The organism is Pectobacterium versatile (genome assembly GCF_003932035.1).
In the GTDB taxonomy this organism is placed as follows: Bacteria; Pseudomonadota; Gammaproteobacteria; order Enterobacterales; family Enterobacteriaceae; genus Pectobacterium; species Pectobacterium versatile.
In genome coordinates, this window is the sequence record NZ_CP034276.1 from 1,557,131 (window position 1) to 1,787,816 (window position 230,686).

Annotated in this window: 195 protein-coding genes, 4 tRNA genes, 1 other RNA gene and 3 pseudogenes (2 of these 203 cut by a window edge); 116 read left to right on the top strand and 87 right to left on the bottom strand. The window is 51.3% G+C overall.

Annotated elements, in window-relative coordinates; all coding sequences use genetic code 11:
* Both nagA and nagB read right to left on the bottom strand, forming a co-directional pair.
* Positions 1 to 48: the beginning of an N-acetylglucosamine-6-phosphate deacetylase gene (nagA, locus tag EIP93_RS07010; RefSeq protein ID WP_125233319.1), read on the bottom strand. It extends 1,098 nt beyond the left edge of the window; only the first 48 of its 1,146 coding nucleotides appear in the window; the start codon lies at positions 46 to 48; the stop codon falls past the left edge of the window.
* An 18-nt stretch (positions 49 to 66) separates the two neighbouring features.
* Complete coding sequence (gene nagB / locus EIP93_RS07015; protein WP_125232474.1) at positions 67 to 867, bottom strand: glucosamine-6-phosphate deaminase; 801 nt, start codon at positions 865 to 867, stop codon at positions 67 to 69.
* A gap of 358 nt (positions 868 to 1,225) precedes the next feature.
* Here nagB and nagE point away from each other — a divergent pair, with 358 nt between their 5' ends.
* Together nagE and glnS are read left to right on the top strand one after the other, a co-directional pair.
* Positions 1,226 to 2,722 carry an N-acetylglucosamine-specific PTS transporter subunit IIBC gene (nagE, locus tag EIP93_RS07020; RefSeq protein ID WP_044205652.1) on the top strand — a complete coding sequence of 499 codons (1,497 nt, stop codon included), beginning with the start codon at positions 1,226 to 1,228 and terminating at the stop codon, positions 2,720 to 2,722.
* A 190-nt stretch (positions 2,723 to 2,912) separates the two neighbouring features.
* Positions 2,913 to 4,571, top strand: coding sequence for a glutamine--tRNA ligase (gene glnS / locus EIP93_RS07025; protein WP_103860217.1), 1,659 nt, complete (start codon positions 2,913 to 2,915; stop codon positions 4,569 to 4,571).
* Between the two features lie 63 nt (positions 4,572 to 4,634).
* Here glnS and fur read toward each other — a convergent pair whose 3' ends face one another.
* Together fur and fldA are read right to left on the bottom strand one after the other, a co-directional pair.
* Entirely contained in the window at positions 4,635 to 5,084 is a 450-nt protein-coding gene (fur, locus tag EIP93_RS07030; RefSeq protein ID WP_010285452.1) for a ferric iron uptake transcriptional regulator, read from the bottom strand.
* Between the two features lie 330 nt (positions 5,085 to 5,414).
* Positions 5,415 to 5,942 carry a flavodoxin FldA gene (fldA, locus tag EIP93_RS07035; protein ID WP_010285453.1) on the bottom strand — a complete coding sequence of 176 codons (528 nt, stop codon included), beginning with the start codon at positions 5,940 to 5,942 and terminating at the stop codon, positions 5,415 to 5,417.
* An 886-nt stretch (positions 5,943 to 6,828) separates the two neighbouring features.
* Between fldA and EIP93_RS07040 the strand changes: the two genes are divergently transcribed.
* On the top strand, positions 6,829 to 8,496 hold the full coding sequence (locus EIP93_RS07040) for a methyl-accepting chemotaxis protein (RefSeq protein WP_103860218.1): 1,668 nt from the start codon (positions 6,829 to 6,831) through the stop codon (positions 8,494 to 8,496).
* 132 nt (positions 8,497 to 8,628) lie between these two features.
* Here the strand turns inward: EIP93_RS07040 and ybfE are convergent, their stop codons facing one another.
* Positions 8,629 to 8,910, bottom strand: a complete 282-nt coding sequence (gene ybfE, locus EIP93_RS07045; RefSeq protein WP_010285457.1) for a LexA regulated protein — start codon at positions 8,908 to 8,910, stop codon at positions 8,629 to 8,631.
* A 289-nt stretch (positions 8,911 to 9,199) separates the two neighbouring features.
* Positions 9,200 to 9,967 (bottom strand): esterase, encoded by a 768-nt coding sequence (gene ybfF / locus EIP93_RS07050; protein WP_107332548.1) that lies wholly within the window; start codon positions 9,965 to 9,967, stop codon positions 9,200 to 9,202.
* Between the two features lie 273 nt (positions 9,968 to 10,240).
* Here ybfF and seqA point away from each other — a divergent pair, with 273 nt between their 5' ends.
* The gene (seqA, locus tag EIP93_RS07055; RefSeq protein ID WP_103860220.1) at positions 10,241 to 10,777 is read left to right on the top strand and encodes a replication initiation negative regulator SeqA; all 537 of its coding nucleotides are present in this window, start codon (positions 10,241 to 10,243) and stop codon (positions 10,775 to 10,777) included.
* A gap of 47 nt (positions 10,778 to 10,824) precedes the next feature.
* A complete protein-coding gene (pgm, locus tag EIP93_RS07060) occupies positions 10,825 to 12,468 on the top strand; it encodes a phosphoglucomutase (alpha-D-glucose-1,6-bisphosphate-dependent) (RefSeq protein WP_107332549.1) in 1,644 nt (547 codons plus the stop codon).
* A gap of 203 nt (positions 12,469 to 12,671) precedes the next feature.
* Here the strand turns inward: pgm and EIP93_RS07065 are convergent, their stop codons facing one another.
* The 7 genes from EIP93_RS07065 to kdpF form a co-directional block, all read right to left on the bottom strand.
* The gene (locus EIP93_RS07065) at positions 12,672 to 13,100 is read right to left on the bottom strand and encodes an EamA family transporter (RefSeq protein ID WP_039535892.1); all 429 of its coding nucleotides are present in this window, start codon (positions 13,098 to 13,100) and stop codon (positions 12,672 to 12,674) included.
* 82 nt (positions 13,101 to 13,182) lie between these two features.
* Positions 13,183 to 13,863, bottom strand: coding sequence for a two-component system response regulator KdpE (gene kdpE, locus EIP93_RS07070; protein WP_010309408.1), 681 nt, complete (start codon positions 13,861 to 13,863; stop codon positions 13,183 to 13,185).
* 5 nt (positions 13,864 to 13,868) lie between these two features.
* Positions 13,869 to 16,631, bottom strand: coding sequence for a two-component system sensor histidine kinase KdpD (kdpD, locus tag EIP93_RS07075; protein ID WP_125232475.1), 2,763 nt, complete (start codon positions 16,629 to 16,631; stop codon positions 13,869 to 13,871).
* Positions 16,632 to 16,733: 102 nt separating this feature from the next.
* Positions 16,734 to 17,309 (bottom strand): potassium-transporting ATPase subunit KdpC, encoded by a 576-nt coding sequence (gene kdpC, locus EIP93_RS07080; RefSeq protein ID WP_103970687.1) that lies wholly within the window; start codon positions 17,307 to 17,309, stop codon positions 16,734 to 16,736.
* A gap of 19 nt (positions 17,310 to 17,328) precedes the next feature.
* Entirely contained in the window at positions 17,329 to 19,473 is a 2,145-nt protein-coding gene (kdpB, locus tag EIP93_RS07085) for a potassium-transporting ATPase subunit KdpB (protein ID WP_241229567.1), read from the bottom strand.
* A gap of 15 nt (positions 19,474 to 19,488) precedes the next feature.
* Positions 19,489 to 21,177 (bottom strand): potassium-transporting ATPase subunit KdpA, encoded by a 1,689-nt coding sequence (gene kdpA, locus EIP93_RS07090; protein WP_125232476.1) that lies wholly within the window; start codon positions 21,175 to 21,177, stop codon positions 19,489 to 19,491.
* Complete coding sequence (gene kdpF, locus EIP93_RS07095) at positions 21,177 to 21,266, bottom strand: K(+)-transporting ATPase subunit F (RefSeq protein WP_039290783.1); 90 nt, start codon at positions 21,264 to 21,266, stop codon at positions 21,177 to 21,179. The genes kdpA and kdpF overlap by 1 nt, the downstream gene beginning before the upstream one ends.
* A 422-nt stretch (positions 21,267 to 21,688) precedes the next feature.
* Here kdpF and EIP93_RS07100 point away from each other — a divergent pair, with 422 nt between their 5' ends.
* Positions 21,689 to 21,895, top strand: coding sequence for a YbfA family protein (locus EIP93_RS07100; RefSeq protein WP_010299142.1), 207 nt, complete (start codon positions 21,689 to 21,691; stop codon positions 21,893 to 21,895).
* A 170-nt stretch (positions 21,896 to 22,065) separates the two neighbouring features.
* Here the strand turns inward: EIP93_RS07100 and EIP93_RS07105 are convergent, their stop codons facing one another.
* The 3 genes from EIP93_RS07105 to EIP93_RS07115 all read right to left on the bottom strand — a co-directional run bounded on the left by EIP93_RS07105 (position 22,066) and on the right by EIP93_RS07115 (position 25,504).
* Positions 22,066 to 23,721: an ABC transporter permease gene (locus EIP93_RS07105; RefSeq protein WP_125232477.1), complete on the bottom strand. Its 1,656-nt coding sequence runs from the start codon at positions 23,719 to 23,721 to the stop codon at positions 22,066 to 22,068.
* A 92-nt stretch (positions 23,722 to 23,813) separates the two neighbouring features.
* Positions 23,814 to 24,794, bottom strand: a complete 981-nt coding sequence (locus tag EIP93_RS07110) for an ABC transporter substrate-binding protein (RefSeq protein WP_125232478.1) — start codon at positions 24,792 to 24,794, stop codon at positions 23,814 to 23,816.
* A gap of 17 nt (positions 24,795 to 24,811) precedes the next feature.
* Positions 24,812 to 25,504: an ABC transporter ATP-binding protein gene (locus tag EIP93_RS07115; protein WP_103860230.1), complete on the bottom strand. Its 693-nt coding sequence runs from the start codon at positions 25,502 to 25,504 to the stop codon at positions 24,812 to 24,814.
* Positions 25,505 to 25,913: 409 nt separating this feature from the next.
* On the opposite strand from EIP93_RS07115, the gene EIP93_RS07120 reads away from it, so the two are divergent.
* The 9 genes from EIP93_RS07120 to EIP93_RS07160 all read left to right on the top strand — a co-directional run bounded on the left by EIP93_RS07120 (position 25,914) and on the right by EIP93_RS07160 (position 33,552).
* Positions 25,914 to 26,873 carry a YbgA family protein gene (locus EIP93_RS07120; protein ID WP_107332555.1) on the top strand — a complete coding sequence of 320 codons (960 nt, stop codon included), beginning with the start codon at positions 25,914 to 25,916 and terminating at the stop codon, positions 26,871 to 26,873.
* Between the two features lie 21 nt (positions 26,874 to 26,894).
* Entirely contained in the window at positions 26,895 to 28,361 is a 1,467-nt protein-coding gene (phrB, locus tag EIP93_RS07125) for a deoxyribodipyrimidine photo-lyase (protein WP_125232479.1), read from the top strand.
* Positions 28,354 to 29,097, top strand: coding sequence for a type 2 GTP cyclohydrolase I (locus tag EIP93_RS07130; RefSeq protein WP_040031297.1), 744 nt, complete (start codon positions 28,354 to 28,356; stop codon positions 29,095 to 29,097). The genes phrB and EIP93_RS07130 overlap by 8 nt, the downstream gene beginning before the upstream one ends.
* 156 nt (positions 29,098 to 29,253) lie before the next feature.
* Positions 29,254 to 29,910, top strand: coding sequence for a 5-oxoprolinase subunit PxpB (gene pxpB / locus EIP93_RS07135; RefSeq protein WP_040031298.1), 657 nt, complete (start codon positions 29,254 to 29,256; stop codon positions 29,908 to 29,910).
* On the top strand, positions 29,904 to 30,848 hold the full coding sequence (gene pxpC, locus EIP93_RS07140; RefSeq protein ID WP_103941622.1) for a 5-oxoprolinase subunit PxpC: 945 nt from the start codon (positions 29,904 to 29,906) through the stop codon (positions 30,846 to 30,848). The genes pxpB and pxpC overlap by 7 nt, the downstream gene beginning before the upstream one ends.
* Positions 30,838 to 31,575: a 5-oxoprolinase subunit PxpA gene (pxpA, locus tag EIP93_RS07145; RefSeq protein ID WP_103941620.1), complete on the top strand. Its 738-nt coding sequence runs from the start codon at positions 30,838 to 30,840 to the stop codon at positions 31,573 to 31,575. Before pxpC ends, pxpA begins: the two co-directional genes overlap by 11 nt.
* A 29-nt stretch (positions 31,576 to 31,604) precedes the next feature.
* A complete protein-coding gene (gene pcp / locus EIP93_RS07150) occupies positions 31,605 to 32,252 on the top strand; it encodes a pyroglutamyl-peptidase I (protein ID WP_125232480.1) in 648 nt (215 codons plus the stop codon).
* A gap of 67 nt (positions 32,253 to 32,319) precedes the next feature.
* The gene (nei, locus tag EIP93_RS07155; protein ID WP_109225127.1) at positions 32,320 to 33,111 is read left to right on the top strand and encodes an endonuclease VIII; all 792 of its coding nucleotides are present in this window, start codon (positions 32,320 to 32,322) and stop codon (positions 33,109 to 33,111) included.
* A 15-nt stretch (positions 33,112 to 33,126) separates the two neighbouring features.
* Complete coding sequence (locus EIP93_RS07160; RefSeq protein WP_103941614.1) at positions 33,127 to 33,552, top strand: bleomycin resistance protein; 426 nt, start codon at positions 33,127 to 33,129, stop codon at positions 33,550 to 33,552.
* 57 nt (positions 33,553 to 33,609) lie between these two features.
* Here EIP93_RS07160 and EIP93_RS07165 read toward each other — a convergent pair whose 3' ends face one another.
* Positions 33,610 to 34,896 (bottom strand): citrate synthase, encoded by a 1,287-nt coding sequence (locus EIP93_RS07165; protein WP_039472563.1) that lies wholly within the window; start codon positions 34,894 to 34,896, stop codon positions 33,610 to 33,612.
* A gap of 652 nt (positions 34,897 to 35,548) precedes the next feature.
* On the opposite strand from EIP93_RS07165, the gene sdhC reads away from it, so the two are divergent.
* The 24 genes from sdhC (at position 35,549) to EIP93_RS07285 (ending at position 57,841) form a co-directional block, all read left to right on the top strand.
* Positions 35,549 to 35,938 carry a succinate dehydrogenase cytochrome b556 subunit gene (sdhC, locus tag EIP93_RS07170; protein WP_010284996.1) on the top strand — a complete coding sequence of 130 codons (390 nt, stop codon included), beginning with the start codon at positions 35,549 to 35,551 and terminating at the stop codon, positions 35,936 to 35,938.
* Positions 35,932 to 36,279 carry a succinate dehydrogenase membrane anchor subunit gene (gene sdhD, locus EIP93_RS07175; RefSeq protein WP_010284997.1) on the top strand — a complete coding sequence of 116 codons (348 nt, stop codon included), beginning with the start codon at positions 35,932 to 35,934 and terminating at the stop codon, positions 36,277 to 36,279. The genes sdhC and sdhD overlap by 7 nt, the downstream gene beginning before the upstream one ends.
* Entirely contained in the window at positions 36,279 to 38,045 is a 1,767-nt protein-coding gene (gene sdhA, locus EIP93_RS07180) for a succinate dehydrogenase flavoprotein subunit (protein ID WP_039482751.1), read from the top strand. The genes sdhD and sdhA overlap by 1 nt, the downstream gene beginning before the upstream one ends.
* 16 nt (positions 38,046 to 38,061) lie before the next feature.
* Entirely contained in the window at positions 38,062 to 38,778 is a 717-nt protein-coding gene (locus EIP93_RS07185) for a succinate dehydrogenase iron-sulfur subunit (RefSeq protein ID WP_109225126.1), read from the top strand.
* 275 nt (positions 38,779 to 39,053) lie between these two features.
* A complete protein-coding gene (gene sucA, locus EIP93_RS07190) occupies positions 39,054 to 41,861 on the top strand; it encodes a 2-oxoglutarate dehydrogenase E1 component (RefSeq protein ID WP_103970697.1) in 2,808 nt (935 codons plus the stop codon).
* 15 nt (positions 41,862 to 41,876) lie between these two features.
* A complete protein-coding gene (gene odhB / locus EIP93_RS07195; protein WP_103860241.1) occupies positions 41,877 to 43,103 on the top strand; it encodes a 2-oxoglutarate dehydrogenase complex dihydrolipoyllysine-residue succinyltransferase in 1,227 nt (408 codons plus the stop codon).
* Positions 43,104 to 43,305: 202 nt separating this feature from the next.
* The gene (gene sucC, locus EIP93_RS07200; protein WP_010299192.1) at positions 43,306 to 44,472 is read left to right on the top strand and encodes an ADP-forming succinate--CoA ligase subunit beta; all 1,167 of its coding nucleotides are present in this window, start codon (positions 43,306 to 43,308) and stop codon (positions 44,470 to 44,472) included.
* Positions 44,472 to 45,344 carry a succinate--CoA ligase subunit alpha gene (gene sucD / locus EIP93_RS07205; protein WP_010299194.1) on the top strand — a complete coding sequence of 291 codons (873 nt, stop codon included), beginning with the start codon at positions 44,472 to 44,474 and terminating at the stop codon, positions 45,342 to 45,344. Before sucC ends, sucD begins: the two co-directional genes overlap by 1 nt.
* A gap of 218 nt (positions 45,345 to 45,562) precedes the next feature.
* Entirely contained in the window at positions 45,563 to 46,732 is a 1,170-nt protein-coding gene (locus EIP93_RS07210; RefSeq protein ID WP_125232481.1) for a YfaP family protein, read from the top strand.
* Positions 46,733 to 47,458: 726 nt separating this feature from the next.
* Positions 47,459 to 49,027: a cytochrome ubiquinol oxidase subunit I gene (cydA, locus tag EIP93_RS07215; RefSeq protein WP_103860242.1), complete on the top strand. Its 1,569-nt coding sequence runs from the start codon at positions 47,459 to 47,461 to the stop codon at positions 49,025 to 49,027.
* Positions 49,028 to 49,040: 13 nt separating this feature from the next.
* Positions 49,041 to 50,180: a cytochrome d ubiquinol oxidase subunit II gene (gene cydB, locus EIP93_RS07220; RefSeq protein WP_103860243.1), complete on the top strand. Its 1,140-nt coding sequence runs from the start codon at positions 49,041 to 49,043 to the stop codon at positions 50,178 to 50,180.
* A 16-nt stretch (positions 50,181 to 50,196) separates the two neighbouring features.
* Positions 50,197 to 50,313 carry a cytochrome bd-I oxidase subunit CydX gene (gene cydX, locus EIP93_RS07225; RefSeq protein ID WP_116156556.1) on the top strand — a complete coding sequence of 39 codons (117 nt, stop codon included), beginning with the start codon at positions 50,197 to 50,199 and terminating at the stop codon, positions 50,311 to 50,313.
* A complete protein-coding gene (gene ybgE, locus EIP93_RS07230) occupies positions 50,310 to 50,603 on the top strand; it encodes a cyd operon protein YbgE (RefSeq protein WP_010285015.1) in 294 nt (97 codons plus the stop codon). Before cydX ends, ybgE begins: the two co-directional genes overlap by 4 nt.
* A gap of 133 nt (positions 50,604 to 50,736) precedes the next feature.
* Complete coding sequence (gene ybgC / locus EIP93_RS07235; RefSeq protein ID WP_010299208.1) at positions 50,737 to 51,141, top strand: tol-pal system-associated acyl-CoA thioesterase; 405 nt, start codon at positions 50,737 to 50,739, stop codon at positions 51,139 to 51,141.
* Positions 51,138 to 51,824, top strand: a complete 687-nt coding sequence (gene tolQ / locus EIP93_RS07240) for a Tol-Pal system protein TolQ (RefSeq protein WP_029368101.1) — start codon at positions 51,138 to 51,140, stop codon at positions 51,822 to 51,824. Before ybgC ends, tolQ begins: the two co-directional genes overlap by 4 nt.
* Positions 51,825 to 51,836: 12 nt before the next feature.
* Complete coding sequence (gene tolR, locus EIP93_RS07245) at positions 51,837 to 52,262, top strand: colicin uptake protein TolR (protein WP_010299214.1); 426 nt, start codon at positions 51,837 to 51,839, stop codon at positions 52,260 to 52,262.
* A 64-nt stretch (positions 52,263 to 52,326) separates the two neighbouring features.
* A complete protein-coding gene (gene tolA / locus EIP93_RS07250) occupies positions 52,327 to 53,496 on the top strand; it encodes a cell envelope integrity protein TolA (RefSeq protein WP_125232482.1) in 1,170 nt (389 codons plus the stop codon).
* Between the two features lie 137 nt (positions 53,497 to 53,633).
* Positions 53,634 to 54,926 (top strand): Tol-Pal system beta propeller repeat protein TolB, encoded by a 1,293-nt coding sequence (tolB, locus tag EIP93_RS07255; RefSeq protein WP_039540547.1) that lies wholly within the window; start codon positions 53,634 to 53,636, stop codon positions 54,924 to 54,926.
* A gap of 40 nt (positions 54,927 to 54,966) precedes the next feature.
* Positions 54,967 to 55,476: a peptidoglycan-associated lipoprotein Pal gene (pal, locus tag EIP93_RS07260; RefSeq protein WP_103860244.1), complete on the top strand. Its 510-nt coding sequence runs from the start codon at positions 54,967 to 54,969 to the stop codon at positions 55,474 to 55,476.
* A gap of 9 nt (positions 55,477 to 55,485) precedes the next feature.
* Positions 55,486 to 56,262, top strand: a complete 777-nt coding sequence (gene cpoB / locus EIP93_RS07265) for a cell division protein CpoB (RefSeq protein WP_125232483.1) — start codon at positions 55,486 to 55,488, stop codon at positions 56,260 to 56,262.
* Positions 56,263 to 56,437: 175 nt separating this feature from the next.
* Positions 56,438 to 56,513: transfer RNA gene (locus EIP93_RS07270), tRNA-Lys, on the top strand.
* Between the two features lie 51 nt (positions 56,514 to 56,564).
* Positions 56,565 to 56,640, top strand: a tRNA-Lys gene (locus tag EIP93_RS07275).
* Positions 56,641 to 56,761: 121 nt separating this feature from the next.
* A non-coding RNA gene (locus EIP93_RS07280) (RtT sRNA) lies at positions 56,762 to 56,888 on the top strand.
* A 236-nt stretch (positions 56,889 to 57,124) separates the two neighbouring features.
* Positions 57,125 to 57,841, top strand: a complete 717-nt coding sequence (locus EIP93_RS07285) for a DUF554 domain-containing protein (RefSeq protein WP_103860245.1) — start codon at positions 57,125 to 57,127, stop codon at positions 57,839 to 57,841.
* Positions 57,842 to 57,855: 14 nt separating this feature from the next.
* Here EIP93_RS07285 and EIP93_RS07290 read toward each other — a convergent pair whose 3' ends face one another.
* The gene (locus EIP93_RS07290; RefSeq protein WP_103860246.1) at positions 57,856 to 58,254 is read right to left on the bottom strand and encodes a YjaA family stress response protein; all 399 of its coding nucleotides are present in this window, start codon (positions 58,252 to 58,254) and stop codon (positions 57,856 to 57,858) included.
* A 228-nt stretch (positions 58,255 to 58,482) separates the two neighbouring features.
* Here EIP93_RS07290 and nadA point away from each other — a divergent pair, with 228 nt between their 5' ends.
* Positions 58,483 to 59,544, top strand: coding sequence for a quinolinate synthase NadA (gene nadA / locus EIP93_RS07295; protein ID WP_125232484.1), 1,062 nt, complete (start codon positions 58,483 to 58,485; stop codon positions 59,542 to 59,544).
* Between the two features lie 58 nt (positions 59,545 to 59,602).
* Positions 59,603 to 60,328: a nicotinamide riboside transporter PnuC gene (gene pnuC, locus EIP93_RS07300; protein ID WP_103860247.1), complete on the top strand. Its 726-nt coding sequence runs from the start codon at positions 59,603 to 59,605 to the stop codon at positions 60,326 to 60,328.
* A 7-nt stretch (positions 60,329 to 60,335) separates the two neighbouring features.
* On the opposite strand, the gene zitB is transcribed toward pnuC, so the two are convergent.
* Positions 60,336 to 61,286, bottom strand: coding sequence for a CDF family zinc transporter ZitB (gene zitB, locus EIP93_RS07305; protein WP_103860248.1), 951 nt, complete (start codon positions 61,284 to 61,286; stop codon positions 60,336 to 60,338).
* Positions 61,287 to 61,581: 295 nt separating this feature from the next.
* Here zitB and aroG point away from each other — a divergent pair, with 295 nt between their 5' ends.
* A complete protein-coding gene (aroG, locus tag EIP93_RS07310; protein ID WP_010302704.1) occupies positions 61,582 to 62,637 on the top strand; it encodes a 3-deoxy-7-phosphoheptulonate synthase AroG in 1,056 nt (351 codons plus the stop codon).
* 143 nt (positions 62,638 to 62,780) lie between these two features.
* On the opposite strand, the gene gpmA is transcribed toward aroG, so the two are convergent.
* The 10 genes from gpmA to modE form a co-directional block, all read right to left on the bottom strand.
* Positions 62,781 to 63,533 (bottom strand): 2,3-diphosphoglycerate-dependent phosphoglycerate mutase, encoded by a 753-nt coding sequence (gpmA, locus tag EIP93_RS07315; RefSeq protein WP_010302707.1) that lies wholly within the window; start codon positions 63,531 to 63,533, stop codon positions 62,781 to 62,783.
* A gap of 137 nt (positions 63,534 to 63,670) precedes the next feature.
* Positions 63,671 to 66,808 carry an efflux RND transporter permease subunit gene (locus EIP93_RS07320; RefSeq protein WP_125232485.1) on the bottom strand — a complete coding sequence of 1,046 codons (3,138 nt, stop codon included), beginning with the start codon at positions 66,806 to 66,808 and terminating at the stop codon, positions 63,671 to 63,673.
* The gene (locus EIP93_RS07325; protein ID WP_105879307.1) at positions 66,805 to 68,307 is read right to left on the bottom strand and encodes an efflux RND transporter periplasmic adaptor subunit; all 1,503 of its coding nucleotides are present in this window, start codon (positions 68,305 to 68,307) and stop codon (positions 66,805 to 66,807) included. Before EIP93_RS07325 ends, EIP93_RS07320 begins: the two co-directional genes overlap by 4 nt.
* A complete protein-coding gene (locus tag EIP93_RS07330; protein ID WP_105879308.1) occupies positions 68,304 to 69,563 on the bottom strand; it encodes a TolC family protein in 1,260 nt (419 codons plus the stop codon). The genes EIP93_RS07325 and EIP93_RS07330 overlap by 4 nt, the downstream gene beginning before the upstream one ends.
* Positions 69,564 to 69,575: 12 nt before the next feature.
* On the bottom strand, positions 69,576 to 69,929 hold the full coding sequence (locus EIP93_RS07335) for a copper-binding protein (RefSeq protein ID WP_103861071.1): 354 nt from the start codon (positions 69,927 to 69,929) through the stop codon (positions 69,576 to 69,578).
* 74 nt (positions 69,930 to 70,003) lie between these two features.
* Positions 70,004 to 70,456: a hypothetical protein gene (locus EIP93_RS07340; RefSeq protein ID WP_103860252.1), complete on the bottom strand. Its 453-nt coding sequence runs from the start codon at positions 70,454 to 70,456 to the stop codon at positions 70,004 to 70,006.
* Positions 70,457 to 70,594: 138 nt separating this feature from the next.
* On the bottom strand, positions 70,595 to 71,641 hold the full coding sequence (gene galM / locus EIP93_RS07345) for a galactose-1-epimerase (RefSeq protein ID WP_119158808.1): 1,047 nt from the start codon (positions 71,639 to 71,641) through the stop codon (positions 70,595 to 70,597).
* Between the two features lie 119 nt (positions 71,642 to 71,760).
* Complete coding sequence (gene galE, locus EIP93_RS07350) at positions 71,761 to 72,780, bottom strand: UDP-glucose 4-epimerase GalE (protein ID WP_010302728.1); 1,020 nt, start codon at positions 72,778 to 72,780, stop codon at positions 71,761 to 71,763.
* 198 nt (positions 72,781 to 72,978) lie between these two features.
* Positions 72,979 to 74,454 carry a molybdate ABC transporter ATP-binding protein ModF gene (gene modF, locus EIP93_RS07355; RefSeq protein ID WP_125232486.1) on the bottom strand — a complete coding sequence of 492 codons (1,476 nt, stop codon included), beginning with the start codon at positions 74,452 to 74,454 and terminating at the stop codon, positions 72,979 to 72,981.
* A gap of 40 nt (positions 74,455 to 74,494) precedes the next feature.
* The gene (gene modE / locus EIP93_RS07360; RefSeq protein ID WP_116361733.1) at positions 74,495 to 75,286 is read right to left on the bottom strand and encodes a molybdenum-dependent transcriptional regulator; all 792 of its coding nucleotides are present in this window, start codon (positions 75,284 to 75,286) and stop codon (positions 74,495 to 74,497) included.
* A 320-nt stretch (positions 75,287 to 75,606) separates the two neighbouring features.
* Here modE and EIP93_RS07365 point away from each other — a divergent pair, with 320 nt between their 5' ends.
* From EIP93_RS07365 to EIP93_RS07385, 5 genes are all read left to right on the top strand, one after another.
* Entirely contained in the window at positions 75,607 to 75,762 is a 156-nt protein-coding gene (locus tag EIP93_RS07365; protein WP_010302737.1) for an AcrZ family multidrug efflux pump-associated protein, read from the top strand.
* Between the two features lie 270 nt (positions 75,763 to 76,032).
* Entirely contained in the window at positions 76,033 to 76,803 is a 771-nt protein-coding gene (gene modA / locus EIP93_RS07370) for a molybdate ABC transporter substrate-binding protein (protein WP_125232487.1), read from the top strand.
* Positions 76,803 to 77,492 (top strand): molybdate ABC transporter permease subunit, encoded by a 690-nt coding sequence (modB, locus tag EIP93_RS07375; RefSeq protein ID WP_039473842.1) that lies wholly within the window; start codon positions 76,803 to 76,805, stop codon positions 77,490 to 77,492. The genes modA and modB overlap by 1 nt, the downstream gene beginning before the upstream one ends.
* Positions 77,492 to 78,550 carry a molybdenum ABC transporter ATP-binding protein ModC gene (modC, locus tag EIP93_RS07380; RefSeq protein ID WP_125233321.1) on the top strand — a complete coding sequence of 353 codons (1,059 nt, stop codon included), beginning with the start codon at positions 77,492 to 77,494 and terminating at the stop codon, positions 78,548 to 78,550. The genes modB and modC overlap by 1 nt, the downstream gene beginning before the upstream one ends.
* Before the next feature lie 237 nt (positions 78,551 to 78,787).
* Entirely contained in the window at positions 78,788 to 79,651 is an 864-nt protein-coding gene (locus EIP93_RS07385; RefSeq protein ID WP_180745980.1) for a sugar phosphate isomerase/epimerase family protein, read from the top strand.
* Positions 79,652 to 79,725: 74 nt separating this feature from the next.
* Here EIP93_RS07385 and EIP93_RS07390 read toward each other — a convergent pair whose 3' ends face one another.
* From EIP93_RS07390 to EIP93_RS07405, 4 genes are all read right to left on the bottom strand, one after another.
* Entirely contained in the window at positions 79,726 to 80,706 is a 981-nt protein-coding gene (locus tag EIP93_RS07390; RefSeq protein ID WP_109225956.1) for a LacI family DNA-binding transcriptional regulator, read from the bottom strand.
* A gap of 125 nt (positions 80,707 to 80,831) precedes the next feature.
* A complete protein-coding gene (locus tag EIP93_RS07395; protein WP_125232488.1) occupies positions 80,832 to 81,983 on the bottom strand; it encodes a Gfo/Idh/MocA family protein in 1,152 nt (383 codons plus the stop codon).
* Entirely contained in the window at positions 81,980 to 83,050 is a 1,071-nt protein-coding gene (locus EIP93_RS07400; protein WP_103970716.1) for a sugar phosphate isomerase/epimerase family protein, read from the bottom strand. The genes EIP93_RS07395 and EIP93_RS07400 overlap by 4 nt, the downstream gene beginning before the upstream one ends.
* 136 nt (positions 83,051 to 83,186) lie before the next feature.
* Positions 83,187 to 84,431, bottom strand: a complete 1,245-nt coding sequence (locus EIP93_RS07405; protein WP_103860261.1) for an MFS transporter — start codon at positions 84,429 to 84,431, stop codon at positions 83,187 to 83,189.
* Positions 84,432 to 84,618: 187 nt separating this feature from the next.
* On the opposite strand from EIP93_RS07405, the gene glk reads away from it, so the two are divergent.
* A complete protein-coding gene (glk, locus tag EIP93_RS07410; RefSeq protein ID WP_109225960.1) occupies positions 84,619 to 85,584 on the top strand; it encodes a glucokinase in 966 nt (321 codons plus the stop codon).
* 69 nt (positions 85,585 to 85,653) lie between these two features.
* On the opposite strand, the gene EIP93_RS07415 is transcribed toward glk, so the two are convergent.
* The gene (locus tag EIP93_RS07415) at positions 85,654 to 86,475 is read right to left on the bottom strand and encodes a pyridoxal phosphatase (protein WP_039504427.1); all 822 of its coding nucleotides are present in this window, start codon (positions 86,473 to 86,475) and stop codon (positions 85,654 to 85,656) included.
* A gap of 272 nt (positions 86,476 to 86,747) precedes the next feature.
* On the opposite strand from EIP93_RS07415, the gene EIP93_RS07420 reads away from it, so the two are divergent.
* Positions 86,748 to 86,835: transfer RNA gene (locus EIP93_RS07420), tRNA-Ser, on the top strand.
* A gap of 298 nt (positions 86,836 to 87,133) precedes the next feature.
* Positions 87,134 to 88,132, top strand: a complete 999-nt coding sequence (pgl, locus tag EIP93_RS07425; protein WP_103941588.1) for a 6-phosphogluconolactonase — start codon at positions 87,134 to 87,136, stop codon at positions 88,130 to 88,132.
* A gap of 55 nt (positions 88,133 to 88,187) precedes the next feature.
* Here the strand turns inward: pgl and EIP93_RS07430 are convergent, their stop codons facing one another.
* The 6 genes from EIP93_RS07430 to metG all read right to left on the bottom strand — a co-directional run bounded on the left by EIP93_RS07430 (position 88,188) and on the right by metG (position 97,855).
* Entirely contained in the window at positions 88,188 to 89,438 is a 1,251-nt protein-coding gene (locus EIP93_RS07430; RefSeq protein WP_103184353.1) for an LVIVD repeat-containing protein, read from the bottom strand.
* Between the two features lie 14 nt (positions 89,439 to 89,452).
* Positions 89,453 to 90,529 (bottom strand): sugar ABC transporter substrate-binding protein, encoded by a 1,077-nt coding sequence (locus EIP93_RS07435; protein ID WP_116361729.1) that lies wholly within the window; start codon positions 90,527 to 90,529, stop codon positions 89,453 to 89,455.
* A 418-nt stretch (positions 90,530 to 90,947) separates the two neighbouring features.
* The gene (fdnI, locus tag EIP93_RS07440) at positions 90,948 to 91,583 is read right to left on the bottom strand and encodes a formate dehydrogenase-N subunit gamma (RefSeq protein WP_103860266.1); all 636 of its coding nucleotides are present in this window, start codon (positions 91,581 to 91,583) and stop codon (positions 90,948 to 90,950) included.
* Complete coding sequence (fdxH, locus tag EIP93_RS07445; protein ID WP_103970722.1) at positions 91,576 to 92,484, bottom strand: formate dehydrogenase subunit beta; 909 nt, start codon at positions 92,482 to 92,484, stop codon at positions 91,576 to 91,578. The genes fdnI and fdxH overlap by 8 nt, the downstream gene beginning before the upstream one ends.
* Before the next feature lie 12 nt (positions 92,485 to 92,496).
* On the bottom strand, positions 92,497 to 95,544 hold the full coding sequence (fdnG, locus tag EIP93_RS07450; RefSeq protein WP_125232489.1) for a formate dehydrogenase-N subunit alpha: 3,048 nt from the start codon (positions 95,542 to 95,544) through the stop codon (positions 92,497 to 92,499).
* Between the two features lie 280 nt (positions 95,545 to 95,824).
* Entirely contained in the window at positions 95,825 to 97,855 is a 2,031-nt protein-coding gene (metG, locus tag EIP93_RS07455; protein ID WP_095701876.1) for a methionine--tRNA ligase, read from the bottom strand.
* A gap of 223 nt (positions 97,856 to 98,078) precedes the next feature.
* Here metG and apbC point away from each other — a divergent pair, with 223 nt between their 5' ends.
* From apbC to dcuC, 5 genes are all read left to right on the top strand, one after another.
* Positions 98,079 to 99,188, top strand: a complete 1,110-nt coding sequence (apbC, locus tag EIP93_RS07460) for an iron-sulfur cluster carrier protein ApbC (RefSeq protein ID WP_039482652.1) — start codon at positions 98,079 to 98,081, stop codon at positions 99,186 to 99,188.
* 303 nt (positions 99,189 to 99,491) lie between these two features.
* Positions 99,492 to 100,133, top strand: coding sequence for a uridine kinase (udk, locus tag EIP93_RS07465; RefSeq protein WP_010281304.1), 642 nt, complete (start codon positions 99,492 to 99,494; stop codon positions 100,131 to 100,133).
* Between the two features lie 106 nt (positions 100,134 to 100,239).
* Positions 100,240 to 100,821, top strand: coding sequence for a dCTP deaminase (gene dcd, locus EIP93_RS07470; RefSeq protein ID WP_125232490.1), 582 nt, complete (start codon positions 100,240 to 100,242; stop codon positions 100,819 to 100,821).
* Positions 100,822 to 100,884: 63 nt separating this feature from the next.
* On the top strand, positions 100,885 to 102,720 hold the full coding sequence (gene asmA, locus EIP93_RS07475; protein WP_103970724.1) for an outer membrane assembly protein AsmA: 1,836 nt from the start codon (positions 100,885 to 100,887) through the stop codon (positions 102,718 to 102,720).
* A gap of 387 nt (positions 102,721 to 103,107) precedes the next feature.
* Positions 103,108 to 104,460: an anaerobic C4-dicarboxylate transporter DcuC gene (dcuC, locus tag EIP93_RS07480; protein WP_125232491.1), complete on the top strand. Its 1,353-nt coding sequence runs from the start codon at positions 103,108 to 103,110 to the stop codon at positions 104,458 to 104,460.
* Between the two features lie 77 nt (positions 104,461 to 104,537).
* On the opposite strand, the gene mntA is transcribed toward dcuC, so the two are convergent.
* From mntA to EIP93_RS07500, 4 genes are all read right to left on the bottom strand, one after another.
* Positions 104,538 to 104,954 carry a type VII toxin-antitoxin system MntA family adenylyltransferase antitoxin gene (mntA, locus tag EIP93_RS07485; protein ID WP_226312629.1) on the bottom strand — a complete coding sequence of 139 codons (417 nt, stop codon included), beginning with the start codon at positions 104,952 to 104,954 and terminating at the stop codon, positions 104,538 to 104,540.
* Between the two features lie 15 nt (positions 104,955 to 104,969).
* Positions 104,970 to 106,184 carry a type II toxin-antitoxin system HipA family toxin gene (locus EIP93_RS07490; protein ID WP_125232493.1) on the bottom strand — a complete coding sequence of 405 codons (1,215 nt, stop codon included), beginning with the start codon at positions 106,182 to 106,184 and terminating at the stop codon, positions 104,970 to 104,972.
* The gene (locus EIP93_RS07495) at positions 106,181 to 106,438 is read right to left on the bottom strand and encodes a helix-turn-helix domain-containing protein (protein WP_103970736.1); all 258 of its coding nucleotides are present in this window, start codon (positions 106,436 to 106,438) and stop codon (positions 106,181 to 106,183) included. The genes EIP93_RS07490 and EIP93_RS07495 overlap by 4 nt, the downstream gene beginning before the upstream one ends.
* Positions 106,439 to 106,536: 98 nt before the next feature.
* Positions 106,537 to 108,123: a TerC family protein gene (locus tag EIP93_RS07500; RefSeq protein ID WP_125232494.1), complete on the bottom strand. Its 1,587-nt coding sequence runs from the start codon at positions 108,121 to 108,123 to the stop codon at positions 106,537 to 106,539.
* Between the two features lie 726 nt (positions 108,124 to 108,849).
* Here EIP93_RS07500 and wecA point away from each other — a divergent pair.
* The 13 genes from wecA to EIP93_RS07565 all read left to right on the top strand — a co-directional run bounded on the left by wecA (position 108,850) and on the right by EIP93_RS07565 (position 122,725).
* Positions 108,850 to 109,947 (top strand): UDP-N-acetylglucosamine--undecaprenyl-phosphate N-acetylglucosaminephosphotransferase, encoded by a 1,098-nt coding sequence (wecA, locus tag EIP93_RS07505; RefSeq protein ID WP_125232495.1) that lies wholly within the window; start codon positions 108,850 to 108,852, stop codon positions 109,945 to 109,947.
* Positions 109,948 to 110,064: 117 nt separating this feature from the next.
* Positions 110,065 to 111,201, top strand: a complete 1,137-nt coding sequence (locus tag EIP93_RS07510) for a polysaccharide export protein (protein ID WP_125232496.1) — start codon at positions 110,065 to 110,067, stop codon at positions 111,199 to 111,201.
* 8 nt (positions 111,202 to 111,209) lie between these two features.
* Positions 111,210 to 111,644: an arsenate reductase/protein-tyrosine-phosphatase family protein gene (locus tag EIP93_RS07515; protein WP_125232497.1), complete on the top strand. Its 435-nt coding sequence runs from the start codon at positions 111,210 to 111,212 to the stop codon at positions 111,642 to 111,644.
* A gap of 15 nt (positions 111,645 to 111,659) precedes the next feature.
* A complete protein-coding gene (gene wzc / locus EIP93_RS07520) occupies positions 111,660 to 113,831 on the top strand; it encodes a tyrosine-protein kinase Wzc (protein WP_125232498.1) in 2,172 nt (723 codons plus the stop codon).
* A 338-nt stretch (positions 113,832 to 114,169) separates the two neighbouring features.
* Positions 114,170 to 114,226: an IS1 family transposase gene (locus tag EIP93_RS23075; protein ID WP_125233322.1), complete on the top strand. Its 57-nt coding sequence runs from the start codon at positions 114,170 to 114,172 to the stop codon at positions 114,224 to 114,226.
* A gap of 142 nt (positions 114,227 to 114,368) precedes the next feature.
* Complete coding sequence (locus EIP93_RS07530) at positions 114,369 to 115,388, top strand: GNAT family N-acetyltransferase (RefSeq protein WP_125232499.1); 1,020 nt, start codon at positions 114,369 to 114,371, stop codon at positions 115,386 to 115,388.
* Entirely contained in the window at positions 115,375 to 115,929 is a 555-nt protein-coding gene (locus tag EIP93_RS07535; protein ID WP_125232500.1) for a hypothetical protein, read from the top strand. The genes EIP93_RS07530 and EIP93_RS07535 overlap by 14 nt, the downstream gene beginning before the upstream one ends.
* A gap of 21 nt (positions 115,930 to 115,950) precedes the next feature.
* A complete protein-coding gene (locus tag EIP93_RS07540; RefSeq protein WP_125232501.1) occupies positions 115,951 to 117,150 on the top strand; it encodes an MATE family efflux transporter in 1,200 nt (399 codons plus the stop codon).
* A 2-nt stretch (positions 117,151 to 117,152) separates the two neighbouring features.
* Entirely contained in the window at positions 117,153 to 118,352 is a 1,200-nt protein-coding gene (locus tag EIP93_RS07545) for a glucosamine inositolphosphorylceramide transferase family protein (protein ID WP_125232502.1), read from the top strand.
* 382 nt (positions 118,353 to 118,734) lie between these two features.
* Positions 118,735 to 119,514 (top strand): hypothetical protein, encoded by a 780-nt coding sequence (locus EIP93_RS07550; protein ID WP_125232503.1) that lies wholly within the window; start codon positions 118,735 to 118,737, stop codon positions 119,512 to 119,514.
* Complete coding sequence (locus EIP93_RS07555) at positions 119,480 to 120,586, top strand: glycosyltransferase family 4 protein (protein WP_125232504.1); 1,107 nt, start codon at positions 119,480 to 119,482, stop codon at positions 120,584 to 120,586. Before EIP93_RS07550 ends, EIP93_RS07555 begins: the two co-directional genes overlap by 35 nt.
* The gene (locus EIP93_RS07560) at positions 120,586 to 121,656 is read left to right on the top strand and encodes a glycosyltransferase family 4 protein (RefSeq protein WP_125232505.1); all 1,071 of its coding nucleotides are present in this window, start codon (positions 120,586 to 120,588) and stop codon (positions 121,654 to 121,656) included. Before EIP93_RS07555 ends, EIP93_RS07560 begins: the two co-directional genes overlap by 1 nt.
* Positions 121,646 to 122,725, top strand: a complete 1,080-nt coding sequence (locus tag EIP93_RS07565) for a hypothetical protein (RefSeq protein WP_125232506.1) — start codon at positions 121,646 to 121,648, stop codon at positions 122,723 to 122,725. Before EIP93_RS07560 ends, EIP93_RS07565 begins: the two co-directional genes overlap by 11 nt.
* A gap of 36 nt (positions 122,726 to 122,761) precedes the next feature.
* Here EIP93_RS07565 and EIP93_RS07570 read toward each other — a convergent pair.
* From EIP93_RS07570 to rfbA, 5 genes and pseudogenes are all read right to left on the bottom strand, one after another.
* Positions 122,762 to 122,958, bottom strand: a pseudogene (locus tag EIP93_RS07570) (integrase core domain-containing protein); the annotation flags it as partial.
* Between the two features lie 154 nt (positions 122,959 to 123,112).
* Positions 123,113 to 123,539, bottom strand: a pseudogene (locus tag EIP93_RS07575) (DDE-type integrase/transposase/recombinase); the annotation flags it as partial.
* A 38-nt stretch (positions 123,540 to 123,577) separates the two neighbouring features.
* Entirely contained in the window at positions 123,578 to 124,423 is an 846-nt protein-coding gene (gene rfbD / locus EIP93_RS07580) for a dTDP-4-dehydrorhamnose reductase (RefSeq protein ID WP_125232507.1), read from the bottom strand.
* A complete protein-coding gene (gene rfbC / locus EIP93_RS07585; RefSeq protein WP_125232508.1) occupies positions 124,420 to 124,956 on the bottom strand; it encodes a dTDP-4-dehydrorhamnose 3,5-epimerase in 537 nt (178 codons plus the stop codon). The genes rfbD and rfbC overlap by 4 nt, the downstream gene beginning before the upstream one ends.
* Position 124,957: 1 nt before the next feature.
* Complete coding sequence (gene rfbA / locus EIP93_RS07590; RefSeq protein WP_125232509.1) at positions 124,958 to 125,827, bottom strand: glucose-1-phosphate thymidylyltransferase RfbA; 870 nt, start codon at positions 125,825 to 125,827, stop codon at positions 124,958 to 124,960.
* 182 nt (positions 125,828 to 126,009) lie between these two features.
* Here rfbA and EIP93_RS07595 point away from each other — a divergent pair, with 182 nt between their 5' ends.
* The 13 genes and pseudogenes from EIP93_RS07595 (at position 126,010) to adrA (ending at position 140,332) form a co-directional block, all read left to right on the top strand.
* Entirely contained in the window at positions 126,010 to 126,270 is a 261-nt protein-coding gene (locus EIP93_RS07595; protein ID WP_102116587.1) for a type II toxin-antitoxin system RelB/DinJ family antitoxin, read from the top strand.
* A 3-nt stretch (positions 126,271 to 126,273) separates the two neighbouring features.
* Positions 126,274 to 126,551: pseudogene (locus EIP93_RS07600) on the top strand (type II toxin-antitoxin system YafQ family toxin).
* 232 nt (positions 126,552 to 126,783) lie between these two features.
* Entirely contained in the window at positions 126,784 to 127,680 is an 897-nt protein-coding gene (locus tag EIP93_RS07605) for a sugar phosphate nucleotidyltransferase (RefSeq protein ID WP_125232510.1), read from the top strand.
* A 230-nt stretch (positions 127,681 to 127,910) separates the two neighbouring features.
* Positions 127,911 to 129,317: an NADP-dependent phosphogluconate dehydrogenase gene (gene gndA / locus EIP93_RS07610; RefSeq protein ID WP_125232511.1), complete on the top strand. Its 1,407-nt coding sequence runs from the start codon at positions 127,911 to 127,913 to the stop codon at positions 129,315 to 129,317.
* A 467-nt stretch (positions 129,318 to 129,784) separates the two neighbouring features.
* The gene (locus EIP93_RS07615) at positions 129,785 to 130,078 is read left to right on the top strand and encodes a hypothetical protein (RefSeq protein WP_010296810.1); all 294 of its coding nucleotides are present in this window, start codon (positions 129,785 to 129,787) and stop codon (positions 130,076 to 130,078) included.
* A gap of 75 nt (positions 130,079 to 130,153) precedes the next feature.
* Complete coding sequence (locus EIP93_RS07620; protein ID WP_164496820.1) at positions 130,154 to 130,831, top strand: YjbF family lipoprotein; 678 nt, start codon at positions 130,154 to 130,156, stop codon at positions 130,829 to 130,831.
* A 9-nt stretch (positions 130,832 to 130,840) separates the two neighbouring features.
* The gene (locus EIP93_RS07625; RefSeq protein WP_119158778.1) at positions 130,841 to 131,623 is read left to right on the top strand and encodes a capsule biosynthesis GfcC family protein; all 783 of its coding nucleotides are present in this window, start codon (positions 130,841 to 130,843) and stop codon (positions 131,621 to 131,623) included.
* Positions 131,620 to 133,743, top strand: a complete 2,124-nt coding sequence (locus tag EIP93_RS07630; protein WP_125232512.1) for a YjbH domain-containing protein — start codon at positions 131,620 to 131,622, stop codon at positions 133,741 to 133,743. Before EIP93_RS07625 ends, EIP93_RS07630 begins: the two co-directional genes overlap by 4 nt.
* Before the next feature lie 392 nt (positions 133,744 to 134,135).
* Positions 134,136 to 134,693: a chorismate mutase gene (locus EIP93_RS07635; protein WP_040031358.1), complete on the top strand. Its 558-nt coding sequence runs from the start codon at positions 134,136 to 134,138 to the stop codon at positions 134,691 to 134,693.
* 19 nt (positions 134,694 to 134,712) lie between these two features.
* Complete coding sequence (locus EIP93_RS07640) at positions 134,713 to 136,341, top strand: S53 family peptidase (protein WP_125232513.1); 1,629 nt, start codon at positions 134,713 to 134,715, stop codon at positions 136,339 to 136,341.
* A gap of 324 nt (positions 136,342 to 136,665) precedes the next feature.
* The gene (locus EIP93_RS07645; RefSeq protein ID WP_125232514.1) at positions 136,666 to 138,090 is read left to right on the top strand and encodes a glycoside hydrolase family 1 protein; all 1,425 of its coding nucleotides are present in this window, start codon (positions 136,666 to 136,668) and stop codon (positions 138,088 to 138,090) included.
* Positions 138,091 to 138,200: 110 nt separating this feature from the next.
* Complete coding sequence (gene licT / locus EIP93_RS07650; protein ID WP_125232515.1) at positions 138,201 to 139,037, top strand: BglG family transcription antiterminator LicT; 837 nt, start codon at positions 138,201 to 138,203, stop codon at positions 139,035 to 139,037.
* Between the two features lie 233 nt (positions 139,038 to 139,270).
* Positions 139,271 to 140,332 carry a diguanylate cyclase AdrA gene (gene adrA / locus EIP93_RS07655; RefSeq protein WP_103860296.1) on the top strand — a complete coding sequence of 354 codons (1,062 nt, stop codon included), beginning with the start codon at positions 139,271 to 139,273 and terminating at the stop codon, positions 140,330 to 140,332.
* Between the two features lie 116 nt (positions 140,333 to 140,448).
* Here adrA and EIP93_RS07660 read toward each other — a convergent pair whose 3' ends face one another.
* From EIP93_RS07660 to EIP93_RS07670, 3 genes are all read right to left on the bottom strand, one after another.
* Positions 140,449 to 141,552, bottom strand: coding sequence for an ABC transporter substrate-binding protein (locus EIP93_RS07660; protein WP_125232516.1), 1,104 nt, complete (start codon positions 141,550 to 141,552; stop codon positions 140,449 to 140,451).
* Positions 141,553 to 141,880: 328 nt separating this feature from the next.
* Positions 141,881 to 142,186 (bottom strand): putative quinol monooxygenase, encoded by a 306-nt coding sequence (locus tag EIP93_RS07665; protein WP_010296830.1) that lies wholly within the window; start codon positions 142,184 to 142,186, stop codon positions 141,881 to 141,883.
* A gap of 47 nt (positions 142,187 to 142,233) precedes the next feature.
* Entirely contained in the window at positions 142,234 to 143,091 is an 858-nt protein-coding gene (locus tag EIP93_RS07670) for a MurR/RpiR family transcriptional regulator (RefSeq protein ID WP_010281425.1), read from the bottom strand.
* A gap of 327 nt (positions 143,092 to 143,418) precedes the next feature.
* Between EIP93_RS07670 and EIP93_RS07675 the strand changes: the two genes are divergently transcribed.
* From EIP93_RS07675 to iolB, 10 genes are all read left to right on the top strand, one after another.
* Entirely contained in the window at positions 143,419 to 144,930 is a 1,512-nt protein-coding gene (locus EIP93_RS07675) for a CoA-acylating methylmalonate-semialdehyde dehydrogenase (RefSeq protein WP_103860297.1), read from the top strand.
* Positions 144,931 to 145,116: 186 nt separating this feature from the next.
* The gene (gene iolD, locus EIP93_RS07680) at positions 145,117 to 147,048 is read left to right on the top strand and encodes a 3D-(3,5/4)-trihydroxycyclohexane-1,2-dione acylhydrolase (decyclizing) (RefSeq protein WP_103860298.1); all 1,932 of its coding nucleotides are present in this window, start codon (positions 145,117 to 145,119) and stop codon (positions 147,046 to 147,048) included.
* Between the two features lie 706 nt (positions 147,049 to 147,754).
* Entirely contained in the window at positions 147,755 to 148,741 is a 987-nt protein-coding gene (gene iolG / locus EIP93_RS07685; protein WP_010308440.1) for an inositol 2-dehydrogenase, read from the top strand.
* A gap of 74 nt (positions 148,742 to 148,815) precedes the next feature.
* A complete protein-coding gene (locus EIP93_RS07690) occupies positions 148,816 to 149,754 on the top strand; it encodes a substrate-binding domain-containing protein (RefSeq protein ID WP_010308444.1) in 939 nt (312 codons plus the stop codon).
* Between the two features lie 72 nt (positions 149,755 to 149,826).
* Entirely contained in the window at positions 149,827 to 151,374 is a 1,548-nt protein-coding gene (locus tag EIP93_RS07695) for a sugar ABC transporter ATP-binding protein (protein ID WP_103972215.1), read from the top strand.
* Between the two features lie 12 nt (positions 151,375 to 151,386).
* Positions 151,387 to 152,418: an ABC transporter permease gene (locus EIP93_RS07700; protein ID WP_010281439.1), complete on the top strand. Its 1,032-nt coding sequence runs from the start codon at positions 151,387 to 151,389 to the stop codon at positions 152,416 to 152,418.
* Between the two features lie 40 nt (positions 152,419 to 152,458).
* A complete protein-coding gene (locus EIP93_RS07705; protein WP_125232517.1) occupies positions 152,459 to 153,592 on the top strand; it encodes a Gfo/Idh/MocA family protein in 1,134 nt (377 codons plus the stop codon).
* A gap of 195 nt (positions 153,593 to 153,787) precedes the next feature.
* Positions 153,788 to 155,692: a bifunctional 5-dehydro-2-deoxygluconokinase/5-dehydro-2-deoxyphosphogluconate aldolase gene (locus EIP93_RS07710; RefSeq protein WP_039506680.1), complete on the top strand. Its 1,905-nt coding sequence runs from the start codon at positions 153,788 to 153,790 to the stop codon at positions 155,690 to 155,692.
* Positions 155,693 to 155,851: 159 nt separating this feature from the next.
* The gene (gene iolE / locus EIP93_RS07715; RefSeq protein WP_125232518.1) at positions 155,852 to 156,742 is read left to right on the top strand and encodes a myo-inosose-2 dehydratase; all 891 of its coding nucleotides are present in this window, start codon (positions 155,852 to 155,854) and stop codon (positions 156,740 to 156,742) included.
* Positions 156,743 to 156,829: 87 nt separating this feature from the next.
* Positions 156,830 to 157,666 carry a 5-deoxy-glucuronate isomerase gene (gene iolB, locus EIP93_RS07720; protein WP_125232519.1) on the top strand — a complete coding sequence of 279 codons (837 nt, stop codon included), beginning with the start codon at positions 156,830 to 156,832 and terminating at the stop codon, positions 157,664 to 157,666.
* A gap of 102 nt (positions 157,667 to 157,768) precedes the next feature.
* Here the strand turns inward: iolB and EIP93_RS07725 are convergent, their stop codons facing one another.
* From EIP93_RS07725 to EIP93_RS07760, 8 genes are all read right to left on the bottom strand, one after another.
* Positions 157,769 to 158,089, bottom strand: a complete 321-nt coding sequence (locus EIP93_RS07725; protein WP_125232520.1) for a type II toxin-antitoxin system RelE/ParE family toxin — start codon at positions 158,087 to 158,089, stop codon at positions 157,769 to 157,771.
* Positions 158,089 to 158,367 carry a ribbon-helix-helix domain-containing protein gene (locus EIP93_RS07730; RefSeq protein WP_010304717.1) on the bottom strand — a complete coding sequence of 93 codons (279 nt, stop codon included), beginning with the start codon at positions 158,365 to 158,367 and terminating at the stop codon, positions 158,089 to 158,091. The genes EIP93_RS07725 and EIP93_RS07730 overlap by 1 nt, the downstream gene beginning before the upstream one ends.
* A 77-nt stretch (positions 158,368 to 158,444) precedes the next feature.
* Positions 158,445 to 159,134 carry an ABC transporter ATP-binding protein gene (locus EIP93_RS07735; protein WP_103972220.1) on the bottom strand — a complete coding sequence of 230 codons (690 nt, stop codon included), beginning with the start codon at positions 159,132 to 159,134 and terminating at the stop codon, positions 158,445 to 158,447.
* A gap of 21 nt (positions 159,135 to 159,155) precedes the next feature.
* Positions 159,156 to 160,853 carry an ABC transporter permease gene (locus tag EIP93_RS07740; protein ID WP_103941539.1) on the bottom strand — a complete coding sequence of 566 codons (1,698 nt, stop codon included), beginning with the start codon at positions 160,851 to 160,853 and terminating at the stop codon, positions 159,156 to 159,158.
* Complete coding sequence (locus EIP93_RS07745) at positions 160,837 to 161,886, bottom strand: Fe(3+) ABC transporter substrate-binding protein (protein ID WP_103941537.1); 1,050 nt, start codon at positions 161,884 to 161,886, stop codon at positions 160,837 to 160,839. Before EIP93_RS07745 ends, EIP93_RS07740 begins: the two co-directional genes overlap by 17 nt.
* Positions 161,887 to 162,120: 234 nt before the next feature.
* Positions 162,121 to 162,960, bottom strand: coding sequence for a PRD domain-containing protein (locus EIP93_RS07750; RefSeq protein WP_103941535.1), 840 nt, complete (start codon positions 162,958 to 162,960; stop codon positions 162,121 to 162,123).
* Positions 162,961 to 163,054: 94 nt separating this feature from the next.
* Positions 163,055 to 164,518: a glycoside hydrolase family 1 protein gene (locus EIP93_RS07755; protein WP_103860310.1), complete on the bottom strand. Its 1,464-nt coding sequence runs from the start codon at positions 164,516 to 164,518 to the stop codon at positions 163,055 to 163,057.
* Entirely contained in the window at positions 164,518 to 166,380 is a 1,863-nt protein-coding gene (locus EIP93_RS07760) for a beta-glucoside-specific PTS transporter subunit IIABC (protein ID WP_125232521.1), read from the bottom strand. Before EIP93_RS07760 ends, EIP93_RS07755 begins: the two co-directional genes overlap by 1 nt.
* A 440-nt stretch (positions 166,381 to 166,820) precedes the next feature.
* On the opposite strand from EIP93_RS07760, the gene EIP93_RS07765 reads away from it, so the two are divergent.
* The gene (locus tag EIP93_RS07765) at positions 166,821 to 167,885 is read left to right on the top strand and encodes a sensor domain-containing diguanylate cyclase (protein WP_125232522.1); all 1,065 of its coding nucleotides are present in this window, start codon (positions 166,821 to 166,823) and stop codon (positions 167,883 to 167,885) included.
* A gap of 185 nt (positions 167,886 to 168,070) precedes the next feature.
* On the opposite strand, the gene EIP93_RS07770 is transcribed toward EIP93_RS07765, so the two are convergent.
* Both EIP93_RS07770 and EIP93_RS07775 read right to left on the bottom strand, forming a co-directional pair.
* Positions 168,071 to 168,409, bottom strand: a complete 339-nt coding sequence (locus EIP93_RS07770) for a DUF1869 domain-containing protein (RefSeq protein ID WP_125232523.1) — start codon at positions 168,407 to 168,409, stop codon at positions 168,071 to 168,073.
* Between the two features lie 10 nt (positions 168,410 to 168,419).
* Positions 168,420 to 168,752: a TehB family protein gene (locus EIP93_RS07775; protein ID WP_010304744.1), complete on the bottom strand. Its 333-nt coding sequence runs from the start codon at positions 168,750 to 168,752 to the stop codon at positions 168,420 to 168,422.
* A gap of 381 nt (positions 168,753 to 169,133) precedes the next feature.
* Between EIP93_RS07775 and EIP93_RS07780 the strand changes: the two genes are divergently transcribed.
* Positions 169,134 to 169,724: a flavin reductase family protein gene (locus EIP93_RS07780; protein WP_125232524.1), complete on the top strand. Its 591-nt coding sequence runs from the start codon at positions 169,134 to 169,136 to the stop codon at positions 169,722 to 169,724.
* Between the two features lie 235 nt (positions 169,725 to 169,959).
* On the opposite strand, the gene EIP93_RS07790 is transcribed toward EIP93_RS07780, so the two are convergent.
* A complete protein-coding gene (locus tag EIP93_RS07790; RefSeq protein WP_116155736.1) occupies positions 169,960 to 170,526 on the bottom strand; it encodes a TetR/AcrR family transcriptional regulator in 567 nt (188 codons plus the stop codon).
* Between the two features lie 137 nt (positions 170,527 to 170,663).
* On the opposite strand from EIP93_RS07790, the gene EIP93_RS07795 reads away from it, so the two are divergent.
* The 4 genes from EIP93_RS07795 (at position 170,664) to EIP93_RS07810 (ending at position 174,553) form a co-directional block, all read left to right on the top strand.
* Positions 170,664 to 171,755: an alkene reductase gene (locus EIP93_RS07795; RefSeq protein WP_107332613.1), complete on the top strand. Its 1,092-nt coding sequence runs from the start codon at positions 170,664 to 170,666 to the stop codon at positions 171,753 to 171,755.
* 75 nt (positions 171,756 to 171,830) lie between these two features.
* Entirely contained in the window at positions 171,831 to 172,613 is a 783-nt protein-coding gene (locus tag EIP93_RS07800; RefSeq protein WP_040031375.1) for an SDR family NAD(P)-dependent oxidoreductase, read from the top strand.
* Positions 172,614 to 172,707: 94 nt separating this feature from the next.
* Positions 172,708 to 173,526, top strand: a complete 819-nt coding sequence (locus EIP93_RS07805) for an oxidoreductase (RefSeq protein ID WP_116585937.1) — start codon at positions 172,708 to 172,710, stop codon at positions 173,524 to 173,526.
* A 7-nt stretch (positions 173,527 to 173,533) separates the two neighbouring features.
* Positions 173,534 to 174,553 carry an NADP-dependent oxidoreductase gene (locus tag EIP93_RS07810; protein WP_116585936.1) on the top strand — a complete coding sequence of 340 codons (1,020 nt, stop codon included), beginning with the start codon at positions 173,534 to 173,536 and terminating at the stop codon, positions 174,551 to 174,553.
* Positions 174,554 to 174,825: 272 nt separating this feature from the next.
* On the opposite strand, the gene EIP93_RS07815 is transcribed toward EIP93_RS07810, so the two are convergent.
* From EIP93_RS07815 to EIP93_RS07860, 10 genes are all read right to left on the bottom strand, one after another.
* A tRNA-Asn gene (locus tag EIP93_RS07815) sits at positions 174,826 to 174,901 on the bottom strand.
* Between the two features lie 142 nt (positions 174,902 to 175,043).
* Positions 175,044 to 176,306, bottom strand: a complete 1,263-nt coding sequence (locus EIP93_RS07820) for an MFS transporter (protein WP_040030703.1) — start codon at positions 176,304 to 176,306, stop codon at positions 175,044 to 175,046.
* A 375-nt stretch (positions 176,307 to 176,681) separates the two neighbouring features.
* Positions 176,682 to 179,813: a beta-galactosidase gene (locus EIP93_RS07825; protein ID WP_125232525.1), complete on the bottom strand. Its 3,132-nt coding sequence runs from the start codon at positions 179,811 to 179,813 to the stop codon at positions 176,682 to 176,684.
* 314 nt (positions 179,814 to 180,127) lie between these two features.
* Entirely contained in the window at positions 180,128 to 181,204 is a 1,077-nt protein-coding gene (locus EIP93_RS07830; RefSeq protein WP_107333113.1) for a LacI family DNA-binding transcriptional regulator, read from the bottom strand.
* Positions 181,205 to 181,586: 382 nt separating this feature from the next.
* Complete coding sequence (gene fbpC / locus EIP93_RS07835; RefSeq protein WP_181919116.1) at positions 181,587 to 182,645, bottom strand: ferric ABC transporter ATP-binding protein; 1,059 nt, start codon at positions 182,643 to 182,645, stop codon at positions 181,587 to 181,589.
* Positions 182,646 to 182,650: 5 nt separating this feature from the next.
* Positions 182,651 to 184,729 (bottom strand): ABC transporter permease, encoded by a 2,079-nt coding sequence (locus tag EIP93_RS07840; RefSeq protein ID WP_125232526.1) that lies wholly within the window; start codon positions 184,727 to 184,729, stop codon positions 182,651 to 182,653.
* A gap of 394 nt (positions 184,730 to 185,123) precedes the next feature.
* Positions 185,124 to 186,158 (bottom strand): ABC transporter substrate-binding protein, encoded by a 1,035-nt coding sequence (locus tag EIP93_RS07845; protein ID WP_039492791.1) that lies wholly within the window; start codon positions 186,156 to 186,158, stop codon positions 185,124 to 185,126.
* A gap of 37 nt (positions 186,159 to 186,195) precedes the next feature.
* Complete coding sequence (gene uhpC / locus EIP93_RS07850; protein ID WP_103941112.1) at positions 186,196 to 187,521, bottom strand: MFS transporter family glucose-6-phosphate receptor UhpC; 1,326 nt, start codon at positions 187,519 to 187,521, stop codon at positions 186,196 to 186,198.
* 89 nt (positions 187,522 to 187,610) lie between these two features.
* Positions 187,611 to 189,188: an MASE1 domain-containing sensor histidine kinase gene (locus tag EIP93_RS07855; protein WP_103862076.1), complete on the bottom strand. Its 1,578-nt coding sequence runs from the start codon at positions 189,186 to 189,188 to the stop codon at positions 187,611 to 187,613.
* Between the two features lie 3 nt (positions 189,189 to 189,191).
* Positions 189,192 to 189,821 (bottom strand): response regulator transcription factor, encoded by a 630-nt coding sequence (locus EIP93_RS07860; protein ID WP_010285873.1) that lies wholly within the window; start codon positions 189,819 to 189,821, stop codon positions 189,192 to 189,194.
* A 427-nt stretch (positions 189,822 to 190,248) separates the two neighbouring features.
* Between EIP93_RS07860 and EIP93_RS07865 the strand changes: the two genes are divergently transcribed.
* Together EIP93_RS07865 and EIP93_RS07870 are read left to right on the top strand one after the other, a co-directional pair.
* On the top strand, positions 190,249 to 191,064 hold the full coding sequence (locus tag EIP93_RS07865; protein WP_125232527.1) for a MetQ/NlpA family lipoprotein: 816 nt from the start codon (positions 190,249 to 190,251) through the stop codon (positions 191,062 to 191,064).
* Between the two features lie 224 nt (positions 191,065 to 191,288).
* A complete protein-coding gene (locus EIP93_RS07870) occupies positions 191,289 to 192,233 on the top strand; it encodes a pectate lyase family protein (RefSeq protein WP_105879490.1) in 945 nt (314 codons plus the stop codon).
* 169 nt (positions 192,234 to 192,402) lie between these two features.
* Here EIP93_RS07870 and cuyB (EIP93_RS07875) read toward each other — a convergent pair whose 3' ends face one another.
* Complete coding sequence (gene cuyB / locus EIP93_RS07875; RefSeq protein WP_039535462.1) at positions 192,403 to 193,119, bottom strand: cysteate racemase; 717 nt, start codon at positions 193,117 to 193,119, stop codon at positions 192,403 to 192,405.
* Between the two features lie 222 nt (positions 193,120 to 193,341).
* On the opposite strand from cuyB (EIP93_RS07875), the gene hypT reads away from it, so the two are divergent.
* On the top strand, positions 193,342 to 194,241 hold the full coding sequence (gene hypT, locus EIP93_RS07880; RefSeq protein ID WP_010285882.1) for a hypochlorite stress DNA-binding transcriptional regulator HypT: 900 nt from the start codon (positions 193,342 to 193,344) through the stop codon (positions 194,239 to 194,241).
* Positions 194,242 to 194,327: 86 nt separating this feature from the next.
* Here hypT and EIP93_RS07885 read toward each other — a convergent pair whose 3' ends face one another.
* The 4 genes from EIP93_RS07885 to fdhF all read right to left on the bottom strand — a co-directional run bounded on the left by EIP93_RS07885 (position 194,328) and on the right by fdhF (position 201,448).
* Positions 194,328 to 195,632 carry a dicarboxylate/amino acid:cation symporter gene (locus EIP93_RS07885; protein ID WP_125232528.1) on the bottom strand — a complete coding sequence of 435 codons (1,305 nt, stop codon included), beginning with the start codon at positions 195,630 to 195,632 and terminating at the stop codon, positions 194,328 to 194,330.
* A gap of 661 nt (positions 195,633 to 196,293) precedes the next feature.
* The gene (locus EIP93_RS07890) at positions 196,294 to 197,187 is read right to left on the bottom strand and encodes a GntR family transcriptional regulator (RefSeq protein ID WP_103862072.1); all 894 of its coding nucleotides are present in this window, start codon (positions 197,185 to 197,187) and stop codon (positions 196,294 to 196,296) included.
* A gap of 108 nt (positions 197,188 to 197,295) precedes the next feature.
* A complete protein-coding gene (locus EIP93_RS07895; RefSeq protein ID WP_103862071.1) occupies positions 197,296 to 198,609 on the bottom strand; it encodes a CitMHS family transporter in 1,314 nt (437 codons plus the stop codon).
* A gap of 688 nt (positions 198,610 to 199,297) precedes the next feature.
* Positions 199,298 to 201,448, bottom strand: coding sequence for a formate dehydrogenase subunit alpha (gene fdhF, locus EIP93_RS07900; protein ID WP_125232529.1), 2,151 nt, complete (start codon positions 201,446 to 201,448; stop codon positions 199,298 to 199,300).
* Between the two features lie 535 nt (positions 201,449 to 201,983).
* On the opposite strand from fdhF, the gene EIP93_RS07905 reads away from it, so the two are divergent.
* From EIP93_RS07905 to EIP93_RS07940, 8 genes are all read left to right on the top strand, one after another.
* Entirely contained in the window at positions 201,984 to 203,663 is a 1,680-nt protein-coding gene (locus tag EIP93_RS07905; RefSeq protein ID WP_103941124.1) for a methyl-accepting chemotaxis protein, read from the top strand.
* A 559-nt stretch (positions 203,664 to 204,222) separates the two neighbouring features.
* The gene (locus EIP93_RS07910; protein ID WP_103972111.1) at positions 204,223 to 206,127 is read left to right on the top strand and encodes an FTR1 family iron permease; all 1,905 of its coding nucleotides are present in this window, start codon (positions 204,223 to 204,225) and stop codon (positions 206,125 to 206,127) included.
* A gap of 245 nt (positions 206,128 to 206,372) precedes the next feature.
* Positions 206,373 to 206,900 carry an iron transporter gene (locus EIP93_RS07915; protein WP_010285198.1) on the top strand — a complete coding sequence of 176 codons (528 nt, stop codon included), beginning with the start codon at positions 206,373 to 206,375 and terminating at the stop codon, positions 206,898 to 206,900.
* Between the two features lie 157 nt (positions 206,901 to 207,057).
* Entirely contained in the window at positions 207,058 to 208,452 is a 1,395-nt protein-coding gene (locus tag EIP93_RS07920) for a Fe-S-containing protein (RefSeq protein WP_103862066.1), read from the top strand.
* Positions 208,453 to 208,454: 2 nt separating this feature from the next.
* Complete coding sequence (locus tag EIP93_RS07925; RefSeq protein ID WP_103941130.1) at positions 208,455 to 209,744, top strand: ABC transporter permease; 1,290 nt, start codon at positions 208,455 to 208,457, stop codon at positions 209,742 to 209,744.
* Positions 209,734 to 210,873: an ABC transporter permease gene (locus EIP93_RS07930; protein WP_164498006.1), complete on the top strand. Its 1,140-nt coding sequence runs from the start codon at positions 209,734 to 209,736 to the stop codon at positions 210,871 to 210,873. Before EIP93_RS07925 ends, EIP93_RS07930 begins: the two co-directional genes overlap by 11 nt.
* A gap of 4 nt (positions 210,874 to 210,877) precedes the next feature.
* Complete coding sequence (locus tag EIP93_RS07935; protein WP_103862065.1) at positions 210,878 to 211,594, top strand: ABC transporter ATP-binding protein; 717 nt, start codon at positions 210,878 to 210,880, stop codon at positions 211,592 to 211,594.
* On the top strand, positions 211,581 to 212,078 hold the full coding sequence (locus EIP93_RS07940; RefSeq protein ID WP_103941132.1) for a TlpA family protein disulfide reductase: 498 nt from the start codon (positions 211,581 to 211,583) through the stop codon (positions 212,076 to 212,078). Before EIP93_RS07935 ends, EIP93_RS07940 begins: the two co-directional genes overlap by 14 nt.
* 36 nt (positions 212,079 to 212,114) lie before the next feature.
* Here EIP93_RS07940 and EIP93_RS07945 read toward each other — a convergent pair whose 3' ends face one another.
* Both EIP93_RS07945 and EIP93_RS07950 read right to left on the bottom strand, forming a co-directional pair.
* On the bottom strand, positions 212,115 to 213,092 hold the full coding sequence (locus EIP93_RS07945) for a DMT family transporter (protein ID WP_103941134.1): 978 nt from the start codon (positions 213,090 to 213,092) through the stop codon (positions 212,115 to 212,117).
* An 82-nt stretch (positions 213,093 to 213,174) separates the two neighbouring features.
* Positions 213,175 to 214,011: an AraC family transcriptional regulator gene (locus EIP93_RS07950; protein ID WP_103941136.1), complete on the bottom strand. Its 837-nt coding sequence runs from the start codon at positions 214,009 to 214,011 to the stop codon at positions 213,175 to 213,177.
* Positions 214,012 to 214,372: 361 nt separating this feature from the next.
* On the opposite strand from EIP93_RS07950, the gene cbl reads away from it, so the two are divergent.
* Both cbl and gltP read left to right on the top strand, forming a co-directional pair.
* Positions 214,373 to 215,326 carry an HTH-type transcriptional regulator Cbl gene (gene cbl / locus EIP93_RS07955; RefSeq protein ID WP_010285215.1) on the top strand — a complete coding sequence of 318 codons (954 nt, stop codon included), beginning with the start codon at positions 214,373 to 214,375 and terminating at the stop codon, positions 215,324 to 215,326.
* Between the two features lie 495 nt (positions 215,327 to 215,821).
* Positions 215,822 to 217,138 (top strand): glutamate/aspartate:proton symporter GltP, encoded by a 1,317-nt coding sequence (gene gltP / locus EIP93_RS07960; protein WP_103941138.1) that lies wholly within the window; start codon positions 215,822 to 215,824, stop codon positions 217,136 to 217,138.
* A 75-nt stretch (positions 217,139 to 217,213) separates the two neighbouring features.
* On the opposite strand, the gene EIP93_RS07965 is transcribed toward gltP, so the two are convergent.
* From EIP93_RS07965 to EIP93_RS07980, 4 genes are all read right to left on the bottom strand, one after another.
* Positions 217,214 to 218,317, bottom strand: a complete 1,104-nt coding sequence (locus EIP93_RS07965; protein WP_125232530.1) for an iron-containing alcohol dehydrogenase family protein — start codon at positions 218,315 to 218,317, stop codon at positions 217,214 to 217,216.
* Between the two features lie 128 nt (positions 218,318 to 218,445).
* Complete coding sequence (locus EIP93_RS07970; RefSeq protein WP_010298413.1) at positions 218,446 to 219,312, bottom strand: ABC transporter permease; 867 nt, start codon at positions 219,310 to 219,312, stop codon at positions 218,446 to 218,448.
* Positions 219,272 to 220,138 (bottom strand): ABC transporter ATP-binding protein, encoded by an 867-nt coding sequence (locus EIP93_RS07975; protein WP_103941142.1) that lies wholly within the window; start codon positions 220,136 to 220,138, stop codon positions 219,272 to 219,274. The genes EIP93_RS07970 and EIP93_RS07975 overlap by 41 nt, the downstream gene beginning before the upstream one ends.
* Positions 220,139 to 220,194: 56 nt before the next feature.
* The gene (locus EIP93_RS07980) at positions 220,195 to 221,217 is read right to left on the bottom strand and encodes an ABC transporter substrate-binding protein (RefSeq protein ID WP_103941144.1); all 1,023 of its coding nucleotides are present in this window, start codon (positions 221,215 to 221,217) and stop codon (positions 220,195 to 220,197) included.
* A 319-nt stretch (positions 221,218 to 221,536) separates the two neighbouring features.
* Here EIP93_RS07980 and EIP93_RS07985 point away from each other — a divergent pair, with 319 nt between their 5' ends.
* The 6 genes from EIP93_RS07985 (at position 221,537) to cuyB (EIP93_RS08010) (ending at position 226,965) form a co-directional block, all read left to right on the top strand.
* Positions 221,537 to 222,559 (top strand): malate/lactate/ureidoglycolate dehydrogenase, encoded by a 1,023-nt coding sequence (locus EIP93_RS07985; protein WP_125232531.1) that lies wholly within the window; start codon positions 221,537 to 221,539, stop codon positions 222,557 to 222,559.
* A 64-nt stretch (positions 222,560 to 222,623) separates the two neighbouring features.
* Positions 222,624 to 223,637, top strand: coding sequence for a taurine ABC transporter substrate-binding protein (locus tag EIP93_RS07990; RefSeq protein WP_125232532.1), 1,014 nt, complete (start codon positions 222,624 to 222,626; stop codon positions 223,635 to 223,637).
* A gap of 6 nt (positions 223,638 to 223,643) precedes the next feature.
* A complete protein-coding gene (locus EIP93_RS07995; protein ID WP_125232533.1) occupies positions 223,644 to 224,417 on the top strand; it encodes an ABC transporter permease in 774 nt (257 codons plus the stop codon).
* A complete protein-coding gene (locus EIP93_RS08000; RefSeq protein WP_039535504.1) occupies positions 224,414 to 225,217 on the top strand; it encodes an ABC transporter ATP-binding protein in 804 nt (267 codons plus the stop codon). Before EIP93_RS07995 ends, EIP93_RS08000 begins: the two co-directional genes overlap by 4 nt.
* Before the next feature lie 21 nt (positions 225,218 to 225,238).
* Positions 225,239 to 226,252, top strand: coding sequence for a D-cysteate sulfo-lyase (gene cuyA, locus EIP93_RS08005; protein ID WP_107333100.1), 1,014 nt, complete (start codon positions 225,239 to 225,241; stop codon positions 226,250 to 226,252).
* Positions 226,249 to 226,965 (top strand): cysteate racemase, encoded by a 717-nt coding sequence (cuyB, locus tag EIP93_RS08010; protein ID WP_125232534.1) that lies wholly within the window; start codon positions 226,249 to 226,251, stop codon positions 226,963 to 226,965. Before cuyA ends, cuyB (EIP93_RS08010) begins: the two co-directional genes overlap by 4 nt.
* Before the next feature lie 43 nt (positions 226,966 to 227,008).
* On the opposite strand, the gene EIP93_RS08015 is transcribed toward cuyB (EIP93_RS08010), so the two are convergent.
* The 3 genes from EIP93_RS08015 to EIP93_RS08025 all read right to left on the bottom strand — a co-directional run.
* Entirely contained in the window at positions 227,009 to 228,349 is a 1,341-nt protein-coding gene (locus EIP93_RS08015; RefSeq protein ID WP_039492736.1) for an anaerobic C4-dicarboxylate transporter, read from the bottom strand.
* Between the two features lie 850 nt (positions 228,350 to 229,199).
* Positions 229,200 to 230,564, bottom strand: a complete 1,365-nt coding sequence (locus EIP93_RS08020; RefSeq protein ID WP_125232535.1) for a TolC family outer membrane protein — start codon at positions 230,562 to 230,564, stop codon at positions 229,200 to 229,202.
* Positions 230,565 to 230,566: 2 nt separating this feature from the next.
* Positions 230,567 to 230,686: the 3' end of an HlyD family type I secretion periplasmic adaptor subunit gene (locus tag EIP93_RS08025; protein WP_109226011.1), read on the bottom strand. The gene runs 1,239 nt beyond the window's last position; only the last 120 of its 1,359 coding nucleotides appear in the window; the start codon falls outside the window, past its right edge; the stop codon is at positions 230,567 to 230,569.

The window sequence follows — 230,686 nt, forward strand, 5'->3', positions numbered from 1 at the left end:
CAGAATCTGATGGCCAGTGAAAATCCGGCTATGGGTTAACGCGTACATCATCGACTCCCGCATCGGTTAGAGATTTTTCATACTTTCCGTTTCTAATTCACGGAAGTATTTAACGGTTTTTACCTTCAGTTCCATTGTTGAAGGCTCGTCACAAACCATGATGGCTTTGGCATGAAGTTGCAGGCAACTGATGGTCCACATATGGTTAACATTGCCTTCTACCGCAGCCTGTAGTGCCTGCGCCTTGTTACGACCGGTCACCAGAATCATCACTTCTTCGGCATCCAGCAGCGTACCGACACCCACGGTCAGGGCAAATTTAGGCACCAGACTGACGTCCCCGCCGAAGAAACGGGAATTGGCGATACGGGTTTCTTCTGTCAACGTTTTGATGCGGGTGCGGGAGGCCAGAGAGGAGGCGGGTTCATTGAAGGCGATATGTCCATCATTGCCCACGCCGCCCATGAAAAGATGAATTTTCCCGTAGGACTTTATTTTCTCTTCATAGCGGCGACATTCTGCTGTGGTGTCTTCTGCGTTGCCGTTTAACAGGTTAATGTTTTCACGCGGAATATCAACGTGATTGAAAAAATTCTGATGCATGAAGGTATGATAGCTTTCAGGGTGATCGGTCGGCAGACCGACATATTCATCCATATTGAAGGTGATGACGTGTTTGAAGCTCACCAGTCCCGCCTTGTGCATGGTGACCAGCGATTTGTAGGCCTCCAGCGGCGAACTGCCTGTCGGCAACCCCAGAATAAAAGGGCGATCTGCACTGGGCTTGAAAGCGTTAATTCTCTCAACGATGTGGCGGGCGGCCCATTTTCCGACGTCGGCGGCAGTGGTTAAAGGAATGAGTCTCATCAGCGCTCTCCTGATTTTTAGTGGAATTAAATACGTTATTGCGCAAATCGCGCCAGTTGCGCGTTTTGTCTATGCATTAAAATTAGTCTACTCCGTTTTTTTTAATCTTGAAATAAGTTGGGGTTTTATTCAGGTATAAACTTTTTGTATGCAGTTTTTTGGTGATTTTTATCACATAATTACGGGGTTTAATTTGTGTAGCGAATTATTTTTCTTACACTCCCCCTAAGAACCACCGCTGCCACATTTTTTCGACAATGGCGTTTTTCGACAGCGACGTTCTTCGGCAGTGAAATTTATTGGCAGGTTTGTTTGCCCCACAACATTTCATTACCTCACAAAGGTAAGAGAGGGAAAAGTGAGTACTCTGAGCTATTTACAAAAAGTCGGTCGGGCATTGATGGTGCCTGTCGCGACGCTGCCTGCTGCCGCTATCCTCATGGGGATAGGTTACTGGATTGATCCGGTTGGTTGGGGAAGCGAGAATGCGTTGGCGGCACTCCTCATCAAATCGGGTGAGGCGATTATCGGGCACATGGCCGTGCTGTTTGCCGTTGGTGTCGCGTACGGTATGTCTAAAGATAAAGATGGTGCGGCGGCATTAACCGGTTTTGTCGGTTATCTGGTGCTGACCACGCTGTGTTCGCCAGCCGTTGTTGCCATGATCCAACGGATCCCTGTTGAACAGGTACCTGCTGCGTTTGGCAAGATTGAAAACCAGTTTATCGGGATTCTGGTCGGTGTCATGTCCGCCGAGCTGTATAACCGCTTCAGTCAGGTTGAGTTGCCCAAGGCGCTGTCTTTCTTCAGCGGACGCCGCCTGGTGCCGATTCTGGTTTCTTTCCTGATGATTCTGATCGCGTTCATTTTAATGTACGTCTGGCCGGTGATTTACAATGCGCTGGTATCGTTCGGCGAATACATTCAGCAGTTGGGTTCGGTTGGCGCTGGGGTTTATGCCTTCTTTAACCGCTTGCTGATTCCTGTTGGATTGCACCATGCGCTGAATTCTGTGTTCTGGTTTGATGTCGCGGGTATCAACGATATTCCTAACTTCCTTGCTGGCCAACAGTCTATCGACTCTGGCAAAGCTGTCGTGGGGATCACCGGACGTTATCAGGCAGGCTTCTTCCCGATTATGATGTTCGGCCTGCCGGGAGCCGCGTTGGCGATTTATCACTGTGCGCGCCCTGAGAACAAAAGCAAAGTGGCCGGGATTATGCTGGCGGCGGCATTTGCCTCCTTCTTTACCGGGATCACCGAACCGCTGGAATTCTCCTTCATGTTTGTCGCGCCAGTGCTGTATTTCCTGCATGCGCTGCTGACCGGTTTTTCCGTCTTTATCGCGGCCAGCATGCATTGGATTGCCGGTTTTGGTTTCAGTGCGGGTCTGGTCGATATGGTGCTGTCCTCACGTAACCCGTTGGCTACCCAGTGGTACATGCTGCTTGCTCAGGGGCTGGTATTCTTCGTCATTTACTATGTGGTGTTCCGCTTTACCATTACTCGCTTCAATCTGTTAACGCCGGGGCGTGAACTGGCTGTGAGCGGTAGTGAAGCCGATGGCTATGACGTGAGTACGGCATCGGCGGGCGAGAAATCAAGCGATGCAGCGGTGTTGGCGCGGGGCTATTTGCAGGCTCTGGGTGGAAAAGCCAATCTGACGGGTATTGATGCCTGTATCACACGTCTGCGTTTGAACGTTGCTGACTCTTCTCTGGTTGATGATGTACAGGCAAAACGTCTTGGTGCGGCGGGCGTTATTCGTCTGAATAAGCAGAGTGTACAGATTGTGGTAGGCACACAGGCTGAATCGATAGCGACCGCGCTGAAAGCCGAGTATGACAAGATATAGTACGACAAGGCGTAATATGACGGCGTTACTTGTTTAACGCGATGTTATGTCGATGAAAGCGGTGGGGCGAGATAGCAATCTCGCCCTTTTTTTTCGTTATGAATAATTAAATGAAACTAACGGTTGTTTCCCAGCGTAGCTTGTTGGATCATTGTTGGTTATACGTCGTTTTAGCATTGAGGAATGAAGAATGAGTGAGGCTGAAGCCCGCCCAACCAACTTTATCCGTCAGATTATCGATGAAGATCTGGCGTCCGGTAAGCATGACCATATTCAGACGCGTTTCCCGCCAGAGCCGAACGGCTATCTGCATATTGGGCATGCAAAATCTATTTGCCTGAATTTTGGTATCGCGCGTGACTATCAGGGGCAATGCAACCTGCGTTTTGACGACACCAACCCGGTAAAAGAAGATATCGAATACGTTGAGTCGATCAAACGTGACGTCGAGTGGCTGGGCTTTTCATGGAGCGGCGATGTTCGCTATTCTTCTGATTATTTCGATCAACTGCACGCTTATGCGGTTGAGCTGATCGGTAAAGGGCTGGCTTACGTTGATGAACTGACGCCCGAGCAGATCCGTGAATACCGCGGTACGCTGACGGCACCGGGCAAAAACAGCCCTTACCGCGATCGTACCGTGCAGGAAAACCTGGCGCTGTTTGAAAAAATGCGTAACGGCGGATTTGCGGAAGGTACAGCCTGTCTGCGTGCAAAAATCGATATGGCATCGTCCTTTATCGTGATGCGCGATCCGGTGTTGTATCGTATTAAATTTGCCGATCATCACCAGACGGGCAACAAGTGGTGCATCTATCCGATGTATGACTTCACCCACTGCATTTCCGATGCGTTGGAAGGGATCACGCATTCGCTGTGTACGCTGGAATTCCAGGACAACCGCCGTCTGTACGACTGGGTGCTGGATAACATCACCATTCCTTGTCACCCGCGTCAGTACGAGTTCTCCCGCCTTAATCTCGAATACGCGATTATGTCCAAGCGTAAGCTGAATCAGCTGGTTGTGGAAAACGTCGTTGAAGGATGGGACGATCCACGTATGCCGACCATCTCTGGTCTGCGACGTCGTGGTTACAGCGCGTCATCTATCCGTGAGTTCTGCGTACGCATTGGCGTAACGAAGCAGGATAACAACGTGGAAATGGCTGCGCTTGAGTCCTGTATCCGTGACGATCTGAATGAGAATGCTCCGCGTGCAATGGCAGTGTTGGATCCGGTCAAAGTCGTGATCGAGAATTTGCCCGCCGAGCATGAAGAGTTTGTCGCGATGCCAAACCATCCGAACAAGCCGGAAATGGGCTCACGTCAGGTCGCATTTAGCCGCGAAGTTTACATCGATCGCGCTGACTTCCGTGAAGAAGCCAACAAACAATACAAGCGTCTGGTGCTGGGTAAAGAAGTGCGTCTGCGTAATGCCTATGTGATCAAAGCAGAGCGCATTGAGAAAGACGAGCAGGGCACCATCACCACGATTTACTGTAGCTATGATGCGGAAACGCTGAGCAAAGATCCGGCTGACGGCCGTAAAGTGAAAGGCGTTATTCACTGGGTTTCTGCGGCACACGCGGTACCAGCAGAATTCCGCTTGTACGATCGCCTGTTCAGTGTGGCCAATCCGGGGGCGGCGGACGACTTCCTGTCGACGATTAATCCAGACTCACTGAAAATTACGCAAGGTTTTGTGGAAGCGAGTCTGGCGCAGGCGGAAGTAGAGAAAGCGTATCAGTTTGAGCGTGAAGGCTATTTCTGTGCTGACCGTGTTTACTCCAGTGCAGAACATCTGGTGTTTAACCGTACGGTTGGATTACGAGATACCTGGGTAGGCTAAAGCCACCGGTAAGAAGAAAAAAATAAAACCGCCTAGGCGGTTTTATTTTTTTATGCGGTCGATTTATCGTGTGGAATCGTGCAGGGTTTCATCCTCTCGGCAATCCCCTTCACTGCAATGCCCATAGAGATACAGACTGTGGTTGGACAGTTTGATGCCGTGTCTTTCTGCGATCTCGCGCTGACGTGCTTCGATATATTCATCGCGGAATTCAATGACTTTGCCACAGTCGAGGCAAATTAAGTGATCGTGATGATGCTGCTGCGTCAACTCAAAGACGGATTTGCCACCTTCGAAGTTATGACGGGTTACGATACCCGCATCATCAAACTGGTTGAGTACGCGATAGACGGTAGCAAGACCAATCTCTTCGCCCATATCAATCAGTTTCTTATATAAATCTTCCGCACTGACGTGATGGCAGACAGGGTCCTGTAACACTTCCAGTATTTTCAGTCTTGGAAGAGTGACTTTCAGGCCGGCCTTCTTTAATGCGGTATTGTTGTCAGTCATGCGGGTTTAATCCTGTTGCTTACTTATCAATGGAGGCTGCCTAGCCTATGACATCGGTCGGCTCAAAAAATGCAAAAGCGTCTCAATTATAGAACCGCGCATACAAAATGAAAACAAGCGAATGTTAACAATATTGTCCCCATTCACACTATTGGTATACAACGCAATTAGTTGTTGATGAATGAGGAAATGATGATGCACATACAAAGCCGATGGGATTATTGTACAGGTTTACTGATAGAAGTTAAAAAAATGTATCAATTATTATGAAAGGTTTTACCTATCAATGCTAATTTGAGCTCTGATAGGGATTATCAGAGCTCAAATGGCTTAGCCAACCAGTTCTTTCAGGTTCAGCTCATCGCTGATCTGTTTCACCCATGTTGTTACGCGTTCGCTGGTCAGTTCAGGCTGACGGTCTTCATCGATAGCCAGGCCGATGAAGTGATTGTCGTCGGCGAGTCCTTTAGAGGCTTCAAAGTAATAGCCCTCTGTTGGCCAGTGGCCGACAATCGTCGCGCCGCGAGGCTCAATAATGTCACGGATGGTGCCCATGGCATCACAGAAGTATTCTGCATAGTCTTCTTGATCGCCGCAGCCAAACAGGGCAACCAATTTTCCTGTGAAATCCACTTCTTCCAACGACGGGAAGAAGTCATCCCAATCGCACTGAGCTTCACCGTAATACCAGGTTGGAATACCCAGCAGCAGAATATCGAAACCTTCGAGGTCTTCTTTGCTGCTTTTGGCGATGTCATGAACATCAGCAACGTTGGTGCCTAACTGCTGTTGAATCGTTTTGGCGATGTTTTCAGTGTTGCCAGTATCACTGCCAAAGAATATTCCGATGAGTGCCATGAATTGAATAACCTCTTGATTCCTAATGGTATGGTGTAATATTTCACCCACTTATCTGTTAATAATAACAGACACTCACATCGGGAGAAACTCGTATCGGTAAGGATGCGTAAATCAAGAGCGTATGAAATGCGAAGGTAAGTAAGAAAATGAAAGCATCCCTGCTGATGCTAAATTCCCTATAATGAATAGGGATTATGTTATCGTCTGAGATTGCACGCACATTTCCTTAATATCGTCGCGGCTATTTATTTATAACGCTGTTTCATTTTTTATGAATTCACTTTTTATTTTATAGTTTGTTTCGATTGTAATTAAAAGCAGGCTTCTGTTTGTGAAGAATAAAAATCACGGAGCGGTACATTGCTATTCGTGGGAATTAAAATGCGTACAAAAAATAATGTTTTTATAGAATTGAAAGTCTGTAACATTTCGCGGGAATATTCTTAATAAATGAAAATAAGAATTATAACCATTTGCAGCTGAAACGATGCAAGTGCGTAAGAGATGATTTTATTCTTTTGATGTTAAAGAATAAAATGAAACTTCATCCAAATTGCCTTTCCGCCTAATAGCCTATCCATGTCAACGCACGCAGGACGTGGGCGGGCGGGGCATTTGCTTGCAACACTATGATTAAAGGACTTATATCTATAAAGATAGGTGAGTTTATTCTCAGTATGAAAAATTATATTAAGAAATATAGCGAGAACGCTAAACATTCTCTGTATTTAGCCGATGAGTTAGCGTGGTTTTTGAGTTTTCAACTCGGTGAAATGTGAACGCTAGGGAGAAGTGACTTGTTTCATGGTGTGAATTTTCTGATTCATATCGGTTGATTAGCGATAAAAATCTTTTTAACCATTTTCCTGATTTGGAGTTAGCTATGAAACTTATAAAAAATATTGCCATCAGAACCGCTATGCTGTGGGTGTTGGGCATTTTTTGTGTTCTTTGGGGTGGCGTATCGATATATACCATGTTCTCTTTTAAAGAGATGACGGCGACCTCGAAAACCAGCACCTTGCTGGTTCAGAACATGAATTTTATCAACCAGGGCAACGATCAATATTTCCGTATGGTAACCCGTCTGGCGCGTGCAGTTGACGCTCGTCGCAGCGGTGATAATGCCACCGCAGATAAAGAGCAGGCTTCTGCACTTGTCGCGCTGGATAAACTGAAATCTGATTTGGTGGCGTTTAATGCTATCGATCATGCGGGTCTGGATGCTGCGCTGGTACAGGCCGTCAGCCGTGACTGGAATAACTTAGTTGTTCAGGGCGTTGAACCGCTTTATCAGAAGGCCGTTGCCAATGCGTTGGATGACTATCAAAATCAGGCCAAAAGCGTTGTGCCGCCATTGAGCCGTCAGTTTGGTGCCTCTCTTTCCGCATTCAGTAACGCCAGCGCGGAAAAATTCGATGCGGCGGGTGTCCGTTTCGAACAAATCACCACGATTGGACAGAACATTTTGCTGAGCGGATTGGTTATCGGCCTGATCATGCTGTTCCTGACCGACCGCTATCTGGTGGTGTGTCTGGTTCGTCCGTTAAACGATCTGCGCTATCACTTTAGCGTGATTGCTTCCGGCCACCTGGGCAAGCCGATTCTGGACTTCGGTAATAACTGCGTGGGTCGTCTGTTCCCACTGCTGCGTGAAATGCAGGGGAGTTTGGCTAGCACGGTTAGCACGATCAGAAACAGCACGGATTCCATCTATCAGGGCGCTTCTGAAATTGCCGCAGGCAACAACGATCTGTCTTCACGTACCGAAGAACAGGCTTCTGCGCTGGAAGAAACCGCAGCGAGCATGGAGCAACTGACGGCGACGGTGAAACAGAACGCCGAAAACGCCAACCACGCCAGCCAACTGGCATTGCAAGCCTCGACAACGGCGAAGAAGGGCGGCGAAATCGTTGAAAACGTGGTGAAAACCATGGCGGAAATCTCCGGCAGCTCGAGAAAAATCGCAGAGATCACCACCGTGATTAACGGTATTGCGTTCCAGACTAACATTCTGGCGCTGAACGCGGCGGTAGAAGCGGCACGTGCGGGCGAACAAGGCCGTGGGTTTGCCGTAGTGGCGGGAGAAGTACGTAGTCTGGCGCAGCGTAGTGCACAGGCGGCGAAAGAGATTGAAGGACTGATTTCTGAGTCTGTTCGCTGTGTGGATACCGGTTCCAATCTGGTTAGCGACGCGGGTGACACCATGCAGGATATCGTCCGTGCGGTGACTAACGTGACGGATATCATGGGTGAAATTGCCTCTGCTTCGGAAGAACAAAGCAAAGGAATTGCACAGGTGGGTCAGGCCGTGGCGGAAATGGACAGCGTAACGCAGCAAAACGCCGCGTTGGTTGAACAGGCCTCGTCAGCGGCCTTGTCACTGGAAGAGCAGGCGGCGTTGTTGAACCAGACTGTATCGCTGTTCCAACTGTCCGATACGCAGTCAGGACTGCAAGTGACGGCAAAACCGGTGCAGAAAACGCCAGTGATTGCCCCGCGTGCCGGCAAAGCGCTACCACCCAGTAACGACAATTGGGAAAAATTCTAAGCGTCGTTTTAGCCTGAGATAGCGTGTTTAATCTTGGGGGAACGTTCAGGCGGCGTCAGAAATGGCGCCGCACAAGATGTGAATGCTTAAGTTATGTGAGTACTACGTTATATAAATATCAGGTTACGCCAATCAGGACTGCTGTTCGGCCAACTGCGCCAGCAGCATCTCTTCAATCAATTCACTGCGGCTAATGTTCCGCTCTTCAGCAAGGCTGTTCAGGATATCGACGGCGTCGCTGTTAATCTTCAATTCAACACGGCGCAACCCACGAACTTTATCGCGACGTAGTTGATTACGCTTGTTAATTCTTAGTTGTTCGTCACGCGTGAGCGGGTTGGTCTTGGGGCGGCCCGGACGACGCTCGTCTGCGAACAGATCCAGTGTGGTGCGATCCGTTTGTTCTTTTGCCATAAGTAATATACTGCAAGGTATTCGGACCAAAATACACGGCGCTGTCCGTCTTGTTCTACAGATAAAATCGATGCCTATTCTCATCCTGCTAGAGGATTGTCAGGTGGCGGTTTTCTATCTGTGAAACATGTTGGGAAGTTATGCGTGCATTTTGATGAAGTGGTTACAATGCTTGTGGCTGAATCAGCCGTCCCTCTACTGCGGGCGCCATCATACCCTAGCCTGACTGGCGGCGACAACGGTTAACTGCCGCCGTTATCATGAATCCGCCAGTGTCAGTGTCGTCTGGTTAATTCGTGTCCAGAAAACGGTGGATAGCGCGCAAAACCGCATCGGGTTTTTCTGAGTGAACCCAGTGACCTGCGCCGCTGATCACATGCGCACGTGCCGCCGGGAACTGGCGAAGCAGTGAATCGCGGTAGCCATCGTCCAGATAGGGAGAATCGCCGCCGCGAATGAACAGGATTGGCCCTTGCCAAGCCGGAACCTCTTGCCAGCCGACGATGTTTTCGTACTGATCCCACAAAACAGGTACGTTAAAACGCCACTCTCCCTGCTGGAAGGATTTCAGCAAAAACTGAATCACGCCGTCTTCTTTTATATGCTGGCGCATGAGTGTTGTCGCTTCCGCGCGTGATGTCACGCCCGCTTCCGTTACAGCACGTAGTGCGGCAAAGATAGTGTCGTGGCGGCGCACCTGATAATCCACCGGCGCGATATCAATGGTGACCAACTTGTCCAGCCGTTCGGGAATGAGCGCGCTGAGCGCCATGGCGACTTTTCCGCCCATCGAATGCCCAATAACGATAGCGCGTTCGATGTTCAGTTCATCCAGTAATGCCAGCACATCCTGTGCCATCGCGGTGTAGTTCATTTGCGATGAACGTGGCGACAAACCGTGATTGCGTAAATCGATTTGCAGAATGTCATGCGTGTTTTGCAAATCCCGGCCCAATACGCCAAGGTTATCTAATGTGCCAAACAGGCCATGAATCAGGACGACAGGGAGCTTATCTGTGGGCTGGTGCGCATTTTGCCAGCGATGATTCAATTTCATGGTGAAGTTCATTCAGAGAGACATGGGCTTAGGGTATCATGACTTTAGAATCAATGTTGTCGCTGAAGGAACAGTATAGCCACTTGAAGAGATGTGAAAGGCATTGGGGCATAGTCTGACTTTTGGTATTGTCCCACTATGCCGCTGTTCGATAATGTTTGAACGCCTGTATAATCCTTTTGATTTGAGTCATCTACCCATAGATGTCGGGTTACAGAAGGGGAACGTCTCTGTAATTTGCATGATAATGGGTAAAAACAGCACTGGATAAAGATGAAAACTATTGAAGTCGACGAAGAGCTTTATCGTTATATTGCCAGCCACACACAGCATATTGGTGAGAGCGCATCAGATATTTTACGGCGCATGCTGAAATTTACCGCTGGGCAGCCTGTCGCAACGCCTGCGGTAGAGGCGACGGCAACGGCGATGTCTCAACCTGCCGCTGCGCCGAGCCCGCGCGATCGGGTACGAACCTTGCGTGAGCTGCTGCTGTCGGATGAATACGCTGAACAGAATAAAGCCATCAATCGCTTTATGCTGGTTCTGTCCACGCTGTATACCTTATCGCCGCAGGAATTTGCTGTCGCGACAGAATCCCTTCATGGCCGCACCCGAGTCTATTTCGCGGGCGACCAGCAAACGTTGCTTCAGCATGGCACACACACCAAGCCCAAACATATTCCGGGCACGCCATACTGGGTGATTACCAACACGAATACCGGTCGTAAACGCAGCATGGTTGAGCACATCATGCTGACGATGCAGTTCCCAGCGGAACTGACAGAAAAAGTGTGCGGAACCATCTAATTATTTATTAACTACTTATCTAACTACAGCGTTAGGGAGAAGCCCCAATGGCTAATCACCCAAGGGCCGGACAGCCTGCCCAGCAGAGCGATTTGATTAATGTGGCACAGTTAACGTCACAATATTATGTGCTGCGCCCGGAAGTCGGCAACACAGCGCACGCGGTGAAATTCGGTACGTCTGGCCATCGCGGTAGCGCGGGGCGCCATAGCTTTAATGAACCGCACATTCTGGCAATTGCGCAGGCGATTGCTGAAGAGCGTAAAAAGCAAGGCATCAGCGGCCCGTGCTATGTCGGTAAAGATACTCACGCACTCTCCGAGCCGGCGTTTATCTCCGTGCTGGAAGTGCTGGCTGCCAACGGCGTGGATGTGATCGTTCAGTTGGATAATGGCTTTACCCCAACGCCTGCGGTGTCTAACGCGATTCTGGTTCACAATCGTCAGGGCGGTGCGCTGGCGGACGGCATTGTAATTACGCCGTCCCACAACCCGCCGGAAGATGGTGGCATTAAATATAATCCGCCGAACGGTGGCCCGGCAGATACCAACCTCACTAGCGTCATTGAGACGCGCGCGAATGCGCTGCTGGCGGATGAACTGCGTGACGTGAAACGTATTACGCTGGATCAGGCGTTGAAAAGCGGACACATCCATGAACAGGATTTGGTTCAGGCGTATGTAGAAGGGCTGGCTAGCGTGGTGGACATGGCGGCGATTCAACGCGCGGGTCTGAAGCTGGGCGTCGACCCGCTGGGTGGTTCCGGCATTGCCTACTGGCAGCGTATCGCAGAGCACTACAAGCTGGATTTGACGCTGGTTAACGATGCTGTCGATCAGACATTCCGCTTTATGTCGCTGGATCACGACGGTGTAATCCGTATGGACTGCTCGTCAGAATTCGCGATGGCTGGGCTGCTGGCGCTGCGTGACAAATTCGATCTGGCGTTTGCTAACGATCCTGACTATGACCGCCACGGTATTGTTACCCCGACAGGGCTGATGAACCCGAACCACTATCTGGCAGTGGCAATCAACTACCTGTTCCAGCATCGTCCACAGTGGGGGCAGTCTGTTGCCGTCGGCAAAACGCTGGTATCCAGCGCAATGATCGACCGTGTGGTCGCTGATTTGGGCCGTAAGCTGGTAGAAGTACCGGTTGGCTTCAAATGGTTCGTTGACGGTCTGTATGACGGCAGCTTTGGCTTCGGTGGGGAAGAAAGTGCGGGGGCGTCTTTCCTGCGTTTCGATGGCACGCCGTGGTCGACGGACAAAGACGGCATCATTCTGTGTCTGCTGGCGGCGGAAATTACGGCCGTGACGGGTAAAAACCCGCAGCAGCACTATGATGAGCTGGCGCAGCGCTTTGGCGCACCGAGCTACAACCGTATTCAGGCTTCTGCGACACATGCACAAAAAGCTGCGCTGTCTAAGTTATCTCCTGAGCAGGTCTCGGCCAGCACGCTGGCGGGCGATCCGATTACCGCACGCCTGACCGCCGCGCCGGGGAACGGGGCATCGATTGGTGGCCTGAAAGTGATGACGGAGAACGGCTGGTTTGCCGCGCGTCCTTCTGGTACGGAAGAAGCCTACAAGATCTACTGTGAAAGTTTCCTCGGGGTGGAACACCGCGAGCGTATCGAGAAAGAAGCGGTAGAGATTGTTAGCGCGGTTCTCGCAACGGCTAAATAAGTGGAAAGGCGCGGTTTGGCAGCGCCTAAGACTATTAATCAACCGATTTACAGAACCAAAACGGTGGTAACGGAATAGAAGAGTAAAGCGTTTGCGCCAGGGATGGCGCAATCCGAGCGCACAGGGAGGTGTTTACAGCGTCTTTACGATCTATCCGTTACCACCGCTCAGCGACGTTTGTCAGCAACTTCCGCAGAACGCCGTTATCCCAAGGCAACCAGCAACGCTCCCACAGAAATCAGCGCAACGCCAGCTCCTGCCATCAGCGAAATTTTTTCTCCCAGCAGTATGACCGCGAGCACGACGGCGAAGACCACGCTGAGTTTATCGATCGGCGCGACCTGTGCGACGTTACCGTTCTTCAATGCGACAAAATAAAATAGCCACGACAGCGCACCCGCGACACCACTGAGTACAATGAACAACAGCGCTTTCTTGTTAGCAATAACCTCACCGACCAGCGCCAGCTTACCTTGCGCGACCACCACGCCCACCAGAAAAAGTGCCATGATGACGGCACGAATCGCAGTCGCCGTATTGGCGTCCAAATTCTGCAAACCAATCTTGCCAAATATCGCGACCATCGCGGCACATACAGCAGACAGCAAAGCGTAAATTAACCAACTACTCATGACGACGTATTCCTGAAGAAAAGACAAGCGCGTGCAGCGGGAGGGATTCTCCACGGACGTCGCCTGATACAGAAAGATGATTTTACGGCATAAAACGGTAGCCGATAGCGGTTTCAGTCAAGAGATGGCGCGGTCTTGCTGGATCGCTTTCCAGCTTCTGGCGCAGGTGCCCCATATAAATGCGCAGGTAGTGACTGTGCTCGACGGCGTTTGGCCCCCAGACCTGCGTCAGGAGTTGGCGCTGTGTTAGCACTTTACCGGGGCTGGCGAGTAGTGTTGCCAGTAGACGAAATTCGATGGGCGTCAGGTGCAGTTCCTGACCATCACGATTGACCTGCCGGTTAAGCAAATCGACAGTAATATTACCGAAGCTCACCAGCGGCGTTTCCTGCTGCGTATTGCTGTGGCGACGCAGCGCGACGCGCAACCGTGCCAGCAGCTCGCCGATGCCGAACGGTTTTGTCAGATAGTCATCGGCACCGGCATCCAGCGCGTCTATTTTATCCTGCTCGTCGGTACGGGCAGACAGCACAATCACGGGCAGGCTGCTCCATTGACGTAAATCGCGGATGTAGTCGATACCGTTGCCATCCGGCAGGCCCAAGTCGAGAATAATCAGATCGGGTTTGCGCGTGGCCGCTTCCAGCAAGCCGCGCTGCATCGTTTCGGCGTCAAACACGCGACAGCCTTCGCCTTCCAACGCTTGACGAACGAAACGACGGATCTCTTTTTCATCTTCAACGATCAGAATAGTGGCCTGCAATGGGTTCAGTTCTCCTCAATATCTTCTGGTTCGAGATCCGGCGGTGCCGATAGCGGTAGCGTGAAATGGAAAGCGGCACCGCCACTTTCCGCATTCGTTGCCCAGATACGGCCACCGTGAATTTCCACAATTGCCCGACAGATCGCCAGCCCCAGCCCCACGCCGGGAATCGATGACTCTTTGTGACCACGGGAAAATTTATCAAAAATCATGCTTTCCTGGCCGTGTTCAATCCCCGGGCCATTGTCCTGCACGATGATTTCCAGCGCGCTCTCTTGTGCATCGGGCTGCGAGGCAGTGCTCTCTGAAATAAGGCTTGCTGGGGTGACGCGTGCTGAAATCGCGATCGTGGCCTGCTCTCCGGCGTACTTCAGCGCATTCTCCAGCAGATTAATGAATACGCGCTCCACCAGCCCGGCATCACAATAAACCAGAACCATCTCATCAGGTAGATTAACCTGAATGGTGTTTTTTGCCAGTGCGCTTTCCAGCTGTTGCAGGGCACTGCCGATAAGCTCCTCTGGCGTTTGCCACTCTTTGCGCAGGTTAAAACCATCCGACTGAATGCGTGCCATATCGAGCAGATTATTCACCAGCCGCGTGGTGTTCAAAATATGCTGGCGAATTTGGTTGGCCTGTTGGGCATAAGGCGACCCCTCGCTTGCCAGATTTAACGTCAGAATCTCGGCCTGACCAAAAAGGACGGTCAGCGGTGTACGGAGGTCGTGCGAGAGTGCGGCAAGCAGCGAGTTACGCAACTGCTCACGTTCGGCATCCAGCCGTGCATTTTCCGTACTTTGCACCAGATGCAGACGCTCCAACGCGTTGGCAATCAGCACGGTAAAGGTTTCCAACAGGCGCTGCTGTTCGGGAATCATCAACTGCCGAGCGTTATTGGGTTCGATCGCCAGCACGCCGAAGATTTGCTGCGTGGTGGCGAGCGGCAGAATCTGATACGACACGCCGGGTAGGGTGGACGTTCCCGCTCCGGCAGGTGCGCGGTGATCGAAGCTCCAGCGGGCGATAGCATGATCGACAATCAACTGCTGACTATCCCGTGCGGGGTGCGCGAGTTCGGGCGAGCTATGATGCAGGCTGTCGGCGAGCAGAACGGCGATTCTGGCCTGAAACGTCGTGCTGAGAAAATGCTGGCTGGCTTCGACAATATCGGTGCTGGACAGGCTACGGTTCAGCGCCTTGGACATCTCATACAGATGGCGGACGCGCTGTTCGCGATAGCGGGCGACTCTGGCCTGATAGCGTACGCCAGCGGTCAGATTACCGACCAGCAGGCCGACGCCGAGCATCACGGCAAAAGTGACCAAATATTGTGCGTCTGACACGGCAAACGTGCCGCGCGGCAGAATAAAGAAGAGATCGAAACTGGCCACGTTGATGACGGCGGCGAACACCGACGGCCAGCGGCCAAAGAAGAGTGCGACTACCACCACAGCCAACAGATAAATCATCACCAGATTGACCGGTTCCAGCATGGCGAACGGCGACCACGAGGCGAGCAGGGTAATAAAGGCGCACAGCAGCGTGGCGAGCCCACAGCCAAACAGCTGCATACGCCATTTTTCTACCAGCCCGCGGGCATCCAGCGTTTTAATCGGTGCGGCTGGTGCGTCATCCTGCACGGCCACCACGACCAGATCGAGATCCGGCCCCAGCCTGCCGAGCCGTTCGGCAAAACGTGTGCGCCACCACCAGCCGAAGCGCTGCTCCACATGGCGACCAATAACGATTTTGCCGAGGTTGTGCTCACGCGCATAGCGCAGGACGGCAAGCTCTTCGTCGGGTTCGGACAGCGTAACAGTTTCTGCCCCTAAATCCTGTGCCAGCTTGAGCGCCCGCAAGATGGCGCGTCGCTGCGGTTCGGGTAAGCGGTGCAGACGCGGCGTTTCGACGTAAACGGCGTGCCAGGCGCTGCCCAACCGTGCCGCCAGCCGTGCTGCCGTACGCACCAGTTTTTCATTGCCCGTGCCGTGGCCGATGCATAACAGAATGGCATCGCGCGTATGCCAGACTTGCTCGCGGCCTTTTCCGGCACGCATGGCGCGCATTTGATCGTCAACCCGATCTGCCATGCGCCGCAGCGCCAGCTCACGCAGGGCGATCAAATTGCCTTTACGGAAAAAATTCTCGACGGCACGCTCGGCCTGAAGCGGCAGATACACTTTGCCTTCATTCAGGCGCTGGCGCAGATCGTCCGGCGGCAGGTCCACCAAAATAACTTCGCTGGCCTGATCGAAGATCGGGTCAGGCACGGTTTCCCGTACGCGAATCCCCGTAACGCCGCCGACCACGTCGTTCAGGCTTTCCAGATGCTGAACGTTCACGGTGGTAAAGACATCGATACCGGCATCGAGCAGTTCCTGCACGTCCTGCCAGCGTTTGGGATGGCGAGAGCCGTTGACGTTACTGTGCGCCAGTTCGTCGATCAGAATCAGCGCCGGACAGCGCGCCAGTGCCGCATCTAGATCGAATTCAACCGTGTGGCGACCGTGATGACGAAAATGCCTGAGCGGCAGCAGCGGTAATCCCTCCAGCAGCGCGGCGGTTTCGCTGCGGCCGTGGGTTTCGACCACGCCGACAAGAATATCTAATCCCTGCGCCCGCAACCGCTGGGCTTCCTGCAACATGGCATAGGTTTTCCCGACGCCCGCGCAGGCGCCAAAAAAGATTTTCAGCTTGCCGCGAGGCGGCGCACCGACCTGTGCCAGCAGGCTATCGGGATCCGGGCGACGATCTTCACCGTCAATCATGTTCTATCCCTTATTAGTGCGGCCTGAACGGTGGTCAGGCCGCAGCAAAGACGGCGGGGAGTCTGGCTCCCCGTATAATAATTAATAGTAACGCACTGTCGATTACGGCAGAGGCTTTTCCTTATCCAGCGCCAAATTCAGCAACAGAACATTGACCGCCGGCTGCCCAATAAACGCGGGCTTGCTGGTCTCAGTAAAGCGGTCGATTAATTGCTGTATCTGCTGGATCGACATACCTCTGGCCTGCGCGATGTAGAGTGCCTGATAACGTGCTGCCTCTGGGGAAATCTGCGGATCGAGCCCGCTGCCGGAGGCCGTCAACAGTTCAGCAGGCACTGGCTGTTGGTTGCCGATCGCCTGATGCCAGTGAGCGGCGCGTTCACCGATCAGTTTATCCAGCGCCGGATTGCTGGCGGCCAGATTGCTACCGCCGGACGCCAGTGCGTTATACGGGGCATCTGACGTGGCCGACGGACGCCCCTGAAAATAGCCCGCCCGACTGAATGATTGCCCGATCAGGGATGAACCGACGACGGCATTCTCACGGTAAATCAGCGATCCGTTTGCCTGTGTTGGGAACAGCCACTGTGCTAACACCGTTGTCAGCAGCGGGTAGGCCAGACCGGTAAACAGCAGCAGTAATAAGAATAAAAACAAAGAAGAACGTAAATAGCGCATAGCGTATACCCGTCAGTCCTTAAGCCAGATTCAGCCCGGTCAGTAACATATCGATGAGCTTGATACCGAGGAACGGCACCAGCAGCCCGCCAAGACCATAAATCCACAAATTGCGACTTAACTGTGCCGCTGCGCTCATGGGGCGATAGCTAATCCCTTTGAGCGCCAGCGGGATCAGAAACACGATAATCAGCGCGTTGAAGATCACCGCTGACAGCATGGCTGACGTGGGTGAATGCAGTTGCATCACGTTTAGCGCATTGAGTTGCGGATAAGTGGCAGCAAAGGCGGCTGGGATAATGGCGAAATATTTCGCCACGTCGTTGGCGATACTGAACGTGGTCAGCGAGCCGCGCGTCATCAGCATCTGTTTGCCGATATGCACCACTTCGATCAGCTTGGTCGGGTTGGAATCCAGATCGACCATGTTGCCTGCTTCTTTCGCTGCCTGCGTGCCGGAGTTCATAGCCACCGCGACATCGGCCTGCGCCAGCGCGGGGGCATCGTTAGTGCCGTCGCCGGTCATCGCCACCAGTCGCCCTTCGGCCTGATACTGTCGAATCAGCGCCAGCTTGGTTTCTGGTGTCGCTTCTGCCAGAAAATCATCGACGCCGGCTTCTGCGGCAATCGCTGCCGCCGTGAGCGGGTTGTCGCCAGTGATCATCACGGTTTTGATCCCCATGCTGCGCAGCTCGGCAAAGCGCGCCTTGATGCCGCTTTTTACGATATCTTTCAACTCCACCACGCCAAGCACGCGTTTGCCTTCTGCAACCACCAGCGGTGTGCCCCCGCTGCGTGCGACGTTGGATACCGCTTCTTCGACCTGATGCGGGAAATCACCATTGTTTGCTTCGATGTAGCGACGCAGGGCATCGACGGCGCCTTTACGAATGGCACGCTGCCCAAAATTGACGCCACTCATGCGCGTTTGAGCGGTAAAGGGAACAAAGGTGGCGTCCAGCGACGTTAAGTCCTGCTCCGGCAGATTAAAGCGCTGCTTTGCCAACACCACGATGCTGCGGCCTTCTGGCGTTTCATCGGCTAAAGAGGCGAGGCGTGCTGCGTCAGCCAGCGCCTGTTCGGTCACGCCCGGCGCGGGCAGGAAAGCGGAAGCCTGACGGTTACCCAGCGTAATGGTGCCGGTTTTATCCAGCAGCAGAACGTCGATATCGCCCGCCGCTTCAACAGCGCGGCCGCTGGTGGCAATCACGTTAGCCCCCAACATCCGGCTCATCCCCGCTACGCCGATCGCTGACAGTAAGCCACCGATGGTGGTCGGGATCAGGCAGACGAGCAGGGCGACAAGCACGGTCACGCCGACGACATCGCCACTGTTATTCGCCTGTACGCCGAACCAGGAGAAAGGGGAGAGCGTGGCAGTCACCAGCAGGAAGATGAGCGTAAGCTCGATCAGCAGAATGGTTAAGGCGATTTCGTTCGGCGTTTTCCGACGCTGTGCACCTTCAACCATAGCAATCATTCGGTCGAGGAAGGTTTCGCCGGGGTTGACGCTGCACTGAATCACCAGCCAGTCGGACAGCACGCGGGTACCACCCGTAACGGAAGCGAAATCACCGCCGGACTCGCGGATCACCGGCGCCGATTCCCCGGTAATGGCGCTTTCATCGACGGACGCGCCGCCTTCCAGCACCTCGCCGTCGCACGGAATGGTTTCCCCCGCGCTCACCAGCACGATATCGCCTTTACGCAGGCTGTCTGCTGGTACCGATTCTGAACTGGCATCGTGATTCGGCGCGGAGAGCTTGTTAGCCCAACTGGTTTTCTTGACGCCTTTCAGCGCGTTTGCCTGCGCTTTGCTGCGACCCTCCGCCAGTGCTTCGGCCATGTTGGCGAACAGCACGGTAAACCACAGCCAGAGTGACACCAGCCCGGTAAACACGGCATTCCCTTCCGTTTTACCTGCCAAAATAGTCAGCCAGACGAGGGTGGTCAGCATACTGCCGAGGTACACCACAAACATGACCGGGTTGCGCCACTGTATGCGCGGGTCGAGTTTCTTCAACGCATCTTTCAGCGCCGAACGGATTAACGTTCTGTCAAACAGCGTTTGCTGTTTACGTTTGCCAATCTGGCGGGAGGCCTCACCCTGTTGGGCTGAGGTCGGTTCCTGTGTTGCCTGATGATTCATCGTGTGACGAGTCATAAAGAGTCTCCAGCCTTAGTGAGTCAGGCCGAACTGTAAATGTTCAGCAACTGGCCCTAACGCCAGTGCAGGGATAAACGTCAGCGCACCAATCAGCAGAACGATGGCGATGAGCATGCCGATAAACAGCGGGCTGCGCGTCGACAGTGAGCCTTTGCTTTCCGGCTGACGCTTTTTCATGACCAGCGAACCAGCGATAGCCAACACGGGCACCATGACGGCAAAGCGGCCCAGCAGCATCGCGACAGCGAGCAGGACGTTATAGAACGGCGTATTGACGCTTAGGCCAGCAAACGCACTGCCGTTATTGTTTGCGGCGGAAGACACGGCATAGAGCACTTCGCTAAAGCCGTGTGCGCCGGGGTTCAGAATGCCGCTGCGTCCCGCTTCTGTACTCAGCGCCAGCGCGGTGCCGAGCAGCACCAGTGCGGGCGGAATCAGAATCGCCAGTGCTGTCATCTTCATCTCATAGACTTCGATCTTTTTGCCCAGATATTCCGGCGAGCGACCAATCATCAGGCCGGCAATAAAGACGGTCAGAAGCACGAATAACAGCATGCCGTACAGGCCAGAGCCGACGCCGCCGAACACCACTTCGCCAATTTGCATCAGCCACATGGGAACCATGCCGCCGAGGGCCGTAAAGGAGTCATGCATTGCATTCACCGCGCCTGTCGAGGTGGCCGTGGTGACAACGGCATACAGGCTGGACGTCAGGACGCCAAAACGCGTCTCTTTGCCCTCCAGATTCGCGGCGCTGTCCGCGCCTAAGGCCAGCAGATGCGGGTTGCCGTTGACCTCCATTTTCATCACCACGGCCGCTGCGACGATAAAGATCAGCGCCATCGCCCACAACAGCGCGTGGCCTTGCCGCTTATCGCTGACGGCTTTGCCAAAGGCGAAGCACAGCGCAGTAGGGATCAACAGGATCGCCAGCATTTGCACGATGTTGCTCAGCGCGGTTGGGTTTTCAAACGGGTGTGCTGAGTTGGCGCCAAAGAAACCGCCGCCGTTGGTGCCCAACAGTTTAATCGCTTCCTGTGAGGCGACTGGCCCCATCGGCAGCGTTTGGGCTGCGCCGTCCAGCGTGGTCAGATGCTGGTAAGGCAGCAGGTTCTGCAATACGCCCTGACTGACAAAAAACAGCGCTAACAGCAGAGACAGTGGCAGCAACACGTACAGCGTGATACGCAATAGATCGAGCCACGCATTGCCCAGCGTATCGACACAGCGACGGGAAAACGCGCGGATTAACGCGAAAGCCACCGCAATGCCGCTGGCGGCGGAAAGGAAGTTTTGTACCGTTAGTCCGATCATCTGACTCAGGTAGCTCAGCGTGTTTTCGCCGCTGTAAGCCTGCCAGTTGGTGTTGGTTACAAAGCTGATTGCCGTGTTCAACGCCAAATGCCACGACAGCCCCGGCATATTTTCTGGGTTAAGCGGCAGATCACCCTGCGCCATTAACAGCACAAACAGCACGAGAATGCCGATCAGGTTGAGCGTAAGAATGGCGGCTGCATACTGTTGCCAGCGCATTTCCGTCGTATCCAAAGCGAAAAGACGCGCAGTACCCGCCTCAAATTTTTGCAGGAACGTACCCGTTTCGCCCTCAATCAGACGGGCCAGTACGCTGCCCAACGGCTGGGCTACGATCAGCACCGTGATCAGCAGACCAAAGATCAGTAAAAAAGCGTCAGCGGCCATCAGAATTCCTCCGCCTTCAACAAGGCATAAACCAGATAGGCCAGTAATAGCAGCACGAGCAGGCCGCCTAAGACGATGCTAAGCGTCACAACACACCTCCAGAACAGAATAGACAGCGTCAGAGTAGGAAAACGCAGGAAAAGAAGGTGCAAATTTCCCGTCTGTGGGCGTAAAAAAAGTATAAAAATGGGATGAAAAGTAGGCGGTGGAGGCAGTAAGGGCGTTGTGGCGCCAGCAAAGCTGAAGGCAGTGAGAAGAGAGCATTAAAGAAGAGAGAGTAAAATGATCCAACCTAAAACTATAAATTAACCAATGGTGATTTTATTTTTAACGCTTCCGTAACTTAATGACGTGATGACGAAAAAACTGGCGATTATTTCATCTTTTACTGGTCAGATGAGTAGTAAACTTTCAGAAAAGGCGGTAAAATTTTAACCAATATCACAGTTCTTATTTTATCGTTATGAAAAGCGCCGCTGAACAAGGGTGCTTATCCCAGAGGAGGATCGTTATGTCGCTTTATACTACTTATCCCTTGCACCGTATTCTCCTGCGTCGCGCTGCCGTGGTTGCCATCGGCGTGCTGGCGTTACCGGTGATGCTGTTCCGCCGCGATCGGGCGCGTTTTTACAGCTATTTACACCGCGTCTGGCTGAAAACCAGCGATAAACCGGTCTGGATGGCGCAGTCCGAAGCCGCCGCCTGCGATTTCTATTAAGAATACCGCGTCAGGTTACCGTTGACCGCTCTGCGCGCGTAGTCGTGAATGTAGTCGTGAAGTGAATGTAGTAGTGAATAGTGACGCCAGTACGTTGTGCATACTGACGCCACGAGTTTGAAACATTCAATAGCACTGATTAAGCGCCATTTCCGCTACGGATCTGGCGCTTATTTTGTTTTTAGCGCATGAAATCGTAATGCCAGCAACATCACCGATAGGCTGATAAATACGGCAACGCTTGCCATCGCCATCCCATCCCCGACGGAACCTTGCTCGAACTGACGCCAAACGAAAATAGACACCGTTTGCACACCGGCAGGTGATAGTAGGAGTGATGTCACCAGCTCGCGTGATGCGACGGCAAAGACCAGCATCATCGCTGCCAGCAAGCTGGGGAATACCAGCGGGAATACAATCAGCCGTAATGCCGCCATCGCGCTAGCGCCGTGAACGCGCGCCGCTGACTCCAGATTACTGCCGATTTGCGCCAATGCAGCACTGCTGTAGCGGACGGGGTAGGGCAGCAGCAGGCAACTGTATGACAGCAGCAAAATCACCCAAGTGTTATAGGGCGTGATCGGCCAGAAGCTTTGGTTCCAGGCGAGTATCAACCCCACTCCGACAACGATTCCCGGCAGCGCGGCAGGTAGCATCGATAGCCCATCCAACACGGCGGCCCCCCGAATACGCTTGGCGACCACAAACCACGATGCCAGAAAGCCGACCGTTCCCGTCAGCAACGCGCTGCCGACAGCCAACCCCAGGCTGGTCGTCAAGGCGGGTAGCGCTTCGTTTTCGTAATCAGCCAACATGGTGAAGTGCTGCCACGTTAAATTTTGCCAGGAAATCGTGCTAGAGATAGTGGCAGAAAACGCGGTAATCAGCATGGACGCCAGTGGAATCCCGACGGCCAGCAGCCCGACGGCGCTAAATAGCATTAATACCGGCCAGCGCCATACTCCTAATGGACGAGTAACAATGGCGACAGGTTTGCCAGTGGTGGTTTCCACATTGCTACCGGCGACCATCGCCCGCTGTAGGGTAAATGCGCAGAGCGCGATGGCGACCAACAGCAAAGACAGCACTGCGGAACCGGAGAGATCGATCGGCCAGTCCGCGAGACGTTGCTCGATATTTGTCGTCAGGACCTGAATACCGGCACGCGATCCCAGTGCGGCGGGTATGCCGTACTCTTCGATCGCCAGCGTGAAGGCAAGCAGCAGGCTGGCCGCTGTCGCAGGTAGTGACAATGGCAGCGTGACTCGCAAGAAGGCCTGCCAGCCGCTGGCGCCGTGAACGCGAGCGACATCCGCCAGACGGTTTCCGCTCGCGGCCATACTGCGCGAAACGGCGAAATAGACGACTGGGAAAATATTCAGCGTCATGACACCAATCATGCCGGGCAGTGAAAACAGGATCTCACCGAGTTGAATGGGGAATAGCTGTTCCGCGTAGCCTCGTGGCTGTAGCGCCAGCATCCACGACAGCCCGGCAATATAAGGCGGGATCAGGAATGGAATGAGAAACAGTAAATCCCAAAATCTTGCCAACGGGAGCGCAAAGAGCCCGCGTAACGCACCGAGTGGAATAGCAATGACCGCGCAGCACAGAGCAACACCCAGCCCAAGCAGCAGCGTATTTTTCAACAGCGCGAACAAGCGCGCCTGTGCGAAGACTTCCGTGAATGCCGAGAACGGGTTCGAAAAAGAGCCCGCACCCAAATTCGGAAAGATCGCCTGTAGCGCAACGAACAATACGGGAATGCCAACCAGAGTAAAAAGTACCGCCACCGTAAGCAGTGGCAGTAAAGCAAACTTGTTCATCTGATACTCCAGCCCTGCTGACGGTCGTCAGCAGGGCATTATCTAGTGTCATGCCACTCGAACTATCCGAGGGCTGTCATGACTGAACAGGCTTAGCGCTGACCAAATAAGGTGGCAAAGCGATCGAGAACGGCAGCACGGGACGCTGAGGCGCTATCGCCTTCTGGCAGTAATGTCAGGCTCTTAAACAGAGGGCGCTTGGCATCAATGTCCTGACGCGCGGGCATCAGCCAGGCTTCAGCCACTGCTTTTTGGCCTTCAGGCGACAACATATAGTTGATGAAGTCTTTTGCCTGCTGCTGGTTTTTGCTGCTTTTCAGGATCATCATCGGGCGAGGGGCAATGACGGTGCCGCTGGAAGGGAAAATGACTTTAATGGATTCGCCAGACTCCATGCTGCCGTAAGAAACGTAGTCCACGGCACCAAAAACGGCGGCTTTCGCCCCTTGCAGCACCGGCGTTAATGCCTGAGCGTTTGGACCGGCGATGATCATGCCGTTGGCTTTTAAGCGATCGAACATTTCCCAGGCTTTATCTTTCTCCGCATTTTGCAAACCAATCAGCAGATCGAGTGAGGCACCGGACAGCGCAGGATCTGGCGTGGTGACTTTATCTTTAAATTCAGGTTTGGTGAGGTCGTTCCAGTCTTTGGGCTCTGGCGTGCCGCTCTTGCTGTTCCACACAATGCCCAGCGCGGAAATGCCCTGTGCCACATAGAAAGGCGTTTTGAACTGTGCAGGCACGGTGGCCGCATTCGGGCTATCAAATTCCAACAGCCAGCCACGCTGCTGCAAATCTGTCGCCGTATCCCAGGAGGCAGAAATAAGAACATCGGCACGTGGATTGGCCTGTTCGGCTTCCAGCCTTGCCATGACTTTACCGGTTGTTGCCTGAAAGACATCGACTTTCACGCCAGTCTGCTTTTCATAACCTGCTGCCAGTTTCTTCGCCAGTGCTCCCGGTCCGGCGGTGTACAGCGTCAGGGCCTGTGCGCTGCCTGCTACCGCCGCTAATGAGAGAGCTATACCCATAATGATGCCTCGTTGATTCATGGTAAACAGATTGTTTTTCATTGTGTTTTTTCCCAAAGTTAATGTGTGGTGATATCAGTAATGTGGCCTTGCGACATGTGAACAATACGGTGCGCCAGTATGTTGGCTTCGCCTCTGTCGTGGGTGACATACACGGCGGTGGTACCAAGATGGCGTAATAGCGATGCCATCTCCTGGCAAAGCGATTCACGTAGATCCCGGTCGAGATTGGATAGCGGTTCATCGAAGAGCAGAATGTTCGGCTCCGCGATGATGGCGCGCGCCAGTGCGACTCGCTGTTGCTGGCCGCCGGATAAATCAGCAGGTTTTCGATCGGCAAAATCAGCCAGACCGACGCGCGCTAGCGTGACTTCCACCCGTTGGCGGCAGAGATCGCGCGGAACCTTCCTCATCAGCAGCGGAAACCCGACGTTTTGTGCAACCGTCATATGTGGCCAAAGCGCGTAGTCCTGAAAGACCATGCCCAGATTGCGCTGCTCTGGCGGCAGGGATAGCTGGTGACCAGCAACCTGACGATCGCCAAAATGAATGGTGCCCGCATCCGGCTGTAACAGACCGGCCAGCAGCTTTAGCAACGTACTTTTGCCGCAGCCGGAAGGCCCCAGCAGGGCCAGAATGGTGCCTTTTGGCACATTGAGGCTGATGGAATCGAGAACCGTTTTGCCTGCGAAAGCGTGGGACAATTTGTCGATCGCAATCGCGGCGGGCGTGGTGAATTCAGTCGTGGTCATCATCACCTCCGTGCCATACCGGGAGGTGATATCCATTTTGATATCGGTGGATCGGGCGAGCGCTTTGGGGCTGACTAGTTAAAAGCCATAGCAAAGCGTCCCGCCAGTAAAGCAGGGGAAAAAACATGGGGTATCCTCTTTGGGACTCTATATCGGAATGGGGATTGTAGTGGGGGAATAAGGCTATTTGATGACAGACGAAACGATACTCGCGATGCATGTTTTGGATATCAATTCCGCTCGCAAAGAAAAACGTCTTCTTTGATCGACATAATCCATCAATCGCATGATTTATTACTTTATTCTTCGCTACGACTGCACAGAATCGTGGTGAAATCCGCTATGCTGGTCAGAGGGTTTGCAGAATGCCATCAAGGCAAACCATATACGACAAGCGTAAGGATAAATCATGACGCTCGAACTCATCCCTGTTGGTATCAGCGCCTGTTTGCTCGGTAATCCCGTGCGATTTGATGGCGGACACAAGCGTTTGACGTTTGCCGCTGAACAACTGGCGCCCTATTTTCGTTTTGAACCGGTCTGCCCGGAAATGGCGATTGGTTTACCGGTGCCGCGTCCGGCACTCAGGCTGGTGCGAGAAGGGGAAAGCCATATCACGATGCGTGCCAGCAATGGTTCGCCGCTGGATGTTACCCAGCAGATGACGGTGTTTTCCGCTGACAAAGTCAGTCAGCTTCAGCACTTATGCGGTTATATCGTCTGCGCCAAATCGCCGAGCTGCGGTATGGAGCGCGTGAAGGTTTACAATGAAACGCAAAAGGATGCGCGTAAAAGTGGTATCGGCCTGTTTACGCAGGAGCTGATGCGGCAAATGCCTTGGCTACCGGTTGAGGAAGACGGACGCTTGCAGGATCCCGGTTTGCGGGAAAATTTCATTGAACGCGTTTATGCGTTACACGAACTGAATCAGCTATGGCAAAACGGCCTGAGCCGTGGTGCGCTGATTACCTTTCATAGCCGCTATAAATTACTGCTGCTGGCGCATTCCCAGCCGGAATACCGCGAGCTGGGGCCGTTTGTTGCGGGGATCGATAAATGGGAATCGCTGGAAGACTACATCGTTGAGTATCGGAAGCGGCTGATGAAGCTGTTGTCAAAGCCTGCGACGCGGCGCAATCACACCAATGTGCTGATGCACGTGCAGGGCTACTTCCGACGTCAGCTTAACGCTCAACAGCGACAGGAACTGGCGCAGCTCATCGATCGCTATCGACAAGGCTTGCAGCCGCTACTGGCACCTATCACGTTGCTAAAACATTACATGGCGGAATACCCCGATGCGTATCTGGCTCAGCAGCGTTACTTTGAGCCGTACCCCGAGGCATTACGCCTGCGTTACGGACACTAGTTTGACCGCCCGAGGAATTTCATGACCACCCATGTAGTCTGGCTACGCAACGACCTGCGCGTTACCGATAATCTGGCGCTGTACGCGGCCTGTCAGGATCCGAACGCGACGGTGCTTGCCGTCTTTATCGCCACGCCCGTACAGTGGGAAAAGCACGATATGGCTCCGCGTCAGGCGGCCTTTCTACTGGAGAACCTGACGCTGGTACAGCAGGCGCTGGCCGAAAAAGGTATCCCGCTGCATTACCACGAATGTGCTGACTTTGCTGCGTCGGTTGACTGGCTGGTGCAGTTTTGTGCGCAGCAGCAGGCCACCGATCTTTTCTACCATTATCAGTATGAAATCAACGAGCGCCTGCGTGATAAGCAGGTGAAAGATCGGCTGGCCGATAGCGTGGTTTGTCACGGTTATCATGACAGCCTGTTGTTACCGCCGGGTAGCGTGCTGACGGGTAATGGCGAGATGTATAAGGTGTTTACGCCCTTTCGTCAGGCCTTTATCAAACGTCTGCTGGAGTCGGATACGACGTGCGTACCAGCACCGGAAGCACGCGGTGAGCCGATCGATAACACGGTGGAACTGGCACCGTTCAGCTATCCGCAGCGCGAAGTGGATAGTGAAGATTTTCCTCGCGGTGAACGCGCGGCATTGCAGCAACTGCGGCGTTTTTGTCGCGAACAGGTGCAGGATTACGATCAGCAGCGGGATTTTCCGGCGCTACCCGGCACCAGCAAACTTTCTCCGTATCTGGCGCTTGGGATCGTATCGCCGCGCCAATGTTTTAATCGCCTGCGTGCCGAAGGCCCAGATATGCTGGAACGGCGTGAGGGCGGAGCATTCACTTGGTTTAACGAACTGGTCTGGCGTGAGTTTTATCGCCACCTGATTGTCTCTTGGCCGCAACTGTGTAAACACCGACCGTTCACCGCGTGGACGCAGTGGGTGAAATGGCGGGAATCACCGGAGTATTTAGCCGCCTGGCAGCAGGGGAAAACGGGCTACCCGATCGTGGATGCGGCGATGCGTCAACTGAATGAAACGGGATGGATGCACAATCGCTTGCGTATGATTTGCGCCAGTTTTCTCGTCAAAGATTTACTGATCGATTGGCGTGAAGGCGAACGCTACTTTATGTCGCAACTGCTGGATGGCGATCTGGCGGCGAATAACGGCGGCTGGCAGTGGGCGGCGTCAACAGGCACCGACGCGGCACCTTATTTTCGTATTTTCAACCCGATAACGCAGGGCGAGCGCTTCGACCCAGAAGGTCGATTTATTCGCCACTGGCTGCCCGAACTGGCCGCCGTGCCGGATAAAGATATTCATCAGCCCCATCGCTGGGCTGACAAACACCACCATCAGCTGAACTATCCGCTGCCAATTGTCGACCATAAAACCGCGCGTCAGGATACGCTGGCGGCGTTTGAGGCGGCAAAAAATATTGGTATGGCGGGTAACGATCGAGAAGAGAACAGTAAGTATGCGTAATGTGGAACTGGAAAAAATCATTAACGAGAAACTGAGCACGGCGACGTTTCAGGACTACGCACCGAACGGTTTACAGGTTGAGGGGCGTGCAGAGGTAAAACGTATTGTGACGGGCGTAACGGCCTCACAGGCGCTGCTGGATGCGGCGGTAGAAAAGCAGGCCGATGCGATTCTGGTTCACCACGGCTACTTCTGGAAAAACGAACCGCAGATTGTTTGTGGCATGAAGCGTAACCGACTGAAAACGCTGTTGCTCAATGATATCAACCTGTACGGCTATCACTTGCCGCTGGATGCACACCCGGAACTGGGGAATAACGCACAGCTGGCGGCGCTGCTGGAGATTCAGGTGCAGGGGGCGATCGAGCCGCTGGTGCCGTATGGTGAACTGGCGCAGCCCATGACGGCAGATGCTTTTTGCCGCCGTGTAGAAAAACGGCTGGGGCGTAGCGTGCTGCATTGTGGGGATAATGCACCGCAACAGATACAACGCGTGGCCTGGTGTACCGGCGGCGGTCAGGGATTTATTGAACAAGCGGCCCGCTTCGGGGTCGATGCGTTTATTACTGGTGAAGTGTCTGAGCAAACGATTCATATCGCGCGCGAAATGGGGCTGCACTTTTTTGCTGCCGGACACCATGCCACCGAACGCGGCGGCATCAAAGCGTTGGGCGAATGGCTGGCGGCACAGCATGGTTTTGATGTGACATTTATTGATATTCCTAACCCCGCGTGACGGATTGAAAGTCTCTGTACCGCACAGGAATGATGTGACATTTTTGATATTGGCATCGTTGTTGCTTAGCTGTTAAGAAGAAAATAGAACAGTAAGCCTCGCTAATCATTTAGCCATGTTCACCATAACGGATAAAACGCGATTCAGGAGGAAAGATTGCAACGAGCACGGTGTTATCTTCTGGGTGAGAGAGCTGTTGTTCTGGAACTGGAACCGCCAATGTCGCTGGAGAGCCAGCAGCGGATATGGGGACTTGCCGAGCGCCTGAACCATCATGAAGAGGTGCTGGAAGCGATTCCGGGCATGAATAATCTGACGGTGCTGTTGGCGCATCCGCAGCAGGTGGCGCTGGATGCGATTGAACGCTTGCAGCGCTGGTGGGAAGAGAGCGAATCGCTAGCGTTTGACCCACGCGATATCGACATTCCCGTCGTGTATGGTGGAGAGGCAGGGCCGGATTTGGTGGAGGTTGCCGCTCACAGTGGCCTGACAGTGAGTCAGGTTGTGGAAGCACACGCAGCCGCACAGTATGTGGTCTACTTTTTGGGCTTCCAGCCGGGTTTTGCCTACCTCGGCGGATTAAACGAGAAACTGCATATGCCGCGTCGCGCTGAGCCGCGCCTGCGCGTGGCAGCAGGATCGGTCGGGATTGGTGGCGCACAGACGGGGATTTATCCGCTGGCGACGCCCGGTGGCTGGCAGCTGATTGGTCGCACCTCGCTGAAATTGTTTAATCCACAAACGATGCCGCCAACGTTGCTGCGTCCCGGTGATAACGTTCGGTTTTTGCCACAGAAGGAGGGCGTATGCTGAAGGTTATTCATGCCGGATTGCATACTTCGGTGCAGGACGGTGGCCGCGTCGGTTTTCGCCGTTTGGGTATCAGCCAGTCAGGCGCGCTCGATCTGCCTGCCCTGGCAATGGCCAACCTGCTAGTGGGCAACGCGGAGAATGCTGCCGCGCTGGAAATTACGCTGGGTAAGTTTACCGCAATATTCACCACCGCCTGCTGGGTGGCGCTAACCGGTGCGGACTGTCATGCCGAACTGGATGGAAAACCACTCTGGACAGGCTGGCGTTTCGCTGTGAAGCCGGGACAAACGTTGAAAATGCGCATGCCGCGTAACGGAATGCGTAGCTATCTGGCGCTGTCCGGCGGCGTGGATGTGCCGGAAGCGCTTGGCTCGCGCAGTACCGACTTGAAAGCCGGTTTTGGGGGCTTTGACGGACGTTTGCTGATGGATGGCGATGAACTTCCTCTGGGTACGCCAACTCGCGAACTGACGCGAGAAGTCGGTATCAAGCAGCTGTTGTTCGGCAACCGCGTGCGGGCATTACCAGGGCCGGAGTATCAGGAATTCAGCGAAGAGATGCAGGAATTGTTCTGGCGAACGTCCTGGCAACTGAGCCCGCAAAGTAACCGCATGGGCTACCGTTTATTGGGCGCTGATCTACAGCGTGCTGCATTACCGGGTAGCAAACCGCGCGAGCTGCCATCGCATGGGCTGCTGCCGGGCGTCGTGCAGGTTCCGCACAATGGTCACCCTATCGTACTGCTGGCGGATGCGCAGACAACTGGCGGTTACCCGCGTATTGCGACGGTGATCGAAGCGGATTTATTCCATCTGGCACAAATCCGACTCGGTGAGCCGATACATTTTATTCACTGTACGCAGGCTCAGGCGCAAAAAGCGGCCGAAGAACAGCGGCGTTACCTCGAACAGCTGGCGTGGAGGTTGCATGATTATTGATCTGAATGCCGATCTGGGTGAGGGCGGCGAGCATGACGAAGCGCTGCTGAAGCTGGTGACGTCAGCCAATATTGCCTGTGGATTTCATGCCGGTGATGCGCAAACCATGCGTCAGTCAGTGCGTTGGGGAATCGGTTATAGGGTCGCGCTTGGCGCACACCCGAGCTTTCCCGATCGTGAAAATTTTGGCCGCAAGGCGATGAATGTGCCTGCGGAAATTGTCTTTGCCCAGATGGTGTATCAGCTTGGCGCGCTGAGTGCGATTGTTGCAGCTGAAGGCGGCAAGCTGTCGCACGTTAAGCCTCACGGCATGCTTTACAATCAGGCGGCGTGTGAACCGGCGCTGGCTGATGCGATAGCCAAGGCGGTGAAGGTGGTGAATCCGGCGTTACGCTTAGTCGGTCTGGCGGGAAGCGAGTTAATCCGCGCTGGGCAACGGCTGGGGTTGGCGACGCGTCAGGAAGTGTTCGCCGATCGCTGCTATCTGCCTGACGGATCGCTGGTGCCGCGCACTCAGGCGGGAGCATTGATTAACAGCGATGAGCTGGCGCTGGCACAGACGCTGGAGATGATTCAACGTCAGCGGGTTAGGGCGATCGACGGCTCTTGGGTTAACGTACAAGCGGATACCGTATGTATTCACGGCGATGGACAACACGCGCTGCTGTTTGCCCGCAAACTGCGTAACTGCTTTAGCCAGCATCAGATCGCTGTTGCGGCGGCATAATCATTATTTTTGTATGACGGGGATAACCGATGAAAACCGTTTTGATCACGGCGTTTGAACCTTTTGAGGGCGAAGCGATTAATCCCTCATGGGAAGCGGTAAAAGTACTTCATCAGCGAGAAGTTGGCGGTGTGCGCGTGGTGGCCTGCCGTTTATCTTGCGTCTTCGATCTGTCGCTGGAACAGCTTTACCGCGCGATAGCCGAATGGCAGCCGGAAGTGGTGATCGCGGTGGGGCAGGCGGGCGGTCGTACTGATATTTCTGTCGAACGCGTGGCGATTAATATTAATGACGCCCGCATTGCGGATAACCGGGGCAACCAACCGATTGATACGCCGGTGGTGGAAGGCGGGCCTGCGGCATATTTTTCGACGCTGCCAGTGAAAGCGCTGGTGCAGGCATTGCGTGTGGCGGGTATCCCCGCGTCGGTGTCGCAAACCGCAGGAACGTTTGTCTGCAATCATGTGATGTACGGGCTTTTACACCAGTTACATCAGCAGGGCGATGTGGTGCGCGGCGGATTCGTTCACATTCCTTATTCGCCGGAACAGGCTGCACGACACCCCGATGAACCGAGCATGCCTACGCCGTTAGTCACGGCGGCGCTGGAAGTGATGATCAAGCAATCGCTGGTGCAGCAGGTTGATGTGGCGGTGACTGGCGGCTCATTACATTAATCTGGATCAGTTCTTCGTTTGGTTAATCACGCCCTATCCAGAGCGTCTGATTTTCAGGGATTAAAGTATGCCGGAAGGACCGGAAATTCGCCGGGCGGCTGATAAGCTGGTTGAGGCCGTCGTGGGCAAAACGCTGACGCGTGTCTGGTTTGCGTTTCCAGAACTGAAGCCATACGAGGCAGAATTGATCGGGCAACAGGTCAGGCAGATTGAAACGCGTGGGAAGGCGCTGCTGACCTATTTTAGCAACGATCGGGTGTTGTATAGCCATAATCAGCTCTATGGCGTGTGGCGAGTCGTGAATGCGGGTGAATCACCGGAAACAAAGCGGGATTTGCGCGTCCGGCTGGAAACGCAGGATCGCGCCATTCTGCTCTACAGCGCGTCAGATATTGAAATGCTGACGCCGGAGATGCTCTCGACGCACCCTTTCCTGCAACGTATTGGCCCTGATGTCTTGGATCTCTCACTGACGCCGGAACAGGTGTGTGAGCGTCTGTTATTACCGCGCTTTCGCCGTCGCCAGTTTAGCGGGCTGTTGCTGGATCAGGCTTTTCTCGCCGGGCTGGGAAATTATCTGCGCGTTGAGATTCTCTGGCAGGCACAGCTTGCACCCCAACACACGGCAGCACAGTTGAATGAGGAACAGTTGCAGACGTTGAGTCAGGCGCTGCTGGAGATTCCCCGTTTGTCCTACAACACGCGTGGCACCGTTGATGAGAATCGACATCACGGGGCGATTTTTTCGTTCAAGGTTTTCCATCGTGAGGGGGAACGCTGTGAGCGCTGCGGCGGAATGATTGAAAGAACGATGCTGTCATCACGCCCGTTTTATTGGTGCCCGGGTTGTCAGAAGTAATAATGTGAGTGATTTATGCGCAAGATGAATACGTTAATTCCAGAAATGATTGTCTCTGATTTACAAAAGAGTCTGGCGTTTTATTGCCATGTTTTGGGATTTCAGATTGAGTACGACAGGCCTGAAGATAAGTTCGCGTTCCTTTCTTTTCATGGGAGCCAACTAATGCTGGAACAGGATTATTTAACCGAATCACCCTGGCGTGTGGAGCCTTTAGAACCGCCGTTTGGCCGTGGTATGAATTTATCGATTGAGTGCCCAGATGCTCAGGCGTTGGCGGCGGCGATTGAACGTGCGGGTTATACGCTACGCAGACCCGTGGAAACGTGCTGGTATCGCGATCATGAGGTGTACCACGGGGAAAGTAATTTTCTGGTACAGGATCCAGATGGCTATTTATTGCGATTCACGCAAAGTTTAGGTTGTAAGTCATCCCTTTAGTACCGGTATAAAAAAGGCCGGATGTGATATCCGGCCTTTTTGCATGTACTGAATAGATTAATCGTTTTTCAGATTGGACGTAAAGTCACGTTTGTCGTAGCCGGTATACAACTGACGTGGACGGGCAATCTTGATGCCGTCGGCGTGCATTTCGCTCCAATGCGCAATCCAGCCCACGGTACGCGCCATCGCAAAGATAACGGTAAACATGGAAGACGGAATACCCATCGCTTTCAGGATGATGCCGGAGTAGAAGTCCACGTTCGGGTACAGTTTCTTCTCAATGAAGTACGGGTCGTTCAGCGCGATATGCTCCAGCTCCATCGCCACTTCCAGCAGGTCGTCTTTTCTGCCCAGCTCTTTCAGCACTTCATGGCAGGTTTCACGCATGACGGTAGCGCGCGGGTCGTGGTTTTTGTACACACGGTGACCGAAGCCCATCAGGCGGAAGGAGTCGTTCTTGTCTTTTGCACGTTCGATAAACGCAGGGATGTGCTCCACGCTGCTGATTTCTTCCAGCATACGCAGGCAGGCTTCGTTCGCGCCGCCGTGTGCCGGTCCCCACAGCGAGGCGATCCCCGCGGCGATACAGGCAAATGGATTCGCACCTGATGAACCTGCGGTACGCACGGTAGACGTCGAGGCGTTTTGTTCGTGATCGGCATGCAGGATCAGAATACGGTCCATGGCACGTTCCAACACCGGATTCACAACATATTCTTCACAAGGGGTGGAGAACATCATGTGCAGGAAGTTACCGGCGTAGGACAGGTTGTTTTTCGGATAAACAAACGGCTGACCCAGTGAGTATTTGTAGCACATTGCTGCAACGGTCGGCATTTTGGACAGCAGGCGGTAGGCCGCGATTTCGCGGTGGCGCTCAATGTTAATGTCCAGTGAATCGTGATAGAACGCCGCCAGTGCACCCGTGACGCCGCACAATACGGCCATTGGATGTGAATCACGACGGAAACCGTGGAACAGACGAGTAATCTGCTCATGGATCATGGTGTGACGCGTCACGGTGGTCTTGAAGGTTTCATACTGTTCTACCGTCGGGACTTCACCGAACAGCAGGATGTAACAAACTTCAAGATAATTCGATTTTTCAGCCAGTTGGGCAATCGGGAAGCCACGATGTAGCAAGATGCCTTCGTCGCCGTCGATATAGGTAATCTTGGATTCGCAAGATGCGGTAGAGGTAAAGCCGGGGTCAAATGTGAAGTAACCTTTAGAACCGAGGGGACGAATATCAATCTCATCATACCCCAATGTACCTGATAGGACATTTAGCTCAATTGGATCTTTACCCTCTAGAGTAAGTGTTGCTTTCTTATCAGCCATTTACAGTCTCCTTAGCGCTTTAATTTTAAATATTCTCACTGAAGAAATACCGTCATGCCTGTACACCGGGCGAACAATGGCCGGTGAAACTCTGTCGTGACACAGTCGTCAAATAGGATACAGAGTAAGGCGGATAGCCGCATTCAGGATGAAAAATTCGTTCTCCAGGTAATTAACGATATTCAGATAAATGAGTTGTGCTCTGAATAGATTGTAGTCATTACCTATGACTTTTACGTGGACTCTCCCCACTGTTACATAAGTTACGCCAGTGTGGAAGTGTCGCCGTTGTGCTTTAACACATCATAAGGAATTCAATCCCCTAGTTGTAATTGAAATGTTGAACTTTTGTCAAATCAGATAATTAATTTTATATAAATTGTGAAATTCGTGATCTAAATCACTGTTCGGGGCAAATGTCACCAAACAGTTTGTATGGGAATTGTAATGGGAATGTGAAGTACCTATACTGCCGACAGGTCTCCGGAATCACCCTGCAGTAGGAGCACCCAGTATGAAAGGATCATGCGCTGTTTAGACACCGGAATGTCGATGTTTGAGCGCGTATCGTAAACCCACTTTTCAGGGCCGTAACTTTCATGCTGTCTGACCTCACATCAGGCCCGGAGGAAGAAACAATAATAAAAGCTGTGTGGGCAAATCCGTGAAAAAACAAAGACCTGTCAATCTGGAATTGCAGACGATCCAGTTCCCCGTTACTGCGATAGCATCTATTCTTCACCGCGTCTCCGGCGTTATCACCTTTGTCGCTGTCGGTATTTTACTGTGGCTGTTAGGCACTTCTCTTTCTTCAGAGGAAGGGTTCCTGCGCGCTGCGGAAATTATGGATAGCTTCATCGTCAAGTTTATCGTTTGGGGCATCCTCGTCGCGTTGGCTTATCACATTGTTGGTGGTATACGTCACCTGTTGATGGATTTTGGCTATATAGAAGAAGACTTTGCCGCAGGTAAGCGTTCTGCAAATATCTCCTTTATTATTACTGTCGTGCTTTCAATTCTGGCTGGAGTCCTCGTATGGTAAGCAATGCTTCTGCGTTAGGACGCAATGGCGTACACGATTGGTTACTGATTCGCGCTTCCGCCATCGTCATTGTTCTATATGTAATTTATATTATTGGTTTTATTGCTACGGCTGGCGACATCACGTATGAAATCTGGCGTGGTTTCTTCGCGATGGCTCTCACCAAAGTATTCACACTGCTAACGTTATTTTCCATTCTGGTTCATGCCTGGATAGGGATGTGGCAAGTGCTGACCGACTACATTAAACCGCTGGCCTTACGCCTGACTTTACAGTTGGCGATTGTGGTTGCGCTGTTGGTGTACGTCATTTATGGAACTATTGTGGTGTGGGGTGCGTGATGAATTTGCCTGTCAGAGAATTTGATGCAGTTGTTGTGGGTGCGGGTGGCGCAGGTATGCGCGCCGCGCTGCAAATTTCCCAAATGGGCCTGTCCTGTGCCCTGTTATCGAAAGTGTTCCCAACCCGTTCCCATACCGTGTCCGCGCAAGGCGGTATTACCGTTGCGCTGGGCAACACCCATGAGGACAACTGGGAATGGCACATGTATGACACCGTAAAAGGGTCGGATTACATTGGCGATCAAGACGCCATTGAATATATGTGTAAAACCGGCCCGGAAGCGATTCTGGAACTGGAACACATGGGGTTACCGTTCTCCCGTCTGGATGATGGCAGCATTTATCAGCGTCCGTTCGGTGGTCAATCCAAGAACTTTGGCGGTGAGCAGGCTGCACGTACCGCAGCCGCGGCTGACCGTACCGGTCATGCGTTGCTGCATACGCTGTATCAGCAGAACCTGAAAAATCACACCACTATCTTCTCCGAATGGTACGCCCTCGATCTGGTGAAGAATCAGGATGGTGCGGTTGTCGGCTGTACGGCGATCTGTATCGAAACCGGTGAAGTGGTCTATTTCAAAGCGAAAGCGACCGTGTTGGCAACTGGTGGCGCGGGACGTATTTACCAATCCACGACCAACGCACACATTAACACGGGTGACGGTGTGGGCATGGCGCTGCGTGCTGGCGTTCCGTTGCAGGACATGGAAATGTGGCAGTTCCACCCAACGGGTATTGCTGGTGCGGGTGTGCTGGTGACAGAAGGTTGCCGTGGTGAAGGCGGTTACCTGCTGAACAAACACGGTGAACGCTTCATGGAACGTTATGCGCCAAACGCGAAAGATCTGGCTGGCCGTGACGTTGTTGCCCGTTCCATTATGATCGAAATTCGTGAAGGCCGTGGCTGTGAAGGCCCGTGGGGACCACACGCCAAGCTGAAACTGGACCATCTGGGTAAAGATGTTCTGGAATCCCGTCTGCCGGGCATTTTGGAGCTGTCTCGCACATTTGCTCACGTCGATCCAGTGAAAGAGCCGATTCCTGTTATCCCAACCTGCCACTACATGATGGGCGGTATTCCGACCAAAGTGAGCGGTCAGGCGTTGACGGTGAATGAGAAAGGCGAAGATGTGGTGATTCCAGGGCTGTTTGCCGTGGGTGAAATTGCCTGCGTCTCGGTTCATGGTGCTAACCGTCTGGGCGGTAACTCGCTGCTTGATCTGGTGGTATTCGGTCGCTCAGCGGGTATTCATCTGCAAGAGTCGTTGAACGAGCAGGGCGAAAGCCGTGATGCCAGCGAATCCGATATTGAAGCCTCGCTCGACCGTCTGAACCGCTGGAACAATACCCGTTCAGGGGAAGATCCGGTTGAAATCCGCAAGGCGCTGCAATCCTGCATGCAGAATAACTTCTCGGTCTTCCGCGAAGGCGATGCGATGGCGAAAGGGTTGGAAGAGCTGAAAGTGATTCGTGAACGCCTGAAAAATGCGCGTTTAGATGATACCTCAAGTGAGTTCAACACCCAGCGTATCGAGTGTCTGGAGCTGGATAACCTGATGGAAACCGCGTACGCGACAGCGGTATCGGCTAACTTCCGTACCGAAAGCCGTGGCGCACACAGTCGCTTCGACTACCCAGAACGCGATGATGAAAATTGGCTGTGCCATTCGTTGTATCTGCCGCAAACCGACAGCATGACGCGCCGTGAGGTGAACATGCAGCCTAAACTGCGTCCGGCGTTCCCGCCGAAAATACGTACTTATTAATCGCGGAGATCAAACGATGAAACTCGAATTTTCTATTTATCGTTACAACCCGGATGTTGATGATGCTCCGCGGATGCAGGATTATCAGTTAGAGGCGGAAGAAGGCCGCGACATGATGCTGCTGGATGCGCTGATGCTGCTAAAAGAACAGGATCCGACGCTCTCATTTCGTCGTTCCTGCCGTGAAGGCGTCTGTGGTTCTGACGGCGTTAACATGAACGGTAAAAACGGGCTGGCCTGTATTACGCCTGTTTCCGCGTTACAGCGTGGAAAAAGCAAAATTGTTATCCGTCCTTTACCGGGATTACCCGTTGTGCGTGATTTGGTAGTGGACATGGGGCAGTTCTATGCTCAATATGAGAAAATAAAGCCTTACCTGTTGAATAATGGGAAAAATCCGCCGGCGCGCGAACATCTGCAATCGCCAGAACAACGTGCCAAACTGGATGGGTTGTATGAATGCATCATGTGTGCCTGCTGTTCAACGTCTTGCCCATCGTTCTGGTGGAACCCGGACAAGTTTGTTGGACCTGCGGGGCTGCTGGCGGCGTATCGTTTCCTGATTGACAGTCGCGATACGGAAAGTAATCCACGACTGGACGATCTGGACGATGCATTCAGCGTCTTCCGCTGCCACGGCATCATGAACTGCGTCAACGTGTGTCCGAAAGGGTTGAACCCGACCAAGGCTATTGGTCATATTAAATCGATGCTGTTGCACCGTAGCGCGTAATGACTCGTCAGTACGTAACGTGTTATTGCATAAAGATTAAGTAGTAAAACATGTATCTCCCTCTGAAGTTGCTATTCTTCAGAGGGAGCGCAGGAAACCTTTAAAAACCGGCTTACGCGCCCGAACCGGTTTTTAAAGGTTCCTTAGGGGGGATGGATACCCTAAGCGCGTACCGAAGTACGACAAGTGAACCGTTTTTACGGCGAACAATATACGGACACTAATTACATGTTAACCACGGCGAAAACTGAAGCTTATTAGCTTAAGGGATCATAATGCAGAACGGCGCGATGAAGGCCTGGCTGGATTCCTCCTATTTGGCGGGTGCGAATCAGTCCTACATAGAGCAACTCTATGAAGATTTTTTAACCGATCCTGACTCGATCGAACATAGCTGGCGCTCGATCTTCCAGCAATTGCCTACGAGTGGGGTCAAACCGGATCAACTCCATTCCAAAACGCGTGAATATTTCCGCCGTCTGGCGAAAGACTCTTCGCGCTTTACCTCGTCAGTCACCGATCCCGATATTGATGCTAAGCAGGTCAAGGTATTGCAGCTGATCAATGCGTTCCGCTTCCGTGGACATCAGCAAGCTAACCTGGACCCGATCTTCCTGCGCCCGCAGGAACCTGTTGCAGAATTGGATCTGGATTACCACAATCTGACGCAGGATGACCTACAGGAATCTTTCAACGTGGGGTCTTTTGCCATTGGCAAAGACACCATGAAGCTGGAAGATCTGTATGACGCACTGAAACGCACCTATTGCGGTTCTATCGGTGCGGAATATATGCACATGACCAGTACGGAAGAGAAACGCTGGATCCAGCAGCGTATCGAATCGGTAATGGGGCAGCCGTCATTCTCTCTGGAAGAGAAACGTCGTTTCCTGCAAGAGTTAACCGCAGCTGAAGGGCTGGAGCGGTATCTGGGGGCCAAATATCCTGGCGCCAAGCGTTTCTCGTTGGAAGGCGGTGATGCACTGGTTCCGATGCTGAAAGAGCTGATTCGCCATGCGGGTGCAAACGATACTCGCGAAGTGGTATTGGGGATGGCACACCGTGGCCGCCTCAACGTGCTGATCAACGTATTGGGCAAAAAATCTCAGGATCTGTTCGACGAATTTGCCGGTAAGCATAAAGAACACTTGGGCACCGGTGACGTGAAATATCACCAGGGCTTCTCGTCTGAATTCGAGACGGCTGGCGGTCTGGTGCATTTGGCGCTGGCGTTTAACCCATCGCACCTGGAGATTGTCAGTCCGGTAGTGACGGGCTCAGTACGTGCGCGTCTCGATCGTCTGAATAGCCAGAGTGGTCCACGTGTTCTGCCAATCACCATTCACGGCGATGCGGCAGTCAGTGGTCAGGGTGTGGTTCAGGAACTGTTGAATATGTCGACGGTGCGTGGCTACGAAGTTGGCGGCACGCTGCGTATTGTTATTAACAACCGTATCGGTTTCACCACGTCTAACCCGCTGGATATCCGTTCCACCGAGTACTGTACCGATATCGGTAAAATGGTACAGGCACCGATTTTCCACGTTAACGCAGACGACCCGGAAGCGGTGGCGTTTGTTACGCGTCTGGCGCTGGATTTCCGTAATGAGTTTAAGCGCGATGTGTTCATCGATCTGATTTGTTATCGCCGTCATGGTCATAACGAAGCTGACGAGCCAAGTGCAACGCAGCCGATGATGTACCAGAAGATCAAGAAGCACCCGACGCCGCGTAAGGTATACGCCGATCGTCTGGAGCAGGAAAAATCCATCACGCTGGAAGATGCCACCGAGATGGTCAACCTGTACCGCGATGCGCTGGATGCGGGTGAATGCGTGGTGGAAGAATGGCGTCAGATGGATATGCAGTCCTTTACCTGGACGCCGTATCTGAACCATGAGTGGGATGAACCTTATCCGCATGCAACGGAAATGAAACGTTTGCAGGAACTGGCAAAGCGTATCAGCGAAGTGCCAGAAGGGATTGAAATCCATCCTCGTGTTGCCAAAGTCTATACCGACCGTGCCGAAATGGCTGCGGGCAACAAACCATTTGACTGGGGCGGTGCAGAAACGCTGGCTTACGCCACGTTGGTCGATGAAGGCATTCCGATTCGCTTGTCTGGTGAGGACAGCGGTCGCGGTACGTTCTTCCATCGTCATGCTGTGGTGCATAACCAGAAAAATGGTTCCAGCTACACGCCGTTGAACCACGTACACAACGGGCAGGGCGAGTTCAATGTTTGGGACTCCGTATTGTCTGAAGAGGCGATTCTGGCGTTTGAATACGGCTATGCGACCGCAGAACCACGCACCCTGACCATCTGGGAAGCGCAGTTTGGTGACTTCGCCAACGGTGCGCAGGTTGTTATCGACCAGTTCATCAGCTCCGGTGAGCAGAAGTGGGGCCGGATGTGTGGTCTGGTCATGCTGCTGCCGCACGGTTACGAAGGTCAGGGCCCAGAGCACTCATCTGCTAGACTGGAGCGTTATCTGCAATTGTGCGCTGAGCAAAACATGCAGGTCTGTATTCCGTCAACGCCAGCACAGGTGTATCACATGCTTCGCCGTCAGGCGCTGCGCGGTATGCGTCGTCCGCTGGTGGTCATGTCACCGAAATCGCTGTTGCGCCATCCGCTGGCGATATCTTCACTGGATGAACTGGCAAATGGTTCCTTCCAGCCGGCGATTGGTGAAGTAGAAGAATTAGATCCGGCAGCCGTGAAGCGTGTCGTGCTTTGTTCCGGTAAGGTCTACTATGATTTGCTGGAAAAGCGTCGCAAGAACGAGCAAAAAGATGTCGCGATCGTCCGTATCGAACAGCTTTATCCGTTCCCGCATCAGGCCGTTCAAGCTGCGTTGGAATCGTTTGCCCATGTTCACGATTTCGTGTGGTGTCAGGAAGAGCCGCTGAATCAGGGAGCCTGGTATTGCAGTCAGCACCATTTCCGTGAAGTGATTCCGTTTGGGGCTTCTTTACGTTACGCAGGACGCCCGGCGTCTGCATCACCCGCCGTTGGCTATATGTCCGTACACCAGAAACAACAGCAAGATCTGGTTGATGACGCGCTGAACGTTGATTAAATAAAAGGATAGATAATGAGTAGCGTAGATATTCATGTACCCGACCTGCCTGAATCCGTCGCTGACGCCACTGTTGCTACCTGGCATAAAAAACCAGGCGATAGCGTTCAGCGCGATGAAGTACTGGTTGAAATTGAAACTGACAAAGTTGTGCTGGAAGTGCCTGCCACTGAAGCCGGCATCCTGGATGCCATACTGGAAGAGGAAGGTGCTACGGTAACGTCTCGCCAACTGCTGGGCCGCATTCGTCGTGGCGACAGCTCTGGTAAAGAAACCAGCGAGAAGTCACAGAGCAAAGAATCAACACCGTCACAGCGCCATACGGCTGGTCTGGAAGAAGAGAACAGCGATGCGCTCAGCCCGGCGATTCGCCGTCTGATTGCAGAGCACGATCTCGATGCGGCTGCGATCAAAGGCAGCGGCGTAGGCGGTCGAATTACCCGTGAAGACGTGGATAAGCATTTGGCTGCCCAGAAGAAAGAGCCTGCTAAAGCGGCTAAGTCCGAGGCTCCGGCGGCTTCTCCGGCACCCGCTCTGGGCGCGCGCAGCGAAAAACGCGTACCGATGACGCGTCTGCGTAAGCGTGTTGCAGAACGTCTGCTGGAAGCGAAAAACAGTACGGCAATGCTGACGACGTTCAACGAAATCAACATGCAGCCAATCATGGATCTGCGCAAGCAGTACGGCGACGCATTTGAGAAGCGTCACGGCGTGCGTCTGGGCTTCATGTCCTTCTACATCAAAGCCGTGGTCGAAGCGCTGAAGCGTTATCCAGAAGTGAATGCGTCTATTGATGGCGAAGATGTGGTTTACCACAACTATTTCGATGTCAGCATCGCGGTGTCTACCCCGCGTGGTCTGGTTACGCCAGTGCTGCGTGATGTGGATGCGCTGGGCATGGCCGACATCGAGAAGCGTATCAAAGAGCTGGCTGTGAAAGGCCGTGACGGCAAACTGACGGTTGAAGAATTGCTGGGTGGCAACTTCACGATTACCAACGGCGGCGTCTTTGGTTCTCTGATGTCTACCCCGATCATTAACCCACCGCAGAGTGCGATTCTGGGTATGCACGCCATTAAAGATCGCCCGATGGCGGTTGATGGTCAGGTCGTTATTCTGCCGATGATGTATCTGGCGCTGTCTTACGATCACCGTTTGGTTGACGGCCGTGAGTCCGTTGGCTTCCTGGTGACAGTGAAAGAGATGCTGGAAGATCCAGCGCGTCTACTGTTAGACGTTTAGTCCGACAGATAGGCTCTCGGGCGGATAACCCTGACGGTTTCCGCCCGAAACGATATACCAGATTATGTGCTATGCAGGCCGTTTTTTCTCAACGGCGTTATCCAAATATATCAGAGAGTTAATGGCGCTTTTCGCTACCGAAAGATTCGGTGATGAAAAACCGTCTGCCGACTTATCTCCAAACCTAAATGGATAGAACATCATGAATTTACACGAGTATCAGGCAAAACAACTCTTTGCTCGATATGGTTTACCGGCACCAACCGGCTATGCCTGTACCACACCGCGTGAAGCGGAAGAAGCCGCGTCTAAAATTGGTGCGGGTCCGTGGGTCGTAAAATGTCAGGTTCACGCAGGCGGTCGCGGTAAAGCGGGCGGCGTTAAAGTCGTCAGCAATAAAGAAGATATTCGCGCCTTTGCTGAAAACTGGCTGGGTAAAAAACTCGTTACTTATCAAACTGACGCACAAGGTCAGCCGGTTCATCAGATCCTGGTTGAAGCAGCAACGGATATCGACAAAGAGCTGTATCTGGGCGCGGTTGTTGACCGTGGCACGCGTCGCGTGGTGTTCATGGCGTCTACCGAAGGTGGCGTAGAAATTGAAAAAGTGGCGGAAGAAACGCCGGAGCTAATTCATAAAGCGGCGATCGATCCACTGGTCGGCCCACAGCCTTATCAGGGCCGTGAACTAGCCTTCAAACTGGGTCTGAGCGGTAAGCAAGTGGCTCAGTTCACCAAAATCTTCATGGGTCTGGCGACGCTGTTCCTTGAGCGCGATCTGGCGCTGGTAGAAATCAACCCGCTGGTTATCACCAAGCAGGGCGATCTGATCTGTCTGGATGGCAAGCTGGGTGCGGATGGCAATGCCCTGTTCCGTCAGCCTGAGCTGCGTGAAATGCGTGACCCAAGTCAGGAAGATTCCCGTGAAGCCCATGCGGCGCAGTGGGAACTGAACTATGTTGCGCTGGACGGCAACATTGGCTGTATGGTGAACGGTGCGGGTCTGGCGATGGGCACGATGGACATCGTGAAGCTGCACGGCGGTTCTCCTGCTAACTTCCTCGATGTAGGCGGTGGCGCGACGAAAGAACGTGTTACTGAAGCATTCAAAATCATCCTGTCTGACGACAAGGTAAAAGCCGTCTTTGTTAACATCTTTGGTGGCATCGTACGTTGCGATTTGATCGCTGATGGCATCATCGGTGCCGTAGCCGAAGTGGGCGTTAACGTACCGGTTGTTGTACGTCTTGAAGGAAACAATGCGGAACTGGGTGCCAAGAAACTGGCGGATAGCGGCCTGAATATTATTGCCGCGACCAGCCTGACGGGTGCGGCTCAGCAGGTTGTTGCAGCAGTGGGGGATAAATAATGTCCATTCTGATTAATAAAAATACCAAAGTTATCTGTCAGGGTTTTACCGGTAGTCAGGGGACATTCCACTCTGAGCAAGCACTTGCTTACGGTACGCAAATGGTTGGTGGTGTGACGCCGGGTAAAGGCGGTACGGAACATCTGGGTCTGCCCGTATTTAATACGGTACGTGAAGCGGTAGAAGCGACGGGGGCAACGGCATCCGTTATCTACGTTCCCGCTCCGTTCTGTAAAGACTCCATTCTGGAAGCGATTGACGCAGGCATCGAGTTGATTATCTGTATCACCGAAGGTATCCCGACGCTGGATATGCTGACGGTGAAAGTGAAACTCGATCAGAGCGGCGCGCGGATGATCGGCCCGAACTGCCCTGGTGTGATCACGCCGGGCGAATGTAAAATCGGTATTATGCCGGGCCATATTCACCTGCCGGGTAAAGTCGGTATCGTTTCTCGTTCTGGTACCCTGACGTATGAAGCCGTGAAGCAAACGACCGATGCTGGTCTGGGTCAGTCCAGCTGTGTAGGTATCGGCGGCGACCCGATCCCAGGTTCTAACTTCATCGATATTCTGAAGCTGTTTGAGCAGGATCCACAGACAGAAGCCATCGTGATGATCGGTGAAATCGGCGGTACGGCAGAAGAAGAAGCGGCGGCGTACATTAAAGAGCACGTGACGAAACCAGTTGTCGGTTACATCGCAGGTGTGACGGCACCGAAAGGTAAGCGCATGGGCCACGCTGGCGCCATCATCGCGGGTGGTAAAGGTACCGCTGACGATAAATTCGCAGCGTTAGAAGCGGCGGGTGTTAAAACCGTTCGCAGTCTGGCGGATATCGGCGATGCAGTAAAAGCGATATTATCACGTTAATCGATTAGCCGATTAAATATACCAGCCACCTTCGGGTGGCTTTTTTTATTCAAATTTGGCTTTCGGGAATAATTGAGTTACGCATGACTTCTACGGGGTTTTATTGGATAATTCGCGCGCCTGCAAAGGGCCGTTAGCGATAAACAGAAGTGATGATTACCTCATTTTTGATGTGTAAGCAGGGAATGATTAATTAATTTGCCTTAAGGGGATGTTGTGTGAAAGGAAATATAAAAGCGCTAGTTCTGGCACTGTCTACATTTACCTGTGCAGTCAGCGCACAGTCTATTAATATTGAAGTGCTAAGTGCGACTGTTAAAGATAAAAAAATTGATGATGCAACGGTTATTTTACAGAAGAACGGTGCGCAGTCAGTGACCGCACGCTCTGATGTCGCAGGCCGTGCGGCGCTCAACGCGCCATTCGACGTCGATCAAGACAGTCTGCTGATCATTAAAAAAGCAGGGTATTCCGATCTGGTAGTGAAATGCCCGTGTGATGGTATGACCTATGCGATTAGTCCAGTAATGAAAAGCCTGGACGGGATGCGAATTGTATTAACCTGGGGTGAAAAACCTGACGATTTAGATTCCCACCTTATTTATCCAGGTAATCATATTTATTTCAGCCATAAAAATGGACGCGATGCTAATCTTGATGTCGATGACACAGATAGTTTTGGCCCAGAAACGATCACGATTGATAAAAAGCGTTTAGGCGAAAGTTATATTTATGCCGTTCATGATTATTCAAATAGTGAGAAGGCGAATTCATTAGCGCTTTCCGCAAGCCGTGCAAAAGTATTTGTCTATGTTGGCAGCTCACAGGTACGTTCATATTCTGTCCCACTGAATAAGACAGGGAATATCTGGACGGTTTTCCGTCTTAACCCTAACGGTGATTTTGAAGATATCAATGCGGTTGGCGAGGCAGATTTCACCAAAGTGAAGGACAGCGATGCGCTGCCAATGGTGCTTAACTCTGCGCAGACGGCAGCTTCCGTTACTGGAAATGCTGCGCTGGCCAAAAACCTCAATCGTGACGGCGAAGCCGCCTACGGACGTGGTGAGTTAGAGCAGGCCACGACACTGTTTCTGGCCGCGATCGATCAGGATAGCGCGTTTGGTCAGGCATATAGCAACCTTGGCCTGACCTATCAAAAGCGGGGCAACATCGCCGAAGCCATTTGGGCTAACCGTAAAGCGATTTCGCTGGCAAATGGCAGCAACGCGGCAACCACGCGTGCCAGCTCGTACTACAACATTGCAAAAATCTACGAGAATGCGGGTCAGTTCAGCGATGCACTCCAGCATTACGAGCTTGCAAGAAGCGAGAAAAGTAACACGGTTTACGATAACGCCATTGAACGGATGAAAGCGAAGAAGTAAATCGCAGCATCTTGCTACGTGTCACTTAACCTGTAACCACAGCGGAGGCCTTTTGGTCTCCGCTGTGGTATGGCGCGTTACAAACTGGCGGTTCATAGGGGGGGAAGGGCAGGGGAATTCATGGCGAAAATACAGCGCCGTTGCCAGCAAGAAAAAATAGAAATTTGACATAAAATAGAAGATAAAAAATGCATGTGAATAATCGATAACGGAAAGTAAAAATTATATTGCTGAATTAATTTTAATTAAACCTAAAAGTCACATTGCATTAACAATGAGTGTAATAAGGAAATTAATGCAACGCGACAATCACGAGAAAAGCGTTAAATTGTTTTAGATCAAAAAACGCCTCTGGATATAATTTCTGAAATAGGCTTAAATTGCGCGAGGTCAATTATCGTCTTTCACGCCGTTTAGTGGAAAAGTTGATTTGAAGCCAAAAACCTAGTCTGGGTCACGTAAAAACCTATTTATTGTAGGGGATTACAGGCGTAATATACGGCTACCTCCCTATGGGGTACGCGATTTGTAATACTTGTGATTTATCTTGAGCTTGCTGTCGGGGTATCGCGATGCGACTGCCCTGGTGAACGGTATTTCTAGCGTTCATTACAGCCTGTGTTAAAGCAATTCTTGTTGTGTTCTTTTTGGGTGTAATGGCCGGATGTTTGGCAGCTTGTCAGCATTTGCAAGCTAATCCCTTCCTGCGAGGAGCAAGGAGTCAAAATGTTTGATGTAGTCGAACTGTCACGTTTACAGTTTGCCTTAACTGCAATGTACCATTTTCTATTCGTACCATTAACGCTGGGGATGGCGTTTTTGCTGGCGATTATGGAAACGGTATATGTGCTGTCCGGCAAACAAATCTATAAAGATATGACCAAGTTCTGGGGCAAGTTATTTGCAATTAACTTCGCTCTGGGGGTCGCTACCGGATTGACCATGGAGTTTCAATTCGGGACCAACTGGTCATATTTCTCTCACTACGTCGGGGATATTTTCGGCGCGCCGCTAGCGATTGAAGGCCTGATGGCATTCTTCCTGGAATCGACCTTTGTTGGCTTGTTCTTCTTCGGCTGGGACCGTTTAGGAAAAGTGCAGCATATGGCCGTGACCTGGCTGGTTGCGCTGGGCTCTAACTTCTCTGCACTGTGGATTCTGGTTGCCAATGGCTGGATGCAGAACCCCATCGCATCGGATTTCAACTTCGAAACCATGCGTATGGAAATGGTGAGCTTCGCTGATCTGGTACTGAACCCCGTTGCTCAGGTGAAATTCGTTCACACGGTAGCGGCAGGTTACTGTACAGGTGCGATGTTCATTCTGGGTGTCAGTTCTTACTATCTGCTGAAAGGCCGTGACATTGCGTTTGCCAAGCGTTCATTCGCTATCGCAGCAAGTTTCGGTATGGCTTCTGTCCTGTCCGTTATTGTACTGGGTGATGAATCTGGTTATGAAATGGGTGACGTACAGAAAACCAAACTGGCAGCGATTGAAGCCGAATGGGAAACACAGCCTGCTCCGGCATCCTTTACGCTGATCGGCATCCCGAACCAGGATACGATGGAAAATAACTATGCCATCAAGATCCCTTATGCTCTGGGGCTCATTGCCACGCGTTCTACTGACAAAGAAGTGACGGGTCTGAAAGAACTGCTGGTGATGCATGAAGTGCGTATTCGCAATGGTATGAAGGCTTACCAGTTGCTGGAAGAATTACGCGCGGGCAATACTGACCCGGCGGTAAAAGAAGCGTTCGAAAAGTCTAAGCAAGATCTGGGCTATGGCCTGTTGCTGAAACGCTATACGCCGAAAGTCTCTGATGCGACAGAAACGCAGATTCAACAGGCGGTTAAAGATTCTATCCCACGTGTTGCGCCGCTGTATTTCTCTTTCCGTATCATGGTGGGCTGCGGCATTCTGATGCTGTTGATCATCGGCCTGTCTTTCTGGACCGTTCTGCGCAACAAAATTGGTCAAAAACGTTGGCTGCTCCGTACGGCGTTGTACGGTATTCCGCTGCCGTGGATTGCTATCGAAGCCGGCTGGTTTGTGGCTGAATACGGTCGTCAGCCTTGGGCTATCGGTGAGATTCTGCCGACAGCCGTTGCGACGTCATCACTGACTGCAGGGGATATTCTGTTCTCCATGGGGCTGATCTGTGGTCTGTATACGCTCTTCCTGGTTGCAGAAATGTATCTGATGTTCAAATTCGCACGTCTGGGGCCAAGTAGCCTGAGAACAGGGCGCTACCATTTTGAACAACCTATAGCGGCTGCGCAGGAAGCACGGTAAACAGGAGTCCACTATGTTTGAATATGAAGTCTTACGTTTTATCTGGTGGCTGTTGATCGGTATTTTGCTGATTGGCTTCGCTATCACTGATGGTTTTGACATGGGCGTGGGCATTCTGGTGCGTCTGATGGGACGTGGCGATACCGAGCGTCGCGTCATGATTAACAGTATTGCGCCGCACTGGGACGGTAACCAGGTCTGGTTGATCACCGCCGGTGGCGCGCTGTTTGCTGCCTGGCCAATGGTTTATGCCGCCGCGTTCTCTGGTTTCTACATTGCCATGATTCTGGTGCTGGCCTCACTGTTCTTCCGTCCTGTCGGCTTCGACTACCGTTCAAAAATCGAAGATCCGCGCTGGCGTGGCATGTGGGACTGGGGCATCTTTATCGGTAGTTTTGTCCCACCGGTGGTGATTGGTGTGGCATTTGGCAACTTGCTGCAGGGCGTACCATTCCACGTCGATGAATATCTGCGTCTGTACTACACCGGAAACTTCTTCCAACTGCTGAACCCGTTTGGCTTGTTGGCGGGTGTCGTCAGTCTGACGATGATCCTGACTCAAGGTGCAACCTACCTGATGATGCGGACCACGGGCGACCTGCACGTGCGTTCCAAATCCGCTGCGCAGATTTCCGCGCTGGTGATGATGGTGGCGTTTGCTCTGGCTGGCGTATGGGTCGTTTACGGTATTGATGGTTATGTGGTGACGTCTGCGATTAACACCGCGGCTGAGTCTAACCCGTTGCGTAAAGAAGTCGTTCATCAAGCGGGTGCCTGGCTGATCAACTTCAATAACCATCCGGTATTGTGGGCTATCCCTGCTCTGGGCGTAGTGCTGCCAGTGCTGACTACCCTTATGGCGCGCGCAGAGAAAGGAGCATGGGCATTCCTGTTCTCCTCTCTGACTATCGCGTGTGTGATTCTGACCGCAGGGATCGCTATGTTCCCGTTCATCATGCCGTCAGTGACTGTGCCTAACGTCAGCTTGACGGTATGGGATGCAACATCAAGCCTGCTGACGCTGAAAGTCATGACAGTGGTTGCGATGATTTTCGTTCCTATCGTGCTGTCTTATACCGCATGGTGCTACTACAAGATGTTCGGTCGCATTACCAAAGAGCAGATTGAGCAAAACACTCACTCTATGTACTAAGTAAGGAGCTTAATTTATGTGGTATTTTGCCTGGATACTCGGAACGCTTCTTGCTTGCTCACTGGGGATCATCACGGCCCTGGCTATTGAGCAGAGTGAGGCAAGCAAAGCGGTTGAAGAAGATAAGCAATGAGTGATCTGGTCGATAAACTCTATCGCCTGATGGATAAGAGCCCGTTAAGGGCTCTTTCCCTTATCATGGCGTTGTTGCTGGCTGGCTGTGTATTCTGGGATCCGACGCGCTTTGCGGCGCGGACCAGTGAGCTCGCGGTCTGGCAGGGGCTGCTGTTGATTTGGGCCGTTTGCGCTGGCGTTGTTCATGGCGTTGGTTTTCGTCCACACCGCCTGCTCTGGCGCGCGTTTTTCGCACCACTTCCCGCCTTTGTGATCCTGTGCGCAGGATTGTACTATTTCTTCGGCTAAAATAGCCTCCTATTCCATTTAGTTATGGGTTGCTTGCAGCCCATAATTATTTTCTTTCCATTGTCACAATCCATTCCAAACCTCATTTCTCTTGCGTATAGTAGCGAGGTTTAATGCATTACTGGGATGTAGAGTGAGTAATTCGTTGTTTCGCTGGCCAGTTCGAGTCTACTTTGAAGACACTGATGCAGGTGGCGTTGTCTATCACGCTCGCTATATTGCCTTTTATGAAAGGGCAAGAACCGAGGCGTTGCGTGAGCGCAACTTTCATCAGCAAGCCTTGCTAAGTGAGCATGTCGCGTTTGCTGTTCGTCGGATGACGGTGGAGTATCTTGCCCCTGCGCGCCTCGACGACATGCTGGAAGTGCAAAGCGAGATTATCTCGCTGCGTGGTGCTTCTCTGACTTTCGCCCAGCGTATTCTTAATGCTCATGGTACCCTGCTAAGCCATGCTGAAGTTTTGATCGCATGCATCGATCCACATCAAATGAAGCCAATTGCGCTTCCTAAGTCTATTGTCGCGGAGTTCAAGCAGTGACTGACATGAACGTTTTTGATTTGTTCCTGAAGGCAAGCCTTCTGGTTAAACTAATCATGCTGATTTTAATCTGTTTTTCTATCGCTTCCTGGGCGATCATTATTCAACGTACCCGAATTTTGAACGCGGCGACGCGTGAGGCTGAGGCGTTCGAGGACAAATTTTGGTCGGGTATCGAACTGTCGCGCCTCTATCAGGAAAGCCAGACTCGTCGCGATAGCTTGACGGGCACTGAACAAATCTTCCATTCAGGTTTCAAAGAATTTGCACGGTTGCATCGTGTCAACAGCCATGCGCCGGAGGCCGTGGTGGAAGGCGCGTCCCGCGCAATGCGTATTTCAATGAATCGTGAATTGGAAACGCTGGAAACGCACATTCCCTTTTTGGGAACCGTTGGTTCTATCAGCCCGTATATCGGCCTGTTCGGTACCGTTTGGGGGATTATGCATGCCTTCATCGCGCTGGGCGCAGTGAAGCAGGCCACCTTACAAATGGTTGCCCCTGGTATTGCCGAGGCTTTGATTGCAACGGCAATCGGTCTGTTTGCGGCGATCCCTGCGGTCATGGCGTATAACCGTCTTAACCAACGGGTGGGCAAACTGGAGCAGAACTACGACAACTTTACGGAAGAGTTTATCGCTATCCTGCACCGTCAGGCGTTCTCCAGCGACAACAGCAAGTAATCAGGGGGGAGCATGGCACGAGTACGCAGAGGCCGTCGTGAGCTGAAATCCGAGATCAACATTGTTCCGTTACTGGACGTGCTGTTGGTGCTGTTGCTGATTTTTATGGCGACAGCCCCGATTATTACGCAGAGCGTTGAGGTGGATTTACCAGATGCGACCGACTCAAAAACGGTCTCCAGCAATGATAATCCGCCCGTGATCGTAGAGGTTTCAGGCATAGGGCAATATAGCCTGGTTGTTGAACAAAACCGTATGGAGCAACTCCCAGCAGAGCAGGTGGTTGCTGAAGCGCAATCACGACTGTTAGCCAATCCAAAGACGGTCTTTTTAATTGGTGGCGCGAAGGATGTTCCTTATGATGAGATCATTAAAGCGTTGAATTTGTTGCATCAGGCTGGCGTAAAATCCGTTGGTTTGATGACACAACCGATTTAAATGAGCGCCTCACGGTAATGATCGTTAAGCCTATTTCTGGCAACACTGTTTTTGGGAATCGCTTGTGCTAAAGGCAAACGAACAAAACGATAAGCTAAAACGCGCCGTTATTATTTCGGCTGTTTTGCACATCATACTGATTGCTTTGCTGCTTTGGAGTTCGTCGACGCAAACGATGGATGCCAGCGGGGGCGGCGGAGGCTCGTCAATTGATGCCGTAATGGTCGATCCGAGCGCAGTGGTGGAGCAATATAACCGCCAACAGCAGCAGCAGACCGATGCGAAACGTTCTGAACAGCAGCGTCAAAAGCAGGCTGAACGGCAGGCCGAAGAGCTCCAGCAGAAGCAAGCGGCTGAACAGCAGCGGCTGAAAGAGTTGGAAAAAGAGCGTCTGCAAGCGCAGGAAGAGGCGAAAAAGCAGGCTCAGGAACAGGCTGAACAGCGTAAGCAGTCTGAAGCGGCGGCTCAGCAGGCAAAAGAACAGCAGAAGCAAGCCGAAGCTGCAGCAGCAAAAGCGAAGGCTGAAGCTGAACAGCAGGCGAAAGCGGCGGCAGACGCTAAAAAGAAAGCGGAAGACGAAGCGAAGAAACAGGCTGCTGCGGCCGCTGCTGCTAAGAAGCAGGCGGAGGAAGAGGCTAAAGAAAAAGCCGCTGAAGCCGCTAAACAGAAGGCAGCAGAAACCGCTAAAGCAGAAGCTGCAAAGGCAGCCGCAGAGGCTGAGCAAGCTAAACAAAAAGCAGCAGCCGAGGCGGCTAAGCAAAAAGCCGACGCTGAAGCAGCGAAGAAAGCAGAAGCAGCCGCTAAGAAAGCCGCTGATGATAAAAAGAAAGCGGCAGCAGAAGCGGCTAAGCAGGAAAGCGCCGTTGATGATTTGCTGGGCGGGTTGGCTTCATCGAAAAATGCGCCGAAGTCTGGTGGCGGTGCGCCTGCGGGCACAGGTAACAATAAGAAGAGCGGTGCATCAGGTGCAGCGCTTGATAGCTATGGTAGTCAGGTGCGCTCAGCCATTCAGAGCAAGTTTTATGACTGGCAGCTCTATAAAGGGCGTACCTGTACGTTACGGATTAAGCTGGCGCCAGATGGTTTGCTGATTGACGTCACTGCTGAAGGCGGCGATCCAGCGTTATGCCAGGCGGCAATTGCTGCGGCCAAACAGGCAAGAATACCGAAGCCACCGAGTACGGATGTTTATGAGGCTTTTAAAAATGCGCCAATAGACTTTAAACCGCAGTAACCGGGCTGTTTACCCATAGGTTTAAGATTATTACGATGGTAAATAAACCAGGTTATGTTGTTTTGTTGACATTGGTTTGTTTTTGTTAAAATTCTGCTAATTTATCGCAGACTTCGCGTCTGGATAAGGGAGATGAGATGAAGCAAGTACTGAAAGTTGCATTAAGCTTTTTAATGCTGTGGACTGCGGTTGTTCACGCGGAAGTACGTATAGAGATTACCCAAGGGGTAGACTCTGCACGTCCTATCGGCGTGGTTCCGTTCAAATGGGCAGGTCCGGGCGCTGCGCCTGAAGACGTCGGCGGCATCGTCGGTGCTGACTTGCGTAACAGTGGCAAATTCAACCCGATCGACGCAAACCGTATGCCTCAGCAACCTGCAACGGCATCTGAAGTGACGCCTGCTGCATGGACGGCGTTGGGCATCGATGCGGTTGTTGTTGGTCAGGTTCAGCCGAGTGCCGATGGCAGCTATCTGGTTTCTTACCAGCTTGTTGATACCTCCGGTAACCCAGGCAGCGTATTGGCGCAGAACCAGTTTAAAGTCACAAAACAGTGGTTGCGCTATGCTGCACACACCGCCAGTGACGAAGTGTTTGAAAAACTGAGTGGTATTAAAGGTGCGTTCCGTACCCGTATCGCTTACGTCGTTCAGACTAACGGTGGTCAGTTCCCTTATGAACTGCGCGTTGCGGATTATGATGGCTACAACCAATTTGTGGTTCACCGTTCGCCACAGCCGCTGATGTCTCCGGCCTGGTCTGCAGACGGCAGCAAGCTCGCCTATGTAACGTTTGAAAGTGGCCGTTCTGCGTTGGTTATTCAGACGCTGGCAAATGGTGCAATCCGTCAGGTTGCTTCCTTCCCACGTCACAACGGTGCGCCTTCTTTCTCTCCTGATGGCAGCAAGTTAGCGTTCGCACTGTCTAAGAGCGGTAGCTTGAATCTGTATGTGATGAATCTAGGATCTGGGCAAATCAGTCAGGTGACTGATGGTCGCAGCAATAACACGGAACCAACCTGGTTCCCAGACAGCCAGACCTTGGCCTATACTTCAGACCAGGCTGGTCGTCCGCAGGTTTATAAAGTGAATGCTAACGGCGGCGCGCCACAGCGTCTGACCTGGGAAGGTTCTCAGAATCAGGACTCAGATGTGAGCGCCGACGGGAAATTTTTGGTAACGGTGAGCTCGAATGGTGGAGCTCAGCATATTTCCAAACTGGATCTGGTAACGGGTGCCGTACAAGTATTGACGGACACGTTCCTGGACGAAACGCCAAGTATCGCACCGAATGGCACGATGGTGATCTACAGTTCCAAACAAGGGCTGGGTTCAGTGCTACAGTTGGTTTCGACAGATGGGCGTTTCAAAGCGCGTCTTCCGGCTACTGATGGACAGGTTAAATTCCCTGCCTGGTCGCCGTATCTATAAGTACAGATATGTACAATAAACTCGTCAAAGGACATAAGAAATGCAATTCAATAAAGTGCTGAAAGGCCTGATGTTGGCTCTGCCGGTACTGGCAGTGGCCGCTTGTAGCTCCAACAAGAACGCAGACAATGACCAATCTTCCATGGGTGCTGGCAACAACGGCATGATGGACGGTGGCAACACGTCTTCTTCTGAGCAAGCTCGTTTGCAGATGCAAGAATTACAGCGCAACAACATCGTTTACTTCGGTCTGGACAAGTACGATGTGAGCTCTGAATTCGCTCAGATGCTGGACGCACACGCTGCATTCCTGCGTAGCAACCCGTCTTACAAAGTGACTATCGAAGGTCACGCGGACGAACGCGGTACGCCAGAATACAACATCGCTCTGGGTGAGCGTCGTGCCAACGCGGTACAAATGTACCTGCAAGGTAAAGGCGTTTCTTCCGATCAGATCTCTATCGTTTCTTACGGTAAAGAGAAACCAGCTGTTCTCGGTCATGACGAAGCGGCTTATGCCAAAAACCGTCGTGCCGTTCTGGTATATTAAGAGAATCGCATGAGCAGTAACTTCAGACATCACCTGTTGGGTCTGTCGTTACTGGTTGGCGTAGCGGTCCCTTGGGCCGCTACTGCCCAAGCGCCAATCAGTAATGTCGGCTCAGGCTCGGTCGAAGACCGCGTCACTCAATTGGAGCGTATTTCTAACGCTCACAGTCAGCTTTTAACCCAACTTCAACAGCAGCTCTCTGATAATCAGCGTGATATTGACAGCCTCCGTGGGCAGATTCAGGAAAGTCAGTATCAGTTGAATCAGGTTGTTGAACGGCAGAAACAGATCTATCAGCAGATTGATGGATTAAGTTCGCAATCATCTTCTACACCGACGACAGACGGTGCTCCTGCCGCTGCGGCGGGTACTGATACTGGTGCTGCCAATACGGCGGCACCGGCCAGTACGGGTGATGCGAATACAGATTACAATGCTGCAGTCGCGCTCGTGCTGGAGAAAAAACAGTACGATCAGGCTATCAGCGCATTTCAGGCATTCGTCAAAAAATACCCAGATTCAACGTATCAACCTAATGCTAACTATTGGCTTGGTCAGTTGAATTACAACAAGGGGAAAAGGGACGATGCGGCGTACTATTTCGCCAATGTAGTCAAAAATTATCCCAAGTCACCAAAAAGTTCCGAGGCGTTGCTGAAGGTTGGGGTGATCATGCAGGAAAAAGGTCAGGTTGATAAAGCCAAGGCCGTTTACCAGCAAGTTGTAAAAATGTACCCCAATACGGAAAGTGCAAAGCAGGCACAAAAACGTTTATCTGCATCGTAACCCCGTCTTAATTGGCACAAAAATTGCGCATCATGAGCGGTTTTTGTGCCTAAACGTCTTAAGAGTAAGCAATCAAACAGTTTTTTAAGAAAATAGGTTGCGCCGAAAATTTAAATCAGTAATATGTGCCGCCGTTGCCAAGGCAAATAGCAAAACGCTAAAGCAGCATGAAATTGGGTCGTTAGCTCAGTCGGTAGAGCAGTTGACTTTTAATCAATTGGTCGCAGGTTCGAATCCTGCACGACCCACCAATTTCAAAGGCAGTTGTAGCTTTAGTAAGTATCAAAGTAGTTCCGCATTGCGGGTCGTTAGCTCAGTCGGTAGAGCAGTTGACTTTTAATCAATTGGTCGCAGGTTCGAATCCTGCACGACCCACCACTTCGGCAGTAGATTTCCTTCCTCGAATAAATTCATTTTAAATTATATATCGCACGTGTCGTGTAGGTGAGACAAAACCATTGAAAATGGTTTTGAACAACGCTTGCGTTGGCCCTGCAAGGGTGAGCCTCAGAATGAGGTGAAGAACTTGCGCTCAGGTTCGAGCCGAGCGAAGCGAGACAGCAACGCGTTAGTGTTGACCCCGAAGGGGCGAGGCCAAAGGCCGAGTCATCCTGCAATACCCACTACTTCAGCAGTAGAATTCCTTCCTTGCATAAATCGACGTTAAGACAACGATCGTGTACATCGCGTCGGTGAGATAAAGCCCATCATCATTCCCTACTCATTAAGACTTTGCGGTATATTAGGTTTTTGCCCCTCTCTATGGACTATATAACCCGTCAGGAACTGTTTTCTAATCCTATCGAGCAGGGATGGAGTCATTGCCACAGGGAAGCGCGTGTAGCCCTGTTTAGGAAGATATATGATTGGTCCGTTGATTAATGGTGCCGCTATCTTGATTGGTAGTGGTCTGGGTATTGCTTTGCGTCGTTTTATCCCTCAGCGTTTGCAAGATGGCCTTCCGCCTGCATTTGCGATGGTGTCGATTGCAATGGGGGTGACGCTGGTTGTGAAAGTCCATCAGTTGCCTGCGGTGGCGCTGGCTATCGTGATTGGTGTGGCGTTAGGTGAACTGCTACGCATGGAGTCCGGCGTGCAGTGGGCTGGTATGATGATTCAGAAAGGATTAAACCGCGTGCTGCCTGCACAGGAGCATCGCTTGCCACAGGATGTCTACACTCAGAATTTTACCGCGTTAATCGTCCTGTTTTGTGCCAGCGGAACCGGCGTGGTTGGAGCATTAACGGAAGGGCTAACTGGTGATTATCAACTGCTGATTATCAAATCTGCTTTAGATATTTTCACCGCGCTGATTTTCTCCATCACGCTTGGCCTTGCCGTGATGTCGATTGCGATACCGCAGGTTATTGTCCAGACGCTGTTATTCTTCTCCGCCAAATTGATTATGCCCTTTATGACAGATATCACGATGGGCGATTTTTCTGCCTGTGGCGGGATTATCATGATTGCGGTGGGGCTACGGATCGCGCAGATCAAATCATTTGCGGTAGTGAACTTCCTGCCTGCGTTGGTTCTGGTTATTCCTATCTCTCTGTACTGGCACCGCTTCTTCGCCTAAAGCGCAGCGTCTGATTAGCGGTTGACGATCGAAGGCATGTCGCCGCTAAAAATTTGTGTCACTTCCTGGTCAGTAAGCGGCACATTTTTGCTACAGACATAAATATGCTTTCCTTGTGGGCTGATGCGCTTGGCTAGCTCTATGTAGCTGGCAAACTCGACCTGGCTGTGTCCGCCTTCATTCATCTCCATGGCATGGATGATGACCTTGTGTGACGAGAATAGATCGATCAGTCGTTTGGGGGCTACCTTGCGCGCGAGTCGATCCAATAGCTTCATTGCTGGGATCATCTGCCCGAGCAGCAAGCGCGTGGTGGTAAAAGGCGTTTCTGATTGCTCTGTCACCTCTTGTTTCGTGTCCACGTTTCTGACGGTCAGGGTATTGCGATAGATTCTGATATAGAGGCTGGCCATGCCATTTCTCTCCTTGTCTCTCTTCTACTTCTCTTTTCTACGAGTCATGCTACTTACGCATTTCACCTCACCATTTTAAGCATATTAAACAGAATGGCGGGTGATATAGAAAAAACACCGCGACTTTAGGGCGGATTTTCGGTATTTTGTTTAGGATAAAAAACGTCGATGCTGATTATTAATTAGTATCAGGTGTTACAACCCGAGTTGTCATCGTGGAAATTTATAATGAGTATCCTTTTTGATAGCAATGAGACCATTTATCCCTTTCCGCCGAAGCCCAGACCCTTATCGGCTGATGCAAAACAGCACTATCGTAGCAGGATAAAAACGCTGCTGCGGGAAAGAAATGCTGTCATGGTCGCGCACTATTATACCGATCCTGAAATTCAGGCGCTGGCGGAAGAAACTGGCGGCTGTGTGGCGGACTCGCTGGAAATGGCGCGGTTCGGCAGCACCCATTCGGCATCAACGCTGCTGGTGGCGGGTGTCCGCTTTATGGGAGAGACCGCCAAGATACTCAACCCGGAAAAGACGATTCTGATGCCCACGCTGGAAGCAGAATGCTCGCTCGATCTCGGTTGTCCCGTTGATGAGTTCAGCCGTTTTTGCGATGCGCACCCAGACCGAACGGTAGTGGTGTATGCCAATACCTCTGCGGCAGTGAAAGCGCGTGCTGATTGGGTGGTTACATCCAGCATCGCGGTGGAATTGATCGAACATCTGGATAGCCTGGGAGAAAAAATTATCTGGGCACCAGACCGTCATCTGGGAAGCTATGTACAAAAGCAGACAGGGGCGGATGTACTGTGTTGGCAGGGCGCGTGCATTGTGCATGACGAATTTAAAACGCAGGCGCTGCAGCGCATGAAGATCCTGTACCCCGACGCGGCAATTTTGGTCCATCCAGAATCGCCGCAGAGCGTGGTAGAGATGGCTGATGCCGTTGGGTCAACCAGCCAACTGATTCAGGCTGCGAAAACGCTGCCACAGCGCGAGCTGATTGTTGCGACCGATCGCGGTATTTTCTACAAGATGCAGCAGGCCTGCCCAGAGAAAACATTGCTGGAAGCGCCCACTGCGGGCGAAGGGGCAACCTGCCGCAGCTGCGCCCACTGTCCGTGGATGGCGATGAACGGGCTGGAGGCGATTGCTAATGGTCTGGAGCAAGGCGGTGAGGCACATGAGATTCATGTTGATGCAGCCCTGCGAGAAGGCGCGTTAATCCCGCTGAATCGCATGCTGGATTTTGCGGCTTCACTAAAATTACGTGTGAAAGGGAATGCCTGACAGAGATCCAGGGCATCTTAATAGAAATTTCTTACAATAATTGAGACAGGGTGGTGAGATGGACTTTTTGAGTACCAGCAATATTTTAATTCATATCCCTTTGGGGGAAGGGGGATATGCGCTTTCCTGGGTTGAGGCGATTGGTACGCTGTTTGGCCTGCTGTGTATCTGGTTCGCGAGTCAGGAAAAAACCATCAACTATTTGTTTGGGTTGATTAACGTCACGCTGTTTGCCGTGATCTTTTTTCAAATTCAGCTTTACGCCAGCCTGTTGCTGCAAATCTTCTTTTTTGCCGCCAATATTTATGGCTGGTATGCCTGGACGCGCAAGACAGATTCGCAGGAAGTGGAGTTACGCATCCGCTGGCTACCGGTGCAGAAATTGATTGGCTGGTCGGTAGCGTGCGTTGTCGCGATTGGCTTGATGACGTTCTACATCGATGCGGTGTTTGCCGTGCTGACGCGTATTGCCGTTTCCGGTATGCAGGGGCTAGGGTTGTCTGTGCAGATGCCGAACCTTCAGCCGGATGCGTTCCCATTCTGGGATTCCACCATGATGGTGCTGTCGATCGTGGCGATGATCCTGATGACGCGCAAATACGTCGAGAACTGGCTGCTGTGGGTGGTGATTGATGTGATAAGCGTGGTGATTTTTGCTTATCAGGGCGTGTATGCGATGGCGGTAGAGTACGCGATCCTGACGCTGATTGCCCTGAACGGCTCCTGGCTGTGGATTAAGAGCGCACAGGAAAACCGCGTCAGCGCGGTTTCACACGGCGCGTAATCCAAATTTAATGCTTGTGGTGGTGGCCTTCTGCATCATGGCTTTCATGATGATGACTTTCCTGATGGTGGAAAGCGCAGTGGCCATCATCACAGCGTTGATATTCCATCTGAACCGTCGCGTGTTCAATCTGGTAATGCTTCAGTAAATATTCCTGAATACGTCTTAACAGCGCATCGTGATCGTGAGGCGGAACCACCTGTGCATGCAGCGTCATCATCGGTTTCTCGCCCACCTGCCATAAATGAACATGGTGAATGTTCCTGACCTCGGGAATATTCAGCGTTAAATCTTTCTGTAGAACCTCAACGCTGAGCTGGCTCGGCGTACCTTCCAGCAACTCGTGAATGCTCTCTTTCAATAGCGCCCATGCACTGCGCAACACCAGACACGACACCAAAATAGAGAGAATCGGGTCGATAGGCGTCCAGTTGGTATAAAGAATGATAATGGCAGCGGCAATCGCGCCAACGGATCCGAGCAGATCGCCCAGCACATGCAACGCCGCCGCGCGGACGTTAATATTTTTCTCTTCGCTGCCGTGGTGTAACAGCCAAAATGCCACGATATTTGCCACCAAACCGGCAACGGCGACAAGCAGCATAGGGATGCCAGCGACGGGCTGGGGATCATAGAAGCGTTGGATGGCTTCCCAGAAGATGAAGGCGGTAATCAGCATCAGCGTCAGCGCGTTCACAAAGGCGGCGAGGGTAGTGAGCCGTAAATAGCCAAAGGTATGGCGAGCATTGGGCTTACGCTGTGCGAAACGTACGGCGACAAGCGCGACAAACAGCGCGGCGGCGTCCGTCAACATATGGCCAGCATCCGCCAGCAAGGCGAGGGAGCCGGACAGCAGGCCGCCAATGACTTCTGCCACCATAAACGTGGCGGTAATGATAAACGCGGCCAGCAGACGTTTACTGTTACCTGATTCTGTGTGGCTGTGGTTATGTGCCATAGATCACCCTGAATTGCGATTTTATTCCACTTTACTGAAACCCACAGAGAAAGCCTATTCTGCGGTTCACCGACCTGTCAGTTGCGCTATTTTCTGGTGAAAATAGGACGGATGCGGTATCTGAGAGCATTTGATCGCGTAAATCCCGCTGATTTCAGCGCCCTGACAACACCAGCTTGACATATAATAATCAATCTTCAATATGAAACATCCCGTTTCTCAGGCGACCCGTACAGGCGGGATGGCGCGTATTGGATGGGGTTAACATACCGTTTCGGAACCGATGGATTTATTTATGAATTACCAAAATGATGATTTAAGAATTAAAGAGATTAATGAACTTTTGCCGCCGGTTGCTTTGCTAGAAAAGTTTCCAGCCACGGAGAAGGCCGCGGAAACGGTATCGTTCGCGCGTACTGCCATCCATAAAATTCTTAACGGCAATGATGACCGCCTGTTGGTGGTCATTGGTCCTTGCTCGATCCACGACACGAAAGCAGCAAAAGAGTATGCCGCGCGTCTGCTGACGCTGCGTAACGAGCTGAGCGACGATCTGGAAGTGGTTATGCGGGTTTATTTTGAAAAACCACGCACCACGATTGGCTGGAAAGGGCTAATCAACGATCCGCATATGGACAATAGTTTCCAGATCAATGACGGCCTGCGCATTGCGCGCCAGCTGCTGCTGGAAATTAACGACATCGGTTTACCGGCTGCGGGTGAGTTCCTGGACATGATTACCCCGCAATACATGGCAGATCTGATGAGCTGGGGCGCTATTGGCGCACGTACGACTGAATCTCAGGTACACCGTGAACTGGCCTCCGGCCTGTCATGCCCTGTCGGCTTTAAAAACGGTACCGACGGCACGATCAAGGTTGCGATTGATGCGATCAACGCCGCCAGTGCGCCACATTGTTTCCTGTCTGTCACCAAATGGGGCCATTCGGCTATCGTGAATACCAGCGGTAACAACGATTGCCACATCATTCTGCGCGGCGGCAAAACGCCGAACTACAGCGCTGAGCACGTGAAAGACGTGAAAATTGGTCTGGAAAAAGCGGGCCTGACACCGCAGGTCATGATCGATTTCAGCCATGCGAACAGCAGCAAGCAGTTCAAAAAGCAGATGGATGTCTGCACTGACGTCTGCGGGCAGATCGCGCAGGGTGAGAAAGCGATTATGGGCGTGATGGTGGAAAGCCATCTGGTCGAAGGCAACCAGAATCTGGAAAGCGGTGAACCGCTGGTTTATGGCCGCAGCGTGACCGATGCCTGCATTGGCTGGGAAGATACAGAATCCCTGCTGCGTCAGCTGGCATCTGCGGTACGCGAGCGCCGCAGCAAGTAATACTAACGTTTGCAGGATACGCACCATAAAAAAACGTAGGGAACGTTTTTCAACGTCGCTTGCGACGGCCCGTAGGGTGGCGGGCAGGAAGCTCGCCATAAAAAAACCCGGCCTGCGCCGGGTTTTTCTCATTCAGGGGAAAATTACTTCGCTTTACCCTGATTCGCTACTGCGGCAGCTTTTGCAGCGATTTCGTCTGCGTTGCCCAGGTAGTAACGTTTGATAGGCTTGAAGTTCTCGTCGAATTCATAAACCAACGGCACGCCAGTTGGGATATTCAGTTCCAGAATTTCGTCTTCGCCCAGGTTGTCCAGGTATTTCACCAGCGCACGCAGTGAGTTACCGTGAGCTGCAACGATCACACGCTCACCGCTTTTTACGCGTGGCAGGATGGTTTCGTTCCAGTAAGGCACAACACGTTCGATGGTCAGCGCCAGGCTTTCAGTCAGCGGCAGCTCTTTGTCGCTCAGAGCAGCGTAACGCGGGTCGTGACCCGGGAAACGTTCGTCATCACGCGTCAACTCTGGAGGCGTAATTGCAAAACCACGACGCCATTGTTTAACCTGCTCGTCACCGTATTTCTCAGCGGTTTCGGCTTTGTTCAGACCTTGCAGCGCACCGTAGTGGCGCTCATTCAGTTTCCAGGATTTCTCAACTGGCAACCAGGCTTGATCCAGCTCGTCCAGTACATTCCACAGTGTATGAATGGCACGTTTCAGCACGGAGGTATACGCGAAATCAAAGGCAAAACCTTCGTCTTTCAGCAGCTGACCTGCGGCTTTGGCTTCTGAACGGCCTTTGTCGGATAGATCGACATCGTACCAGCCTGTGAAGCGGTTTTCGTTGTTCCACTGGCTCTCACCGTGTCTTACCAGTACCAGCTTAGTTACAGCCATAGCTAAACTCCTTCCTATCCTAAGATTTCTGTGATAACTGATTTCATTATAGGGGTGGAGAACGGTTATCGGCAATCGATAGTCGATGGCAAGCGTGATTTATCCGCAGGTTGTTTGCGTAAAATCACGCTCTGGCTTTACCGTTTCAGCAAACCGGAATCCCCCTTGTGCAATAACAGGTATACAGCTGGAATCACCAGCATTGACAGCAGAGGGGCACTCACCATCCCGCCGATCATCGGCGCGGCAATCCGCTGCATGATTTCGGATCCGCTGCCTCCTCCCCACATGATGGGGAGCAGCCCTGCCATAATCGTAGCCACGGTCATCATTTTTGGCCGTACGCGCAGAACCGCCCCTTCGTGGATGGCATCCATCAACTGCTGGCGTGACAGCGCCTGACCTGCCACACGGTGTTTCTCTACCGCATGGTTGAGGTAAAGCAGCATGATGACGCCGAATTCTGCCGACACGCCCGCCAGTGCAATAAAGCCCACCGCACCCGCTACAGAAAGATTATAGCCAAGGATATAGAGCAGCCAGACGCCGCCAATCAGCGCGAAAGGTAACGTTGCCATAATCAGCAACGCGTCTTTTATGCGGTTGAAGGTGACATACAGCAGCACAAAAATGATCAGCAGCGTAAAGGGCACGACGACTTTCATTTTTTCCGTGGCGCGTTCCAGATACTCAAACTGACCGGACCAGCTCAGGGAAACGCCTTCCGGCAGCGTGACCTGTTGGGCAACGGCCTGCTGCATATCTTCAACGGCAGATTTTAGGTCGCGTCCACGCAGGTCGACATAAATCCAGTCCGACAGGCGGCTGTTTTCACTTTTCAGCATCGGTGGCCCTTCGCTGACGCGAATATCAGCCAGCTCTGCCAGCGTCACTCTGCTGCCGTTGGCCGTCACGATGGGTAGGTCACGCAATTTTTGTAGCGAATCGCGTAATTCACGCGGGTAGCGGATGTTGATGGGATAACGCTGGCGGCCTTCAATAGTTTCGCCGATATTTTGCCCGCCGATGAGTGTGGAAACCACCGACTGAAGCTCCTCGACGGACACGCCATAGCGTGCGGCGCGCTGACGATCGATATCAATATCGATATAGCGTCCACCCGCCAGCCGTTCCGCCAGTGCAGACGTCACGCCCGGAACCCGTTTAACCACCTGCTCGATTTGTGCAGCAGTACGCTCTATGTCTTCCAGATTATTGCCGTTAACCTTAATGCCCACCGGGCTTTTGATGCCGGTGGCCAGCATGTCCAGACGGTTACGGATAGGGGGAACCCACACGTTCGCGATACCCGGCAGGCTGACGGTACGATCCAACTCGGCAACCAGCTTGTCCATGGTCATGCCCTCGCGCCACTGATCGCGTGGTTTCAGCCGAATGGTGCTTTCCAGCATGGTTAACGGTGCTGGGTCGGTTGCCGTTTCAGCACGGCCCGCTTTGCCAAAGACCGACTCGACTTCGGGCACGGTTTTAATCAGCCGGTCCGTCTGTTGCAGCAGTCGGCCAGCTTCCCGTGCAGAGATGCCGGGCAGGGTGGAAGGCATATACAGCAGATCACCTTCATCCAGCGGTGGCATAAATTCGCTCCCCAGACGGCTGAGCGGAAAGAGCGTCAGTAGCAGCAGCAGGCCGGAAATCAGCAGCGTGGTTTTCGGGTAGCTCAACACCTTTTGCAACACTGGGTGATAGGCTGCAATCAGCCAGCGGTTAATCGGATTCGCCTGTTCGTCCGGTATCTTGCCGCGTACGAAATACCCCATTAATACCGGCACCAGCGTAATTCCTAATCCGGCGGCGACGGCCATGGCATAGGTTTTGGTAAAGGCCAGCGGGGAAAACATGCGGCCTTCCTGTGCCTCCAGTGAGAACACCGGGACAAACGACAGCGTAATGATCAGCAGGCTGCAAAACAGCGCGGGCCCCACTTCCACCGCAGCCCGTTCTGCTAGCTGCCACCACTCGTTATTCTGCGGCTGCTTCCCTGGGTTTTCATGCCGCCACTGTTCAATGACTTTATGCATGTTTTCTATCATCACAATCGCGGCATCCACCATCGCGCCGATGGCTATCGCGATACCGCCCAGCGACATAATATTCGCGTTCACGCCCTGATAACGCATGATGATAAATGCCCCCAGAATCCCCAACGGCAGGCTGATGATCGCCACCAACGCCGAGCGGAAGTGAAACAGAAACAGGGCGCAGATGATCGCGACGACAACAAACTCTTCCAGCAGCTTGAAGCTGAGCGTATCGATGGCGTGTTCAATCAGCTGCGAGCGGTCGTAGGTTGGGACGATTTCTACACCCGCTGGCAGGCTTTTTTGTATTTCCTGTAACCGCGCTTTGACGGCATGCAGTGTATTCAGCGCATTCTTGCCATAGCGTAGGACGATGATACCGCCCGCCACTTCGCCTTCGCCATTCAGTTCTGCGATGCCGCGCCGCATCTCCGGCCCTTCTCTGAGCGTCGCCACATCCTGCAACAGCACAGGAATACCGTTGCGGGTAGTAATTACCACATGGTTGAAATCTTGCGCGGTTTTCAGGTAACCGGTGGTGCGCACCATGTACTCCGCTTCGCCCAACTCCAGCACGGAACCGCCGTTTTCCTGATTGGCTGCTTGAACAGCGCTGACGATCTGCTGATGGGTGATGCCCTGCGTTCGCATGCGTTCTGGGTCGACGACGATCTGATATTGTTTGACCATACCGCCCACGCTGGCGACTTCTGCTACATCGGGAACGGTTTTCAGCTCATATTTCAGCAGCCAGTCCTGAAAACCGCGCAGATCGGCCAGACTGTATTTGCCGCTGCGATCGACCAGTGCGTATTCGTAGATCCAGCCGACGCCGGTGGCATCTGGGCCGAGCGAGGTTTTCGCATCGGCAGGCAGGCTGGATTGCACCTGACTGAGATATTCAAGCACACGGGAGCGTGCCCAGTAAGGATCAGTTCCATCTTCAAACAGTACATAAACGTAGGCATCGCCGAACATGGAAAAGCCCCGTACCGTTTTGGAACCCGGCACGGAAAGCATGGTGGTCGTCAGCGGGTAGGTCACCTGATTTTCCACCACCTGCGGCGCTTTCCCCGGATAGCTGACGCGAATGATGACCTGTACGTCCGATAAATCGGGCAGGGCATCCAGCGGCGTTTTTTGCAGGGAAAGCAGGCCCCATGCGGCCATGAGCAGCGCGGCCAGTAAAACCAGAAGACGGTTTTTGAGCGACCAGCGAATGATGTAGGCAATCATGGATGACCTCCGTGGCCGGCATGCGGATCGTCAGCGGGTAAAAAATGCAGGACGTGAATCCCACTGTCGTCCATGCTGAACTGGAAACTGACGGTGCTGCCGATCCCCACTCCCTGTGGCAGCCCTGACGATGGCAGCGTGAAGTCCATCGTCATTGGCGACCAGTTGAGTGCCGGAACCGCTTCGTGTTCGATGGTGGCCTGATTGCCGTTTATCGCTCTTATGACTCCCTGAGTGCGATAGCCCGCGGGGGCAGTTGGCGTTGCTGGGTTTGCCGATGTCTCCGCATCAAACTGCGGTAAGGCGCTGCGCAGGCTGGCTTCGGAATCAATCAGGAACTGGCCCGAAGTGACTACGTTGTCGCCTGCTTTCAGTCCATCGATGATTTCCACCCAGTCACCCAGCGATGCGCCTGCCGTGACGTTGCGTGGGGTGAAATGGCCGTCGCCGTCGCTCAGCAAGACCCGGTTTTGGCTACCGCTGACCAATAGCGCCTCCTGCGGGATCGCCAGACGTGGCTGTGCCTGAGCGTGAGAAAGCTGCACGGTCAGGTACATGCCGGGTTTAAGCTGCTGTTGCGGGTTATCCAGCACGACACGGGCTTTTAGCGTGCGTGTGGTACTATCCAGTACGGGTAGCAGTTCGCTGATTTTGCCGTGGAAGGTTTTGTCCGGCCAGGCACGGCTGGTGGCGCTGATGTCGCTGCCAATCATTAGCTGTGCCGCCTGCGCTTCGGGATAATCGACATCGACCCAAACCGGGTTCAGACTGGCAAGCTCGAATAACGGCTGGGCAGGGCTTAACTGCATGCCTTGCCGCACCTCCAGCTTATTCACGTAGCCGTCTTCTGGTGCGGTAATCGCGATTCTGTCCTGTGGTTTGCCGCTCCGCTCGACCTGCCGAATAATCGCTTCCGGCATGAATAACAGCGCCAGCCGCTGGCGGGCCGATTGGGTGAGTATGTCGTCGCCCAACTGCCGTACCGCCAGATATTCGCGCTGTGCTGCCGCCCAGGTCGGGTTCCATAATGTGGCTAGCGTTTCGCCTTTCTTCACCTGTTGTTGCAGCGCATTGACCGTGAGTTTCTCGACAATGCCGCCGCTAGGCGCGACCAGCGTGTGTAAACCGCGTTCGTTGAGGGCGACGGTGCCATAACCTGTGGTGCGGTCAGTCAGTTCGCGCATTTCCGCGCGGGTGGTGCGAACGCCGAGATTTTGCTGCTGACGAGCGCTGACGATGACACCGCCGTCCTCCTGCACGTCATCGGCGTAGCGGGGTACCAGTTCCATATCCATAAAGGGCGATTTCCCCGGTTTGTCGAAACGTTTATCCGGCACCATCGGGTCATACCAATAGAGAACGGCACGTTCTGGCTCTGCGGTAGAAGGCGAGTGCGGCGTTTGCTGTTTGCCAACCAGATAGCCCACGCCACCCGCGCTGAGAATAGCCAGTGCCATCAGGCTAAACATCAGTGATTTGTTTGTGACTGTTTTGCTCATCGCGTAGGGCTTCCTTGTGGTGTCAGATAACGGATGGCAGCCCAATATTGCGCCATCTCCCGTGCGGTATCCTGAACGGCAATCCGGCTTTCAAGTAACGCCCGACGGGCATCCAGTACGGCGGAAAGATTACTGCTGCCGGATTGATACTGAGCCTGAATCAGTTTGATGCGCTGCTGCTGGAGAGGGAAAACCTCGTTGTTCTGGCGCTGCCAGCGAGACTGTGCAGCTTGATATTGAGCAATCAGCGTATCGAGCTGCGCCTGATGTTCTCGTTCGGTGAGCAAGACCCTGTCGCGTGCTTCCATGCTGCGTGAGACGTCGGCGGCGTAGTCCTTATCCTGACGTTTGGATGTGAACAGCGGCAGATCGACCGTTACCATCATGCCCGCCATGTCGTCATAGTCATCTCCGCGCTTCGCGTAATAGACTTCAACATCGACATTGGGGATGGCAGCAACGGCTGACTGCGCGGAGCGAGCCTGAGCCAGCTCGGCTTCACGCTGCGCCTGTTGCATTTCTGGGTGCTGATGAATGGTATTGCCCAGCACCTCCGGTGAGGCAGGCAGCCGTTCAAAGCGGGGAAGGTCGCCGTTTACATTGATATCTGCGATGCCGGTAAGCTGCACCAGCCGGGCATGTGCGATGCGCGTGTCCCGTTCTGCATCAGACTGCCTGTCCTGCATGGTTGCCAACGTGAGGCGGGCATCCAGCACGCTACTGGCTTCACTACCTGCCGCCACACTCGCTTTTTGCGACGCGACCTGCCGCTGGCTTTCTGTGACCAGCGCGGTGACCTCGCTCAACGCTTTTTGTGAGAGCGCCAGATCCAGCCATGCCTGTGCCGTTTCCCGTTGCAGACGAGCACGAATACTTTCGCTGTTACTTTGCAACGCATCGGCTTCAACCCGAATGGCCTGCGCCTTGCTATCGCGTTTACGGCTGCTGACATAGGTTTGCATGACGCCGATACGCTGCATCGTCATCCCTTCACGCGTGAGTCGGCTACCGTTGTTGCCGCCCAATGGCAAATTTTCGACGCCAAATTTCAACTTTGGATCGGGAAGCTGCGTGGCAGAGTCGGCCATGTTCTGAAGCGCGTTAATCTGGTGTTGGTTGGCTGACAGGTCGGCGGAGTAACGTTCCGCCGCCTGTAAAGCCTGTTCAAGACTCAGATCTGCCGCAAAGACGGCGGCAGGCAGCCACAGCAACATCGCCAGACACGCGCGCGCGGCGTCGTGTTTGGATAAATTCATGTTGTGCTCCGGTTAAGGCTGCTGTGGCGTAATTGCGGTCAGGATGTAGCCGCTCTCGTTCTGGATAAAGCTGAACGTGACCGGGGTGTTGATTGGCAATGGCGTTATTTCGCCGCTGGATGGCAGCATGAAGGCCATCGTCATGGCGGGCCATTTTAGGTCGGCAATCGGCGCGTGGGAGAGCGTGACGCTGTTAGCGTTCCACTGCTTAACAATCCCGGTAGTCTGATAAACGGCTGTCGTGGCCGCAGGGGGAGTGGTCAGCATCATTGCGTGATGCTGGTGGTCGTTGGCCCACACGGGGAAGGTGAAGGAAGAAACAGAAAAAATCAGGCCGCTAATCAGCGCCATATAAGTGATACGCATAAAATAATCCCAATAAAAATAATTGATAAACATGGTGTTGCGCCCGTTGGCGCAGGGGTTATCAATCGCTTGGGTTATTCTCTAAATCGGCAGAAGCGGATCTCAGCCGGAGGGCCGACCGCTGGGGGGGAGAGCCAGACATCAGAGGCTGGGCTAAGGATGATAGGATTATCCGCTAAGACCAGCTCACCGCTCACTGGCAGCGCTAGTAATGCCAGCGAGCCATTATCCTGCTTCACACTATCCGGCACGCAGTGTTTTTCGCACAGCGGCGTTTGCTGGTCGGCAGCGTAAGACGCTGTAGCCGTATGCTGAGCGTGAGATGATAACGGCTGAATGTCAGCCTGTTGCAGATGTGCCTGATGCTGGATCGCGGGGGAGGTCTGGCTGATCGTCATATCGCATTGATGACCTGCGATAGCCAGTTGCGCATTCAGGAAAAGCCAGCACAGCGCCAATAGCCATCCCCACCTGCCTTTATGGCGCAGATGATGAATGAATAATGGAGACCGTGATGATGCGGACATGGCGTTTCCTTTTTGGACGTTTTGGCAGTGTATGCGTCTGAGCGGGAAGGGGGCAAGCGGGGAATAGCATAGTTTTGTAAATTGGCAGATAGCCATCTGCCAATGTTATCAATGGGTTAATTATCTTTTGCTGTTCGGTTACTGGGTAAGGAACTGGTACGTGGTATCCGAGCGATAGACTTTCCCCGGTTTCAGCCAGCAGTCGGGCTGCGGCCAGTCTGGGTGATTTGGGCTGTCCGGCAGGAATTCGCTTTCCAGTGCGACACCGGCATAGTTTTCATACTGACCGCCGTCACGCGAGGGCGTTCCAGCCAGAAAGTTGCCGCTGTAGAGCTGTAAGGCGGGGGCGCTGGTGAAAACGCTCATCAGCACGCGGCCATCGGATGACCACAAATTGGCAGCAGGACTTTCGCTGGAACCGCAGGTGCGATGCAATAAATAAGCGTGATCGTAGCCGCCGACGGCCATTTGATCGCTGTCGCGCAGGAAATCTTCTTCCAGCGTTTTGGGTTGGCGGAAATCCATTCCGGTAGCGTTTACTGGTGTCAGATCGGCGTTGGGAATGCCCGCGCTATTGACCGGTAAATAATAGTCGGCAAACAGCTGCAATTGGTGCTTACGTACGTCAGTCAAATCGCCATCAAGGTTGAAATACGCGTGGTTGGTTAGACAAACGGGGCAGGCTTTCTCTACGGTCGCCTGATACGAGATTTCCAGCGAGTTATGTTCGGTCAGTGCGTACGTCACCTGTACGTTAAGGTGGCCTGGATATCCTTGGTCGCCATCCGGTGAATGCAATTGGTAAGTCACTTGCGTTGCATCCTGACTGACGATTCGCCAGCGGCGGGCATGAAAGCCTTCTGGGCCACCGTGCAACTGGTGTTCATTCTGGTTTGGAACCAGATGAAACGTTTCGGTTTCTCGACTGAATGTGGCTTTGGCGATGCGGTTGGCATAGCGGCCAATCGACGCGCCGAGATAAGCGCTTTGTAACGGATACAGCTCGGGTGATGCACAGCCCAATAGGACTTCTCGCACCTCACCCTCTGGTAGCGGCAACTCACAGGAAAGCCAGGTTGCACCCCAGTCCATCAGGCACACGCGCATACCTGCCTGATTCTGCAAGGTCGTTAACTGAAACGGCTGACCATCTGGTGCCAGCGTGCTAAGACTTTCATTCAACATGACTTGCTCCTGTAGAGGCCCGAGAAGATAGAGAGGGTTGGCCGATGTCTGCAATGTTGGGGGAAGGCCAGCAGATCGGATCTTCCCCCTAATCCGTCACTCAGCGTGAAAACGCGCCGTCACGCTTCGTCGTACCCATTGGGGTGGTTGGACTGCCAGCGCCAGGTGTCCTGCGCCATTTCTTGCAGTGAGCGTGTGACTCGCCAGTTAAGGTCGTTTGCTGCACGTTCGGCATCTGCCCAATAAGCAGGCAGATCGCCCTGACGACGCGGGGCAAAATGGTAAGCCAGCGGTTTGCCACAGGCCTGACTAAAAGCCTCGACGACCTGTAATACACTGTAGCCTACGCCTGCGCCCAGGTTGTAAATATGCACGCCAGCACGATTTTGCAGGGTGTTCATGGCGGCGATATGACCGTCAGCCAGATCGACGACGTGGATGTAATCTCGTACGCCAGTGCCATCAGCGGTAGGGTAATCATTACCGAAGATCGCCAGTGAGTCGCGACGCCCGACAGCAACCTGAGCGATATAAGGCATCAGGTTATTAGGCACACCTTGCGGATCTTCTCCCATTTCACCCGATGGGTGGGCACCCACTGGGTTGAAATACCGTAACAGCGTAATACTCCATTCCGGTTCAGCATGTTGTAAATCTTGCAGGATTTGCTCGACCATCAGCTTGCTACGGCCATAGGGGCTGGCAGGATGCCCTGTGGGGAAACTTTCCTGATAAGGCGTGTGTGGTTGATCGCCATAGACGGTGGCAGAGGAGCTAAAAATCAGGTTTTTCACGCCGGCTTTCTTCATCGCTTCTACCAGCACAAGCGTACCGTAGACGTTATTGTCATAGTAGCTCAGCGGCTCACGCACTGATTCGCCCACGGCTTTTAAGCCAGCAAAATGGATGACGGAATCAATGGAATGCGTAGCGAAAATATCGTCCAGCAGCGCGCTATCGCGGATATCGCCTTGATAAAAAACGGGTGCCTTATCGGTTAAGCGCGTAATGGTTTTAACGACGCTAGCCTTGCTGTTGCATAAGTTATCGAGAATAACGGGTGTGTGCCCGGCAGAGAGCAATTGTACGCAAGTATGACTTCCTATGTAACCGCTACCACCTGTAACAAGAACGTTCATAATGACCTCTATTATCGCAATGCAGCAAAATAACATGGTTAGGGGCAGAAAAAGGTGATCTACAGCGAGAATCTGCCTCTGTTATCGATGGTTTATTTACGAATAAACTGAGTGAAGCATAATCTACAGTGTAAATGAGCCCGGCTTTCTACCCTACATTTTATTTTGTGGTAGCGTTATCATCCCTGTTTTCAGGCATTATTTACATAACGCGTCAATCTGGTAGCGATAGATGTCGTTGTGCGGGACGAAAGTGAGCCGATGTGTGATGCACTCTGGTGCATCTTCCGCGTGGTGGGAGACAAAGAGTAGCTGCGTTTCGCCCTCGCCAATCAAGATATCCAGCCAGCGACGCACCAGTTGGCGATTGAGCGGATCAAGCCCCTGGAGCGGTTCATCAAGGATGAGCAGGGCGGGGTGTTTGACTAATGCGCGGGCAATCAGCGTCAGACGCTGCTGGCCCCAGGAGAGCGACTGAAACGGCGTATCGGCGATAGCGCCATTGAGCCCAAGCAGAGTGAGCCACTGTTCGGTCAGGTGACGCTGACGGTCGGAAACGGCCTGATAAATCCCGATAGAGTCAAAAAAACCTGACAGGATAACGTTGCGCACGCTGGTGCTGACGCGGTAATCCAGATGGAAGCTGCTACTGACGTAACCGATGTGGCGCTTGATGTCCCAAATGGTTTCACCGCTGCCGCGTTTACGGCCAAACAGCGTGAGGTCGTTACTGTAGCCTTGCGGATGATCGCCTGTAATCAGGCTGAGCAGTGTCGATTTGCCCGCGCCATTTGGCCCGATAATCTGCCAGTGCTGACCGGGCAACACTTCCCACGTCAGCTCGTGCAGAATAGGGCGGTCGTTATATTGCACCACGCCGTTACGCAGCCTAATGCGTGCCTCGTCAGCGGGAAGCGTCATATACCGCTGCGGATCTTCCGGCTCTGGCAGCGAACTTCCCGACAGCTTTTCGCTAAACGCGAGTTGAGCCACCAGCGCTTCAGAGAGGATCGTTTCACGCTCGCCGACGCGGGTCAGCGTACAGTCTGCTAGTACACCGACATGGTTGATAAAGTCAGGTATATCGTCAAAGCGGTTCAGAATAAGCACCAGCGTATAACTGGTGCCTGCCAGTTTCCTCAGCTCATCGGCAAGTTGCTGGCGGGAAGCTACATCCAGTCCATCAAAAGGCTCATCGAGAATCAGCAGGTCAGGCTGGGACATCAGCGCCTGACACAGCATCGCCTTGCGGGTTTCCCCCGTAGAGAGGTACTTGAAGCGCCGCTCCAGCAAATGCGCAATGCCAAACTGGTGTGCCAACTGTTGGCAACGCGCGGGATCGTTGAGGCTATCCTGAATGACTTCTGCCGTGGTGCGGCCAGTATCGTCCTCACCTTCGCTCAGTAGGTCAGTGTTATTACGCTGCCACTCGTCGGAAACCAGCTTTTGTAATTGTTCAAACGACAGGCGAACAGGACGTTGAAATCCTGTGGTTCGTTCACCACTCAATAGCGGCAGTTCGCCGGATAGCGACCGCGCCAGTGCAGATTTACCACTTCCGTTGGCCCCAACAAAGGCCCAGCACTGGTTTTTTTCTAGCGTCAATTCGTCCAGACGCAGCATGCGGGTGTCGCTGAGACGAAACAACCCCTGAGTGATTTTTAACAATGACATCTTCTATCCTTCGTCAGATGGCGATAGCGCTAAAGCGGCATTAACAAAGCGTGGCGATGATGACCCGGTCGGCATTAAAGCAGGCCTTCACGTTCGCTCCCTGTTGCAGCTTTTGCTGCTCGAGCAAGGCATTCGGCACCATGGCACACAAGGTTTCTCCCCCCGCCAGCGTAATCAGAAGCTCGCTGTTTTCTACACCGTGCTGAATGGCCTTAATTTGCCCAGGCAAGACGTTATCGACTGAGGGCGCGGTGGACGTGGCAGCGTACACATCGATCCATGGTGCTTTAATCAGCGCCAACACTTCTTTCCCTTTCTGTAATTGCAGGCGCTCGGCGCTTTGTTGCGTAATCAGGGCGCTGATCGTTGTTTTACCATCGGCGAGTAAAATATCCAGATGTTGTTGCACCTGTTCTTCGCCGCGTGCGAGCACGGTTCCAAAAAACTGATTACGGGCGCTGGTTTGCAGCGAGAAACGCGCAATGGCTGCCAGAAGGCTATCCAACGGCAGACCGTCTTCCTGCAAGACATCAAAGGCTTTTTGCTGAATCTGCGCGAGCAAATCGTACAGTTGGAGAAGACGTTCGCCATAGCGGGTGAGCTGAGCACCGCCACCGCCTTTGCCGCCGGTCATGCGCTCGACGATGATCTGTTCGGCTAGCTGGTTCATCTCATTGATGGCATCCCAGGCGCTTTTATAGCTAATCCCGGCCAGTTTGGCCCCCTGACTGATTGAACCGGTATGACGAATTTGCTTGAGCAATTCAATACGCCGCGGGTCGGCGAATAAACGTTGTTGGAGTTTCAGGGTGAGGAGAATTTCAGCCTGCATAGTGAGGGCACCGTCGGTGAGTTTAATTCTCTGTATTGTCGCTATTTTCTTCATCAGGGGCAAATCGCACAAATAGACGCACTATTTTCTATTACTGCGGTAGACTACGTGGCAATTACGACGATCTCGGTTTACAGTGAAATAGCGCAGTGTACCCTAGATAATTCGGGTTGCGTGAAGGCAGCAACCGCGCGAATCCTCAGGAGCTTACACAAGTAAGTGACTGGGGTGAGTAAGGGCGCCAACGCACAAGCAGCTTGAAGTATGACGGGTATAGACGGGCTAAAGTAGCGGAAACTGTTGCAATAAGTGAGGTAAGCATGTTGGAGTTATTGAAGAGCCTGCTGTTTGCAGTTGCCATGGTTCCTGTGATGATGGTGATTATCATGGGCTCGATTTATTGCCTGGGCGAAGTGTTTAACGTGTTGTCCCGCATCGGTCATTCCGACGGTCAGCGCGCAAAGAATCAGCACTGATTCACGATCCTTTCCTATTTTGATGTCCGGCTTCTGGCCGGACATTTCTTTCCTACCCCCATATCTACCCTAAATAATTCGAGTTTCAGGCAGGCGGCAAGAGAAGGAATCCCGATGAGCTTACTCAGGTAAGTGATTCGGGTGAGTGAACGTAGCCAACGCACATGCAACTTGAAGTATGACGGGTAATATACCTCTTTAAAGCACATGACACTGCTTCATCATTCGTTATATCATTATTTACACAACGATAATTGTCAGGAGACAAGAATGAAGCAGCAATGGTTAAAATGGTTTGCCGCACTAACCCTCAGTGCAGGAATGGCGTTGCCCGCTGTAGCAGAAGATAAAGTCACGGTGTTCGCCGCGGCATCACTGACCAATGCGTTGCAGGAAATCGCTACGCAATATCAGAAAGAGAAAAACGTCGCTGTCGTCGCGTCTTATGCCTCATCCTCAACGCTGGCTCGCCAGATTGAACAAGGTGCGCCTGCCGATCTGTTCATCTCTGCTGACCAACAGTGGATGGACTACGCGCAGGATAAAAACCTGATGGATACCGCGACGCGTCACACGCTGCTGGGCAATGAGCTGGTGGTGATTGCGCCGAAGGCGAGTGCGCAGAAAGAAATTAAAATTGACGATAAAACCAACTGGAAAAGCCTGCTGAAAGACGGACGTCTGGCCGTTGGCGACCCAGATCACGTGCCTGCTGGGATCTATGCCAAAGAAGCCTTACAGAATCTGAAAGCCTGGGATGAACTCTCTCCACTGATGGCGCGCGCCAACAACGTACGTGCAGCCATGGCGCTGGTGGAACGTGAAGAAGCCCCGCTGGGCATCGTTTACGGTTCTGACGCGGTTGCCAGCGACAAAGTTAAGGTCATCGGTATATTCCCAGCGACGAGCCACAAGCCTGTTGAATACCCGATGGCTATAGTCAAAGAGCATAAAAACGCCGCGGTTACCGGTTTTTATGACTACTTGAAAACGCCTGAAGCTGCAGCCGTATTTAAACGCTATGGCTTCGCGCCGCGTTAATGATGCTGAGTGATTACGAATGGCAGGCGGTTGAGCTGAGCCTCAAAGTTTCCGTTGTGGCCGTGGCGTGCAGCTTGCCGTTTGGGATACTGATGGCGTGGATTTTAGTGCGCTGTCGGTTCCCCGGTAAATCACTGCTGGATAGCATTATCCATTTACCACTGGTGTTGCCGCCAGTGGTTATTGGTTATCTGCTGCTGGTGGCGATGGGAAGACGCGGCGTAATCGGTTCCTGGCTCTATGACTGGTTCGGCTTCAGCTTTAGTTTTAGCTGGCGCGGTGCCGCATTAGCGTCGGCGATTGTCGCGTTTCCGCTGATGGTTCGGGCGATCCGTCTTTCGCTTGATGCTGTCGATAAGCATCTGGAACAGGCCGCTCGGACATTGGGTGCCTCGCCGTGGCGCGTGTTTTTCACCATCACATTACCTCTCTCTTTTCCTGGGATTGTTGTTGGAACCGTATTGGCGTTTGCCCGTTCGCTTGGCGAGTTTGGCGCGACCATTACGTTTGTTTCTAACATTCCAGGCGAAACCCGAACCATTCCACTGGCGATGTATACCCTGATTGAAACGCCCGGCGCGGAGGCTGATGCAGCAAGGCTGTGTATCATTGCCATCGTCTTGTCGCTGGCTGCGCTGTTAGCATCGGAATGGCTAACAAACTGGAGCCGCAAGCGGTTGGGGGGATAATGCTGCAACTCGATTTTCATCAACAGCTGGGTAGCCTCGAACTTCGCGTTCAGTCTGAACTGCCTTCGAACGGTATTACCGCTATTTTCGGCGTATCCGGTGCAGGGAAAACCTCGCTGATCAACGCTGTTGTTGGCCTGACCCGGCCAGATGGCGGGCGAATAGTGCTCAATAATCATGTGCTGGTGGATACGCAGAAGCGTATTTTTCTTCCGCCGGAAAAGCGGCGAATCGGCTATGTATTTCAGGATGCTCGGCTGTTTCCGCACTATCGCGTGCGCGGTAATCTACGCTACGGTATGGCTGAAACAATGGAATCGCAGTTCGATGATATCGTCAGTTTACTGGGTATCGAACCGCTGCTGAATCGCTATCCACGGACGCTGTCCGGTGGAGAGAAACAGCGTGTCGCGATTGGTCGGGCCTTGCTGACCGCACCGGAATTGCTGCTCATGGATGAACCGCTGGCGTCGCTGGATTTACCCAGAAAGCGCGAGCTGTTGCCGTATTTGGAACGTCTGGCGAAAGAAGTCAATATTCCGATCCTGTATGTCAGCCACAGTCTGGAAGAGATTGTCCGGTTAGCCGATCATGTTGTGGTGCTCGATAAAGGCAAAGTGAAAGCGCAGGGTCTGCTGGAAGAAGTGTGGGCTAGCAGTGCGCTACGCCCGTGGTTACCGAAAGACGAACAGAGCACTATTCTGAGTACGCGTGTGTTGGCTCAGCATGCGCATTACGCGATGACGGCGCTGGCATTAGGCGACCAGCAGGTGTGGGTTGGAAAAGTCGAACTCCCTCAGGACGCCGCATTGCGCATTCGCGTGAATGCCGCCGATGTTTCTCTGGTGCTACAGCCACCGGAAAAAAGCAGCATCCGTAATGTGTTGTGTGCCAGCGTGGTAGAGTGCATTGATGTCGATGGACAGGTTGAAGTGAAGCTTGCGGTCGGCCAGCAGACGCTGTGGTCCCGTATCACACCGTGGGCACGGGACGATCTCGTGCTTCACCCTGGGCAAACGATCTACGCGCAGATTAAGAGCGTATCGATTACGGCGTAAGCACAGACCGAGTGATAGAACAGTCGTTCACATCGCTCGGTCTATTTCGTGAATCAGTCGATATTCTGTGACCAAGATAACAAAATGAGTATTGAGAGTGATTTTCAATTCGTTTTTTCTACCGCGTGAACAAGGTAGTCAGATAAATTATCCCCGCGTTATTATTTTTTCATCATAAAAAGTAATCGATTACTTTTTATTTTCACCTGTGCAACGGGATAAAAATAGGAGAAGGACATGCCTTGTATGACGTTATTGCGCCGTGCGTTCGCTATACCGCTATTGTTGATAGTTTCATCGGGTTTGGCGTTTGCCGAACGGCCAGCAGAAAACCAGAAAATAGCCTTGCAGATGTATACGCTGCGCAGCTTGAATACGCTTGATGAGCAATTTTCCATGGCGCGAGACGCTGGGTTTAAGGCGGTTGAGCTGGTGGGGACACATGGCATTAGTGCGTCAGAGATGAAGGGGTTATTAGGTAAATATCAGTTAAAAGCCATTGCTGCGCATGTCCAGTTTGGCGAACTGAAAAGTAATATGGCTGAGGTCGTGGCCTTTAACAAAGCTATCGGCAACAGCATGATTATCGTGCCGTGGCTCAATGTTGAAGACCGACCGGATAGCGCAGAGGGCTGGAAGCGCTTTGGTCTGGAAATGAACGATCTTGGGCGTGAATTGAATAAGCAGGGCATGAAGCTGGCTTATCACAACCATAATTTCGAGATGAAGAAGTATCGCGGTAAAACGGCGCTGGAAATCATGATGGATGCTGCAGAGCCAGAGAACCTGATGCTGGAAATGGATGTTGCCTGGGTATCTCGCGGAGGACAGGATCCTGTGCGTCTCCTGCGTCAGTACAAAGGGCGTATTTATTCAATTCATGCGAAAGACAATACGTCTATCGGCATCCGCGATGATGAAATGAACTTTGCCCCACCGGGTGAGGGGATTTTGGCGTGGGAAGAGATTCTCCCTGCGGCGTCCAAAGCGGGTGCCCAGTGGTTTGTTGCTGAACATGACTTGCCGAAAGATCCACAGGCCATTGTTTCTGCGGCTTACCAATCGCTGTATGAAAAACTGAGTAAGATAAAAAGTAAGTAAGGAATAGATTCAACCTGCGGTCAGCGGACCGCAGGTTATCAGACATGAAAAAGGATCGGTTTATTCTGCTTGGGTTAGCTGGATGCCCGTTCGACAAACGTCCATTCCAGTAAGCGCTTTTCTGTTTCGCTGTCCGGCTGGTCGATTTGTTGTAATAACAGCTTCACGGCCTCTCTGCCGATATGTGCGGATGGCTGCTGAATAGTGCTGAGCTGGGGCGAGGTGATGTAACCCAGCTCCGAGCCATCGAAACCGATCACTGCAATATCCTGCGGCGCACTTAGCCCCGCCTCACAGATTGCAGACAGTGCGCCTGCTGCCAGCGTATCGGAGACCACAAAGACGGCATCTGGCCGCTCTGGATCGTTAAGCAGCGCGGTCATTGCCGCCTTTCCGCCTGCATAACTCAGCGTGCTGGCGTATTCGACTTTGCCGTAATCAAACGCATTTTCTGCGATAACATCGCGATAGCCTTTCTCTCGCTGCTGGGCATAGAGATAATTCATATCGTGGTTAATCATGGCGATACGGCGGCGACCTTTGCCAATAAAGTGATTAATCACAAAGCGGGATGCCTCTGCGTTATCAATTCCAACGGATGAAATGGCAGATGTATCGTCATGCTCGGCGCACTGTACCCAAGGTGCCGCACCAATCATGTCTTGAAGCGCAGAAAGCGTTGAAATGGCATCCATGGTGATCACGCCATCGACCATTTTACCGGACAGCAGTTGCAGGCTGGAGTGGGCGCGAACAATATCGGCGCCTGAATTGCATAGCAGAATACGGTAGCCATTTTCTTCCGCTTCTGCCTCAATGCCTTTCACGACATCGGCGCAGAAGGGGTTGGCAATGTTGGAAACCATGACTAATAACATCTGGCTGCGTGCAGTACGTAGCTGTCGTGCCAGCAAATTTGGCTGATAATTACTGCTTTTTATCGCATTGAGAACTCGTTCCCGGTTCTGCGGTTTCACGGTATCAATGTTGTTCAACACTCGTGAAACGGTGGCGACCGAGACTCCAGCTATCCGTGCTATTTTTTGAATCGACATAATTCAGAAGGCACTCACGCTACTTATTGCTTGGCTGAGCAGATTACCATAAATATCTCTGGCTGCATCCCGCAGACGTCGCACCTGCGGGATGAATACCGTGAGAGAATGAACAGTCTGATGCCTTAATTGGCGACCTTCACCCACGTTTGCTGCTGATGGCTTTGCACGATGGCGTCAATAATGAACATGACGTTCGCACCGTCGTAGAAGGTGGCGAAGGTGAACGGATCGACGCCCGGCTGCTTGCCGTCACGCAGATAGGTATAAAAGTTCGCCATCATGTTCTTGAACGCATCTGGCCAGCCTTCGATATGCCCACCGGGGAAGTGGACCGCGGCGGCGGCTTCTGGGTTCAGCAGTCCAGGATCGTCCGACAACACCTGATTCGGTTTATCGCGATGGCCGATCCACAGCTGCTGCGGAGTTTCCTGATCCCACGCCAGCGATTGTTCACTGCCATTCACTTCAAACGTCAGGCGATTTTTCCGGCCGGCGCTGACCTGAGAAACGGTAAAGGAGCCGCGGCTGCCATCCTCAAAGCGCAGTAAAACGGTCGCGTAGTCTTCGGTTTTGACCGGTTTGTCGTCGTACTCTGGCGGCGCGTCGGATGATGAGAATGTGGCCGTACCGTTCCGATTGGATTTTCGGATCGGGTGGACGATGGCTAAATCGGCGAAGACTTCGACAATTTTCCGACCGGAAATAAACTGCACCGTGTCGCACCAGTGCGAACCGATGTCGGCCACCGCGCGGGAAACGCCGCCGAACTCCGGTTCAACACGCCAGTTATAGTCGGTGTCGCGCAGCATCCAGTCTTGCAGATAGCCACCGTGTACGGCAAAGACGCGGCCGATCTCCTGACGCTTAATCATGCTGGCAGCCTGCTGCACCATGCCAAATTGGCGATAGACAAAGCTGACCCCGTGGACAACGCCTTTTTCTTCTGCCAGCGCCACCAGCTCACGCGCTTCTTCGCTGGTCATACACAGCGGCTTTTCTGAAAAGACGTGCTTGGCTGCCTGAATAATCTGCTTATTGATCGCCGCATGGAGATGGTTCGGCGTGCAGTTATGGATCGCATCAATACCGGGATGAGCCAATAAATCAGCGACGCTGCCGTAGGCATGGGGAATGTTGAGCTGACGCGCTTTTTGCTGCGCCAGATCGAGCGAATTTTCCGCCAGTGCCACCACCTCGACGAAACCAAGGCGACGAATCGCTTCAATATGTGCTGGGCCAATAAAACCGGAACCAATAATGCCAACGCGAATCATTCTGCGCTCTCCTCTTTTAATCCCAACATTTTTCTTACTAACGGACGATCGTCGCTGGTCGCGGCGAAATCGTCAAAAGCGCGTCCTGCGACAGGAATAATATGGCGGTTGATGAACGCGGCCCCTTCTTTCGCACCGCAGTTGCTGTCTTTCAGGCAGCATTCCCATTCCAGCACCGCCCAGCCGTCGTAATCGTATTGAGCAAGTTTGCTGAAGATGCCGCCAAAATCGATCTGGCCATCTCCCGGTGAACGGAAGCGCCCGGCGCGTTCAGCCCATGACTGATAGCCGCCGTAGACGCCGCTTTTGCTCGACGTGACAAATTCTGCATCTTTCACATGGAACGCTTTGATTCGCGCATGGTAGCGATCGATAAAGCCGAGGTAGTCCATCTGCTGCAAATGCATATGGCTAGGATCGTAAAGAATATTGGCGCGCGGGTGATGATTGACGACATCAAGGAAGCGTTCAAATGTCACGCCGTCGTGTAAATCTTCTCCGGGATGCAGCTCGTAGCACACATCCACACCGTGCTCGTCAAAACAGTCGAGGATCGGCGTCCACAGGCGACCAAGCTCTTTAAAGGCTTCCTGAATCAGGACTTCTTTACGCGGTGGCCAAGGGTAAAAATAGGGCCAGGCCAGCGCACCGGAAAACGTAGCGTGGGCGTTTAGTCCTAAGCGTGAAGAGGCTTTTGCTGCCTGCTTGATTGCCGCGATAGCCCACGCTTGGCGAGCCTGCGGATTGCGGCGGTAAGCCGGTGGTGCGAAATCGTCAAAAGCATCGTCATACGCAGGGTGGACGGCAACAAGCTGGCCTTCCAGATGGGTTGAGAGTTCGCTGATGGTCAGCCCATGCTGTGCCAGTAGGCCTTTCACATCATCACAGTAAGTTTGGCTGTCGGCGGCCGTAGCCAGATCGAAAATGTGCGGGTGATTGCAGGGGATTTGTAGCGCTTTAAAGCCTAATCCAGCTGCCCATTGCGCCAGATTTTCCAGCGTGTTAAAGGGAGCCTGATCGCCAATATACTGGGCGAGAAAAATACCCGGTCCTTTTAACGTTTTCATTATTACCTCCTTTGGCAACAGGTGTGGTCATGAATACCGTTGCACGATTGTGATAGCCGTAGCGGAGAATGCACTGGGATGAGATGCCATAGGCGATCTCATCCCGTTTTCTCCTTAAATAATCCGTCTCAAATGATTAAGCCTGCTCTTCTTTATATTTGAAGGAGAAGAGGAAAATGACGGCGATGATGGCGGCAGCAACCGCTGGGATCCACCAGAAGGTCGCCCAGATTTCAGGCGCGTTTAACGTACCGTTGTCGAAGAGGTGGTTATAAATGGCACCGGAAACCTGTGAGCCCAGTAGCATGCCGATACCGTAGGTGAACAGGACTACCAGACTTTGTGCCTGACCTTTGATTTTCTCTCCCGCGATGCGGTCGGTATAGATGAAGCCGATGACGAAGAAGAAGTCATAGCAAATGCCGTGCAGCAGGATACCGATATAGAGCAGCCAGCGCGTTTCTTCATTCACGCCCATCGCGAAGAGGGCATAGCGCACGAACCACGCCAGCATGCCGATGAACAGCATGTATTTCACGCCCAGCTTTCTAAACAGCAGCGGAATGATCAGCATGAAGACAATTTCGGACATCTGACCAAACGACATGGCGGTGCTGACGTCGCTGATCCCTGCATTGCTCAGGAAGGAGGCGGTGTAAGCGTAGTAGGTGCCCAGCGGAATAGAGATCAGCATGGCGCAGATGGCAAAGACCAGAAAGTGGCCTTTCTTCAGCAGCGCGAACGCATCAGCACAGAACAGATCGCGCACTGCCAGCGGCAAGCCTTTGGCCGGCGCTGGAGTATGCGGCAGCGTCAGGCTGTAAGCTGCCAGAATGGCAGAGCAGGCGGCAGCGACGTAGAAAATATTGACGCTTGCGGAGATGCCCGCGGTCCCGATGCAGACACCAGCAACGATCCAACCAATGGTGCCGAAGACCCGCACAACCGGGAAGCTCTTCTCACTGTTAGTCAGGTTATGGAACGCGATGTTGTTGGTTAATGCCAGCGTTGGCATAAAGCACAACGTGTAGGCGAACAGCAGGATCAGCAGCTGTGAGCCGTCTTCGTTGATTAACGCGGTGGGCACAAACCACAGGATGACCGCGCCGATCAGGTGCAGCAGCGCCATGACTTTTTGTGATGGGAAGAAGCGGTCAACCACCATGCCCAGTACGAACGGCGACAGGATCGAGGCGATCGGCCCGGCAGAGAAGGCGTCGCCAATCATGGCGGCCAAATTATACTGTGTCATAACCAGGCCCAAGGTAACTGACCATGAACCCCAGATGAAGAACTCTAAGAACATCATGAGTGACAGTCTGGGAACCACGAAGGCCGGTTGTAACGATTTGGTAGCTGTGTTTTCAGATGAAGAAACCATGTGGTATCCCTCTTAAAAGTAATCGATTACAATTTGTGTTTTCTAAATGTAATCGATTACTTTTAACTTAACCGCAGCTTTTAGCCATAAATGAGATCCTTATCACTAGAAAGTTATATAGCCATAGCGTAGCTGGCTGTTTTCGCGCAATGATCGGGTATCTGCTTTGTTTGAGGGGAAAAGAAGAATGACGCACTTTGTTTTAGTGGGCGATGTCGGTGGTACCAATACGCGTTTGGCCTTGTGTGACGCCACAACGGGCGAATTGTCGCAAACCGAAACCTATTCCGGGCTGGATTTCCCTTCTCTGGAAGGGGCCATTCGTGATTATCTCGATTCGCGACAGGTCACGGTACAGGATGCCTGTATCGCTATTGCCTGCCCGATTACCGGTGACTGGGTGGCAATGACGAATCACACCTGGGCGTTTTCCATCGCAGAAATGAAAGCGAGTCTGGGTCTGCGCCATTTTGAGGTTATCAACGATTTTACCGCCGTTTCCATGGCGGTGCCGGTGATGACTAACACGGATTTACTCCAATTTGGCGGCGGGGAGCCCGTGCCAGGTAAACCGATTGCCGTGTATGGTGCAGGTACCGGATTAGGCGTCGCCCATCTGGTGCATGCCGCCAATCAATGGATTAGCCTGCCGGGTGAGGGCGGACATGTGGATTTCGCGCCGAATAGCGATGAAGAAGACAAAATTCTCTCTATTTTGCGCCAGTCGCTCGGGCATGTTTCCGCTGAACGCATACTCTCCGGGCAGGGGCTGGTGAATATTTACCGTGCCGTGGTGCTGTCTGATGACCGCACGCCGGAGGCGCTGGAGCCGAAAGATATTACCGAACGTGCCGTTAACAATACGGATGTGGACTGTCGCCGCGCCCTGTCGCTATTCTGCGTTATCATGGGACGCTTCGGCGGCAATCTGGCATTAAATTTAGGCACATTTGGCGGCGTGTATATTGCTGGCGGCATTGTTCCGCGCTTTCTGGAGTTTTTTAAAGCCTCCGGTTTTCGGGCGGCTTTTGAGGACAAAGGGCGGTTCAAAGGCTACATGCAGGATATCCCTGTGTACCTGATTACCCATGAACAGCCAGGGTTAATGGGGGCGGGGGCTTACCTGCGGCAGGTGCTGGGCAGCGCGTTGTAAGTCAGTTTTCTCGTCGAACGCAATCAGGCAAAGCGATAGCTCTCGCTTACCTGATTGCGTGATGATTGGTTATGCCAGAATGCGGGTGCGGATGACATCGGCGATGCTGGGTTCTTCATTGCTGCCAATCACCAGATCGGCTCGCGCTTTGATTTCATCGGCGCTATTGCCCATCGCGACGCCTAATCCTACGCCTTCCAGCATGCTGATATCGTTAAAGTTATCGCCGAATGCTACGACGTCCTTCATGCTGATGCCCTGCTCGCCAAGCCATTGCTGGAGCAGCTTGCCTTTGCTGTTGCCGGTTTGCGCGATATCAACCTGATCCTGCCATGACCACTCGCAGGCCAATCCGAGCTGCTTTTCCACTTCTGCGGCGAAATGGTTCAGCGTGGGAACATCGGCGTGCGTGGTCGCGAATTTCCAGATCGCGTGTGACGCTTCGGTCTGACGCACCAGATTTTCCACCTGAGCGAAACGAGGACGCTGCTGTTCCGGCAGGTTAGCCGCCCATGCAAGCGTGCGGACTACGTGCCCGGTAGGATACTGGTAATACATGTCATCATCGGCATACATCAGCCCATGAATATCAAATTCCTCTAGCAGCGTAATGACATTTTTTGCCTGTTCGACAGAGAGCGGATTGGTGTGCGAGGCTTGACCCTGCTGGTAATCATAGACGTAGGTGCCGTTGCAGCAAATGGCGGGCGTATCCAACTGCAATCCCTGATAAAAAGGGTGGATTGCCGAGTGGTGGCGTCCGGTCACGATCATGACTTTTATGCCTTGCTGACGGGCCAGCGCGAGTGCGCTAAGCGATTCGGGCAGGATTTTTTTCTGTTGATTCAGTAGCGTACCATCAAGATCAAGTGCAATTACTCGGTAGGTCATCGTTATCTCGCAAATAAAAATGTGGGTATCAAATTACTCTTACGATAAAGGACGCGGCGAAAAATAGACAGACAACAGCGAGATAAAAATGTCTGGGCTTATTTGATGATGAAGGATTCAGCGCGACGGTGGGAAATAAGGCTAAACGGACGGTTTTACAGCGCCATTGTTTATTTTCTATGCTTTCAACGGCTTATCATCTATTTTTTAAGCAGTTGATCACAACGCTGCTTTACAATGTGCAGCGTACTGTTTATAGTGCGCGTCATTGCGGAGGAGTGGCCGAGTGGTTGAAGGCACCGGTCTTGAAAACCGGCGACGCGAAAGTGTTCTAGAGTTCGAATCTCTACTCCTCCGCCAAAAAAATTCAACGGGTTAGCTTAGGCTAGCCCGTTTTCGTTTTTACTCTCTTATCTTCCCCTGATGCTCTAAACTCTCACTTTTCATTACCTATTCGTTATTGCCCACATCCGCACCGTTAGCTAAATCAATCATTACTTAAATCAATAGTAGCCTTGCGATGTCTCTGTAGAATAGAGTAATTGGTCATTTATGGTATACCGTGCCTCAGGTTGAGCAAGTTCGTTATCCTTCTGATGAACCAACCTCTTTTGAGCCTTCCTGAGCCGCCACATTCGCGTGAAATAAGGAGAATACGATGCAGCAAGTGGTTTATGTCGCCAGCCCGGAAAGCCAGCAGATTCATGTTTGGCAACTCGGTGCTCAGGGAAATCTGACATTATTGCAAACCGTTGATGTTCCAGGACAGGTTCAGCCGATGGTGATCGCACCGAACAAGCGTCACCTGTATGTTGGGGTTCGTCCTGATTTCAGGGTTCTGAGCTATCGTATTGATGAACAGGGTAAATTGACGCAAGCGGGTGTCGCATCGTTACCGGGCAGCCCGACGCATCTGTCGACCGATAATGACGGACGTTTCCTATTTAGCGCATCTTACAGCGGCGCCTGCGTCAGCGTTAGCCCAATTAGCGCTGACGGCATTGTCGGTGAGCCGATTCAGCAGTTGGACGGATTGGAAGGGTGCCACTCTACCAATATCGATCCAACGAATACTGTCGTGTGGGCACCGTGCCTGAAAGAAGACCGTATCCGTCTGTACGATCTGGGTGCGGCTGGCGAATTGAGCGTACACCGTCAGGCCGAAATGACAACGGTAGCGGGTGCCGGTCCACGCCATATGGCATTCCATCCGAATCAGCGTTTTGCCTATTGTGTGAATGAACTGGACAGTTCAGTGGATGTGTATCAGTTGGATGCAGCCAACGGGGAATTGCAGAAAGTGCAAACGTTGGACGCCATGCCCGCTGGTTTCAGCGATACGCGCTGGGCGGCAGATATTCACATTACGCCGAATGGTCGCTTCCTGTACATCAGCGATCGTACTGCCAGCCTGCTGAGTGTTTTCCAGGTGTCTGAAGACGGCAGCACGTTAACGCTGGCCGGACATCAGCCGACTGAAACGCAGCCGCGCGGTTTCAATATTGATCACACCGGTGAGTTCCTGATTTCAGCAGGGCAGAAATCTCAGCACATTGAGGTGTATCACATCGAACAGAACACGGGCGATCTGCAACCACTGGCGCGTTACGCCGTCGGTCAGGGACCGATGTGGGTGTCGGTGCTGGCGCTGGACTAAGTTAGCTAAGCACAACAGTAAGCCCTGCGTTTATCCGCAGGGCTTTTTCTTTCGATTAACCTCGGTATTCGATAATCGACAAGCCCGCGTTGTAGTCCGTGCTGTAGATGATTCCGTTGGCATCAACGAACACATCGCAAGACTGAATAATTTGCGGTCTGCCGGGGCGCTTGTCGACCATTCTGTCTGGCGCAGCAGGTACCAGTGCACCCGTTTCCTTCGGCTGATACGGGTTACTGATGTCGTAAGCCCGTACCCCTGCGTTTTGGTACGTGGCGAAAATCAGCGACGAACTGATGAAGCTGCCGGGCCGATTTTCATGCAGGTTATGTGGGCCAAAGTGTGCGCCTTTCTTCACATAATCCGCCTCTTTCGGCTGCGGAAAGGTGGCGATGCTCACCGGATTACTCGGTTCACGAATATCGAACACCCAAATCAACTTCTCTCCATCTTCCTGATTATCCAATACCGCTTCATCCAGCACGATTAGCAGATCGCGATCCGGCAGCGGCAGCGCCGTGTGTGTGCCACCGCCAAACGGTGGGCTCCAGTTACGGTGGCTGATGAGCTGTGGATTGGTGCGATCGCTCACGTCCAGCAGCGTCAATCCGCCATCGCGCCAGCTTCCATAGGCGGTATCACCGCTGATGATGGCGTGGTGCAGGGCGTAACGCTTGCCTTCCGGCCAGCTTGCGGTTTCTCCGCCAGCGGTATGCATGCCGGGTAGCCAGTAGCGGCCAGCAACCTCTGGGCGCTGCGGATCGGCCAAATCGATAGTCAGAAAGATGTAGTCGCTGTAGCCATCAAGCAGCGCGGAGACATAGGCCCAGCGTCCGCCCACGTACCAGATGCGGTGAATGCCGATACCGTCCAATGGCAGGAAGCTGATTTCGCGGGGTTTATCTGGCGTCGAGATATCGAAAATCCGTAATCCAGCGCTCCAGCTTTTGTCCTGCTGTTTGGTGCTGACCGTGTCGGCGACGGAGCGGGTGTAATAGACCTTTTCCTCGGCGAAGCTGGCATCGGCAAACAAATCGCGTGCGTTGACGACAAGCAGCAGGTCATCGTGCGTTTGCAGGTGGATATTCCAGGTGCCGGGCGGGGCTGCAATAAACCCCGCCGGCTTAGGATTCTTGGCATCGCGCACATCCACAATCGACACACCTTGTGAAACCATATGCCCGATGTAAGCGTAGCCGCGATGAACCATCACCTGCACGCCATCGGGTCTGCCGCCCTGATCGCTGTGTCCAATCAGCCGCATGTTGCGGCTGTAATCGGGGGTGGGCAGAGGAGTCGATGCCATGAGTTATCTCCGTGTTATTTCGCCTGTTTGGCTTCCAGTGTAGCAAACCACGGTGCGATAAAATCATCCGTGTGGCCCCAGCCTGGGATGATTTTCACCAATCCGGCGACATTGACCGCACCCGGTTGGCTGGCTAACAGCGCTTGTGGAATCGAAGCAGCACGGAACTCATAGGTCGCAGGTGTCGCTTCACCGGCAATCTTGTTGGCAACCAGACGCAGGTTTACTTTACCGATCAGTTTAGGATCGACAGCCACGCTGACTTTCCACGGGCTGTTTGCTTCGCGCATCAGCTGTAAATCCTGATTAGATATATCGATGCTGTACAGTTTGATTTCGGTCCGGCCGTTTTCTTTCAATGCCTTATAAGCGCCCTGGCTGAAGGCATCCCACGATCCCCAGATTGCATCGATTTTGCCTTTCGGGTATTTCGCCAGCACGGCGCCGACTTTGTTGGCAGTATCGCCCTGAACGTCAGAGGACACGGCACCAATCGATTCAAGTTCCTTGATGCCGGGGTTAGCTTTCAGGATCTGTTGATAAGCAAGCTGGCGGCGTTCCATCGGCGGGAAGCCTGCGACCCACAGTTTGATGATGTTGGCTTTACCGTTGAAATCCTTCACCAGTTGGCCGAGTGATTCGTTAGTCAGTGAGGCGTCATCCTGCTGGGTGACGGTTACACCCGGGATTTCGCCATTCACGGCGGTATCAAACACGGAAACGGCAATGCCGCTGTCGACGATGCGTTTAATCAAATCGGTCGAGTAAGGGTCGCGGCCCTGCGACAGGATGATGCCATCATATTTCTGGCTAATCGCCTGATTCACGAAATCCTGAAAACGGGCATCATCGCCGTTGCTCAGAAAGGTGCTGACCTTAAAGCCCAACTTTTTGCCTTCTTCGAGCACGCCGGAAACAAATTGCGTGGTGTTGTCGTCCGAACCCAAGTTGCGGATAACGGCGATGCGAACTGGGCCGTCATGATTGGCGATAGCGGCCGGAACGGGAGCAATGGTGGCGTTCTGATTAGCCAGTGCCGGTAACGCAGTCAGTAAGCTCAGTGCAAGCAGGGCGGGCGTAAATTTCTTCATTATCAGCTCCATGGCGTTTTATAAATTGATGTCGTGTCGATTGCAGTATTGTTATGTTCTCTGCGTTATTACTTTATAGCTGTCTTTATGTCTGGATGTCTATTTAAAAATGATACTGCATCATAGCTGTTGAGCGATAGGCGAGAAAGAGGGGAGTATTATGACTTTTGGGTTTAAGTTATAACGATTCGTGCTGACTGCGGATAAAAAGAAAAATGCCCGCGAGGCGGGCATTTCAGGCCGTTGACAAACCTATTTGTCGAACGAAAACGGGAGTAACGGAATAGAAGAGTAAAGCGTTTGCGCCATGGATGGCGCAATCCGAGCTTACATGGACGTACTTGCAGCGTCTTTACGATCTATCCGTTACTACCGCACTACGGACTTTGTGAAGGCGGTTAGATGAAAAGCGAGTGAATTATTTCTTCGCTTCTTTCTCTTCCATTTCACGCGCCCAACGTGGGTGGTGTTTACGCGCCCAGCGTTTGGAGACTTTGCCTTCAATCATGCCCTTGATCGATCCTTTAACCCAGAATGCCATGTACATATGGATCAGGATGGCATGGATGAGGACGATAGCCGCAACCGCATGAATCAGAATGGCGTAGCGCACGACATCAATCGGGAACAGGTGGGCAAAGTAAGGACGCCACATGATTACCCCGGTGATCAGCAGTACCAGCGTCAGCCCCATGATGCTCCAGAACATCATTTTCTGGCCTGGGTTGTATTTACCCACTTCAGCGACTTCATGCTCATTGCCTTTCAACACTTCAATAATGTTGAGGAACCACGGCAGATCGCGCTTCTTCGGGATGTTATGACTAACGAACCGGAAGAACATCGGGATCAGACAAATGACGATCAACACGCCAAAAAACGGGTGCAGAATACGCCCCATTTGCGGCGTACCAAATGTCTGCGTCAGCCATTGCAAGGTCGGGAAAAACAGGGCAATACCTGAGAGCGCGACCAAGAAAAAGCTAATCACCACAATCCAGTGACAGATGCGATCGATAAACTTGGTGCGCAAAATCATTTTTGGTTTACTCATGTTTGTCTCCCTCTTCTTTGTCTTCTCCCTCGTGTTCATGCTCCGTTTCTTCTGTGTTCGGACCCACACCGATGTAGTGGAACATTAACCCGGCGAACGTGGCGACAAATCCTAACGCAGATAGCGGCTTCAGAATGCCTTTCCACAGGTTGACCGGCGTGGAAATCTGCGGGTCATCCGGCAGATTGTTATAGAGCGATGGTCTGTCTGCGTGGTGCAGAACATACATCACGTGTGTGCCGCCCACGCCCTGCGGGTCATAGAGGCCTGCGTTCTCATAACCACGGCTTTTCAGATCGGCGATGCGTTCTTCTGCCAGATGCTTCATCTCTTCTTTCGTACCGAAACGAATGGCACCTGTCGGACAGGTTTTCACGCAGGCAGGTTCTTGCCCAACGCTGACTCTGTCGACGCACAGCGTACATTTATAGACGCGGTTATCTTCTTTATTCAGTCGTGGAATATTGAACGGGCAGCCAGCGATGCAATAGCCGCAGCCGATACAATGTTCAGACTGAAAATCGACGATACCGTTGGCATACTGAATAACCGCACCAGCGGAAGGACAGGCTTTCAGACAGCCCGGATCGCTACAGTGCATGCAGCCATCTTTACGGATCAGCCATTCCAGACGATCGTTCTCTTCCACTTCAGAAAAGCGCATCAGCGTCCAGGATTTGGCGCTCAGATCCGCTGGGTTATCATAAACCCCCAGGTTATGGCCGACTTCGTCACGAATGTCGTTCCACTCTGAACAAGCCACCTGACAGCCTTTACAGCCGATACAGGTGGTGACATCGATCAGTTTTGCCACTTCGCTTTTGTCATTACGCACATGCGGAGGCGGTGTAAAGCCGTTGGTGGCCGAACGTTTAATAATATCTTGTGATTGCATTGACATAGTTGGCTACCCTTACACCTTCTCTACATTAACCAAAAACGCTTTGTACTCAGGCGTTTGTGAATTAGCGTCGCCGACGCTCGGGGTGAGTGTATTAGCCAGGAACCCTTTACGCGTGGTTCCCTCAAAGCCCCAGTGGCAGGGGATACCAATGGTTTCCACGCTGCGTCCGGCAATTTCCAGCGTTTTTATACGCTTGGTGACCACCGCTTTGGCTTTGATGTAGCCACGCTGGCAGGAGACTTTGACTTCATCGCCCGCCTTAATGCCTTTGCTCTTCGCCAGATTTTCACCGATCTCAACAAACTGTTCTGGTTGCACAATCGCGTTCAGACGCGCGTGTTTTGTCCAGTGACGGAACAATTCGGTAATTGAGTATGTCGTTGCCACGTAAGGGAAATCTTTCGCGGTACCCATGGTTTTCGCATCACGTGCAAACAAACGTACGACCGGGCTGGAAATCACCGACGGGTGCAGTGGGTTAGTGCCGATAGGCGATTCGATCGGTTCGTAGTGTTCAGGGAACGGCCCGTCTACCAGTTTGTCTACGGAGAACAGACGTGCCAGACCTTCCGGCAGCATGATGAACGGCCCGGTGTCTTTGCCTGGTGGTACGGTTGCGGCGAAGTCTGGCACATCAATGCCTTGCCACTTCTGGCCGGTCCATTCCAGCAATTTACGCTTGCTGTCCCACGGCTTCCCTTGCAGGTCGGCGGAGGCGCGGTTGTAGAGAATGCGGCGGTTTTGCGGCCAGCACCATGACCAGTTCGGCGTACAGCCCAGACCGGCATCTGCGTTGTCGCGTTTATCCATCTGGTTACCGGCTTCTGTCCAGCTCCCGGCGTAAATCCAGCAGAAACTGGACGTGGTACCGTCATCACGCAGCTGTGAGAAATCGGCGAGCTGCTGGCCTTTCTTCAGGATCAGTTTGCCGCTGTCATCGTAGATATCAGCTAGCGCCATACCGTTGGCTTCGCGGGCGATCTCTTCCGGCGTCGGATCTTCCGGGTCTTTATAGTTCCAGTTGATATTCATCACTGGATCAGGATAAGTACCGCCTTCTTCGCTATACAGTTCACGCAGGCGCATCAGCAGCTTACCGAGGATTTTACCGTCGTGACGGGCTTCTCCTGGTGGCTCGGCCGCCGCCCAGTGCCATTGCAGCCAGCGACCGGAGTTGGCGATAGAACCATTTTCCTCAGCAAAGCAGGAAGACGGCAGACGGAAGACTTCAGTCTGAATGGACTTCGTATCCACGTCGTTGAATTCACCATAGTTCTGCCAGAACGTGGAGGTTTCTGTTACCAGCGGATCGATGATGACCATGTACTTGAGTTTGGAGAGCGCTTCGGTCGCTTTATTCTTGTTGGAGAATGCCGCAACGGGGTTAAAGCCCTGAACGATGTAGCCGTTCATTTTGCCTTCCACCATCAGCTCGGTTTGCACCATAACGTCGTAGCTACGATCCCACTTCGGCAACCAGTCATAACCCCAGTTATTCGCGGCCTGTGCGTGATCGCCGTAGAAGCTCTTCATCATGCTGATAAAGAATTTTGGCGTATTTTTCCAATAGTTAACCTGTTCGGGCAATACGGCGGTTGGCGTAATTTGGCCCAGATAGGTTTTCAGATCCGGCTGCTTTTCTGACGGCAGTGGCATATAGCCCGGCAGATTTAACGACAGCAGACCCAGATCGGTATACCCCTGAATGTTGGAGTGACCGCGCAGGGCGTTGATGCCGCCGCCTGCCATACCAATATTCCCCAGCAGAAGCTGGATCATGCCAGCGGAGCGGATGATCTGAGCGCCGTTGGTGTGGTGCGTCCAACCCAGTGCATACATGAAGGTTGCGGTTTTATTCGGTACACAGGTTTCAGCCAGCGTACGGCAAATCTCTTCATAATCTTTGGCTGAGGTACCGCACAGGGATGTCACCATTTCCAGCGTATAGCGGGAGACGTGTTCTTTCAGCAGATTCCAGACGCAGCGCGGGTGGGACAGCGTGTTGTCGCGTTTGGCGAAACCGGACTCATCTAACTCATACTGCCAGCTGGATTTGTCATATTGACGTTTTTGTTCGTCGTAGCCGCTGAACAAGCCTTCGTCGAAGCTGAAATCATCACGCACGATCAGGCTGGCGTTGGTGTAAGACACCACGTATTCGCGATGAATTTTATCGTTCGTAATAAGGTAGTTAACGATACCTAACAGGAAAGCTGCATCTGAGCCTGCGCGAATGGGCGCGTAGAGATCGGCAACGGCAGCGGAGCGGTTAAAACGCGGATCGACAACAATCAGCTTCGCCTTGTTGTGCGTTTTCGCTTCAATGGCCCATTTGAAACCGACCGGGTGCGCTTCTGCCGGGTTTCCGCCCATCACGATGATGACGTTGGCGTTTTTGATATCAACCCAGTTGTTAGTCATCGCGCCACGGCCGAATGTCGGTGCCAGTGCGGCAACGGTGGGTCCGTGACACAAACGCGCCTGACAGTCGATAGCAACCATGCCGAGTGAGCGGGCAAATTTCTGGTCGAGAATACCGGTTTCGTTGCTGGCAGCAGAAGAGCACAACATACCCGTAGTCAGCCAGCGGTTGACGGTTTCGCCTTTGGCGTTGGTGCGTTCGAAGTTGGCGTCGCGGTCAGCTTTCATCAGGCGCGCTATGCGTTCAATCGCGTCGTCCCAGCTGATTCGTTGCCATTTGTCTGAACCTGGTGCGCGGTATTCAGGGTAGAGCAGGCGGTTTTCGCTGTGGATGTAGTCAACCAGGCCCGCACCTTTCGGGCAAAGGGAGCCGCGGCTGACTGGGTGGTCCGCATCACCTTCGATATGAAAAACAGAAGGCTTCGCATTTTTGGCGCCATCGCCCAGGCTATACATGAGCACACCACAACCAACTGAACAATAGGTGCAGTTATTACGCGTCTCTTTTGCCCGTAACAGCTTATATTGACGTACTGATGCCATTGCTTCCGTGGGTGTAAAGCCCAATACCGCGAGAGTGGTTCCAGCCATCCCCCCCGCGCAAACTTTAAAGAAACCTCTTCTATTCAGTTGCATTAGTTTCCCTGTGTAATTATGTGTCATTTTTGTTGCGAGCAATTTAACAACACACAAACTGTGGGCTTTGCGCAAAATCAAAATTTAAGTATTTAAACCCCCATAACACCTATAAAGAGGTATGTTTTTTATTCGTTATATATTGTAATGCATAACGAATTTGTTATTTCATGGTTACAAATCATGCGGAGCGACGAGTCAGTTGAAGGCGAATTCGCGGGGTTTTATGAGGGAATTGTTGCAAAAAAAAGCCGGATAAGAATCCGGCTTCATGTGGTGGTTATTTGACCTGCATACCCGGCTGAGCGCCGCTGTCTGGGCTCAGCAGGAAGATATCTTTCCCGCCGGGACCGGCTGCCATCACCATACCTTCTGATATGCCGAAGCGCATTTTACGCGGTGCCAGATTGGCGACCATCACGGTTAAACGGCCTTCCAGCTTAGCCGGATCGGGATAAGCTTCACGAATGCCGGAGAATACCTGACGGGTTTCGCCGCCCAGATCCAACGTCAGACGTAAGAGTTTGTCAGAACCGTCAACCAACTCAGCCTGCTTAATCAGTGCAATACGCATATCGACTTTGGCAAAATCGTCAAAGTTAATCGTGTCCTGCACTGGGTTGTCTGCCAGTGGGCCGGAGACGACTTTTTGCGCGGCGACCATATCTTCTTTAGACGCGTCAACCATCGCATTAACTTTATCCAGATCGATGCGGTTGAACAGCGCTTTGAATGGGCTAACCTGATGGCTCAGCAGCGGTGTAGCGATAGCATCCCAGCTGAGTTCTGTGTTCAAAAATGCTTCTGTCCGCTGGGATAGCGAAGGCAGAACCGGCTTCAGGTAGGTCATCAGTACGCGGAACAGGTTGATGCCCATTGAGCAAATGGCTTGCAGGTCTTCATCCCGACCTTCTGCTTTCGCCACAACCCACGGTGCCTGTTCGTCAACATAGCGGTTGGCGATATCTGCCAGCGCCATGATCTCACGAATGGCACGCCCGGATTCACGGCTGCTATAGGCTTCGGCAATGCTGGTGGCGGCATCGGTGAAGGTTTTGTACAGCTCGGCGTCGGCCAGCTTGTCCGCCAACTTGCCGTCAAAGCGCTTGTTGATGAAACCGGCATTACGTGATGCCAGATTCACGACTTTGTTAACGATATCAGCATTCACGCGCTGAACGAAATCTTCCAGATTGAGGTCGATGTCATCAATGCGAGAAGACAGTTTTGCCGCGTAGTAATAACGCAGGCAATCGGCATCCAAGTGTTGCAGGTACGTGCCTGCTTTGATGAAGGTGCCGCGTGATTTAGACATCTTGGCACCGTTGACCGTGACATAACCATGTACGAACAGGTTTGTCGGTTTACGGAAACCGCTGCCTTCCAGCATGGCAGGCCAGAACAGGCTGTGGAAATAAACGATGTCTTTACCGATGAAGTGGTACAAATCTGCGTCGGAGTCTTTCTTCCAGAAATCATCGAAATTCAGATCGCCACGCTTGTCGCACAGGTTCTTGAACGACCCCATGTAGCCGATTGGCGCGTCCAGCCAGACGTAAAAATATTTGCCCGGTGCATCGGGGATTTCAAAACCGAAATACGGCGCGTCGCGGGTAATGTCCCACTGTTGCAGACCAGAATCGAACCATTCCTGCATCTTGTTAGCGACTTGCTCCTGCAATGCGCCGGAGCGCGTCCAGGCTTGCAGCATCTCGCTGAACGCAGGCAGATCGAAGAAAAAGTGTTCTGTTTCACGCATCTCTGGCGTGGCGCCTGACACCACTGATTTTGGTTCGATCAGCTCTGTTGGGCTGTAGGTCGCGCCACAGACTTCGCAGTTATCGCCGTATTGATCGGCAGCCTTACATTTCGGACAAGTGCCTTTGACGAAGCGATCCGGCAGGAACATGCCTTTCTCAGGGTCGTACAGCTGAGAAATGGTGCGATTTTTAATGAAACCGTTCTCTTTCAGACGACCATAAATCAGGCCTGACAGCTCGCGGTTCTCTTCGCTATGCGTGGAGTGGTAGTTGTCATAGCTGATATTGAAACCGGCAAAGTCCTGCTGATGTTCCTGACTCATTGCCGCAATCATCTGTTCTGGCGCAATCCCCATCTGCTGTGCTTTCAGCATGATTGGCGTGCCGTGGGCGTCGTCCGCACAGATAAAGTGAACCTGGTTGCCGCGCATTCGCTGGTAACGAACCCAAATATCGGCCTGAACGTGTTCAAGCATATGACCGAGGTGGATTGAACCATTAGCGTAAGGCAGCGCGCACGTTACCAGGATTTTCTTTGCGACTTGAGTCATGAGGAACTTGCTTTCTTTTGTGAATAGAGGGAGATCGATGTTAACCGATAGCGCCTTGCTGCGTAAACCGCTGGCGTGAGTAAAAACGGCAGGAAACCACATGGCAGATTTTAATTTGCGTGGCGTTTCCACGTTTTTGACGCCGAAGGGCGTCAGACGGTTATGGCTCTGGTATGCTGTACACGGTCTCAACGGTCAAATATGAGAATTTCAAGGAGCCGGAATGAACGCGACAGTCCCCGAACAACGTCCTGAAGCACTGCGTGCGATGGTCACCGGGGTTTTATCTACTTTTCAGCACCCGACACTGAAAAATAACCTGACGACATTGAATGCGCTGCGCCATTGTGCGCTGCTGGACAACGTATTGCACATCGACCTGACGATGCCGTTTGTCTGGCTGAGCGGGTTGGCCGTATTAAAAGAAACGGTTAGCGATGAGCTATTACGCTTATCAGGCGCAAAGGCGGTCGAGTGGCGCTTAACGCACGATATCGCTACGCTGCGCCGGGTTAACGATCAGGCCGGTGTGAAGGGCGTGAAAAACATCATTGCCGTCAGTTCCGGGAAAGGCGGCGTCGGCAAATCCAGTACGGCGGTCAACATGGCGCTGGCATTGGCGGCTGAAGGTGCCAATGTGGGCATTCTGGATGCCGATATCTACGGTCCTTCCATTCCGACCATGCTGGGCTCGGCCAGTGAGCGCCCAACCTCGCCGGACGGCCAACATATGGCACCGATTATCGCGCACGGCCTGGCAACCAACTCGATTGGTTATCTGGTGACTGACGATAACGCTATGGTGTGGCGCGGGCCGATGGCCAGCAAGGCATTATTGCAGCTGTTGCAGGATACACTCTGGCCGGATTTGGACTATCTGGTATTAGATATGCCGCCGGGTACGGGTGATATTCAACTGACGCTGGCGCAGAGTATTCCTGTCACTGGTGCGGTCGTCGTGACGACGCCACAGGATATCGCGCTGATGGATGCCATGAAGGGCATTGCGATGTTTGAAAAAGTCAGCGTGCCGGTATTGGGCATCGTAGAGAATATGAGCGTACACATCTGTAGCAACTGTGGTCATCTGGAGCCGATCTTCGGCACGGGTGGGGCGCAGAAGCTGGCGGAAAAGTACCACTGTTCCCTGTTAGGTCAGCTTCCACTGCATATCTCCTTGCGTGAAGACCTTGACCGTGGTGAACCGACGGTAGTCAGCCAGCCGGACAGCGAATTTACCTCTCTGTACCGCGAACTGGCGGGGCAGGTTGCCGCCCAGCTCTACTGGCAGGGTGACACGATTCCCAGCGAAATTTCTTTCCGAGCGCTGTAGCCTGCTATATACCCTAAATAATTCGAGTTTCAGGAAGGCGGCAAGGTAAGGAATCCCGATGAGCTTACTCAGGTAAGTGATTCGGGTGAGTGAACGAAGCCAACGCACATGCAACTTGAAGTATTACGGGTATAAAAGCCGGGCTGCGTCCCAGCTTGATCCTCCGCCAGCATGCGATTTCCCTAGTGCGCAATACGCGGAAAGGGTGGCGTGAAGGGGGGTAACTCCCTATAATTGCCGCGTCAAAGCGCCCGTTGGCGCATTCCCCTCTCTTTTATTTATGTTAATCAGGTCGTTAATACCATGACTGATCAGTCTCACCAGTGCGTCATCATCGGGATCTCAGGAGCATCCGCTTCGGGTAAAAGTCTTATTTCCAGCACCTTGTATCGAGAATTGCGCGATCAGGTTGGTGATCAGCATATCGGGGTGATATCTGAGGACAGCTATTATAAAGATCAAAGCCACCTGACGATGGAAGAACGGGTAAAAACCAACTATGACCACCCGAGCTCGATGGATCATAGTCTGCTACTCAAGCATTTGCAGATGCTGAAAGCGGGTCAGGCGATCGAAGTCCCGCAGTACAGCTATGTCGAGCACACCCGCAAGCAGGAAACCGTGCATATCGAGCTGAAAAAGGTCATTATCCTGGAAGGTATCCTGCTGCTGACCGATGCGCGCCTGCGCAGCGAGATGAATTTCTCTATTTTTGTCGATACACCGCTGGATATTTGCCTGCTGCGCCGTATGCGTCGCGACGTTAATGAGCGCGGGCGTTCAATGGATTCCGTGATGGAACAGTATCAGAAGACCGTGCGCCCGATGTTCCTGCAATTTATTGAGCCCTCTAAGCAGTATGCCGACATTATTGTGCCGCGCGGCGGGAAAAACCGTATTGCGATTGATATTTTGAAAGCCAAGATAAGCCAGTTTTTTGAGTAGTCGATACCCTAAATAATCCGCGTTGCAGAGCTAACGCGGGGCAACGTGCAGCATGACGGGTAGATGGGGTTTATCTGATAGATACCGGCGTCGAATGGAGAATAAGATGAGACTGTGTGACCGTGACATTGAAGCCTGGCTGGATGATGGTCGACTGGTGATTACACCCCGTCCGCCGACTGAGAGGATCAGTGGCGCGACCGTTGATGTTCGTTTGGGAAATCAGTTTCGCGTCTTCCGCGGACACACTGCGGCCTTCATTGACTTAAGTGGCCCGAAAGATGAAGTCAGCGCGGCGTTGGATCGCGTCATGAGTGATGAAATCAATTTGCCGGAAGGCGAGGCATTTTTCCTGCACCCGGGAGAATTAGCGCTGGCAGTGACGCTGGAGTCAGTCACGCTACCGGATAATTTGGTTGGCTGGCTGGATGGCCGTTCTTCGCTAGCGCGTCTAGGATTGATGGTTCACGTCACCGCACACCGCATCGATCCAGGTTGGCAAGGAAGAATTGTGCTGGAGTTCTATAATTCAGGTAAGTTGCCGTTGGCGTTACGCCCCGGCATGATGATTGGCGCTCTGAGTTTTGAACCGCTTTCCGGGTCGGCTGCTCGTCCTTACAACCGCCGTCAGGATGCCAAATATAAAGATCAACAGGGTGCGGTAGCGAGCCGGATCGATAAAGACTAAGCGTCTGGCGACAGGCCTGTAAGGTAAAAAGCAGGTGGCCGTGCGTTTCGCAATGAGGATGGCATGAGAAGATTTCTGACGACGCTGGCAATTCTGCTTGTGGTGGTTGTGGCAGGAATGACGGCCTTGGTCGTCCTGGTTAATCCCAATGACTTCCGCGCCTACATGGTGAAGCAGGTTGAGGAACGCAGCGGCTATCGCCTTCAGTTGGATGGCGATCTACGCTGGCATGTGTGGCCGCAGTTGAGCATATTATCTGGTGGAATGTCGTTAAGCGCACCGGGATCCAGTGCGCCGATTGTCAGCGCTGAGAATATGCGTCTTGATGTACAACTGTGGCCGCTGCTGTCTCACAAGCTGGCGGTTAAACAGGTGATGCTGAAAGGTGCCATTATTCGCCTGACGCCGGAAAGTGAAGCCAAACAGGCCAACAATGCGCCCATCGCACCGACGGGATCGCAGGCCCCATCTGAAGAACGGCACTGGCGACTGGATATTGATAAGATAAAAGTCGCCGATAGCCTGTTGATTCTGCAACGCAGCAATAATGAACAGATTAATGTGCGCGATATTAATCTTGCGATGGAGCAGAACGGCGACCGTCAGGTCAACATCGAATTATCAAGCCGCATCAATCGCGATCAGCGCGATATTGCTTTCTCTCTTGCTGCAGATGTCGATTTGCTGCATTTCCCACAGCAGGTCAATGCCAATATTACCAAACTGGATTACCAGCTTCAGGGGGCAGGAATACCGGCAAATGGTATCAGTGGAACGGGGAGTGTCCAGGCAAGTTATCAACAGCAGCCTGAAAAAATCACGTTTAGCCAGCTTTCACTCAATACCAATAACAGCCAACTGTCGGGTGCCGGTAGTGTCACGCTGGGGGATATCCCCCATTACGAATTGGATCTGTTATCTGAGAAGCTGGATTTGGATTCCCTACTGGGGATCGCGTCGGTAAAAGAGAACAATGCCGCTGTTGTGCCAGCTAAATCATCAGCCCCTGTGATTTCAAATGAAAGCGGGTTAGCCAAGCCAGAAGACAGCTTACAGACATTCACAGCGCGTCTGTCGCTACAAGCCGCGACGCTGATCTACCGTGGGCTTGATGTCCGCCAATTTATGCTACGGGCAGACAATCAGCCAGGGCTGCTGGATGTGGCGACCTTGAGTGGTGAACTGGGTGGGGGACATTTCTCATTGCCCGGTAAAGTTGTGACGAAGTCATCAACCAACATCACATTACGACCAGACCTCAAGGATGTTGAGTTATCTCAGTTGATGTCCGCATTTGCGCTGCCAGCCGAGACGGTCAGTGGAAAATTGTCGATGGCAGGACAGTTCAGCGGCAATAGCTTTGCGCTACCTGCGTTGCTCCAGCAGTGGCAGGGAACGGCGACGCTGCAAGCCAATAATGTCCGCGTGCAGGGTTTGAATATCCAGCAAATGGTGCAGATGGCCGTGGCGCGTAGCAACGGAAACGTGCGAGGACAAGAGCGCTACGAGCGTTACACTGAGCTGCAACAGCTGACCGGGAAAGTACAACTGAATGCGGGTAAGTTACGTCTTACCGATCTCACTGGCCGCTCAGAACTGCTGTCGCTAAATGGTGTTGGACAATTCGATTTGCCAGCCCAGACGTGTGACGTCAATTTGAATGTCTCTATCACGCAAGGGTGGCAGGGAGATGAGCAACTGGTCAGCGTATTGAAAAACACGGCAATCCCGTTACGCGTCTATGGTGAGTGGGATAAATTGAATTACCAATTACAGGTAGATCAGCTGCTGCGTAAACGCCTGCAGGACGAGCTGAAGAAACGCCTGAATGACTGGGCCAGCCAAAATCAGCAAAGTCAGAAGGGTAAGGACCTGAAGCAACTCCTCGATCGTCTTTAATTTTCTAAATACGCCGTTTTAGGCCCTAAATAATTCGAGTTTCAGGAAGGCGGCAAGGTAAGGAATCCCGATGAGCTTACTCAGGTAAGTGATTCGGGTGAGTGAACGCAGCCAACGCACATGCAACTTGAAGTATAACGGGTATAGCTGGTTTGCCGATTCCTGTCAGCAAACCGGCAGCTTCTCGCCAACGTTTTCCTTCTGTTTGTCATCCTCCTCCAGACTGGCTATGTGCTCGGTGTCTCTTTTTTAACGCCGAATGTTAATATTTTTCTCTTTTTTTATTTTCTAAAGCAGTAAACTTCGCTCCCTGTTTTCGGTGCGGTGCTATTCCGCTGCCGAGAAATGTCTGTCAGATAATTTATTACTCAGGTATCGAAACCCACTATGCTCGAACTTTTGATTGGTATTGCTGTAACGATTCTGGTTGGTCGTTACATTATAAAAGGGTACTCCGCGACTGGCGTGTTGCTGGTAGGAGGCCTCTTACTTTTGGCAATCAGTGCCATGCTGGGGAAAAACGTATTACCAGCCAGCGCGAAGGCGACAGGCTGGAGCGCAACGGATATTGTTGAATACGTAAAAATTTTGCTGATGAGCCGCGGTGGCGATCTCGGCATGATGATTATGGTGCTGTGTGGCTTTGCGGCTTATATGACGCACATCGGTGCCAATGATGTCGTCGTGAAGCTGGTTTCTCGCCCGCTGAAAATGATTAATTCGCCTTACTTACTGATGATCGCGGCCTATTTTGTCGCCTGTCTGATGTCGTTGGCGGTGTCATCGGCCACGGGGCTCGGTGTGCTGTTGATGGCAACGCTGTTCCCCGTCATGGTGAATGTTGGTATTAGTCGCGGTGCCGCTGCTGCAATCTGCGCCTCCCCTGTAGCGTTGATCCTGTCGCCGACGTCTGGCGACGTAGTGCTTGCTGCACAGGCATCGCAGATGAAGTTAGTGGATTTTGCCTTTAAAGCCACGCTGCCTATTTCTATCATGGCGATCGTGTGCATGGCCGTCGCGCATTTCTTCTGGCAGCGCTATCTGGATAACAAAGCGAATGTCAGCCATGAGATCCTGGACGTCAGCGAGATCACGACGGATGCCCCGCGTTTTTATGCCATTCTGCCGTTTACGCCGATCATGGGTGTGCTGGTATTTGATGGCAAATGGGGGCCGGAACTCCACATTATTACCGTACTGGTTATCTGTATGGTGCTGGCCGCAGTACTGGAATTTGTCCGTTCGTTCAGTGCACAAAAAGTGTTTGATGGGCTGGATGTGGCTTACCGTGGGATGGCCGATGCCTTCTCTAGCGTCGTCATCCTGTTGGTTGCTGCAGGTGTCTTTGCCCAGGGTCTTGGCACTATTGGCTTTATCAGCGGCCTGATTGGTCTTGCGCAGTCATTCGGCAGCGGCGGGTTGGTGATTATGCTGGTACTGGTCGCGATCACGATGTTGGCTGCGATGACAACAGGCTCGGGCAATGCGCCGTTCTATGCGTTTGTTGAGCTGATTCCAAAACTTGCCTCACAAATGGGCATCAACCCTGCCTATCTGGCGATTCCGATGCTTCAGGCTTCCAACTTGGGCCGTACCATTTCTCCGGTATCCGGCGTCGTGGTTGCCGTTGCCGGGATGGCGAAAATCTCGCCGTTTGAGGTGGTGAAGCGCACATCGGTTCCGGTTCTGGTTGGGCTGATTGTGGTGGTGGTTGCTACCGAAATTATGGTACCTGCCTGATAGCAGAAATTAGGTAAACAGCAGCACTTTTAGTCTATGTGGCCTAAAGGTGCTGCTTTTGTTGATCAAGATATCTGTCATGCTTTTAGATCCTGATTAAAGCTACGAATGATATCCGCACGCTCTTTTTGCAGATGCTGGTACATCGAAAGTGTTGTCATTTCAAATTCCCCCGCTGCTGTTTCCGCATCATAAAGCAGCTTGCCGTTACGAACGATCTCCATTTTTAATACCGTTGAAGCCTGCAATAAATCGATAAGATCGACGTCATGACCCACTTCCTTTGCTAATTGATTAGATAGCTCCCAGCGTTCAACGGGATCCAGTGCTCTTGTAGCCATGATGGCGATATCAATGTCGCTGTCTGCTCTGGCATTGCCTGTAGCCTGGGAACCAAAGAGATAAATAATTTTGATGTCGGGCATCTGTTTTTTCAGTGTCAAAACGATCTTATCATTCATATTGGCGATGTTTACCTTTTGATAAGATGTCATGATTGTGTCGTAGAGCTACTCAAATTTCAATTTCCTGTCATGGCGGTAGGGTTTATTAGCATATTGGGTGGTCATGACCGTCGAGACGGATTGTGCAATAGACGCTTTCAAACCCTCAAACAGAGAAATTTCAGGTGACTGCCCAATATATTCCAGAATTCCGTCAGCCGTTGATTCAATCATTTCCTTTGCGCCACGAATCTTGAAGTGCTGAGATTCAGCTAATGACAATAGATGGTTTTTGTCTGGAAAAACTTTACTGTTGGCTAATTTTAAAGCCATTTTGTTGTCTATTGAATCATAGATGAGGGTATGCGTGACGTCATAAATGGGTGATACAAAAATATTTTTCATGTCCTGGGTATATTGCAGCGCAAAGTTTTTTAAGTGAGCATCCCCGTTCCCAATCAAGCAGTTAAATACGATGTATTGATACATTTTCTCCACCTCAGAAAGACTGTCGGTATAGAGCAACGTGGCTTTTAGTAACGTTTCATAACTACCAGTATATTTGGCATCAGGGGTATTTGGTTTTTTCAATAACGTCGTAAAATCTTCATAGCCGAGAGCGGTGCCATTCTGTCTGTCAAAACGCTCGATAACAAAGGTTTCAAGATTTTCTGATAAATAAACCTGGGGAGCATTCAATCTGCAATACTTTGCTGCCTCCATGCAGACGAACTCGTTAACGGTCAAAAGTGGAAATTCATCATCGAACGACTTAACGATCAAATCTTTTTGTGCAAGGGTTCGGTCTGTCTTTGAAATGCTGACTTTGGGTTGCACTCCAGCCAGAGAGTTGCGCAGATAATATTTTTCCAACAATTGAGGAAACAAGGGCTCGGCACCTTGATAAGTCAATATATCTGACAGGCTGATTGACTCAGCGTCTGGGAACGTAAACTCACCTGCGTAATTTAGCATTCCAATCCCACGATCACCTTGTAAAGCAAGAAGGTACATATCGTTAACGTTGGCATAGCGTGCCAGTTTTTCAGAAATGTAGCGGCGATTAAAGCCTTCGGGTAAATTTTGAGAAAATATGGGATGCAATGCGCCAGATGAGTAACCATCCATACCATTTCCTGTCATGGTTAGTGATACATTAAGTTCATCTTGTATGGGTTGATAATAATGAACAGAACCCTGGGTTAATATTCCTGCTTTGTCTGCATTGGTAAAAACAGTCAGACGATCAACTTTTCTTGGCAGAGATGATAGAACCATCATTTGTCCTCAGAGAATAAATCGTCAATTTCGTCCCATCTGGGCAAGGTATGTTGTTTTGGTGCTACGGTAAGTTGAAGCCCGACAGAGTCAAGGTAGCGCTCTAGTATGTCGAGGGAACCGGTAAAACGACCATTTTCTATCTTTGATAGCGTGGTTTTGAAAATACCCGTTGCATCGGCCATCTGTTGCTGAGTTTTTCTCATCTCTTTCCGCGTATCGGCTATTTTTTTACCTATCGCGAGTCTATTGCCCATTACTCTACCCATAATGTTGCCTATATAGGAAACATTATAGGGTATAAAATGAAAGTTGCCTATATAGGCAATAATTGAAGATAAGGCTATGCCTAACATCACACTTCAAAATCAGTCTGTGGCTCGTTGTTCGGTGTGATGCGGACTTCTACGATACGATGACTTTCCACTGCCAGAATAGTGAACTGATAGCCATCGATTGATAGTGTATCGCCCACCTGTGGAACCCGCTGCGCGTGCTCCATCAACAGCCCCGCCAACGTGTAGTATTCGCGCTTTTCATCCAGTGTCAGCGGAACATACATCGTTAAGTCTTCCAGTGGAATATAGCCATTTACGATCCAACTGCCGTCGTCATTCTGTTGGATACTGTGGCGTGCATCGCGATCTTCTCCTTCACGCGGCAGGTTGCCCGCAATGGTTTCCATCACGTCGCTTAATGTCACTATCCCTTCCATCGAGCCGAATTCATCAACGACAAACGCAAAGTGCGTTCGCGCTTCTCTAAACTGTTCCAAAGCCTGTAAAAGTGAAAGCTGTTCAGGAAAGACCAGCGGCTGACGAATCAGAATACGTGGGTTAAAGGGTTCGCGGTTTAGCTGCTGCTGGAGTAAATCAGCAACATGTACGATACCCAACGGTTCGTCGGAGGTATTGCTGTCGGTCACCACCAGTCGGGAATGCTGGTTGGTCGTTAACAGTTTAGCGAGCGCATCCTGTGTAATATCCAGTTCAACTGAGTCGATGTCATGTCGAGACGTCATAATGCTGCTGATGGTTCGCTGCGCCAGCCCCAATACCCGCTTTATCATTCGGCGTTCCTGAATATTGAAGACTTCCTGACCTGCCCGAGTGTTGTCTGCAATCATTGATGAGGTTTGATTGTCCAGCTCAGCTTCTTCATGGTTACCGCGCAAAATACGCAAAACCACTTCCGCGGTACGCTGGCGCAGTGGGACCGAGGAAGAAAGAAAGCGCCGGCGGTTAAACATGGAAACCTGATTCAACATCTCAATCATCACCGAGAAACCTATCGCGGCGTAGAGGTAGCCTTTAGGGATGTGATAACCAAAGGCGTCTGCGACCAGACTGAAACCAATCATCAGCAGGAAGCTGAGACACAGGATAACGATGGTCGGGTGTTCAGCGACAAAACGGGTCAGCGGCTTGCTGGCCAGCAACATCAGGAAAATAGCAATGGTCACGGCGGACATCATGACCAGCAGATGATCGGTCATGCCGACGGCGGTAATCACCGAATCCAGTGAGAATATGGCATCCAGTACCACGATCTGTGCCACTACCGGCCAGAAACGCGCGCCTTTACGTTGAGCGTGTTGCTCCTCATCCTTCCCTTCGAGGCGCTCGTTTAGCTCCATGGTGGCTTTAAAGAGTAGGAATAGCCCGCCAATTAGCATGATGACATCGCGAGCGCTGAAGGTGTGCCCAAGGAATGTGAAGAGGGGGGTTGTCAACGACACTAGCCACGAAATGGACGCCAGCAGACCCAGGCGCATAATCAGGGCAAGTAACAGACCGACGACTCTGGCTTTATCGCGTTGTTCTTTTGGTAGTTTCTCAGCCAGAATGGCAATGAAGATAAGATTATCAATGCCCAGAACCAGTTCCAGGACAACCAGCGTGGTCAACCCGGCCCATATCGTTGGATCAGCGATCCACTCCATATCTCTTTTTTCACCTTTAAATGAACATAACCCCGATAGCGTATCAGGGCAGGCACAGATGAACCAGAATTTGCAGGGATATTCTTTAGTATGCGGTGTCGTGTGCAGGAATCATGACGTATTTTTGTACATTTTTTATATGCAGCATGTCAGATTAAGGTCAACCCATGTTAAAAAAATCCCATTGTTGCACTTAAGCAAAATTTTATGCTGTATAACGGAGATACAAGCCGTAACATTTGATCATGCTATGTATCCAAGCATAGAATAACGCGCCGCTGCTAATCCCCACATAATCATGTGGTTTACATATCTAGCAGCCATTTTTATGACCGAAACAGGCTGAGCTTGTTCCTTTAGTCGGTTTTTTATACTTATGGAGGTTTCACCACAATGGATGTTCATAGTCTTATTCCTAAAAATCCCGCCCTAAACATCTTGTTCTTGTGCTCTCGCTTGAGTGGTCAATACTATGTTAGCTCTTTGGGTTGAGTCAGATCCCTCACATCGAGGATATAGTTTACCTAATGTATCTGTTGTCATAAGGGTATCCGGTTGACGGTATACTCTGTTGGTACAATAAAATCATAATAAATACGTAACTTAACGCTTTACAATTTAAACCACAGGACAGGGGCCGTACTTTGATAGTGCGTTGGTAGCTACAAGCCAAGGGCGGTAGCGTGCCTGATGCATAAACATACAACGGTAATGATGGTGTAAAAAATGCAAGAATTCATAGTGATCTTTCTAAGCGCTTTTGTCGCACTTTTCTTAGCAAGAAAAGCGGCAATCCGCGTTGGTTTAGTCGATAAACCGAATGTACGTAAAAAGCACCAGGGGCATATTCCCCTTGTTGGCGGGGTATCCATCTACCTTGCGCTATGGGTTTTGTATGTATTGCAACCAGATTGGCTGCCTGATTTCTCTCTGTATATGATTTGTGCCACTGCGCTTCTGGTGGTCGGAGTGCTGGATGATCGTTTTGATCTTCCCGTATTACCTCGTGTGGGATTACAAGCCGCTGTAGCTGGATTAATGATGTATGCAGGATTGTATCTGGAGACATTAGGACGCGTTCTCTTCGGGTATGAACTTTTCCTCGGTATCTTTGGTTACACGGTGACATTATTCGCGGTATGGGGAGCTATCAATGCTTTCAATATGGTTGACGGCATTGATGGCTTACTGGGAGCGCTATCCTGCGTGACGTTTGGTGCGCTTGCTATTGTGTTTTACTTTGGCGGTCATCATGAGTTAGCGCTCTGGAGTGCGTGTCTGTTGGCCGCCACGTTGCCTTATATCCTCCTCAATTTAGGCATATTGTGGGGGCGGAAATTCAAGGTATTCATGGGGGATGCAGGCAGTACGCTGATCGGCTTTACGGTGATATGGTTATTGATGCTTGCGACGCAGGGGGAAAATGCAGTTATTCATCCGGTCACTGCGCTCTGGCTTATCGCAGTTCCGCTCATGGATATGGTAACCATTATGGTTCGCCGTATTCGACGTGGTGATAGCCCGTTTAAACCCGATCGAGAACATTTGCACCATATTTTAATGCGTGCAGGCCTGACGCCACATCAGGCACTGGTCGTTATTCTGCTTGCGGCGATGCTGTTTTCCGCTATAGGTATTTTAGGCGAGCGCATTGGCATCGCTGAGTCTATTATGTTTAGTGTATTCCTCATGGCCTTCTGCGGTTATTTCTGGATGATCAGTCGGATATGGCGTGTGTTGACATGGTTTCGTAGAACAACCCGAGATCCGCACGCTGGTGTAACGAGCGTCGATAAAAATGGTACCACGCCGTTAAAACGGTGAATTGCTAGTGTTTTATACCGTAGACCATGGGTTAATCTAATAATTTATTCTCTATAATGATGGGCTGTTTTGTAGGGATTTGCGCAATATTCAATCAAGAGCGATGGCATAGACAGGATGATAAAGCACAAACGAAAATTGATGCCCTTGATGGTATCGGTAGCGCTACTTAGCGGTTGTACCCTGGTTCCTGGTTCCCACCTTTCTACTAGCGGTAAAAATGTAGTCGAGCAGCAAGATGCGGATTTCAATATTGATAAGCTCGTCAATGTTTACCCGATGACGCCTTATTTGGTAGAGAAAATGCGCCCTAAGCCACTGATCGCGCAGACTAACCCTGCCTTGGAGAAAGAATTACAGGGTTATGAATATCGCATCGGTATTGGTGATGTCATCATGGTGACGGTGTGGGATCACCCTGAATTGACAACCCCAGCAGGGACGTACCGTACCGCAGCCGATACCGGTAACTGGGTACATTCCGACGGTACGATTTTCTACCCTTATATCGGCAAAGTCAGTGTGGCAGGTAAAACAGTCACTGAAGTTCGCGATCAGATCATGGGCCGTTTGGCGCAGTACATTGAATCACCGCAAGTCGATGTCAGCATTGCAGCCTTCCGTTCACAGAAAGCCTACGTAACAGGTGAAGTCGCGACATCAGGGCAACAGCCCATTACCAATGTGCCATTGACCGTGCTAGACGCAATCAACAGAGCGGGTGGTCTCACTGAAAATGCCGACTGGCGTAATATCGTATTAACCCACAATGGGCAAGAACAACGCCTCTCTCTTCAGGCGCTGATGCAAAACGGCGACCTTTCACAAAACCATCTGCTTTACCCCGGTGATATCCTCTACATTCCCCGTAATGATGATCTTAAAGTCTTTGTTATGGGCGAAGTCAAAAAGCAAAGTACCCTCAAAATGGACCGCAGTGGCATGACGCTGACGGAAGCATTGGGGAATGCCGAAGGGATGGATCAAACCTTTTCTGATGCGACGGGGATCTTTGTGATTCGCTCGTTACGCGGCACACAAGGCCCGAAACTGGCAGACATCTACCAGCTTAATGCCAAAGATGCCACGGCAATGGTGATGGGCACTGAGTTTCAGTTACAGCCGTATGACATCGTGTATGTCACCACCGCGCCGATTGTTCGCTGGAACCGCGTTATTGGCCAGCTGGTACCGACCATTTCCGGTTTTAATGAGTTGACCGAGGGCTCGCTGCGAGTTCGTACTTGGCCGTAGAGATAACTATGTTTGATTCAATTTTGGTGGTGTGTGTGGGCAATATTTGCCGTTCCCCCACAGGGGAACGGTTGTTGAAACAGGCTTTGCCGACGAAAAAAATTGCCTCTGCTGGGTTAGGCGCCCTGGTAGGGAAGCCCGCAGATGCAATGGCAACCGAGGTGGCAAGTCATCATGATCTTTCTCTTGAAGGGCACGAAGCGCAGCAATTAACCTCTGTGCTATGCCGCCAGTACGATCTGATTTTGGTAATGGAGAAAGGTCACATTGATGGAGTAAGCCGCATTGCGCCAGAAGTGCGGGGTAAAACCATGCTATTCGGGCACTGGCTGAACCAGCAGGAAATTGCCGATCCTTATCGTAAAAGCCGCGAAGCATTTGAATTCGTTTACTCACAACTTGAGCAGTCTGCGCAAAAATGGGTGCAGACGTTAAATCGTTAATCGTCAGAGAATCCGATGACAGAGAAAACTTCAGTAAAAGTATCTGAAACCAATTCAGATGAGATCGATTTAGGGCGTTTATTAGGGACATTGCTGGATAATCGCTGGTTGATTATTGGTGTGACGGCGGTGTTCACCGTGTTAGGCATTATGTATGCCATGTTAGCCACACCGGTTTATAAAGCCGATGCGTTGATTCAGGTAGAGCAAAGCTCTGGCAATTCGCTATTAAATGATATTTCCAGCATGTTGCCGGATGCCAAGCCGCAATCGGCCGCGGAAATTGAACTGATTAAATCCCGCATGGTGATTGGTAAAACGGTGACCGATCTGACGCTGGATATCAGCGTTCAGCAAAAATATTTCCCGCTAGTGGGTAAAGGTATTGCGCGATTGGCGGGTAATGAACCCGGAAAAATAGCCGTATCCCGTCTTGATGTACCAGCATCCTGGCAGGATGAAACTCTGTCGCTGGAGGTGTTACCTAACCAGCAATATGCCGTGGAAGCGGGTGACGCTGTGAAATTTACTGGCAGCGTAGGCCAGTTAGAGAGTCATGACGGTATTACTTTATTGATCAGTGATATTGCTGCTGAACCGGGCACCATTTTTCGTATTCAAAAACTGAATCAATTAACGGCGATCAATGATCTGCTGGATAATTTTAGCGTAGCGGATAAGGGCAAAGACACGGGGGTATTGGCACTGAGCCTGGAAGGGGAAGATCCAGCGCTGACTACTAAGGTATTAAGCAGTATTAGCCAAAATTATCTGCAGCAGAACGTAGAGCGTAAATCCGAAGAAGCAGGCAAGAGTTTAGAGTTTTTAAAAGAACAGTTGCCGAACGTTCGTAGTTCACTGAATGAGGCCGAAAACAAGCTTAACCAATTTCGTCAGCAGAATGAGTCTGTCGATCTTTCCTTAGAAGCTAAGGCGGTACTGGATACCACGGTAGCGGTTGAAGCACAGCTGAATGAACTGACATTCAAAGAAGCGGAAATTTCGAAACTGTATACACGCGAACACCCCGCTTACCGTGCCTTAATGGAAAAGCGCAAAACGTTGGAACAGGAACGCGATAAGCTCAATAAGCGTGTAGGGGCAATGCCTAAAACTCAGCAGGAGATTTTACGCTTAACGAGGGATGTGCAGGCAGGGCAGGAAGTGTATATGCAGTTGCTGAACAAACAGCAGGAACTTAGCATTAACAAGGCCAGCACGGTGGGAAATGTGCGCATCGTGGATAACGCCGTAATACAGCCTAAGCCGGTGAAACCGAAAAAGGCACTGATTGTTTTGCTGGCAATGATTCTGGGCGGCATGGCAGCAACGGCTTTTGTCATACTGAAAACGCTGTTACATAAAGGCATCGAAAGTCCAGAACAGTTGGAAGAATTAGGTATCAACGTCTACGCCAGCGTGCCACTTTCTGAATGGCAACAGAAGAAAGACCGAGCCTTACTGGGTAAGAAGAGTAAGAAAGGCAATACGCGAGCTGCGGATTTGCTAGCAGTAGGCAACCCGGCAGATCTGGCGATTGAAGCGATTAGAAGCCTACGTACCAGCCTGCATTTCGCCATGATGGAAGCGAAGAACAATGTGCTGATGATTTCCGGTGCTAGCCCCGCAATCGGTAAAACATTTGTAAGTGCCAACCTTGGTGCGGTCATTGCGCAATCAGGGCAGCGTGTACTGATCGTGGACTGCGATATGCGTAAAGGTTATGCACATGAGCTGATGGGCACTCATGGCACTGATGGTCTGTCCGATATTTTATCCAGCCAGTGTGAAGCAACAAAAAGCGTGCGTAAGACTGCAGTGGAGAATATGGACTTTATTCCCCGTGGACAGGTACCGCCGAACCCTTCTGAACTATTAATGCACAGCCGCTTTGCCGAGTTCATCAAATGGGCTGGTGAGCATTATGACTTGGTGTTGTTGGATACGCCTCCAATCTTGGCTGTCACTGATGCTGCGGTTATTAGTCGTCATGCAGGGACTTCGTTGCTAGTGGCGCGTTTTGAGATGAATACGGTAAAAGAAATTGAAGTGAGCATTCGTCGCTTTGAACAAAATGGTACTGAAATTAAAGGTGTGATCCTTAACGCCATTGTTAAGCGTGCGGCGAGTTATTATGGGTATGGTAATTATCATTATTATACTTATGATTATAAACCTGAAAAATAACATCATGTTTATTATACAATTCTATTCTATCTGGATAGTTGTATTATCCCATCAACAATAATTCAAGGGCGGTGATAGCGTTAGTGTGTATTTACCAGAATCTAAATCAGCCTGGTACTTGCTGAGTTACTACCGCCCTATAAGTTAAGGAAACCAATAAGTATACTTTTGGTACTGACTTGAGATCTTTTTGCTTATAAAAAATGTGTTAGAGGGTAGCTATCTGATGTTTGTAAATGGTTTTCATATAAAATAAAACTATGAAAATTATTCTAGGAAATGGTGATGCATTCAATTAGTTGATTGTGATATATAATGCGCGCTTTTAAGGTTTTCTCATGTCCAGCATTAATGTTCATTGTCCCAGTTGTCAGTCTGCTAACATAGAAAAATAAATTTGATATTATACAAACTAATCTAATTTAACTAGCTAAAAACTTTTCATAAATAATGTAAGTTCGTTGGCCGATGAAAATAAGTATATTAATGTCTATAGGCATATTGAATGTTTTATTTGAATACTAGAAAGAGAGAGAAATGAAAGTAGTTAGAACTACAGATATCAACCGGATCTATAAAAATTCATTCCATGATCTAAAGTCTATAAATATATTCCAATCAGTTAGTTGGATGGAAGCAAACAAAATAAATAATGATACTAATAGTAAATTTTATCTTGTTATTGAAGATAAGAATAAAGTGATTGGTATTTTTGGATTTAATATATATTCTAAATTTTTTTTGGGTTTAAAGATAAAAATATTGTCTTTTATTCAAAATAATTTATCTGATTATAGTGGAGGGATTTATTCTTCAGAATGTAAAGCATTTAAAATCGCCAAAGAATTATATGGAGAGTTGCTGAAGCCTGAGTATGACTGGGATCTGATCGATTTAGATAATATATCGCAAGATTGCTGTGTTAATATTGAATTAGTTAGTCTTCTAAAAAACAATAATCAATATAAAACTTTTTTAACTCATCGTTCAGAATGTCCACTTCTATACCTAGACAAAATGGAGAATGATGTAGATAAACGACAATTAAAAGATGTAAATAGAAGAAAAAAAAGATTAGAAGAGGATTTTCAGGTTCAATATGGGCTAGGGCAAACTATTTCTGAAAAAGAACTGTTCGAGTTACTGGATCTAAAAAATGAAGTATATCCTAATCATGAGTTAATGACCCATGGTAATAGGGAAATTATTCTCTCAATACTAAAAAGTGGTATCGATTATGATTATTCATTTATAAAAATTGAAGGCGAAATTGTCGCTGCCCACTTCGGTTTTTATGATGAAAGCACATTTTATTATTATATTCCTGTATATAGAAAAAAGTATTCAGATAAAGGTGTTGGTTCTATATTAATGAGTGAGTTGATAAGTTTTTATCGTGGAAAGGGGAAAACTAAATTTGATTTTTTAAGAGGTAGTGAGCTATACAAAAAAAATTGGACATCGACTACTAGATATACATTAAGATTCATATGTGCAAAAAATTATAAATCTCAATTATACTTAAGGTTATTCCAAATAAAAAATGCGTTATATTAATATGCTAATAAAAAAATTATTTTCATTTTTTTTCATTAAAAGAACGTTGGAATTTTATAGTTTTAACAAAATTCTTGAAGAAAAAATAAACCCTCCTAGGGGCTATTTTTTTGATAAGTTAAATATAGATCGCTTAGATGAGGTTAAATCAAGCAATTTTAAGTTTTCTTTTTTGAAAGATGAGTTACAGAAAGGTAGTAAAGCTATAGTTATAAAAGATAAAAATAATGAAATTATATCTTTTGTTTTTATAAAACCCTGTGGTGATTTTTTTATTTCTGAATTAAATGCAAATATAAAAATAGAAAAATCTTTATATATATATGGAGCGAATACCTGCGATAAACACCGAAGAAAAGGATTGTATAAATTATTATTAAAAAAAATCCTGACAGAAAATAATGATAAAAAAATAATATCGGTGGAATCCACTAATTATATATCTAAAAAGACTATTGAATCAGTAGGGTTTAAGTTTCATTTTAATATAACAAGTAAAACTTTTTTTTCTTTATTTTCGGTAATGAAGGTCGGTGTTTAATTGAATACTATTGTTAATTATATGACAACTATATTAGCCAAAGTCCTGAATGCTTTGGTTGGGCTAATACTTTTATTTGTATCCAATGAGTTTTTGGGATTTGAGATAAGAGGTCAAGCTGGAATAATTCTTTATTGGGTATCGATGGTTTTTACTGTTTCATATCTTAGTTTAGGACAAATAGGATTTAAATATATTGTTATAAAAGGTTTTAATGTACAAGATGTAATGAAAAATCTTTTGATTTATAATATTATTTTTTTAGTGTTAGCCCTTGTAGTAACTTTATTTTTTAAATTATTTGGCTATGTATTTGAAGTAAAAATGGGGACTGTTGTTATATTAATAATTACAATTCCATTAATGATGTTGGAACAACAATTAAATTCAATTTATCTTGTTAAGTATGCACCATTAGATTTAGCTAAAACAGTTATTAAATCAAAATTGACTGTTCTTCCTATTTCTATAGGTATATTTTACATGTGGCCGACAGTCACAGGTTTTTTTCTTTCGAATTTAGTTATGTATCTAATAAGTGTTGTTTATTTACACTATAAATATAATGAAAATATATTTTTCTTTTGGAAGAAAGGCGGTTTTTTTTTATTTGATCTGGTTAAAGATGGAATAAAATATCACTCATTCAATGCGCTTGGTTATGTGCTATATATGCAATTTCCAATGTTATACTTAGGTAAAATTGCCTCTAATTATTCATTTTCTCAATATGAAATAGCCATGCGATTCCTGGCTATTTTTTCTATTGTAGCTACTTCTTGTCAAGTTATAATTACGCATGTGTTTAAAAGAGTAAGTAGTAGATTAGATATATGGAATGAGATAAAAAAACTATCCTTAATATATTTCTCGATTTCTTATTTTTTTGTTTTTTTTAGTTATTTGTTTGTTGTTTTTATTTCGGATTTTGAATTGGGAAAGAAATATGAATTATCTATTTTGATATTTAAAGAATTAGTCTGGTTTGTTCCATTTATTGGTGTTGCTCAATTTGTGCCAACTATTTATCTACATTTAGACCGAGTTAATCTCTCATCCATTTACAATTTCTTACTCGGATTTTTCTCTCTTTTTACTGTGATAGCTCTAGGAACAATAATGGGAGAGAGTGGTGTGGTTTTTGCTATTAAATTAACTTATATATTCTCAATATGTCTTTTGTTTTTAATGTCTTATAATTCTATTTTCAAGAGAAAATAAAAATGATAGCTAGAAAAGATATTAATAATATTAATCCATTAAAAGTTTTCCCTTGGACTGATAATACTTTTGTGGACGCTAAAGGAAGAGGTATTATTTGTGTTAATGTCCTTATCGATGGATATGAGTTTCATTCAAACAAAGAATTAACGGATTATCTTATTTTTACGGACCACTGTAAGGTAGAATATATTTTCACATATGATGATGGCCGAAAGCTAAAAATCCCAGTTAATAAGAAAACATTTAGCGGTAGAAAAGATCATATACTCAATAGTGTTATCTTTGATTTAGATTTATTAGGGAGATTAAGTAATGCCATTGATTTTCCTTTGGATGATAACTCTTTCGATAAGAGAATAAATCATAAAAATATTTTTATGAAGCATATAAGAAAACTCATGGTTTTTTTTAAAATATGTCGTGAAAAAATCATTGGGATAGATCGCTGGTCAATATATGTTGCTCCTTTTAAAATTGAACCAGAGGAAATATATAATAATTTTTTTAAATTTAAAAAAATAACTCATCCAAAAGATTCGTTTATTGCAGATCCCTTTCTAGTAGAAAAAGATAATAGAACATATGTTTTTTATGAAAAATACTCCTTTAATAAAGGAAAAGGTATTATAGTAGCGCGAGATATTACCGATATTAATTTTCCTTCAAAAGAAATACTAATACTCGAAGAAAAATATCATTTATCTTATCCAAATGTTTTTATACATAACGATATTTATTTCATGATACCTCAGTCAAGCAATGGATGCATTGATTTATATAAATGTAATAATTTTCCAAGTGTATGGGAAAAAGTGCATACTTTTATTAAGAGAGAAGACATTGAATTTGGAGATACCAATATATATATAACAAACGAAGGAATAATTACTTTAGAAACAAATATATATGATCACCCATGGAAAAGTAATTCAAATAGACTTAGTGTCACCGTTGGGAATTATCTTTACGAAAAAGTAAAATTAGACGATTTTGTTATCGTTTCCTTAGGTGATGACTGTTCTAGAAACGCAGGGCAAAGCCAAAGGAAAATTTATCAAAATAGTTTGAATACTTATGGTGGGTCAATTGTTGCCAATGTCAACAAAGAGATAAGTGATATAAAAAAACCAAGGGGGTACTCGGGAATGCATACATATAATGCAAGTGAAAATTTTACGATAATAGATCTTAAGAGTTAGGTAAATATGTATGCGATATAGCCATTTATTTGTTATATATTTTATTCTTTATTTTATTAAGAGCCTATTATCCGACAATATATTAGCCTACGTATTGGTTTTATTGGTTGGTTGTGCTTTTTTTAAATTTTCAATTAAATATAAACATACGGTTTTTTTATTAATTATATGTACATGCTCTTATCTTTTCGTAGTGTTAGGATCTCACGATAGATATTTAGAGTCTTATTTTTCTTTGTATATAAACCTAATTTCGGGTATAAATCTATATTCTTATATATATTTTTTGTCTAGAAAAGATAATAATAGTAGCAATGAACTTACTAGCCTAGCCAATAGAATAATGTTCGCCGGTTTAATAATATCATTGTGTATATTTATTATGGAACTAGCAAAAGGAGGACTTGTAAAATCTGATTTTATCGGTTTTTTTGGAATGGAAATGAATAGAAATTCTGTCCATCCTATAGTTTTAACTTTTATATTTACTTTTTTTGGTTTGATCTCCATTACAGATATAAATTATAAAAAAACATTTTTATATCACTCTTTTATTACTCTCTCTATAGTGACTCTGCTATTATCTAATAGTAGAGTTGCTCTTGCTTGCTCGTTATTAGTTTTTGCTATACATTTTTTCCATGAAAGAGGGGTAAGTAAAAAGTTTATTCTGATTACTCTGGTTATTTTGTTGAGTAGCATATCTATATTCATGTTGGACTTAACGTTCTTACTTAATCGATTTTCGCAGGGGGGCGATAATTCAGGATTAGATAGTAGTCGTTTTGTCATGTGGACCTGCTATTACGATAAATTTAGTGCTAGCCAAATTTTATTAGGCCTCCATCAAGGAGGTGATGATAGTTGTGCCTTTGTTAAAGGCGTTATAGGTAAAAATCCGCATAATTCTATAATATGGTCTGCTTCAGTATATGGATTTATAACTATATTTATCATTTTAAATTTATTAAAAAACTTATTTCTAAATTTATATTATCGCAATCTTTCTTTGTTTTTTATTTATATTACATATTTATTTGCTATGAATTTTGAACGAGCTTATTTAGTAAGTCCTATAGATGTTGTTGTTCTTATATTGATCTTTATGCCTAGGTTGAAATCTGTATATGCCAAAAATAGTACACATTCAAGTTATACCTAAGATGTCTGGTGTCCAGCAAGTAAGTTTTGATATATTGAAAAATTTACCAAATGACTTCGAGAAATATATAGTGTTTGGTGGAATGTATGAATGTAAAGACAATATAGTGGAGAAATTTTCCAATATAGGTGTAAAAGTTATATTTATAGATTCATTAAGACGAGAAATTGGTTTTAACGATATATTATCTATAATTGAATTATATAAGTTTTTTAAAAAAGAAAAATTTGATATCATCCATACTAACTCAACAAAACCAGGCATTGTCGCTAGGTTTGCTGCTTGGCTGTCGGGTTGCAAAAAGGTTGTTCATACTGTTCATGGGATAGCTTTCCATCGATTTGAAAAATTGCATAAACGCATTTTTTTTTATCTGATAGAGACTTTTTTTTGTTTTTTTTCAAATACATTAATTTCTGTTAATAACCATTATTTGAAATTTTATCCGCACGTAAAAAATAAAATCTGCATCTATAATTCTATTGATTTTATAAAAAAAAGCCAAAGAGATTTTAATGACGATAGCGACAGACCAATAACAGTAGGTTTTATAAGTAGACTCGATAAACAGAAGGACCCAATTACTTTTTTAAAAGCTATCGAGTATGGTAATCGAGTCGGCCTTTTTTCTCAGGAAAATGTAAAGGTTATCATTGGTGGAGATGGAGAGTTGAAAGCTCTGTGTGAAGCGTTTGTTGAAAATGAACGACTTTCTTGCCAAGTAAAATTTAAAGGATGGGTGTCAAACAAAGACGATTTTTTTAAAGAAATTGATATATTATGTCTACCTTCTATTTTTGAGGCTTTTGGGTTGGTTTTTCTTGAAGCTGGTATTTTTGGGATTCCTTCAATTGCTTCTAATGTCGAGGGTATTCCTGAAATAGTAAAAAATGATAAAAATGGCTTTCTGGTTGAGCCCAAAAATCATATAGAAATAGCACAAAGAATTTCTAATTATCTAAAAGATAGATCTTTATTAAAACGGCATGGTATGGAGGCAAAGAGAATTGTGGAAGAGGATTTTAGGATGAAAGACATGCTGGAAAAATATCTAGAGGTTTATAAAATATAATGAAAAATATTTTACTATTTTCACATGAATATTCACCATGTTTAGGTGGTGCGGGTTCCGTAGCTAGCATAATAAAAAAAGGTCTGGAAACCGAATTTTCATCCAATTGCTCCGTGACTTTATTAACGTCGTCAAGATCAAAAAATTCATCAGAAAAATCGATTAAAACAGCTTTTTTAACTCATAAACTTTGGCCTGTTAATTATATTCCATTTTTATTTAATATTTCAAAATTTGATTGTGTCATATGTAATGATCCTGTTTCTATATATAATGCTGGAAGATACTTCTCTCAGGAAATGTTAAGTCGAGCAATATGTGTTATACACGGTGAAGAAAAGTACTTGTCATCTTCATTTCTCCCTTTAAAACTCATGAAATTCTCTCTTTTTTTTAAAAGAGCTTTATTTGGTTGTAAAAAGGTCATATTTGTATCTCAATACATAAAGGAACAGTATATTAAAATATATGAAATTGAGATCCCTGAGGATAAATGTACTGTAATACATAGCGGAATTTCTGATCTATCCAAACCGCTGTACCGTAGCCCCCCCAAAAATGTTATCAAATTTCTAACAGTATCAAGAGTAGAAAAAGGAAAAGGTTTTGATACAATGTTGGATATATTTAATATTATCTTGGAAAATAAAAAAGAAATAAAATGGGAAATTATTGGTGATGGTTCATACCTTGAGGGTTTTAAATATATTGTTTCTAAGTCAAAAATGAAAAATAATGTTTTTTTTCATGGGGCAATCGAACGGGGGGAATTATCAAAACATTACTCATCTTCACATTTCTATATTTCTCTTTCAGAGCTAAATGAATCATATGGGTTAAGTTATCTGGAAGCTTCCTCGTGTGGAACCTTTCCAATTGCATATAACCGTTGTGGAACAAGAGAGGCGTTTAAATATATAGAGAATGGGCTATTATTAGATGAGTATAAAGACCCTGTTAAGGCTGCAACTAAGATTTTAAATTTGATAAAAGATGGTGAAGTGACATTGTCAAAATGCACTAGGAGCGAACGAGATTTTGTAAAGGATTTGGTTAAGTATGTTTTATAAAATATTATTTTTAGAGTCTAAGAATTTTTACTCCACAATTCTTGATGAATCAATTTTTGAAGGGTGTGAAAAACATTTTAATGGAGGGGATTTACTTAAAAACATTGGCGAGTTAGCATCATATGATCTTGTTATTTATACTATTTATTCATCGCCTATTTACAATCATATGATTAGCTATTGCAAAAAAGTAAAAGTGAAAACTTTACTTTTAATGGATGGGATTTGTGAGATTAATAATTTTACTAAGAATGAAAATATAAACTCACTCGGAATAAAAAATTATCATCCTATACTGGCAGACAATATAGCAGTCGTTGGAAATTCCGCAAGGCGTTATTTCAGTGTGCTTGGAGTCAATGCTATTAGACATTTACCACCAAGAATTTCTAAACTTAAATATAATCAACATCTAGTATCGTCTATGAGTAAAAAAACTGATTTCTTAATAACAACTGCAAATACGGCATATTTCAACAATATCGAATTTGAAAATTTAGTTTCTTTACTTAAAGACGTTATTTATGCAATTGAGAAAAATGGTTATTCTATCATTTTTAGAGTTTTTGACGAAAGATTAATTGAAGAGCTAAAGATTGATCCGTGTAATAATATTAAAAATGGTAGTTTTACTGATGTACTATCATTAGTATCTTGTGTAATTACAACACCTAGTTCTATTGCTTTAACCTCTATGATTGAGAACCTTCCTGTAGGATTGCTTCAATTTCGTGATTCTCCGAATTTTTTACAGACTGGTTGGATCATTATTAAGGGGTATGATTTGTCAGAAACCTTGTCCAGTATGATAAGGAAAGATGAAATAAGGATGAGATTTCAAATATCAGAAGTTATGGCGAATACAGAGGTTTCGTCAGCATTATCTGAATTACAGCTTTCAAAACAAACTCAAACTAGCGAACAGATTTTATCATTTTGGGAGCAAAATTATTTAAATATATTGAGCTCCCCGTTTAATTTTAATTTTGAGCACCTAGCTAGAAAAATTTATTGGAGGTTAAAATCAAATAAAATATTTTCTTTTATAAGAAAACTGTTACATTTATGAAATAGATAAGTACAAGTAGCTGTAAGCGCACCCGTTTTAGTTCCACGCACTTTTTGAGATTTCTGGGGTTTCAGTAATAAGCTGGTACTCTTCCAGCGTCAGGTTATTCAGGGATTAATGGGGCACTCGCTGTTATATTCAGCCAGACAGCGCTCCGTAATTTTCCATGCCTCATTCAGTGTCCTGAACAGATAAAAATCCAGTATTTCTGTCCTGTATGTCCTGTTGAACCGCAGGGTGAGAGCATGAACGCTTATTATTCACTCAGATTGAGCGTTAACCAAACTGATTATCTTTCTAAGAAAGTTGGATTGCACAGTTTGCAGGCAATGCGAGCTTAATTGAACGTCAAATGGCGATTAAAAAGTATTCGTGATCTCGCCTTGGGTTGAACCGTCCGATAAAGGTATTCTGCGTTGGCTTGCCTGGCCTGATAAATTCCAACATCGCACCACGCTCTTCCTCCCACTGTGCCAGCGTCAGAGAGGCGAGTTCCGGGCCGTTATCCATCCGCATCCGCGGTTTGCCACGATTCTGTCCAGCACTTTCACGACCCGCTGCACTGGGATATTCAGGTCAATTTCGATCGCCAGAGCTTCACGGTTAAAATTACCCACCACGTTGAAGGTCCGGAAGCGTCTTCCGCACACCAGCGCATCGTGCATAAAATAGATGAACCAGCTCTAGTTCATTGCTTTCGGCGTCGCCAGCGGAGCCGGATTGCGTACCTGCAGGCGCTGTTTTCCCTTCGGCGAAAATTCAGTTTCGGCAGGCAGTAAATACGGTGAACGCGTTTATGATTCCATGCATTGCCCAGACTGGAAAATTTTTTCTTCCAAACCCCGAGGATGATTAAATCGTCTTTTTCAGCGCTATTTTCCAATCAGATAGTGCAATTCCTAATGCCTTAATTTTCTCTCCTGCTAAGGCCGAATATGCGGGACGATATGCCGGAGTGGGATATTGCGCTGTGGTAATCGGTGTAAGCGTTGGCGCTTTACTCAGAAGTGCTTTTTGTACTGCCGCAGAAAAAATTGCTTGCGCAAACTCATACCAGCTAACTTCTTTATCACCGCAATAGTGATAAACCCCACCTTCTACGCTTTTTTCAAGCAGAGAAATAATCGCCTGCGCTAAATCTCCTGCATAGGTTGGGCAGCCACGCTGGTCATTAACGATACTCAATGTGTCACGTTCTTTGGCTAACCGAAGCATGGTTTTCACGAAATTATTGCCGTATTCGCTAAATACCCACGCGGTACGTACAATAATTGCTTCAGGGGAAACTTGTGCTACTGCTTGTTCACCTGCTAGCTTGGTTTTACCGTAAACACTTAGCGGATTTGTCGCACTGTCTTCGCGGTAAGGTTCTGTTGCATTCCCATCAAAGACGTAGTCAGTAGAAACATGGACTAACCGAATACCTTGCTTGCTGGCGACGATAGCTAAATTCTCTGGGCCTGTAACGTTAATCTTTTCTGCGAGTTCTGGTTCTGATTCTGCTTTATCCACTGCTGTATAGGCTGCGGCATTAACGATAGCATCTGGTTGAAAACTTTTTACTACCTCTTCAACACGCTCCAAATCCATAATATCGAGTTCATTAGAATCGGTTGCCAAAATTTTCCATTCTTCTGGTAAACGATCCTGAAAACAGCGACCCAATTGCCCGTTTGCACCCGTCAGTAATATTTTCATTTTGCTAGGTCCTTGAATAACTTCCCTAACTTATCTTTCTCGGATAACAGTGGGACTGATATTGGCCATTCAATGCCAATCTCAGGATCGTTCCATAACAGGCAACCTTCATCGTTAGGATCATAATAATCCGTACACTTGTATTCAAAATCTGCGATATCAGAAAGTACAACAAAGCCATGTGCTAGCCCCGGCGGCAGCCAAAATTGTGCTTTGTTTTCCTCCGATAGGATCAGGCCATGCCATTTTCCGTAGGTAGGGGAGTCCTGGCGGATATCTACTGCGACATCAAATACCTCGCCACGTACAACGCGGACGAGTTTTCCTTGCGGTTTGGTTTTCTGGAAATGCAGGCCTCGTAAGACGCCTTTACTTGAACGAGAGTGATTATCCTGAACAAAGTCTACATCGATATCCAACATCTCCTGATAACGTCTCTTTTCAAACGTTTCCAGAAAGAAGCCTCTGGCATCACCGAATACTTTCGGCTGAATAATTTTTGCACCATGAATAATAGTATCAATGACTTGCATGTTATTTCTCTGCGATGAGTTGGGTTAAATACTGCCCATAGGACGTTTTGCTCATTACTTTTGCTTCGTCAGCAACTTGCTGTTTAGAGAGCCAGCCTTTTCGGAATGCGATCTCTTCCAGACAGGCAACCTTCAACCCTTGACGCTTTTCAATAGTATGGATAAATTGTGACGCTTCAATCAGACTGTCGTGTGTACCAGTGTCCAACCAGGCGAAACCTCTTCCCAGCAGCTCAACATTCAACGTACCTTGCTCAAGATACATTTGGTTCAATGTAGTGATTTCTAACTCGCCGCGGTGTGAAGGTTTGACCTGCTTCGCCATTTCTACAATATGTTTATCGTAAAAATAGAGCCCAGTGACAGCCCAGTTCGATTTCGGTTTTACTGGCTTTTCTTCTATCGACAGCGCTCTGAAATTCTGATCAAACTCGACAACGCCAAAACGTTCGGCATCGGTGACCTGATAGCCGAAGATCGTTGCGCCTTCTTCTTTTGCCGCTACGGATTCAAGTTTCTTACCAAAGCTCTGGCCGAAATAAATATTATCACCGAGTACCAGCGCACAGCGTTCCCCATTGATAAATTCTTCACCGATGATAAAAGCTTGGGCAAGTCCATCAGGGCTGGGTTGAATCGCGTAGCTAAGCTTGATACCAAAACGACTACCATCACCCAAGAGGCGCTGAAATGCTGGCATATCTTCAGGCGTGGTGATAATCAAGATGTCACAAATACCGGCGAGCATAAGAACGGAAATCGGATAATAAACCATGGGTTTATCGTAAATCGGCAGTAGTTGCTTAGAAACGCCGCGAGTAATCGGATATAGCCGAGTACCACTTCCCCCTGCAAGCACGATCCCTTTCATCAATAACTCCGCCTTTATTTCGTTAAAAATTATCTTTAAATAGTGGTTCTAGTATATCACTCTACCTCACCAGAATTGTCTGACGTATCAGAAAAAGTAACGAATGCAGGAGTGGATATGTTTTTGCTTTTGTAGCTCAATTGAGCTACATTTTGAGTACCCATTGAATGGAGGAAAATATTATGGCAGCGAATGCATTTGTACGTGCCCGTATTGATGAGAATCTTAAAAATGAAGCAGCGGAAGTGTTGGCTAGCATGGGGTTGACGGTATCGGATCTGGTGCGCATAACGTTAACGAAAGTGGCTAAAGAAAAAGCACTTCCATTTGATATGCATGTCCCTAATAAGCTTACCGCACAAACGATGGCTGACAGCGAGAAAGGGGTTGATGTCTATACAGCAAAAGACGCCGCCGATCTGTTTGATAAATTAGGGATCTAATGGATGAAAAAGCAAAGGGAGATTGCATATTCTGGTCAATTCGAACGTGATGTGAAAAAAGCGCAACGACGACATAAAAACATGAACAAGCTTAAAACGTTTATGCAGCTTTTGCTTGAAGACAAACGACCGTTGCCACAGGAATATCAGGATCACCCCCTCCAGGGAAACTATAAAGGCTACAGAGATGCGCATATCGAGCCGGATTGGCTTCTTATTACAAGCTGACCGATGACGTTTTGCGTTTTGAACGTACAGGGACGCACGCTGACCTTTTCTAAATAGATTCATAAAGATGATTTTGTTGCGGAATGTTCTTTACTGGCACGATGATAAAAACAGAACGTTCCAGCACATCATAAAAAGTCTCAACCTGAGATCGCTTTGTCGCAGATTGGGTGTAATCTTAGTGTCATGCATGGCGTTGTGGGATTACGCTGCTAAGTGAAAAGTGATCGATAAAAACAGAATCGTTCTCCAGATAAAAACCATCAGATTGAAGAGAGTCAATCCATGACATCATTGAAAGCTATTATCCCTGTAGCCGGTTTAGGGATGAATTTGTTACCTGTGACCAAGGCAATTCCTAAGGAAATGTTGCCACTGGTTGACCGCCCAGTGATTGAGAAAATCGTCAACGAGTGTGTGAGGGCGGGGATTAAAGAAATTGTTCTGGTGACACATGCGTCGAAAAATGCGATTGAAAACCACTTCGATACCTCGTTTGAGCTTGAATCTCTGCTGGAAGAACGTGCCAAGCGTCAACTGCTGGCCGAAGTTCAGTCTATCTGTCCGAAAGGCGTGACGATCATGAACGTTCGTCAAGGGGAAACGCTGGGGCTGGGGCATGCCGTCTCCTGTGCGCGCCCAATCGTTGGCGATAACCCGTTTGTGGTGGTGTTGCCCGATGTGGTGCTGGATGAAAGCACGGCTGATCAGACGAGGGAAAATCTGGCGCTGTTGATCTCCCGCTTTGAAGAAACCGGGCGTAGCCAGGTGCTGGTGAAACATCGCCCTTATGAGGTGTTGCCTGAGTACTCTGTCGTCGATTGTGAAACACCGTTGGTGAATCCAGGCGATGCCGCAGCGATTACTTCAATGATTGAGAAACCCGAGGCACCGTCCGAAACGGGGTCTGACCTGTCTGCGGTAGGGCGCTATGTATTAACTGCCGATGCTTGGTCGTTGCTGGAAAAAGCGGTCCCTGGCGCGTGGGGACGTATTCAGTTGACGGATGTGATTGCCGATATGATCGCGACTCAGCAGGTTGATGCTGTGCAAATGTCAGGCAAGAACTTTAACTGCGGCCGTAAATTGGGTTATGCGCAGGCATTTGTGTCCTATGGATTACGCAATCCTGAGTTTGGTGCCGAATTTAAAGAAAGTATTAAGGCGCTGCTGAAAAAGTAATATTGCGTGATAACTCGCTGTAAAACCGCAGATCGTTGAATCGTTCTGCGGTTTTTTCTTTTTCCCGCCATACGTTCCGATTGGGTGAACTTTCGCTATCAAACCAATCACTACCCACTCACGCAAAGCTGAGTTACCATGTCGGCCTGTTTTTAAATTGCTTGCGAGGTCGCAATGCGAGGCGTTGTCGCCGTTGCAGGCAGGTTATCCTTCAGACAGGAGTTGCTTTAATGTCCAAACAGCAAATTGGCGTTGTCGGTATGGCGGTGATGGGGCGCAATCTGGCGCTGAACATTGAGAGCCGTGGCTATAGCGTTTCCATCTTTAACCGTTCTTCCGATAAAACCGATGAAGTTATCGCGGAAAATCCGGGTAAAAAACTGGTGCCTTCTTACACCGTTGAAGAGTTTGTCGAATCCCTGGAAAAACCACGCCGTATTCTGCTGATGGTGAAGGCCGGTGAAGCAACCGATAAAACGATTGAATCGCTGAAACCTTACCTGGAAAAGGGCGATATTCTGATCGATGGCGGTAACACCTTCTATAAAGATACGATTCGCCGTAATCGCGAACTGTCTGCTGAAGGGTTTAACTTCATCGGTACAGGCGTATCTGGTGGGGAAGAGGGCGCGCTGAAAGGGCCTTCCATCATGCCGGGTGGCCAGAAAGAAGCGTATGAGCTGGTTGCTCCGATTCTGGAACAGATTGCTGCACGTGCTGATGGCGAAGCTTGTGTGACCTATATTGGTGCTGATGGCGCAGGCCACTATGTCAAGATGGTGCATAACGGCATTGAATACGGCGACATGCAGCTTATTGCTGAAGCTTATGCATTGCTCAAGCAGGCTCTGAATCTGAGCAATGACGAGCTTGCTGCGACGTTCTCTGAGTGGAACAAAGGCGAACTAAGCAGCTATTTGATTGAGATCACTGCCGATATCTTCAGGAAGAAAGATGAAGACGGTAACTATCTGGTTGACGTGATTCTGGATGAAGCGGCTAATAAAGGTACCGGTAAATGGACCAGCCAAAGTTCTCTGGATCTGGGTGAACCACTGTCTCTGATTACGGAATCCGTTTTTGCCCGTTACCTTTCTTCACTGAAAGATCAGCGTGTTGCGGCCTCTAAAGTGCTGACGGGCCCAACGGCTCAGCCATTCGGCGGTGATAAAGCCGAGTTTGTTGAGAAAGTACGCCGTGCGCTGTATCTGGGTAAAATCGTTTCTTATGCTCAGGGCTTCTCACAGCTGAAAGCGGCATCAGACGAAAACAACTGGGATCTGAACTACGGTGAGATCGCCAAGATTTTCCGCGCTGGCTGCATCATTCGTGCACAGTTCCTGCAGAAAATCACCGATGCGTACGAGCAGAAAGCCGATATCGCTAACCTGCTGTTGGCCCCTTACTTCAAGAAAGTGGCAGATGAGTATCAGCAAGCGCTGCGCGACGTGGTATCTTACGCGGTTCAGCAAGGCATCCCGACGCCAACTTTCTCAGCGGCCATTGCTTATTACGACAGCTACCGTTCAGCCGTGTTGCCTGCTAACCTGATTCAGGCTCAGCGTGACTATTTCGGTGCACATACTTATAAGCGTACGGATAAAGAAGGCGTATTCCATACCGAGTGGCTGGAATAGCCGTTTCTTATGCTCAGATAGCGCCGTTTGTTAATAAAACGCCAGATTAGGAAATATCTGGCGTTTTTTGTATTGATGAATCAGTGGATCGATATCGTTAAGATATCTATGACTTTTTTTCTGGAATACTGTAAATTTCATTAAAGAAATCTGCTTTTTTACCGAGATCATTGCTGTTTATTACATCGGGATCTTGCTATTTTTAACGGTGTTGCAAAAATTGAGTTGTAGTTTTGTTTTCTGGTGTTGGTTGTCAGAGGTGGTTTTATCTCATAGAGGGGTTATTTCCTCATTGATAGTTTCATCGCCATTGAACTGTAACTCATTACTGGGAGGATCTCGGTAACGGTCGGTAACGACGCAAAACTAAATCGGTTTGCTGTTGTGCTGGCTGAAATGAAGGACGGGGTATGGTCTTTTCGACGGTACCCCACCCTGAAGTACTTCATGTTAAAAAGGAAATCGTAATGAAGAAAACGTTAATCACGCTGGCTGCGGTACTGGCCATGTCGTCAAACGCGTTTGCTGTTGATGGCGTCTCTAGCAGCACTGCTGCTGGTACCTCTACCACCACGACCACCAGCGCTGCTGCTGCTGGTGCCGCTGGTGCTGGTGGTGCTGGCTTTGCTGCTGGTACTACTGCTCTGATTGCTGTCGGTGCTGCTGCGGCGATCGGTGTTGCTGTTGCAGTTGCTGTTTCCAGCAACGATGACAGCTCTCCTGCGGGAACAACGACTGCAACTACTGGTACTCGTAGTTAATTTCGTTTTAATTCTAAGGCCACTTCGGTGGCCTTTCTTTTTCCGGGCTACGCTGTTCAACGAGAACTGCATTCCATGACAAAAATAAAACGAATGGCAAAGGTGAGAGCGCTAATTGCCATACCTCTTTTATCGATTGTGCTGACTGGCTGTTCCCAAAATGTGGATCAAGTGGGGAAAACCTTCAAGCTGGCATTTTTCGGCCAGGATGACACCCATGTGACGGCTAAACAGGTTGCCAATACGCCCTATGCATCGGCCTATCTGAAAGTGGGTAAAGCGCCACAGGCGTTTGTTGTGCTCGCTTTCGCCGAGCAGAATCAGTTGAAATGGATCGGGGCCGATAAAAATATGGTATCGACCCAACATGGTCGTTTGGTGAAAACGCAGGGCTTCGGCGAAGACATTACCTATGTGGATAACCTGCAACACGACCCCCTGGCGTTAGGCCTATTGAAGACATCAACGCCAATGACATGGCAAAGCCGGGTTGAATGGGCTCAGGTCTTCCGAGGCGGATACGCGACCACGTCCGTTTTTCAGGCCCGCGGCAAAGAAACCGTAAAAATTCTGGATATCCCGCGTGAGCTGCTGCGTTTTGATGAGCAGGTGACCGTCCCCGCGTTGAATGAATCTTACACCAATAGCTACTGGCTCGATCCCACTAACGGAAGTGTGGTTCAAAGCCAGCAGTATATGGGGCCGGATATGGCATTGGCCACATTCACCGTATTAAAACCCTACGTACAATAAGGGGCTGCAATGTTGGCACTCAATCGTATCGCTACCTTGTTGCTGCTGGTTTCCGGCGTCGCGACGTCTGCGCAACTGACTGTAAAATCGCCTCAAGAGACAATCGCTGTCGTTAAATTGGACGACGGTACGCGTCTTGAAAAATTTTACGAACAGGTTTCCTGGCCACAGAATATTAACTGGCAAACGGCGTTTATTTCTGATTTTTCGACAACACAGAAGGTACGTGCGCAAGGGGATGTCTTGCTGCAAAAGCTGGCTGAACTGGAAACGCGCTGGCGCAATTCAGGCGATGGCGATCTGGCGATCTCCGCCTGGCTGCTGAGAAAGACGATTAACCCGATTAATGTTGCGGGTCGTATCCGTACCGATCTGGATCCTGACCGCGTACGTGTCTATATAGAAAATAATCGCCCTCTGGTGGGGGAATATGCACTGTATGTGGCGCCTCATGATGACAAGTTGTCGCTGATCGGTCTGGTGAATACGGCCGCTGATGTGGGTGAACTGGAGACATCGGGGAAAGTGGCGCTACGTGCAGGATGGTCGGTCGAGAATTATCTCTCTGGACGTCGGCTTCTTGCGGGAGCGGACAACAGTTACGGCTATCTGATTGGGGGGAACGGTCAGTGGCGTAAGGTGCCGCTGGCGCTGTGGAATCGTCAGCATCGTGAACCCGCTGCGGGCGAAACGCTCTTTATCGGCTTTAACCCCTCGGTTCTACCACAGGATATGTCATCACTTAACGATCAGCTTGCTGACTACCTTGCTAACCGGACTCCACTCGAATGACAAAGAACAGAAACGTTAAACTAGGCTGTCTGTCGTTGGCGATTGGCAGCATCTTGAGTGCGCAGGCGATGGCGGCTGAAACAGAAAGCAGCCGTACTGCGACCAACCCCAATATGCGCTTTCAGCCTGCGGGGGTATCACAGTCTGATTTTGGTGGCACAGGGCTGTTGCAGATGCCGACAGCGCGTATGGCGGAAACGGGCGAATTCAGCCTTAACTATCGTGACAATGAGGAATATCGGCGTTATTCCTTGTCGCTCCAGCTCTTTGACTGGCTGGAAACGACGGTACGCTATACTGATACGCGAACAAGATTATATAGTTTGTACTCTGGTTTTAGTGGTAGTCAGACACATAAAGATAAAGGTTTTGATATTAAGGCGAGGTTGTGGCAGGAAAGTTATTGGATGCCCAATCTGTCTCTGGGATTGCGTGATATTGCGGGAACTGGATTATTTGATAGCGAATATCTGGTGGCCAGTAAGCGTATGGGGCCGTTTGATTTTTCCTTGGGTATGGGGTGGGGCAATATGGCCGAGAGCAGTAATATTAAAAATCCCGCCTGCTCGTTGAAAGCCAGCTTCTGCCAGCGTAGTCGTGGGTATTCTGAGAACGGTGGGCAATTCGAAGTTGGGAATTTCTTTCACGGTTCGGCAGCGCTATTTGGTGGTGTTGAATATCAAACCCCGTGGGATCCATTGCGCTTAAAGCTTGAATATGATGGTAATGACTACAGTCGTGAAACTGCTGGTGCTGTCAAGCAGGATTCCCCCTTCAACATTGGTGCAGTTTACCGTGTTGGCAATAATCTGGACACCACGCTGTCGTGGCAGCGCGGCAATACCCTGATGTGGGGCTTTACCCTACGCACTAATTTCAATGACCTGAAGCCGAACTACTTAGACGATGCACCACCCGTCTATGCGCCGGTACAGGATGGCAAAGGCACAAACTGGCAGCTCGTTTCGAAAGAGCTGAACGATAAGGCCGGCTTCAAAGACGCCGATATTTACGCGGACCAAAAGCAGGTCACCATTGTTGCCGAGCAGACCAAGTATCGTGATAGCGAACAGGCTACGCAGCGTGCGGCTACGGTATTGGCAAACCATGTACCGGGCAGTATTGATGAGTACCACATTGTTCAGCGTAGCCAGCGTTTACCGATTGCCAGCACGGAAGTCGATGCCAAACCTTTCCATCAGGTTAAACAGGCGGCTATTCCACTGGGGCAACCGGAACCTGTCACGCATCGCAAAGAGCCGGTATCCGACGTACGTGGTCAGCAGGTGTTGCTTGCAGAGCCCGATCGTCTGACGTATTCATTAGATCCGACGCTGACGCAGTCTTTCGGTGGCCCTGAATCCTTCTACATGTATCAGGTCGCATTGAAAGGTAACGTGGACTACCGTCTGAGCGATCACTGGAGCGTAGGCGGAACGGCAACGCTGAATCTGGTGAATAACTACGACAAGTTCAACTATAAAACACCACCAGCGGATGGCGCTGCGCTGCCGCGTGTCAGAACCTGGGTGCGTGAATACATTACTTCTTCCGATCTGTTATTGACCAATCTGCAATTGACTCGCAGGGATAATCCCGCGCAGGACTGGTATACCCAGGTCTACGGCGGCTATCTGGAAATGATGTATGCGGGTGTCGGATCTGAAGTGCTGTATCGTCCGTTCGGTAAAAGCTGGGCGCTGGGGATGGATGTGAACTATGTCAAACAGCGTGACTGGAACGATATTATGAGGATGGCCGATTACGATGTGGTGACAGGCCATCTGACCGCCTACTGGGAACTGCCGTTTGTGGAAGGTGCGGTAGCGAAGGTGAGTGTGGGTCGTTATCTGGCAGGGGACAAAGGGGTAACCCTCGATCTGTCTCGCCGCTTTGATAGCGGAATCATTGCAGGTGCCTTTGCGACCAAGACCAACGTCAGCGCTGCTGAATATGGTGAAGGAAGCTTTACTAAAGGCTTCTACGTCTCGATACCGTTTGATCTGCTGTTCACCGAACCAACGGTGAAACGTGGCGCTGTTGGTTGGGTGCCGTTGACGCGAGACGGTGGTCAGATGTTACAGCGTCGCAGCTCGCTGTATGGTCTCACCGAGCACTAATCAATCTTAGTTCGTTTAAGAGTGAATCAAGCCCGTCATGGCCGAGTGCCAAGACGGGCTTTTTTGTGTGTGCTTGCTTCACAGAGCAATATCGCTATTTAGTAACCAAAATGAACTATTTCATTTAGTTATTGTTTGTATCTTAATCATCGGCTGGTGAGGATTGCGCTTTTGGGGTTTGATTCTTAAGTTGCTTGTAATTTAGTAACTTAATGGCGGGTATCGCGACAGGCTGGGTGATTTTCAAGAAGAAATGTTTCCTGTGGGTAACGGTTGAAATAGTTTCGTCATGGAAGATTCATATGGCGAAACCTATTATCTCCTGCCGCAATGGCGAAATAAAAATATAGCCATAGACCTTCATGGTGGTGCTGACAGGAGAATGTAATCCGATGAATTTGCCTATTTCCGCTGTTATCTCGTTAGTGATGAGCTCTGTTTGGTGTGTTCCTCTCTATGCCGCAACGCAAGACAATCCTCTTGGTATCTATCAACTGATTCAGGAGAGGATGGTGTTGATGAAAGATGTTGCGGGGTATAAGGCCCGCCAACACCTGCCGGTTGAGGATCTAAAACAAGAGGATCGTATTTTGAGTAAAGTGCGGGAGCAATCTGCTGCCGTTGGTTTATCCCCTCAGAGTACCCAACTGTTTTTTACGTCATTAATGAATGCCAGCAAAGCCATTCAGTATCGTTATATGGCGGACTGGCTTGCGACACCGGAGAGCGACTGGACGCCGCTGTCGTTGAACGACACCATTAGACCCACGCTACTCACGATTGACGACCAGCTCTTGGTGAGTATTAAACGTTATCTTGCGAATGGCGGGCATTTTGCGCTTCAGCAAGAGGCCACATTTCTTTCTTCTATTAATGTTGAGCATCTGTCACAGAACGACAAACGCCAGATTTATGCGGCATTGAGTCAAATTGAACCAGACGGCAAATAGCTGAGTGGGAGAGAAGACGATGACTTACCAATTATTGAAAGGGAGTGAACGCGGAAATATCGCTGACGCCGCGTACCGCGAACGCTGTAATGTTAATGAAAGCGTCAGAGTCATGCTGGTGTTGCGTTTTACAACGCCAGATGATGAGTATTACACCGAGCTGCACGATAGTATTGATCCACAATTTGGCGGCATCTGCGCCAATAAACCGCTGTCGCGTGCCAGTTATGCCAGAAAGTTCGGCGCTGATGAGGCCGATCTAGAGCATGTCCGTGCGTTTGCTCGGCATTATCGGCTATCTGTTGAGCGTGAACATGTTGCCAGCCGTACCGTCTTCTTGACGGGGACGGTGGCGCAAATGGAGCAGGCATTTCGCGTGAGCTTGGCTCGGTATGAGCACAAACACGGGGCATTTCGTGGGAGATCAGGGGGAATTTATCTGCCTGAATACCTACAGGGCGTAGTTATCGCGGTACTAGGCCTTGATGAGCGTCTGGCATCGAACTGTTACCTGCGTATAAACGATGCGTTCTCTACTACGGCAAAGCGCCTGTCGGGTTATACGCCGCTTGAACTGGCAGAGCTTTATCACTTTCCAGAACATGACGGTGCGGGGCAGTGCATTGGCATTATTGAACTGGGGGGCGGATATCGCTTACCGCAGTTGGCGCACTATTTTAAACGAATGGGCGTCAATCCGCCGCAGGTCGTTGATGTTTGTGTGGGGGGCGCTAAGAATGCTCTTGCTTCGTCAGATGGCGACAAAGAGGTGAACCCGATCGATATCGAAGTGCAGATGGATATCGAAATTGCGGGTACGTTGGCACCGGCCGCTAAAATTGTGGTGTATTTTGCTCCGAATAGCGATGCCGGATTTTTAGAGGCGATCAACGCAGCGATTCATGATGAGAAAAATGCGCCGTCGGTGATTTCGATTAGCTGGGGGGCCAGCGAGTCAGAATGGACCGCGCAATCATTACAGGTGTACAACCAGGCCTTTCAGACCGCTGCGGCGCTAGGGATTACGGTGTGCGTGGCGTCTGGCGATCGCGGTTCACAGGATGGTGAACCACATGGTTTGCACGTCGATTTCCCGGCATCCAGCCCCTACGTTTTAGCCTGTGGCGGCACTCGCTTGCAAAAAGCGATGGAAGAAACGACCTGGCATAACCGAGACGGCGGCGCGACAGGCGGTGGCGTCAGCCAGTACTTTGCGTTGCCCGGTTGGCAGTTAGGGATGTCTCTGGTCGACAAATATGGCGGTCATCATCCTTTGCAACACCGTGGCGTACCGGACGTCAGCGGTAATGCCGATCCCGAAACAGGCTATCTGATTGAAGTTAACGGACTGGAAGGCGTTGTTGGGGGAACCAGCGCTGTTGCACCGCTGTGGGCGGGATTATTGGCACGTATGCTCGCGTTAACCCATTCGGCCTCGCTGTTTATTCCTCCTTTGTTATACCGTAACCGTAATAGCTGTAAGGATATCGTGCGGGGAAATAATGGGGCCTTTGTTGCCTCTGAAGGATGGGACGCCTGTACGGGGCTGGGGTCGCCAGATGGAATGAAATTGCTAAGGCTGTTGAAGCGGCTCGTGAGGCTCAATGGTAACGGCGTGCGCGATAGCGACGACGGGCACGAGCGGTGAGTCTGCATTCCTGGGATGGCTGGCGCAGGGGACACCCCTGCTCAGACGAGGACATTATCGGTGATATCCATCACAGATTGCCCGACCTCGGTTTGAGTCTACGGCGGTTAGCAGATATAACCCGATAAGAAGGACGTGATCGGGCCAAGGCCCGAGCGAAACCTGATACGACGCATGTTATTCAGACATGTTCGTATCAGGTTTTTTTTTGCCTGAATTCAGCCCGATCGCGCTATCCATAACATCAGTGATGTCTCGCTGACATTGCCTTGTTGATAAATTGTCTTGTTGAGAAATTCTCTCGTTGAGAAAAGGAGAAAAACCGTGAAATACCGTCATCTTAAACGTTTCCCAGAGGGGTTTTTATGGGGCGCGGCGACATCGGCTTATCAGGTTGAAGGGGCATGGAATGAAGACGGCAAAGGGCCGTCGGTGATTGATGCCAGAACGTCCTACCCTGAGGGGACTACGGACTTTACCGTCGCCAGCGACCATTACCACCGTTACAAGGAAGATGTCGCCCTGTTTGCCGATATCGGCTTTAAAACGTACCGTTTTTCCATCGCCTGGAGCCGCATCATTCCCGATGGCAGCGGTGAGGTAAACCCGGCAGGCATTGCGTTTTACCACAATCTTATCGATGAATTGCTGCATTACGGCATTGTGCCGATCGTCACGATGTACCATTTCGATCTGCCGCAGGCGTTACAGGAAAAAGGTGGTTGGTATAATCGGGAAACGGTGGAGGCCTTTGCGCGTTTTGCCAACGTGCTGTTTGATGAATACGGCGATAAGGTGAAGTACTGGCTGACCATCAATGAACAAAACATGATGATTTTGCACGGTTCTGCATTGGGGACATTGGATCCTACGCTGGAAAACCCGAAGCAGAATCTCTATCAGCAGAACCACAACATGCTGGTGGCGCAGGCAAAAGCGATGAATGCGCTGCATGACAAAGTACCCGGTGCGAAAATTGGTCCGGCACCCAACATTGCATTGATTTATCCAGCCTCATCGAAGCCTGAAGATGTGATGGCGGCGTTCAACTATAACGCGATCCGCAACTGGCTGTATCTGGATATGGCGGTGTATGGGCGTTACAACACTGCGGCTTGGAGCTATATGGAAGAAAAAGGCTATACGCCAGAAATTCTGCCCGGCGATATGGATATTCTGGCATCGGCCAAACCCGATTTTATCGCATTTAACTACTACACCTCGCAAACGGTTGAAGCCAGCAAAGGCGACGGTTCGGATGAAATTGTTCGCGGCGGTGACCAGCACCTGAAATCAGGTGAAGAGGGCGTGCATCGTGGTGCAACCAATCCGTGGTTGCAGAAAAACGCCTTTGGCTGGGAGATCGATCCGATAGGTTTCCGCAATACGCTGCGTGAACTGCACGATCGTTACCATTTACCGCTGATCATTACGGAAAATGGGCTGGGCGCGTTTGATACACTGGATGAAAACGGTGAGATTCACGATGATTACCGCATCGACTACCTGCAACGCCATATTGAGCAAATCCAGCTTGCGATCACCGACGGGGTGGATGTCTTCGGTTATACGCCATGGTCGGCGTTGGATCTCATTTCCACCCATCAGGGATGCTCGAAGCGCTATGGTTTTATTTACGTTAACCGTGAAGAATTCGATCTGAAAGATCTGCGGCGTATCCGTAAAAAAAGCGCATACTGGTATGCTGATGTCATTAAAAACAATGGGCTGGATAGCTCAGAAGCGTAATCGAACCTTACACGAACGACATTGAAAAGGCGCCTCGTCGATACCACGTTGGGGCGCTAAACGGTAGGGAAGGCCCGCGTGTCTTCCCGTCAGACAGGACGGCTGATGCGATGATAATTGAAAAAATATTGAGCAATAACGCCGTGCTGGTGCTGGCTGATGACCGACGGGAAGTTGTGGCGATTGGCAAAGGCGTCGGCTTTGGCAAGAAAGTGGGTGACCCTATCGATCCGCAGCGTATTGAAAGCCAGTTCGTGAAGAAAAGTGACGGTATAGCCGATGTGCTGTCACAACTGCTGGCGGATATTCCACCCGACTGTCTGGCTGTGACGCAGCAGATCATTACTCTGGCACAAAAAACGTTGCGACTTGATGTGCAGGACACGCTGTTTCTGGCCTTAAGTGACCATATTAATTTTGCTATTCAACGCCATAAAAAAGGGCAGACGATCAAGAACCTGATGCTATGGGATATTCGCCAGTTCTATCGCAGTGAATTTGCCATTGGGCTGGAGGCGCTGGAACTGATTCGTACCAGACTGGATATTGATTTACCGGAGGATGAGGCGGGGTTTATTGCGCTGCATCTGGCGAATGCGACGAATAACAGCGATATGCAGAGCACGATGCAAAGCCCAGGTATCATTAAAGATATTCTGACCATTCTGAAATACGATCTGCACATCACGTTTGATGAACATTCCCTTAATTATCAGCGTTTGGTTACGCATCTGAAATTCTTCGCTCTGCGTTTGTTAAACCGGGAAACGGTGAACCACGGCGACGATTCAATCTATCAGGGGATTACCGAATTGATGCCGCGGGCCTATACCTGTGCAATGAAGGTATATGATTATGTGGAAAAAAATTACGGTTGCCAGCTAACAACAGATGAGATCATGTTTCTGACCATTCACATCAATCGGTTACAACCCTCTCCAGCTTAATAACATGGGCTATCATGATGGGGACGTCTACGGCAATAATCGGAATGGGACGAAAGCCACGGGTAAGACCAGCTACCTTTAACATCCGTGCTACTCTCTCCAACCCTTACGACATCACTTCGTTTCGTTATGTAACAAAATAAATTCGAAAATTGCTCACTGTTGCTGACATGCTTTCAGCCATAATGTTCTTTTTTCTCGCTATTTATTCGTGAACCGCAATGGGGGTCGTTATGTCAGCCTCGCCGCCGATGTTTTTGACGGTAGATGTACGTCGCTCAGGGCTACGCTTTTCCCAGCGAGTCTATATTCCACGGATTGTCGGTACGATACTGTGCGCTCTCTTTATTTCCTCGGTACTGATTACCCGGCCTATCCCAACGCTCTTGTGGGGGCTACTCTTCCTTAACACCTTTATCTGGCCTCACATTGCCTACACGCTGTCCCTGCGGTCGCGCGACCCGATGCAGTGCGAGAAGCGTAATTTATTGATTGATGTGGTGTTTGGCGGCATCTGGATAGGGTTTATGGGCGTGAATCTTCTGCCCAGCGCCCTGATTGCGGCGATGGTTGGGATGAACTGTACGGCTGGCGGAGGGGTAAAGCTGCTTGTTCAGGGCATCGTATTACAGTGTGTCGCCTGTGTGCTGGTGCTTGTGCTGTTTTCCGCGCCGGTTTCGCTGGATACGACACCGCTACAGCTTTATGCCTGTCTGCCGATGTTGCTGGTCTACCCGATTTTTCTCGGTTATGTCACTTACACCACCGCGCTGAAATTGGCAGAACACAAACGTATGCTGATGGAAGTCAGTATTCATGACGGGATGACCAGCCTCTATAACCGTCACCACTGGGAGCGCCTGCTGAAACACGAGTATGACAGTTGCCAACGCTATAAGCGCACGGCGACGTTAGTCCTGTTTGATATCGACCATTTTAAAGCCTTTAACGATAACTTTGGGCATAACGTCGGCGATCAGGCGATATTGCTGCTGGCGCGTGAGCTGACATCCGGCTTTCGGGAAACGGATGTGATTGGGCGGTTCGGCGGTGATGAGTTTGCCGTTATTTTACCGCAGACCAGTGCGGGAGACGCATTGGACGCTGTGAATCGTATTCGGGAGAGCTTATCGCTGAAGTTTCTGAACCAGACGCCGCAGTTGGCGGTGTTTGTCAGCGTTGGTATCGCGGAGATTTCACCGGAGATGGGTCAATATATTGACTGGTTAAAGGCCGCGGATATGGCACTTTACCGGGCAAAAAACAAAGGCCGTCGCCGAACCGAAGTTGCCTGAATGCACAAGACCCCAGTCTGATAGGTTTGTGTGATGCTGGCTACTAACAAAGAAGCCCTTATCGCCATCAAGGCAGTGATAAGGGCTTTTTCTATTATAAGAACGCGAATAACCTATTAATGAGGTAAGGCTTCTTTTGGATGCAGTCCTAAGTTACCCGGAGAGGGTTCGCCTTTCACTTCGCCGAGATACAGACCAATTTGCGCACGGAATGATTCTACCGCGGCACGATCGCTCATGAAGTCGGCAAAGGCCTGCGGACTGGTGTTCTTATATTCCCAGATAGGCTTATAGCCAGCGGGTGGCGCAACGTCAGTACGCACCGACCACATATACCAGACATTGCTCTGTGTCTCTTTATCCAGCAGCCAGCTCAGATACAGCTTGGCGCTTTCCGGGTGTTGAGCCTGTTTGAAAATGGCCGCACGCTGTGTCCAGGAAACAAATGGATCGCTTTTTGGCAGCACGAAACGCGAATTGGCGTTTTGCTCGGGAGACAGCGCACCGTCGGTTGAGAAGGTCGCCGCTGATTTACCGCTTTCTACATCGTCTGCTGGAGCCTGTGTGCCGCGCACATAAACCGGATTCTGTTCTTTGAATTTAGCGACATACTCCCAGCCGTATTTATCGACAACCTGCTTGAACCAGAACAACACCGCGTCGTCATCGTTTGGATAGGTCAAAACAATGCTGCCTTTCAGATCGGGGCGCAAATAATCATTGGCTTCTGTTGGCCAGGCATTTTCGGCAATCAGCTTGGTGTTGACCACGTTGCTGAATGCATCGACAAATACGCCGGTCCAGGCACCGTCTTTATCTTTAAACGCAGGGTAGACTTTGTCCCAGCCGATAGGTTTGTAGTTCAGCAGCACGCCCTCTTTTTTCCAGCGCGGGTAATCCTGCAAGGTTTGTAACTGCACCACATCCGGCACCAGCGTATTGGTCGCTAATTGGTTATCAATACGCGCATCGTGGAATTTACTGTAATCCACAATGACGTTGAGCTTCATGCCTGGAAAACGCTTTTCAAACGCCTGTTTGATGCCATCCTGCTGACCCGGCGTGTCGCCGCCAGCATAGACGGTCACAATGCCGCCTTCACGGAGCGCGTTCTGATAAAGCTCGTTAATCGGGCGTTTATCGGCCTCTACTGCCGCATAGCTGGCTGCTGCCGTCGCCATCAGCGCCGTAAATGCGACCACCTGTTTTAGTTTAAACATCGATTCCTCCTGAATGAGAGCCGATACCTACCGATGCACCGTTCATCCCCCCGTGATTGTTGGCTGGGATAAGCATGCATTAGCGATATCATATGAATGACTATCAAATTATTTAATTTGTTTGATAGTCATTACCCTGCTGACTAACAGCTAACGCGCTTGCTATCAGAGGGTTTTTGTATGTTATCCGGTTGTGATAAATGTTAAATAAGAAAAAATTGAGATTTTAATTCAAAAAAAATGACTGAAAAGTTAGCGTGAAAAAAAGCAGAATGACGGGGAATTGCGGCAATATTTAGGCCGTTCTACGACCTAAAATTGAATGGATTCAAACGGCGGGGAGATGACTGTCGAACGGATCCATCAGCAGGAAGGTGCACTCGGCGCGCTGGTGGCTATTGATCATCGGAACCAGACGCTGGAAGTGTTCGGTCTGGCAGTGAATATCCAGTGCGGCTCTATCTGGCCAGGTTTCGATAAAGGTGAAATGCCCCGGATCTTTCTGATTGATAAAAAGCTCATAGGAGATACACAGCGGCTCCTGTCGGGTTTTCTCCACTAATTCGCGGTACAGCGGCATGACTGTCTCAATGCATTCAGGCTTAATAAAATCCTGTGCGATCACTTTAAGCATAAAACGGCTCTCCCTCTCTGTGAGTCCTGCTGATTAAACGATTCCGACTAGCCGCGCTGCTGTTTTTCACTCTGATCTGCGCCGTTGCCCTGCCGGTAGGCCAGCGACACCATCAGCGATTGCACCAGACATAGCGTGGCGGACTGTGAACGGAACGCATCAACCTGCGCTTCCTTTACGACAAAGCAAACGTCGCTGAGTGTCGCCAGCGGGCTAATTTGACTGTCGGTAATCACGATTTGCCGCGCACCGGCTTTCGCTGCCATTTCACTGACCATCACGGTTTCCTGTGAATAGGGCGAGAAGCTGATGGAAACCACCACATCGCGCGAGCTGACTCGGCTGAGCTGTTCGCGAAACATGCCTCCCAACCCGTTGACCAGAATCGGGCTGCTTTCCAGATGACTGAGCGCATAGGTCAGGTAAGTGGCGACGCTGAACGAACGCCGAAGCCCTACGATATAGATGGTTTCCGCCTGAGCCAGCAAATCGACGGCTTTTTGCAGATCTTCTTGCGGGGTACGTGCCGCTAGCTGCTGCATCGCCTGCGCGTTTGAGCGGGCAAACTCATGCAGAATATCCAGCGGCGTTTCTGGCACGGCGTCAGCTTCCATCGCCCGAAACAGCCGCGCCCGGTCGGTATAGCTGGCGGTTTCCTCCACCAGATTCATACGGAACAGCTGTTTCATTTCGTTGAAGCCGCTGAAATCAAAGGCGTTGGCGAAACGAATCAACGTTGAGGGGGGAACGTCAGCGCGTTCGGCGATCACCGCGACGGTATCGAACGCGATGCTGTTGGTATTATCCAGCACATAGTGCGCCACCTGCTGTAACCGCTTGCTGAGCGAATCATAACGCTCGCGGATCTGTTCCTGTAACTCTCTCAGGCTGGTAGCCATGGGCATATCGGGTTATCTCCCAAAGACGTATAAGAACCTATCCCATTAGGGCGATTTCATGACTGGCGCCTGAAACGGAACAGAAAATTCATTTCTGGATACGGTTGTTTTATCTGTACGACATTTCCGGCGGCACACCTTTTATCGATACGACTATTTTCAGAGGCTGCTCGCCTGTCTTTATGGACGGCTGTCTTCAAGTTTACATAAAAATTCGCAGCGGATCACAATAATCAACATTTATTTTATTTTTACATTAAATGGAATGTTCATTTCATATACTGTAATCCGATGTCAGCCGTTTGTCTCCTCAAAACCCACAAAGGTGTAAACATGGAAACCGTATCTAACTTCATTCAGGGGGCGATTGCCTCCAGCAACAGCCAACGCTACGCCGCGGTGTATAACCCAGCGACGGGCGAGCAGATTCGCCAGGTTGTGATGTCTGATAAGGCGGAAGTCGAGCAAGCGATTGCCAGCGCGGCGGCGGCATTCCCTGCGTGGTCAAAACACTCTCCGCTCCGCCGTGCGCGCGTGCTGTTTCGCTTCAAAGCGCTGCTGGAAGAACGAATGGATACGCTGGCCCGCCTGATTTCACAGGAGCACGGCAAAGTCTATTCCGATGCCGTGGGGGAGGTGACGCGCGGTCTGGAAGTCGTTGAATTTGCTTGTGGTATTCCACATCTGCAAAAAGGCGAACACTCGGCGAATGTTGGCACCGGTGTGGATAGCCATTCGCTCATGCAGCCACTCGGTGTGTGCGTCGGGATTACGCCGTTCAACTTCCCAGCGATGGTGCCCATGTGGATGTTCCCGATTGCGCTGGCGACCGGCAATACCTTTGTGCTGAAACCGTCGGAAAAAGATCCGTCGCTCTCGCTACTGCTGGCGCAACTGCTGAAAGAAGCGGGCCTGCCGGATGGCGTGTTTAACGTTGTTCAGGGTGACAAAGAAGCGGTGGACATCCTGTTGACCGATCCGCGGGTACAGGCGGTAAGCTTTGTGGGATCGACGCCGGTGGCGGAATACATTTATCAGACGGCATCGGCGCACGGCAAACGCTGTCAGGCGCTGGGTGGGGCGAAAAACCACTGCATCCTGATGCCGGATGCCGACATGGACATGGCTGCCAGCGCGATCATGGGCGCGGCGTTTGGCGCGGCAGGCGAGCGCTGCATGGCGCTGTCGGTGGTGGTGGCCGTTGGTGATGACACGGCGGAAGCATTGCATCAGCGTCTGAGCGCACAGATCAAAGCAATGCGCGTCGGGCCAGGTCTGGTTGACGGGCAGGAAAATGAAATGGGGCCGGTGATCAGCGCACCGCACCGGGCGAAGATTGCCGACTATATTCAAAGCGGCGTCGAGCAGGGTGCGACGTTGCGCATCGATGGCCGCACGCTGTCTGTTCAGGGGCACCCGCAAGGCTACTTTATCGGACCGACGCTGTTCGATAATGTCACACCGGAGATGACGATCTATCAGGAAGAGATTTTTGGCCCGGTGCTGTCCGTGGTGCGGGTGCCGGATTACCAGACGGCGGTGACGCTGATTAACAACCATGAATACGGCAATGGCACCGCTATTTTTACCCGCGATGGTGAGACTGCACGCCAGTTCTGCGAAGAGGTGCAGGCAGGCATGGTCGGCGTGAACGTACCGATTCCGGTGCCGATGGCGTTCCACAGCTTCGGCGGCTGGAAGCGCTCCATTTTTGGGCCGCTCAACGTCCATGGCAGCGACGGCGTGCGCTTCTACACCCGCATGAAAACCGTCACCAGCCGCTGGCCTGCTAGCGTCCGTTTGGAACACCACACCAGCAGCTTCGTCATGCCCACGCTGGAGTGAGGATGTGTGTCACGTTAGTAACGATAACAAGAACCAGAAATGTGCTGCATCAAGAATGTGTAGTTTTAGGGGGAACACGGGGATGAGGTTCCCGCAGGGACGCCTCGCCCCGTGGTATACCCGTGTATCTCGATATTGCAGCAGGGATCAGTAATTTAATCCTCCCTTACGTGAAGGAGTAGATCAATGGATACGTGTCGCATCACCATGGCGCAGGCGCTGGTCAGGTTTCTCAACCAGCAATACCTCAGCGTAGACGGTGAAGAATCCCCCTTTGTGCAGGGCGTCATGACCATTTTCGGTCACGGTAATGTGCTGGGCATCGGTCAGGCGCTGGAGCAGGAGGCGAATCGTCTCACCGTGCATCAGGGGTGCAACGAACAGGGAATGGCGCAGATCGCCGTCGGATTTGCCAAACAGCACAAGCGGCGGAAAATCTATGCGGTAACCTCATCCGTAGGGCCGGGGGCGGCGAATATGGTGACTGCGGCGGCGACCGCCACCGCCAACCGAATTCCGGTGCTGCTGCTGCCCGGCGATCTCTTCGCCTGCCGCCAGCCGGATCCGGTGTTGCAGCAGGTCGAGCAGTATCACGATCTGTCGATCAGCACCAATGACTGCTTCAAACCCGTTTCCCGCTATTGGGATCGCATTAATCGCCCTGAACAACTGATGAGTGCGCTGATTAACGCCATGCGCGTGCTGACCGATCCGGCAGATACCGGTGCGGTCACGCTGTGCTTGCCGCAGGATGTGCAGGCGGAAGTCTGGGATTATCCGGCATCGTTTTTCCGCAAGCGCGTCCATCACCTCGAACGACGCCCGCCAGATGCAGCACGACTGAATGAGGCGGCAGCGCTGATTACGAAAAAGCGTCGTCCGATGCTGATTTGTGGCGGCGGTGTCCGTTATTCCGGCGCACATGATGCGCTGGCGCAGTTTGCCGAGCGGTTTGCGATTCCGTTTGGCGAAACGCAGGCAGGTAAAGGTGCGATTGTGTCATCACATCCGCTGAACTGCGGCGGTATTGGCGTGACGGGCGGGCTGGCGGCGAATCGGCTGGCGCACGAGGCGGATCTGATTATCGGCGTCGGGACGCGTTTAACCGATTTCACCACTGGCTCCAAATCTCTGTTTCAGAACCCGAACGTCGAATTTTTACTGCTCAACGTTGCCGAGTTCGATGCACTAAAACTGGATGCGCTGCCCCTGATCGCCGATGCGCGTGTCGGGCTGGAGGTGTTGGCCGAACGGCTGGATACGGTGTCGTATCGCAGCGGCTGGCAGCAGACTGTCGAGCTGGCTCGTGCGGAATGGGAACGCGAGCTACAGCGGCTGTTTACCGTGCAGGATAACGGTGAACTGGTGCCAGAAGTGGTGGATGGTCTGGAAGACAAGCTGGATGAATACCGCCAGATGCTGAATACCCACCTGACGCAAACGCGTGTGTTGGGCATTCTGAATGAGAAACTGGAAGACAACGCGATTGTGGTGGGAGCGGCGGGTTCGTTACCGGGCGATCTACAGCGCGTGTGGCAGGTGAAAACGCCGGACAGCTATCATCTGGAATATGGCTATTCCTGTATGGGATACGAGATTGCGGCGGCGATTGGTGCACGCCTTGCGGCACCGCAACAGCCGGTCTACGCGATGGTCGGCGACGGGTCTTATTTAATGCTGCATACCGAACTGCAAACGGCGGTACAGGAGGGCATCAAAATCACCGTGCTGCTATTCGATAACGCGGGCTTTGGTTGTATTAACAACCTGCAAATGAGTCAGGGAATGGGGAGCTTCTGTACGGAAAATCGCTACCGCGATGCGGAGTCGGGGCAACTGCGCGGCGCACTCATTCCGGTGGATTTCGCCAAGAATGCGGAAAGCTACGGCTGCAAAGCGTGGCGGGTGCATGATGAAGACTCGCTCAGGCAGGCGTTGACGGAATCACGTGAACATCCGGGACCAGTACTGCTCGATATCAAAGTACTGCCGAAGACCATGACGCACGGCTACGAATCCTGGTGGCGCACCGGTACGGCACAGGTTGCCGACAACCCGGAGATCGAGGCTGCTGCCAATAGCGTGAAAGCCGCGCTCTCGCGCGCACGGCAATATTAAATGTTCCCCTTTCGCACTGTCTCTTAGTCACATTTTTTATGAAGACTAAGAGACGGTTTCGTGCGCGATAATGCCGCCATTTTCATGCTACTTAGTAGCACGCGCCCGACTCAGGGCGCTCAGTCGCCGCCGCCCTGAGAACCGCGGCTTCCGGCTAAATTATGTCGCTGCGCGATACCTTCGTCGATATCAGGCTTAACGGACCGCTTGCGACACGTTCCCGACGTGGCGCAAGCTTTCGCCGCGTCCTGCGGCTCATCCTAAGCCTGCTATCTCCTCAGCATAATTTTTTACGCCGGATAAAGGTAAAACCGTGATAACTCCCTGTATTTTTGTCTCCGAGAGTGGGGAATGCGGAGGGAGAACAAACTGAAATATTCATTTCATTTTCAAACCGTAGTTTCATTTTCTCTCCTATTGCGTTCCTGTGCTGCTTCGATCCGCTGACAGCCTTGTATACCTCCACAGACGTACTCATACGATGTGTGATTGGGGTTGCAGAAAACAGCGAAGATGTCATGAAAATGTTAACTGGCACGCAAAAACATAATTTTCAATTTATACAAAACTGAAATAAATGTTTTATTTTATCTATCAGGATTCGCGGTAAAGAGCGGGTGATGGGGCTGGGGAGAATGCGACTAGCCGTTATCCGTCACTTTTTCAGTCTGGCATTACACGCCACTCAGGCAGCAAGGGAGCATCTATGTTTAACATCGCTTTACTGGGCGCGGGCCGCATCGGTCAGGTCCATGCAGTGAACATCGCGGCACACAAAGAAACCAACCTGTACGCGGTGGTCGATCCCAACCCGGCAAATGCCACGGCGCTGGCAGAACGTTATCATACCAAAGTAAAAACGGTTGACGAGGTTATGAACGATCCGGCGGTACACGCCGTCCTGATTGCCTCCGCAACCGACACGCACGCCGACCTGATTGAGCTGGCCGCCAAACACGGCAAAGCCATTTTCTGTGAAAAACCGGTGCATCTGGATATTGCTCGCGTTCGCGATTGCCTGACCGTCGTCAAACAGCAGAACGTGCCGTTGTTTGTCGGCTTCAATCGCCGCTACGACCCGCAATTCCGTCGTGTCAAAACGCTGGCGGGTGAAGGCCGCATCGGCAAGCCGGAATCTCTCCTGATTATCTCCCGCGATCCGTCGCCGCCGCCTGCTGAGTATGTCCGCGTTTCCGGCGGTATGTTCCGCGACATGACGATCCATGATTTCGATATGGCGCGCTTCATTATGGGCGAAGAGCCGGTGTCGGTCTTTGCGCAAGGCAGCAATCTGGTCGATCCGGCAATCGGTGAAGCGGGCGACATCGATACCGCGTTTATCGTGCTGAAATTTGCTTCTGGCGCGATGGCGACCATCGTCAACAGCCGCCGCTCTGGCTACGGCTACGATCAGCGTCTCGAATTGCATGGCGCGAAAGGCGTGCTCAGCGCGGGCAACATCCGCGAAAACGTGGTCGAGCAGTGGACCGACGACGGCTGTCTGGCGGCGAAACCCGAATACTTCTTCCTGCAACGCTATCACGCCGCCTACGCGGCAGAGTGGCAGCACTTTGTCGATGTGCTGAATGGCCGCACGCAGCCGGAATGCTCCGGGCTGGACGGTGAGCGTGCGTTAAATCTGGCGGATAAAGCCTTTGAATCACTGGCTCAAGGCAAGGAGGTCGCCGTGTAACCCTATCGGCACATCGCGTTTTACCTGCTTTCAACCCTACACCCATACTCATAACAGAAGCAGAGAAAAGACATATGAAAAAGATCATCAGCGTTTCCGCAATCGCCATCGCACTGGGTCTGTCTGGTTTTGCTCAGGCCCAAAATGAACAAATCGTTTTCAGTACGCCGAATCTCGCTATGCCGTTTGAAGTACATATGCAGCGCACCGCCGTTAAAGCCGCCAAAGAACTGGGCGTGAATTTGCAGGTGTTGGATGGGCAGGGTAGCTCGCCGAAGCAGGCCGCCGACTTGGAAAATGCCATTACGCGTGGGGCACAGGGTTTTGTTGTGTCACCGAATGACGTCAACGCGGTGTCCAGCGCGGTTACCGATATTCAGGATGCCAAGCTACCGGTGGTGACGCTGGATCGTTCGGTAAAAACAGAAAAAGCGGTGCCGCACTTTGGGGCCAATAACTACAAAGGCGGTCAGGCGATTGCCGACTATGTCAAAACCAAATTCCCAGATGGCGCAGAGATCATTCTGCTGACCGGTCAGCCAGGTTCTTCTTCTAACATCGAGCGTACGCAGGGGATTCGCGACAGCCTGAAAGCGGGTGGGAGCAAATACCACATCGTCGCGGACCAGACGGGGAACTGGATGCGTTCCGAAGGGATGCGCATCGTTGAAAGTGTGTTTCCTTCGCTGCCTAAACGTCCGCAGGTGATCCTCTCTGCGAACGACGACATGGCGCTGGGTGCGATTGAAGCGTTACAAGGGCAAGGTCTGAAACCCGGTGACGTCATGGTGACTGGCTTTGACGCCGTGCCGGAAGCGCTGGCTCGCGTACGCGACGGCTGGTTGGCGGTAACTGCCGATCAACGTCCGGGCTACGCGGTGACGACCGCACTGACGCAGCTGACCAATAACATCCGCAGTAAAGCGCCTATCACCGGGGCAGACTACCAACCGACCATGATTACCAAAGATAACCTGAACGATGCTGAACGTATTGGCGAAGCGGGTAAATAAGTCGTTTTCTACGTAATCAATAAAGGTATTCAGCAGGCCGCGTCCGCGCGGCCTTGCGGGAGGAAGGTAAACATGACGGAACCCCTACTGAACATTACCAATTTGGCAAAGAGTTTCTCCGGCGTTTGGGCGCTGAGCAACGCGCAGTTGACCGTACAGCCGGGAGAAATTCATGCGCTATTGGGAGAAAACGGCGCGGGAAAATCGACGCTGTTGAAGGCGCTGGCAGGGGCGCAGCCGCAGACCAGCGGCGACATCTGGTTTGGTGGTGAGACGCTGTTACCGCTCGAATCGCCCGTTGAGCGCCAAAAGCGGGGGATTATCACCATTTATCAGGAGTTTAATCTGCTGCCCAATATGAGCGTGGCGGAGAACATGTTCCTGGGACGCGAACCGCAGCGTAGTAGCGTATTCGTGGATGCGCTGGCGGTGAATCGCGAGGCGAAAGCGGTACTGGATTATCTGAAATTGAACATTGCGCCGACGACGCAGGTCGCGCGTTTGAGCGTGGCGCAGCAGCAGATGGTAGAAATCGCCAGAGCGCTAACGCTGAACGCCAAACTGATTGTGATGGACGAACCGTCGGCGGCGCTGAGCGACAGTGAAGTCGACAGCCTGCACCGCGTGGTGCGCGAGCTGAAAGGGCGTGGCGTGAGTGTGGTGTATGTCACGCACCGGCTGCACGAAGTTTTCCAGCTGTGCGATCGGTTTACCGTATTTCAGGACGGCCGCTACACCGGTTCCGGGGATGTCGCCAGCACGAATGTGCAGGAGATTATTCGCCTGATGGTCGGCCGTGACGTGGTGTTTAACCGCCGTCCGCCTGCGGAAACGCATCATCAGGATAAGCCGGTACGGCTGGCGGTGAAGGGCTTAAGCCGGGAAAAACCGCCGCTGGATGCGCACGGCATTGCGCTAAAGGACATCAACTTCCAGGTGCATGCTGGCGAAGTGCTCGGTATTGCCGGGCTGGTGGGCGCGGGACGTACGGAAATCGCGCGTTGCCTGTTTGGTGCAGATGCATTTTCTACCGGTGAATTTGTGCTGGATGACGAACCCTATTATCCCTCTACACCGCTGCATGCGCTGTCGCAAGGCATCGCGCTGGTGCCGGAAGATCGCAAGAAAGAGGGCGCGGTGTTGGGGCTGTCGATCAGGGAAAACATCTCGCTATCTAATCTCTCATCGCTGATGCGCTGGCGCTGGTTTGTCGACATCCGTAAGGAGGACGACCTGATCGAGGCCTACCGTCAGGCGCTGCACATCAAAATGGTGAACAGCGAGCAGGAGGTGCGCAAGCTGTCGGGCGGGAACCAGCAAAAGGTGATTCTTGCCCGCTGTATGGCGCTGAACCCCAAAGTATTGATCGTGGATGAGCCCACGCGCGGCATCGATGTCGGCACCAAGTCCGAAGTGCATCAGGTGCTGTTCGATATGGCGAAACGGGGCGTCGCCGTGATTGTGATTTCCTCCGACCTGCCGGAGATCATGGCGATTTCCGACCGCATTATCACGCTCAGCGAAGGGCGGATTAGCGGGGAAATTCATGGCGATGACGCCACAGAAGAAAAACTGATGACGATGATGGCCATTTGCCACGACGCATTACACGCAGCATAACGGAGGTGACGCATGTCCCAGCAGCCGCTTTCTAAGAGTATTACGCCGTCCAATCCGCGTGGACGTTTTGACCCGATTGCCTTTTTTGAACGCTTTGGCGTGTTTATTTTCATGATTCTGCTGCTGATCTTCTTTCAGTCACAGAACAGCAATTTCCTGTCTGAACGCAACATCACCAACATCCTGACCGAAGTCTCCATCTACGGGATCATGGCCGTAGGGATGACGTTCGTCATTTTGACAGCCGGGATCGATCTGTCCGTCGGTTCGATTCTGGCGGTGTGCGCCATCACCGCCGCCTCGGTGATTAAAGGCGACAACTTCACCACCGTCGATCCGGATGCCTGGTATGGCTTGAGCTGGCTGGTTGCATTGGGCGTCTGTCTGGCGATGGGCACCTTCATTGGTTTCCTGCATGGGTTGGGTGTCACCAAACTGCGTCTGCCGCCGTTCATTGTCACGCTGGGCGGAATGACGATCTGGCGCGGGTTAACGCTGGTGATGAATGACGGTGCGCCAATTGCCGGTTTCGACCCAGGCTATCGCTGGTGGGGACGAGGCGAGATCCTGGGTATTTCGGTGCCGATCTGGATCTTCGCGCTGGTCGCCTTGCTGGGTTATCTCGCGCTGCATAAAACCCGCTGGGGTCGCTTTGTGTACGCCATAGGCGGCAACACCGAAGCCGCACGGCTGGCCGGGGTGAATGTGCAACGCGTACTGGTCAGCGTCTACGTCGTGATTGGCTGTCTGGCTGGGCTAGCGGGCTTTATTCTCAGCGCCCGTCTCGGCAGCGCCGAAGCGGTCGCGGGGATCACCTTCGAGCTGCGCGTTATCGCCTCGGTGGTCATTGGCGGTACATCGCTGATGGGCGGCTACGGCCGGATTAGCGGCACGATTATCGGCTCGATCATCATGGGGATCCTGATTAACGGACTGGTGTTGATGAACGTATCGGCTTACTACCAGCAGATTATCACTGGGTTAATTATCGTGCTGGCCGTGGCGTTCGACACCTACGCCAAGAGCCGTCGCGGCGCTATCTAAGCCGCACCTGTACCGACTCTTTTTTCGCACCGAGGTGGATATGAAGGATGTACGCATTGGGTTAATCGGCACCGGCTATATCGGTCGTGCGCATGCCATCGCCTACGCGCAGGCGCCGACGGTCTTCCCGCTGAAAGGCAATCTGGTGAAGGCGATGCTGGCAGAAGTGTCGCCGGAACTGGCGGCCAAACGGGCACAGGAGTTTGGCTTCCAGCGCTCAACGGGGGACTGGCGTGCGCTGGTGGCGGACCCAGACATTGACGTAGTGGATATCTGCGCGCCGAATTTTCTGCATAAAAAGATGGCGATGGCGGCCATCGAGCACGGCAAGCACGTTTACTCAGAAAAACCGCTGGCGCTGAACGCGCGTGATGCTCGAGAAATGGTCGATGCCGCGCAGCGGGCCGGCGTGAAAACGCTGGTGGGGTTCAACTACATGAAGAACCCGACCTCACAGCTGGCTAAAGAGATTATCGCCAACGGTGAAATTGGCGAGGTGGTGCATTTTTACGGCACGCATAACGAAGATTATCTGGCCGACCCGAATAAACCTGCCGACTGGCACTGTTTCAAAGAAGCGGCAGGGTTGGGGGCGCTGGGGGATCTGGCGGCGCATATCGTCAACATGGCGCAGTATCTGGTGGGCGATATCGCCAGCGTCTGTGGCGATTTGCAAACGGTGATTACGCTGCGTCCAACTGCTCTGGGCAGCAGCGAGCAGGTGCAGGTGGAGAATGAAGATCAGGCGCATGCGATGGTGCGGTTCGCCAGCGGCGCACGCGGTGTGATTGAAACCTCACGCATCGCCTGCGGCCGCAAAATGGGCCTGACCTACGTGGTCACTGGCACCAAAGGCACGCTGAGTTTCACGCAGGAACGCATGGCGGAGCTGAAGCTCTATCGACATGACGACCCAGAGAACCGGCAGGGATTCAAAACGCTGCTGACTGGGCCGCAGCATCCTGACTATGCGGCCTTCTGCGCCAGCGCCGGACACGGTATTGGCTTTAACGATCAGAAAACGGTAGAGGTGCGCGATCTGATTGACGGTATTGCGGCTGACGTCCCCATGTGGCCGGATTTCGAAGAGGGCTGGAAAGTCTCGCGAGTTCTGGATGCGATCGTGCAGTCACACGAAACGGCGCGTTGGGTGAATGTGGACGAGGTGGGCTAATCAGCCAGCTGACGTGATTTCTTCTTTTTATACCCGTCATACTTCAAGTTGCATGTGCGTTGGCCGCGTTCAGTCACCCGAATCACTTACTCAAGTAAGCTCATCGGGATTCCTTCGCTTGCCGCCTGCCTGAAACTCGAATTATTTAGGGTATATAAGGCTTTTTTACGCGACTTTTTTACAGGATTGGCCGCTATGAGTAAGGAAAAGACGTTTGATGTGATTTGCATGGGGCGCGTTGCTGTCGATCTGTACGGGCAGCAAATTGGCGCACGTCTGGAAGATATGGGCAGTTTTGCCAAGTATCTGGGTGGGTCGTCCGGCAACGTGGCTTACGGCACAGCACGACAAGGGCTGCGTTCTTCTATGCTGGCGCGGGTAGGCGACGAGCATATGGGGCGCTTCCTGCGTGAAGAGCTGAATCAGGTCGGCTGCGATACCAGCCATTTGATTACCGATAAGGAACGTCTGACGGCTCTGGTGCTGTTGGGCATCAAAGATCGCGATACCTTTCCGCTGATTTTCTACCGCGACAACTGCGCCGATATGGCGATCTCACCGGAGGATTTCACCGAGGATTACATCGCGTCGTCACGCTGTCTGGCGATTACCGGCACGCATCTTTCCCACCCTAACACGCGTGAAGCGGTGCTGACGGCGTTGCAATACGCGCGGCGCAACGGGGTGAAAACGGCGCTGGATATTGACTATCGTCCGGTGCTGTGGGGGCTGACGTCGCTGGGCGATGGCGAAACCCGCTTTGTTGAAGCGCAGGCGGTTACGGAGCAGTTGCAGCAGGTGTTATCGCTGTTCGACGTGATTGTCGGCACTGAGGAGGAGTTCCACATTGCGGGCGGGAGCACGGATACCTTGCAGGCGCTGCGCACGGTGCGCCAGCACACGCAGGCGGAACTGGTGTGCAAACGCGGAGCGCTGGGCTGCTCGGTGTTTAGCGATGCGATTCCCGACCATCTGGATAAAGGCATCACGATTAAAGGCGTACGCGTGGATGTGCTGAACGTGCTGGGGGCGGGCGATGCGTTTATGTCCGGCCTGCTGCGTGGCTATCTCAACGGTGAAGGCTGGGAGAAAGCCTGTGCGTACGCCAATGCCTGCGGTGCGCTGGTGGTGTCACGCCACGGCTGTGCCCCAGCGATGCCAAGCAAGATCGAACTGGATAACTATTTAGCACGGGCGGCGAGCGTGCCACGCCCCGATCTGGACGAAGAGCTTAACCATCTGCATCGGGTTACGACACGGCGTAAACAGTGGCATGAACTGTGCGTGATCGCGTTCGATCACCGCAGCCAACTGGAAGACATGGCGCTGAACTGCGGCACCGAAATCAGCCGTATTCCAGCGCTGAAGAAACTGATTCTGCGTGCCAGTTATGACGCGGCACAACAGGCAGGGCTGGAAGGCAAAGCCGGTCTGCTGTGTGACGGCACGTTCGGGCAGGATGCGCTGAATGACATTACCGGGAAAGGTTGGTGGATCGGCCGACCGATTGAGCTGCCGGGATCGCGCCCGTTAATGATGGAGCGTGGCAATATCGGTTCACAGCTAGTGAGCTGGCCGCTGGAGCACGTAGTGAAATGTCTGGTGTTCTTCCACCCGGAAGATGCCCACGCGCTGCGACGTGAGCAGGAAATGAAAGTGATAGAGGTCTATCAGGCCTGTCGTCAATCCGGCCATGAACTGCTGCTCGAAGTGATTCTGCCCGCGGGGATGCCGCACAGCGATGCGCTTTATTTACGTGCGATTCAACGCTTCTACAACCTCGGCGTGCGGCCAGACTGGTGGAAACTGCCGCCGCTGTCTGCCGCAGGCTGGGAACAACTTACGCCGCTGCTGGCACAGCGCGATCCTTACTGTCGGGGCGTGGTCATTCTGGGGCTGGATGCGCCGCTGGAAACGTTACAACAAGGCTTCAGCGCCGCCGTGGGCTTCCCAATTGTCAAAGGCTTTGCCGTCGGCCGCACCCTGTTTGCCCAGCCTGCGCAAAAGTGGCTGCGTAACGAGATCGATGACGCCGAATTGATTGAGCAAGTTAAACATAACTACCTGCAACTGATCGCCGTTTGGCGTCAGCGCGGTTAACCCGTTTTTGTGCTCTAAATAATTCGAGTTTCAGGAAGGCGGCAAGAGAAGGAGTCCCGATGAGCTTACTCAGGTAAGTGATTCGGGTGACTGAACGTAGCCAACGCACATGCAACTTGAAGTATGACGAGCATATCTATTTCAATAAAGGGACATAACATGACCGTTCAACTTGGTATTAATCCACTCACCTGGACAAATGACGATCTGCCTTCTCTGGGCGCGGACACCCCGCTGGAAACCTGTCTGAGCGAAGGGCGGCAGGCCGGTTTTGCCGGTTTTGAATTAGGTAATAAATTCCCGCGTCAGGCCAGCGTGCTGGGGCCAATCCTGCAAGCGCACGATCTGCGCTTAGTCTCCGGCTGGTATTCCGGCGAACTGCTCACTCGCTCAGTAGAAGAAGAGATTGAGGCGGTGCAGGGACATCTGGCGCTGTTGCGCGATCTCGGTGCGACGGTGTTGGTGTTTGCCGAAGTCACGGGCGCGATTCACTGCGACCAACAGAAACCCGTTCATCTGCGCCCGCGTTTCCCCGAAGAGCGCTGGCCGGAATACGGCAAAAAGCTGACCGAGTTTGCGCGCTACACGCAAAGTCAGGGCGTGCAGATTGCCTATCATCACCATATGGGCACGGTGATTGAAAGTGCGCAGGACGTGGATAATCTGATGGAACATACCGGGCCGGAAGTCGGGCTGCTGCTGGATACCGGACACTTTACGTTCGCGGGTGCCGATCCGGTGGCGGTGGCGAAGCGCTGGATTAACCGCATCAATCACGTTCACTGCAAAGATATTCGCCCTGATGTGCTGAAAGACGTGAAAAACCGCAAGACCAGTTTTCTGGATGCGGTGCTGAGCGGCGTCTTTACCGTGCCGGGCGACGGCTGTGTCGATTATCCAGCGGTGTTCAGCATCCTGAAAGCCCATAACTACAGCGGATGGCTGGTGGTCGAAGCGGAACAGGATCCGGCTGTTGCGCATCCGCTGACGTACGCGACGCTAGGCTACAATAACTTGCAACGTTTCGCCCAGCAGGCGGAATTGATCTGATTCGTGGTGATATCCCCCGCATCTTCAAGCTGCCAGTAGATCAACGTGCAGGCAGTTTGAAATCGGGTGAGATAAAGGAGGCAAAAGATGTCCCGACTATTATCACGCCATCGCGTTCCTGACGAACACGGACGTACGCAGCACATCACACCGGAAACGGCGGGTTGGCGCTACGTGGGGTTCGAGGTATATCAATTGGCACCGGAACAAGTGCTATCGCTGCCCGCCAGCGATAACGAACGCTGTTTGGTGCTGGTCAGCGGCAAGGCAACGGTGGTCACGCCGAGTGAGCGCTTTGAGCAGATTGGCGACAGAATGAGCCCGTTTGAGCGCAGAAAACCCTATGCGGTTTATGTCACGACGGGAGAGACGATTACGGTGACGGCACACACGGCGCTGGAGCTGGCGGTTTGCGCCGCACCGGGATTCGGCACGCATCCGACCCGGCTGATTGCCCCGCAGGATATCGACGCCGAGCAGCGTGGCGTCGGCAATAACCAGCGCTATGTGCATAATATTCTGCCGGAGGACAAAGCGGCAGACAGCCTGCTAGTGGTCGAAGTGTACACCGATGAAGGCTGCACCAGTTCTTATCCCAGCCACAAGCATGATGTCGACAGCCCGCCGCAGGAAACCTATCTGGAAGAAACCTACTACCATCGTTTGAATCCAGAACAGGGATTCTGCCTGCAACGCGTCTATACCGATGATCGTTCATTAGATGAATGTATGGCGGTCTACAATAGGGACGTGGTGCAGGTGCCGCGCGGCTATCACCCGGTCGCCACCATTGCAGGCTATGACAGCTACTATCTGAATGTGATGGCTGGCCCGACGCGCCAGTGGCGCTTCACTTGGGAAGCGGATCACCAGTGGATCAACAGTCCCGAGTATGCGGATAAGCATAGGAAGGGCAACGTGTAGCGATACTGGTAAACGAACGTAAGAATGGGCAGTGGCTTATGAGTAACCTGTAGGTTACTGCCATAATGTACTTGGGAAAGTTAGCTAGCTAACCCAATATTTTTAATCAGTCTCATCTGACAGCAGGTCTCTTTCATAATCCTGTCCTCCATGCCAAATGCCCAGAACTGTTACCGTTTTTTTCTCTTTTTCCACCATAAAAGCAATGAGTGTTCGTTTGCTGTGATTAGTGACGCGCAGTCCAGGAAAAATATCGTTGCGCTGGTTTCCCCTTTCAGGAAATAACTCAAGCGATTCACAGTAACTGACAATGCTTTCGGTGTAGCTGAGAGCAGTTTTGGGTGACGAAACCCTCGCGATATAGCGGTACAGTGCTGCGAGTTGTTCCTCCGCTTCCGGTGCGAATACGACCCTGTAATCCATTACTCTTCTCCGGTCATCTTCCTGAACTCGGCTTTTAATCTGTTCCTAATGTCGCTACTGCTGAGGCTTTCTGTTTCACCGCGTTGCAGCGCGTTCCAGGCTGGAACGACTTGTTCCTGCAGCCAATTCTCTACTGCATTATCGCGTGCAATCAGCGCTCGAAGTCCTTCCCGAATAACCTCACTTTCTGACGCGTATTCACCGCGGGCAACTCGGGCTTTCACCTGCGCAGCCATTTCATTTGGCAGCGTTATACTCATCTGCTGTGTTGTTCTCATTGTCTACCCCTTTAACATACCGATAGGATTTAATCATACTCATTATTTCCCATCTTGTCAGGGTTGAACCACCTGAATCAGACGTCTCGGTTCACCGAAATATTATCGAGCTTGCCTGCTTTCAAATAGCCAATATGGCTGGCCATCAGTTCGGCTTCCTGTTCGCTGTGCGTGACTAAGAGCGCGGTTTGTCCGGCATCGCGTAGGATGTCGCGCACTTCCTGTCCCAATCGTTTTCGGCTGTCGGGGTCGAGGCTGGATAGCGGTTCGTCGAGCAGCAGGACGGCGGGCTGCGGGGCTAGCGCCCGCGCGAGTGCAATACGTTGCTGCTGTCCGCCGGACATTTCATGCGGATAGCGCTGTGCCAGCGAAACGAGATCGACCAGCTCAAGCATGGCGCGCACGCGCGACTGCTGGAGATCCTTCGACTGTTTTCTCAGGCCAAAGGCAATATTCTGCGCGGCGGTCAGATGGGGAAACAGGGCATAGTCCTGAAACACCATCCCGACGTTGCGCTGTTCCGGCGGCAGATGCACTTCTGGGCCCGCCACGCAGCGCCCGCCGACGTGAATCGTTCCCTGAGTCAGGTGCTCAAAACCCGCAATTGCGCGTAAAGCCGTGGTTTTACCGCATCCTGATGCACCCAACAGGCAGGCCAGTTCACCGGCGGCAACTTCCATGGAAAAACCGTTCAGCACATGATGAACATTATGCTTGTGCCCGTAGGCGACGTGGACATTATTCAGAACGAGTGTAGCCTCAGACACCTTGACTCTTCCTCATGATTTTCATTCTTTCTCAACCGACGTTTTTAGCTGGCTGCGAGCCAGCAGGACAACGGGGAGCGTACCCGCCAGCACAATCAGCAGTGCGGCAATCGCGCCTTCTTCGTAGGTGCCTCTGGCGGCTTCGGCATACAGAACGGTTGCCAACGTTTCGAAATTGACCGGTCGCAGCAGCAGCGTGGCGGGGAGTTCTTTCATTGCGTCGGCAAACACCAGCAGCGCACTGGTCACCAGTGCGGGGCGCAGTAGGGGAAGGTGCACGCGGAAAAAGGTGACGAATTCACTTTCTCCCAGCAGGCGCGATGCCTGTTCCATCACCGGAGGAATGCGCGTCAGTCCGGCATCAAGCGCACCAATCCCAATCGCCATAAAGCGAATGGCACAGCAGATCACCAGCAGAATACCGGCGGAAAGCAGTGGCAATCCTTTATAGCCTATCAATTCAGCGAGAAAATTATCCGTCGCCATACCGGGTGTCAGCATGCCAATCGCCAGTACCGTGCCGGGTACGGCATAGCCCAGCGAGGCAATTCTCAGTAGGGTGCGGCGGCGTTCCGGTGAGCGATCAGCGATGGCTGAATGACGGGCATACCACGCAATAATCAGGCTGACGAACGTGACGACTAGCGTGACGCCAACGGCCAACAGAAGCGAGTTCTGCAACGACTGTATCAGGCCTGCGGAGATCGTCACGCTATCGCCCAGCCGTTTAGCGCTTTCCCATGCCAGAAAGAGGGCGGGGGCGATGAAGCCGAGCAGGATAGGCAACGTGGTCGCACAGGTCGCCAGCCAGGCGCGTACCCCTTTCAGCGGGGTGGGCAGGATGCCGCGCATCTGTCGGCTGGTGCCGTAGCGCTGGTTTTTCCGGCCATAATATTCCAGCGTCAGCAGCAGGATGACGACCGTCAGCATCGTGCAGGCAATCTGCGCGGCGGCGGGTAAATCCGAACGGGTGACCCAGGTGGTGTAAACCGTCACGGTCAGTGTATTGACCCCAAGGAATTCGGAAGCGCCAATATCATTCAACGTTTCCAGCAAGGCCAGACTGGTGCCGACGGCCAACGCAGGGCGCGCCATCGGTAGGGCGACGTGCAGGAAGGTGCCTGTTGCGCTCAACCCCAGCGTGCGTGCGGCTTCCAGCAGGTGTGCGGGCTGGCTGATAAACATCGCACGCATCGTCAGATAAACGTACGGATAGAGCACCAGCCCGAGCAGCAGAATAGCGCCCGTCATGGAGCGCAGATCCGGCAGGCGGAACTGACGCGGGCTGTCATAGCCCAGCACACTGCGGATCGCTTCCTGAATCGGCCCTATAGGATGCAGCAGATCGAGCCAGGCAAAAGCGACAATATAGGTTGGCATCGCCAGCGGTAGCAGCAGCGCCCAGCTAACGAACTGTCTGCCGGGGAAATCAAATGCCGTCACCAGCCAGGCGCAGCCTGCACCAATCACCATGACGAGCACACCGACGCCGACGAGCAAAATCAGCGTGTTGAGTGCGGCATCGGGCAGCACGTAGCGCATCAGGTGATCCCAATGGCCGACGCCCGCGCCAGCGGCTAGCCAAAGCAGGGAAACCAGCGGAGCCAGTACGCCGAGAGCAATGACAACGGCAGCGATGCGGAGCGGAGAAAAAAAGAGGCGCGGCCGCCCGAAGGCGCCGCGCATGGTTGACGAACCGGTCTTATTGATCGAATCCAACTTTATCTACCAACTGACTGGCCTGTTTACGGAATTTAACGATGTCGGTTAGCGGAATGCTATCCACAGTAACTTCACCAATCGTGCTGCTAATGGTGGAATCCAGCGTGACGCCTTTGCGAACCGGATATTCATAGTTTGCCTGTGCGTAGATCTGCTGAGCCGGCGCGGAGACCAGATATTCCATCAATTTCACGGCTTGATCTTTATGCGGCGCGTGACGTGCAACGGCTGCACCGCTGATATTGACGTGTGTGCCGCCGTTTTCAAAGGTAGGCTGAACGACTTTGATGGCATCGCCCCATTTGCGGGCGTCGGTGCCTTCTTTGGCGTTCTTCATGTGGCCGACATAATAAGAGTTCGCCAGACCTACATCGCAGATGCCGCCGAGAATATCGCGCGCAACGTCGCGGTCACCACCGGTGGCTTTACGCGCCAGATTGTCTTTCACACCGCGCAGCCAGGTTTCGGTTTTGGCTTCACCGTGGTGGGCAATCATCGCGGCAACCAGTGCGGTATTGTAAGGGTGTTGACCCGCGCGGATACACACTTTGCCTTTCCATTTCGGATCGGCCAGATTTTCGTAAGTAATGCCGGTCAGCGGCAGTGATTTTTCTGCATAGAGCACGCGAGAGCGCATCGACAGACCAAACCATTGGTTATCTTTGTCGCGCAGTGCTGCCGGGATAGCCTCGGTTAATGCACTGGACTGAATCGGCTGTGTGACACCGGCGTCTACCAGATCGATCAGGTTACCGGCATCAACCGTCATCAGCAGGTCAGCCGGTGAGTTTTGGCCTTCTGCCTTCACACGCTCCAGCATGCCGTCCTTGATGAACACGGTATTAACTTTAACCGACGTCTCTTTGGTGAACGCATCCAGCAGCGGCTGAATCAGGCCGGGTTCACGCGTGGTGTAAAGCGTCAGAGAGTCATCTGCGGCAGCAGCAGGCAGGGCATAGGCAACCATTATCGATGAGGCCAGCGTCAGCAGGCGCGCTTTTTTGCGCAGAACAGACAGCGTTTTTGACATGTTATTATCTTCTCCAGAGTGAATGTGATACGTAAATGAATAAAATAAGGAGATATTTTCGGCAGGTGACTAAAACAATATATGATAATCACTCTTGTTTGCAATCTCATTAACGCGGTTTATTCACTATCGTGATGGGAGTCAACATACTCACTCCTCAGGAGCGATCTCGGTTTTATTTGTCAGCATCTCGATAAAAACCGTAATGATTGGCTGTCTTGAGTAAGGTTATTGCTACGGCGTCTGGCTTTCGGCCAGCCTGCTGATATGCATGGTCAGCCAGGTAAGCTCTTCTTTCGGCAAGGCCATCTGGTATTTTTCCTGCACGTAATCCCTGATGGCCCAGGAAATCGCCATCGCTTCAGGGTAGTGTTTCAGCAGTTCCTGATAGAAATCGTCCGTGCGTCCCGGTGCAATTTTGCGGGTAATCACCCGTTCGGAGAAATAACGCAGGTGGGTGATAAAGCGCAGGTAATCGACGGCGTTGACATCGATATTCTTGTTTAATTTGTAGCGGACAATCTCCGCCAGACGATTCACCAGTTGAACCTGCTGGTGGGCATCGGCAATTTCGGCGCTGCCAGCGGCATTAATGAGGTGAAACGCGATGTTGATGGCTTCGTCATCGGGTAGCGCGACGTTAAAACGCACCGACACGCGATCTTTTGCCTGCACGCCGAGGGCGTACTCTTTTTGGTAATAGCGTTTCACTTCCCAACTGAGCTTATTGATGAAGTGGTTGCCCGTTTTACAGCGTTCAACTGCAAAATAGAGATGTTCCGCCAGCGTAAAGAACAGCACCGAATTAAGCTTTTCGGCGTACTGACTTTGCGCTAGCGTAACGATCTCATGGGTGATGTCAAAAAAAGCCGCAGGAATCGTGTCAGTCAATGAAAGAAAATGCCGTGATTTCAGGTTTTCCAGCGGAATGAAAACCTGCTCAACGTGCGTCACATCAATCAATGAACCGGGTCTGGCACCAAATCCGATGCCTTTACCCAACAGGATCATCTCCTGCTGTTCATGGTCGACTAACAGCATGCTGTTATTTAACGCTTTTTTCACTTTAATCACGTTTTTCTTCCAATCATGCTGGTTTTCTCATTACGTTTTTCCAATCACAGTCATGTCCTGTCATTGCACACGTAGTCTGCGGTAGCGCTGTCTGTCAGGTGAGGTCAGCACCATTGGTTGCGATGACCTTCTGATACCAGTAGAACGAATCCTTCCTCAGCCGAGCCAGAGAACCGTTGCCTTCGTCATCCTGATCGACATAGATAAAGCCATAGCGTTTGGACATTTGTGACGTGCCCGCGCTGATGATGTCAATCGCGCCCCAACTGGTGAACCCCATCAGTTCAACGCCTTCGCCAATCGCTTCACGCATTTGCTCGAAATGTGAACGGAAGTAGTCAACGCGGTAAGGATCGTGGATTTTGCCGTTTTCGACAACGTCTTTTGCACCCAGCCCATTTTCGACAATAAACAGCGGCTTTTGGTAGCGATCGTAAAGCTCCAGCAGGGAGATTTTCAGCCCGACCGGGTCGATTTGCCATCCCCAATCTGAGGCCGGCAGGTACGGGTTTTTTACGCCCAGAACGGTATTCCCCGGGATTCTCTCGGCGTCCGGCTGCGTGGATTCGGTAAGCGACATGTAATAGCTGAACGACACAAAATCAACGGTGTGCTGCTTAAGAATGGCCAGATCGTCGGGCTGCATGGTGAGGTGAATGCCACGTCGCTCAAGGTCGCGCTTAATGAGCGGCGGATATTCACCGAACACCTGCACATCGGCATAAAAGTAGTTTTCGAGATTCTTTTTCAGCGCGGCTTCGACATCTTCCGGGCGGCAGGAGTGCGGATACGTCGTCAGCTTGGTCAGCATACAACCGACCTGGCTGCCAGGGATCTTCTCATGGCAGTCGCGGGTGACGAGGGCAGAAGCAACAAACTGGTGGTGCAGCCCCTGATAAATATCCTGTTTAGCCTGCCCCGGCGCGCTTTTCTCTTCACGAATACCCGCGGTGGTAAACGGGTGGCGATGGATACTGTCGATCTCGTTAAAGGTCAGCCAGTAGCGCACCAGATCCTTATAGCGATCGAAGCAGACATTGCTGAAGCGTACGAAGGCATCCAGCACGTTGCGGTGAACCCAGCCATTGTATTTCTCACTCAGCGCCAGCGGCATTTCGTAGTGTGAAAGCGTCACCAGCGGTTCGATGCCGTGCTTGCGCATCTCGCGGAACAGATTGTCGTAAAACTGTAAACCGGCCTCATTCGGCGCGCTGTCTTCTCCGGTTGGAAAGATGCGCGACCAGGCGATAGAGACGCGCAGCACCTTGAAACCCATTTCAGCAAACAGCGCCAGATCGCCTTGGTAGCGGTGATAAAAATCGATGCCGCGCCGTTTGGGATAGAACGCGTCATTTTTTCCGTTGAGCGCATCAGCGATATTTTCGTCCGTCAGCGCCATGTGGGCATGGTAATTTTTCAGATCGAGATTCGGCTTCCAGGTAATGGCGTCCGCGACCGACGGCCCCTTGCCGTCTTCATTCCATGCGCCTTCGGCCTGATTCGCGGCAATCGCGCCGCCCCATAAAAAGTGTTCCGGGAATGCGATGTTTTTATCCATTACACAGACTCCTTTAAGGTCATGATGATGGTGTGGGGATGGATGACGACGTCAGTGGCTTCCGGTATCACGCGAAAGCGCTCGCTGTTGGTGATGACCATCATGACGACGGGATCGTAACCGGCGGCGATGAGGCTATCGAGGTCAAATTCAATGAGGACATCGCCGGTATTAACCTGTTGGCCGGCCGTGACTTTCGGCTGAAAGCCCTGACCATTGAGTTTGATGGTATCAATGCCGATATGGAAAATCAGTTCAGCACCGCTGTCGGTGAGCATGCTGACGGCGTGGCCGGTTTCAAATACGTTCTCAATGGTGCCGTTCGCGGGCGCATAAAGCACACCTTTCTCGGGGATGATAGCGATGCCGTCACCCATAATCCGTTTGGAGAAAATCTCGTCATTCACGTTGTCCAGCGGAATCACTTTTCCTTCAATCGGGCTGGCGAACTGGGATTCGGTAATCGTGTGATGGCTTTCTTCTACGGTAGCAGGCTTCTCTTCTCGCCAGAGGAACAGCGCAGAGAGAAAGGCGATGACGAAAGAGAGCACGGCACCGGCGATGGCATAGACGATGTTCCAGCTGTTTTCCGGTGAGATAAACATGGAGATGCTAGCTAGGCCGGGGCCAACCAGCGCAAAGGCTTCAATCGCCATCCAGCCGATAAACGCGCCGCCGACCAAGCTACCTGCGATCACGCTGTAGAGCGCCTTTTTATTCAGTAGCGTAATCCCGTATAGCGCGGGTTCGGTAATGCCGAACAGGGCAGAAATACCGGCTGAAAGCGCCGTTGATTTTAGCGTTTTGTCTTTGCTCTTGAGCGCAATCGCCATACAGGCACCCGATTCGGCAATGTTGTGTGCGAGCGACGCAGGCAGATAGAGCATTTCCTTACCAAACTGGCTCATGGAGGAGACGGCATAGGGCAGCATGGGCTTATGCATCCCCGACGCCACCATGAAGGGCAGCGCAGCGGCGAGCAATCCCGTCGCCACAAAGCCCAGCTTGCTGTACAGCCAGAGGATCACGCTAGCCAGACCCGCCCCGAGTTCATAACCGAGCGGGCCAAGAACCAGCAGTGTGACGGGAACAGTGACCAACAGCGACAGCATCGGTGACAGGAAAATACGCAGTGAGCTTGGCGAGTAGCGGTTGAAGAGCTTTTCGGTTTGCGCATAGAAAATGACGCACAGAATCGCGGGGAAAACCTGTGAGGCGTAAGCGACGTTTTTCAGGTCGAAAGAGAGAAATTCTGCGCCTTCCGCCAGCTGTTTCGACATGGCAGGTAGCACCATGACAGAGACGGCGGAAACGGCGACCAGCACATTCACTTTCAGCTTCATCGCGGTGGTGATCCCCACCAGAATCGGCAGAAAATAGAGCGGGGCAGAACCGATGTTATCCAGAACTTTGTAGGTTGAGCTGTCTTTGGTGAGCCAGCCGAGCAAATCCAGCAGCAGTAACAGCGACTTGAGCACGCCTCCACCGGCAATCGCAGGCACCAGTGGCTGAAAAACGCTGATGATAAAATCGATAACAAAAGCCGTGCGGTTGGTTTTTGCTGGCGCGGCGCGGCCCGTTTCCTTCCGGCCTGCCGCGAGGTTCTGCACTGCCTCGTACACCTGCATCACTTCGCTGCCGATAATCACCTGACACTGTACGTTAACCCGAACGCCCAGCACGCCCGGTACCTTTTCCAACTCGCGTTGGTTCACCTGACTATTGTCATAAAGGCTTAGCCGTAGCCGTGTAGAACAGTGTTCAATGTGCTCAATATTGTTAATTCCACCGACTAACGTGATGATTTTTCCCGCTGTGGTGGTATAGGTTGTCGCGTTATTATCTGCTGTTGTGTGGTTCATACGACGATTCCCCTGATCCAGAAACGAAAAAAGACCTGAAGCTCTTCCCATGATGTTGAGTGGGAAAGCTTCAGGTCTTGCCTAGAAAACTAGTTACACGCCTGTGCTGCTGTTGTAAGTCCTCGTACGCGGGAAAGTCAAACAGATCGTGCAGCCTTAATAGGTAAGTGTGATGGCAATAGCAGAATGGAGGGCTTAGCCTGACAGCGCCGATGAATCTCAGGCATGTTGCATAAAACATGGTGCTTTTTAACCGATTATAGAAAACAGAACGAGATAAACTCGCCGAGTGAAAATGGGTAAGCGAGAGGCGAAAAGCACGTAGGATTTCTGTCGTATAGGGAAGTCACCCGTTTGCACAGACGATAGGTTGGCGTACGTCATTTTTTAGGTAGTTGATTGTTTTTTATTAAAAATATACACCGTTGGGATTTGTTGTTATGACTGATCATTTGCTTTCTTATCTTTCGAACACACTACGTTCAGAGGCTTCCTTCGAGGGGCTCGTTCGCCAGTTATTAGTCATGCTGGAACTGGTCACCGATCTGGAATCGACCTACCTGACGCAGGTTGACACCGAAGCGGGTTTTCAAAATATCCTGTTTGCTCACAACACGAAAACGCTCAATATTCCTGAAGGGATCTCGGTTCCGTGGCATGACACGTTGTGCAAACGTGCGCTGGACGAAGGGCAAAGTTACACGCCTAACGTGGCCGAATGTTGGGGGGATTCTGAGGCGGCGCAAGCGTTGGGTATTATGACCTATGCCAGTACGCCAGTGCGCATGGAAGACGGGCAGTTATATGGCACGCTCTGTGCTGCAAGCTCCGACCATAAGCCGCTGACAACCAAGGGTGAACAGATCTTGAGTTTATTCGCGCAGCTTATTGCTCAGCAGGTGCAAAAAGAGTGGCTGGTGCAGCAATTGACGGCCGCCAATGCCGCATTACATGAATATTCTTACACCGATTCACTGACCGGATTGCTTAATCGCCGCGGCGTGTTTTACTCGCTGGAAGCGCTGTTTTCTCAGGCCGAGAATGACCATCAGCAGGCGCTCATTGTATTCATTGACCTCGATGGCTTTAAGAAAATTAACGACCAATTTGGCCACGAAGCTGGCGATATCTTCTTGCAAGAGGTCGGTCAACGCTTGCTGGCGTGGGGGAACCCGGGCGATGTCGTCGGGCGTCTCGGTGGCGATGAATTTGTTTTTGCCCGTATGGTCAACGTTGTGTCGGGAGATAGCGATCGCGTGACTGCTTCCTTCAGGGACGACATTACGCCTTTGTTGCAGGGGAGCTATTCTCTCGGTAAGGCCAGTTCGCTCGGTACGGTCAATATTGACTATTTGGGTGCAAGCATCGGGATTGTCACGGCAGATCCTTCAGTCGATGAGCCTGACGGCGTAATCCGTCGAGCCGATGCAGCCATGTACGCCAATAAAGTTATGCGAAAAAAAGATCAAACCCGCGCTTTTGACGTCATCACAGCACAATCGTAAATTCCTGTGCAGGTGTAATCATCTGCTTATTGCCTGATGAGCATGCTCAGGCATCTTTGGTTGTCTGTCGCGTGGGTAGGGTACAGGGGCGCTTGTTAAGTCATAAGACATCCAGCGCCTGTTTTTTTAATGAGTAGGGGTACTAAAGGTAATGCTTAAATAATCCGTGCTGCGAGAAATCGATATTACCAGCCGCAGACGTTAGTGTCTTCATCCGCATCGTAGCCACGTACGATATTAACCAGTTCTTTTACTGCGTCAGCCGAAATTGCCTTGTCTTTTAATTCTTCGACCGTGGCGAGATCTTTATCAACGGACACACCGTTATTATTATTCGTGACGGTTAGTAAAAATCCTTTGTTATTTTCACTGGTTGAAGGCAATTCGTTGAGTAATTCCACAACTGCACCTGTGGCAAAATCGGGTACATAAAAAGCCATCGGTTTAAGATAAACTTTTTCTGCTTTTTTATTATTGTCGCGATTCAACAGTGTTAATGAATAGCCTTTATTTTCACTTGTCATTATGTTTACCTCAACCTTCTATCAAAATTTTTGGATCGACATAAAAGTCCACGTTAAATAGCGTATCATCAGATAGCGCTTCGATTCTGTGCCATTTCTCTGGGGGGAATACGCCAAATTGTCCGGCTTCGATAGTTAGCGTTTCGACAGGCTCAGGGCTTGTCCCATCAGCGTAACCATAATAACGAATCGTCCCTTGCATCACGCACAAGCGTGGATAGACGCCTTGTCGTGTCCCTGCATCCAAATGGCGCTGCCAGATAGACGCCGGGGCCGTTTCTTTTGTCCAAAAAGGCGTTGTACGGGTATGAACATAATTCGCAGGTATAACAATTCGTTCCATGTTTAAACCTCATGCTTTACCAGCCACATTGCAGGGCCGGAAGGAAAAAACCATATGGTGTATATCATATACCTCTTTTAATGTTTGTGAATTATTTTCTGCTTATTAATTTTTTACAATACCGTAACACTTCGCGGAAAGGCCGTATTATCAAGGATCAATATTTCCCACGTCGATTATTTTTCTCAATCGGCGTGTTGGGATAAAAACTAACATCAAGGAATAGTTACATTAAGTTATTTTTTGATGGCCTATTTATTAGGGATGCTAAGTTGAATAAATTACCCTTTCCGCTACTCAATTAGGGTTATTGTTAAAAGTAAATCAAAAGAGTAGAAATGAGAAAATATAACGCTACTCTATGGTGAGGTTTAAACTCAAATGAAAAAGAACGTAAAACTCAGCTCGTTTTATTATGGCTTCCCGGTTTTCCTTGTTACGACGACGGATAATAGCAACGGAGAAGTCAATGTCGCCTCTATATCGTCGTCAATTTCTCTCGGTGATAAAATTATTATCGGTGTCACGAAAGGAAGTAAGACCTACAGTAATTTATTATCCGGCTCTGATGTGGTCATCAATATTCCGGATTACAAACTGTGGGAGAAAGTTGAAGCACTGGGTAAATTGACCGGGAGCGATGCGCTGTCTGAAGGCCAGATTAAATGGGGCGTTCAGGTGTGCCATGACAAATTCTCCAAAGTCGGCCTTCACACTGAAGCCTCTACCGATATTACGCCGCCTCGGGTGATTGAATGTCCTATCCAGGCGGAATGTAAAACCGTCAGCACGACGGACAAAGGGCGTTTTATTCTTGTCGAACTGGATATTGTGAATGTCTGGGTGGAGAGCGAGCTATTAGGATCAAATGATGTCATCGACTCGTCAAAATGGAAGCCTCTGATCTACAATTTCCGCGAATACTACACGACGGGTGACGCATTAGGTTTTAATTTTAAATACGGGCATTAAGATTATTGAGAGAGCGGTATCATTCATCCCTGAAATACGACCCCGTCTAAGATCCGCTCCACTCTTTTTTCGGTGCGCCAGCGTTTGAAAACTCACACAAACTTGCCGAAGAATTTGTGCCATCGGATATGGCAGCGCTTCAACATGTTCTGTTCGATCACATTCTGAACGACTGGCGAGATGTATTTCCCTGAAAAATCCAGCGTCCGACACTGGTGGTGTCCGGCGAACACAGTCACTTGCCGGGAAATAGTGCTTCCTGACTGAGAATACGTGAGCGGCAAACCGAGAGAATCTCATCGGCGAGGGCGGAATCATCTGGGCAGGCACGTGACAACACCAGTGCGCCAACAAGGTGAGCAAGGGCGCTAATTCTTTCGGCACGCACGTCGTCTCCCGACCCGTTCTCGTTTTCTAATGTTGCCAGTTGATTCTCAATTCCCACTGCGAAACTTTCCTTAATTGATGCTGACTGGCGTGCTGAATCCACACCAAGCGCTGACATCACACAGCCATTTCCCATCGAATCACGATGCTTGCGAGAGAGATATTGCTCTACAAAGCCCGCCATATCGACACCCACGGTATTTTCTATCGAATGTGAAAAACCGCAACTCATCGCCTCCGACATCAAATCTGCCTTGGAGCTAAAGTGTTTGTAAAATCCGCCGTGCGTTAAACCTGCGGCTGACATGAGTTCTGCTATACCCACGCCGTCATACCCCCGCTCACGAAACAGCACTGAGGCCGTCTCAACGATACGCATTCGATTTTCGCGAACCTGCTCTTTCGAAACTTTCATTGCTTTCGGATCCTCTCTTATAAATTTATGTCACAAGTATACATTGATGATGATCGTAATCAAACCGTTTGACTTTTTAGATTACGATCATCATCATTATGTCTGGCGTTTCACAAATCACTATCAAGGGAACAAGCATGACGAACCGACAATTATTCCAACCCTATAGCCTTGGGCCATTAACGCTCACCAACCACATTGTGATGGCACCGTTAACACGCAATCGTGCAGGAAAAGGTCTGGTACCCAGCGAGCTGGCAGCAACGTATTACGCGCAGCGTGCCACAGCAGGTCTGTTGATTACTGAAGCTACGCAGATCTCCGCACAAGCGCAGGGCTATCAAGATACCCCGGGGATCTACACGCCAGCGCAAATTGAAGGATGGCGTAAAGTGACTGACGCGGTTCATGCCAAAGGCGGGCATATCTTCGTACAACTATGGCACGTAGGGCGTATATCTCATGTCGACTTACAACCTGATGGCGCAGCGCCAGTTGCCCCTTCAGCCATTCGTGCCGAGACTAAAACGTTTGTGAACAATGGATTCTCGGACGTCTCTGAGCCACGTGCGCTCGAACTGGGAGAAATAAAGAGCATTATCGACGATTTCAGGAAGGCAGCAGCCAACGCGATTGCCGCTGGATTTGATGGTGTTGAGATTCACGGTGCGAATGGCTACCTGCTGGAACAGTTCCTTAAAGACGGTGCCAATCAGCGTACGGATGAGTACGGCGGTTCTGTCGAGAATCGTGCACGCCTGCTGTTAGAAGTCACGGCGGCGGTTAAAGAGGAGATTGGTGCAGATCGCACGGGTGTGCGCATTTCCCCCGTTTCCCCTGCGAATGCGATTTCTTGCAGTGATCCGCAGCCACAATATGACTACGTCGCTGATCAACTCAATGCATTAGGCATTGTGTATCTCCACGTCGTTGAAGGTGCTACGGGCGGCCCGCGTGATGCATCACCATTTAATTACGATTCTCTGCGCCAGCGCTTTAAAAATACCTACATTGGCAATAACGGCTATGACCTGACGTTGGCTTCAACTCACCTCTCTGAAGGCAAAGCCGACCTGTTCGCGTTCGGTCGTCCGTTCATCTCCAACCCGGATCTGGTCGAAAGGCTGAAGACGGGCGCGTCTCTGACCTCACTCAATCCTGAAACACTTTATGGCGGTGGCGCAGCGGGATATACCGATTACCCGTCGCTTACCGAGACCAGCAAGTAAAGCGGCAGGTGTCATGGTTCTACCTGCATCGCACATTGCGGATTCTGTTTACACATTAATAGAGAAGATCAACTTATGACTAAAGCTTCAGTTCTTATTACAGGCGCATCCACGGGTATTGGTGCTGTTTACGCTGAACGGTTCGCCCGCCGGGGACACGACCTGGTTCTGGTCGCCCGCGACAAAGCAAAGTTAGAGACACTTGCCGCTCGTCTGCGACAGGAAAATGGCATTTCTGTCGATGTTTTGCCTGCTGACCTTACGCAAACGAGTGATTTAGCCGTGGTCGAAGCTCGCCTGCGGGAAGACGCGCAGATTGGCATTCTTATTAATAACGCGGGTATCGCACAGTCGGGCAGCTTCACCGAGCAGACGTCTGATTCGATAGAACGCCTTATCGCACTTAACGTCACCGCCCTGACCAGACTGGCCAATGCCGTGGCACCACGATTTGTGCAAGCGGGTGAAGGATCGATCGTCAACATCAGTTCCATTGTCGGACTCGCCCCGGAATTTGCAATGACGGTTTACGGCGCAACCAAAGCCTTTGTCCTTTTCCTGTCTCAGGGAATGAATGTAGAGCTGTCATCTAAGGGCATTTATATTCAGGCGGTACTTCCTGCCGGTACTTATACGGAAATTTGGGACCGTGCAGGTATCGACATCAGTAATTCTCCAAAATTCATGGAAGTGGGCGAGTTAGTGGATGCCGCACTGATTGGCTTTGATCGCCGCGAACTCGTCACTATTCCACCTTTACATAATGCTGCACGCTGGGACACCCTCGATGCTTCGCGTCAGGTTTTGCTTTCAGACATCAAACAAGATGAAGCTGCAGAGCGATATAAAGCCCTTTAACCAATGAGCCACACTCTGCAGGACGCGAATAACAGTCTTTGGTTGTTCTGCAGAGGAGTATGCCCCAAACCACTTATGAAGGTCTTATTTCAGCATGACAAATAAACGTGTAGCGCTTGTTACGGGAGCCTCGTCAGGAATTGGCGAGGCATCGGCTAACAAACTATTAGCCGCGGGGTATACGGTCTATGGCACGAGTCGACGCGGCTCTCAGGCCGGTAAGCATTCCTTTCCTTTATTGGCGCTTGATGTCACCGATGACGCGTCCGTAAAGGCCGCTATTGATGAGCTGCTGCGGCGGGAAGGCCGGATCGATATTTTGGTGAATAATGCAGGCTTTGGTATTGCGCCGGCGGCGGCAGAAGAAAGTTCTATCGAACAGGCTAAGAGCCTTTTCGACACGAATTTCCTCGGTATAGTCCGGTTGGTTCGGGCGGTCGTTCCCCACATGCGCCGCCAGGGCAGTGGTCGCATCATCAACATCGGTTCGATATTGGGAACGATTCCGTTGCCGTATGTGGCACTTTATGCAGCCAGTAAACATGCGGTCAAAGGGTATTCGGGATCACTGGATCATGAACTACGGACTCAAGGCATAAGAGTGTCTGTTATCGAACCTGCGTACATAAAAACCCAGTTTGAAGTCAATAATATAGAACCAGACGCGAAGCTTGATGAGTATGAAAGTATTCGGGCTAAGTTGACGAAAGTTGTTGGTAAGGCGATGGCTGAGGCGGAAAGCCCCGAGATGGTGGCGGAAGTCGTCGTTAAAGCGGCTCAGAGTTCACAGCCTAAGTTACGCTACACGGCGGGGAAATTGGCAGGTCAGTTGAATTTTTTGCTTAGATTTGCGCCCGCAAAATTCCTCGACAAAGTGGTGCGTAATAGTCTTCAGCTTGATACGACAGGATAAAGAAAAAATGAATAATAAGACGATGAAAGCTTTCACGTTTAAACGTTATGGTAAGCATCCTGAATTGGGATTCGATGACGTAGATTATCCTTCGCTCAACGCTGATGAAATCTTGGTTAACGTTTACGCTGTGGGGCTAAATCCTATCGACAATATGATCCCTGCCGGAATATTTAAGCCAGTTCTGCATTTTACGCTCCCTGCAACATTGGGCAGTGACCTGTCTGGTGTCGTCATCGCAGTAGGGAGCAGTGTGACTCGTTTCGCACCAGGCGATGAGATTTTTGCCAGCATTTTCGATAGGGGAACGGGCTCTCTCGCCGAATTTGCCGTGGTGCCTGAGAGCGCTGCGGCTATGAAACCAGCAAACCTGGATTTTGTGCAGGCGGCTTCGCTCCCGATGGTGAGCCTCACATCCTGGCAGGCACTGATCGAGCGCGCCAAACTCCGGCCTGGTCAGAAGGTTTTGATCCCAGCAGGTTCGGGGGGCATTGGTACCTTTGCAATCCAACTGGCGAAGCACTTTGGGGCAACGGTGGGAACGACCACGAGTACAGGCAACGTCGAATGGGTAAGTCATCTTGGCGCAGATGATGTGGTTGACTATAAAAAGCAAGACTTCGAAAACGTGCTGAGTGGCTACGATATTGTACTTGGCACTCTCAGAGGTGACGCGATTGAAAAATCTATCAACACGCTTAAGCCTGGAGGAATAATTGTTTCTCTCATCGGGCCGTTAGATGCCGCGTTCGCACGGGCTCGGCGATTAAACTTTTTTCTGACTTTCGTTTTCTGGCTGATGAGCCGAAAGGTTATGCGCCTTTCGAAAAAGCGGGGCACTGCCTACACATTTCATTTCGTTCGACCTGATGGTGCTCAACTGACCCAAATTGGCAAACTCCTTGAAACGGAAAAAATCAAGCCAGTGGTCGACAAGGTGTTTTCTTTTGCTGAAACAAAAGATGCACTGACCTACCTTGCCCAAGGGCATGCAAAGGGAAAAGTTGTCATCAAGATGCAGGGGTAACTTCTTTCCGTTAACAATGAAGTCATCATGCTATGGATCTGAGACTCTTAAGGCGTAATCAGAAGGGTTTACGTTACGGATTTTTGTGTCGTGAGAGACCTATGGTGGTCACACTATTATCGAACCAACTTGACCCCAATCAGACCACTACCTTCTCCCAGTGCTGAGGGAGAATGAAATGTGTATCGGGGACACTTTTCACGTGAATATATTGAATAAAGTGATAAAAAAAAAATCCCGCTTAAGTTTCCTTAAGCGGGATTTTCTAAATATGGCTCCTCTGACTGGACTCGAACCAGTGACATACGGATTAACAGTCCGCCGTTCTACCGACTGAACTACAGAGGAATCGTGTGAACGGGGCGCATAATAACGGCGTGTGCCGTGCATGTCAAAGGTGTAAACCACAAAATTGCACTGTTCGGTGAGAGAATGTGCAATCTGCCGATATTTTTGGCAAATATCGGCATTTTATCGCGCCTTGGCATCGTTAGTGTGTATTCAGCGGTGCTTTCTGTTTATCGGAAAAGGCATACAGTGGCCCTTTTCCTGACAGAGTAAATAGGGATATCGCTGTAAAGGAAAGGGCAATGCCGCCTAAAATCAGGTAAGTGCCATGAAAACCGATGCTGTCATACATATTGCCAGCAAAGATGGACATGAAAATGATCGATACCTGTTTAAAGAAGCAGAAGCACACCAGATAAATTGTTGCGGAAAAGCGGACTTCAAAGACCGTGGTAATGTATTTGAAGCAGCCGACAATCAGGAACGGTACTTCAAACATGTGCAGCGTTTTCAGCACAATCACTTCCAGCACGGAACTGGCAAAGGCCGAACCAATAATGCGTACGGACATAATGGTACCGGCAATGAGCAGGGCGTTTTTACCACCGATACGGTTCACAATCAGCGGGGCGAAAAACATGATGCTGGCATTAAGCAATTCACCCAGCGTGGTGACGTAGCCAAATACTCGCGTTCCTTCCTGTCGGGTCTCGAAAAACGAGGTGAAGAAGTTGGCAAACTGCTGATCGAACACATCGTAGGTGCAAGAAACGCCGACGACATAGAGAGTCAGGAACCAGATTTTGCGTTCTTTTAGTAGTTCGGCTGCCATTTTCAGGTTGAACGGTTTCTGGTTGGAACCTACTTTATCGGCAACGAGAGCGCTGGATGAGGCCTCTGGTTTCGCCAGCAGCAACAGAATGGCGAGGATGACGGCACAACCGGAACCGAGCCAGAAAACGAACTGGTTATTGATGGTAAACATAATACCGACAATAGATGCACAGAGCGCCCAGCCGAGACAGCCGAACAGACGCGCACGGCCAAATTCAAACTGGCTACGGCGGCTGACTTTCTCGATATAGGCTTCAATAGCTGGTGCACCGCCGTTGTTGATGAAGCCCAGATAAATCCCACCGACGATAGAACCTAAAACGATGTTGTATTTTAGTAATGGGCCGAAAACATAAATAAAGAACGGAGCAAAAAACACCAGCATAATGGTAATAATCCATAGCAGGTGTTTTCTCAACCCTAATTTATCGGAGAGCAAACCAAATATCGGTTGAAATAAAAGAGCGAAAAAGGAAATGCAGGCGAAGATAATACCTGTGTCACTTTTACTTATTTGGTTAATATCATGAAGCCAAATAGGGAAGAAGGGGAAGTAAGCCCCCATGATGAAGAAATAGAAAAAGAAAAATAGGCCGAATATCCAGAAATTCTTATTATGTAGGTAGTACATGTTATTTTCTCCGATATGCATTATACCCGTTATACTTCAAGCCGCATGTGTGTTGACTTCGCTAGCTGACTCAGCTCACAGTGGGCCTTGTCCAACATGCTGACGTTTTGTCACGCAACTCGAATTATTTAGGGTATATATCCGCAGCGTTTATTTTGACGGCGGATATATACCTGCTGGATACAACCAGGATGAAAAGAGGCGGTATATCCGTCATACTTCAAGCCGCAGGTGTGTTGGCTACGCTCAGTTACCCGAATCACTTACTTGAGTAAGCTCATCGGGATGCCTTCTCTTGCCGCCTGCCTGCAACTCGAATTATTTAGGGTAGATATCCGCTCTCTTTCGTTGTTTTTTTAATACTGTTTTTTCATATCAATACGGCTGATGATGTTGAAGAGCGACGCGATAGTGATAATGCGTGGCCGTGAGTAAATCATCGCGATGAACGCTGGGACTCCAGGAGTCATCGCCGCCAATTCCCATGTGGAAGCCATCCAGATTGAGCCAAACGCCTTTTTCCTTTTCTAATAAATGATGGTGGGTACACGTCATCAATTGCGTTAGCCCGTAGCGGCTTAACCCAAAATGGAAGTTTCCGGCGATCGTCCATTTGCCATACGTCAGCGTGCGCGTGTTACAGCGCAGCCCGTTTTCCGTTGGGAAAATATAAGGTGTGTGAAGGTCATCCAGCGGCAGATTCCAGTGCCCATGCTGTGCCGCGAGCTGTCGGTCTGGGTAATTTTCATGTGGCCCAAGCCCGACCCAACTGACCTGAGGCGCGACGTCGGCCAACTGGCAGCTCAAGCCCACTCTGGCCAGTGACGGCAGTACTGTGGCGACATCAACATCGACATCTACAGTCATCACGCCATGTGCATCAATCTGCCAGCGTTTTTTACTCCGCAGCAGGATCTGTCCGGCATGGCGGAATACGTGCTCGGTGACAATGTGTACGGCATCGGTGAGTTGGTCAGCCAGAATCGCAACACACTGCGTCTGCAGTTGATAAAGTCCGGCCGATTTCCAACGTTCGGCCCAGGCGCGCGGATCGATGCGATCGACCTCGCTGATACCGATGTCGTTATCCAGCGGTGCGCGAACAAACTGATCCTGCAAGGGGGTTAACAGCGTTGGAGTATCCGCCGTCCACCACTGTTCCAGCCAGCCGCTCTGGCGGTTAAAGCGCCAGTGCTGTTCACCCTGAATGATGTCAAAGTACGCATCGGACGAGTGCAGAACAGGAGGTTTCTTCTGTCCAGAACAAAGTGCCTCGGGAAGATGAAGCGGTGCAGGAAGTTGCCACTGATCCCAGGCACAGCGGTGGTTGGCTTCTGACCAAGCGGTGGCTTTCGGCTGTACGACTTCAACATTAAGCCAAAGCTCTCCTGCACGATCGACAGTGGGAAGGGCTTCCAGCAGCGTCAGAGTCTGGGTGGCCTGCGGAGCGAGCGTCAGCAGCAGAGAACCTTCTGCGAGCGTCTTATCATTCAGCGTAATGCTCCAGTTCAACTGTTCGTTGTCCGTATGACGAAACAGATATTCACTGGTGACGCGCAGCGCACATGGGGATTCTGCCTGCCAGAAAAATTGAATGTGCTGCTGCGCCCGCTGGGCTTCATACAGGCTGGGATGCGGGGTACGATCGGGAAAAAGCAGGCCGTCCAGACAGAACTGGCGATCGTTAGGCATGTCGCCAAAATCTCCGCCGTATGCCCAGTAGGCATTGCCTTGTTCGTCGCGGTGGGTCAGCGCCTGATCGACCCAATCCCAAATGAATCCACCCTGTAACCGAGGATATTGGCGGAATGCCTGCCAGTAGCGGGCGAACCCTCCCAGACTGTTGCCCATCGCGTGTGCGTACTCGCAAAGAATGAGCGGCCGATGTTCGTCCGGCATGCTGACCCATTTGGTGATTGACCATTTGGGTACGCTGGGGAAGGGCTGGTCTTCATCAACGCGGGCGTACATAGGGCACACAATGTCGGTTGCACGGCTATTGGCGCCGCCGCCTTCGTAATGCACGGGGCGAGTCGGATCGTGGCGTTTGATCCATTGATAAAGCGCATCATGGTTTGCGCCGTAGCCGGATTCATTCCCCAATGACCAGATAATGATGCAGGGATGATTGCGGTCACGCTGCACCATTCTTGATACGCGTTCGCTGTAGGCTGGCAGCCAGACGGGATCGTCCGACAGACGATTCATCGGCTGCATGCCGTGCGTCTCAATGTTCGCTTCATCTACAACATACAGACCGTAGCGATCGCACAGCCGATACCACAGCGGATGGTTAGGATAATGTGAGCAGCGTACGGCGTTAAAATTATGCTGTTTCATCAGCATAATATCGTGCCGCATCGTGTCTTCATCCATGACCTGACCGTGCTGTGGGTGATGTTCGTGACGGTTAACGCCGCGGATCAGCAGCGGTTGACCGTTCAGCAGCAGCAGGCCGCTGCGGATTTCAACTTTTCTGAAACCGACATCATAGGCCTCCGCTTCGATCAGTTCGCCTTCCGACGTTTCCAATGCAATGACGGCACGATACAGGTGCGGCTGTTCGGCGCTCCATAGATCGGGTTGTGACACGTCGATGCGGAGAAAAGATTTGTCATGATAGGCACCGCGCTCATCGACAATATCGCTGCCGAACGCCTGTCGCACGTCGCCGATGAGTCTATTACCGCGCCAAAGCTGTGCGTGGATGCGATGGCTTTTGGCCTCAGCTTCAGAGAGCGTTGCCTTCACCTGAATATCCAGCGTCCCGTGGCGGAAATCGGCGCTGAGCGGCGTCGTTAGTTGGATATCGCTGAGGTGAATCGTCGGTTTATGCAGAAGCGTGACGTCGCGGAAAATACCGCTCATACGCCACATGTCCTGATCTTCCAGATAGCTGCCGTCAGACCAGCGTAACACCATTACCGCCAGCCGATTCTCTCCGGTCGTCAGATAGCGACCAATATCAAACTCCGCAGGTAGGCGACTATCCTGCGAGTATCCCACCCAGTGGCCGTTACACCAGAGATAAAACGCGGAGTTAACGCCATCAAAAATAATCCGCGTTTGTCCGCAACTGATCCAATCGTGATTGACCTTAAAAGTGAGCGAGTAACAACCGGTAGGATTGTCTTCTGGCACATAGGGTGGGTTGACGGGGATCGGGTATTTTACGTTGGTGTAAATCGGGGTGTCATAGCCCTGTAGCTGCCAATTGGCAGGCACCGGAATGGTGTCTGAATCAGGCAGATCCTGCTGTAACCAGCTTTCTGGTACGGCTTCCGGGCGGGTGAAATAACTAAACGTCCATTCACCATTCAGACGACGCAGCCGCTGAGAAGGCTCATCTTGCTGCGCGGCAGCCACGCTGCGCCAGCTGTTGAACGGTGGATGTGCGGGGAGCCGCTGATAGTGAGTACACGCTGGGTTTTCCCAATCACGTCGGGCAAGAATTTCTTGCAGCGTGGCGCGATGGTGTGCTGGATACGATAAAACGGTATCGCTCATGATGGCTTGGCTCCTGAACATTTTTGAGTCTACCTTTGTGATTGGGTTTTAAAATTGTTATCCGCTCACAATTTTTGTTGCTCATAACATATCGACTCGATATGGCGAGTAAAGTGGAATGTGACAATAAAGTGGAAGCGATCACAAAGATCGTTTGTAAAATGAATAGGGATACATCGAATTTGGAAAGCGCTACGCAATAAACCAACGAGAGGTGATAAATAACTTATTGTTTATCATCTTATTTTGTTAGGGTTTGGCATCAATGGTGAAAAAAGTGCTGTTGTGTAACTGGTTACAAAAAATGTAAAGGATTACAGCCTTTGTAGCTGACGTGTAATGTCCAACAGGTTTTTGGTGAGTTCTTGCAGGGAGGCATGGGTTGATGAATGTACGGCGGTGCTGTGGCGTACGATCAGTTCGGTGGGTAACAGCAGTGACGAACTCTGGGTAGGATCGCGCAGCGTGGCGAGCAAACGAGTGACGCCTTCTTTACCTAATAGCCTGAAATCCTGACGAATGGTTGTCAGTGGCGGAGTGTAATACGCGCTGTCCTGAGTATCGTCAAAGCCGATCACTGATATTTGCTCCGGTACGCGAAGGCCATACTCGTGCAGCGCACGCAGGACGCCAAGCGCCATTTGATCGTTCGCGACAACAATGGCCGAGACGCGCAGAGATTGCCCCAGTAGGGCCAGCGTTTGATGGTAACCGGATGCGGCGCTCCAGTCACCGTGTAGCACCGAAGCGGGGGACAACTGCCGTTTCTCCAGCTCGGCCAGCCAGCCTTCATAACGCAGGCGGGCGGAGATCGACGTCATTGGCCCAGTCAACAAGGTAATGTGTTGATGCCCCAGCTGTACCAGATGCGTGATGGCTAAGCGTGCGCCGTGATCGGGATCGAACATGACGTTGAGTATGTCGGTATGTGGATCGGCATCCATAAACAGCACGGGCGTGTCGGCACAGGTTTGGCTAATGTGGGCGACGTCATCCGTGGAGAGCGGAACATTCACGATAACGCCGCTGACCCGCTGAGAAAGCAGGTCGTTAACGGCGTTATTACAGGTGTTGACATCTGGGCTGCTCAGCATCGACATCACGATGTTAATGCCTAGCTGACTGGCGGTGCTCTTAATTGCCGCGGCGATTTGTGAAGGCGCGTGCAGTGAAAGATCGGTAGTGACCAGCCCCAGTGTGGTGATGGTTTTCCCTGCCAGCTGCTGGGCGACGCGATTAGGTGTGTAGTTAAGCGCTGTCATCGCCTGTTCCACTTTACTGCGAGTACGGGATGAAACATGAGGCGCTTGGTTCAGCACACGGGAAACTGTCTGATAGGAAACCCCAGCGTACTCGGCGACATCGTTTAAGGTTATGGGCTTCTGTTTCATAGCGGCTATTCCGTGCGTGATTCTATGCGTAAAAGAGCATCATCATAACAAATCGCGCGTGGGATCCGTAACAGGTGTATGTATTCCGGCGCAATCGAAGCAGGCCGAAGAGAAGCTGACGTTTGTAGGCGTTTTTAGATGTTTGTAGAAAGTAAAACCGGGAGCGGACACTAACGGTCAGACTGATGACAAACCTATGTGCAGAATGAAAACGGTAGTAACGGAATAGAAGAGTAAAGCGTTTGCGCCAGGGATGGCGCAATCCGAGCGCACAGGGATGTGTTTACAGCGTCTTTACGATCTATCCGTTACTACCGCTCGACGGCCTTTGCCCCCAAACCGGGAGCAAGCGCTCCCGGTTTGGGGGATGGTTATCCGATGTTTACTGCTCCGACAACACAAACATGCCGTAAGGGTGGATTTGCAGATAGTAGCTGTCGCCCGGATTCGGCTGAAGCTGGGTTGCGTTAACCTGCAACAGCATCGACTGACCGTGCCAGTCCACCTGCACTTCATACTGTGGCCCCATATAGGCGACCTGCGTGATGGTACAGCGCTGGCTTTCGTCACCCTGATGGCTGAGCGTAATGGCTTCCGGACGAATACCGACGACGGATTCGCTTAATCCGGCAGCAAAACCCTGCGGACGCGGAATGAGGTAGCCGTAGATATTCACACTGTCTGCCGTGAAGGTGGCAGGGAAAATGTTGGCATCCCCCATAAAGCTGGCCATGAAGCGTGAAGCTGGCTGGCGATAGAGATCCTGCGGCGCACCCAACTGCATGATTTTGCCTTTGTTCATCACCAGAACCATGTCGGACACCGCAAAGGCTTCGCTCTGATCGTGCGTAACATACAGCGAGGTGATGTTGAACTGCTGCTGAAGCTCACGGATTTTCTCACGCATGCTGCGGCGCAGGTTGGCATCAAGGTTACTCAGCGGCTCATCGAACAGCAGAACTTTAGGTTTGAGAATCAGCGCACGTGCCAGCGCGACACGCTGCTGCTGTCCACCAGAAATCTGGTCGACGTAGCGATCTTCAAACCCTTCCAGATCGACCAGCGCCAGCGCTTCTTTTACGCGCTTATTGATTTCCGCCTTCGGACGACCGAGCATTTTCAGCCCGTAGCCGATGTTTTCTCCCAGCGACATGTGTGGGAAGAGGGCGTAAGACTGGAACACCATGCAGATATCGCGCTGTTGAATGGAGCGCTCGGTGACGTCTTCGCCATCGATGAAAATCTGGCCTTCTGTCGGCTTTTCCAGACCGGCAACGGCCCGTAGTACCGTGGTTTTACCGCAGCCAGACGGCCCCAGCAGCGTGACCATTTTTCCCTGTGGGATCGCCAGATTCAAATCATCAATGACGGTGTTGTTGCCGAAACGTTTAGTGATGTGCTTCAGTTCGACAAAGCTTTTTTCAGTATTCAAGGTAATCACTCCGCTTAGGCATTATTCTTGGCTTTCGTGCGGGAAATCCGCGCTTCACCGACCAGATAATCGAACAGGAAAATAATGGCCAGCATGACCACAATCAGGATGGAACCGTAGGCAATTGCCATACCGTATTCACCGTCTTCCACGCGGTTAAGAATGTAAGACGTGGCGACGCGAGTATCCGGTGTAACCAGAAAGATAATGGCGCTGACGGTGGTAATCGCACGTACGAAGCTGTAAATCAGCGCAGACAAAATGGCCGGACGCAGCAGCGGGAGCAGAATATAGAACACCGTGCGCATCGAACCCGCACGCAGGCTGAGCGACGCCTCATCGAGCGATTTATCCAACTGTCCCAGTCCGGCAATACCCGCACGGATACCAACCGGCACGTTACGCATCACCATCGACATGATGACGATCACCGCCGTCCCCGTTAAGTAAACCGGCGCGCTGTTAAAGGCCAGAATATAAGACACACCTGCAACCGTGCCCGGTACCGCAAAGCACAGCATGGTGGTGAACTCGATGGCTTTCTTGCCGTAGAACTGCTGGCGCACCACGATGTAGGCGATGAGCAGCCCAAACAGTGCCGTAATCGGCGCAGCGATACCCGCGAACAACAGCGTATCCAGCAGGGAAGGCCAGGCACCGTCGCTAAAGCCTTGCCCGAACAGCTTGCTGAAGTTTGCCAGCGTCAGGGTGTAATCCACGCCCCAGTTAACGGTAAAACTGCCGTAGAAAATGCTGCCGTACAGCAGGACGTTAAAGGCAATCCAGACATAGAGCAGGATGCTGACGATCCACACCAGCGAAACGGGTAGCGGCTGTACATCACCCCGAGAGGACTTACCAGAAATCGTCACGTAGGAGCGTTTACCGATCCACAGATATTGCACGCAGAACACGGCCAGGGAGAACACCAGTAGGACAACACCGAGCGTACTGGCTGACTGGTAATCCAGCTGTGCACCGGTGATATAGAAGTAAATCTGTGTGGCGAGTACGTCGAAGTTGCCGCCCAGCACCAGTGGGTTACTGAAGTCGGCCAACGACTGGACGATCACGATCAGGAACGAGTTGGCGAGCGCCGGTTTCAGCAAGGGCAGGAAAACCCGCTGAAAGGTTTGATAGCGGTTGGCACGCAGGGTGTACGACGCTTCTTCCAGCGACGGATGAATCGTCTTCATCGCGCCTTCCAGAATCATAAACGACATTGGCGTGAAGGCGAGCACCTGCGCCAGCCAGATACCGGTGAAACCGTACAGCCAGTTGGTGTTTGTCAGCCCGAACCAATCCACCATCAGCTCGGTCATGTAACCGGAGCGGCCCATCATCAGCGTTACGCCTAGCCCGACGACAAACGGCGGCGTAACGATAGGCAGAATAGAGAAAATGCGGCCGATAATCGCGGAACGGCGGGCGATGCGCGAGGTATAGATCGCCAGCACCATACCGAAGAAAGTACAGCCGATACCGACGGCAACCGACAGCAGGAATGAGTTCCAGATCACTCGTAAGATGTGCGCCTGACTCAAAATCTGCATAAATGACAGCGGCGCGAATTCACCGCTATCGTTGGTGAACATCGGGATGAAGATGGCGATGCTGGGGTAAAGGATAAAGACGCCAATCAGCGCGATGATGCTGATGAGCGAGCCGATGACGAAGCGATCGCCACCCAGCCAGTCCAGCCTAGAGAGCGCCAGCGTAATAATCGCACTCAGCGCGACAAACAGCGCAATAGTGCCATAGCCCATTCCGCGTCCTTCAACCGTGGCACTGATGACCACGAAAAGAGCACAGAACAACGCGTAAGCCGCATCAAAACGGTGGCGGCCACGCTGTTCCCGACCGGGCGTAAGCAGTGGACGTGCCAGCAACCCTACTGGGAGCAGGAACCACAGCAGGCTGATATTCAGGCTCGACCAGCTGTAGGCCGCCAGCAGTTCATCGCGTGAGGCATCCAGCAGGCCGTAATCCAGGCTCCACGCTGGCAGCAGCAAAAATGTTGCTGCAATCAGCGCCAGCCACAGGAAAACGGGATCCCGCTTAGGCGTCGGTGAAAGAGTTAGTGTGTGTGACATATGGTTCCCTGGTGCGTGCAAGTTTTATACCCGTCATACTTCAAGTTGCCTGTGCGTTGGCTGCCCTTACTCACCCCAGTCACTTACCTGAGTAAGCTCCTGGGGATTCGCTCGGTTGCCGCATTACAAGGCTATAAATGAGCCTTGCCCTAACGGGCCAACGCATAGCGTTGTTCAAAACGCTAACGTTTTGTCACTCAACTCGAATTATTTAGGGATATTGAGTTGTTTTATGAGATTGAATCGTCACAGGTGTTGGTTGGTGAATAATATTGAGTAATGGTTAATTAGCGATGCTGAGAACACGGCGTTAAGCGAAATGTGAGCTTAACGCTGTGTTCCCGCTGTTTTTGCAATCAATAAAGGTCAATGAATCAAGGGCAATGAATCGAGATTATTGGCCCATTTTGACTTCGTTAACCCACTTGGAAATCAGCTCTTTACGCACGTCTGCTGCGCCGTATTTGTCCATGTCGTAGTTGATCAGTTTCAGATCTTGCAACTTCAGCGACAGCGGAGAGGCTTCGGCGGTGGTGTTGGTCAGAATCTGGTAGGACTGGCCTTTCTTCCAGGAGAGTTCCTGTGCTTCTTTTGACAGCGCCCAGTCAACGAACAGCTTGGCGTTATCCATATTGCGCGCGCCTTTCAGGATGCTGACGCCGCCAATTTCATAGCCGGTGCCTTCACACGGGGAGATCAGCGTCAGCGGTGCGCCTTTCTCTTTTTCCAGCGAGTAGTCATGCAGGAAGCCGATACCGATAGCGGTTTCGCCACGTGCAGCGTTACGTGCCGGGGCAATACCGGATTTGGTGTACTGCGACACGTTGGTATTCAGTTTCTTCAGGTAATCAAAGGCCTGATCCTGTCCCCAAAGCTGGGAGAAGGTTGCCAGTGCGGTATAGGCCGTACCGGAACTTTGTGGGTCAGCAATCTGAATTTCGCCTTTGTAGACCGGATTGGTCAGATCTTTCCAGCACTGTGGCACTGGCAGGTTTTTCTCTTTCAGACGATCGGTGTTGACGCCAAAACCGAGAATGCCGACGTAAACGGCAGATGAGTAGTTGCCTTTACGTTTGGCCGGATCGCGGAACTGCGGCATGATCTGATCAAGATTTTTAGACTGATAGGGTTCCAGCAGATCCATTTCACCTGCTTGAGATTGTGGGTCCAGCGTGCCGCCGTACCAGACGTCAGCCTGTGGGTTTTTCTTCTCTGCATCGACTTTCGCCAGCGTGCTGCCGGAACCGTTGCGGATAAAGGAGGTTTTAACGTCGTATTTTTCACCGAAGGCCTTGGCTTCTTCCTCGCAGAAGGCGTTCGTGGCGCTACAGTAAATGACTAGGCGACCTTCCGCCCGAGCGGTGGTGGTGGTAACGGCAGCAACGGTCAGTCCAGCGGCGATGAGGGTAGTTAAGGTACTCAGTTTCATGATGTTTTCCTTTATAGGTGTCTATCTGTTGTTATTGCTATTTTGATGTCATCAAACGTTCCCGGCGACTGACACCTGCCATCAGCAACGGCATCAGTAAGAGCCCGATGCAGGCTGAAGCCAATGCCAGCAGAGTAAAAAATCCCGACCATCCGTAGTGTTGCAGCACCTGTGCCAGCGGCCAGCCCGCCAGCGCTGCCCCCAGATAGGCAAACAACGCCAGAAAACCTGTCACCGTGCCTGCGGCATCCTTATGGCTGTATTCCGTCGCAGCCAGACCAATCAACATCTGTGGTCCAAAAACAAAAAAACCGATACTGAAGAAACAGGCCGCGAGCAGTGAATAGTGGTGAATCGGTGCCAGCCACAGCGCGGTCATGGTTAAAAACAGCCCTAATGCAAACAGCAAAATCATCGGTGCGCGTTGACCACGAAACAGCAGGTCTGAACCCCAGCCGGCAAACAGCGCCCCCATCAATCCGCCCAGTTCAAACAGCGACAGCGTGGCGTTCGCGCTGAGCAGGTTGAAACCGTGACTCTCCGACAGCCAGATGTTCCCCCAGTCATTCAGTGCGATGCGAATCAGGTACACCAGAATGTAGGAAACCCCAAGCAGCCAGATGGTACGGTTCCGCAAAATCGCATCGCGCAGAATCTGGCGCATCGGCATCGGTGGACTCTGTTGCTCCTGACGCAGCTCCAGCGAATCGCGCCGCCACTGGCCGACGCTTGGTAACCCCTGTTGCTGCGGCTTGTCACACAGCTGCCAGCACAGCCACAGACCAATCACAATGCCGATGATGCCCGGCACCAGCAGCGCCGCCTGCCATCCCCACTCGGAGGCCAGATAGCCCGCCAGCAGGGGAACCGCCGCACCGCCGATGTTGATCGACGTATTCCAACATCCCCACCAGAGGCCGCGCTCATTGCGCGAATACCAACTGCTCAGCAGTCTGGCGCAAGGCGGCCAACCCCAGCCTTGAAAGAACCCATTCAGCGCCCAGACAATCAGCAAACCCGTGAGCGACTGGCAGTACATGAACAGAATGTTCAGCACGCCGGTAATCATCAGCCCGACACCCATAAACCAGCGCACCTGACTGCGATCGCACACGATGCCGGAAATAAACTTGGATGCGCCGTAACAGAGATAAAACAACGTCCCCAACAGACCGATATCGCCTTTGCTTAACCCTAATTCTAACTGCATCACCGGCATGACGAAGTTGATGCTTTTACGCGTTAGGTAAAACGTGGCGTACCCGATGACCATGGAAATCAACAACCGTGGTCGCCAGTAGCGATAACGCTGGCTGATTTGTGTTGGTGAAAGCTGTCCCGGTGGAAACATGGGTGCCTGCATGGGGTTCTCCGTCGCGTTGAGAGAAGAGTAGGGGGATGTGAATTAAAAAGGATGAGACAAGGTTTTAGGCGACTAGGAATAATTCCTAGCTAATCGTCTTTTTGTTTAAATTTTGTGGGCAGGTTAACAATTATGTGCGTACCGCGCGGCGTGGCAGATTCGCTAATGGTGGCTGCTTTTACCAGCCAGTTACCGCCCAGCGCCTGTACACGCTCCTCGATACCTCGCAGGCCGAAGCCACCGCCTGTCGGGTTCGGCCTGTCTTTTTGTGCGATGCCCACACCGTTATCAATGACGTCGAGCGTAATCAGGTCATCCTGCTGGGAAAGCCGAACGGTAATCTGCGTCGCGCTGGCGTGCTTGTTGATGTTGTTAAGCAGTTCCTGCACCAGCCGGTAAAGCGTGAAAACCACCACGTCATCATGCGGAGGCGTGGGGATCTGATAATCCAACTGAAACTGGATGCCGCGAGCCGAGAAGGCAAACTCGTCTGCCAAATGATGTAGCGCTTTATCTAACACCATTTCATCCAGCACCGGCGGGCGTAGCTGGCGCAGAAGCTGGCGGGTGGTGTGGTGGATGCGCCGCGACAGTTCGCTGATTTGTCCGGCGGCATGCTGGGCGGCATCGGCGGGCGCGCTGTGTTTCACCAGCATGGCCTGAATCTGAATCGCAGTGATGTTTTGGCCGATGTCATCGTGCAGCTCGCGCGCGATGTCTTTGCGCACGGCCTCTTCGGTGTGGATGATGCGCTCCATAAGCCGCCGCCGGGTCTTCAACTCCTGCTCCAACTGGTGGCGGTAGCGCTGGAGCCGTTGTGCCAGCTGTTGCTGACGGCTTATCGCGATCCCCAGCCCAATGCCGAGTAGCGCCTGCGTGGAGAGAAAGAGTTCCAGCTCGCGCAGATCGTCGAAGGCTCCGCTCACCTGACGCGTGACGGCAATCATCAGGCTACCGAGTACGGCGGAGAGCACGCCGCCTTGCCAACCGAATTTATACGCCATGACCACGTTAGGTAGAAAAACGAAGATCAGCAGCAGGCGTTCCATCTCGGGTGTGAACGTCATTTGCAGGCAAACGCCGATAGAAAAAAACAGCGAACACCAAATCAGCAGGGAGGTGCGCAGCGGCGGATCGGGGATCTCCTGTGCCAGCAGTGTCTGCAAATGCTGCTGTTTGATGTATTCGTACAGCAAATAGATGAACGGAATCAGCAGGACGCCGCCGGTAAACGTTGCCAGCAGCGTTTGCGTCAGCTGCGAATGTAACCAGGGGCCGATGGCGATGCCGTGCAGAACGGTGTTCAGTGTCAGCGCGGCCAGCAACAGTAAGAGCCGTTGCCAATAAAGCGTGTAGCGATGCCAGATTTTATGCGTGATGATGGCCGGAATGAGGCTCAGAAAGGGGGAAAGTAGTAGCAGCGAGCGTGTCATTAGCTGTTCGCTGATAAGCCAGCTCTGGATGGCGATTTCCGTAAGCAGCAAGGTCGGCCAGTATTTGCGCGGCAGCAAAATCATCAGCGCCAATCGCAGCCCTTGTGGTAACAGCAGCGCGGCCTGCTGGCCGTTGTTGCTCAAATAGAAACTGATGGTCCACAGCGCCAGCCAAATCAAGCTATAGAAAAAGGCGAGAAACAGCGTCATACCGATGACGTGCAGGCGGCGCATGATTTATTTTCCTGCCAGCAATTGGTGTTGCAGCGCAAAGTGCACCAGCTCTACCGTGGATTCACACTGTAATTTACTGAGAATATTGGCGCGATGAACGTGAACGGTCTTATGGCTGAGTTCGAGCTGTTCAGCGATGCTTTTCACACTAATTCCGTTGATTAGCAAGCTGAATATTTCTCGCTCGCGTGGGGTCAGCGCCAGTAGCTCTTTCGGTGGCTGCTGTTGGTGGCGAATGGCATGCAGTGCATCGGCGCAGAGGTAAAGACCGCCGCTGCTAACCACGCGAACCGCCTGCACCAACTCTTCCGGGCCGCAGCGCTTCGTGAGATAGCCGCCCGCGCCCGCGTCCAGCGCGCTTTGTACAAACGCCGTGGTGTCATAGATGCTCAGAATAATGGCGCGAAAATTGGGGCGCTGCTGACGCAGACGGGTTAATAACGACAGGCCGCTTTCGTCCGGCATGGCGATATCAATCACGGCGACGTCAATCGGCTGTTTGAGTAGATGGGGCCACGCCTGCGCCGCCGAAGCATATTGTCCAACAACCTGAATGTCATTTTCTAATGTCAGAAGCTGTGCAAAGCCAGACCGTACAACGATGTGATCGTCAACCAAAGCCACATTAATCATGGTTTCGCCGTGTGAATTCAAAGTCATCAAAACGTCATAATGCGGGGGAATGTAGAGGTGAGCAATAGCAGATAAGCAAAATGGAATCGGCTTAACAGATATATCCGTCATACTTCAAGCTGCTTGTGCGTTGGCAATACTCGGCTCCTCTCTGAGCCTCGCCCTGAAGGGCCGCCGTAAACGGCGTTCAAATTGGCTGAGCCAATTTGTCCTTACTCACCCCAGTCACTTACTTGTGTAAGCTCCTGGGGATTCTTGCGGTTGCCGCCTTCACGCAACTCGAATTATTTAGGATATATATCACTCTTTATTGACCAAATGATGAAATGCATATTCATAGAACGCGGAGTTATTTGACTCGGTGAATTATGGAGCGTTACTGTTTTTCTCTTTAAATCAATACAGTTACGATATCAGGTAAACCAGAATGATGAATAAATGGCGTATAGCGCTGGTGGCGGGAATAGTTACGGCAGCGATGGCGTTGACGGCATGCGATAGCGCAAGTCACTCTGCCAACCACATTAAAGTCGGTGTGATTAACGGCGCGGAACAGGACGTCGCCGACGTCGCGAAGAAAGTGGCAAAAGAGAAATATGGTTTGGATGTTGAGCTGGTGGGGTTCAGCGGTTCGCTATTGCCGAACGAGGCGACGGATAAAAGCGATCTGGATGCGAACGTCTTTCAGCATCGTCCTTTCCTCGAACAGCAAAATCGTGAACACGGTTATAAGCTGGTGGCGGTAGGAAATACCTTCGTTTTCCCGATGGCGGGTTATTCGAAGAAAATTAAAAATATCAACGATCTGAAAGACGGCGATACCATTGCGATTCCTTTCGATCCTACCAATCTTGGGCGAGCGTTGCTGCTACTGCAAAAGACCGGATTAATTACTCTAAAGCCTGACATGGGGTTATTGCCGACGGTGCTGGATATCACGACGAATCCACACAACCTGCGTATTATGGAAGTGGAAGGGGCACAGTTGCCGCGTTTGTTAGACGATCCACAAGTGACGGTAGCCATTATTAGTACGACCTATATTCAGCAAACGGGCTTAACGCCAACGAAAGACGGTATTTTTATTGAGGATAAAGAATCACCGTATGTGAATATCATTGTGACGCGTGAAAATAATAAAGAGGCGGAAAACGTCAAAAAATTTATTCAGGCCTATCAGTCTGATGAAGTTGAACAGGCTGCGAACCGTATTTTTAATGGCGGCGCGGTAAAAGGCTGGTAATGATAATAATGTGATAATCGTAGCGCTGCCATTTTACTAAAAGATGGCAGCGTATTAATTGGGTATTGAATTATTCGCAAGGTTGTTTTTTTATTAAACTCGATTAATAAGCGTAATGAAATCCTTTATATACAATTTTTAATTGTCGGAGGCGTGTTATTTGTTTTTGATTAAATAATACGTTGGAAGACATTATTATTCACTCATTGTAAAAAGGAAAATTTATGGCTTATCCAACAACAAATCTTACTGGGATTATTGGTTTTGCAAAAGCGGCAAATGTAACTGGAGGCACGGGAGGTAAAGTCGTTACGGTAAATTCTTTGGCCGATTTTAAATCAGCAGTGAGCGGTTCCGCAAAAACTATTGTGGTGCTGGGATTATCGCTGAAAGCCTCGGCATTGACCAAGGTGGTATTTGGCAGCAATAAAACCATCGTTGGTTCTTTCGGTGGCGCTAATGTACTGACCAATATTCACCTGCGCGCTGAGAGCAATTCATCTAACGTCATTTTCCAGAATCTGGTTTTTAAACATGATGTTGCCATCAAAGATAATGACGATATCCAGCTGTATTTGAACTACGGCAAGGGATATTGGGTGGATCACTGTTCATGGCCTGGGCATACGTGGAGCGATAACGATGGTAGCCTCGATAAACTGATTTATATCGGCGAGAAGGCGGATTACATCACGATCAGTAACTGCTTATTCTCAAACCATAAATATGGTTGCATCTTCGGCCATCCGGCAGATGACAATAACAGCGCTTACAATGGCTATCCGCGTCTGACTATTTGTCATAACTATTACGAAAATATTCAGGTGCGTGCGCCCGGCCTGATGCGCTATGGTTATTTCCACGTCTTCAACAACTACGTCAATAAATTCAACCTGGCCTTTACAGTTGCGCAGAATGCCAATCTAATTTCTGAGCGTAACGTATTTGGTACCGGCGCGGAAAATAAAGGGATGGTTGATGATAAGGGCAATGGTTCAACCTTTACGGATAATGGCAGTTCACCGGCTGCGGTGGCGAGCAAATCGCCTGCGGCGAAATGGACGGCGTCATCTAACTATTCATACAGTTTGATGACCACATCAGCGGCGAAATCCTGGGTGGTGTCTAATGCGGGAGCGCAAAATAGCGCTCTCAAATTCCCATCGTAATCGTTGAACGTATATTGAATGACGTTCCAGTATGCGCAGTATTTTATTGTGAAGTGAAATGCATTAAATACTGAGTCTATCACACTATGCCACTTGGCGAATTTGTTAATGCCGAGTGGCATAGTTATTGGTTCATGTTCAACGCAATATAATAGGTTCGTTCAAAAAATTAAGCGGCAATATTATTTCTCGTATTGTGAGTAAAATACCACTCTACTGTTTTCTTAATTAACTCTTCGGTTGCATCGACATAGTGTTGCGGTGATGTTCTGACTTCCTGCTCCAGAATCAGAGGAAGCTCGGTACAACCCAGAATAATTTTCTCAACGCCAGCCTGCAACAGGCGATCTTTTACCGGTGACAACAGGCTATAGGCTCCGACGATATCACCAGATTTATACGCGTAGATGCTTTCCATTACCTGGTGTTGGTCTGCATCATCCGGCGTGTAGCAATCAATATTATCGGTAATCAGGTTGTCCTGATAAATTCTCGCTTTGACCGTCGCTGTCGTCGCCAATAGGCCGACGCGTGTGGTGTTGGCATGCTTAATCGCCTGACAGGTCACATCAATAATGCTGATCATTTCCGCACGACACTGCTGTTTTAAGTCATTAAACCAATAGTGCGCGGTATTGCACGGAATAATGATGCATTCAGCGCCCGCGTTTTCGAGAATTTTCATATATTGCAGCATTTTATCCAGCGGCGACGCACTGTGCTGGAGAATGCATTGTGTTCTGTCAGGGATATCAGGAATAGAAACCGCAATCATCGGAATGTGGTCTTGGTCCCGATAGGCTGGCGTGTTTTTGATCAGTTTTTGCATCGCATCGACGGTAGCACCCGGCCCCATACCACCAAGAATTCCCACGAGACTGTTCATGCTGTTAACCCTGTAGCATTATGAAATTAAAAGGATAATCTCACACTGCTGGGCAATGTGAATTGCTAAATTCCCATCTGCTATGTATGATTTGCATAACTATTGGCATCTCTATGCTTTTATTGGGTTTAACGACGTGCTGTGGGAAGCATCTTTGTTGGCGATGCAGAACGTTGGCATAGGGAGCGAAAACATGGCGCTGAGCGTTTTGAGTGAGGGACGATGCTGAATAATATCGAAACCAAGTGGCTCTATGATTTTATTGTGCTGGAAGAACACCGGAGTTTTACGCTGGCAGCCGAGAAGCGGAATATCTCTCAATCCTCATTCAGTCGGCGAATTCAGGCGCTGGAAGCGGCGGTTGGGTTTGATATTTTCGACCGTAGTGCGTTGCCGCTACAGTTAACCGAGCAGGGGCGCGTGTTCCACGCCTATATCCGTAATACGCTGGATGATTTGGAGTACCAGCTCAATAAGCTGCACGGCGGGGATAATTACAAGAATAAGATCACCATCGCCGCGGCACATTCGCTGTCGGTATTCATCATGCCGGAGCTGTTAAAAGACGTGCCGGACCCGCAGGAAAAAATCTTTTATGTCGAATCGATTGATGTCGATGAGGCGGTGCTGAATCTCAAGGAAGGGCGCAGTGACTTCATTTTCTCATTCTACAATGAGGATCTGATGGGAGAGCCCTTCATGCACGAGAAGATACTGGAGTCCCGGCTTTATCCAGTCTGTGCGTGTGATAGTGCAGGGAAGCCACTGTTTGATGTCAGTGCCTCATCGGTGCCGCTACTCAACTATACCGAGACGAGCTACATGGGGCGTCAGGTCAGTCGCTACTTATCCAGCGTCGACAGCGATAAGTTTACGGTCAATTTCGTTTCTTCCATGAGCGACTTGCTCAAACGTATGACGAAGAAAGGTTATGGCATTGCCTGGCTACCGGACTATTCCATTCAGGAAGAGCTGAAAAACAAAGAGCTGACGATCCTGAGTATGGAAAATGCCGTGATCCGCATGGGGGTTTATCTATATCGCCTCGATGCGCGGTTGAATGTGGCTTCTGAGAAATTCTGGCGCTACATGAAAGGGCTGTCATCGGCGTCTGGACTATAAACGCCCTGAGAATGTGGGCAGGCAACGAGAGATAAAAAAATAGCGGCCCGAAGGCCGCTATAGATGAAGCATTCACTCACTCAGTATTAGCTATTTTGCGTGGCCTGCTGAGGTTCCTTATAGGCAACGACTTCATCGGCAGCTTCTTCCTCATCATCGCGGACGTCTTTTTCCAGACTGGCCACAACGGCGGTAGAGATACTGTTACCGATGACGTTAGTTGCAGTACGGCCCATGTCCAGGAACTGGTCGATACCGATAATCAGCAGGATACCGGCTTCCGGCAGGCTGAACATCGGCAGCGTTGCGGCAACTACCACGATGGAAGCACGCGCTACACCCGCCATCCCTTTACTGGTGATCATCAGCGTCAGCAGAATCAGAATTTGTTCAGTAACGCTCAGGTCGATGTTGTATGCCTGTGCGATAAACAGAATCGCAAAGGACTGGTACATCATAGAACCGTCGAGGTTGAACGAATAACCGAGCGGCAGCACAAAGCTGGTGACTTTTTTCGGCACGCCGAATTTGGTCAGCGCTTCCATGGTTTTCGGATAAGCAGATTCACTGCTCGCCGTGGCGAAAGCCAGCATGGTCGGTTCACGAATCAGTTTCGCCAGTCTAACGATGCCTTTGCCCAAGAACAGGTAACCAACCAGGAACAGAACGCTCCACAGTACGGCCAGACCGAGGTAGAACTCACCGATCAGTTTACCGAAGTCGTAAAGCAGGCCCAGACCTTGCGTGGTAATCGCGGAAGCGATTGCGGCAAAGACAGCAATAGGGGCCAGCGCCATCACGTAGTCGGTCACGCGGAACATCACTTTGGTCAGTTCTTCGATCATGGAAATGATCGTGGTCGCGTGCTTGTTATTGCCTTTGACATAGGCAAGCGCGGAGCCGAAGAACAGAGAGAACACCAGAATTTGCAGGATCTCATTGTTCGCCATTGCTTCTACGATACTTTTCGGGAAGATATGACTGATGAAGCTCTTAAGCGTAAAGCTGTCCGTGTTCAGGCCTGTCGCAACATGCTGTACGGGGACTTCGAGATTCATGCCTGCGCCGGGTTGGAACAGGTTGGCGAAGACCATACCGATAAGCAGGGAAATGAACGAGGCGCTGACAAACCAGATCATCGCTTTCATACCGATACGGCCAACGGCAGAAGAGTTTCCTCCCATGCTTGCTAGGCCGGAAACCAGCGTAGCGAAGACCAGTGGCGCGATGATCATTTTAATCAGGCGCAGGAAGATATCGGTAACCATGTTGAAATATGATGCAACTTCTTTTGCTCGACTGCCGTCAAGATATTGATGGCAAGCCCAGCCGATTAATATTCCCAGGACGATAGCCAAGACTATCTGTACAAGTAACTTCTGCCTTTGCATATAAACCTCATGTTGATGAATTGATTCAGACAACACAATATTATTGCCGCGTGATGGTTGGTGGTTTCCCTGAATACACCAATCCCTCACCCGAACCTGTTATTGGGGTGTTGTGTCTGCCCGCCGATATTACAACGATTCTTGCTTTTTACATTTTTTTTCTGCGGATTGTTATGTAATTGTGATCTTTGTCATGCGAAAAATGCATGTCCATGTCACTTGTAATGATAAATAGGGATGTGATGCGCAGATCGTATAAAACGTTATTTCTTTATTAATTCATTATTAAACAATGGTTTGGTTTGATTTTTTTGCCGAAGGAGCCGGTGGGGTAAGGTGTTGAAGTAGTGTTGCTAATGATATGTGGCTATATATCAATAAAACAGATGGTGAATTACTTAAAGATTAAGTAAAAATAAAAGAACAATTAACGAAAACTTTATATACATGCCATTTTGTAAGAAAATTAATTTTTTAATTATTTAAATGGTGACTTTTATTTTGTGTTTTAGTCTTCATTTTTGTGTTGTTGATTTAACGTTTAATTATTGCTCTATGTGTTTCTATTTGTAACTAATTAGGCGTTTAGGGTGTTTAAAATGGTGTTTTTTATTTTTTAAACATATGTTACTGATGATTTGAGACCTCGCTGTTGGTTATTTCACCGAAAAAGATCGATGCTCACTTTATCGTGGCATGCTTTTTCCAGATGCTTTTTCATCCATTCTGCCGCTGTTTCGATCTCTCCCTGTTGCAGGAAATCCAGAATCGCCAGATGCTCCGCAATCTGTTCCAATCGCTTGGGATTGAAGGCTGGACTCCCTTGGCGATATTCCACCAGACGCCGTAATTGATTGATTCGTTGCAAACTATGGTGGGCGAAGCGGTTGCCGCTACAGGCAAGCAGCGTTTCATGAAAGTGCGTATTGGCATCGAACATTTCATGCGGCGTGAGCGTCAGGTAACCCCCATTGAGAATGTCTTCCTGCTGCTTACGGCAGGCGCTGAGCGTGTGCTGATCGATACGAAACTGCGGCGACAGCAGACTGACCGGCTCGACCAGTAGGCGGAAAGTAAAACTTTCCTCATAGGCCGTGACGGAATCGATAATCGGCGTGGTTCGCCAGCCTTGTCCGGTGCGGAACTCCAGCCAACCTTCCTGTTGTATACGCGTCAGAACGTTACGCAATACGGAGCGGGACACCTGACATTCTCGCATCAGATCCACTTCTGAAAACTGCTCCGGCAACCGACGGGAAAGGCGCATATCAACAATCTTCCGGTAGAGCGGCTCTTCGCTGCTGGCGGCTAACTCGGTGACCAGATGCCCTAATTCATGGGCATGGCGGTCAAGATAAAACCCCCGATTGCGGTGGTAATGCAGCATGCCTTTTTCCGTTAGATACAGCAGTGCGACCTTGACCGGCGTGCGCGAGGCGTTCAGTACCTGCGCCAGCGATGATTCGATCAGGTGAGCGCCGGGCGGCAACTGCTCGCGGCGAATATAGGCGACAATCTGTCTGACAATCCTTGTCTGTAGGGGAGTTAAAGCCATCGCTATCCTGCTATGTCGGTTAGGGTGTTACGAGGAATCTTTATGTTCTTGTCAGCAAGGCTTGCCTGCCAGCAAAGCCTGCTCCGGCCTGACTGGAGCAATCCTGTTTTACTGGTGATAGAACGGAAATGCGCCGAAGACAATACCACCGACCAGCAGCGACAGGCTGACAAAAATCGCCCATTTGATTGCAAAGCGTTGGTGATCGCCGATGTCCACTTTTGCCAGACTGACCAGCAGGTAGAGCGACGGTACCAGCGGGCTAAGCAGGTGGAACGGCTGGCCGACAATCGACGCACGGGCGATCTCCTCTGGGGTAATACCATAATTGACCGCCGTCTGGGCGATAACCGGTAAGATTCCGAAATAGAACGCGTCGTTGGACATCAAAAAAGTAAACGGCAGGCTAATGAGCGCGGTGAACACCGCAAGATATGGGCCGAAACTTTCTGGTATCACCTGCAACAGGCTCTTCGCCATGGCATCTACCATGCCTGTACCGGATAAAATGCCGGTGAAAATCCCAGCGGCGAAAATAAGTGATGTCACTGCTAGCACGTTAGCGGCATGTGAGCCGATCCGCGCTTTTTGCTCCTCCAGCTTGGGATAGTTGAGCATGACGGCGATAGCGAAGCCGACCATAAACAGCACCTGAATGGGCAGAAGGCCAATCACCAGAAACACCAGAAGCAGGGTGGTCAGAATAAAGTTAGGCCAGAACATTTTAGGACGGCGGTTGGCGTCGCTTTCTTCGTCGCTGCCGTTGCCTAGATTGATCGAGGCATTCTGGAAGCTGCTGACATCAATGATGCCTAGCCGTTTGCGTTCCTGTAGACCCAGAAAAACGGCCACGCCGACCAGCGTCAGGCTGGCTAAAATAATCGCCGGGAGCATGGGGAGGAAAACGTCCAGTGCATCAACGCGCAATGCGGCGGCGGCGCGCGCCGTCGGGCCGCCCCACGGAGAAAGGTTCATCACGCCGCTGGCGATGTTCACCAGACAGGTCAATCCGAGCACGTTCATCCCCAACCGCTGATAGAGCGGCAGGAATGCGGCAATCGCGATCATATAGGTCGTTGTACTGTCACCGTCCAGCGCGACCATTAAGGTTAACACGGCGGTGCCGACCAACACTTTCAGCGGATCGCCTTTAACCAGACGGAGAATGAAGCGAACCAGCGGATCGAACAGGCCTGCATCGATCATGATGCCGAAGTAGAGAATAGAAAACGTCAGCATAACGCCCGTTGGAGCCAGCGTTTTGATGCCGTCCAGCATCATCGCGCCCAGTCCCTGATAGAAACCTGCCGCCAGTGCAAACAGTGTCGGGACAAGAATCAGCGCGATAAGCGCAGACATTCGCTTGGTCATGATCAGGTACATAAAGCAGATGACCATAGAGAAACCGAGAATAGTGAGCACAGTGAATCTCCTGTTTTTTATTATATTCTGAATAACTTACTGCCTTTCTTCCGGCGAATTTGGGGGGCTAAAAGCCGTGCAGTTTTTTATAACCGCATATCGAAAGGGATGAAATCAGGTTATTTCCCGACGTCAGCGACGTTCAGGGGAATACGAATGAAAGACGGGAGTTAGCTTCCGGGGTCGATGCGAATAATAAATGACAGATAATGAGGAAGCGATAAGGCAACAGTAATCGGTAACATAAAAGACCTCTATACGAGCAATAATAATATTCCTTTTATCCCCACTGGTTTTCATCTAACCGATTGTTTAGCAATTACTTTAATCGAATTGATAACTACCGCTACAGGGGGCTCTTTTGTTAAAAACAAATTAAATCATTGTAAAATGAAACGCAAATTGCGCTAAATTGGAATAAAAAACAATTGGGCGGAGGGAAGGGCGGTGATAGTCAACATAATTTTAAAAGATAAACAGAGGTGTGAAAATTTAAGTTGTGCGTAGAAGTTTATTATCGATTAACAGAAATTTATCCGTTTTCATTAATGAAATTTTACAAGATGGGGTGGGGAATAAAGGCATTATCGGTGAGGACGATTAAACGGTGTCTAAACCATCTGTATTTCCTAAGCCGCCACGGCTTTTACCTGACGGCTTAGGTTCGCGGCGGCTTAGGTAAGGGAGATTAACTGACGTTTTCTGCGGTGCTGCGCAGCCGATCTTTCAACTGGCTGTATTCCTGCTGTACATAGTTCTCTGCTGCCTGCTGATCGTCGATGGCTTCCAGCTTCACGGCGCAGTGTTTGTATTCCGGCGTTTTGGATACCGGATCGAGATGATCCAGCGTCAGTTCATTGCAGGCTCCAATCCACCATTGGTAGGTCATGTAGACGGCACCTTTATTGATGCGTTCGCTGACGGCAACGCGAGAGATCACCTTGCCGCGTCGTGACGAGATCCAGGTCAACTGCTGGTCGTGGATGCCTAAACGCTCGGCGTCATAGGGGCTAACCTGCACGTAACCCGGTTCATCCGCCAGCGTTTGTAATGCGGTGCAGTTGCCCGTCATCGAACGGCAGGAGTAATGGCCAACTTCGCGCACGGTGCACAAGACCAGCGGGTAATCTTCATCCACCAGCTCCATCGGTGGTCGCCATTCGGCGGTGAGCAGCAGGCCTTTCCCGCTGGGACGATCGAAGTGGTTGTTTTCATATAGCCACGGTGTGCCGGGGCTGTCTTCCGTCGGGCACGGCCACGGCACATAGCCTAGTCCGGCCATTTTCTCGTAGGTTGCGCCGTAATACAGCGGGCAGAGCTGCCGTAGCTCGTCCCAGATCTCCTGCGTGTTGTTATAGTGCATCGGGTAGCCGAGCGCTGTTGCAATCAGGCTGATGATTTCCCAGTCGGGTTTGGCATCGCCCTGTGGTTCCACGGCTTTATAAAAGCGCTGGAATCCCCGATCAGCAGCGGTATAGACCCCTTCGTGCTCGCCCCAGGAGGTTGCAGGTAAAATCACATCGGCAATCGCTGCGGTCTTGGTCATGAAGATGTCCTGCACGATCAGCAAGTCCAGCTCGTTGAATGCATCACGCAGCATCGACAGATCCGGCTCGGTTTGTAGCGGATCTTCGCCCATCACGTAATTAGCTCGAATTTTCCCTGCTTTAATTTTGTGCGGGAGGTCGGTTAGCGAGTAGCCAATTTTGTCGGAGAGTTCAGGCACACCCCAGGCATCGGCAAATTTCGCCAGCACCGCTTTATCCGTGACATTTTGATAACCGGGGAACATATTGGGCAGCGCACCCATATCGCAGGCGCCCTGCACATTGTTCTGCCCGCGCACTGGCCCGACGCCCACGTTCGGACGTCCCAGATTCCCAGTCAGCAGTGCCAAACCGGACAGCCCCTTGACCACATCAACGCCTTGGCCCCACTGCGTCACGCCCATACCCCAGAGAATGGTGGCGGACGGCGCAGCGGCATAGATCCGCATCGCGTCGCGAATCAATTTTGGCGACAAGCCAGTGATATCAGCGACATACTCCGGCGTGTATTTTGCGACGGTCTGGCTGAATTCCTCGAAGCCTTCGGTATGGCGGGCGACGTACGCTTTATCGTAGTGGCCTTCGTTAATCAGCACGTTAGCGAATGCGTTGACCAATGCCATGTTAGAGCCATTTTTCAACGGCAGCCACAGATCGGCGATGCGGGCGGTTTCAATATGGCGCGGATCGCACACGATGATTTTTGCCCCACGTGCTTTGGCTTTCAGGATCCGACGCGCCACGATGGGGTGTGAGTCTGCGGCGTTGTAGCCAAAAATCAGGATGCAGTCGGTTTTTTCGATTTCGCAGATAGAGTTACTCATTGCACCGTTGCCCAGCGTAACCTGTAGCCCGGCAACCGAAGGGCCGTGGCAGAGTCGTGCGCAGCAGTCGACGTTATTATTCCCGGTGACCGCGCGGGCAAATTTCTGCATCACATAATTGGTTTCATTACCGGGGCCGCGTGACGAGCCAGTGTGCATAATCGACTCGGCACCGTACTTCTCTTTAATCGCTTTCAGACGGGAACTGGCGAAGTCGATCGCTTCATCCCAGGAGACTGCCTCAAAGGGCGCACCTTTCTGGCGTCGAATCAGCGGCTGCTTTAAACGCGGTGTCAGAAGTTTCGTATCGTTGAGAAAATCCCAGCCGTAATAGCCTTTCAGGCACAGCTCACCTTCATTGGTGACGCCGTTTGCCCCTTCCGCACCAACCACTTTGCCGTTCTCTACCAGCAGGTTAATTTTGCAGCCTGACCCGCAATACGGACAGACGGTAAGCACTTTCTGCATGATTATTCTCCACAGCCGAGTCTTGGATCGTTAAGAACTGCATTCCTATGGCGGGTGTTGATGCAGTTGTCTAACCTTCGATAATCACCGATAAAGAAAATTAATTTACTGATCGTGGTCATGCTCAGCGCGATGGTAAATCGTCCTAACGCGTTGAGTGCTGCCACCTTTTTCCATAGGACATTTGTCTGGAAAATAGGTTATCGCGGATTCATCCTCTTTATCCGTTAATGCCTATACTGTTTTTGACGATATTAACTCTATGTGCCACCGACTGGGCTGGGGTAGCCATGCCTGTCGGCTGTTTAAAACAACGGAAATTGGCATCTCAAGGAAGATAACGCATTCTATTCGTTAATTTTTTGAGCTTAATTTCCCATCTAATGGGGCATGAATCAGGGAATTCCAGAACGTCTGTTAGATCGCGTGGGATAAGGGCGCGAGACAACGGGCGGCACCGTCATGAGTAAAAAGTAAATACTTTTCCGACAGAGCGTGCGGGCGGGAAATATTTGTTAACGTCGCGGAGTGCATTATGGAATTTCTAAGAAATGTCAGCATAAAAATAATGGTGCTGCTCATAGTGGCTTCCCTGCTAGTGGCATGGGGAGTGGCATCAGGATTCAGTCTTTACTCGCTTTATCAGGTCACGAATTTGCTTGATAAAAGTGAGACTCAGCGAAAAACGTATTCCCATCTGGTCTATGGAACCGATCAATATTTTCGGGCCGTAACTCGTATGGAAAGAACGATGGATTATTTGCAGCGTAACGAGCCAGAAAACGCCCAAAAGACGTTGGAAATGGCACAGGTTGCGCTAAAAAATACCAAGGATTCGCTGGAGAAATTCCAGGCAGCGGAGCACGTTGGCGTCGAGTCAGCCACAGTTGATGCGGTAAACAAAACGTGGAGTACCCTGATTGCTACCGCAATCGATCCAATGAATGCGGCGCTACAACGCAATGATTACGAAGGATTTCGACAGATCTTTCGCTCTGTTTATCCCCCCATTAGCCTGACGTTTGGCGAAGACATCAAACGCTATTCGGACAGCATTACCGCCTCCTCGTTGATTCCAAGCGTGAATGAACACAATACCCAAAATCGTAATTCGTTAATTGCCGTGATGGTGATTGGCCTCATCGTGTTGATTTTCACGGAATACTATTTGAGGAACTATCTGGTTATTCCGATTTCCGTGCTCAAATCTCATTTGGCACAGCTCACGGCGGGGCGCTTAGGCTGTGAACTGGCGGAATTCGGCAAGAACTGTGCGGGGCGGTTGATTCCCGATATTAAGAAATTGCAGAAAAGTTTGCGCGATACGGTGACGGTCATCCGGCAGAGTACGACGGAAATCAACAACGGGACGTCCAGCATTAAGGATGGCAACGATAACCTGTCCAGCCGCACGGAACAGCAGGCCGCAGCGCTACAGCAGACGGCTGCCAGCATGGAGGAGATTAGCTCCACGGTGCGGCAAACTACCGATCATGTGCATCAGGTGCGTCAGTTGGCGAAGGATGCGGCGGATATGGCGCAAAAAGGCGGGAATATCAGCAGCAACGTGATGGCGACGATGGATGGTATCAGTGCCAGTTCCCGGCATATTTCCGATATCACCTCGGTGATTAACAGCATCGCGTTCCAGACCAATATTCTGGCGCTGAATGCGGCGGTTGAAGCGGCGCGGGCGGGAGAGCAAGGGCGAGGATTTGCCGTGGTGGCCGGTGAGGTTCGTACACTGGCGCAGCGCAGTGCGCAGGCAGCGAAAGAGATTGAAGCGCTGATTGCGGAATCGGTTTCGCGCGTTGAAACCGGCGCAGGGCAGGTTCGACAGTCCGGTGAGGCGATGACGGCCATTATCGCCTCCATTTCGCATGTGAACGATCTGATTGGTGAAATCGCGGCGGCAACGGATGAGCAAACGCGTGGCATTACGCAGATTAGTCAGGCGGTGCACGAAATGGACAGCGTCACGCAGCAGAACGCGACGTTGGTGATGCAATCGGCAGAAGCGGCTGCGCGTCTGGATGAACAAACCAGCGAACTGTCTGCCGTGGTGGATGTGTTCGATCTGGAATCAGATTGCGATCCGACAATGTCTTTTTCCCGTCAGGCGATCGCTGCCCCCGTCCATCGCGCTGTTGGGCAGAGCACCACGCCGCTACTGTCGGCACATGGCCGCAACAGTGAGGGATGGGAAAAATTCTGATCCGCAGCGGGTTAAATACGCGACAGACGTTGAACGTAAGATAGCTCATGAGGCTGGCGACGAGCTGGGAGGAAAGGAATCTCCCCGGTTCTGTCGATCGCGGGTTATCGCTTGGATGCTTGGTTTCCTTAAATGCGGCGTTTACTTGAATGGCTAGGGTGAGTTGCCCAAAAATGGCGATGAAACGCGTAACAGTGACGCATGTAATACCTTGGATTACAGAGAGAAAATGGCATTTTCCTCTGTAAACCTGATTGTTTTAATGTAAAGAAATGCCATTTTAAGACTAGGGTCTCCAACCTTTCATGGCGTTTATTGAAATGATGGCATAATTATTGCTTTGTTTTTTGTGGCGATTTTTACTGTTTTTTAGATCATAAAACCGTACTTTTCTGGGGTTATATAAATAAAACGGTTTTTTTGGCATTAAATCGAGGTTGAAACTATTTGTTACATACTAAAGTGATTGTTGCTCATGTTTTCGTGACGTAAATCAAGACAGATGGTGGCTTCAAAGTGATAATAAGAATAAATATCATTTGTGCTTCATTACTCGCTTATGTCTATCTGGCAAAAAACGCTTCTCGTGTTGTGTTGGCTGTTTAGCTGTTCAGCGGCAGTTGCCGCGACCGATTACGCCTCATTTATTCAAGATATCGAAACCCGGCTGGATAAAACGGCTCAGCTCTATGAGCAGCAAAAGCCGGATGAGGCCCGCACCGAAGTTCAGATGGCCTATTTCGAGGTGTTTGAAAACCTTGAAGGCCCTATCCGCATCAACATTTCCGCGCAAAAAAGCTATCAGCTAGAGGCTACGTTCGGTGAAATTCGCCGCATGATTGGCGAAGGAAAGTCGCAGTCCGAGGTACAGGCAAAAATATCCTGGCTGAAGGGCGAACTGGATGCTGTTCTGCCCGTGCTGTCGGAAGGGCACAAGCTGGTCGCACAGGAGCAGCACGGTGCCTATGACAACACTGACATTGCGCCGTACTGGCAGCAGAGTTTCAAAATCATCGATGACCAGCTCGCGCTAGCCGTGACGGAATATCAGGCCGGCGATTACAAAAAGGCCAGCCAGAGCGTGCAGCAGGCGCACTATCAGGGCTTTAAAAACTCTGAAATGGAGATGTCGGTCAGGCAGAATCGCTCGGCGCAGCAGGCGGCTTCCATTAATCAACAATTCTCCGCGCTGATTACGCTAGCTAGCCAACCCGATCAACTGACCGATGTCGCCTATCGGGTCACTACGCTGTTGCAGGATATCGAAGATGCCTTGCCGGGATTGCCAACAACGCGTGACAGCCAGCAGGTGACAGCGACATCTGCCGCGAACGCGGATACCGGTGCGGTGCCGGATGCGAACTGGGCGAAAGTCGCCGACGATATCAATCAGGCCATTGCCGCTGCGATCGCGCAATACCGTCAAGGGCAGGTCAAACCCGCCATCATGGCGGTGCAGGACACCTATTTCGATCTGTTTGAAGCCACCGGCATGGAGAACAAAATTGGTTCTCGCGATGCGGCGTTCAAATCAACGCTAGAAGGCTATTTCACCCGCCTGGTGAGCCTGATGAACGCCAAACAGCCTGCGGAGCAGCTGCAAGGGCAGGCCGACGCGTTGCAGCAGGAACTGGCGAAGGCCGTGACCATGCTGGGCGACGGCGGCGAAACCCACTGGAGCCTGTTGATCTACAGCCTGCTGATTATTGTGCGTGAAGGTCTGGAAGCCTTGCTGATTGTGGCGGCGATCGTGGCCTATCTGGTAAAAAACAATCAGCAGGACAAGCTGCCGCTGATTCGCCAGTCGGTTTACGTCGCGCTGCTGTGTAGCGTGATTACCGCTGTCATTTTCCAACTCGTGTTCACCAATTCCGGCGCCAGCCGTGAGCTGCTGGAAGGCATTACGATGCTGATCGCTGTGGTGATGCTGTTCTTCATGAGCTACTGGCTGTTATCCAAAGTGGAAGCGCGGCACTGGAAGGCCTATCTGGAAGGTAAGCTGTCCCATTCGCTAAGCAGCGGCTCCATGATCGGCCTGTGGCTCACCAGCTTTCTGGCCGTGTATCGCGAAGGCGCGGAGACGGTGTTGTTCTATTACGCGCTGGTCGGTGATGCCAGCAACATGGCGGGGCACCTCTCCATTCTGGCTGGGTTTGCTATCGGCTGTGTGATCCTGCTGATCGCCTACTTCGTGATGCGCTACACCATTGTCAAACTGCCACTGAAGCCGTTCTTCATGTTCACCGGCTGCTTTATGTACCTGATGGCGTTTGTGTTCGCGGGTAAAGGCGTGTTGGAACTGATCGAAGGCAAACTGTTTGAACCAACGTTGCTGACCGGCGTGCCGGAAATCACCTGGTTGGGGATTTATCCTTATGTGGAGACGCTGATTCCACAGGGTGTGCTGGTGGTCGCGGCGCTAGTCGCCCTGTGGGTGATGCGGCGCAGGGCGTCTGCTATCTGATAAAGAAGGCACCCGACGTTAATGTAATACTGGAAGCAATATACCCGTCATACTTCAAGCTGCTTGTGCGTTGGCTGCCCTTGCTTACCCCAGTCACTTACTTGAGTAAGTTCCTGGGGATTCGCGCAGTTGCCGCCTTCACGCAACTCGAATTATTTAGGGTATAAGAGCAGCAAATAACCATAACAACCCCAATCGCTTAGCGAATTAAGCGAAGAGGGACGACTGAGATGAGGATGGGTTTGATGAATATGCAAAAAAGTCTGATTGCGGGTGCCGTTATTGCCGGTATTTTCACTGCACCTGCCGCGCTGGCGTTTAAAGAATATCCAGCGGGTGAGCCGGTTTCCATGAACGAAATGGAAATTGCCGCTGTTTATCTGCAACCTATCGACATGGAACCGCGTGGGATGGGCCTGCCTGCTGCGAAAGCGGACATCCATTTGGAAGCCGATATCCACGCTGCTGAAGGTAACAAGAATGGCTTCGGTGCTGGTGAGTGGATGCCGTTCCTGACCATTGCGTACACCCTGACCAACACCGATACCGGTGCGAAGCAGGAAGGTACCTTCATGCCGATGGTTGCCAGCGATGGCCCGCACTACGGCGCGAACATCAAAATGATGGGCGTGGGCAACTACAAAGTGACTTACCACATCGATCCGCCATCAAAAGCCGGTATGCACCGTCACACCGATGGTGAAACGGGCGTAGGCCGCTGGTGGAAACCGTTTGATGTCAGCTTTGACTTCAAATACGTCGGCTTAGAATAAGGTCTTCTGTCCGCGATGTTCTGTCGCGGCCATGTTCACGCCTCTGCGGGTACACTTTTGTTGCCTGTAGAGGCGGTGATTTTCCGGCCAGCGTGCTGATGCCACCCGGCATCGCGCTCAACCGACGCACCTGCAACTTGAAAGGTGACGGGTATATATGAATTTTTTTATCACGACCCTCCAATCCTTCCTGCCGATAGCGCTATTGCTGGGGCTGAACTGGAGCCATCGTTCCACGCCGACAGTCAGATCGCTGGGTTGGATCACGCTGCTGGCGCTGTTTGCCGGGACGTTTATTGGCGTACATTTTCCTAACGGGCAAGCGTTTCTGCTGGGGTTTACGGCGCTTCAAGCGCTTGCCTTGATCCTGTTTCTGGTCTGTCAGTGTTTTTCCCACTCGCGTCTTGGCTATCTGTGGCAGGCGCTGTTGGTGGCGGGAGCGGCGGTGCAGTGGGGCAACGATCCCAATCTGACTGCGCTGACAACCACCCATGTAGTGAATACCGATCTGCTGCTGAATTTCAGCGCGGTGCTGCTGGCGTTTGGCTGGCTGGTTTTCTGTGCCGCGTTGTGCGGCATGATTGCGCGCCGTATTCGTTTACTGCGCTGGCCGCTGCTGGCGCTGCTGGTCGCGCTTTTGCTGTTGCCGATAAGCGGCAATCTGCTGCTGCTGTTGATGAAATTACAGGCGCTGGGGCTCACCAAGCCGCGTCTGAGCTATGTGGCGCACGTTACCAACAGCGCGTATTTATTAAATTACCTCAGCGCATTGTTCATGGCGGCGTTGGCTGCCGGGCTGGTTTGGCCGCTGCGGCATGCGCGTCGCCAGATGTTGGCCACACATGAGGCGATTGAAAAGCGTAAAGCGACAGCAGGTTATCGCACGCTGCGCCGCACGCTGCTGTCGACGGTCACTGCGCTGGTGGTGGTGGCGTTGGCCCAGCTTTATTGGGACAAGGTCGCGTCGCAGCCGCCTCGTCTGTCGGAAGCACAGCCGGTGACGCTGGCGGCTGATGGCAAAGTACATATTCCGATTGAGCAGGTGCGCGATGGCAAACTGCATCGCTTTGTGTGGATTGCCGATGACGGCAAGGCCGTGCGCTTTTTCATCATTAACCGCTATCCCGATCGCCTGCGTCTTGGCGTAGTGTTTGACGCCTGCCTGCTGTGTGGTGATCAGGGCTACGTGATGGAAGGCAATCAGGTGATTTGTGTCGCCTGCGGCGTGCATATTTTCATTCCTTCTATCGGGAAGGCGGGCGGCTGTAATCCGGTGCCGATTGAAGGGTGGAGCAACGACGATAATGAGCTGGTGATTGGACGAGCGTCACTGGCGGCAGGCACGAATTACTTCTCGACGGTGGTGTCGATGGACGTTATCGATCCGGTTGATGGCTCCAAACTGACCAACGTGAATGCAGAACATAAATATCGCTACGGCGGTAAAACGTACTTCTTCTCGTCGGAGGCCAACTACAACCGCTTCCGCGAAAGTCCCGCGAAATTTGCCACTGCCAAAGCGGCGGCTGGCGAGCAGGCTGAGGAGGAATAACCATGCTGTGGCGACTGTTACGTCAGTCCTGGCGCAGAAATATTCGGCGTAAATCGCTGGCGGTGCTGACCGTGTTTTTGGCGGCGGGGTTGATCTCTGCGCTGCTGGCGGTGTCCATCGATATCGGCGACAAAATGGCGCGTGAGCTGAAGTCCTACGGCGCGAATATTTTGATTGAGCCAGCAGGGCAAGCGGCGCTACCCGCGCTGTTTGGCGAACGCAGTAATCCGCTGGAAGGGCAGGATTTCCTCGATGAGGCCGAGCTGCCGAACATCAAAGATATCTTCTGGCGCAATAACATTGTCGGCTTTGCGCCGCTGCTGAGCGGCGATGTCGAGATCAAGGGTCAGCCGGTTGCCGTGCTGGGCACCTTCTTTTCTCAGCCTGTTGCGGTGCCGGATGAAGAAGACTATCGCTCGGGACAAATGACCGTTAGCCCCTACTGGCAGGTGGCGGGGCAGTGGCCGCAGGAGCCGGTGACGACGGACAATGTGGCGCAAACGCTGGTAGGAAAACAGCTGGCGGCGCAAACGGGCTGGAAAGTCGGGGATAAACTCGCGCTGCACGGCGCAAAAGGTGACGCAACGGTAGAAGTTAGCGGCATTCTGAGCAGCGGCGGTGATGAAGAAAGCCGTCTGGTGATGCCGCTGGCAACGGTGCAATCGCTGCTGGGGCTGGCCGGTAAAATTCAGGCCATCCGCGTGTCAGCGCTGACCGTGCCGGAAAATGAACTGTCGCGGCGGGCGCGGGAAAATCTGGAAGCGCTAAATGCCGAAGAGTATGACCTCTGGTACTGCACCGCGTATGTCTCTTCGATTGCGCACCAGTTGGAAGAAGCGATTTCTGGCTCGGTGGTACGTCCTATCTGGCAGGTCGCCGCGTCGGAAGGCGTCGTGATCGACAAGATCCAACTGCTTCTGGCAGTGGTGACCTTCGCCGCGCTGGTGGCGGCAGCGATGGGGATTGCCTCGCTGATGACGAGCACCATTATGGAACGAGCAAAAGAGATCGGGCTGATGAAAGCGCTGGGCGCGCGCCAGTGGCAGATCATGCTGCTGTTTTATCTCGAAGCCGCATTGAGCGGTCTGGCTGGTGGTATCGCGGGCTGTGTTGCAGGCTGGGGGCTGGCGAAAGCCATTGGCCTGATGCTGTTCGGCGTACCGCTGAGTTTTGCGTGGATCGTTATCCCCTGTGTGTTGGTGATCTCGATGCTGATTGCCATCATCGGAACGTGGTTCCCGGCGCGCCGGATCGCCAAACTGTATCCGGTGGAGGTGCTGTATGGGCGCTAATAGCTGGATGAACAGCATGTTCTGGCGGCTGGTGTTTCGCGCACTGCGACTGCGTATGCAGCGCGTCAGCGTCGTGTTCGCCGCGCTGACAGTGGGAGCGGCGATTGTGACGGCGATGTCCGCCGTCTATTTCGATATCAACGCCAAGATGAGTCAGGAACTGCGCACCTTCGGTGCGAATTTTTACATCGGTCCGGCGCGGGGCAATACGATTCCACAAAGCACGTTTCAGCCGATTATTGACAACGCGCCGGCCGGATTAATCAATGCGTCCAGCCCTTATCTGTACGGCATGGCGCGTACGGAACTGGAGAAAGTGGTGCTGATGGGCGTGTGGTTCGAATCGCTGCGGCAGCTGGCACCGTACTGGCAGGTCACGGGTAACTGGATTGGCGTCAGCTTTGATGACCGTAATGCCATGATCGGGGTGAAGCTGGCGGAGCGGTTGAACGTCAAAGTCGGCGACAGCATCACGCTGGTGGGCGACGGCGGGAAGCAGCGGTTGCAGATCAAAGGCATCGTAGAATCCGGCGATGCGACGGACAACATGCTGATCGTGAATCTGGCTCTGGCGCAAAAGTGGTTGGATAAAGAGGGCGCGATCAGTAATGCGCTGCTGAGCGTCAGCAACGATCTGGGGCAGGTCGATCGCTTCGCTGCCCAACTTCAGCAGCAGTATCCGCAGTTGGAGATCCGCCCGATCCTGAAGGTGTCGGCGTCGGAAGGTCAGGTGCTGAATAAAATCAAAGGGCTGATGGGGCTAGTATCGGCGGTGATCCTCGTGCTGTCTTCCCTGTGTGTAAACACGACGCTGATGGCGATTGTCGGTGAACGTGCCCGCGAATTTGCGCTACAGAAGGCGCTGGGCGCGAGCGGACGAGACATCATCCGGCAGATGCTGGCTGAAACCGGCATCATCGCACTGGCGGCCGTGGTGTGCGGTTCGCTGCTGGGGTATCTGCTGGCTCAGGTGCTGGGGATGGCCGTATTCAACGCGACGATCTCGCTGCGGTTACCGGTGTTCCCGCTCACGCTGGTGCTATCGTTATTGGTTGCTGCCGTTGCGGCGGTGGTTCCCACTCGGCGGGCGATCTACGTCGAACCAGCCAAAGTCTTGAAAGGAGAGTAGCTCGATGTCTGTAGAGGTAAACGCGCAGGAAGGGGCGCAGGCAGCGGAGGCGGTGATTGAAACTCGCCAGCTCTATAAACGCTTTGGTCAGGTGACCGCGCTGGAGAACATTAATATCCGTATCGCGCGCGGCGAGTTTGTCGCCATCATGGGCGCGTCCGGTTCGGGTAAAACCACGCTGATGAATATTCTCACCTGTCTGGATACGGTGAGTGAAGGACAGGTATTGCTGGACGGCGTCGATGCCGCTGGGCTGGATGAAGAAGGGCGGCGCCAGTTCCGTGCCGATAAGATTGGGCTGGTATTCCAGCAGTTCCACCTGATTCCATTTTTGACCGCGCTAGAAAACGTAATGTTGGCGCAGCACTACCATAGCGTGGTGGATGAAGCGGCGGCGCAGCGCGTGCTGGAACAGGTTGGGCTGGCGCATCGCGTCGATCACTTACCGAGCCAGCTTTCCGGCGGTGAGCAACAGCGCGTGTGTATCGCTCGTGCGCTGGTGAATGAGCCTCCGGTGATTTTCGCCGATGAACCGACGGGGAATCTGGATGAAGAGAATGAACAGCGGGTGCTGGATCTGCTGAAAGATCTGCATCGGCAGGGGCGCACCATTGTGATGGTGACGCACAATCCTGAGTTAGGTCGGTTTGCTGACCGCATTATCCGCCTGCAACACGGCAAGTATTTTGGTGAAGAGGTGAATCATCATGAAATGGCGTAACGCGATTACCGCGCTGTGTCTGCTGGGCGCAGCGGCACTGAGCGGCTGTAAGGAAGAACAGGTTAGCGTCGGCGCGCAGGCACCGGCGCTGGCGGCCTACGATCTGTCAGGGCAGCAGGTGGATCTATCACGCTGGCAGGGGAAAAGCGTGTACCTGAATTTCTGGTCGTCGGGCTGTGGTGGCTGCATGATCGAAATGGGCGCGCTGGAGAAACTGAGTCAGGAATATGGCGATAAAGTGGTGGTGGTGGCGGTTAACACCGATCCTGACGGCGTGGATGTCACCTCAATGCTGGCGCATCATAAGGTGACCTATCCGGTGGTGCGCGATCAGTTAGGCATTACCAAAGAGCGCTATCAGGTCAGCGGTACGCCGACTTCATTTATTATTGATGCGAACGGCAAAGTGATCGATCAGCATCAGGGCGCGAGGGATGAAGCACAACTGACCGAACTGTTTCAGAAGCTGGCAAGCCGGACATAAAGACCGGCTTATTTCCACAGCATGTCAGGCGTGCGTTTACTCTGTTCGTGAAACCGGCATCGGGACTTCCACAATCACTGGTTCCGGTTTCACCCGCATGGCGTAGATCACCCCGACAATCAGGCAGGTGATGCCACAGAGCGTCAACAGCGGCGGCCAGGATTGCCGGATGATGAAGGCATAGGCCAGCCCCGCCAGCGTTTCAAACACAATTAACGGCCCCACCAGCACCGTCGGCAGACGCTGGCTGGCTTCATTCCAGAACAGCGTACCGATCCACGAACAAAACAGCCCAATCGCCAGCATCAGCGGGATGAAGACCTCAGGCCGTGGGCCGAACGGCTGCGTAAAGGTGCTATCCGTTAGCGCCAGATGGCCGCACACCACGATATACCCCAACAGCGCCAGCGGTAGCGTGACCAGCCCCTGCGCCGTGGCCCAGGTGGTCGGCGTATTGCCTTTGTGGTCGCGCAGCCAGCGGGCGTTGCGTAGTGGATACCAGGTCCAGCAGACTACGGCGAGAAAGGCCATCGAAATGCCGCTGGCATAACGCCATAAATCGAATGTGGCCGTACTTGCCTTCAGCTCTGCAACATTGACGCAGACCAACCCCGCCGCAATCAGCAGCAGCGACGGCAGCAGCCGACGCCAGGCTACGCGGCCATCGTGCTTGCTATACAACACATTCGCGGTGACAGAAATCACCACGGGTAGGGTGCCGATAATCATCGTCGAGATCGGTGCGCCCGTGCGCTGAATCGCGCTGGCGAGCAGAAAGTAGTACAGCAGATTACCGATAATCGTGAGCTTCGTGGCTTCCAGCCAGTCGCTGCGGGTTAACTGGCGCAGACGACGGCGATCGAGCCACGCCAGCGGTAAGGCAATCAATCCAAAAGCCAGATAGCGTCCAGTGGACTGCAAGGCGGCAGAGTAGTCCGGTACGAGCACTGGCCCAACAAAAATCAGCCCCCACATCAGTCCGGCGGCAAGCGCAAATAAAACACCAATCAGCATAATAAACCCGTTTTTTCACAATAGTGCATCGCGCCAGTCTAGGGAGAGTCGGCGATGAATTATTGTAGGATATTGCTGTTTGTCATCGGCGTTGGGCCGGATACACCTGCTTTTGGTAGCGAATGGGCGTGACGCCATAGCGCTGGGCAAAGGTGCGAGTCAGATGCGCCTGATCGGTTAACCCGACGGCGACGGCGACATGGGCGGCCGCCATACCGTGCGTCAGCAACTGCTTGGCCTCATACAATCGAATCGCCATCAGCATCTGGTGTGGTGTGACATGAAACTGGGCTTTGAACTGGCGCAGGAAATGATATGGACTCAGGGAAACCAGCGCCGCTAGCTCTTTTAAGGTAATCGTGTGGGCGAAGTTTTCCCGTAAGTAAGCCTTCACCACATCAAAGCGATGGAACGGTTCAATAATCTGACGCTGTGCAATACGCGCGTGAGGCCGGAAAAGCGCAATCAGCGACAGCAGCAGGCTTTCACTCGCCAAGGGATCGGTCGTCTGCCACATGGCGGCCAGCGTCATCGCCAGTTGACGTGCAGTAGCGGGATCGTGGCGTACGACGTCGGTAAACCACCAACCTTTCTCGCCGGAGACGTTCTCCAGCACATCGGGCGGGATATAGATCATGCGATAGCGCCAGCCATCTTCCGTCGCGGATTCCCCCGTATGTAGCTCATCAGGGTTCATCAATACTAACGAATCGACAGGCGCAATGTGCTTGGCTCCACGATAGCGGAATCGCTCCGCACCGTCGTCAATGGTGCCGATGCCAAACGCCTCATGCGTGTGTGGCTCAAAGGCATAACGGCAGATGTGCGCGTGATAAAGTTCGATGCCGGGCAGCGCCGGCAAGTGCCGGAATTGGGCATAGTCTCTCTCATCGGTAAAGTGTTCCGGTACGCCCTGCATGCTGCCACCTTTTCTCTGATTCTGACCGCCATCATAACAGTGATAGCACATCAGCTTGAAGTCGTGCGTCCTATTTAGCTTGAGAAGAAATACGCGAAAAAGAGAATAAAAGCGCGGAGATAAATAGACCAGAAAGGAATAAATCATAGCAAAATGGTTGATTGACGGTGCGCATGTGGCAAAAATGATTCCATATAACTGTTTGATTTTAATGTTTATGTCTATTCCTTGTTAGGTAAGGTAGCGCGGCAGACATACCGTTAGTATAAAAAAATATAATCAACTCCATTTGCTTATTTGTTCTGACTCTCATTACTTGCATCAATATTGCTATCTGTAATAAAGAACAAGGGAGTGAAAGGTGAACTTTCAGCAACTGAAGATTATTCGTGAATCAGCACGGTGCAATTACAACCTGACCGAGGTGGCGAATACGCTGTTTACCTCTCAATCCGGCGTGAGTCGCCACATCCGCGAGCTGGAAGAAGAGCTGGGAATTGAAATCTTCATCCGCCGCGGCAAACGCTTGTTAGGTATGACCGAGCCGGGAAAAGAACTGCTGGTGGTGGCTGAGCGCATCCTGAATGACGCCAGCAATATCCGGCGGCTGGCGAATGTCTTCACCAATAACGACACCGGCCAGTTGGTGATCGCGACGACGCATACACAGGCACGTTACAGCCTACCGCCAGTGATTAAAGCCTTCCGCTCGCTGTATCCGCAGGTGCGTCTGGTGCTGAATCAGGGCACGCCGGATGAAATTGTGGCGATGCTCCATTCCGGTGAAGCCGATATCGGTATTGCCAGTGAGCAGTTGATTAACGATCCCTCGCTGGCGGCGTTCTCCTACTATCGTTGGCACCATTCGGTGATTGTGCCGGAGCACCATCCGCTGACGCAGGAACCCGTTATTACGCTGGAGATGCTGAATGCGGAGCCGTTGATTACCTATCGCCAGGGGATTACCGGTCGTTCTCGTTTAGATCGTGCGTTCCAGGCGGTAGGTATGTCGCCGGATATTACGTTGAGTGCGCAGGATTCGGATGTGATTAAAACCTATGTTGAGCTGGGGCTAGGCGTCGGGATTGTGGCCGATATGTCATTCGATCCGGTGCGTGATAAAGGGCTGGTACGGTTGAATGCCGAGCACCTGTTTGAAGCTAACACGGTCTGGCTGGGACTGAAAAAGGGGCAGTTACAGCGTAACTATGCCTGGAAATTTATTCAGTTGTGTAATACAGAACTGTCGCTGGATGACATTAAAGATAAGGTGTTCTCGGATAACGATGAAGCGGTGATTGATTACCAAATCTGAATGACATAACCGTTTCCTAACCCGATGCCCAGCCAGCATTTTTTCTGACTGGGCAGGTCTTTTCCTTTCGATTTCGTCGCGATTTTTTGTGCCGCGATGCCTGCCGTTTACTGTACTTGATTCAGCATAAATATGGTTTATCGTGCCGATAATCTGCTTGATCTGATCGTGCTGCAATAGTAGCATTCCTGCTATAACAATAACTTATGTCTGTATTTTTGTTAAGTGATACAAATACTTGTGCATTTTTATTGAATAATTATGTTAACGGTTTTGGTATCACAATAGAAAGTTTACCCTAAATAATTCGAGTCGCAGGACAAAACGTGTGCGTTTTGAACAACACATATGCAGCTTGAAGTATGGCGGGTTAATTCATCAGACATCCTTCTCACTAGTCAGTCACCTCCACGTTGATTTTTTCGGTTCGCATTGCGCCGGAGTCGCGCTAGCGCCATGTTTATGATGGCGGGGAGTTTAAAACGGAAAATGACGATGAAAACACAAAAAATCAGCCTTGCCTGGCAAATCCTTATCGCATTGGTTCTGGGTATTGCACTCGGTGCCGTGCTGCATGAACAGCAAGAAAGCCGCCAGTGGCTCATCAGCAATATTCTCAGCCCTGCGGGCGACATCTTTATCCGCCTGATCAAAATGATTGTTGTCCCGATCGTGATCGCCACGCTGATTGTCGGGATTGCGGGCGTAGGGGATGCTAAAAAGCTCGGACGCATCGGCTTCAAAACCATCCTCTATTTTGAAATCATCACGACAGTGGCGATTATCCTTGGCATCACGCTGGCTAATGTCTTCCAGCCGGGTCACGGCATCGATATGTCGACGCTGACCGCTGTTGATATCTCGCAGTATCAAAAGACCACCGAGCAGGTGCAGAGCGGTTCGCACAGTCTGGTGGGGACGGTGCTGTCGCTGATCCCGCCGAATATCTTTGCGGCAATGGCACATGGTGAAATGCTGCCGATTATCTTCTTCTCGGTGCTGTTTGGTTTGGGGCTATCTTCGTTGCCGAAAGATCACCGCGAACCGCTGCTGAACGTCTTCCGCGGCGTGTCGGAAACCATGTTCAAGGTGACGCACATGATCATGCGTTACGCGCCAGTTGGGGTGTTTGCGCTGATTTCTGTCACGGTTGCCAACTTCGGTTTTGCGTCGCTGTGGCCGTTAGCCAAGCTGGTTATGCTGGTTTATGCCGCGATTTTCTTCTTCGGGCTGGTGGTGCTCGGAATCGTTGCACGTCTGTGTAAGCTGCGTATCACCATCTTGATCCGTATCCTGAAAGATGAGCTGATCCTCGCATACTCCACCGCCAGTTCCGAAACCGTGCTGCCGCGCATCATCGAAAAAATGGAAGCCTATGGCGCGCCGAAGTCGATCACCAGCTTCGTGGTGCCGACTGGTTACTCCTTTAACCTCGATGGCTCTACGCTGTACCAGAGTATTGCGGCGATCTTCATCGCACAGCTCTACGGCATCGAGCTGTCGATTGGGCAGGAAATTGTGCTGGTGTTGACACTGATGCTGACGTCCAAAGGCATTGCTGGCGTACCGGGTGTGTCGTTTGTCGTGCTGCTGGCGACGCTGGGCAGTGTCGGTATTCCGCTGGAAGGTCTGGCGTTCATTGCGGGTGTCGACCGTATCCTCGACATGGCGCGCACCGCGTTGAACGTGGTGGGAAATGCGCTGGCGGTGTTGGTCATTGCCAAGTGGGAAAACCAGTTTGATGAGCAGAAAGCACTGGCCTATGAGCGTGAGCTTAAAGGGATAAGCACGCAGCCAGCCCAACAGGGATAATCCTGAGATAGTTTGAATAGCTTATGAACGGGCGCGTCGAGTGATCGAGGCGCCCGTTTATTTTATGGATATATGTCATGCCGCGTGGCTGTCTATCACGCTGGTTTCTAGCGTTTGTGTGCGCCATAGCGCCTGTTCAATACGTTCGGCATCCGTTGCAAAAGGCAGGCGGGCGGCAATTTTCGGTGCGATTTTGACGTTCCGCGCGATACTTTCAACCAGCTGTGGACGTTCGTTCAGACCAAGGGCACTTAGCGTGATCGGGCTACCGTAGCGGCGCAGTTGAGCGAACAGCTCTTCGCGGTCGGCGTCGTTATCGTGTTCCAGAAACGCCTGTGCAGCTAGCCCAAAGCCCACTTTCTCGCCGTGCAGCCAGTCATGCAGTTCTGGCAGGCGCGTCATACTGTTGTGAATCGCATGGGCGACACCAATGCGTGGCACCTCATCTTTCATGCTGTTCGCCAGGCCCGCTAGTGCGATAACGGCGTCGATCACGCTGCGCAGGGCTGGCGTGACCAGACCTTGCTCATTATCTGCGATGGCCTGCTCGCCATACGTATTAAATGTCTCTACGGCCAGCCGTGCGGCCTGCGCTTTTAGCGCCAATGCCAATCCGCTATCGCCGTGACGCAGATAGGGTTGAAATTCGTACCATTTCGCCAGTGCATCCACGATACCGGCTTTGAGGTAGCGTGAAGGGCTGTGGGCGATGATCTCACTGTCTACCAGCACCCACACGGGTAGGCGCGTTAGCGGAAATGCCCCGTTGTGTGCGCCGCTGTCGCTGTATATCACGCTGATCGGTGACCAGGCGGCGCAGGTCGCGGCAATGGTGGGGACAGCGATGACGGGAATTTGCCCCAGAATATCGCCGACAGCTTTGGCGACATCCAACACGCGTCCGCCGCCAATACCTAAAATCAGTTCTGCGCCGAATGTTCGTGCCTGTGCGGTCAGCGCTTCTATCGCTGGCTTGGTGCAATCGCCCGGCAAAAATTCGACCTGATACCGTAAGCCGTAATCACTGAGGCTGCGTTCGACGGCATCCGACGTCGTTTCCCATGCCTGTGGGCTGGTAATAATCAATACTGTGCTGGCGTAGGGCGCTGCATATTCGCCGACAGAACGAATGACGCCATCACGATTCAGATAGGTTTGTGGCGCTTGGATTGCAATCATGTTCGCGATCTCTCATCTCTGTGGGAAAAGATAAATCAGTTGTAGCAGCGATGCAGAACGCCGCAAAAGAACAATTCTGGCTATGAATGGACAGATTTCGCATAACCAGAATGGGGGTAACGCGCAAGCTAGCGCTGCATTCCCCAGCGTTTTACCGTGACCTTTTCGATGGTGGAAAACACCAGCCCTTCAACCAGCAGCCCGATGATGATAACGGAAGCCAGCCCGGCAAAAACGCGGTCGGTGTAAAGCTCGTTACGGTTCTGGAAAATGTACCAGCCCAACCCGCCGTTGCCGCTGGATGCGCCGAACACCAGTTCAGCGGCAATCAGGGTGCGCCAGGCAAACGCCCAACCGATCTTCAGGCCGGAGATAATCGACGGCAGCGCTGCAGGTATCAGAATCGCGCTAATGTAGCGAAAGCCGGTCAGGCCGTAGTTGCGGCCTGCCATGCGCAGTGTTTCCGAAACGCCGAGAAAGCCGGAGTAGGTGTTCAGGGCCATCGGCCACATCACGGAATGGACGAGCACGAATACCAGACTCTTTTCTCCCAGCCCAAACCACAGCAGCGCCAACGGCAGTAACGCAATCGCAGGCAGCGGATTGAACATGGAGGTTAATGTGCCTAAGAGATCGCGTCCGAAACGGGTGGAAACCGCCAACGCGCTGAGGGCGAGTGCCAGCAGGCTGCCAATGACATAGCCTTTCAACAGCGTGCCGAGTGAAACCACCATCTTCTGCGGCAGTTCACCGCTGGCGAGATCGTCGCGAAAAGCCTGAAAGGTTTGCAAGAAGCTCGGCAGCATCAGGTCATTGTTTTGCCAGCGCGCGGCGAACTCCCATAGGATGAGCAGCCCAGCCAGCAGCACCAGCTTGCGCAGCCAGGTCTGATTCCACAGGCGCGTCGTCAGCGGCAGAGGCTGGGTGAGGGTAAAATCTTTCAGCGGCGTGAGTTCACGCTGATACTCGGGCCGCACGGGGGGCTGAATGCTCATAGGGTTTACCTTGCGTGGATGTGACGGGTGAAGGCGCGTCAACATCGGTTGGAAAAAGAAGATGGTGAATGCGTTGCGCGGTACTCTGAAAGGCTTCGCTGCCCTGATCGTTTAGCGCAAACTGATGGCAGTTGATTTCCGCCCGCACGCGACCCGGATGCGGTGAGAGCAGCAAAACCCGACTGCCGACAATCAGTGCTTCCTCAATCGAGTGGGTGACAAACAGCAGCGTGAAGCGCACCTCTTCCCACAGCGCCAGCAATTCTTCCTGCATTTTGCGGCGGGTCAACGCATCCAGTGCGGCGAACGGCTCATCCATTAACAGCACTTTCGGCTGCATGGTTAGCGCCCGTGCGATGGCGACGCGTTGCTTCATCCCACCAGATAACGTATGCGGATAAGCATCGGCAAATTTCGCCAGCCCGACCTTATCGAGAAAATAGCGGGCGCGTTCTTCTGCTTCGGCTCGCGTCGCCTGACGGCTGGCAACCAGCGGAAACAGCGTATTCTCCAGCACGGTTTTCCACGGTGGCAACTGGTCAAATTCCTGAAAGACCATGATGCGATCTGGCCCCGGTTTTGTGACGCGCTGGCCGTCGAGGCGGATTTCACCGTCTATCGGCGACAGAAAGCCGCCGATAGATTTGAGCAAGCTGGATTTACCACAGCCGGAAGGCCCTAATAGCACAAAGCGCTCGGCGGGAAAGACGTCAAAATTCACATCATGGGTGGCGCGTACCAGACTGCGCCGCGTTCGGTATTCCAATCCGACGCCGTCAACCTGCAACAGCGGCTGGTCAATCGTGTCGTGAGTGTGGTGTGTCATGCTTGTTCTCCTGCGTAGCGACGAGGTTCTCGTCGAATGAGCGCGACTCTGAGCATTCAGCTGCCCGGCTGTTCGTGAACTTCTGCAAAGAAATAGTCTTTCCAGGAGGCGGCTTTGTTTTTCAGTACGCCAAGCTGGTGCAGCTTTTCGGCATAAACGTAGGTGCGTTCAGGGGTGATCGTGAAATCGATCTCGGGATCGGCGACGATGCGTTTCACCAGTTCAGGATCCAGTTTCGATTTCTCTACCCGAATGTAGGTGTCGGCCGCGGCGGCTTTATCTGCTTTGACGATCTGCGAGGCTTCCTTCAGTGCGTCGTAGAAGGCACGGTAGGTTTTTGGGTTCTCATCATGGAATTTCTGCGTGGTATAAAGCACGTTGAACGTTGCCTGACCGCCCAGCACGTCATAAGAACTCAAAATTTTGTGCACATTGGCATGTTCTAACGCCTGATATTGGAAAGGCGGGCTGGAGAAGTGGGCGTTGATTTCGGATCCGCCAGCGATAAGAGCCGCGCTGGCATCGGGATGCGGCAGGCTGACGGAAATCTTGTCGAAGCGTTTGAAATCCTCCGCGCCGTAGAGCTTCGCGGTTTCAATTTGCAGCGTGCGTGACTGGAAGCCAACGCCAGCAGCAGGCACGGCGATACGATCTTTATCGCTCAGGTCACGGACGGATTTCACCGCTGGGTTATTGCTGAGCAAATAGTTGGGCATGGAGCCGAGTGAGGCAATGGCTTTCACATTTTGGCGGCCCTGCGTGCGGTCCCACACGGTCAGCATCGGCGGAACACCGGCGGAGGCCACATCCAGCGCACCGGACAGCAGTGCTTCGTTGATCGCTGTCGCGCCAGAAAGTGTGCGCCAGTCTACCTTAATATCCAGACCTTGCTGTTTACCGTGCTTCTCTATCAGGTTTTGGTCGCGGACCACATCCAGAATCAGGTAACCGATGCCAAACTGCTGCGCAATGCTGATGGTGCCTTCCGCATTCGCGCCAAATGCTGTTAACGTCAGGCCAATCATGGCGGCAAGGCGTGTGAAACGCGTCGATTTTTTCATAGGTAGTGAGGGATTCATTATCGTTGTCTCATTATTAATAGCAATAGGGTCGGCAATAAAATAGAGAAGAACCACAAGGTATTATTTCAATAAATTATTCGTCGTAAATAATGTATTAAAGAAGGCATCCTATTTTCTTAGCGTGTTGCTGCTAAAGTGTTTTTTGGAATAAGTTAGAATAAATGAGATTTTAAATAGCCATGCGTGCGATAAAACAAGTAAATAACCGCTTTAGCTAAATATTCGCTATGGATAGTCTTAATTGTCAGTTATGGATAAAAATCTGCGCGTTATAGTGGGCAATATATAAATGTCTATTGTGGTATACAGAGAGAATATGCCTGTTTTTACTCATCATTATTTACGCGATTATTTACGCGATCGGCTGACAGAGAATGACGTGGACGCGCCAATTGCAGAGATTGTGGCGGATAACCTCGTCGAATCCAGCCTGAAAGGGCATGACTCGCACGGTGTGAGCATGCTGCCGCGCTATATCGATGCGATTCGGGAAGGTGGACTTTCACCCCACGCACAGGCGGAAAAAACGCTGGATTTTGGCCCGCTGATTTCGTTCGACGGCCAGCAGGGCTTTGGTCAGGTAGTGGCAAAACAGGCAGTTGCAGAAGGCATTGCGCGTGCACAAATACATGGTCTGGCGGTGGTGAGTTTAGCTAATGCTCACCATCTGGGACGTATCGGCGCGTGGGCAGAACAGGCCGCGGAGGTCGGGCTGGTGTCGCTGCATTTTGCCAACGTGTATACCAAACCGGTGGTGCTGCCGTGGCAGGGCCAACAGGCGCGTTTCGGGACGAATCCATTCTGCGCCGGTATTCCGGTTGAGCATGACGATCCGGTGATTCTGGATTTTGCTACCAGCGTGATTGCTGGTAACAAAGCCCGTATCGCGTGGAATGAGGGTAAACAGGTTGCACCCGGCTGTATCGTTGATAACGAAGGCAATCCGACGGTGGATCCCCGCTGGCTGATGGAACAACCTCTGGGAGCATTACTGCCGTTTGGCGAACATAAGGGATCGGGGCTTTCGCTGGTTTGCTCGTTGCTTGGCGCGGCGCTGACCGGCGGGAAAACCGAACGCACGGCGAAAGGCGAGGGTAAGCAGATTATTAACAGCATGCTGTCGATTTTAATCGATCCGCAGAAATTAGGCGGCGCGGCAACCTATCAGCAGGAAATTCCGGCCTTATTAGAATGGGTGCGCCAATCCCGTGATGACGACGCATTATTACTGCCCGGCGATAAAGAAAAGCAAACTTATCGTCAACGGTTGGAGAACGGTATTTTTGTCGATGATGTCAGTTGGGGGCAGTTATCTTATTTAAATAACAAAGTGGCTTGAAGAATTAATTAATAATTTATTAACTTATTTAACTGATTTTTATTTATCACCATAGGGTAAAACGATGAAAAATATATTGAGTGCAGTGGGCGTCGGTGGGTTGTTATTAATGACGACATCCGTGCTGGCGGCAGAAAAAAATCCTGATGAAGTTCGTGTGGCCTACAGCGGCGGCTCACAGGTATTAGTTTTAGCCAAAGCCGACGGTTCGCTACAAAAAGCGCTGGGCGCGCCAGTAAAGTGGGTGCAGTTTGCTTCCGGTGCTGATGCGCTGAATTATTTCGCCAGTAATGCAATAGATATCGCCAACTTTGGTTCCAGCCCGGCGACAGCCGGTATTGTCAGAAAACTTCCGGTGGAGATTATTGGCGTATCTGGTGTGATCGCCACCTATGAGCGGCTGATTGCAAAATCTGGCATCACCACGCTGAAAGATATCGAAGGTAAGCGCGTCGCTTATCCGCCAAATTCAACGGCGCAATATGCGCTGGAAGCGGCCATCGCGGTGAATAAACTCGACCGCAGCAAAATTACCCTCATTCCGCTACGTCCGGCTGAGATGGTGGCCGCATGGAAGCGTGGCGATATCGATGCAGGCTACGTCTGGGCACCGTTCGCACAAGAGCTGGAAGCTTCCGCCGGACACGCTATTTTTGCGACCAAAGATCTGCAAAAAGATGGCTACCTGATTTACAACAACTATGTGGTCAGAAAGGCCTTTGCCCAACAGTATCCAGAAACGGTGGCACGCTTCCTGCGGGTACACCAGCAGAAAGTTGATGAGTTCCGTCAGGACCCGGAAAAAGCAGCGGCGATTGTGGCAAAAGAGGTAGGAGCGCCAGTCACAACGGCAACCAATACGCTGTCAGGGCTGGAATACCCGACGCTGGAACAGCAGGCGACGGCGCAATGGCTGGGTGATGGTAATCACACGGATCAGAGCGGTATTGGTCAGGCCGTCGCTAAAACGGCGCATTTTCTGGAGAGTATCGGCGACGTTCGCCAGCGTGATATTCCCGCTTCGTTCGCCGACTCCATTAATTCCTCCTATTTGAAGCAGGCGGCGAAAGGGAATTAACGGGTCGTGAAAAGAACGTCTTATGTGTTATTGAGCATCACGTCCGTGGCGGCGGTGCTCGCCTTGTGGCAGTGGGCGGGGGCGCAGCAGTGGGTGGATCCGCTGCTGCTACCGCCGCTGTCGGATATCATCTTGACCGCCGGAGAGCTGGCGCAGGACGGCTATCGGCAGGTATCGCTATGGGAACATATTTCCGTCAGTGTCGCTCGGGCGCTGAGCGCCTTCAGCGTCGCGATTATCCTTGGTGTCCCGCTTGGCCTGTTGATGGGGCTATCGCCTCCGATTGCTGCCGTTTTTAATCCTTTCGTTCAGTTTCTACGGCCGTTGCCTAAAATCGCACTCATCCCGCTGGCGGTGGTCTGGCTGGGAATTGGTGAGGCATCCAAATTCTTCCTGATCTTTATCGCGACTTTTCTCAGCGTCGTGGTTGGTGCCTGTGCCGCCGTTGAGCGCGTGGAACGTTCCCGTATCCGCGTCGCACAAACGCTCGGGGCTAGCCGTCGACAGATTTTTTTCCATGTCGTGTTGCCCGATACGCTGCCGGAGCTGTTTACCACGGTGCGGCTGGCTATCGGTATCGGTTGGACATCCCTGATTGCGGCGGAAATGGTCGCTGCCACCTCGGGCATCGGCTGGATGGTGATGAATGCCAGCGCCTACCTGCGTACCGATATTGTGATGCTAGGCATCTTATTATTAGGCGGCATTGGCTATGCGCTCGATCTGCTGTTGGTCGGTGCACAGCGAGTCTTCGTGCCGTGGGCGGGGAAATCATCATGACCGAACATTCTCAGCCTGATGCGCCACACATTGTCGTTGAGCGCGTTAGCCTCACGTTTCCGTCAAAAAGCGGTTCTCTCACGGTGCTGGATGACGTTTCTCTCCAGATAGCTAAAGGCGAATTCGTGGTGTTGCTGGGCCCCTCCGGCTGCGGAAAATCGACCATTCTCAACATGATTGCTGGCTTTGAATCTGCCGATAAGGGGCGCGTGCTGTGCGGTGGGGAGCCTGTTCGTCGTCCGGGGCCCTCGCGCGGCATGGTATTTCAGCAGGCCAATTTATTCCCGTGGCTCACCGTGCTGGAAAACGTGACGTTTGGCCCACGGATGCAGGGAGCGAATAAAGCCCAACTTCAGCGTGACGCGGAAAACTATCTTGCCTTGGTTGGGCTGGAAGGGTTCCAGCAGCACTATCCCTGGCAGCTCTCTGGAGGAATGAAACAGCGGGTGGCACTGGCGCGCGCCTGGCTGCCGAACCCCGAGGTGCTGCTGATGGACGAACCGTTTGGTGCGTTGGATGCACAAACCCGTTTGATGATGCAGGAACTGCTGCTATCTGCCTGGCAGAAAACCGGCACCACGCTGTTATTTGTCACGCATGACGTGGACGAAGCGCTGTTTTTAGCCGACCGGGTACTGGTGATGTCCGCTCGTCCCGGTCGTATTGCGGAGACGATCCCGCTGCCGTTTGGCCGCGAGAGAGAAATTGAAACCTTGGCACAGCATCCTGACTACGCCGCACTGAAGCAGCGTATTTTACATCGCGTTCGTGAAGAAGCGCGTCGTCACCTCAATCTGTAATCCGTATTTCAGGAGAATATTATGCACCTTGCTCGATTCCCCCGTTTATCACTGGGCCATTTTCCCACGCCGCTGGAGGCGTTACCGAACCTGTCTGCCTATCTGGGCGGTCCGACGATTTACATCAAACGTGACGACGCCACAGGGCTGGCGACCGGCGGCAATAAAACCCGCAAGCTAGAGTTCCTGCTTGCCGATGCGCAGCAGCAGGGCGCGGATGTCATCATCACGCAGGGCGCGACGCAGTCTAACCATGTGCGACAAACCATTGCGGCGGCGGCAAAGCTGGGTTTGAAAACCAAGGTGCTGCTGGAAAAGCGCGTGGAGGACTACGGTGAAGACTACCAGCGCTCCGGTAACGTGCTGCTGGATAATCTGCTTGGCGGCGAAATTATCGATCATCTGCCCGCCGGCACAGATATGCAGCAGGCGATGGAAACGTTAGCGGAATCACTGCGCAAAGAAGGATTGAAGCCTTATGTCATCCCCGGTGGCGGTTCCAGCCCAGTAGGCGCGTTGGGCTATGTTGCCTGTGCGGAAGAGCTGTTATTTCAGTCCAGCCAGCAGCGTCTGCGTATCGATCATATTGTTCACGCGACTGGCAGCACCGGCACGCAGGCCGGATTGGTGACCGGACTGGTGGCGACGAACAGCCAGATTCCACTATTAGGTATCAGCGTCAGAGCGCCGAAAGCGAAGCAGGAAGAGAATGTTTACGCGTTAGCACAGCGTACCTGGCAGCTGCTGGGGATTCCGGGCGAACTGCCGCGTAGTGCGGTGCAGGTGAATAGCGGCTATGTCGGCAAAGGGTACGGCATTCCAACCGAAGGAACGCTGGAAGCGCTCAGGCTATTGGCACAGCTGGAAGGGATTTTGCTCGATCCGGTCTATTCCGGCAAAGGAATGGCGGGGCTGATCGATTTGATTCGCCAAGGGCATTTTCGCGCCGATGAAAACATTGTTTTCATCCATACCGGCGGTTCGGCGGGGTTGTTTGGCTACCGTCAACTGTTCGAACAAACGGCCGCGCAATGAGTACGCCACTGATTGGCGTGCTGGGCGGGATGGGGCCGCTGGCGACGGTCGATCTGTTGCATAAAGTTGTTGAAGAAACGCCCGCCAGTCGCGATCAGGATCATGTGCCGGTGGTGGTCTGGAACGTACCGCAGATTCCCGATCGTCAACAGGCGCTGGCAGGTACTGGTGAATCGCCGCTGCCGGCGCTGTTGCACGCTATCCGGCAGCTTAATCGCCTGTCGGTCAGCCATATTGTGGTGCCGTGCAATACGGCGCACCACTGGTTTGACGCGTTGACGGAGGCCAGTGATGCGCCGCTGCTGCATATTGCCGATGCCACGCTGCACGCGCTGACACAGGCCGATGAGGCAAAGGCATCACCGCGTAAAATCGGGCTGATTGCGACTCACGGGACGCTCAATGCAGGATGGTATCAGCAGCGTTTTGCTGCGCAGTTAGGTGCGGAAACCTTGGTGCCGAATGAACAGGAAATGACAACGCTCTTCGTGCCGGGGTGCTATGCGGTAAAGCGTGGCGAGCTACAACATGGTGGACGTTTGCTGGATCAGTTAGCGGCACAGTTGGTGGAACGGGGAGCAGAACGTCTGGTGCTGGCCTGCACGGAAGTCCCTCCGGCGCTGGAAGCGGTGTCGTCACGCTGGTGGAACATCAGTATCGATCCGACACGTGCGCTGGCGCAGGCCTGCGTTCGTATCTGGCAACAGAAATGAAAGCCGCCCATTGCTGGGCGGCTTTTAGGTATAGAGAACCGAATTACAGGAAGCCGTACATTGCAGCGAACACCCAGCCAAAGACGCAGGATGTGCTCACGCCGATCAGGCCCGGCAGAATGAAGCTGTGGTTGATAACGAAACGGCCGATTTTGGTGGTGCCGGAACGGTCAAACTGGATAGCAGCCAGATCGCTTGGGTAGGTCGGCAGAATGTAGTAACCATAACAGGCTGGCGCAGACGCCACGATATACGCGGGATCCACCCCGATGGCTAGCGCAACGGGCACAATCGCCGCCAGCGCCGCCGCCTGCGAGTTAACGAACTTGGACACAATCAGCAGGATAATGGCGTAAGCCCACGGGTAGACCTTCACCATTGAGCCGAGTGTGCTTTTGATCTCTTCCAGATGCGCGCCGAACATGGTTTCCGCCATCCAGGCGATACCGTATACCGCGACGATGGCAATCATCCCCGAACGGAACACTTCATTCTTCGATATTGATGATGGATTGGTTTTGGTCGCGATAATGATGATGGCGCCGGAAAGCAGCATAAACATCTGAATGACCAGCACCATCGACAGCGGCTTACCGGCAAAGACTGGACGCAGTTCTTCAACGGCACCCAGAATCGCTACCGCAGCGATGGTTGCCAGAAAGATCCACATGGCAACCCAGTTACTGCGCGGCAGTTTTCTGTCCAGCAGCGTGGCCGTATCGCCATACACATACTGTTTGTTTTCTGGATCGGCGATGAATTTCTGAAAGTCTTCATCCTTGTCCAGATCCTTACCACGGAACCAGCTGAAAATCCCAATCGCCAGAATACCCAGCAGGGTAGAGGGAATGGTAATAGACAGCAGATCGAGGAATCCCAAATGTTTACCCTGGAAGGTGAAATTAGCCAGCATGGCAACCAGCGACACCACCGCAACAGAGACTGGGCTGGCGATAATCCCCATCTGAGCGCCGATCGAACTGGCGGCCATCGGTCTTTCAGGACGGATATTATTCTTGATGGCGACATCATAAATAATCGGCAGAATGGTATATACCACGTGGCCTGTACCGCACAGGATAGTCAGAATACAGGTAACAAACGGCGCGATAATCGAAACGTATTTCGGGTTACGCCGCAGCATACGTTCCGCGATTTGTAGCATGACATCTAGCCCGCCCGATGCCTGAAGCGTTGCCGATGCAGCCACCACGGCAATGATGACCAGCATGACGTCAACGGGCGGTTTACCCGGTTGTAGTTTAAAAATAAAGACCAGAATAACAAGTCCAATCCCGCCTAATAAACCCAGCGCGATCCCGCCTTTTCTTGCCCCGTAAAAAAGGCAGATCAGGACAATGACTAATTGAATGATGAAATCCATAGTAGCCCCATTGCATTGCTTAATATAATGAAATAATTCGTTAGAATTAAAATAGGTAGAGATTTACTGCGGGTACTATATGGACGGGTTGTTATTTATTTTCTTGATCTAAATCTATTAATTTTTATCTTTGCGCTATTTACTGAAAATAAAAGATCTCGCTCGCAATAATTGCGTCTTTTTGGTTTCTTTAGTTTTTTAAGTGTAAATTTAATTTATTAATGATTCGGGTGAGTGTCTATCGATGTGGTTGTTAATGAATGACAGGCGGTTTTCAAAAGTGATTAAATTCTTGTTCTTATTTTGTTGTGCTTTGTGTTCTTTTACTTTTTATTCTCGTTAACGTTAACCGCAAAAAACCATACCCTAACGCCTCTTTTTCTACCTCCAACGAGGTATTTCTGCATATTGTATTGTTTTTAAATGATTAGTTTAAAAAATAATAAAATGAATCCCTTTTTGGTAATGAAGTCAACGTCAGACCGCCGAGCCATGGCCGAAAAATAAAAATAGTCGCCATGTTGTCGTTATTCACGTCAGAAATATAGCTGACGGGTTTCCTGCTGTTTTTACATTGGATGCGAAGAGGGACGCACTTTATAGTTTGATTGGTTATTAATATATTTTTTTTATAAATATTTTAGAATATATGGATGCCATTTATTTTCCTTTCTAAACTGAACGTGGCCGAATACTGGCCACATCAGCTTTATTTCTTATATACCCGCCATACTTCAAGTTGCATGTGCGTTAGCTACGTTACTCGGCACACTGGCGTGTGCCTCGCCCCGTTGGGGCCGCGGCAAGCAGCGTTTAAACCTGCCTATGGCAGGTTTGTCACTCACACGAATCACTTACCTGAGGTATGCACGAAATAGGTCGCTAACTGACGCAGTGTCTGTTCATCGAGTGTACCGGCGTAGTACCGCAGCTGTAGCCAGGCCGTCAGCCAGGTATAACGCGCTTCGGTCAGATCGCGCCGTGCGCCGTAGAGCTGCTTTTCGGCATTCAGCACGTCAAGATTCACGCGCTCCCCGCCCTGAACGCTCTTCTGTGTGGCGGTGACCAGCGCCAGCGCCGACTTTTCCGTCAGCTCATAGGCGCGAATTTTCGCCTGACTGCTGGTGACCAGATTAAACTGGCGACGCAGTTCTGTCTGGATTGTCGCCGTCTGTTCGTCCTTTTCCCGTGCGGTTTGCTGATAGCGCTCCTTTGCCTGACGCGTCGCGGCAGAGACACCGCCGCCAGCAAAAATCGGTACGCTGACGCGGATACCAATCGACCGCGTATCGTATTTCTGGTTGTAGCTGTTTTCGGTATCCGACTGCGTATTGCGCGTGCTGGCAATCAGCGTGACCTGTGGCAGGTGGCCCGCCCGGTTACGCTCAATGCCGTATTTCGCCACGGCCAGCGATTGGTTTAGCGCCAATAGCTGCGCGTTGTGGCGGAGCGCCAGCGATTGCCAGTGCTGATAGCCCGCAGGCTGAAGCGTCTGCGGCGTGAAGCGTGGCGTTAGCACCGCAAGCTGATCCACGCCAACGGGCATCCCCAGCAGCGTTTCCAGTTCACGCAGGCTGATATCCAGATTGTCCTGTGCTTCGATAAGCTGTGCTTCCGTCAGGTTAACGCGCGCTTCGGTTTCCAGCATATCGGTGCGAGTGCCTTCTCCTTGCTGGAAGAGGCGTTGATTCAGTTGATATTGCTCGCGGTATGCGCGCTGCTGTGCCTGAACCAGCGTGATCTGCTCACGGCTAAACAGCACGTTGGTGTAGGCCTGAAACAGGCGCACCAATAGCTGCTGGCTGGCATCGCGCAGCTGTTCATCTGCCAGCACGGCGCTGGCTTCACCCTGTTGATAGCGCGACCACGCCGCGTAGTCGATCAACGGCTGTTGCAGGGAAAAGCTGGAAGCGCGGCTGGTGTAATCCCGCTCCGACTGCTGACCACCCGCCGTAACCGTGGAATCGTTACGGGACTGGCTGTAGTCATAGGTGACTTTTGGCAGCAGCCCGGCGCGCCCGATGTTTTTCTCTTCGCTGTCGGCATTACGCGCATGCACGGCGGCCTGAAAGGCCGGATCGTGTGTCAGCGCCTGCTGCCAGGCTTCCATTAATCCTAGTGCCTGACTCGGTGCGCTGTAGATCAGAGTGAGAAAAAGCGGGACGGCATAGCTGGAGCGGATCGCCGCGCGATAAACGGATGAAAAGCGCAGCATGATTACTCCTCGGTCAGCGCCAGATGCAGGCGGTCGGAAAGCGGTTTGAATAGGTAGTTGAGCAGGGAGCGCTCACCAGTACGAATGAAGGCTTCCACTGGCATGCCGGGACGAACGTCCAG

Excerpts from the sequence above, each read along its gene's own strand:
- nagB (WP_125232474.1), bottom strand. The coding sequence starts at position 867 with ATGAGACTCATTCCTTTAACCACTGCCGCCGACGTCGGAAAATGGGCC.
- glnS (WP_103860217.1), top strand. The coding sequence starts at position 2,913 with ATGAGTGAGGCTGAAGCCCGCCCAACCAACTTTATCCGTCAGATTATC.
- fur (WP_010285452.1), bottom strand. The coding sequence starts at position 5,084 with ATGACTGACAACAATACCGCATTAAAGAAGGCCGGCCTGAAAGTCACT.
- fldA (WP_010285453.1), bottom strand. The coding sequence starts at position 5,942 with ATGGCACTCATCGGAATATTCTTTGGCAGTGATACTGGCAACACTGAA.
- EIP93_RS07040 (WP_103860218.1), top strand. The coding sequence starts at position 6,829 with ATGAAACTTATAAAAAATATTGCCATCAGAACCGCTATGCTGTGGGTG.
- ybfE (WP_010285457.1), bottom strand. The coding sequence starts at position 8,910 with ATGGCAAAAGAACAAACGGATCGCACCACACTGGATCTGTTCGCAGAC.
- ybfF (WP_107332548.1), bottom strand. The coding sequence starts at position 9,967 with ATGAAATTGAATCATCGCTGGCAAAATGCGCACCAGCCCACAGATAAG.
- seqA (WP_103860220.1), top strand. The coding sequence starts at position 10,241 with ATGAAAACTATTGAAGTCGACGAAGAGCTTTATCGTTATATTGCCAGC.
- pgm (WP_107332549.1), top strand. The coding sequence starts at position 10,825 with ATGGCTAATCACCCAAGGGCCGGACAGCCTGCCCAGCAGAGCGATTTG.
- EIP93_RS07065 (WP_039535892.1), bottom strand. The coding sequence starts at position 13,100 with ATGAGTAGTTGGTTAATTTACGCTTTGCTGTCTGCTGTATGTGCCGCG.
- kdpD (WP_125232475.1), bottom strand. The coding sequence starts at position 16,631 with ATGATTGACGGTGAAGATCGTCGCCCGGATCCCGATAGCCTGCTGGCA.
- kdpC (WP_103970687.1), bottom strand. The coding sequence starts at position 17,309 with ATGCGCTATTTACGTTCTTCTTTGTTTTTATTCTTATTACTGCTGCTG.
- kdpB (WP_241229567.1), bottom strand. The coding sequence starts at position 19,473 with ATGACTCGTCACACGATGAATCATCAGGCAACACAGGAACCGACCTCA.
- kdpA (WP_125232476.1), bottom strand. The coding sequence starts at position 21,177 with ATGGCCGCTGACGCTTTTTTACTGATCTTTGGTCTGCTGATCACGGTG.
- EIP93_RS07100 (WP_010299142.1), top strand. The coding sequence starts at position 21,689 with ATGTCGCTTTATACTACTTATCCCTTGCACCGTATTCTCCTGCGTCGC.
- EIP93_RS07105 (WP_125232477.1), bottom strand. The coding sequence starts at position 23,721 with ATGAACAAGTTTGCTTTACTGCCACTGCTTACGGTGGCGGTACTTTTT.
- EIP93_RS07110 (WP_125232478.1), bottom strand. The coding sequence starts at position 24,794 with ATGAAAAACAATCTGTTTACCATGAATCAACGAGGCATCATTATGGGT.
- EIP93_RS07115 (WP_103860230.1), bottom strand. The coding sequence starts at position 25,504 with ATGACCACGACTGAATTCACCACGCCCGCCGCGATTGCGATCGACAAA.
- EIP93_RS07120 (WP_107332555.1), top strand. The coding sequence starts at position 25,914 with ATGACGCTCGAACTCATCCCTGTTGGTATCAGCGCCTGTTTGCTCGGT.
- phrB (WP_125232479.1), top strand. The coding sequence starts at position 26,895 with ATGACCACCCATGTAGTCTGGCTACGCAACGACCTGCGCGTTACCGAT.
- EIP93_RS07130 (WP_040031297.1), top strand. The coding sequence starts at position 28,354 with ATGCGTAATGTGGAACTGGAAAAAATCATTAACGAGAAACTGAGCACG.
- pxpC (WP_103941622.1), top strand. The coding sequence starts at position 29,904 with ATGCTGAAGGTTATTCATGCCGGATTGCATACTTCGGTGCAGGACGGT.
- pxpA (WP_103941620.1), top strand. The coding sequence starts at position 30,838 with ATGATTATTGATCTGAATGCCGATCTGGGTGAGGGCGGCGAGCATGAC.
- pcp (WP_125232480.1), top strand. The coding sequence starts at position 31,605 with ATGAAAACCGTTTTGATCACGGCGTTTGAACCTTTTGAGGGCGAAGCG.
- nei (WP_109225127.1), top strand. The coding sequence starts at position 32,320 with ATGCCGGAAGGACCGGAAATTCGCCGGGCGGCTGATAAGCTGGTTGAG.
- EIP93_RS07160 (WP_103941614.1), top strand. The coding sequence starts at position 33,127 with ATGCGCAAGATGAATACGTTAATTCCAGAAATGATTGTCTCTGATTTA.
- EIP93_RS07165 (WP_039472563.1), bottom strand. The coding sequence starts at position 34,896 with ATGGCTGATAAGAAAGCAACACTTACTCTAGAGGGTAAAGATCCAATT.
- sdhD (WP_010284997.1), top strand. The coding sequence starts at position 35,932 with ATGGTAAGCAATGCTTCTGCGTTAGGACGCAATGGCGTACACGATTGG.
- sdhA (WP_039482751.1), top strand. The coding sequence starts at position 36,279 with ATGAATTTGCCTGTCAGAGAATTTGATGCAGTTGTTGTGGGTGCGGGT.
- EIP93_RS07185 (WP_109225126.1), top strand. The coding sequence starts at position 38,062 with ATGAAACTCGAATTTTCTATTTATCGTTACAACCCGGATGTTGATGAT.
- sucA (WP_103970697.1), top strand. The coding sequence starts at position 39,054 with ATGCAGAACGGCGCGATGAAGGCCTGGCTGGATTCCTCCTATTTGGCG.
- odhB (WP_103860241.1), top strand. The coding sequence starts at position 41,877 with ATGAGTAGCGTAGATATTCATGTACCCGACCTGCCTGAATCCGTCGCT.
- sucC (WP_010299192.1), top strand. The coding sequence starts at position 43,306 with ATGAATTTACACGAGTATCAGGCAAAACAACTCTTTGCTCGATATGGT.
- sucD (WP_010299194.1), top strand. The coding sequence starts at position 44,472 with ATGTCCATTCTGATTAATAAAAATACCAAAGTTATCTGTCAGGGTTTT.
- cydA (WP_103860242.1), top strand. The coding sequence starts at position 47,459 with ATGTTTGATGTAGTCGAACTGTCACGTTTACAGTTTGCCTTAACTGCA.
- cydB (WP_103860243.1), top strand. The coding sequence starts at position 49,041 with ATGTTTGAATATGAAGTCTTACGTTTTATCTGGTGGCTGTTGATCGGT.
- cydX (WP_116156556.1), top strand. The coding sequence starts at position 50,197 with ATGTGGTATTTTGCCTGGATACTCGGAACGCTTCTTGCTTGCTCACTG.
- ybgE (WP_010285015.1), top strand. The coding sequence starts at position 50,310 with ATGAGTGATCTGGTCGATAAACTCTATCGCCTGATGGATAAGAGCCCG.
- tolR (WP_010299214.1), top strand. The coding sequence starts at position 51,837 with ATGGCACGAGTACGCAGAGGCCGTCGTGAGCTGAAATCCGAGATCAAC.
- tolB (WP_039540547.1), top strand. The coding sequence starts at position 53,634 with ATGAAGCAAGTACTGAAAGTTGCATTAAGCTTTTTAATGCTGTGGACT.
- pal (WP_103860244.1), top strand. The coding sequence starts at position 54,967 with ATGCAATTCAATAAAGTGCTGAAAGGCCTGATGTTGGCTCTGCCGGTA.
- cpoB (WP_125232483.1), top strand. The coding sequence starts at position 55,486 with ATGAGCAGTAACTTCAGACATCACCTGTTGGGTCTGTCGTTACTGGTT.
- EIP93_RS07285 (WP_103860245.1), top strand. The coding sequence starts at position 57,125 with ATGATTGGTCCGTTGATTAATGGTGCCGCTATCTTGATTGGTAGTGGT.
- EIP93_RS07290 (WP_103860246.1), bottom strand. The coding sequence starts at position 58,254 with ATGGCCAGCCTCTATATCAGAATCTATCGCAATACCCTGACCGTCAGA.
- nadA (WP_125232484.1), top strand. The coding sequence starts at position 58,483 with ATGAGTATCCTTTTTGATAGCAATGAGACCATTTATCCCTTTCCGCCG.
- pnuC (WP_103860247.1), top strand. The coding sequence starts at position 59,603 with ATGGACTTTTTGAGTACCAGCAATATTTTAATTCATATCCCTTTGGGG.
- zitB (WP_103860248.1), bottom strand. The coding sequence starts at position 61,286 with ATGGCACATAACCACAGCCACACAGAATCAGGTAACAGTAAACGTCTG.
- aroG (WP_010302704.1), top strand. The coding sequence starts at position 61,582 with ATGAATTACCAAAATGATGATTTAAGAATTAAAGAGATTAATGAACTT.
- gpmA (WP_010302707.1), bottom strand. The coding sequence starts at position 63,533 with ATGGCTGTAACTAAGCTGGTACTGGTAAGACACGGTGAGAGCCAGTGG.
- EIP93_RS07320 (WP_125232485.1), bottom strand. The coding sequence starts at position 66,808 with ATGATTGCCTACATCATTCGCTGGTCGCTCAAAAACCGTCTTCTGGTT.
- EIP93_RS07325 (WP_105879307.1), bottom strand. The coding sequence starts at position 68,307 with ATGAGCAAAACAGTCACAAACAAATCACTGATGTTTAGCCTGATGGCA.
- EIP93_RS07330 (WP_105879308.1), bottom strand. The coding sequence starts at position 69,563 with ATGAATTTATCCAAACACGACGCCGCGCGCGCGTGTCTGGCGATGTTG.
- EIP93_RS07335 (WP_103861071.1), bottom strand. The coding sequence starts at position 69,929 with ATGCGTATCACTTATATGGCGCTGATTAGCGGCCTGATTTTTTCTGTT.
- EIP93_RS07340 (WP_103860252.1), bottom strand. The coding sequence starts at position 70,456 with ATGTCCGCATCATCACGGTCTCCATTATTCATTCATCATCTGCGCCAT.
- galM (WP_119158808.1), bottom strand. The coding sequence starts at position 71,641 with ATGTTGAATGAAAGTCTTAGCACGCTGGCACCAGATGGTCAGCCGTTT.
- galE (WP_010302728.1), bottom strand. The coding sequence starts at position 72,780 with ATGAACGTTCTTGTTACAGGTGGTAGCGGTTACATAGGAAGTCATACT.
- modF (WP_125232486.1), bottom strand. The coding sequence starts at position 74,454 with ATGTCATTGTTAAAAATCACTCAGGGGTTGTTTCGTCTCAGCGACACC.
- modE (WP_116361733.1), bottom strand. The coding sequence starts at position 75,286 with ATGCAGGCTGAAATTCTCCTCACCCTGAAACTCCAACAACGTTTATTC.
- EIP93_RS07365 (WP_010302737.1), top strand. The coding sequence starts at position 75,607 with ATGTTGGAGTTATTGAAGAGCCTGCTGTTTGCAGTTGCCATGGTTCCT.
- modA (WP_125232487.1), top strand. The coding sequence starts at position 76,033 with ATGAAGCAGCAATGGTTAAAATGGTTTGCCGCACTAACCCTCAGTGCA.
- modB (WP_039473842.1), top strand. The coding sequence starts at position 76,803 with ATGATGCTGAGTGATTACGAATGGCAGGCGGTTGAGCTGAGCCTCAAA.
- modC (WP_125233321.1), top strand. The coding sequence starts at position 77,492 with ATGCTGCAACTCGATTTTCATCAACAGCTGGGTAGCCTCGAACTTCGC.
- EIP93_RS07385 (WP_180745980.1), top strand. The coding sequence starts at position 78,788 with ATGCCTTGTATGACGTTATTGCGCCGTGCGTTCGCTATACCGCTATTG.
- EIP93_RS07390 (WP_109225956.1), bottom strand. The coding sequence starts at position 80,706 with ATGTCGATTCAAAAAATAGCACGGATAGCTGGAGTCTCGGTCGCCACC.
- EIP93_RS07395 (WP_125232488.1), bottom strand. The coding sequence starts at position 81,983 with ATGATTCGCGTTGGCATTATTGGTTCCGGTTTTATTGGCCCAGCACAT.
- EIP93_RS07400 (WP_103970716.1), bottom strand. The coding sequence starts at position 83,050 with ATGAAAACGTTAAAAGGACCGGGTATTTTTCTCGCCCAGTATATTGGC.
- EIP93_RS07405 (WP_103860261.1), bottom strand. The coding sequence starts at position 84,431 with ATGGTTTCTTCATCTGAAAACACAGCTACCAAATCGTTACAACCGGCC.
- glk (WP_109225960.1), top strand. The coding sequence starts at position 84,619 with ATGACGCACTTTGTTTTAGTGGGCGATGTCGGTGGTACCAATACGCGT.
- EIP93_RS07415 (WP_039504427.1), bottom strand. The coding sequence starts at position 86,475 with ATGACCTACCGAGTAATTGCACTTGATCTTGATGGTACGCTACTGAAT.
- pgl (WP_103941588.1), top strand. The coding sequence starts at position 87,134 with ATGCAGCAAGTGGTTTATGTCGCCAGCCCGGAAAGCCAGCAGATTCAT.
- EIP93_RS07430 (WP_103184353.1), bottom strand. The coding sequence starts at position 89,438 with ATGGCATCGACTCCTCTGCCCACCCCCGATTACAGCCGCAACATGCGG.
- EIP93_RS07435 (WP_116361729.1), bottom strand. The coding sequence starts at position 90,529 with ATGAAGAAATTTACGCCCGCCCTGCTTGCACTGAGCTTACTGACTGCG.
- fdnI (WP_103860266.1), bottom strand. The coding sequence starts at position 91,583 with ATGAGTAAACCAAAAATGATTTTGCGCACCAAGTTTATCGATCGCATC.
- fdxH (WP_103970722.1), bottom strand. The coding sequence starts at position 92,484 with ATGTCAATGCAATCACAAGATATTATTAAACGTTCGGCCACCAACGGC.
- fdnG (WP_125232489.1), bottom strand. The coding sequence starts at position 95,544 with ATGCAACTGAATAGAAGAGGTTTCTTTAAAGTTTGCGCGGGGGGGATG.
- metG (WP_095701876.1), bottom strand. The coding sequence starts at position 97,855 with ATGACTCAAGTCGCAAAGAAAATCCTGGTAACGTGCGCGCTGCCTTAC.
- apbC (WP_039482652.1), top strand. The coding sequence starts at position 98,079 with ATGAACGCGACAGTCCCCGAACAACGTCCTGAAGCACTGCGTGCGATG.
- udk (WP_010281304.1), top strand. The coding sequence starts at position 99,492 with ATGACTGATCAGTCTCACCAGTGCGTCATCATCGGGATCTCAGGAGCA.
- dcd (WP_125232490.1), top strand. The coding sequence starts at position 100,240 with ATGAGACTGTGTGACCGTGACATTGAAGCCTGGCTGGATGATGGTCGA.
- asmA (WP_103970724.1), top strand. The coding sequence starts at position 100,885 with ATGAGAAGATTTCTGACGACGCTGGCAATTCTGCTTGTGGTGGTTGTG.
- dcuC (WP_125232491.1), top strand. The coding sequence starts at position 103,108 with ATGCTCGAACTTTTGATTGGTATTGCTGTAACGATTCTGGTTGGTCGT.
- mntA (WP_226312629.1), bottom strand. The coding sequence starts at position 104,954 with ATGACATCTTATCAAAAGGTAAACATCGCCAATATGAATGATAAGATC.
- EIP93_RS07490 (WP_125232493.1), bottom strand. The coding sequence starts at position 106,184 with ATGATGGTTCTATCATCTCTGCCAAGAAAAGTTGATCGTCTGACTGTT.
- EIP93_RS07495 (WP_103970736.1), bottom strand. The coding sequence starts at position 106,438 with ATGGGCAATAGACTCGCGATAGGTAAAAAAATAGCCGATACGCGGAAA.
- EIP93_RS07500 (WP_125232494.1), bottom strand. The coding sequence starts at position 108,123 with ATGGAGTGGATCGCTGATCCAACGATATGGGCCGGGTTGACCACGCTG.
- wecA (WP_125232495.1), top strand. The coding sequence starts at position 108,850 with ATGCAAGAATTCATAGTGATCTTTCTAAGCGCTTTTGTCGCACTTTTC.
- EIP93_RS07510 (WP_125232496.1), top strand. The coding sequence starts at position 110,065 with ATGATAAAGCACAAACGAAAATTGATGCCCTTGATGGTATCGGTAGCG.
- EIP93_RS07515 (WP_125232497.1), top strand. The coding sequence starts at position 111,210 with ATGTTTGATTCAATTTTGGTGGTGTGTGTGGGCAATATTTGCCGTTCC.
- wzc (WP_125232498.1), top strand. The coding sequence starts at position 111,660 with ATGACAGAGAAAACTTCAGTAAAAGTATCTGAAACCAATTCAGATGAG.
- EIP93_RS07530 (WP_125232499.1), top strand. The coding sequence starts at position 114,369 with ATGAAAGTAGTTAGAACTACAGATATCAACCGGATCTATAAAAATTCA.
- EIP93_RS07535 (WP_125232500.1), top strand. The coding sequence starts at position 115,375 with ATGCGTTATATTAATATGCTAATAAAAAAATTATTTTCATTTTTTTTC.
- EIP93_RS07540 (WP_125232501.1), top strand. The coding sequence starts at position 115,951 with ATGACAACTATATTAGCCAAAGTCCTGAATGCTTTGGTTGGGCTAATA.
- EIP93_RS07545 (WP_125232502.1), top strand. The coding sequence starts at position 117,153 with ATGATAGCTAGAAAAGATATTAATAATATTAATCCATTAAAAGTTTTC.
- EIP93_RS07550 (WP_125232503.1), top strand. The coding sequence starts at position 118,735 with ATGGAACTAGCAAAAGGAGGACTTGTAAAATCTGATTTTATCGGTTTT.
- EIP93_RS07555 (WP_125232504.1), top strand. The coding sequence starts at position 119,480 with ATGCCAAAAATAGTACACATTCAAGTTATACCTAAGATGTCTGGTGTC.
- EIP93_RS07560 (WP_125232505.1), top strand. The coding sequence starts at position 120,586 with ATGAAAAATATTTTACTATTTTCACATGAATATTCACCATGTTTAGGT.
- EIP93_RS07565 (WP_125232506.1), top strand. The coding sequence starts at position 121,646 with ATGTTTTATAAAATATTATTTTTAGAGTCTAAGAATTTTTACTCCACA.
- rfbD (WP_125232507.1), bottom strand. The coding sequence starts at position 124,423 with ATGAAAATATTACTGACGGGTGCAAACGGGCAATTGGGTCGCTGTTTT.
- rfbC (WP_125232508.1), bottom strand. The coding sequence starts at position 124,956 with ATGCAAGTCATTGATACTATTATTCATGGTGCAAAAATTATTCAGCCG.
- rfbA (WP_125232509.1), bottom strand. The coding sequence starts at position 125,827 with ATGAAAGGGATCGTGCTTGCAGGGGGAAGTGGTACTCGGCTATATCCG.
- EIP93_RS07595 (WP_102116587.1), top strand. The coding sequence starts at position 126,010 with ATGGCAGCGAATGCATTTGTACGTGCCCGTATTGATGAGAATCTTAAA.
- EIP93_RS07605 (WP_125232510.1), top strand. The coding sequence starts at position 126,784 with ATGACATCATTGAAAGCTATTATCCCTGTAGCCGGTTTAGGGATGAAT.
- gndA (WP_125232511.1), top strand. The coding sequence starts at position 127,911 with ATGTCCAAACAGCAAATTGGCGTTGTCGGTATGGCGGTGATGGGGCGC.
- EIP93_RS07615 (WP_010296810.1), top strand. The coding sequence starts at position 129,785 with ATGAAGAAAACGTTAATCACGCTGGCTGCGGTACTGGCCATGTCGTCA.
- EIP93_RS07620 (WP_164496820.1), top strand. The coding sequence starts at position 130,154 with ATGACAAAAATAAAACGAATGGCAAAGGTGAGAGCGCTAATTGCCATA.
- EIP93_RS07625 (WP_119158778.1), top strand. The coding sequence starts at position 130,841 with ATGTTGGCACTCAATCGTATCGCTACCTTGTTGCTGCTGGTTTCCGGC.
- EIP93_RS07630 (WP_125232512.1), top strand. The coding sequence starts at position 131,620 with ATGACAAAGAACAGAAACGTTAAACTAGGCTGTCTGTCGTTGGCGATT.
- EIP93_RS07635 (WP_040031358.1), top strand. The coding sequence starts at position 134,136 with ATGAATTTGCCTATTTCCGCTGTTATCTCGTTAGTGATGAGCTCTGTT.
- EIP93_RS07640 (WP_125232513.1), top strand. The coding sequence starts at position 134,713 with ATGACTTACCAATTATTGAAAGGGAGTGAACGCGGAAATATCGCTGAC.
- licT (WP_125232515.1), top strand. The coding sequence starts at position 138,201 with ATGATAATTGAAAAAATATTGAGCAATAACGCCGTGCTGGTGCTGGCT.
- adrA (WP_103860296.1), top strand. The coding sequence starts at position 139,271 with ATGTCAGCCTCGCCGCCGATGTTTTTGACGGTAGATGTACGTCGCTCA.
- EIP93_RS07660 (WP_125232516.1), bottom strand. The coding sequence starts at position 141,552 with ATGTTTAAACTAAAACAGGTGGTCGCATTTACGGCGCTGATGGCGACG.
- EIP93_RS07665 (WP_010296830.1), bottom strand. The coding sequence starts at position 142,186 with ATGCTTAAAGTGATCGCACAGGATTTTATTAAGCCTGAATGCATTGAG.
- EIP93_RS07670 (WP_010281425.1), bottom strand. The coding sequence starts at position 143,091 with ATGCCCATGGCTACCAGCCTGAGAGAGTTACAGGAACAGATCCGCGAG.
- EIP93_RS07675 (WP_103860297.1), top strand. The coding sequence starts at position 143,419 with ATGGAAACCGTATCTAACTTCATTCAGGGGGCGATTGCCTCCAGCAAC.
- iolD (WP_103860298.1), top strand. The coding sequence starts at position 145,117 with ATGGATACGTGTCGCATCACCATGGCGCAGGCGCTGGTCAGGTTTCTC.
- iolG (WP_010308440.1), top strand. The coding sequence starts at position 147,755 with ATGTTTAACATCGCTTTACTGGGCGCGGGCCGCATCGGTCAGGTCCAT.
- EIP93_RS07690 (WP_010308444.1), top strand. The coding sequence starts at position 148,816 with ATGAAAAAGATCATCAGCGTTTCCGCAATCGCCATCGCACTGGGTCTG.
- EIP93_RS07695 (WP_103972215.1), top strand. The coding sequence starts at position 149,827 with ATGACGGAACCCCTACTGAACATTACCAATTTGGCAAAGAGTTTCTCC.
- EIP93_RS07700 (WP_010281439.1), top strand. The coding sequence starts at position 151,387 with ATGTCCCAGCAGCCGCTTTCTAAGAGTATTACGCCGTCCAATCCGCGT.
- EIP93_RS07705 (WP_125232517.1), top strand. The coding sequence starts at position 152,459 with ATGAAGGATGTACGCATTGGGTTAATCGGCACCGGCTATATCGGTCGT.
- EIP93_RS07710 (WP_039506680.1), top strand. The coding sequence starts at position 153,788 with ATGAGTAAGGAAAAGACGTTTGATGTGATTTGCATGGGGCGCGTTGCT.
- iolE (WP_125232518.1), top strand. The coding sequence starts at position 155,852 with ATGACCGTTCAACTTGGTATTAATCCACTCACCTGGACAAATGACGAT.
- iolB (WP_125232519.1), top strand. The coding sequence starts at position 156,830 with ATGTCCCGACTATTATCACGCCATCGCGTTCCTGACGAACACGGACGT.
- EIP93_RS07725 (WP_125232520.1), bottom strand. The coding sequence starts at position 158,089 with ATGGATTACAGGGTCGTATTCGCACCGGAAGCGGAGGAACAACTCGCA.
- EIP93_RS07730 (WP_010304717.1), bottom strand. The coding sequence starts at position 158,367 with ATGAGAACAACACAGCAGATGAGTATAACGCTGCCAAATGAAATGGCT.
- EIP93_RS07745 (WP_103941537.1), bottom strand. The coding sequence starts at position 161,886 with ATGTCAAAAACGCTGTCTGTTCTGCGCAAAAAAGCGCGCCTGCTGACG.
- EIP93_RS07755 (WP_103860310.1), bottom strand. The coding sequence starts at position 164,518 with ATGGATAAAAACATCGCATTCCCGGAACACTTTTTATGGGGCGGCGCG.
- EIP93_RS07760 (WP_125232521.1), bottom strand. The coding sequence starts at position 166,380 with ATGAACCACACAACAGCAGATAATAACGCGACAACCTATACCACCACA.
- EIP93_RS07765 (WP_125232522.1), top strand. The coding sequence starts at position 166,821 with ATGACTGATCATTTGCTTTCTTATCTTTCGAACACACTACGTTCAGAG.
- EIP93_RS07770 (WP_125232523.1), bottom strand. The coding sequence starts at position 168,409 with ATGACAAGTGAAAATAAAGGCTATTCATTAACACTGTTGAATCGCGAC.
- EIP93_RS07775 (WP_010304744.1), bottom strand. The coding sequence starts at position 168,752 with ATGGAACGAATTGTTATACCTGCGAATTATGTTCATACCCGTACAACG.
- EIP93_RS07780 (WP_125232524.1), top strand. The coding sequence starts at position 169,134 with ATGAAAAAGAACGTAAAACTCAGCTCGTTTTATTATGGCTTCCCGGTT.
- EIP93_RS07790 (WP_116155736.1), bottom strand. The coding sequence starts at position 170,526 with ATGAAAGTTTCGAAAGAGCAGGTTCGCGAAAATCGAATGCGTATCGTT.
- EIP93_RS07795 (WP_107332613.1), top strand. The coding sequence starts at position 170,664 with ATGACGAACCGACAATTATTCCAACCCTATAGCCTTGGGCCATTAACG.
- EIP93_RS07800 (WP_040031375.1), top strand. The coding sequence starts at position 171,831 with ATGACTAAAGCTTCAGTTCTTATTACAGGCGCATCCACGGGTATTGGT.
- EIP93_RS07805 (WP_116585937.1), top strand. The coding sequence starts at position 172,708 with ATGACAAATAAACGTGTAGCGCTTGTTACGGGAGCCTCGTCAGGAATT.
- EIP93_RS07810 (WP_116585936.1), top strand. The coding sequence starts at position 173,534 with ATGAATAATAAGACGATGAAAGCTTTCACGTTTAAACGTTATGGTAAG.
- EIP93_RS07820 (WP_040030703.1), bottom strand. The coding sequence starts at position 176,306 with ATGTACTACCTACATAATAAGAATTTCTGGATATTCGGCCTATTTTTC.
- EIP93_RS07825 (WP_125232525.1), bottom strand. The coding sequence starts at position 179,813 with ATGAGCGATACCGTTTTATCGTATCCAGCACACCATCGCGCCACGCTG.
- EIP93_RS07830 (WP_107333113.1), bottom strand. The coding sequence starts at position 181,204 with ATGAAACAGAAGCCCATAACCTTAAACGATGTCGCCGAGTACGCTGGG.
- EIP93_RS07840 (WP_125232526.1), bottom strand. The coding sequence starts at position 184,729 with ATGTCACACACACTAACTCTTTCACCGACGCCTAAGCGGGATCCCGTT.
- EIP93_RS07845 (WP_039492791.1), bottom strand. The coding sequence starts at position 186,158 with ATGAAACTGAGTACCTTAACTACCCTCATCGCCGCTGGACTGACCGTT.
- uhpC (WP_103941112.1), bottom strand. The coding sequence starts at position 187,521 with ATGCAGGCACCCATGTTTCCACCGGGACAGCTTTCACCAACACAAATC.
- EIP93_RS07855 (WP_103862076.1), bottom strand. The coding sequence starts at position 189,188 with ATGCGCCGCCTGCACGTCATCGGTATGACGCTGTTTCTCGCCTTTTTC.
- EIP93_RS07860 (WP_010285873.1), bottom strand. The coding sequence starts at position 189,821 with ATGATTAATGTGGCTTTGGTTGACGATCACATCGTTGTACGGTCTGGC.
- EIP93_RS07865 (WP_125232527.1), top strand. The coding sequence starts at position 190,249 with ATGATGAATAAATGGCGTATAGCGCTGGTGGCGGGAATAGTTACGGCA.
- EIP93_RS07870 (WP_105879490.1), top strand. The coding sequence starts at position 191,289 with ATGGCTTATCCAACAACAAATCTTACTGGGATTATTGGTTTTGCAAAA.
- cuyB (WP_039535462.1), bottom strand. The coding sequence starts at position 193,119 with ATGAACAGTCTCGTGGGAATTCTTGGTGGTATGGGGCCGGGTGCTACC.
- hypT (WP_010285882.1), top strand. The coding sequence starts at position 193,342 with ATGCTGAATAATATCGAAACCAAGTGGCTCTATGATTTTATTGTGCTG.
- EIP93_RS07885 (WP_125232528.1), bottom strand. The coding sequence starts at position 195,632 with ATGCAAAGGCAGAAGTTACTTGTACAGATAGTCTTGGCTATCGTCCTG.
- EIP93_RS07890 (WP_103862072.1), bottom strand. The coding sequence starts at position 197,187 with ATGGCTTTAACTCCCCTACAGACAAGGATTGTCAGACAGATTGTCGCC.
- fdhF (WP_125232529.1), bottom strand. The coding sequence starts at position 201,448 with ATGCAGAAAGTGCTTACCGTCTGTCCGTATTGCGGGTCAGGCTGCAAA.
- EIP93_RS07905 (WP_103941124.1), top strand. The coding sequence starts at position 201,984 with ATGGAATTTCTAAGAAATGTCAGCATAAAAATAATGGTGCTGCTCATA.
- EIP93_RS07910 (WP_103972111.1), top strand. The coding sequence starts at position 204,223 with ATGTCTATCTGGCAAAAAACGCTTCTCGTGTTGTGTTGGCTGTTTAGC.
- EIP93_RS07915 (WP_010285198.1), top strand. The coding sequence starts at position 206,373 with ATGAATATGCAAAAAAGTCTGATTGCGGGTGCCGTTATTGCCGGTATT.
- EIP93_RS07920 (WP_103862066.1), top strand. The coding sequence starts at position 207,058 with ATGAATTTTTTTATCACGACCCTCCAATCCTTCCTGCCGATAGCGCTA.
- EIP93_RS07925 (WP_103941130.1), top strand. The coding sequence starts at position 208,455 with ATGCTGTGGCGACTGTTACGTCAGTCCTGGCGCAGAAATATTCGGCGT.
- EIP93_RS07930 (WP_164498006.1), top strand. The coding sequence starts at position 209,734 with ATGGGCGCTAATAGCTGGATGAACAGCATGTTCTGGCGGCTGGTGTTT.
- EIP93_RS07935 (WP_103862065.1), top strand. The coding sequence starts at position 210,878 with ATGTCTGTAGAGGTAAACGCGCAGGAAGGGGCGCAGGCAGCGGAGGCG.
- EIP93_RS07940 (WP_103941132.1), top strand. The coding sequence starts at position 211,581 with ATGAAATGGCGTAACGCGATTACCGCGCTGTGTCTGCTGGGCGCAGCG.
- EIP93_RS07945 (WP_103941134.1), bottom strand. The coding sequence starts at position 213,092 with ATGCTGATTGGTGTTTTATTTGCGCTTGCCGCCGGACTGATGTGGGGG.
- EIP93_RS07950 (WP_103941136.1), bottom strand. The coding sequence starts at position 214,011 with ATGCAGGGCGTACCGGAACACTTTACCGATGAGAGAGACTATGCCCAA.
- gltP (WP_103941138.1), top strand. The coding sequence starts at position 215,822 with ATGAAAACACAAAAAATCAGCCTTGCCTGGCAAATCCTTATCGCATTG.
- EIP93_RS07965 (WP_125232530.1), bottom strand. The coding sequence starts at position 218,317 with ATGATTGCAATCCAAGCGCCACAAACCTATCTGAATCGTGATGGCGTC.
- EIP93_RS07970 (WP_010298413.1), bottom strand. The coding sequence starts at position 219,312 with ATGAGCATTCAGCCCCCCGTGCGGCCCGAGTATCAGCGTGAACTCACG.
- EIP93_RS07975 (WP_103941142.1), bottom strand. The coding sequence starts at position 220,138 with ATGACACACCACACTCACGACACGATTGACCAGCCGCTGTTGCAGGTT.
- EIP93_RS07980 (WP_103941144.1), bottom strand. The coding sequence starts at position 221,217 with ATGAATCCCTCACTACCTATGAAAAAATCGACGCGTTTCACACGCCTT.
- EIP93_RS07985 (WP_125232531.1), top strand. The coding sequence starts at position 221,537 with ATGCCTGTTTTTACTCATCATTATTTACGCGATTATTTACGCGATCGG.
- EIP93_RS07990 (WP_125232532.1), top strand. The coding sequence starts at position 222,624 with ATGAAAAATATATTGAGTGCAGTGGGCGTCGGTGGGTTGTTATTAATG.
- EIP93_RS08000 (WP_039535504.1), top strand. The coding sequence starts at position 224,414 with ATGACCGAACATTCTCAGCCTGATGCGCCACACATTGTCGTTGAGCGC.
- cuyA (WP_107333100.1), top strand. The coding sequence starts at position 225,239 with ATGCACCTTGCTCGATTCCCCCGTTTATCACTGGGCCATTTTCCCACG.
- cuyB (WP_125232534.1), top strand. The coding sequence starts at position 226,249 with ATGAGTACGCCACTGATTGGCGTGCTGGGCGGGATGGGGCCGCTGGCG.
- EIP93_RS08015 (WP_039492736.1), bottom strand. The coding sequence starts at position 228,349 with ATGGATTTCATCATTCAATTAGTCATTGTCCTGATCTGCCTTTTTTAC.
- EIP93_RS08020 (WP_125232535.1), bottom strand. The coding sequence starts at position 230,564 with ATGCTGCGCTTTTCATCCGTTTATCGCGCGGCGATCCGCTCCAGCTAT.